The sequence below is a fragment of the Pantoea sp. JV6 genome (genome assembly GCF_025910055.1).
GTDB classification, from domain to species: domain Bacteria; phylum Pseudomonadota; class Gammaproteobacteria; order Enterobacterales; family Enterobacteriaceae; genus Pantoea; species Pantoea agglomerans.
Window position 1 is genome coordinate 1 of the sequence record NZ_JAPCIM010000004.1, and the last position, 228,874, is coordinate 228,874.

General features: G+C 53.9%; 233 protein-coding genes, 5 tRNA genes, 2 other RNA genes, 2 pseudogenes and 1 other annotated feature (1 of these 243 cut by a window edge). Of the genes and pseudogenes, 133 read left to right on the forward strand and 109 right to left on the reverse strand.

Annotated features, from left to right (window positions below):
- Positions 1-32: 32 nt before the first annotated feature.
- Entirely contained in the window at positions 33-563 is a 531-nt protein-coding gene (dsbB, locus tag OK412_RS06690; protein WP_010260580.1) for a disulfide bond formation protein DsbB, read from the reverse strand.
- 483 nt (positions 564-1,046) lie between these two features.
- On the opposite strand from dsbB, the gene fadR reads away from it, so the two are divergent.
- Positions 1,047-1,766, forward strand: a complete 720-nt coding sequence (gene fadR / locus OK412_RS06695) for a fatty acid metabolism transcriptional regulator FadR (RefSeq protein WP_010670276.1) — start codon at positions 1,047-1,049, stop codon at positions 1,764-1,766.
- Between the two features lie 42 nt (positions 1,767-1,808).
- Here the strand turns inward: fadR and OK412_RS06700 are convergent, their stop codons facing one another.
- Positions 1,809-3,344, reverse strand: coding sequence for a SpoVR family protein (locus OK412_RS06700; RefSeq protein ID WP_010260586.1), 1,536 nt, complete (start codon positions 3,342-3,344; stop codon positions 1,809-1,811).
- 504 nt (positions 3,345-3,848) lie between these two features.
- Here OK412_RS06700 and OK412_RS06705 point away from each other — a divergent pair.
- Entirely contained in the window at positions 3,849-5,150 is a 1,302-nt protein-coding gene (locus OK412_RS06705) for a D-amino acid dehydrogenase (protein WP_050679576.1), read from the forward strand.
- Positions 5,151-5,169: 19 nt separating this feature from the next.
- The gene (gene dadX, locus OK412_RS06710; protein WP_010670275.1) at positions 5,170-6,240 is read left to right on the forward strand and encodes a catabolic alanine racemase DadX; all 1,071 of its coding nucleotides are present in this window, start codon (positions 5,170-5,172) and stop codon (positions 6,238-6,240) included.
- Here the strand turns inward: dadX and OK412_RS06715 are convergent.
- From OK412_RS06715 to yeaG, 6 genes are all read right to left on the reverse strand, one after another.
- Entirely contained in the window at positions 6,233-7,426 is a 1,194-nt protein-coding gene (locus tag OK412_RS06715) for a multidrug effflux MFS transporter (protein WP_033757871.1), read from the reverse strand. The genes dadX and OK412_RS06715 overlap by 8 nt on opposite strands.
- A gap of 127 nt (positions 7,427-7,553) precedes the next feature.
- On the reverse strand, positions 7,554-9,020 hold the full coding sequence (wbaP, locus tag OK412_RS06720; RefSeq protein WP_029519111.1) for an undecaprenyl-phosphate galactose phosphotransferase WbaP: 1,467 nt from the start codon (positions 9,018-9,020) through the stop codon (positions 7,554-7,556).
- Positions 9,021-9,397: 377 nt separating this feature from the next.
- Positions 9,398-9,631: a DUF1480 family protein gene (locus OK412_RS06725; protein ID WP_010260598.1), complete on the reverse strand. Its 234-nt coding sequence runs from the start codon at positions 9,629-9,631 to the stop codon at positions 9,398-9,400.
- 78 nt (positions 9,632-9,709) lie between these two features.
- On the reverse strand, positions 9,710-11,437 hold the full coding sequence (locus OK412_RS06730; RefSeq protein ID WP_010670274.1) for a potassium/proton antiporter: 1,728 nt from the start codon (positions 11,435-11,437) through the stop codon (positions 9,710-9,712).
- Between the two features lie 248 nt (positions 11,438-11,685).
- Positions 11,686-12,960 carry a YeaH/YhbH family protein gene (locus OK412_RS06735; RefSeq protein WP_264352913.1) on the reverse strand — a complete coding sequence of 425 codons (1,275 nt, stop codon included), beginning with the start codon at positions 12,958-12,960 and terminating at the stop codon, positions 11,686-11,688.
- Between the two features lie 89 nt (positions 12,961-13,049).
- A complete protein-coding gene (yeaG, locus tag OK412_RS06740) occupies positions 13,050-14,984 on the reverse strand; it encodes a protein kinase YeaG (RefSeq protein ID WP_010260606.1) in 1,935 nt (644 codons plus the stop codon).
- Positions 14,985-15,404: 420 nt separating this feature from the next.
- Between yeaG and OK412_RS06745 the strand changes: the two genes are divergently transcribed.
- Together OK412_RS06745 and OK412_RS06750 are read left to right on the forward strand one after the other, a co-directional pair.
- Positions 15,405-16,154: a MipA/OmpV family protein gene (locus OK412_RS06745; RefSeq protein WP_158149261.1), complete on the forward strand. Its 750-nt coding sequence runs from the start codon at positions 15,405-15,407 to the stop codon at positions 16,152-16,154.
- A gap of 72 nt (positions 16,155-16,226) precedes the next feature.
- On the forward strand, positions 16,227-17,078 hold the full coding sequence (locus OK412_RS06750; protein WP_052270518.1) for an aldo/keto reductase: 852 nt from the start codon (positions 16,227-16,229) through the stop codon (positions 17,076-17,078).
- Here OK412_RS06750 and OK412_RS06755 read toward each other — a convergent pair.
- Both OK412_RS06755 and gapA read right to left on the reverse strand, forming a co-directional pair.
- A complete protein-coding gene (locus OK412_RS06755) occupies positions 17,075-17,974 on the reverse strand; it encodes a D-hexose-6-phosphate mutarotase (RefSeq protein WP_031592764.1) in 900 nt (299 codons plus the stop codon). The two genes, OK412_RS06750 and OK412_RS06755, sit on opposite strands and share 4 nt — an antisense overlap.
- 74 nt (positions 17,975-18,048) lie before the next feature.
- A complete protein-coding gene (gene gapA, locus OK412_RS06760) occupies positions 18,049-19,047 on the reverse strand; it encodes a glyceraldehyde-3-phosphate dehydrogenase (protein WP_264352914.1) in 999 nt (332 codons plus the stop codon).
- A 341-nt stretch (positions 19,048-19,388) separates the two neighbouring features.
- On the opposite strand from gapA, the gene msrB reads away from it, so the two are divergent.
- Both msrB and OK412_RS06770 read left to right on the forward strand, forming a co-directional pair.
- Positions 19,389-19,799, forward strand: a complete 411-nt coding sequence (msrB, locus tag OK412_RS06765; RefSeq protein ID WP_010670269.1) for a peptide-methionine (R)-S-oxide reductase MsrB — start codon at positions 19,389-19,391, stop codon at positions 19,797-19,799.
- A gap of 5 nt (positions 19,800-19,804) precedes the next feature.
- On the forward strand, positions 19,805-20,086 hold the full coding sequence (locus tag OK412_RS06770) for a YeaC family protein (RefSeq protein ID WP_003852750.1): 282 nt from the start codon (positions 19,805-19,807) through the stop codon (positions 20,084-20,086).
- A gap of 28 nt (positions 20,087-20,114) precedes the next feature.
- Here OK412_RS06770 and pncA read toward each other — a convergent pair whose 3' ends face one another.
- The 3 genes from pncA to sppA form a co-directional block, all read right to left on the reverse strand.
- On the reverse strand, positions 20,115-20,723 hold the full coding sequence (gene pncA / locus OK412_RS06775; RefSeq protein ID WP_122458357.1) for a bifunctional nicotinamidase/pyrazinamidase: 609 nt from the start codon (positions 20,721-20,723) through the stop codon (positions 20,115-20,117).
- 16 nt (positions 20,724-20,739) lie between these two features.
- The gene (ansA, locus tag OK412_RS06780; RefSeq protein ID WP_010260629.1) at positions 20,740-21,753 is read right to left on the reverse strand and encodes an asparaginase; all 1,014 of its coding nucleotides are present in this window, start codon (positions 21,751-21,753) and stop codon (positions 20,740-20,742) included.
- Positions 21,754-21,838: 85 nt separating this feature from the next.
- Complete coding sequence (gene sppA / locus OK412_RS06785) at positions 21,839-23,701, reverse strand: signal peptide peptidase SppA (RefSeq protein ID WP_010260631.1); 1,863 nt, start codon at positions 23,699-23,701, stop codon at positions 21,839-21,841.
- Between the two features lie 173 nt (positions 23,702-23,874).
- Between sppA and OK412_RS06790 the strand changes: the two genes are divergently transcribed.
- The 3 genes from OK412_RS06790 (at position 23,875) to OK412_RS06800 (ending at position 26,848) form a co-directional block, all read left to right on the forward strand.
- Positions 23,875-24,426 carry an NAD(P)H nitroreductase gene (locus OK412_RS06790; protein WP_010260634.1) on the forward strand — a complete coding sequence of 184 codons (552 nt, stop codon included), beginning with the start codon at positions 23,875-23,877 and terminating at the stop codon, positions 24,424-24,426.
- Positions 24,427-24,623: 197 nt separating this feature from the next.
- Positions 24,624-26,540: a DNA topoisomerase III gene (locus tag OK412_RS06795; RefSeq protein ID WP_050679583.1), complete on the forward strand. Its 1,917-nt coding sequence runs from the start codon at positions 24,624-24,626 to the stop codon at positions 26,538-26,540.
- Positions 26,537-26,848, forward strand: a complete 312-nt coding sequence (locus OK412_RS06800) for a DUF1496 domain-containing protein (protein ID WP_010260638.1) — start codon at positions 26,537-26,539, stop codon at positions 26,846-26,848. The genes OK412_RS06795 and OK412_RS06800 overlap by 4 nt, the downstream gene beginning before the upstream one ends.
- Positions 26,849-26,881: 33 nt before the next feature.
- On the opposite strand, the gene xthA is transcribed toward OK412_RS06800, so the two are convergent.
- The 7 genes from xthA to OK412_RS06835 form a co-directional block, all read right to left on the reverse strand.
- Complete coding sequence (gene xthA / locus OK412_RS06805; protein ID WP_033757858.1) at positions 26,882-27,688, reverse strand: exodeoxyribonuclease III; 807 nt, start codon at positions 27,686-27,688, stop codon at positions 26,882-26,884.
- A 159-nt stretch (positions 27,689-27,847) separates the two neighbouring features.
- A non-coding RNA gene (locus OK412_RS06810) (RtT sRNA) lies at positions 27,848-27,975 on the reverse strand.
- Between the two features lie 40 nt (positions 27,976-28,015).
- A non-coding RNA gene (locus tag OK412_RS06815) (RtT sRNA) lies at positions 28,016-28,143 on the reverse strand.
- 41 nt (positions 28,144-28,184) lie between these two features.
- Positions 28,185-28,269: transfer RNA gene (locus OK412_RS06820), tRNA-Tyr, on the reverse strand.
- A gap of 38 nt (positions 28,270-28,307) precedes the next feature.
- Positions 28,308-28,392, reverse strand: a tRNA-Tyr gene (locus tag OK412_RS06825).
- Positions 28,393-28,536: 144 nt separating this feature from the next.
- A complete protein-coding gene (gene purU / locus OK412_RS06830; RefSeq protein WP_003852258.1) occupies positions 28,537-29,385 on the reverse strand; it encodes a formyltetrahydrofolate deformylase in 849 nt (282 codons plus the stop codon).
- A gap of 56 nt (positions 29,386-29,441) precedes the next feature.
- A complete protein-coding gene (locus OK412_RS06835) occupies positions 29,442-29,897 on the reverse strand; it encodes a YchJ family protein (protein ID WP_062757774.1) in 456 nt (151 codons plus the stop codon).
- 96 nt (positions 29,898-29,993) lie between these two features.
- Here OK412_RS06835 and rssA point away from each other — a divergent pair, with 96 nt between their 5' ends.
- The 5 genes from rssA to OK412_RS06860 all read left to right on the forward strand — a co-directional run bounded on the left by rssA (position 29,994) and on the right by OK412_RS06860 (position 35,502).
- On the forward strand, positions 29,994-30,899 hold the full coding sequence (gene rssA / locus OK412_RS06840) for a patatin-like phospholipase RssA (RefSeq protein WP_010244341.1): 906 nt from the start codon (positions 29,994-29,996) through the stop codon (positions 30,897-30,899).
- 99 nt (positions 30,900-30,998) lie between these two features.
- The gene (gene rssB, locus OK412_RS06845) at positions 30,999-32,015 is read left to right on the forward strand and encodes a two-component system response regulator RssB (RefSeq protein WP_010244345.1); all 1,017 of its coding nucleotides are present in this window, start codon (positions 30,999-31,001) and stop codon (positions 32,013-32,015) included.
- A 193-nt stretch (positions 32,016-32,208) separates the two neighbouring features.
- Positions 32,209-33,117, forward strand: coding sequence for a UTP--glucose-1-phosphate uridylyltransferase GalU (gene galU / locus OK412_RS06850; protein ID WP_008925296.1), 909 nt, complete (start codon positions 32,209-32,211; stop codon positions 33,115-33,117).
- A gap of 22 nt (positions 33,118-33,139) precedes the next feature.
- Complete coding sequence (locus tag OK412_RS06855) at positions 33,140-34,480, forward strand: UDP-glucose dehydrogenase family protein (protein WP_031593141.1); 1,341 nt, start codon at positions 33,140-33,142, stop codon at positions 34,478-34,480.
- 14 nt (positions 34,481-34,494) lie between these two features.
- Complete coding sequence (locus OK412_RS06860; RefSeq protein ID WP_022625568.1) at positions 34,495-35,502, forward strand: NAD-dependent epimerase; 1,008 nt, start codon at positions 34,495-34,497, stop codon at positions 35,500-35,502.
- Positions 35,503-35,588: 86 nt separating this feature from the next.
- On the opposite strand, the gene hns is transcribed toward OK412_RS06860, so the two are convergent.
- Complete coding sequence (hns, locus tag OK412_RS06865; protein ID WP_010244359.1) at positions 35,589-35,996, reverse strand: histone-like nucleoid-structuring protein H-NS; 408 nt, start codon at positions 35,994-35,996, stop codon at positions 35,589-35,591.
- A 409-nt stretch (positions 35,997-36,405) separates the two neighbouring features.
- Between hns and tdk the strand changes: the two genes are divergently transcribed.
- A complete protein-coding gene (tdk, locus tag OK412_RS06870) occupies positions 36,406-37,026 on the forward strand; it encodes a thymidine kinase (protein ID WP_010244362.1) in 621 nt (206 codons plus the stop codon).
- A gap of 68 nt (positions 37,027-37,094) precedes the next feature.
- Here tdk and adhE read toward each other — a convergent pair whose 3' ends face one another.
- Positions 37,095-39,782, reverse strand: coding sequence for a bifunctional acetaldehyde-CoA/alcohol dehydrogenase (adhE, locus tag OK412_RS06875; protein WP_010670264.1), 2,688 nt, complete (start codon positions 39,780-39,782; stop codon positions 37,095-37,097).
- A 460-nt stretch (positions 39,783-40,242) separates the two neighbouring features.
- On the opposite strand from adhE, the gene OK412_RS06880 reads away from it, so the two are divergent.
- The 7 genes from OK412_RS06880 (at position 40,243) to oppF (ending at position 48,854) form a co-directional block, all read left to right on the forward strand.
- Entirely contained in the window at positions 40,243-40,890 is a 648-nt protein-coding gene (locus OK412_RS06880; RefSeq protein WP_010244367.1) for a YchE family NAAT transporter, read from the forward strand.
- Positions 40,891-41,472: 582 nt separating this feature from the next.
- Positions 41,473-43,098: an ABC transporter substrate-binding protein gene (locus tag OK412_RS06885; RefSeq protein WP_264352915.1), complete on the forward strand. Its 1,626-nt coding sequence runs from the start codon at positions 41,473-41,475 to the stop codon at positions 43,096-43,098.
- Between the two features lie 156 nt (positions 43,099-43,254).
- The gene (oppA, locus tag OK412_RS06890; protein WP_033757856.1) at positions 43,255-44,895 is read left to right on the forward strand and encodes an oligopeptide ABC transporter substrate-binding protein OppA; all 1,641 of its coding nucleotides are present in this window, start codon (positions 43,255-43,257) and stop codon (positions 44,893-44,895) included.
- A gap of 92 nt (positions 44,896-44,987) precedes the next feature.
- On the forward strand, positions 44,988-45,908 hold the full coding sequence (gene oppB, locus OK412_RS06895) for an oligopeptide ABC transporter permease OppB (RefSeq protein WP_010244379.1): 921 nt from the start codon (positions 44,988-44,990) through the stop codon (positions 45,906-45,908).
- Positions 45,909-45,922: 14 nt separating this feature from the next.
- Positions 45,923-46,831, forward strand: coding sequence for an oligopeptide ABC transporter permease OppC (gene oppC, locus OK412_RS06900; protein ID WP_010244382.1), 909 nt, complete (start codon positions 45,923-45,925; stop codon positions 46,829-46,831).
- Positions 46,832-46,842: 11 nt separating this feature from the next.
- Positions 46,843-47,856 carry an ABC transporter ATP-binding protein gene (locus OK412_RS06905; RefSeq protein WP_010244386.1) on the forward strand — a complete coding sequence of 338 codons (1,014 nt, stop codon included), beginning with the start codon at positions 46,843-46,845 and terminating at the stop codon, positions 47,854-47,856.
- Complete coding sequence (gene oppF, locus OK412_RS06910; protein ID WP_010244389.1) at positions 47,853-48,854, forward strand: murein tripeptide/oligopeptide ABC transporter ATP binding protein OppF; 1,002 nt, start codon at positions 47,853-47,855, stop codon at positions 48,852-48,854. The genes OK412_RS06905 and oppF overlap by 4 nt, the downstream gene beginning before the upstream one ends.
- Before the next feature lie 48 nt (positions 48,855-48,902).
- On the opposite strand, the gene OK412_RS06915 is transcribed toward oppF, so the two are convergent.
- Together OK412_RS06915 and cls are read right to left on the reverse strand one after the other, a co-directional pair.
- Positions 48,903-49,226, reverse strand: a complete 324-nt coding sequence (locus OK412_RS06915) for an HI1450 family dsDNA-mimic protein (RefSeq protein WP_003853921.1) — start codon at positions 49,224-49,226, stop codon at positions 48,903-48,905.
- A 45-nt stretch (positions 49,227-49,271) separates the two neighbouring features.
- On the reverse strand, positions 49,272-50,732 hold the full coding sequence (gene cls / locus OK412_RS06920; RefSeq protein ID WP_010244396.1) for a cardiolipin synthase: 1,461 nt from the start codon (positions 50,730-50,732) through the stop codon (positions 49,272-49,274).
- Positions 50,733-50,902: 170 nt separating this feature from the next.
- On the opposite strand from cls, the gene OK412_RS06925 reads away from it, so the two are divergent.
- Entirely contained in the window at positions 50,903-51,076 is a 174-nt protein-coding gene (locus OK412_RS06925) for a YciY family protein (protein WP_003853917.1), read from the forward strand.
- 54 nt (positions 51,077-51,130) lie between these two features.
- Here OK412_RS06925 and OK412_RS06930 read toward each other — a convergent pair whose 3' ends face one another.
- On the reverse strand, positions 51,131-51,358 hold the full coding sequence (locus OK412_RS06930; RefSeq protein ID WP_228312651.1) for a hypothetical protein: 228 nt from the start codon (positions 51,356-51,358) through the stop codon (positions 51,131-51,133).
- A 448-nt stretch (positions 51,359-51,806) separates the two neighbouring features.
- Here OK412_RS06930 and ycgZ point away from each other — a divergent pair, with 448 nt between their 5' ends.
- Positions 51,807-52,049, forward strand: coding sequence for a regulatory protein YcgZ (ycgZ, locus tag OK412_RS06935; RefSeq protein WP_010244401.1), 243 nt, complete (start codon positions 51,807-51,809; stop codon positions 52,047-52,049).
- Positions 52,050-52,273: 224 nt separating this feature from the next.
- On the opposite strand, the gene OK412_RS06940 is transcribed toward ycgZ, so the two are convergent.
- Positions 52,274-52,459 (reverse strand): hypothetical protein, encoded by a 186-nt coding sequence (locus OK412_RS06940; protein WP_010670260.1) that lies wholly within the window; start codon positions 52,457-52,459, stop codon positions 52,274-52,276.
- Positions 52,460-52,536: 77 nt separating this feature from the next.
- Positions 52,537-52,833 carry a YciI family protein gene (locus OK412_RS06945; RefSeq protein ID WP_010244407.1) on the reverse strand — a complete coding sequence of 99 codons (297 nt, stop codon included), beginning with the start codon at positions 52,831-52,833 and terminating at the stop codon, positions 52,537-52,539.
- A gap of 197 nt (positions 52,834-53,030) precedes the next feature.
- Here OK412_RS06945 and tonB point away from each other — a divergent pair, with 197 nt between their 5' ends.
- Complete coding sequence (tonB, locus tag OK412_RS06950; protein ID WP_050680216.1) at positions 53,031-53,786, forward strand: TonB system transport protein TonB; 756 nt, start codon at positions 53,031-53,033, stop codon at positions 53,784-53,786.
- 36 nt (positions 53,787-53,822) lie between these two features.
- On the opposite strand, the gene yciA is transcribed toward tonB, so the two are convergent.
- The 4 genes from yciA to OK412_RS06970 are packed head-to-tail and all read right to left on the reverse strand — an operon-like array spanning position 53,823 to position 56,072.
- On the reverse strand, positions 53,823-54,245 hold the full coding sequence (yciA, locus tag OK412_RS06955) for an acyl-CoA thioester hydrolase YciA (protein ID WP_010244413.1): 423 nt from the start codon (positions 54,243-54,245) through the stop codon (positions 53,823-53,825).
- Positions 54,246-54,302: 57 nt separating this feature from the next.
- Entirely contained in the window at positions 54,303-54,842 is a 540-nt protein-coding gene (locus tag OK412_RS06960) for a septation protein A (RefSeq protein ID WP_264352916.1), read from the reverse strand.
- Positions 54,843-54,893: 51 nt separating this feature from the next.
- The gene (locus OK412_RS06965; protein WP_010244420.1) at positions 54,894-55,628 is read right to left on the reverse strand and encodes a YciC family protein; all 735 of its coding nucleotides are present in this window, start codon (positions 55,626-55,628) and stop codon (positions 54,894-54,896) included.
- Positions 55,629-55,655: 27 nt separating this feature from the next.
- Positions 55,656-56,072: a YkgJ family cysteine cluster protein gene (locus OK412_RS06970; protein WP_264352917.1), complete on the reverse strand. Its 417-nt coding sequence runs from the start codon at positions 56,070-56,072 to the stop codon at positions 55,656-55,658.
- 249 nt (positions 56,073-56,321) lie between these two features.
- On the opposite strand from OK412_RS06970, the gene ompW reads away from it, so the two are divergent.
- Positions 56,322-56,957 carry an outer membrane protein OmpW gene (gene ompW / locus OK412_RS06975; protein ID WP_029519099.1) on the forward strand — a complete coding sequence of 212 codons (636 nt, stop codon included), beginning with the start codon at positions 56,322-56,324 and terminating at the stop codon, positions 56,955-56,957.
- 57 nt (positions 56,958-57,014) lie between these two features.
- Here the strand turns inward: ompW and OK412_RS06980 are convergent, their stop codons facing one another.
- The 6 genes and pseudogenes from OK412_RS06980 to OK412_RS07005 all read right to left on the reverse strand — a co-directional run bounded on the left by OK412_RS06980 (position 57,015) and on the right by OK412_RS07005 (position 64,042).
- Positions 57,015-57,329: a BON domain-containing protein gene (locus OK412_RS06980; protein ID WP_010244430.1), complete on the reverse strand. Its 315-nt coding sequence runs from the start codon at positions 57,327-57,329 to the stop codon at positions 57,015-57,017.
- A gap of 149 nt (positions 57,330-57,478) precedes the next feature.
- A complete protein-coding gene (trpA, locus tag OK412_RS06985; RefSeq protein WP_264352918.1) occupies positions 57,479-58,282 on the reverse strand; it encodes a tryptophan synthase subunit alpha in 804 nt (267 codons plus the stop codon).
- Positions 58,282-59,472 carry a tryptophan synthase subunit beta gene (gene trpB, locus OK412_RS06990; RefSeq protein WP_010244436.1) on the reverse strand — a complete coding sequence of 397 codons (1,191 nt, stop codon included), beginning with the start codon at positions 59,470-59,472 and terminating at the stop codon, positions 58,282-58,284. Before trpB ends, trpA begins: the two co-directional genes overlap by 1 nt.
- 46 nt (positions 59,473-59,518) lie before the next feature.
- Positions 59,519-60,880 carry a bifunctional indole-3-glycerol-phosphate synthase TrpC/phosphoribosylanthranilate isomerase TrpF gene (gene trpCF / locus OK412_RS06995; protein ID WP_033787698.1) on the reverse strand — a complete coding sequence of 454 codons (1,362 nt, stop codon included), beginning with the start codon at positions 60,878-60,880 and terminating at the stop codon, positions 59,519-59,521.
- Positions 60,881-60,882: 2 nt separating this feature from the next.
- Positions 60,883-62,477: pseudogene (gene trpD / locus OK412_RS07000) on the reverse strand (bifunctional anthranilate synthase glutamate amidotransferase component TrpG/anthranilate phosphoribosyltransferase TrpD).
- Complete coding sequence (locus OK412_RS07005; RefSeq protein WP_264352919.1) at positions 62,477-64,042, reverse strand: anthranilate synthase component 1; 1,566 nt, start codon at positions 64,040-64,042, stop codon at positions 62,477-62,479. Before OK412_RS07005 ends, trpD begins: the two are co-directional and overlap by 1 nt.
- Positions 64,043-64,065: 23 nt before the next feature.
- Positions 64,066-64,167 (reverse strand) — a sequence feature (Trp leader region).
- A 153-nt stretch (positions 64,168-64,320) separates the two neighbouring features.
- On the opposite strand from OK412_RS07005, the gene rnm reads away from it, so the two are divergent.
- Together rnm and OK412_RS07015 are read left to right on the forward strand one after the other, a co-directional pair.
- Positions 64,321-65,205, forward strand: a complete 885-nt coding sequence (gene rnm / locus OK412_RS07010; protein WP_413629117.1) for an RNase RNM — start codon at positions 64,321-64,323, stop codon at positions 65,203-65,205.
- 12 nt (positions 65,206-65,217) lie between these two features.
- On the forward strand, positions 65,218-65,838 hold the full coding sequence (locus OK412_RS07015) for an L-threonylcarbamoyladenylate synthase (protein ID WP_003853883.1): 621 nt from the start codon (positions 65,218-65,220) through the stop codon (positions 65,836-65,838).
- Positions 65,839-65,848: 10 nt separating this feature from the next.
- Here OK412_RS07015 and OK412_RS07020 read toward each other — a convergent pair whose 3' ends face one another.
- Positions 65,849-66,496 carry a hypothetical protein gene (locus tag OK412_RS07020; RefSeq protein WP_010244455.1) on the reverse strand — a complete coding sequence of 216 codons (648 nt, stop codon included), beginning with the start codon at positions 66,494-66,496 and terminating at the stop codon, positions 65,849-65,851.
- 779 nt (positions 66,497-67,275) lie between these two features.
- Here OK412_RS07020 and rluB point away from each other — a divergent pair.
- Entirely contained in the window at positions 67,276-68,166 is an 891-nt protein-coding gene (gene rluB, locus OK412_RS07025) for a 23S rRNA pseudouridine(2605) synthase RluB (RefSeq protein WP_010670251.1), read from the forward strand.
- A gap of 54 nt (positions 68,167-68,220) precedes the next feature.
- Here the strand turns inward: rluB and cobO are convergent, their stop codons facing one another.
- Both cobO and OK412_RS07035 read right to left on the reverse strand, forming a co-directional pair.
- On the reverse strand, positions 68,221-68,811 hold the full coding sequence (gene cobO / locus OK412_RS07030) for a cob(I)yrinic acid a,c-diamide adenosyltransferase (RefSeq protein WP_010670250.1): 591 nt from the start codon (positions 68,809-68,811) through the stop codon (positions 68,221-68,223).
- Positions 68,811-69,572: a YciK family oxidoreductase gene (locus OK412_RS07035; protein ID WP_010244466.1), complete on the reverse strand. Its 762-nt coding sequence runs from the start codon at positions 69,570-69,572 to the stop codon at positions 68,811-68,813. The genes cobO and OK412_RS07035 overlap by 1 nt, the downstream gene beginning before the upstream one ends.
- A 173-nt stretch (positions 69,573-69,745) precedes the next feature.
- Here OK412_RS07035 and sohB point away from each other — a divergent pair, with 173 nt between their 5' ends.
- The gene (gene sohB, locus OK412_RS07040; RefSeq protein ID WP_010244469.1) at positions 69,746-70,792 is read left to right on the forward strand and encodes a protease SohB; all 1,047 of its coding nucleotides are present in this window, start codon (positions 69,746-69,748) and stop codon (positions 70,790-70,792) included.
- Between the two features lie 31 nt (positions 70,793-70,823).
- On the opposite strand, the gene OK412_RS07045 is transcribed toward sohB, so the two are convergent.
- Positions 70,824-71,072 (reverse strand): YciN family protein, encoded by a 249-nt coding sequence (locus OK412_RS07045; RefSeq protein WP_033757844.1) that lies wholly within the window; start codon positions 71,070-71,072, stop codon positions 70,824-70,826.
- 371 nt (positions 71,073-71,443) lie between these two features.
- Between OK412_RS07045 and topA the strand changes: the two genes are divergently transcribed.
- From topA to acnA, 4 genes are all read left to right on the forward strand, one after another.
- Positions 71,444-74,068, forward strand: a complete 2,625-nt coding sequence (topA, locus tag OK412_RS07050; protein ID WP_010244475.1) for a type I DNA topoisomerase — start codon at positions 71,444-71,446, stop codon at positions 74,066-74,068.
- A gap of 417 nt (positions 74,069-74,485) precedes the next feature.
- Positions 74,486-75,460 (forward strand): HTH-type transcriptional regulator CysB, encoded by a 975-nt coding sequence (gene cysB / locus OK412_RS07055; protein WP_003853865.1) that lies wholly within the window; start codon positions 74,486-74,488, stop codon positions 75,458-75,460.
- A gap of 496 nt (positions 75,461-75,956) precedes the next feature.
- Positions 75,957-76,115: a YmiA family putative membrane protein gene (locus OK412_RS07060; protein WP_071778593.1), complete on the forward strand. Its 159-nt coding sequence runs from the start codon at positions 75,957-75,959 to the stop codon at positions 76,113-76,115.
- Positions 76,116-76,716: 601 nt separating this feature from the next.
- On the forward strand, positions 76,717-79,398 hold the full coding sequence (gene acnA, locus OK412_RS07065) for an aconitate hydratase AcnA (RefSeq protein ID WP_089414143.1): 2,682 nt from the start codon (positions 76,717-76,719) through the stop codon (positions 79,396-79,398).
- A 343-nt stretch (positions 79,399-79,741) separates the two neighbouring features.
- Here the strand turns inward: acnA and ribA are convergent, their stop codons facing one another.
- The gene (gene ribA / locus OK412_RS07070; protein ID WP_010244482.1) at positions 79,742-80,335 is read right to left on the reverse strand and encodes a GTP cyclohydrolase II; all 594 of its coding nucleotides are present in this window, start codon (positions 80,333-80,335) and stop codon (positions 79,742-79,744) included.
- A 227-nt stretch (positions 80,336-80,562) separates the two neighbouring features.
- On the opposite strand from ribA, the gene pgpB reads away from it, so the two are divergent.
- From pgpB to yciH, 5 genes are all read left to right on the forward strand, one after another.
- A complete protein-coding gene (gene pgpB / locus OK412_RS07075; protein WP_033769163.1) occupies positions 80,563-81,321 on the forward strand; it encodes a phosphatidylglycerophosphatase B in 759 nt (252 codons plus the stop codon).
- 134 nt (positions 81,322-81,455) lie between these two features.
- Positions 81,456-81,764, forward strand: a complete 309-nt coding sequence (locus OK412_RS07080) for a LapA family protein (protein WP_010670247.1) — start codon at positions 81,456-81,458, stop codon at positions 81,762-81,764.
- 6 nt (positions 81,765-81,770) lie between these two features.
- Positions 81,771-82,940, forward strand: coding sequence for a lipopolysaccharide assembly protein LapB (gene lapB, locus OK412_RS07085; RefSeq protein WP_010244490.1), 1,170 nt, complete (start codon positions 81,771-81,773; stop codon positions 82,938-82,940).
- A 198-nt stretch (positions 82,941-83,138) separates the two neighbouring features.
- Entirely contained in the window at positions 83,139-83,858 is a 720-nt protein-coding gene (pyrF, locus tag OK412_RS07090) for an orotidine-5'-phosphate decarboxylase (protein ID WP_022625580.1), read from the forward strand.
- A complete protein-coding gene (yciH, locus tag OK412_RS07095; protein ID WP_022625581.1) occupies positions 83,858-84,181 on the forward strand; it encodes a stress response translation initiation inhibitor YciH in 324 nt (107 codons plus the stop codon). The genes pyrF and yciH overlap by 1 nt, the downstream gene beginning before the upstream one ends.
- Before the next feature lie 77 nt (positions 84,182-84,258).
- Here yciH and osmB read toward each other — a convergent pair whose 3' ends face one another.
- On the reverse strand, positions 84,259-84,474 hold the full coding sequence (osmB, locus tag OK412_RS07100; RefSeq protein WP_159226464.1) for an osmotically-inducible lipoprotein OsmB: 216 nt from the start codon (positions 84,472-84,474) through the stop codon (positions 84,259-84,261).
- Between the two features lie 347 nt (positions 84,475-84,821).
- On the opposite strand from osmB, the gene araD reads away from it, so the two are divergent.
- The 3 genes from araD (at position 84,822) to OK412_RS07115 (ending at position 87,733) form a co-directional block, all read left to right on the forward strand.
- The gene (gene araD, locus OK412_RS07105; RefSeq protein WP_264352920.1) at positions 84,822-85,520 is read left to right on the forward strand and encodes an L-ribulose-5-phosphate 4-epimerase; all 699 of its coding nucleotides are present in this window, start codon (positions 84,822-84,824) and stop codon (positions 85,518-85,520) included.
- A gap of 218 nt (positions 85,521-85,738) precedes the next feature.
- On the forward strand, positions 85,739-86,722 hold the full coding sequence (gene kdgT, locus OK412_RS07110) for a 2-keto-3-deoxygluconate transporter (protein ID WP_010244511.1): 984 nt from the start codon (positions 85,739-85,741) through the stop codon (positions 86,720-86,722).
- A 144-nt stretch (positions 86,723-86,866) separates the two neighbouring features.
- Positions 86,867-87,733, forward strand: coding sequence for a crotonase/enoyl-CoA hydratase family protein (locus tag OK412_RS07115; RefSeq protein ID WP_003853843.1), 867 nt, complete (start codon positions 86,867-86,869; stop codon positions 87,731-87,733).
- 12 nt (positions 87,734-87,745) lie between these two features.
- On the opposite strand, the gene pdeR is transcribed toward OK412_RS07115, so the two are convergent.
- The 5 genes from pdeR to OK412_RS07140 all read right to left on the reverse strand — a co-directional run bounded on the left by pdeR (position 87,746) and on the right by OK412_RS07140 (position 96,795).
- Positions 87,746-89,731 (reverse strand): cyclic di-GMP phosphodiesterase, encoded by a 1,986-nt coding sequence (pdeR, locus tag OK412_RS07120; RefSeq protein ID WP_010244518.1) that lies wholly within the window; start codon positions 89,729-89,731, stop codon positions 87,746-87,748.
- A gap of 159 nt (positions 89,732-89,890) precedes the next feature.
- Complete coding sequence (locus OK412_RS07125; protein ID WP_167432872.1) at positions 89,891-90,181, reverse strand: YbdD/YjiX family protein; 291 nt, start codon at positions 90,179-90,181, stop codon at positions 89,891-89,893.
- Positions 90,174-92,243, reverse strand: a complete 2,070-nt coding sequence (locus OK412_RS07130; protein WP_010244523.1) for a carbon starvation CstA family protein — start codon at positions 92,241-92,243, stop codon at positions 90,174-90,176. Before OK412_RS07130 ends, OK412_RS07125 begins: the two co-directional genes overlap by 8 nt.
- Before the next feature lie 201 nt (positions 92,244-92,444).
- Entirely contained in the window at positions 92,445-94,379 is a 1,935-nt protein-coding gene (locus OK412_RS07135; protein WP_264352921.1) for an exoribonuclease II, read from the reverse strand.
- Between the two features lie 112 nt (positions 94,380-94,491).
- Entirely contained in the window at positions 94,492-96,795 is a 2,304-nt protein-coding gene (locus OK412_RS07140) for an FdhF/YdeP family oxidoreductase (RefSeq protein ID WP_033757827.1), read from the reverse strand.
- 261 nt (positions 96,796-97,056) lie between these two features.
- Between OK412_RS07140 and OK412_RS07145 the strand changes: the two genes are divergently transcribed.
- From OK412_RS07145 to OK412_RS07160, 4 genes are all read left to right on the forward strand, one after another.
- Complete coding sequence (locus OK412_RS07145) at positions 97,057-98,643, forward strand: PTS transporter subunit EIIC (RefSeq protein ID WP_124890008.1); 1,587 nt, start codon at positions 97,057-97,059, stop codon at positions 98,641-98,643.
- Between the two features lie 186 nt (positions 98,644-98,829).
- Positions 98,830-100,374, forward strand: a complete 1,545-nt coding sequence (locus tag OK412_RS07150; protein ID WP_061901407.1) for a methyl-accepting chemotaxis protein — start codon at positions 98,830-98,832, stop codon at positions 100,372-100,374.
- Positions 100,375-100,525: 151 nt separating this feature from the next.
- Positions 100,526-101,257: a YoaK family protein gene (locus OK412_RS07155; protein WP_022625585.1), complete on the forward strand. Its 732-nt coding sequence runs from the start codon at positions 100,526-100,528 to the stop codon at positions 101,255-101,257.
- A gap of 191 nt (positions 101,258-101,448) precedes the next feature.
- Complete coding sequence (locus OK412_RS07160; RefSeq protein WP_029519092.1) at positions 101,449-102,345, forward strand: LysR family transcriptional regulator; 897 nt, start codon at positions 101,449-101,451, stop codon at positions 102,343-102,345.
- Between the two features lie 5 nt (positions 102,346-102,350).
- On the opposite strand, the gene OK412_RS07165 is transcribed toward OK412_RS07160, so the two are convergent.
- The 5 genes from OK412_RS07165 to sapC all read right to left on the reverse strand — a co-directional run bounded on the left by OK412_RS07165 (position 102,351) and on the right by sapC (position 107,301).
- Positions 102,351-103,463 carry a CMD domain-containing protein gene (locus tag OK412_RS07165; protein ID WP_264352922.1) on the reverse strand — a complete coding sequence of 371 codons (1,113 nt, stop codon included), beginning with the start codon at positions 103,461-103,463 and terminating at the stop codon, positions 102,351-102,353.
- 217 nt (positions 103,464-103,680) lie between these two features.
- Complete coding sequence (fabI, locus tag OK412_RS07170) at positions 103,681-104,469, reverse strand: enoyl-ACP reductase FabI (RefSeq protein ID WP_010244547.1); 789 nt, start codon at positions 104,467-104,469, stop codon at positions 103,681-103,683.
- Positions 104,470-104,609: 140 nt separating this feature from the next.
- Positions 104,610-105,413, reverse strand: coding sequence for a putrescine export ABC transporter ATP-binding protein SapF (gene sapF, locus OK412_RS07175; protein ID WP_010244550.1), 804 nt, complete (start codon positions 105,411-105,413; stop codon positions 104,610-104,612).
- Position 105,414: 1 nt separating this feature from the next.
- Entirely contained in the window at positions 105,415-106,410 is a 996-nt protein-coding gene (gene sapD / locus OK412_RS07180; RefSeq protein WP_010244553.1) for a putrescine export ABC transporter ATP-binding protein SapD, read from the reverse strand.
- A complete protein-coding gene (gene sapC, locus OK412_RS07185; protein WP_010670235.1) occupies positions 106,411-107,301 on the reverse strand; it encodes a putrescine export ABC transporter permease SapC in 891 nt (296 codons plus the stop codon).
- Positions 107,302-107,475: 174 nt separating this feature from the next.
- Here sapC and OK412_RS07190 point away from each other — a divergent pair.
- Positions 107,476-107,756, forward strand: a pseudogene (locus OK412_RS07190) (Arm DNA-binding domain-containing protein); the annotation flags it as partial.
- Positions 107,757-107,824: 68 nt separating this feature from the next.
- Here OK412_RS07190 and OK412_RS07195 read toward each other — a convergent pair.
- The gene (locus OK412_RS07195) at positions 107,825-108,028 is read right to left on the reverse strand and encodes a hypothetical protein (RefSeq protein WP_010244562.1); all 204 of its coding nucleotides are present in this window, start codon (positions 108,026-108,028) and stop codon (positions 107,825-107,827) included.
- A gap of 583 nt (positions 108,029-108,611) precedes the next feature.
- On the opposite strand from OK412_RS07195, the gene OK412_RS07200 reads away from it, so the two are divergent.
- Positions 108,612-108,953, forward strand: a complete 342-nt coding sequence (locus OK412_RS07200) for a helix-turn-helix domain-containing protein (RefSeq protein ID WP_072171254.1) — start codon at positions 108,612-108,614, stop codon at positions 108,951-108,953.
- Positions 108,954-109,224: 271 nt separating this feature from the next.
- Here OK412_RS07200 and OK412_RS07205 read toward each other — a convergent pair whose 3' ends face one another.
- From OK412_RS07205 to sapA, 4 genes are all read right to left on the reverse strand, one after another.
- Positions 109,225-110,115, reverse strand: a complete 891-nt coding sequence (locus OK412_RS07205; RefSeq protein ID WP_264352923.1) for a hypothetical protein — start codon at positions 110,113-110,115, stop codon at positions 109,225-109,227.
- A gap of 296 nt (positions 110,116-110,411) precedes the next feature.
- Positions 110,412-110,618: a hypothetical protein gene (locus OK412_RS07210; protein WP_010670231.1), complete on the reverse strand. Its 207-nt coding sequence runs from the start codon at positions 110,616-110,618 to the stop codon at positions 110,412-110,414.
- A 152-nt stretch (positions 110,619-110,770) separates the two neighbouring features.
- On the reverse strand, positions 110,771-111,736 hold the full coding sequence (gene sapB, locus OK412_RS07215; RefSeq protein WP_010244573.1) for a putrescine export ABC transporter permease SapB: 966 nt from the start codon (positions 111,734-111,736) through the stop codon (positions 110,771-110,773).
- Complete coding sequence (gene sapA, locus OK412_RS07220; protein WP_031292936.1) at positions 111,737-113,359, reverse strand: ABC transporter substrate-binding protein SapA; 1,623 nt, start codon at positions 113,357-113,359, stop codon at positions 111,737-111,739. It lies immediately after the preceding gene.
- Between the two features lie 171 nt (positions 113,360-113,530).
- Here sapA and OK412_RS07225 point away from each other — a divergent pair, with 171 nt between their 5' ends.
- Entirely contained in the window at positions 113,531-113,722 is a 192-nt protein-coding gene (locus OK412_RS07225) for a hypothetical protein (RefSeq protein WP_071785083.1), read from the forward strand.
- 145 nt (positions 113,723-113,867) lie between these two features.
- A complete protein-coding gene (locus tag OK412_RS07230; protein ID WP_264352924.1) occupies positions 113,868-115,103 on the forward strand; it encodes an MFS transporter in 1,236 nt (411 codons plus the stop codon).
- A 92-nt stretch (positions 115,104-115,195) separates the two neighbouring features.
- Here the strand turns inward: OK412_RS07230 and pspF are convergent, their stop codons facing one another.
- A complete protein-coding gene (gene pspF / locus OK412_RS07235) occupies positions 115,196-116,197 on the reverse strand; it encodes a phage shock protein operon transcriptional activator (RefSeq protein ID WP_010670227.1) in 1,002 nt (333 codons plus the stop codon).
- A 164-nt stretch (positions 116,198-116,361) separates the two neighbouring features.
- Between pspF and pspA the strand changes: the two genes are divergently transcribed.
- The 6 genes from pspA (at position 116,362) to OK412_RS07265 (ending at position 120,383) form a co-directional block, all read left to right on the forward strand.
- Positions 116,362-117,027 (forward strand): phage shock protein PspA, encoded by a 666-nt coding sequence (gene pspA, locus OK412_RS07240; protein ID WP_052271819.1) that lies wholly within the window; start codon positions 116,362-116,364, stop codon positions 117,025-117,027.
- A gap of 35 nt (positions 117,028-117,062) precedes the next feature.
- A complete protein-coding gene (gene pspB, locus OK412_RS07245; RefSeq protein ID WP_010244592.1) occupies positions 117,063-117,290 on the forward strand; it encodes an envelope stress response membrane protein PspB in 228 nt (75 codons plus the stop codon).
- A complete protein-coding gene (gene pspC / locus OK412_RS07250) occupies positions 117,287-117,637 on the forward strand; it encodes an envelope stress response membrane protein PspC (protein WP_010244595.1) in 351 nt (116 codons plus the stop codon). The genes pspB and pspC overlap by 4 nt, the downstream gene beginning before the upstream one ends.
- Positions 117,638-117,698: 61 nt before the next feature.
- Entirely contained in the window at positions 117,699-117,947 is a 249-nt protein-coding gene (gene pspD, locus OK412_RS07255; protein WP_010244599.1) for a phage shock protein PspD, read from the forward strand.
- Complete coding sequence (locus tag OK412_RS07260; protein ID WP_010244602.1) at positions 117,928-119,325, forward strand: YcjX family protein; 1,398 nt, start codon at positions 117,928-117,930, stop codon at positions 119,323-119,325. Before pspD ends, OK412_RS07260 begins: the two co-directional genes overlap by 20 nt.
- Complete coding sequence (locus tag OK412_RS07265) at positions 119,322-120,383, forward strand: YcjF family protein (RefSeq protein WP_010244604.1); 1,062 nt, start codon at positions 119,322-119,324, stop codon at positions 120,381-120,383. The genes OK412_RS07260 and OK412_RS07265 overlap by 4 nt, the downstream gene beginning before the upstream one ends.
- 43 nt (positions 120,384-120,426) lie before the next feature.
- Here OK412_RS07265 and OK412_RS07270 read toward each other — a convergent pair whose 3' ends face one another.
- From OK412_RS07270 to OK412_RS07280, 3 genes are read right to left on the reverse strand one after another with little or no spacing between them, the layout of a single operon-like run.
- On the reverse strand, positions 120,427-121,845 hold the full coding sequence (locus OK412_RS07270) for a hypothetical protein (protein WP_264352925.1): 1,419 nt from the start codon (positions 121,843-121,845) through the stop codon (positions 120,427-120,429).
- Positions 121,846-121,894: 49 nt separating this feature from the next.
- The gene (locus OK412_RS07275; RefSeq protein ID WP_264352926.1) at positions 121,895-122,845 is read right to left on the reverse strand and encodes a glycosyltransferase family 2 protein; all 951 of its coding nucleotides are present in this window, start codon (positions 122,843-122,845) and stop codon (positions 121,895-121,897) included.
- Positions 122,845-123,201, reverse strand: a complete 357-nt coding sequence (locus OK412_RS07280) for a GtrA family protein (protein ID WP_033769136.1) — start codon at positions 123,199-123,201, stop codon at positions 122,845-122,847. Before OK412_RS07280 ends, OK412_RS07275 begins: the two co-directional genes overlap by 1 nt.
- 229 nt (positions 123,202-123,430) lie before the next feature.
- On the opposite strand from OK412_RS07280, the gene tyrR reads away from it, so the two are divergent.
- Complete coding sequence (gene tyrR / locus OK412_RS07285; protein ID WP_264352927.1) at positions 123,431-124,996, forward strand: transcriptional regulator TyrR; 1,566 nt, start codon at positions 123,431-123,433, stop codon at positions 124,994-124,996.
- A 49-nt stretch (positions 124,997-125,045) separates the two neighbouring features.
- On the opposite strand, the gene tpx is transcribed toward tyrR, so the two are convergent.
- Complete coding sequence (tpx, locus tag OK412_RS07290) at positions 125,046-125,549, reverse strand: thiol peroxidase (protein ID WP_010244619.1); 504 nt, start codon at positions 125,547-125,549, stop codon at positions 125,046-125,048.
- Positions 125,550-125,695: 146 nt separating this feature from the next.
- Between tpx and ycjG the strand changes: the two genes are divergently transcribed.
- Positions 125,696-126,679: an L-Ala-D/L-Glu epimerase gene (gene ycjG, locus OK412_RS07295; protein ID WP_187500075.1), complete on the forward strand. Its 984-nt coding sequence runs from the start codon at positions 125,696-125,698 to the stop codon at positions 126,677-126,679.
- Here ycjG and mpaA read toward each other — a convergent pair.
- On the reverse strand, positions 126,654-127,361 hold the full coding sequence (gene mpaA / locus OK412_RS07300) for a murein tripeptide amidase MpaA (protein WP_187491446.1): 708 nt from the start codon (positions 127,359-127,361) through the stop codon (positions 126,654-126,656). The genes ycjG and mpaA overlap by 26 nt on opposite strands.
- Before the next feature lie 152 nt (positions 127,362-127,513).
- Between mpaA and OK412_RS07305 the strand changes: the two genes are divergently transcribed.
- The gene (locus OK412_RS07305) at positions 127,514-129,133 is read left to right on the forward strand and encodes a peptide ABC transporter substrate-binding protein (RefSeq protein WP_264352928.1); all 1,620 of its coding nucleotides are present in this window, start codon (positions 127,514-127,516) and stop codon (positions 129,131-129,133) included.
- Between the two features lie 117 nt (positions 129,134-129,250).
- Positions 129,251-130,234 (forward strand): zinc transporter ZntB, encoded by a 984-nt coding sequence (gene zntB / locus OK412_RS07310; RefSeq protein WP_010244630.1) that lies wholly within the window; start codon positions 129,251-129,253, stop codon positions 130,232-130,234.
- A gap of 486 nt (positions 130,235-130,720) precedes the next feature.
- Here the strand turns inward: zntB and ttcA are convergent, their stop codons facing one another.
- Positions 130,721-131,659 (reverse strand): tRNA 2-thiocytidine(32) synthetase TtcA, encoded by a 939-nt coding sequence (ttcA, locus tag OK412_RS07315; RefSeq protein ID WP_264352929.1) that lies wholly within the window; start codon positions 131,657-131,659, stop codon positions 130,721-130,723.
- Positions 131,660-131,965: 306 nt separating this feature from the next.
- Between ttcA and OK412_RS07320 the strand changes: the two genes are divergently transcribed.
- Together OK412_RS07320 and OK412_RS07325 are read left to right on the forward strand one after the other, a co-directional pair.
- Positions 131,966-133,801, forward strand: a complete 1,836-nt coding sequence (locus tag OK412_RS07320) for an ATP-dependent nuclease (RefSeq protein WP_264352930.1) — start codon at positions 131,966-131,968, stop codon at positions 133,799-133,801.
- Between the two features lie 25 nt (positions 133,802-133,826).
- Positions 133,827-134,879: a DNA cytosine methyltransferase gene (locus tag OK412_RS07325; RefSeq protein ID WP_264352931.1), complete on the forward strand. Its 1,053-nt coding sequence runs from the start codon at positions 133,827-133,829 to the stop codon at positions 134,877-134,879.
- 87 nt (positions 134,880-134,966) lie between these two features.
- Here the strand turns inward: OK412_RS07325 and OK412_RS07330 are convergent, their stop codons facing one another.
- The 9 genes from OK412_RS07330 to kil all read right to left on the reverse strand — a co-directional run bounded on the left by OK412_RS07330 (position 134,967) and on the right by kil (position 142,259).
- Entirely contained in the window at positions 134,967-136,205 is a 1,239-nt protein-coding gene (locus OK412_RS07330; protein ID WP_264352932.1) for a site-specific integrase, read from the reverse strand.
- Between the two features lie 2 nt (positions 136,206-136,207).
- Positions 136,208-136,423 (reverse strand): excisionase family protein, encoded by a 216-nt coding sequence (xisR, locus tag OK412_RS07335; protein ID WP_264352933.1) that lies wholly within the window; start codon positions 136,421-136,423, stop codon positions 136,208-136,210.
- A 345-nt stretch (positions 136,424-136,768) separates the two neighbouring features.
- On the reverse strand, positions 136,769-137,083 hold the full coding sequence (locus OK412_RS07345; protein WP_264352935.1) for a hypothetical protein: 315 nt from the start codon (positions 137,081-137,083) through the stop codon (positions 136,769-136,771).
- A complete protein-coding gene (locus OK412_RS07350; RefSeq protein ID WP_264352936.1) occupies positions 137,083-137,535 on the reverse strand; it encodes a hypothetical protein in 453 nt (150 codons plus the stop codon). Before OK412_RS07350 ends, OK412_RS07345 begins: the two co-directional genes overlap by 1 nt.
- A gap of 42 nt (positions 137,536-137,577) precedes the next feature.
- A complete protein-coding gene (locus OK412_RS07355) occupies positions 137,578-138,642 on the reverse strand; it encodes a RecT family recombinase (RefSeq protein ID WP_264352937.1) in 1,065 nt (354 codons plus the stop codon).
- A complete protein-coding gene (locus OK412_RS07360; protein WP_264352938.1) occupies positions 138,639-141,476 on the reverse strand; it encodes a PD-(D/E)XK nuclease-like domain-containing protein in 2,838 nt (945 codons plus the stop codon). Before OK412_RS07360 ends, OK412_RS07355 begins: the two co-directional genes overlap by 4 nt.
- Positions 141,477-141,576: 100 nt before the next feature.
- A tRNA-OTHER gene (locus tag OK412_RS07365) sits at positions 141,577-141,656 on the reverse strand.
- Positions 141,657-141,719: 63 nt separating this feature from the next.
- A complete protein-coding gene (locus OK412_RS07370; protein WP_264352939.1) occupies positions 141,720-142,040 on the reverse strand; it encodes a hypothetical protein in 321 nt (106 codons plus the stop codon).
- 78 nt (positions 142,041-142,118) lie between these two features.
- Positions 142,119-142,259 carry a host cell division inhibitory peptide Kil gene (gene kil / locus OK412_RS07375; RefSeq protein WP_124890694.1) on the reverse strand — a complete coding sequence of 47 codons (141 nt, stop codon included), beginning with the start codon at positions 142,257-142,259 and terminating at the stop codon, positions 142,119-142,121.
- A gap of 96 nt (positions 142,260-142,355) precedes the next feature.
- On the opposite strand from kil, the gene OK412_RS07380 reads away from it, so the two are divergent.
- Complete coding sequence (locus OK412_RS07380) at positions 142,356-142,646, forward strand: hypothetical protein (protein ID WP_264352940.1); 291 nt, start codon at positions 142,356-142,358, stop codon at positions 142,644-142,646.
- Here OK412_RS07380 and OK412_RS07385 read toward each other — a convergent pair.
- Complete coding sequence (locus tag OK412_RS07385; RefSeq protein ID WP_264352941.1) at positions 142,627-142,881, reverse strand: hypothetical protein; 255 nt, start codon at positions 142,879-142,881, stop codon at positions 142,627-142,629. The genes OK412_RS07380 and OK412_RS07385 overlap by 20 nt on opposite strands.
- A 183-nt stretch (positions 142,882-143,064) precedes the next feature.
- Positions 143,065-143,472: a helix-turn-helix domain-containing protein gene (locus tag OK412_RS07390; protein WP_264352942.1), complete on the reverse strand. Its 408-nt coding sequence runs from the start codon at positions 143,470-143,472 to the stop codon at positions 143,065-143,067.
- A gap of 82 nt (positions 143,473-143,554) precedes the next feature.
- Between OK412_RS07390 and OK412_RS07395 the strand changes: the two genes are divergently transcribed.
- The 13 genes from OK412_RS07395 (at position 143,555) to OK412_RS07455 (ending at position 151,078) form a co-directional block, all read left to right on the forward strand.
- Positions 143,555-143,797, forward strand: a complete 243-nt coding sequence (locus tag OK412_RS07395) for a Cro/CI family transcriptional regulator (RefSeq protein WP_264352943.1) — start codon at positions 143,555-143,557, stop codon at positions 143,795-143,797.
- On the forward strand, positions 143,769-144,191 hold the full coding sequence (locus OK412_RS07400; RefSeq protein WP_124890689.1) for a toxin YdaT family protein: 423 nt from the start codon (positions 143,769-143,771) through the stop codon (positions 144,189-144,191). The genes OK412_RS07395 and OK412_RS07400 overlap by 29 nt, the downstream gene beginning before the upstream one ends.
- Before the next feature lie 154 nt (positions 144,192-144,345).
- Positions 144,346-145,386, forward strand: coding sequence for a DnaT-like ssDNA-binding domain-containing protein (locus OK412_RS07405; RefSeq protein WP_264352944.1), 1,041 nt, complete (start codon positions 144,346-144,348; stop codon positions 145,384-145,386).
- Positions 145,274-145,852, forward strand: a complete 579-nt coding sequence (locus OK412_RS07410; protein ID WP_413629118.1) for a replication protein P — start codon at positions 145,274-145,276, stop codon at positions 145,850-145,852. The genes OK412_RS07405 and OK412_RS07410 overlap by 113 nt, the downstream gene beginning before the upstream one ends.
- A 2-nt stretch (positions 145,853-145,854) precedes the next feature.
- A complete protein-coding gene (locus OK412_RS07415; protein WP_264352946.1) occupies positions 145,855-146,226 on the forward strand; it encodes a hypothetical protein in 372 nt (123 codons plus the stop codon).
- An 18-nt stretch (positions 146,227-146,244) separates the two neighbouring features.
- Complete coding sequence (locus OK412_RS07420) at positions 146,245-146,784, forward strand: hypothetical protein (RefSeq protein WP_264352947.1); 540 nt, start codon at positions 146,245-146,247, stop codon at positions 146,782-146,784.
- 533 nt (positions 146,785-147,317) lie between these two features.
- Positions 147,318-147,467, forward strand: coding sequence for a type I toxin-antitoxin system Hok family toxin (locus OK412_RS07425; RefSeq protein ID WP_264352948.1), 150 nt, complete (start codon positions 147,318-147,320; stop codon positions 147,465-147,467).
- A 744-nt stretch (positions 147,468-148,211) separates the two neighbouring features.
- Positions 148,212-148,400, forward strand: a complete 189-nt coding sequence (locus OK412_RS07430; RefSeq protein WP_264352949.1) for a hypothetical protein — start codon at positions 148,212-148,214, stop codon at positions 148,398-148,400.
- Between the two features lie 63 nt (positions 148,401-148,463).
- Positions 148,464-149,057 (forward strand): DUF1367 family protein, encoded by a 594-nt coding sequence (locus tag OK412_RS07435; RefSeq protein WP_264352950.1) that lies wholly within the window; start codon positions 148,464-148,466, stop codon positions 149,055-149,057.
- Entirely contained in the window at positions 149,039-149,434 is a 396-nt protein-coding gene (locus OK412_RS07440; RefSeq protein ID WP_264352951.1) for a hypothetical protein, read from the forward strand. The genes OK412_RS07435 and OK412_RS07440 overlap by 19 nt, the downstream gene beginning before the upstream one ends.
- On the forward strand, positions 149,419-149,724 hold the full coding sequence (locus OK412_RS07445) for a Ref family protein (RefSeq protein ID WP_264352952.1): 306 nt from the start codon (positions 149,419-149,421) through the stop codon (positions 149,722-149,724). Before OK412_RS07440 ends, OK412_RS07445 begins: the two co-directional genes overlap by 16 nt.
- Positions 149,721-150,518: an antitermination protein gene (locus OK412_RS07450; protein WP_264352953.1), complete on the forward strand. Its 798-nt coding sequence runs from the start codon at positions 149,721-149,723 to the stop codon at positions 150,516-150,518. The genes OK412_RS07445 and OK412_RS07450 overlap by 4 nt, the downstream gene beginning before the upstream one ends.
- Before the next feature lie 254 nt (positions 150,519-150,772).
- Positions 150,773-151,078: a hypothetical protein gene (locus OK412_RS07455; protein ID WP_264352954.1), complete on the forward strand. Its 306-nt coding sequence runs from the start codon at positions 150,773-150,775 to the stop codon at positions 151,076-151,078.
- 714 nt (positions 151,079-151,792) lie between these two features.
- Here the strand turns inward: OK412_RS07455 and OK412_RS07460 are convergent.
- Positions 151,793-152,206, reverse strand: a complete 414-nt coding sequence (locus OK412_RS07460) for a YlcI/YnfO family protein (RefSeq protein WP_124890677.1) — start codon at positions 152,204-152,206, stop codon at positions 151,793-151,795.
- A gap of 45 nt (positions 152,207-152,251) precedes the next feature.
- A complete protein-coding gene (locus tag OK412_RS07465; protein ID WP_124890676.1) occupies positions 152,252-152,434 on the reverse strand; it encodes a type II toxin-antitoxin system HicA family toxin in 183 nt (60 codons plus the stop codon).
- A 171-nt stretch (positions 152,435-152,605) separates the two neighbouring features.
- Here OK412_RS07465 and OK412_RS07470 point away from each other — a divergent pair, with 171 nt between their 5' ends.
- Complete coding sequence (locus OK412_RS07470) at positions 152,606-152,824, forward strand: YdfR family protein (protein WP_264352955.1); 219 nt, start codon at positions 152,606-152,608, stop codon at positions 152,822-152,824.
- Positions 152,825-152,844: 20 nt separating this feature from the next.
- Here the strand turns inward: OK412_RS07470 and OK412_RS07475 are convergent, their stop codons facing one another.
- Positions 152,845-153,147 (reverse strand): hypothetical protein, encoded by a 303-nt coding sequence (locus OK412_RS07475; RefSeq protein ID WP_264352956.1) that lies wholly within the window; start codon positions 153,145-153,147, stop codon positions 152,845-152,847.
- Positions 153,148-153,373: 226 nt separating this feature from the next.
- On the opposite strand from OK412_RS07475, the gene OK412_RS07480 reads away from it, so the two are divergent.
- From OK412_RS07480 to OK412_RS07525, 10 genes are all read left to right on the forward strand, one after another.
- The gene (locus tag OK412_RS07480) at positions 153,374-153,742 is read left to right on the forward strand and encodes a phage holin family protein (RefSeq protein ID WP_264352957.1); all 369 of its coding nucleotides are present in this window, start codon (positions 153,374-153,376) and stop codon (positions 153,740-153,742) included.
- Complete coding sequence (locus OK412_RS07485; RefSeq protein ID WP_264352958.1) at positions 153,742-154,053, forward strand: phage holin family protein; 312 nt, start codon at positions 153,742-153,744, stop codon at positions 154,051-154,053. Before OK412_RS07480 ends, OK412_RS07485 begins: the two co-directional genes overlap by 1 nt.
- Positions 154,046-154,444, forward strand: a complete 399-nt coding sequence (locus tag OK412_RS07490; protein ID WP_410009787.1) for a lysozyme — start codon at positions 154,046-154,048, stop codon at positions 154,442-154,444. The genes OK412_RS07485 and OK412_RS07490 overlap by 8 nt, the downstream gene beginning before the upstream one ends.
- A 35-nt stretch (positions 154,445-154,479) precedes the next feature.
- Entirely contained in the window at positions 154,480-154,908 is a 429-nt protein-coding gene (locus OK412_RS07495) for a lysis protein (protein WP_264352960.1), read from the forward strand.
- A 49-nt stretch (positions 154,909-154,957) separates the two neighbouring features.
- A complete protein-coding gene (locus tag OK412_RS07500) occupies positions 154,958-155,164 on the forward strand; it encodes a hypothetical protein (RefSeq protein ID WP_264352961.1) in 207 nt (68 codons plus the stop codon).
- A complete protein-coding gene (locus OK412_RS07505; RefSeq protein ID WP_264352962.1) occupies positions 155,161-155,472 on the forward strand; it encodes a hypothetical protein in 312 nt (103 codons plus the stop codon). Before OK412_RS07500 ends, OK412_RS07505 begins: the two co-directional genes overlap by 4 nt.
- A 67-nt stretch (positions 155,473-155,539) precedes the next feature.
- A complete protein-coding gene (locus tag OK412_RS07510) occupies positions 155,540-156,082 on the forward strand; it encodes a hypothetical protein (protein WP_264352963.1) in 543 nt (180 codons plus the stop codon).
- Positions 156,079-156,942: a hypothetical protein gene (locus OK412_RS07515; RefSeq protein ID WP_264352964.1), complete on the forward strand. Its 864-nt coding sequence runs from the start codon at positions 156,079-156,081 to the stop codon at positions 156,940-156,942. The genes OK412_RS07510 and OK412_RS07515 overlap by 4 nt, the downstream gene beginning before the upstream one ends.
- Complete coding sequence (locus OK412_RS07520; protein ID WP_264352965.1) at positions 156,926-157,543, forward strand: class I SAM-dependent methyltransferase; 618 nt, start codon at positions 156,926-156,928, stop codon at positions 157,541-157,543. The genes OK412_RS07515 and OK412_RS07520 overlap by 17 nt, the downstream gene beginning before the upstream one ends.
- Positions 157,544-157,642: 99 nt before the next feature.
- Positions 157,643-157,822 carry a DUF826 domain-containing protein gene (locus tag OK412_RS07525; RefSeq protein ID WP_264352966.1) on the forward strand — a complete coding sequence of 60 codons (180 nt, stop codon included), beginning with the start codon at positions 157,643-157,645 and terminating at the stop codon, positions 157,820-157,822.
- A gap of 55 nt (positions 157,823-157,877) precedes the next feature.
- Here the strand turns inward: OK412_RS07525 and argR are convergent, their stop codons facing one another.
- Positions 157,878-158,339 (reverse strand): arginine repressor, encoded by a 462-nt coding sequence (gene argR, locus OK412_RS07530; RefSeq protein ID WP_413629121.1) that lies wholly within the window; start codon positions 158,337-158,339, stop codon positions 157,878-157,880.
- Positions 158,340-158,479: 140 nt separating this feature from the next.
- On the opposite strand from argR, the gene OK412_RS07535 reads away from it, so the two are divergent.
- The 16 genes from OK412_RS07535 (at position 158,480) to OK412_RS07610 (ending at position 171,210) form a co-directional block, all read left to right on the forward strand.
- Positions 158,480-159,487 (forward strand): terminase small subunit, encoded by a 1,008-nt coding sequence (locus OK412_RS07535; RefSeq protein WP_264352968.1) that lies wholly within the window; start codon positions 158,480-158,482, stop codon positions 159,485-159,487.
- A complete protein-coding gene (locus OK412_RS07540; protein ID WP_264352969.1) occupies positions 159,465-160,772 on the forward strand; it encodes a terminase large subunit in 1,308 nt (435 codons plus the stop codon). The genes OK412_RS07535 and OK412_RS07540 overlap by 23 nt, the downstream gene beginning before the upstream one ends.
- Entirely contained in the window at positions 160,772-162,184 is a 1,413-nt protein-coding gene (locus OK412_RS07545; protein ID WP_264352970.1) for a DUF4055 domain-containing protein, read from the forward strand. The genes OK412_RS07540 and OK412_RS07545 overlap by 1 nt, the downstream gene beginning before the upstream one ends.
- Positions 162,168-163,283, forward strand: coding sequence for a hypothetical protein (locus OK412_RS07550; protein ID WP_264352971.1), 1,116 nt, complete (start codon positions 162,168-162,170; stop codon positions 163,281-163,283). Before OK412_RS07545 ends, OK412_RS07550 begins: the two co-directional genes overlap by 17 nt.
- 88 nt (positions 163,284-163,371) lie before the next feature.
- The gene (locus OK412_RS07555) at positions 163,372-164,154 is read left to right on the forward strand and encodes a hypothetical protein (protein ID WP_264352972.1); all 783 of its coding nucleotides are present in this window, start codon (positions 163,372-163,374) and stop codon (positions 164,152-164,154) included.
- Positions 164,155-164,166: 12 nt separating this feature from the next.
- The gene (locus OK412_RS07560; protein WP_264352973.1) at positions 164,167-165,120 is read left to right on the forward strand and encodes an Ig domain-containing protein; all 954 of its coding nucleotides are present in this window, start codon (positions 164,167-164,169) and stop codon (positions 165,118-165,120) included.
- A 42-nt stretch (positions 165,121-165,162) separates the two neighbouring features.
- On the forward strand, positions 165,163-165,537 hold the full coding sequence (locus OK412_RS07565; protein ID WP_264352974.1) for a Gp49 family protein: 375 nt from the start codon (positions 165,163-165,165) through the stop codon (positions 165,535-165,537).
- Between the two features lie 42 nt (positions 165,538-165,579).
- Positions 165,580-166,059 carry a DnaT-like ssDNA-binding protein gene (locus OK412_RS07570; RefSeq protein ID WP_264352975.1) on the forward strand — a complete coding sequence of 160 codons (480 nt, stop codon included), beginning with the start codon at positions 165,580-165,582 and terminating at the stop codon, positions 166,057-166,059.
- Between the two features lie 2 nt (positions 166,060-166,061).
- Positions 166,062-166,658 carry a hypothetical protein gene (locus tag OK412_RS07575; protein ID WP_264352976.1) on the forward strand — a complete coding sequence of 199 codons (597 nt, stop codon included), beginning with the start codon at positions 166,062-166,064 and terminating at the stop codon, positions 166,656-166,658.
- Positions 166,655-167,005, forward strand: coding sequence for a hypothetical protein (locus tag OK412_RS07580; RefSeq protein WP_264352977.1), 351 nt, complete (start codon positions 166,655-166,657; stop codon positions 167,003-167,005). The genes OK412_RS07575 and OK412_RS07580 overlap by 4 nt, the downstream gene beginning before the upstream one ends.
- Complete coding sequence (locus OK412_RS07585) at positions 166,968-167,444, forward strand: LIC_12616 family protein (RefSeq protein ID WP_264352978.1); 477 nt, start codon at positions 166,968-166,970, stop codon at positions 167,442-167,444. The genes OK412_RS07580 and OK412_RS07585 overlap by 38 nt, the downstream gene beginning before the upstream one ends.
- 2 nt (positions 167,445-167,446) lie before the next feature.
- Positions 167,447-168,574 carry a DUF3383 domain-containing protein gene (locus OK412_RS07590; protein ID WP_264352979.1) on the forward strand — a complete coding sequence of 376 codons (1,128 nt, stop codon included), beginning with the start codon at positions 167,447-167,449 and terminating at the stop codon, positions 168,572-168,574.
- Between the two features lie 3 nt (positions 168,575-168,577).
- The gene (locus OK412_RS07595; protein WP_191918658.1) at positions 168,578-169,012 is read left to right on the forward strand and encodes a DUF3277 family protein; all 435 of its coding nucleotides are present in this window, start codon (positions 168,578-168,580) and stop codon (positions 169,010-169,012) included.
- A complete protein-coding gene (locus OK412_RS07600; protein ID WP_264352980.1) occupies positions 169,012-169,548 on the forward strand; it encodes a phage tail assembly chaperone in 537 nt (178 codons plus the stop codon). The genes OK412_RS07595 and OK412_RS07600 overlap by 1 nt, the downstream gene beginning before the upstream one ends.
- Before the next feature lie 258 nt (positions 169,549-169,806).
- A complete protein-coding gene (locus OK412_RS07605) occupies positions 169,807-170,700 on the forward strand; it encodes a hypothetical protein (RefSeq protein WP_264352981.1) in 894 nt (297 codons plus the stop codon).
- 318 nt (positions 170,701-171,018) lie between these two features.
- Positions 171,019-171,210: a hypothetical protein gene (locus OK412_RS07610; RefSeq protein WP_264352982.1), complete on the forward strand. Its 192-nt coding sequence runs from the start codon at positions 171,019-171,021 to the stop codon at positions 171,208-171,210.
- On the opposite strand, the gene OK412_RS07615 is transcribed toward OK412_RS07610, so the two are convergent.
- Positions 171,194-171,448, reverse strand: a complete 255-nt coding sequence (locus OK412_RS07615) for a hypothetical protein (RefSeq protein WP_264352983.1) — start codon at positions 171,446-171,448, stop codon at positions 171,194-171,196. The genes OK412_RS07610 and OK412_RS07615 overlap by 17 nt on opposite strands.
- Positions 171,449-171,501: 53 nt before the next feature.
- Here OK412_RS07615 and OK412_RS07620 point away from each other — a divergent pair, with 53 nt between their 5' ends.
- The 12 genes from OK412_RS07620 (at position 171,502) to OK412_RS07675 (ending at position 180,853) form a co-directional block, all read left to right on the forward strand.
- A complete protein-coding gene (locus OK412_RS07620) occupies positions 171,502-173,379 on the forward strand; it encodes a hypothetical protein (protein ID WP_264352984.1) in 1,878 nt (625 codons plus the stop codon).
- Positions 173,376-174,155, forward strand: coding sequence for a phage baseplate protein (locus OK412_RS07625; RefSeq protein ID WP_264352985.1), 780 nt, complete (start codon positions 173,376-173,378; stop codon positions 174,153-174,155). Before OK412_RS07620 ends, OK412_RS07625 begins: the two co-directional genes overlap by 4 nt.
- Positions 174,156-174,214: 59 nt before the next feature.
- Positions 174,215-174,580, forward strand: a complete 366-nt coding sequence (locus tag OK412_RS07630) for a DUF6516 family protein (protein ID WP_264352986.1) — start codon at positions 174,215-174,217, stop codon at positions 174,578-174,580.
- A gap of 4 nt (positions 174,581-174,584) precedes the next feature.
- Positions 174,585-174,968: a helix-turn-helix domain-containing protein gene (locus OK412_RS07635; protein ID WP_264352987.1), complete on the forward strand. Its 384-nt coding sequence runs from the start codon at positions 174,585-174,587 to the stop codon at positions 174,966-174,968.
- Between the two features lie 118 nt (positions 174,969-175,086).
- Complete coding sequence (locus OK412_RS07640) at positions 175,087-175,419, forward strand: phage baseplate plug protein (protein WP_264352988.1); 333 nt, start codon at positions 175,087-175,089, stop codon at positions 175,417-175,419.
- Positions 175,406-176,281: a phage protein gene (locus OK412_RS07645; protein WP_264352989.1), complete on the forward strand. Its 876-nt coding sequence runs from the start codon at positions 175,406-175,408 to the stop codon at positions 176,279-176,281. Before OK412_RS07640 ends, OK412_RS07645 begins: the two co-directional genes overlap by 14 nt.
- Positions 176,268-177,011 carry a Gp138 family membrane-puncturing spike protein gene (locus OK412_RS07650; protein WP_264352990.1) on the forward strand — a complete coding sequence of 248 codons (744 nt, stop codon included), beginning with the start codon at positions 176,268-176,270 and terminating at the stop codon, positions 177,009-177,011. Before OK412_RS07645 ends, OK412_RS07650 begins: the two co-directional genes overlap by 14 nt.
- Entirely contained in the window at positions 177,008-177,355 is a 348-nt protein-coding gene (locus OK412_RS07655) for a hypothetical protein (protein WP_264352991.1), read from the forward strand. The genes OK412_RS07650 and OK412_RS07655 overlap by 4 nt, the downstream gene beginning before the upstream one ends.
- Positions 177,355-178,512 (forward strand): baseplate J/gp47 family protein, encoded by a 1,158-nt coding sequence (locus OK412_RS07660; protein ID WP_264352992.1) that lies wholly within the window; start codon positions 177,355-177,357, stop codon positions 178,510-178,512. Before OK412_RS07655 ends, OK412_RS07660 begins: the two co-directional genes overlap by 1 nt.
- The gene (locus OK412_RS07665; RefSeq protein WP_264352993.1) at positions 178,509-179,084 is read left to right on the forward strand and encodes a DUF2612 domain-containing protein; all 576 of its coding nucleotides are present in this window, start codon (positions 178,509-178,511) and stop codon (positions 179,082-179,084) included. Before OK412_RS07660 ends, OK412_RS07665 begins: the two co-directional genes overlap by 4 nt.
- A gap of 4 nt (positions 179,085-179,088) precedes the next feature.
- Positions 179,089-180,414, forward strand: coding sequence for a gp53-like domain-containing protein (locus OK412_RS07670; RefSeq protein WP_264352994.1), 1,326 nt, complete (start codon positions 179,089-179,091; stop codon positions 180,412-180,414).
- A gap of 4 nt (positions 180,415-180,418) precedes the next feature.
- On the forward strand, positions 180,419-180,853 hold the full coding sequence (locus tag OK412_RS07675; protein ID WP_264352995.1) for a tail fiber assembly protein: 435 nt from the start codon (positions 180,419-180,421) through the stop codon (positions 180,851-180,853).
- Between the two features lie 43 nt (positions 180,854-180,896).
- Here the strand turns inward: OK412_RS07675 and OK412_RS07680 are convergent, their stop codons facing one another.
- From OK412_RS07680 to OK412_RS07735, 13 genes are all read right to left on the reverse strand, one after another.
- Complete coding sequence (locus OK412_RS07680) at positions 180,897-181,976, reverse strand: acyltransferase family protein (RefSeq protein WP_264352996.1); 1,080 nt, start codon at positions 181,974-181,976, stop codon at positions 180,897-180,899.
- Positions 181,977-182,045: 69 nt separating this feature from the next.
- Positions 182,046-182,201: a hypothetical protein gene (locus OK412_RS07685; protein ID WP_264352997.1), complete on the reverse strand. Its 156-nt coding sequence runs from the start codon at positions 182,199-182,201 to the stop codon at positions 182,046-182,048.
- A 682-nt stretch (positions 182,202-182,883) separates the two neighbouring features.
- Entirely contained in the window at positions 182,884-183,222 is a 339-nt protein-coding gene (locus tag OK412_RS23520; protein WP_413629119.1) for a DUF333 domain-containing protein, read from the reverse strand.
- A complete protein-coding gene (locus OK412_RS07690; protein WP_264352998.1) occupies positions 183,146-183,421 on the reverse strand; it encodes a hypothetical protein in 276 nt (91 codons plus the stop codon). The genes OK412_RS23520 and OK412_RS07690 overlap by 77 nt, the downstream gene beginning before the upstream one ends.
- A gap of 138 nt (positions 183,422-183,559) precedes the next feature.
- Positions 183,560-183,634, reverse strand: a tRNA-Gly gene (locus OK412_RS07695).
- 4 nt (positions 183,635-183,638) lie between these two features.
- A tRNA-Ile gene (locus tag OK412_RS07700) sits at positions 183,639-183,714 on the reverse strand.
- A 43-nt stretch (positions 183,715-183,757) separates the two neighbouring features.
- Positions 183,758-184,111 carry a DUF4156 domain-containing protein gene (locus OK412_RS07705; RefSeq protein ID WP_124890660.1) on the reverse strand — a complete coding sequence of 118 codons (354 nt, stop codon included), beginning with the start codon at positions 184,109-184,111 and terminating at the stop codon, positions 183,758-183,760.
- A gap of 435 nt (positions 184,112-184,546) precedes the next feature.
- Entirely contained in the window at positions 184,547-184,813 is a 267-nt protein-coding gene (locus OK412_RS07710; RefSeq protein ID WP_264352999.1) for a hypothetical protein, read from the reverse strand.
- A gap of 97 nt (positions 184,814-184,910) precedes the next feature.
- A complete protein-coding gene (locus OK412_RS07715; protein WP_264353000.1) occupies positions 184,911-185,189 on the reverse strand; it encodes a hypothetical protein in 279 nt (92 codons plus the stop codon).
- Positions 185,190-185,628: 439 nt separating this feature from the next.
- Positions 185,629-185,856, reverse strand: coding sequence for a DUF333 domain-containing protein (locus OK412_RS07720; protein ID WP_124890657.1), 228 nt, complete (start codon positions 185,854-185,856; stop codon positions 185,629-185,631).
- 31 nt (positions 185,857-185,887) lie between these two features.
- Positions 185,888-186,100 (reverse strand): hypothetical protein, encoded by a 213-nt coding sequence (locus OK412_RS07725; RefSeq protein ID WP_264353001.1) that lies wholly within the window; start codon positions 186,098-186,100, stop codon positions 185,888-185,890.
- A 1,798-nt stretch (positions 186,101-187,898) separates the two neighbouring features.
- On the reverse strand, positions 187,899-188,159 hold the full coding sequence (locus tag OK412_RS07730; protein WP_158131666.1) for a hypothetical protein: 261 nt from the start codon (positions 188,157-188,159) through the stop codon (positions 187,899-187,901).
- 213 nt (positions 188,160-188,372) lie between these two features.
- Positions 188,373-189,029: an MgtC/SapB family protein gene (locus OK412_RS07735; RefSeq protein ID WP_010244641.1), complete on the reverse strand. Its 657-nt coding sequence runs from the start codon at positions 189,027-189,029 to the stop codon at positions 188,373-188,375.
- Between the two features lie 184 nt (positions 189,030-189,213).
- Between OK412_RS07735 and OK412_RS07740 the strand changes: the two genes are divergently transcribed.
- Positions 189,214-189,489: a DUF333 domain-containing protein gene (locus OK412_RS07740; RefSeq protein ID WP_003853763.1), complete on the forward strand. Its 276-nt coding sequence runs from the start codon at positions 189,214-189,216 to the stop codon at positions 189,487-189,489.
- Positions 189,490-189,520: 31 nt separating this feature from the next.
- Here OK412_RS07740 and OK412_RS07745 read toward each other — a convergent pair whose 3' ends face one another.
- Positions 189,521-190,513: a 2-hydroxyacid dehydrogenase gene (locus tag OK412_RS07745; RefSeq protein WP_010244644.1), complete on the reverse strand. Its 993-nt coding sequence runs from the start codon at positions 190,511-190,513 to the stop codon at positions 189,521-189,523.
- Positions 190,514-190,659: 146 nt separating this feature from the next.
- On the opposite strand from OK412_RS07745, the gene OK412_RS07750 reads away from it, so the two are divergent.
- From OK412_RS07750 to OK412_RS07760, 3 genes are read left to right on the forward strand one after another with little or no spacing between them, the layout of a single operon-like run.
- A complete protein-coding gene (locus tag OK412_RS07750; RefSeq protein WP_319633953.1) occupies positions 190,660-193,290 on the forward strand; it encodes a YdbH family protein in 2,631 nt (876 codons plus the stop codon).
- The gene (locus OK412_RS07755; protein WP_009090058.1) at positions 193,287-193,475 is read left to right on the forward strand and encodes a YnbE family lipoprotein; all 189 of its coding nucleotides are present in this window, start codon (positions 193,287-193,289) and stop codon (positions 193,473-193,475) included. Before OK412_RS07750 ends, OK412_RS07755 begins: the two co-directional genes overlap by 4 nt.
- Before the next feature lie 11 nt (positions 193,476-193,486).
- Positions 193,487-193,825, forward strand: coding sequence for a YdbL family protein (locus tag OK412_RS07760; protein WP_033779117.1), 339 nt, complete (start codon positions 193,487-193,489; stop codon positions 193,823-193,825).
- A gap of 64 nt (positions 193,826-193,889) precedes the next feature.
- Here the strand turns inward: OK412_RS07760 and azoR are convergent, their stop codons facing one another.
- Positions 193,890-194,489 carry an FMN-dependent NADH-azoreductase gene (azoR, locus tag OK412_RS07765; protein WP_010244651.1) on the reverse strand — a complete coding sequence of 200 codons (600 nt, stop codon included), beginning with the start codon at positions 194,487-194,489 and terminating at the stop codon, positions 193,890-193,892.
- A gap of 258 nt (positions 194,490-194,747) precedes the next feature.
- On the opposite strand from azoR, the gene hrpA reads away from it, so the two are divergent.
- Positions 194,748-198,650 carry an ATP-dependent RNA helicase HrpA gene (hrpA, locus tag OK412_RS07770; RefSeq protein WP_264353002.1) on the forward strand — a complete coding sequence of 1,301 codons (3,903 nt, stop codon included), beginning with the start codon at positions 194,748-194,750 and terminating at the stop codon, positions 198,648-198,650.
- A gap of 58 nt (positions 198,651-198,708) precedes the next feature.
- On the opposite strand, the gene OK412_RS07775 is transcribed toward hrpA, so the two are convergent.
- The 5 genes from OK412_RS07775 to rstA form a co-directional block, all read right to left on the reverse strand.
- Entirely contained in the window at positions 198,709-199,518 is an 810-nt protein-coding gene (locus OK412_RS07775) for a trypsin-like serine peptidase (protein WP_010670211.1), read from the reverse strand.
- Between the two features lie 277 nt (positions 199,519-199,795).
- Positions 199,796-200,323, reverse strand: coding sequence for an acid resistance repetitive basic protein Asr (gene asr / locus OK412_RS07780; RefSeq protein WP_182504710.1), 528 nt, complete (start codon positions 200,321-200,323; stop codon positions 199,796-199,798).
- A gap of 159 nt (positions 200,324-200,482) precedes the next feature.
- Positions 200,483-201,970 (reverse strand): carboxypeptidase M32, encoded by a 1,488-nt coding sequence (locus OK412_RS07785; RefSeq protein WP_182504711.1) that lies wholly within the window; start codon positions 201,968-201,970, stop codon positions 200,483-200,485.
- 19 nt (positions 201,971-201,989) lie between these two features.
- Complete coding sequence (gene rstB / locus OK412_RS07790; RefSeq protein WP_064691342.1) at positions 201,990-203,291, reverse strand: two-component system sensor histidine kinase RstB; 1,302 nt, start codon at positions 203,289-203,291, stop codon at positions 201,990-201,992.
- A complete protein-coding gene (gene rstA, locus OK412_RS07795; RefSeq protein ID WP_010244666.1) occupies positions 203,288-204,013 on the reverse strand; it encodes a two-component system response regulator RstA in 726 nt (241 codons plus the stop codon). The genes rstB and rstA overlap by 4 nt, the downstream gene beginning before the upstream one ends.
- A 178-nt stretch (positions 204,014-204,191) precedes the next feature.
- On the opposite strand from rstA, the gene OK412_RS07800 reads away from it, so the two are divergent.
- Complete coding sequence (locus OK412_RS07800; RefSeq protein WP_010244668.1) at positions 204,192-204,605, forward strand: hypothetical protein; 414 nt, start codon at positions 204,192-204,194, stop codon at positions 204,603-204,605.
- Between the two features lie 142 nt (positions 204,606-204,747).
- Here OK412_RS07800 and OK412_RS07805 read toward each other — a convergent pair whose 3' ends face one another.
- Both OK412_RS07805 and ydgH read right to left on the reverse strand, forming a co-directional pair.
- Complete coding sequence (locus OK412_RS07805) at positions 204,748-206,139, reverse strand: basic amino acid/polyamine antiporter (RefSeq protein WP_033757764.1); 1,392 nt, start codon at positions 206,137-206,139, stop codon at positions 204,748-204,750.
- Between the two features lie 206 nt (positions 206,140-206,345).
- Positions 206,346-207,299 (reverse strand): DUF1471 family protein YdgH, encoded by a 954-nt coding sequence (gene ydgH, locus OK412_RS07810; protein ID WP_010244673.1) that lies wholly within the window; start codon positions 207,297-207,299, stop codon positions 206,346-206,348.
- 540 nt (positions 207,300-207,839) lie between these two features.
- Between ydgH and pntA the strand changes: the two genes are divergently transcribed.
- Together pntA and pntB are read left to right on the forward strand one after the other, a co-directional pair.
- Complete coding sequence (gene pntA / locus OK412_RS07815) at positions 207,840-209,372, forward strand: Re/Si-specific NAD(P)(+) transhydrogenase subunit alpha (RefSeq protein WP_052272208.1); 1,533 nt, start codon at positions 207,840-207,842, stop codon at positions 209,370-209,372.
- A gap of 3 nt (positions 209,373-209,375) precedes the next feature.
- Positions 209,376-210,764, forward strand: a complete 1,389-nt coding sequence (gene pntB / locus OK412_RS07820; RefSeq protein WP_010670206.1) for a Re/Si-specific NAD(P)(+) transhydrogenase subunit beta — start codon at positions 209,376-209,378, stop codon at positions 210,762-210,764.
- A 46-nt stretch (positions 210,765-210,810) separates the two neighbouring features.
- Here pntB and uspE read toward each other — a convergent pair whose 3' ends face one another.
- Both uspE and OK412_RS07830 read right to left on the reverse strand, forming a co-directional pair.
- The gene (uspE, locus tag OK412_RS07825) at positions 210,811-211,767 is read right to left on the reverse strand and encodes a universal stress protein UspE (RefSeq protein ID WP_010244683.1); all 957 of its coding nucleotides are present in this window, start codon (positions 211,765-211,767) and stop codon (positions 210,811-210,813) included.
- A gap of 117 nt (positions 211,768-211,884) precedes the next feature.
- Entirely contained in the window at positions 211,885-212,637 is a 753-nt protein-coding gene (locus tag OK412_RS07830) for an FNR family transcription factor (protein ID WP_010244686.1), read from the reverse strand.
- 317 nt (positions 212,638-212,954) lie between these two features.
- Here OK412_RS07830 and smrA point away from each other — a divergent pair, with 317 nt between their 5' ends.
- On the forward strand, positions 212,955-213,521 hold the full coding sequence (smrA, locus tag OK412_RS07835) for a DNA endonuclease SmrA (RefSeq protein WP_062757701.1): 567 nt from the start codon (positions 212,955-212,957) through the stop codon (positions 213,519-213,521).
- Here the strand turns inward: smrA and OK412_RS07840 are convergent.
- Positions 213,518-214,438, reverse strand: coding sequence for a LysR substrate-binding domain-containing protein (locus OK412_RS07840; protein WP_010670205.1), 921 nt, complete (start codon positions 214,436-214,438; stop codon positions 213,518-213,520). The two genes, smrA and OK412_RS07840, sit on opposite strands and share 4 nt — an antisense overlap.
- A 322-nt stretch (positions 214,439-214,760) precedes the next feature.
- Here OK412_RS07840 and OK412_RS07845 point away from each other — a divergent pair, with 322 nt between their 5' ends.
- The 4 genes from OK412_RS07845 (at position 214,761) to OK412_RS07860 (ending at position 221,340) form a co-directional block, all read left to right on the forward strand.
- A complete protein-coding gene (locus tag OK412_RS07845) occupies positions 214,761-216,095 on the forward strand; it encodes an MFS transporter (RefSeq protein ID WP_010244695.1) in 1,335 nt (444 codons plus the stop codon).
- Between the two features lie 67 nt (positions 216,096-216,162).
- Complete coding sequence (locus OK412_RS07850; protein ID WP_264353003.1) at positions 216,163-217,506, forward strand: VOC family protein; 1,344 nt, start codon at positions 216,163-216,165, stop codon at positions 217,504-217,506.
- Between the two features lie 431 nt (positions 217,507-217,937).
- On the forward strand, positions 217,938-219,458 hold the full coding sequence (locus OK412_RS07855; RefSeq protein WP_029519079.1) for a carboxylesterase/lipase family protein: 1,521 nt from the start codon (positions 217,938-217,940) through the stop codon (positions 219,456-219,458).
- Between the two features lie 217 nt (positions 219,459-219,675).
- Positions 219,676-221,340 carry a methyl-accepting chemotaxis protein gene (locus OK412_RS07860; RefSeq protein WP_052272212.1) on the forward strand — a complete coding sequence of 555 codons (1,665 nt, stop codon included), beginning with the start codon at positions 219,676-219,678 and terminating at the stop codon, positions 221,338-221,340.
- Here OK412_RS07860 and OK412_RS07865 read toward each other — a convergent pair.
- Positions 221,298-222,179, reverse strand: a complete 882-nt coding sequence (locus OK412_RS07865; RefSeq protein WP_264353004.1) for a LysR substrate-binding domain-containing protein — start codon at positions 222,177-222,179, stop codon at positions 221,298-221,300. The genes OK412_RS07860 and OK412_RS07865 overlap by 43 nt on opposite strands.
- Positions 222,180-222,304: 125 nt before the next feature.
- Between OK412_RS07865 and OK412_RS07870 the strand changes: the two genes are divergently transcribed.
- A complete protein-coding gene (locus tag OK412_RS07870) occupies positions 222,305-223,471 on the forward strand; it encodes a methionine aminotransferase (RefSeq protein ID WP_010244712.1) in 1,167 nt (388 codons plus the stop codon).
- A gap of 65 nt (positions 223,472-223,536) precedes the next feature.
- Positions 223,537-224,313, forward strand: a complete 777-nt coding sequence (locus OK412_RS07875; RefSeq protein ID WP_010670199.1) for a transporter substrate-binding domain-containing protein — start codon at positions 223,537-223,539, stop codon at positions 224,311-224,313.
- A 36-nt stretch (positions 224,314-224,349) separates the two neighbouring features.
- Here OK412_RS07875 and pepT read toward each other — a convergent pair whose 3' ends face one another.
- Positions 224,350-225,576: a peptidase T gene (gene pepT / locus OK412_RS07880; RefSeq protein WP_033787793.1), complete on the reverse strand. Its 1,227-nt coding sequence runs from the start codon at positions 225,574-225,576 to the stop codon at positions 224,350-224,352.
- A 127-nt stretch (positions 225,577-225,703) separates the two neighbouring features.
- Here pepT and OK412_RS07885 point away from each other — a divergent pair, with 127 nt between their 5' ends.
- On the forward strand, positions 225,704-227,299 hold the full coding sequence (locus tag OK412_RS07885; RefSeq protein ID WP_264353005.1) for an ABC transporter substrate-binding protein: 1,596 nt from the start codon (positions 225,704-225,706) through the stop codon (positions 227,297-227,299).
- A gap of 348 nt (positions 227,300-227,647) precedes the next feature.
- Here the strand turns inward: OK412_RS07885 and OK412_RS07890 are convergent, their stop codons facing one another.
- Positions 227,648-228,562, reverse strand: coding sequence for a LysR family transcriptional regulator (locus OK412_RS07890; protein ID WP_264353006.1), 915 nt, complete (start codon positions 228,560-228,562; stop codon positions 227,648-227,650).
- 140 nt (positions 228,563-228,702) lie between these two features.
- Between OK412_RS07890 and OK412_RS07895 the strand changes: the two genes are divergently transcribed.
- Positions 228,703-228,874 carry the 5' portion of a M20 family metallopeptidase gene (locus OK412_RS07895; protein WP_033757736.1) on the forward strand. The gene runs 1,250 nt beyond the window's last position, so only the first 172 of its 1,422 coding nucleotides appear in the window; its start codon is at positions 228,703-228,705; the stop codon falls past the right edge of the window.

A 228,874-nucleotide genomic window follows, 5' to 3' on the forward strand; every position in this document is an offset into this window, starting at 1 on the left:
TGACGTTATGCCAGTGGCAGCCTTTTTTGATCTCAGCGACCAAAGAGATCGCGGCGTTTAGGTTTCAGCGGCTGGGCTATCAGCACCAGCGCCGCGACCAGCAGATAACCGGCGAACACCACAATCATCCACTGCGGCATGCTGAGCGTCAGGAAAGTCCAGCTGCGTTCTGCACAGTCACCGCTGGCAAGAAACACCGACGGCAGCCACTTATCCAGCGGTAAGCCGCTGGGGAAGCGGGCAGCAAAATCACAGGTGGTGAAGGGGTTAGGGTGCAGCTGAATCATGGTATGTTCATAAGAGAGACGCAGACCTTCCCAGGCACTGTAGATCCACAACGCCAGCGCCGCCAGACGCAACGGCGATTTTGGCGCAATCGCACCAACCAGACCCGCGCCCAGCACACCAAACAGCGCATTGCGCTCATAAATACACATCACGCAGGGCTTCAGGCCCATTACGTGCTGAAAAAAGAGTGCTGTTAATTCCAGTGCAAGTGCAGTCAGTGCCAGTAGTAACCAGGCTCCGCGACCACGTGAGCATTGATTCAGATATCGCAACATATTGCATTCCCTGTAAACGTTAATGCCACGCAGTGTAAACCAAAAGCGTTTGCAAACCAGCCAGGGACAGGGAAAAATCGTGTGCAAACATGACCTGATTCTGATCCAGAGCAGGTTAAATGAGGATAAGCCAGACCTTATCTGCAGAACGCCGGTCAGTGAAGAGCGGGAAGAGCCGCAGTGGCGATAGAGGCGATCGCATGCGGCAGGAGGCGAAACGGCAGGCGCGGGTTATATGCTGCCAGCGTTCTGCGCTTTCAGGGCGGCTGAACGCTGACACTCAGCGGTGCTGTGGCACGCGCTATTTCAGCGCAGAAAGTCGTTCAGCCCGCCCGTGATCCTGAAGCCGCTGATACTGCGGTCAGGCATGCTGAAATATGCGCCTGCGCCCGGTTTTAATGATTACGCAGGCTATATCCGCTATAGGGCGTCTGGTATGATGAGTGCCCATCATGATTAGAAAAGCAACGAGAACACATTGCTATGGTTATAAAGGCTCAGAGTCCAGCGGGATTTGCTGAAGAGTATATTATTGAAAGCATCTGGAACAGTCGCTTTCCGCCAGGGTCGATTCTTCCTGCTGAGCGTGAGCTTTCTGAATTGATTGGGGTGACGCGCACCACCTTGCGTGAAGTGCTGCAGCGCCTGGCGCGCGATGGCTGGCTGACTATTCAGCACGGTAAACCAACGCGGGTGAACGATTTCTGGGAGACGTCCGGCCTGAATATTCTGGAAACGCTGGCCCGTCTCGATCACGACAGCGTTCCGGTGCTGATCGACAACCTGCTGTCGGTACGCAGCAACATTTCATCGATCTTTATCAGCCGTGCGCTGCGCCATCATCCGGACAAAGCGCGCGAAGTGCTGGAAACGGTCAGTGCGGCTGCCGATCAGGCTGATGCCTATACCGAGCTTGACTACCGGGTGTTCCGTGGTCTGGCGTTTGCGTCAGGTAACCCGATTTACGGTCTGATTCTGAATGGCCTGAAAGGCCTCTATACCCGCGTTGGCCGCCACTATTTCTCTAATCCGGAAGCCCGTCAGGTCGCTCGCGATTTCTATCTCAAACTGCTGGAACTGTGCGACAAAGAGCCCGGACAGGATGAGATTGTGGACGTGGTGCGCAACTACGGCCGCCGCAGCGGTGAAATCTGGCACAGTATGCAGAAAAATCTGCCTGACGATCTCGGCAGTAAGCGTTGAAAAAAAACCGGACATCGCGTCCGGTTTTTTGTTTTTATCCCATCAGAGTGATGAACCGCGTGGTGGATTACGATCCAGCAGCTCTACGCTGCCATCCTCGTTCTGCTGTTCCAGAATCACATCAAATCCCCACAGACGATGCACATGCTTCAGCACCTCGCGACGGCTCTTATCCAGCGGCGTGCGGCTCTGCGGCACATAGCGCAGGGTCAGGGAACGGTCACCGCGCAGATCGACGTTATAGACCTGAATATTCGGTTCGAGGTTACTCAGGTTGTACTGCGCGGAGAGCTGCTGGCGAATTGCGCGGTAGCCCGCCTCATCGTGGATCGCGGCGATTTCGAGATAGTTGTTGCGGTCATCATCCAGTACGGTAAAAAGACGGAAATCGCGCATGACTTTCGGCGACAGGAACTGGCTGATAAAACTCTCATCCTTGAACTCGCGCATCGCAAAATGCAGCGTTTCCAGCCAGTCGGAACCGGCGATATCCGGGAACCAGTAGCGATCCTCCTCGGTCGGCGACTGACAGATACGCTTGATATCCTGCATCATCGCGAACCCTAAAGCATAGGGGTTGATGCCGTTATACCACTGACTGTTATAGGGCGGCTGAAACACAACGTTGGTGTGGCTGTGCAGGAACTCCATCATAAAGCGTTCCGACACTTTGCCTTCATCATAGAGGTGATTGAGGATGGTGTAGTGCCAGAATGTCGCCCAGCCTTCATTCATTACCTGGGTCTGTTTCTGCGGATAGAAATACTGGCTCACCTTGCGCACAATGCGCAGGATCTCACGCTGCCATGACTCGAGCAACGGGGCGTTTTTCTCCATAAAATAGAGCAGGTTTTCCTGCGGCTCAGAGGGATAGCGCGCGGCTTCAAAGGTCACGGTCTCTTTCTCACGCCGTGGCAGCGTTCGCCAAAGCGTGTTCACCTGACTTTGCAGATACTCTTCACGGCTTTTCTGCCGCGCCTTCTCCTCCTGCAGAGAGATCTTCTGCGGGCGTTTATAGCGATCGACGCCATAATTCATTAAGGCATGGCAGGAGTCGAGCAGCCGCTCTACCTCTTCGACGCCATAGCGCTCTTCGCAGTCACTGATATAGTTTTTGGCGAACAACAGGTAATCGACAATCGACCCGGCATCCGTCCAGCTGCGGAACAGATAGTTATTTTTAAAGAAAGAGTTGTGGCCATAGCAGGCATGCGCCATCACCAGCGCCTGCATGGTCATGGTGTTCTCTTCCATCAGGTAGGCGATGCAGGGATTAGAGTTGATGACAATCTCATAGGCCAGACCCTGCTGACCATGCTTATAGCGCTGTTCGGTCTCGATAAACTTTTTGCCGAATGACCAGTGTGAATAGTTGATTGGCATGCCGACGCTGGAGTAGGCATCCATCATCTGTTCAGAGGTAATCACTTCGATTTGGTGCGGGTAGGTATCAAGCCGGTAGAGTTTAGCCACCCGGTCGATCTCGGCTAAGTAGACATCAAGCAGTTCGAATGTCCAGTCTGGTCCGTCATTGAGTCGTTTGCTGTCTCTGATGGCTTCGTCAAAGATTGTCGTCATAGCGCACCTCTTTTTTGCAAACCGGCTGACCCGAAAGACAACCCGTTCTGGTTATTTAAGGCTTCATCCTGAAAAAGGGAACCCGAAAAAAACTGAGCGAACACAACAATGATAGCCCACTGTCGCTTATCCGAAATGCGAACTCAAACGAATTCTTTGGCACAAAATCATTAAGAGTGGTGCGGCAGAGAATTTAACAGCCTTTAATACTGGTCTTATTGTAAATTGCGGAATCTAATCCTGTTTATAAGCGGAATGTATGGGGTTGAATGAATCTCCTGCAACAGGCAGATTTAACTGCCTTCGTTGTCATTTATTTCTGTGTTTAAGGATTAAGACGCATAAAGCGCTGAAATTGGCCGCACGACAAGATTTTAGTTACCTGAAAAGTAAAAAAGATGTGAAATGGATGGTGAAATTCTGTGGTGGTGTCTGCTGTGTAAATCCGCTGACTATCATCAGTTGAACAGTGAATTATGCTTTTACAGGTCGGGTGGGGGAGCTATGCACGTTGTAATTCTTGGAAGTGGTGTGGTCGGGGTGGCAAGTGCCTGGTATCTGGCGCGTGCCGGACATCAGGTGACGGTCATTGATCGTCAGCCCGCCGCAGCGATGGAGACCAGTGCGGGGAATGCCGGGCAGATCTCTCCGGGTTATGCCGCACCCTGGGCGGCGCCCGGCGTGCCATTGAAAGCGGTGAAGTGGATGTTTCAGCGCCACGCGCCGCTGGCTATCCGGCTGGATGGCAGTGGTTTTCAGTTGGAGTGGATGTGGCACATGCTGCGCAACTGCGACATCAATCACTATCAGCAGAACAAAAGCCGCATGGTGCGGATTGCCGAATATAGCCGTGATTGTCTGAAAGCGTTGCGCAGTGAAACCGGCATCGCCTATGAAGGCCGTCAGGGCGGGACGCTGCAACTGTTCCGTACCCAGCAGCAGTTCGACAGCGCCAGCAAAGATATTGCGGTGCTGCGCGACGCGGGCGTGCCCTATGAGCTGCTGCAGGCGCATGAACTGTCTCGCGTTGAACCGGCACTGGCGGCAACTCAGCATAAACTCACCGGCGGATTACGCCTGCCTAATGATGAAACCGGCGACTGTCAGCTCTTTACTCAGCGGCTGGCAAAAATGGCCGAAGAGGCGGGCGTGGTCTTCCGCTTTAATACTCCGGTCGACCACCTGCTGCGCGATGGCAATCGCATCTATGGCGTGAAGTGCGGTGATGAGATCATCAAGGCGGACAGCTATGTGGTGGCGTTTGGTTCCTACTCGACCGCGCTGTTAAAAAATGTCATCGATATTCCGGTCTATCCGCTGAAAGGCTATTCACTCACTATTCCGATTAAAAATCCTGATGCCGCACCGGTTTCAACTATCCTGGATGAGACCTACAAAGTGGCGGTGACGCGGTTTGACGATCGTATTCGTGTCGGCGGGATGGCAGAAATTGTTGGTTTTAACACCAAACTCACCGAAGCGCGGCGGGAAACGCTGGAGATGGTGGTCAGTGATCTCTATCCTGAAGGCGGTCATCTCGCGCAGGCGAGTTTCTGGACCGGTCTGCGTCCGATGACGCCAGACGGTACGCCGATTGTGGGTGCCACACCGATCTCTAATCTCTGGCTCAATACCGGTCACGGTACGCTGGGCTGGACGATGGCGTGTGGTTCTGGTCAGCTGCTGGCCGATCTTATCTCCGGTAAAAAGCCGGCCATTGCGGCGGATGACTTAGCGGTGTTCCGCTACTTACCCGGTTTCGCGGCGACCTCATCGCCGCTGCGTAACGCCAACGCAACTCGTTAAGTATTCAGGGAGAGAGAGGATGTCACGTCCGATTGTCGCTACCATCAACCAGCAGGCGTTACGTCATAACCTGACTGTTGTTCGCCAGGCGGCACCCGCCTCCCGCGTCTGGTCAGTGGTGAAAGCTAATGCTTATGGCCATGGCATTGATCGCGTGCGCGAGGCGTTATCTGCCACTGACGGCTTCGCGCTTCTTAATATGGAAGAGGCGATCCAGCTGCGCGAACAGGGCTGGAAAAAGCCGATTCTGCTGCTGGAAGGTTTCTTCCAGCCAGAGGATTTGCAGCTGATTGACCGTTATCGTCTCACCACCAGCGTACACAGTAACTGGCAAATCAACGCGCTGGCCAGTGCCAGACTTGCAGCACCGGTTGATATCTATCTCAAAATGAACAGCGGGATGAACCGGCTGGGTTTTCGCCCGGAACAGGTCAACGGTGCATGGCAAAAGCTGCGGGCGCTCAGTACGGTAGGTGAGATGACGCTGATGGCCCATTTTGCCGATGCGGAAAATCCGCAGGGTCTGATTGCGCCATTGCAGCGCGTAGAACAGGCGGCTGAGGGGCTGAACTGTCCGCGATCGCTCTCCAACTCCGCCTGCACCCTGTGGCATCCTGAAGCGCACTTTGACTGGGTCCGTCCCGGCATCATTCTGTATGGCGCGTCGCCCAGCGGTGACTGGCAGGACATTGCAGGCAGTGGCCTGAAGCCGGTGATGACCTTAAGCAGTGAGATTATTGCGGTCCAGCAGCTACAGGCGGGCGATGGCGTGGGTTACGGCTACCGCTATCACGCCAGTGCAGCGCAGCGAATTGGCGTGGTGGCCTGTGGCTACGCGGATGGCTATCCACGGCATGCCCCGACGGGTACGCCCGTCTGTGTCGATGGTGTGATGACTCAGGTGGTTGGTGCGGTTTCGATGGATATGATCACCGTGGATTTAACCCCCTGTCCCCAGGCCGGTATTGGCTCGGCCGTGGAGCTGTGGGGTGAGCAGGTGAAAATCGATCAGGTGGCAAAAGCGGCCGGAACGGTAGGGTACGAGCTGATGTGTGCGCTGGCACCCCGCGTTCCGGTCACGGTTATTTAAGCGCGGTCAGGCTGCCGCGCATCTTTCTGCTGCAGCGCCAGGCGATAAAGGCCAGTGCTGCACCCAGCAGCATCATCAGACTCAACGACAGCTTCTCCGCCACCGGCAGCGCCACAATGACCAGGCTGCCTGACGCGCCACCGGCCATCTGAATGAATCCCTGCAAGGCGGACGCCACGCCCGCCTGTTGCTGATAGGGCTCCAGCGCATAGCTGGTGGCCGGTCCCACCGTAAAGGCCAGCCCGGCAACTGAAACGGCCACCGGGAACATGTAAAGCGCCCAGTGCGTCTGCATCTCCGCCGGGAAGATCTGCATCCCCGCTACCAGCAGCACCGCGCCCAGCAGCATAGTGAAGAATCCCATCGCCAGGCAGAAAGGGCGACCCGCTTTGCGAATCGCTTTATTGACGAACATGCTGACAAACATGATCCAGAAACCGTTGGCGCCAAAAGCAAAAGAGAACTGGATTGGCGTCAGCCCGCCTTCGGTCATTAATACCTGCGGTGCCAGCGACACGTAGGTCAGCACCATGCCCAGCGCACCGGCATTGGCGAACGCGAACGCCAGAAAGCGCGGCTGACGCAGGATCGCGACATACTGTTTAATCGGTAATCCTTTCACCCGCAGGGTATCCGCCGGGCGCGTCTCTGGCAGCCAGATAATCACCAGCAGCGTAATCAGCACGCCGTAGGCGCAGAGAAACCAGAAGGGTGCGCGCCAGTCAAAGGCGCTGGCCAGCAAACCGCCCAGCAGCGGAGCCAGGGCCGGGACGATGTTTAATGCGCCATTCAGGAAGCCATATGCACGGGCGGCATCATCACCGCTCAGGCGATCACGCACGCCGCTAAAGGCCACGACCGCGCTGCAGCAGACGCCACAGCCCTGCACCAGGCGGGCAAGGACGAACAGCGGGAATGAGGTAGCGGTGGCGGCGATGGCACTCCCCGTGATGTAAAGCGCAAGGCCCAGCAGGGCGATCGGCTTACGGCCATAGTTGTCCACCAGCGGGCCGGTCACCAGTTGTCCCAGTCCCATGACCAGCAGAAACAGGGGAATGGTGGTCTGCACCAGATTAACCGGCGTATCCAGCCCTTCTGCGATTTGTGGCAGCGTGGGCAAATAGAGATCGATGCCTAAGGGTGCCAGCAGCACCAGGCTTAATAACAGCAGAGTAAATTTTTGCATAACAACCAGAGGGTAAGCGTTCTGTTAAAAAACGATCGCAGAGGGTAATGATTCAGCGGCAAAAAAGATAGAGGAAGTCGTGCGGAAAGTGCGATGCCTGCTGTAAACAGGCATCGCAGAGGTCTGATTAGTAAGCGCCGTCGCGTCGTAACACCACGCCTGCGGTTTTGAACAGGATCGCGATATCGGTCCAGAGCGCCCAGTTTTTGACATACCAGGAGTCAAAATAGACGCGGGTATCATAGTCGATATCGTTACGTCCGCTGACCTGCCACAGACCGGTCATACCCGGCTTGGCCATCAGGTAGTAGTCGACATCACCGGCATAACGCTCCAGCTCAGCTTCAATCACCGGACGCGGACCAACCAGGCTCATCTCGCCACGAATCACGTTCCACAGTTGCGGCAACTCATCGAGGCTGGTTTTACGCAGGAAACTACCAATCCGGGTCACGCGCGGGTCATTCTTCAGTTTGAAATCTTTGTCCCACTCAATCCGCGCCTCTTCGCTGGTCGCCAGTAATTTCTCCAGCACCTCTTTGGAATTGGTCACCATGGAACGGAATTTCAGACATTTGAATTTTTTGCCATTCTGGCCCACACGCTCGTGACCATAAATGGCATTGCCGCCATCACGTTTTACCATATAACAGAGCAGGGCGAAGATTGGGCCGAGGAATAGCAGCAGCATCGACGCCACCACGATATCAAAGGCGCGCTTCATGAAACGGGAGGAGTGTTTCGCCAGGTTGTTGCTGACACGCAGAATCATCACTTCATGGCTGAAGATAAAGGACATGTCGGTGCCGTAAAGCGGCACGCCGCGCAGCGTCGGGATCACTGAAACTGAACGGCAGTTCATCTTCGACAGGAATTTCAGCCAGCGATCGCGCATCGGCTGCTGCTCATACTCCATAGCCACAATAAACTGCACGTTGTCGCGGTCAATGGTCTGCCAGTTGATATCTTTCCAGGTGATCACCGGCACGCCATTCACGCTCTGCTGAGCCGGGACATCATCGACCGAGATAAAGGCCTGTACGTTGTAGCCCAGAATCTCTTCACTCTGCAGCGCCGCGTAAGCTTCGGTGGCGTTTCTGCCGGAGCCAATAATGATGGTCTCTTTCTGCCACTGACCCGCCTTGTGAATGGCGCGTTTAACCAGAGCACGCATCAGCGGCAGCAGCAGCAGGGCATATGTCCAGCTGAAGACCCACACCATGCGGGAGAAGTCCCATTTAGAGAAGGCGATCAACGCGAGGTCGAGCAGCGAGAAAACAAATAATGTTTTAATGATCTCTTTCAGCTCAAACCAGAAGGGTTTGCGATAGGTGTAGTGACGCAGGCGTACCCAGAACCAGCCGGTACACATGACTGACATAATAAACTGTGCCACAAAACGATATTCAATTTGATGAGGTGGAATAAAGGTATCCAGCTCGCCCCAAATACCCTGTATCGTCGCGGCAGATAAAAACAGTGCGAGGTTAAGTGCAATCAGATCGGAAAAGCTCAGGGCGAATTTCACGATGATATTTTTACGCGTGCCGCTCCACGAGCGGCTCGGGCTATTCATTATCAATGTACTTGCCATAAAACCTGCTCTCTTTCTCAAGTAAAAGATGGCCTGACCAGAATCATGTACGCGCTCAGGGGTGGGCTTCTGAAAAATTAAAAAATAATTTTCAGTCTGTTGCAGTCAGTAAAGCCAGTGCAGCTGCAAAAAAGATAACGGCTAAAGCGTGATAGTACTCACGAAATATTGCAGCATTGAGAATGAGTATGCAGGAGTTATTTGACAGAGTTAATACGGAAAAAATCTGAAAACATCAAAAGTGATTAAAGTTTTAAATGGCTAAGTTTTGGTTTTTACTGGATAAAATAAGGCGGGAGTTGGTTATAACCAAACTGTTTAAGACGCTTTTTAGGAATTACCGCCAAATCTTACGACTGGCGGTAGTGATAACGGACTCAGGCAGGTTTTTTTAAAATCCAGCGGTCCTGCTGTTTATCGTAATGACCAATCTGCAGATCCACCGGTTCTCCGTCAATCCATGCCGGAACGCTGGTATCGCGATCCCAGCCATCAAGTTGGGTAATTAAGCCGGGATTGGTGTGACAGGGGATGCTGACGGTGTCGAGGTTCTCACTGTCAAGATCGGCATCAACAATCTCATAACGACCAATTTTAACCACGTGTCCCATTCATTTCTCCCGTTTTTGCTGGCATAGACTTTTAAGCTTAGCGTATCGACAGAAAATAACGTGGCTGAATGATTAGGATTATTCCTTCTCTTCAGCCGGACGGACACCAATCTTCACAATACGGTTATCCTCTTTCTCCGCGACGGTCCACGTCAGCTGATTCCACTCAACCTGATCGCCAACCACCGGCGCGCCGCCCAGCATACTCAGCACCAGTTGTCCCAGCGACTGCTGATCGTTGGTGTTCTCATCCAGTTCCAGTCCGTAAATCTGCGCAATATCGCGCAGGCGAGCTTCAGCATCCAGAATAAAGTCACCAAAGAAACGCTGGTCGAGGGAAACCGGCGGCGACTGGCTGAACATCTTACCCAGCGCCGGCAGATCGCGCTCACGGCCAATCACGCAGATGACGTCGTTCTCCCTGAGACGCGTCCCATCATTCGGATGCATCAGCACATTGTCACGGAACAGGGCGGCGATGCGGGTCTCACGCGGCATCTGCAGGTCACGCAGTGCGGCACCGATGCACCACTTGTCAGCGCTGAGCTGGTAGACAAACTGCTCCCACGGATTTTCGGGGTGGATATCCAGACCGATACGGCTGATAGGCGATGCGGTAGGCGGCACCACCACTTTGGCTTTTTTCGCTGCAAAGCCCAGCGAGGTGCCCTGCAACATCAGGGAGACCAGCACCACAAAGAAGGCGATATTAAAATAGAGCGACGCGTTTTCTAATCCGGCCATCATCGGGAAGACCGCAAGGATAATCGGCACCGCGCCGCGTAAACCGACCCAGCTGATAAAGACGCGTTCGCGTGTGGTAAAACTGCGAAACGGCAGCAGACCAATAAAGACCGACAGTGGGCGCGCCACCAGAATCAGCCACAGTGAGAGGATCATCGCCGGAACTGCGATATGCCACAAATCAGACGGGGTTACCAGCAGTCCCAGCACGATGAACATGCCAATCTGACTCAGCCACGCCATGCCGTCAAAGGTCTGCAGAATACCGTGACGGTTGCGAATCGGCCTGTTGCCCAGTAAAAAGCCGCACAGATAGACCGCCAGGATGCCGCTGCCCTCTAATACCGTGGTCAGGGCGAACACCAGAATGCCGCCACTCAACGCCAGCAGCGGATAGAGCCCACCGGCCAGACTGATACGGTTAATCAACTGCTGCAGCGCCCAGCCGCCGCCCAGGCCCAGCACGATACCCAGACCAAACTGCTGCACCAGATGCACCAGGAACATCCAGTCAAGGCCGCTGCGGCCCTGTTCGATCATCTCAATCAGCGTAATGGTCAGGAACACCGCCATCGGATCGTTACTGCCCGATTCAATCTCCAGCGTGGAGCTGACGCGCTCATTCAGACCTTTGTCACCCAGCAGGGAGAAGACGGCGGCGGCATCCGTGGAGCCGATGATCGCGCCAATCAGGAAGCCCTGCATCATATCCAGGTTAAACAACCAGGCGGCGACCACACCGGTTAAGCCTGCGGTAATCATGACCCCGACGGTCGCCAGCGACAGCGCTGGCCCCAGGGCAACTTTAAATGAGCTGGCTTTGGTCCGCATGCCGCCATCCAGCAGGATAATCGCCAGCGCCAGGTTCGAGATTAAGTAAGCTGCCGGATAGTTATCAAAGGCGATGCCGCCGATACCATCAACCCCGGTCAGCATGCCGAGAGCGAGGAAGATCACCAGAATAGGGATACCCAGTCTGGATGAGAAAGAGCTGAGCAGAATGCTCGATGCGACCAGCACGGAACCGATGATAAACAGACTGTAGACAATAGTGTGGTTCAAACCCGATCTCCTGAGATATGACAGTGCGGTGCAGCGACTGGTGACAAATATCCATGCTATCTCTGAAAGATAATGTTTTATCAAGGAGTTGTCATTGTGAAAATGATCATTATACGAATTGCTTAACAGCGTATGGAATCAGATTAATGTGAAGAATGAGGGGGTTGGCAGGCAAGCGGCAGAAAACAGACTGTTTTAGCAGGTTATTCGGAAGATAAAAAAAGCCGGCGATGAGCCGGCTTAGTGCATCAGGCTTCCGTTGCCTGTTTATGGAACAGCGATCGGAACACTGGGTAGATATCTTCCGGCTCACGAATGTGTTCGATAGCAAAGTTATCGAACGTCGACTGCAGATGCTCATACTCGCGCCACAGCGTCTGATGTGCACGGCGGGTAATCTCGATATAACTGTAATAACGCACCACCGGCAGGATATGCTTCGCCAGAATCTCATGACAAAGCGGTGAATCGTCGGCCCAGTTATCGCCATCTGACGCCTGCGCAGCATAGATGTTCCACTGCGCCGGGTCATAGCGCTCTTTCACCACCTCATCCATGAGTTTCAGCGCACTCGAAACGATGGTGCCACCGGTCTCCTGAGAGTAGAAGAACTCCTGTTCATCCACCTCTTTGGCCTGCGTGTGATGACGAATGTAAACCACATCAACATTCTTATAGGTGCGGCTCAGGAACAGGTAGAGCAGGATATAGAAGCGTTTCGCCATATCCTTGGTGGCCTGATCCATGGATCCGGATACATCCATCAGACAGAACATCACCGCCTGGCTGGAAGGCTCCGGCCGTTTCTCAAAGTTTTTGTAGCGCAGGTCGAAGGTGTCGATAAAAGGCACCCGATCGATACGCGCCCGCAACTCGGCGATCTCTTTGCGCAGCCGCTCCTCCTCCAGAAGCTGAGCCGGTTCAGATTTCTCAATCTCCAGCAGCGTTTCTTCCAGTTCGTGCAGCATCCGGCGTTTACCCGCCGTCATCGCCGTACGACGCGCCAGCGAGTTCTGCAACGAACGTACGACGCTGATATTGGCAGGCACACCGTTGGAGGTGAAACCGGCACGGTGGGTCTTATACTCATTCAACTGACGATGCTGGTTCCGGCGCAGGTTAGGCAGGGCGAGATCTTCAAACAGCAGATCCAGATACTCATCTTTCGATATCTGAAAGACAAACTCATCCTGACCTTCACCATCCTGACTGGCATTGCCCTGGCCACTGCCGCCGCCGCCACCACCCTGCGGGCGCTCGACCCGGTCATTCTGCACAAAGTGGTCGTTGCCCGGATGGACCCGATGGCGGTTGCCGCCGCGTCCCTGATGGAAAATTGGCTCATTGATGTCGTCAATCGGGATAGAGACAGACTCACCGCTGCTTACATCGGTCACCGAGCGTTTATTGATGGCCTCGGAGATCGACTGCTTAATTTGCGACTTATAACGGCGCAAGAAGCGCTGGCGGTTTACCGCGCTCTTGTTTTTGCCGTTGAGTCGGCGATCGATGAAATAGGCCATGGTATTCCCCCAAACTACATTGTAAGCAGGCCGGGCGAACCCGACCTTGTCAGACCGGTATCACTTACCGGCAAGCTTACAGACTCTTATCAGGACGATTTACGCACACGCAAATACCATTCACACAGCAGGCGAACCTGTTTGCGGGTATAGCCTTTTTCCATCATGCGATCGACAAAATCATCATGTTTTTTCTGCTCATCGGTAGAGGTCTTGGTATTAAACGAGATCACCGGTAGCAACTCTTCCGTATTCGAGAACATTTTCTTCTCGATCACGGTGCGTAATTTCTCGTAACTGGTCCAGTTCGGGTTGCGACCGTTATTGTGTGCCCTGGCGCGCAGCACGAAGTTGACGATCTCATTACGAAAATCTTTCGGGTTACTGATGCCAGCGGGCTTCTCGATTTTTTCCAGTTCCGCGTTGAGCGATTCACGATCAAACAGCTGTCCGGTATCGGGATCGCGATACTCCTGATCCTGAATCCAGAAGTCGGCATAGGTCACATAGCGGTCAAAGATGTTCTGACCATATTCAGAGTAAGATTCCAGATAGGCGGTCTGAATCTCTTTGCCGATAAACTCAGCATATTTGGGGATCAGATAGCCTTTGAGGTGCTCAAGGTATTTCTCGGCCTGATCCTGTGGGAACTGTTCGCGCTCAATCTGCTGCTCCAGTACATAGAACAGGTGCACCGGGTTGGCCGCCACTTCGGCGTGGTCAAAGTTAAACACCCGCGACAGAATCTTAAAGGCAAAGCGTGTTGAAAGGCCGTTCATCCCCTCATCCACACCGGCGTAATCATGATACTCCTGCCAGGACTTCGCCTTAGGGTCGGTATCTTTCAGGCTTTCACCATCGTAGACCCGCATTTTGGAATAGATGCTGGAGTTATCCGGATCCTTGAGACGTGACAGGATAGAGAAACGTGCCAGCGTTTCCAGCGTACCCGGTGCGCAGGGCGAGGTCGCCAGCTCACTGTGATTAAGTAACTTGTCGTAGATTTTGATCTCTTCAGAGACCCGCAGGCAGTAGGGCACCTTGACGATATAGACACGGTCAAGGAACGCCTCATTATTCTTGTTATTACGGAACGTCACCCACTCTGATTCGTTGGAGTGCGCCAGAATAATGCCGTTAAACGGCAGCGCCGAAATCCCCTCGGTGCCGTTGTAGTTCCCTTCCTGCGTCGCCGTCAGTAACGGGTGCAGCACCTTGATAGGCGCTTTGAACATCTCAACGAATTCCATGATCCCCTGGTTGGCACGGCAAAGTGCGCCGGAGTAACCGTAAGCATCAGGATCGTTTTGCGCGTGGTTTTCCAGTTTACGGATATCCACTTTACCGACCAGCGCGGAGATATCCTGGTTGTTCTCATCACCCGGTTCAGTTTTGGCAATCGCCAGCTGTTCCAGGATTGACGGCCAGACTTTCACCACTTTGAAACGCGAGATATCGCCGCCAAAGTCGTGGAGTCGCTTAGCGGCCCACGGCGACATGATCGTGCCGAGATAACGGCGCGGCACGCCATACTCTTTTTCGAGAATATGCGCATCTTCCTGCGGGTTAAACAGGCAGAGAGGGTGGTCATTAACCGGGCTGCGTTCCCCGTCGGCGCTCAGTACATAGATGGGTACCCGCTGCATCAGCGACTTAAGCCGTTCCGCCAGTGAGGATTTACCGCCACCTACCGGTCCCAGTAAATAGAGGATCTGTTTCTTCTCTTCCAGTCCCTGAGCGGCATGTTTCAGGTAGGAGACGATCTGTTCAATCGCTTCCTCCATGCCGTAAAACTCCTCGAACGCCGGATAGCGTCCCATCACACGGTTGGAGAATATTCTGGAAAGGCGTGGCTCCTGAGCAGTATCGACCATTACCGGCTCTCCGATAGCCATTAACAGTCGCTCTGCAGCGTTGGCGTATGCACTGCGATCCTGCTTACAGATAGCAAGAAATTCCTGCAGTGTGAACTCTTCGTCCTTGGCAGCTTCATAACGCTGACGATAGTGATCGAATATATTCATAGCGATGCCCGTCCTTTCGTTTTTAGCACAGGTAAGGAGCGTAATTAGAGGCTTATAGCAGCTCCCGGAAGATATTCTCTGTTGAGTACAGCAACCCTTATGCCAACCTGATCTTTCTTATCGGGATACACAACTTTTATGGTTACTCTGCTCGTACAAAATGTCTGCTGTTACTTCTAACTGTAGATGGCTTCTAGGAAATTTCCTCCACGGGTTTGGGTTAATGAGGGGAAGATCAACTGTACAGCGGGTCTGTTGTGAGATGCGTTCTTATGGGTGATGCTTTAACTTAACGTGTTTTTAACCTTTAATGCCACTTTCATCGATCAGTCACTTAAAGGATTTCGATATAAGTTAATCCAGCCGTGAAAAAACGTTAGACTTCCTGTTTGATTGTTATATTTATGGAATGAATAAATTGTGAACCAATTCAAATTTAAGACGCTTGTTGCACTTCTGCCCTGTTATTTACTGGCCACGCACGCGAATGCCGCACCGCTTTCCATTGGCGCATCGGTGATCTATGCCGATTCACCTTATCGCGGCGGCCAGGACCGGTATATCCCGCTTCCGGTTATCAATTATGAGGGTGAAGACTTCTGGTTCCGCAGCCTGCAGGGCGGCTACTACCTGTGGAAAGATCCTCAGAACCAGCTGTCACTGACGCTGCTGGGTTCACCGCAGGAGTACAAACCCAGCGACAACGACCTGGGCGACATGAAAGGGCTGGATAAACGCCGCATGACGCTGATGGGGGGTGCAACCTATCGTCACACTGCTGACTGGGGGATTGTCCGTACCTCATTGCTGGGGGATGTGCTCAATAACAGCAACGGGATGATCTGGGACCTGACATACCTCTATCGCTTCCAGATGGGTGACTTCAGCCTGACGCCGGGCATCGGGGCCACGTGGAACAGCGCCAATCAAAACCGTTATTACTATGGTGTATCCGGGCACGAAAGCGCCCGTACCGGCATCAGCCGTTACAATCCGGATGACAGCTGGTCACCTTATGTGGAACTGAGCGCCAGCTATCAGATTGCGCCACAGTGGAATGCCAGCGTCATGGGACGTTACGTCCGCTTCGACAGCGAAATCAAAGACAGCCCGATGATTGATAAAAGCGGGCAGGCGTTAATCTGGACGGGTGTCAGCTATACCTTCTGATAACGCACCAAAAGAGGGCATTTATTGCCCTCTGTTCTTTTACAGGGCCTCAGAATGGGGCGGGAGAGAAGAATGCGTAACACGATTAACTTTGCCGGTTTTGGCGATCTGCCGGTGATCGGTCAGGGCACCTGGTATATGGGTGAAAACCCGGCGCAGCGTGCTGATGAAGTCGCTGCATTGCAGGCGGGTCTTGAGTGCGGCTTGAAGCTTATCGATACCGCCGAAATGTATGCAGATGGCGGAGCCGAAGAGGTGGTCGGGCAGGCACTGCTGGGCCGTCGCGACCGGGCGCTGCTGGTCTCCAAAGTTTATCCGTGGAATGCGGGCGAAGTGGATGCCATTGCAGCCTGTGAGCGCAGCCTGCAACGTCTGCAAACCGATTATCTCGATCTCTACCTGTTGCACTGGCGCGGCAATATTCCGCTGGAAGAGACACTGCGCGCCATGGAACGCCTGCAGCAGCAGGGCAAAATTCGTCACTGGGGCGTATCGAATTTTGACACCGATGATATGGCCGAACTGTGGGATGAAGAGAAGGGCGAGGCCTGCGCGACCAATCAGGTGCTCTATCATCTGGCTTCACGCGGCATTGAATTTGATCTGCTGCCGGCATGTCAGCAGCGTGGCGTACCGGTCATGGCCTATTGTCCGCTGGCCCAGGCCGGACGGCTACGTGACTCACTCTTTACCGATCCTCAGCTGACTCAGATTGCACAGCAGAAGGGCATCAGCGTGGCGCAATTACTGCTGGCCTGGGTAATTCGTCAGCCAGGAGTGATTGCCATTCCTAAAGCCAGTTCCGTGGCCCACGTTCAGGAAAATGCGGCGGCGCTGGAGGTGGAACTGACCGATGAGGATTTGCAGCTCATCGATCGCGCCTGGCCAGCGCCACAGCATAAGTTGCCGCTGGATATTGTTTAGCCGTTAACGTTGTCGCTGGCTGCGGCTCTCTTTTTGAGGCGGAACGTCGTGGCCAGCCGTGCTGGCTTTTCACCCGCGCTGCGTAACGGTTTGCTGATACGCGCAGTCTCCACACAGACCATGGTCTTATAGCCCTCATTCGCCATATCCGTCATGCTGCAGGAGAGTTCCACACCAGGATTCCAGGTGACAACGTCACTATGATGATGGTGGTATACCTCGATCTGCCGCTCGCCCGCAGTATCATTAATCACTGAGCAATCTTCTGCTGCTGTAAAGATACGGTCGATACGCCCAGGATAACGCTGTTTGCCGTCGCTGCTGGCCACCTCGCCGTTATTCACTTTGTCGATATAGCTGTTGCCCAGGCCCGAGACTTCCACACCGTTGATGTCGCTGACGGTAAAGTAGCTGTGCAGAGCCGCCGTCGCTTCAAAGTCACCATAGGCTTCCAGCTCAATCTCACAATGCTGGCCCAGACGGAAGCGGGCAATCAGGGTGAATTCATGCGGCCAGAGCTTCAGCGTCTGAGGGTTGCTCTCCAGCACCAGCGTCAGCATGACGCCATCTTCATTTTCATCATGCGCCGTAAGCTTCCACGGCTGAACCCGCGCAAAGCCGTGTGCCGGTTCGCCCGCCGGGCCGAACCACGGCCAGCAGATCGGAACGCCGCCACGAATCGCCTTACCCGGTGCAAAGAGACTCTTATCACTCAGCCAGAGTACCGGCTTTTCGCCGCTGGGTTGCCAGGCGATCAGGTGCGCGCCCTGAAGCGTAATGGCTGCCCGCACTTTAGGGTGACTCACCACAATGGCGGGGAGTTCACCTATCTGGCGCTGGGTGAGGTAAGGGGAGATCTGCGTGACCACCGGCAGAGAAAACAGTTTATCTTGCATGTTCGATTCCTTCCTGTGCGGATCAAAAAAAGGGCGACCGAAGTCGCCCTTATTCTCAATGATGTCTGGCTGCCTTATTTAGCAGAAACCAGTGCAATCAGGTCGAGAACTTTGTTTGAGTAGCCAGTTTCGTTGTCGTACCAGGAAACCAGTTTCACAAAGTTGTCGTTCAGCGCGATACCGGCTTTAGCGTCAAACACTGAAGTCAGGATTTCGCCGTTGAAGTCGGTAGAAACGACGTCATCTTCAACGTAGCCCAGAACGTCTTTCATCTCATCTTCTGCAGCCGCTTTAATTGCAGCACAGATTTCTTTGTAAGAAGCCGCTTTTTCCAGACGCACGGTCAGGTCAACAACGGAAACGTTAGGGGTTGGTACGCGGAATGCCATACCGGTCAGTTTGCCGTTCAGCTCTGGCAGAACTTTACCAACGGCTTTAGCTGCGCCAGTTGATGAAGGAATGATGTTCTGCGATGCGCCGCGGCCGCCGCGCCAGTCTTTATGAGACGGGCCATCAACGGTTTTCTGGGTAGCAGTGGTGGCGTGAACGGTCGTCATCAGACCTTCAACGATGCCAAACTTGTCGTTGATCACTTTTGCCAGCGGTGCCAGGCAGTTAGTGGTACAGGATGCGTTAGACACGATATCCTGGCCATCATATTTGTCGAAGTTTGCACCACGAACAAACATTGGGGTGTCATCTTTAGATGGACCGGTCAGAACGACTTTCTTAGCACCTGCGGTGATGTGTTTACGCGCGGTTTCGTCGGTCAGGAAGATACCGGTTGCTTCAGCAACAACGTCAACGCCCACTTCATCCCACTTCAGGTTGGCCGGATCACGTTCAGCGGTAACACGGATTTTTTTACCGTTAACCACCAGTGCGCCATCCTGAACTTCTACTGTGCCGTCGAAACGACCGTGAGTAGAGTCATACTTCAGCATGTACGCCATGTAATCCGCGTCCAGCAGGTCGTTGATAGCAACGATTTCGATGTCAGAACGCTTTTGAGCAGCACGGAAAACGATGCGACCGATACGGCCGAAACCGTTGATACCTACTTTGATAGTCATATATTCCACCAGCTATTGGTTAGTGAATAAAAGGTTGCCTGTAAAATTACAAAAACCTTACCAGGCGTCAAGCGGAATCGTGTCAATTGTTGCGACAAATCAATTCGCCTGAGAGGAATTATTCGATGCGCAACCGCTTGCGCGCCGCCAATGATATCGCGCTTCGTTGAATCAATCGCCGAATATATAGGGATGCTCCGGATAAAAGGTGATCGATGTCACAAATCCGCTTAGCAGAGAGCAGGCTGAAAGGGTGAGCACAAAAAAAGACCCGGGTTATGTTGATCATTTGTTAGAATAATAGTCGAATTTTTCAGAATGGCACTGCCCGGAATCCTAAAATGGCTAAAGACACCGCACCCGAAGCAAAAATTGCACAGTTGACCGAAATGCAACGCTACGTCACTCAGCAACGCGGAACGGAACCGCCTTACAGCGGCGCACTGCTGCACAACAAGCAGGAAGGGATCTACCACTGTCTGATCTGTGAGGCGCCACTTTTTCTCTCTGAGACGAAGTATGACTCTGGCTGTGGCTGGCCCAGTTTCTACCAGCCGGTCAGTGATGATGCGATTCGCTATATTGAAGATGATTCACACGGCATGCAGCGTATTGAGATCCGCTGTGGCAGCTGCGATGCGCACCTGGGACATGTCTTCCCTGACGGCCCGCAGCCGACTGGCGAACGCTATTGTGTTAACTCCGCCTCGCTGAATTTTACCGACGAGCAGGGCGAACAGACCAAAGGGTAAAGGCGATGAAGGAACAGCTTGAAGCAATGCTTGCATCGATGACGCCTGAAGTCTATCAGCGTCTTGCCACGGCGGTTGAGATTGGTAAGTGGCCGGATGGCGTGGCACTGACTCAGGAGCAGCGCGACAATTGCCTGCAGCTGGTCATGATGTGGCAGGCGCGGCACAACGACGCGCCGCAGCACATGACCATCGGCAAAGGTGGCGAAATGGTGATGAAGTCGAAAAAAGAGCTCAAAGAAGAGTTTGGAATTGACCCTGACGTGACCCGCATCCATCTGCATTAAAAAGAGCTGGCGTCATGCCAGCTCCATTTTAAATCAGAATCGCGCCCTGAGCGGTCATCTGGGCAAAGGCAATTTCGCTGTCCTCGGGATTCAGATTGACGCCCCGGCAGCCCTCTTTAACCACCTCAACGTGATAACCCAGCTCCAGCGCATCCAGCACGCTATATTTTACGCAGTAATCCGTCGCCAGTCCCAGCATCACCAGATGGGTGATCCCACGCTCACGCAGCCAGCTGTCCAGCTCGGTCTGACGGCGATGGCCATTGTCAAAAAAGGCGCTGTAGCTGTCGACATCCTGATCCTGGCCCTTATGGAACGTCGCATCGAACAGTGAGCGATCGAGACCCGGATGAAAATCAGCGCCAGTTGAGCCCTGAATGCCGTGATCGGGCCACCAGATCTGGGCCAGACCATTTAACTCGCCCAGCGTGTAGACCGGCTCGCCGGAAACCGAGGCAAAGCTGCCGTGATCGGCCGGATGCCAGTCCTGCAGCGCCAGTACGCATTCACCGTTTTCACGGAACAGTCGCGCATAACGATTTGCCACCTCGACCGTATGGTCACCCTCATGGACTGCCATCGGGCCGCCGGGGCAAAAATCGTTCTGAATATCAATAATGATGAGTGCCCGCTTCATTACATATCGCTCCGTTTCAGTCTTCAGTCAGTTCGCCGCGCAAATTCTGCTGCATTCTGGCACGGATTTGATCGGCCGAAAGATCCTGGCTGAGTAAAAAGTGTAGCTTTGTCAGCGCCGCTTCCACGGTGAGGTCAAATCCGCTGATGACACCAGCATGTTCCAGCGCATTGCCGGTAGCGTATCCGCCCATATTCACTTTGCCGGAAATACACTGGGTAAGATTTACCACCACGATGCCACGCTCGCTGGCCTGCTGCAATTCTGCCAGAAATTCCTTGTTCTGCGGTGCATTACCCACACCATAGGAGCGCAGGATCAATGCTTTGACTGGCTGACGCAGAAAGTTACGCACAACGTCGGCTGAAATGCCGGGATAGATGGTGACCACACCGATGGGCTGAGGCGTAATGGTGTGAACCTTCAGTTCGCCCTGACCGGCTGGGGCTGGCGGTGTATTGAGGCGACGAATATGAATGCCCGCTTCCAGCAGCGCAGAGAGGTTGGGCGAAGCAAAGGCGTTGAAGCCGTCTGCATGTGCCTTGGTGGTCCGGTTACCGCGATAGAGCGTGTTATTGAAAAACAGCGACACTTCGCTGATCGGATAGTTGGCCGCCACATAGAGCGAATTTAAGAGATTCTGCTGACCATCTGAACGTAACTCCGCTAACGGAATCTGCGAGCCCGTGACGATAACCGGCTTGGCCAGATTTTCCAGCATAAAGGAGAGTGCTGAGGCGGTAAATGCCATGGTGTCGGTGCCATGCAGGATCACAAAACCATCATAGCGATCGTAGTTCTGACGGATATCTTCTGCGATAGACTGCCAGTCCTGCGGGGTCATGTCGGAAGAGTCGATCAGCGGCTGATACTCATGAATAGTGAAATCAGGCATTTCAGGGCGGTGGAACTCCGGCATGTTAGCCAGCTGTTGCTGCAGGTGTCCGGAGACCGGAATATAACCCTGCGCCGAACGCTGCATACCGATCGTCCCGCCAGTGTAGGCTACGTAGATGTTTTTCTTTTGCATTAGAGAACTCAGACTCGCCATAAAACGCGCAGTATAAGGGGAATAGCGGGGAAAAGCAGCCCGACCAGCGGCCGGGCTGCGAGGTTTATCGCACTTCGCCGCAGTTCAGGCAGAATGCATAACGGTTCTGAGGATCGTTCTGCTTGTCGAACAGACCAGGCTGGGCTTTCATAGCACTCATCACATCCAGCATCGGTGCTGGCAGCCAGGCTTTCAGCGTATCAGGCAGGACAGCCTGCACCGACGCGTTCATCTGGCTCAGCATCATATCCAGGAAGCTCGGGTCATCCTGATACCAGCTCAGCTGCGGATTACTGACTTTCGCCAGCTCGCCCGCCTTCTTCACGGCATCATCGAAGTCACCCAGTGCATCAACCAGACCATTGGCTTTCGCATCGCTGCCGGTCCAGACGTGGCCCTGTGCAATGGCATCAATCTGCTCTGGCGTTTTATGACGTGACTTCGCCACCAGACCGACAAAGTTGCGGTAGCCATTTTCGATGGTCAGCTGCATCAGTTGCTGAACTTCCGTTGGCAGCGCTTTGGTGGTTGAGATATCCGCCAGCGGTGAGGTCGCAACACCGTCGGTGTGCACGCCAATACTGTCCAGGCTGTTCTCCAGCGTATTGATCACGCCGAAGATGCCAATCGAGCCAGTCAGCGTGCTGGGGTTCGCCACAATGTAGCTGGCAGGCGTTGAGATCCAGTAACCGCCAGACGCCGCCATGCCTCCCATCGAGACCACAATCGGCTTACCGGCCGCCTGCGCTGCCGCCAGCTCTTCACGAATCGCTTCCGAGGCGGTGACGCTGCCACCCGGGCTATTCACCCGCAGAATAATCGCTTTGATTTTCGGATCGAGACGCGCATCGCGGATCTGTGCCGCCGTCGTGTCGCCACCGACGTTGCCCGGCGTCTCTTCACCATCCATGATGGCACCGCTGGCCATGACTACCGCGATGTTGCCATCCTGCTGCGTGGAGGTGGTTTTCACGCTGTAGTCATAGATGCTGACGCTACGGTAATCGTTGCTCTGCTTATCCAGACCAAAGGTTTTTACCAGCTCCTGATCGGCTGCCGCACGTGAACCCAGGGCATCGACCAGCTTGTTATCCAGCGCATATTGCGCGGTATCGCCTTTCACGGCGTTTAATCCGGCAATAATCGCAGCAGCACCGGGGAAGAGTTGCTCCGGCGTAATCTGGCGGTTCGCTGCCACGGTGTTCAGGTAGTTCTGCCACAGCTGACCGACCCAGCGGCTGTCAGCATCCCGTGCGGCAGGGGACATGTCGTCACGCAGGAAGGGCTCAACCGCTGATTTGTAGGTCCCAACACGGAAGACGTGTGAGGTGACTTTCAGCTTCTCGAGCAGGGTTTTGTAATAGAGTCCGTTGGTGGCGAAACCATGCAGATCTACGGTGCCCTGTGGTGACAGATAGATTTTGGTGGCGTAGCTGGCAAGGTAATACTGCGCCTGGCTGTAGCTGTCGCCGAGTGCATAAATCGGCTTGCCGCTGTCGCGGAATTCGCGCAGCGCTTTACCCACATATTGCAGTGAAGGCTGATCGCCACCGGCAAATTCGCGTAAATCGAGCACCATGCCTTTAATGTTGCTGTCATCTTTTGCCTGACGAATAGCGTCGACCACATCAAACAGCGAATTTTCCTGTAAGCGGTCACTGCTGGCACCCAGCAGCTGGCGGCCAATTTTGCTCAGACGGTTGCTTACCGACGGTTTATCCACCAGCACGCCGCTGAGATCCACTTTCAGTGCGCCTTGCTGAATCGGCGCTGAACTGCCGCCCGACCCGCTGACCTGCAGCCAGATCCCTACACCCACCACAATCAACAAAATCAGGAAAATATTCAGAATAAATTCCCTGATAAAATTCAGTACCCGCCAGCTCCAGCGGAACAGACCTGCAATTATTCGCCACAATGTGCGCATCAGACTCTCCATAAATATGTAGCAGGAAGTGGCCGCCGCGCGGACCAGACTTCCCCGACGAGCTCATCCTAAAGAGCGGCGTGTTAAAAGTCAGCAGGAAATCACTGCGCACTGTTACAAAAAATCTGCCTGTGCCAGGATAACTGCAACATTACAGAGATCGGGAGAGAAACATGGACGCACTGGAGTTACTGGTCAACCGACGTTCGGCCTCACGCCTGACTGAGCCGGCACCTGCGGGTGACGCACTGGAAAATATCCTGCGGGCTGGTATGCGTGCCCCGGATCACGGCACGCTGCAACCCTGGCGCTTTATCATTGTGGAAAATGAGGGTCGCGACCGGCTGAGCCAGCTGCTGGAGCAGGCAGCTCGCGATAAACAGCTGGATGAAAAGGCGATTAACAAAGCGAGCCAGTCACCGTTTCGCGCACCGATGATCATTACGGTGGTGGCACATTGTGAAGCGCACCACAAAGTGCCGCGCTGGGAGCAGATCGCCTCGGCAAGCTGTGCAGTGATGGCCATGCAGATGGCGGCCGTCGCTCAGGGTTACAACGGTATCTGGCGCAGTGGTCCCTGGACCGATGACGAGCAGGTACGCCAGGGGTTTGGCTGCCGCGAACAGGATGCCATCGTCGGCTTTCTCTATCTGGGCACCCCGCAACTGAAATCCAGCACTACGGTGCTCCCACCTGACACGGCGCCTTTCGTCCGTTACTTCTGACTACAATGCTTGTCCGGTTCCGGCAGGGTGCATTTCAGCCCTGCTTTTTGCACGGTTCCTGTGCGAACGATCGCTAACGCCGCGCATCACACTTACGCCAGCGGGCCTGCCAGGCTAACATAGCCCCAGTATTCAAACCGACAGCGGACAACCGGTTATCACTGCGTTCCCCCTGATGTTAAGGATTACCTGATTCAATGCGTTTGTTTATTGCGGAAAAACCGAGCCTGGGGCGTGCTATCGCAGATGTGCTGCCGAAACCGCATCGACGCGGTGATGGATTCATTGCCTGCGGCAACGATCAGATCGTCACCTGGTGTGTAGGCCATCTTCTGGAGCAGGCGCAACCCGACAGTTATGACAGCCGTTATGCGCGCTGGTCGCTGGCGGATTTACCCATCATTCCGGAAAAATGGCAGCTAAAGCCGCGTCCCTCGGTCGCTAAGCAACTGAAAGTGGTTGAGGGCTTGCTGGCGCAGGCGAATGAAGTGGTGCACGCCGGTGACCCGGATCGGGAAGGGCAGTTGCTGGTGGATGAGGTGCTCGACTACCTGAACCTGCCGGCTGAAAAACGCAGCAAGGTGCAGCGCTGTCTGATTAACGATCTCAATCCTCAGGCGGTGGATCGGGCAGTAAACCGCCTGCGTGAAAATCGCGAGTTTATTCCGTTGTGCGTCTCGGCGCTGGCCCGCGCCCGGGCGGACTGGCTCTATGGCATTAACATGACCCGCGCCTGGACGCTGCTGGGACGCAATGCAGGCTATGATGGCGTACTGTCGGTGGGCCGGGTGCAGACGCCGGTGCTTGGGCTGGTGGTCCGGCGCGATGAAGAGATCGAGAACTTCGTGCCGAAAGATTACTTCGAAGTGAAAGCGCACATCCTCACGCCTGACGGCGCCCGATTTATCGCCAGCTGGATCCCCAGTGAAGCCTGTGAACCGTGGCAGGATGAAGAGGGCCGCCTGCTCAAACGCGCCCTGGCGGAGCATGTGGTGGCGCGTATTACGGGCCAGCCAGCGATCGTCACTGCTTACAGCGATAAGCGCGAAAATGAGGTGGCGCCGCTGCCCTTTTCCTTATCCAGCCTGCAGATTGAGGCCGCTAAACGTTACGGGCTGAGTGCGCAGACGGTGCTGGATACCTGCCAGCGGCTTTACGAAACCCACAAACTGATTACCTATCCCCGTTCGGACAGCCGCTATCTGCCTGAAGAGCATTTTGCCGGTCGTCATGCGGTGTTAAAGGCGATACAGGCGCATCAGTCACAGCTGACCCCACCGGCAGATTTCGATGCCGATCGCAGAAATCGCTGCTGGGATGATAAAAAAGTGGATGCCCACCACGCAATTATTCCAACGGCCCGTTCCAGCGCGGTGAAGCTCAGTGAAAACGAGCAGCATATCTATGAACTGGTGGCGCGCCAGTATCTGATGCAGTTCTGCCCGGATGCGGTATTCCGCAAATGTGTCATCGATCTCGATATTGCCGGCGGAAAATTCGTGGCGAAAGCGCGCTTTCTGGCGGAAGCGGGCTGGCGTGCGCTGCTGGGCAACAAAGAGCGGGATGAAGAGAACGACGGCATGCCGTTGCCTGTGGTAGCGAAAGGGGATGAGCTGCTGTGTGAGCGCGGAGAGGTGCTGGCGAAGCAAACCCAGCCGCCACGCCCGTTTACCGATGCCACTATTCTTTCTGCGATGACCGGCATTGCCCGTTTCGTTCAGGATAAAGAATTAAAGAAAGTACTGCGTGCGACCGATGGTTTAGGAACGGAAGCCACACGCGCCGGCATTATCGAATTACTGTTTCGTCGTGGCTTCCTGGTGAAGAAGGGCCGCTATATCAATTCTACAGATGCCGGACGCGCCCTGATCCACTCCCTGCCCGATCTGGCAGCACGCCCGGATATGACGGCGCAGTGGGAATCGACACTGACGCGTATCAGCGAAAAGGCCTGCCGCTATGATGAATTCATGCAGCCGCTGGTGCAGACCTTAACCGGTCTGATCCAGCAGGCGCGACAGCAGCCTGCGGCGCATGCATTTCGGGGATTACCGTCCACCGGACAGAAACGTCCGGTGCGCAAAACCAGGCGTAAAGTGAAGGAGACGGAATGAGGCGTTATTCAGTATTACTGGTCGTGGCCCTGTCGCTGGCGACCAGCGTGGCGCAGGCCAACAGTCGTTATCAGTCGATGCCACAGCAGGGCAGCAACGGTGGCAACACCGATGTCGTGGTGGATATGCCGCCCGAGGCATGGACACAGGCAGAGAGACGTCAGCCAGACTGTCTCCGCTGCTGTATCTTTGAGAACCGTAACTACACGGAAGGCGCGGTGGTGAAATCAGAGGGGGTGTTGCTGCAATGTACCCGTGATGAACACTCCATCGGCACCAATAACCTGATCTGGAAAATAGTGAAATAGCCGTCGCGTGGCGCTCTGCCACGCGACCGTCAGTTAAAAGCGGAAGGTTGACCAGATGGGCGCGTGGTCAGATGGTTTTTCCATGCCCCGGATCTCATAATCAATGCCGGTCTCAACGCAGTGCGACGCCAGGGTTTTGCTCGCCAGCAACAGATCGATGCGTAACCCGCGATTATCATCAAACCCTTTCGAACGGTAATCGAACCAGGAGAAGCGATCCGCAACCTCCGGATTGTGCTCACGCCAGGTATCAACCAGTCCCCAGCCCAGCAGGCGGTCCATCCACTCGCGTTCTTCCGGCAGGAAGGAGCATTTGCCGGTGCGCAGCCAGCGCTTGCGGCTCTCCTCACCAATACCAATATCCCGATCGGTGCTGCTGATATTCATGTCGCCCATAATCAGAACCGGCTTATCAGCAGGCAGATCCTCGGTCAGCAGACGTTGCAGATCGCGATAGAATTTCTCTTTAGCCGGAAACTTGGTGGGATGGTCGCGGCTTTCGCCCTGCGGAAAATAGCCGTTAATTACCGTGATGTCGCCAATCGGGCTGGGAAGCTCCGCGATGATCAGGCGGCGCTGGGATTCTTCGTCATCACCCGGGAAACCCCGGCTCACTGACACTGGCTCAGCTTTGGTTAACAGGGCAACACCGTAGTGACCTTTCTGTCCATGATAGAAGACGTGATAGCCGAGCTTTGACACCTCTTCCAGCGGGAACATGTCGTCATGGACCTTGGTTTCCTGCAGACCGATAACATCGGGCTGATGCTGTTCGACAAGTGCCTGAAGCTGATGCGGGCGGGCACGCAACCCATTGATGTTAAATGAAACAAATTTCATGAGATCGACCGTTGTTCAGAAATGTCAGGCGGAGATGGTAGCGATTTTTGCTGAAAAAGTCATGGCGGAACAGGCTGAGATTGTGTGAAAGCGGGCAGGAGTGTGGGGGCGAACAGGAAGCTTAGGTATTATTTGGGGGATGGTGTGCAACATACGAGATGGTGGTGGGAGAAGGATTATTCGGCGCGTTGCGCCTCACCCTGCGGGCCGCGCTGAAGCGCGTTGTCTCGCGATGCTCGACCCGAACCTTAATCGAAGGTTCTCATCCCTCTCCCCGCAGAACAGGAAGCTTAGGTATCGGTCTGGGATTTTGTGCAGCATACGAGATGGTGGTGGGAGAAGGATTATTCGGCGCGTTGCGCCTCACCCTGCGGGCCGCGCTGAAGCGCGTTGTCTCGCGATGCTCGACCCGAACCTTAATCGAAGGTTCTCATCCCTCTCCCCGCAGAACAGGAAGCTTAGGTATTATTTTGGGGATGATGTGCAACATGCGAGATGGTGGTGGGAGAAGGATTCGAACCTTCGAAGTCTGTGACGGCAGATTTACAGTCTGCTCCCTTTGGCCGCTCGGGAATCCCACCTGGGATAGTGATGTGGCTTAAGATGATTCAGATTCAGATGGTGGTGGGAGAAGGATTCGAACCTTCGAAGTCTGTGACGGCAGATTTACAGTCTGCTCCCTTTGGCCGCTCGGGAATCCCACCATGGCCTGAATCTTTCTCTCTTAAAGCGGGGCGCATCATACCAAATGCGATAAGGGTGTAAAGCGCCCACTGGCAAAACCGCAACTGTTTGCCCACTTTTTACGCGTAGCGCTGAATCTGCAGACAATTCAGCGCACTGGCTGATTAAAGAATAATCGTGCGGTTGCCGTAAACAAACACGCGTTGCCCCAGCACTTTATACAGTGCATTGCTCAGGACATTCTTTTCTACGTCGCGACCGGCGCGCATCATCTCATCGGCGGTGTAGCTGTGATCAACGTTTATCACATCCTGCATGATGATTGGGCCTTCATCGAGATTGTCGTTCACATAGTGCGCGGTGGCACCAATGATCTTCACGCCACGTTCATAAGCCTGATGATAGGGACGGGCACCGATAAAGGCGGGCAGGAAGGAGTGGTGAATATTGATAATCTGGTTCGGATAACGCTGCACAAAGGCGGGCGTCAGGACGCGCATATATTTCGCAAGCACCACGTAATCGGGCTGATAGCGGTCAATCTCTTCCACCATGCGGTTATCGTGCTCTTCCCGCGTCAGTCCCTCATGGCTCACCAGCACAAAGGGAATGTCAAAACGCTCAACCAGCGAACGCAGGGTGTCGTGGTTACCCACTACCGCCGCAATTTCCATATCCAGGCCGCCAAACGCGCTCTTCATTAACAGATCGCCCAGGCAATGCGCCTCTTTAGTGACCAGAATCACCACGCGGCGACGACCGGCGCTGTGCAGTTCCCGGACTGAACCCTGGGGCAGGGCGCTGTCGAGGTCGGCGAGCAGGGTGTTGTCGTTGAAGATCCCTTCCAGTTCGGTACGCATGAAAAAACGCCCGGTGCGATGATCAACAAACTCATTGTTCTGCACGATATTAAGTTCGTGCTTGTAACAAATATTGGTGATTTTGGCGATCAGACCTTTTGCATCGGGACAAATGGTTCGTAAAACTTTTCTTTGCATGGTTTGCGCTTGCATCTCAATCAGAGTCCTGTCAAAGCATTAGGGGTAAAACCGCTGGGGTAGCCGTCAGCTTAACCACAACATTTTTTGTATTTTTTTTCACTGCCGCACGGGCAGCGATCGTTACGCCCCACGGGCGGTGCTGTACCGTCAACATAGTACCAGCGTTGATCCTCGCGAAGAAAGCGTGAACATTCATGGATGGCCTGAATGTTGGTTTTCTCGCGGTATCGCGCAAAAAAGGTAACGAAAGCTTCGTTCTCATGGCTTCCATGATTACAACGGGTTACATTCAGGCTGAGCCAGTCGGTTCCTGGAAAACTTTCAGATAAAAGCCCTGACAGCGCCGGATGACGCTTATCAGGATGCCAGGTCGCAACCAGATAGTCCGCATTATGCTGCACATAAGCGCAATAACGGGATCGCATAAGTTGTTCAGCTGTAACAGGAATCTGGTTACCCTGAAGAAAGGGCTCGCAACATACGCTATACTGCTCTCCGCTACAACATGGGCAGGTTTCTGACACATTATCTCCCGGGAATGATGGGTCGGTTTTACAAGCGCGCTATGTTAGCTGACCCCGTGTTGTGATGCTACGTATTGACGGCAGGACCAGACAGAAATGAGAAAGGTAAAAATTGGATTGGCTCTGGGTTCTGGAGCGGCCAAAGGATGGGCGCATATCGGCGTGATCAACGCGCTGGAGCGTGCAGGTATTGAGATCGACGTCGTTGCGGGCTGCTCTGTCGGGGCATTAGTCGGATCTGCCTATGTGAATAACCGCCTGCCGCTGATGGAAAAATGGGTCAGTGCATTTCGCTACTGGGATGTTATTCGCCTGATGGATGTCTCCTGGCAGCGTGGCGGACTGCTGCGCGGTGAGCGGGTCTTTAGCCATGTTCGTCAGCTGATCCCCAATGACACGATAGAGCACTGTCATAAACCCTTTGGCGTGGTGGCGACTAACCTCAGTACCGGTCGTGAACTCTGGCTGACTGAGGGCGATCTGCATCAGGCAGTACGCGCTTCATGCAGTATGCCAGGTTTATTACCGCCGGTGGGCTACAATGGGTATTGGCTGGTGGATGGTGCCGTAGTCAACCCGGTGCCGATTTCACTTACCCGTGCCCTGGGGGCAGACATTGTTATCGCCGTTGACTTGCAGCATGACGCGCATTTAATGCAGCAGGATCTCTTTTCCGTGACACCACAGAATAGCGAAGAAGAAGCCGCCGCAGCGGCATTGAGTTGGGGTGGGAAGCTGCGTCAGCGTCTGGTGAATTTCAGCCAGCGCCGTGCGTCTCAGTCACCTGGCGCGATGGAGATTATGTCCACCTCTATCCAGGTGCTGGAAAATCGCCTGAAGCGGAATCGCATGGCAGGCGATCCGCCCGATGTTTTGATTCAGCCGGTCTGTCCGCAAATTTCGACGCTGGACTTTCATCGTGCTGAGGAAGCCATTGAAGCAGGCAAGGCCGCCGTAGAGAAGAAAATGGATGAACTATTACCACTGGTCCGTGGCAGATAATCAGGTTGTTCATTCAAAGCGGTGACTTCAGCCAATTCTTAAAGGCGCAACTGCGTTTTATGAACCACTATTGAAATATCTGGTACGCAGGGGGAAAGAATGGAAAAACCACTACTCGGCAAAAAGATACTCATTGTCGAAGATGAGGCTGTTTTCCGTTCGTTGCTGGACCAATTTTTGTTATCGATGGGTGCTGTGACGTTACAAGCGGAAGATGGTCTGGAAGCAATTGCACAACTACAACAGCATACTGTCGACCTGATTATCTGCGATCTGGAAATGCCCCGCATGAGCGGCATCCAGTTCGTTGAGCACATTCGTACCCGCGGCAACATCGTGCCGATTTTAATCATCTCAGCTACCGAGAACATGTCGGATATTGCGCATGTATTGCGTCTTGGGGTGCAGGATGTGCTGCTTAAACCACTTAAAAACTTTGAGCGCTTCCGTGAAGCGGTCTATGAGTGTCTCTATCCCTCTATGTTCACTTCGAAAGTGGAAGAGGATGAACAACTGTTCCAGGACTGGGATGCGCTGGTTCGTGATCCTAAAGCGGCTGCCAAGTTGCTCAAGCAACTCCAGCCACCGGTGCAGCAGACTATTGCCAACTGCCGGGTTAACTATCGTCAGCTGACGATGGCCGAGCAGCCTGGGCTGGTGCTTGATATCGCGGCGCTCTCCGATAAAGATCTGGCGTTCTACTGTCTGGACGTGACCCGTGCCGGTGATAATGGCGTGCTGGCAGCGTTGCTGCTGCGGGCGCTGTTCAATGGCCTGCTGCAGGAGCAACTGACCGGGCAGAAACAGCGTCTGCCGGAACTTAATGGGCTGCTCAGACAGGTCAATCTGTTACTGCGCCAGGCGAACCTGAGCGGCCAGTTCCCGTTACTGGTTGGGTACTATCATCGCGGATTAAAGAACTTAATTCTGGTTTCGGCCGGATTGAACGCCACACTTCATGTTCATGCCCATCAGATTCAGCTCAGCAATGGTGTCCCCCTTGGCACTATGGGCAGCACCCATCTTAACCAGATCAGTCAGCGCGCAGAAAACTGGCAATGCCACGTCTGGGGCGCGGGCGGGCGCATTCGGCTGATGCTATCGACGGAAGAATAAGCCGTAAAAACAGAGGAATTCTGGCGCTGAGGACAGGGCCAGAGTTTAGCTTTACAGTTGGGTAATAGTCTTAATTTCGACGGTTTGGTGCCTTCCAGGATAAATCCGTTCGATACTAACTGATATACTCATTTCCGATTTTAAACCGACATATCAAGTATTAACTTGAACGGCCTATAAGAGAGGTATCTTAATGTCTGCCAATAATACCAAAGTAAAAAAAGCGGTAATCCCGGTAGCGGGTTTGGGTACGCGTATGCTCCCGGCTACCAAAGCGATTCCTAAAGAAATGTTACCGCTGGTTGATAAGCCGTTAATCCAGTATGTCGTTAACGAGTGTATCGCTGCTGGCATCAACGAAATTGTGCTGGTAACGCATTCATCAAAAAATGCCATCGAAAACCACTTTGATACCAGCTTCGAACTGGAATCAATGCTGGAAAAACGCGTTAAGCGTCAGCTGCTGGATGAAATCCAGTCAATCTGCCCGCCACACGTCACCATCATGCAGGTTCGTCAGGGCATCGCTAAAGGTCTGGGTCACGCTGTAATGTGTGCACACCCACTGATCGGTGATGAGCCGTTTGCGGTTATCCTGCCAGACGTCATCATCGACGAATATGAATCTAACCCAACCAAAGATAACCTGGCAGAGATGCTGAGCCGTTATGAAGAGTCTGGCCGCAGCCAGATCATGGTTGAGCCGGTTGCCGATGTGACTGCATACGGTGTTGTCGATTGCCAGGGCGCAGAACTGAACCCAGGCGACAGCGCACCAATGGTCGGTGTGGTTGAGAAGCCTAAAGCGTCAGAATCCCCATCAAACCTGGCCGTTGTAGGTCGTTATGTTCTCTCTTCCGAGATCTGGCCACTGCTGGCTAAAACGCCTCCAGGTGCAGGCGGCGAAGTTCAGCTGACTGACTCCATTGCGATGCTGATGGAAAAAGAGACAGTTGAAGCATATCACCTGAAAGGCGTCAGCCATGACTGTGGTAACAAACTGGGCTACATGCAGGCTTTCGTTGAGTACGGTGTTCGTCATCCGGTATTGGGCAAAGATTTTTCTGAATGGCTCGATGGCGCAGTTGGCAACAAAAAGTAATTCATAAACACAGGATAACTCGATGAAAGTCACTGTATTTGGTATCGGCTATGTCGGTCTGGTTCAGGCTGCGGTGTTAGCCGAAGTCGGACATGACGTTCTCTGCATTGATGTCGACGAAAACAAAGTCGAAAATCTGAAAAAAGGCATCATTCCTATTTTCGAACCAGGTTTAACGCCGCTGGTAATGTCCAATTACGAAGCGGGTCGTCTGAAGTTCAGCACTGATGCTGAGATGGGCGTAAACCATGGTGTTATGCAGTTTATTGCAGTTGGTACTCCACCAGATGAAGACGGCTCTGCCGATCTGAAATATGTGACCGCCGTAGCGCGCACCATTGCGCAGCATATGAACGATCACAAAGTGGTTATCGACAAATCAACCGTTCCGGTTGGCACAGCAGACAAAGTTCGTGCGGTAATGACGGAAGCGCTGAAAGCGCGTGACGCCAACATCACCTTTGATGTGGTATCTAACCCGGAATTCCTCAAAGAAGGTGCTGCAGTCAATGACTGTATGCGTCCAGAACGTATCGTTGTCGGTACTGACAACGACGACGTGGTAGAACTGTTACGCGAGCTCTATGAGCCGTTTAACCGTAACCACGATCGTATGATCATGATGGATATCCGCAGCGCAGAGCTGACCAAGTATGCAGCAAACTGCATGCTGGCCACCAAAATCAGCTTTATGAATGAGATGTCTAACCTGGCTGAACGTTTAGGCGCGGATATTGAAAAAGTACGCCAGGGCATCGGTTCCGATCCCCGCATTGGCTACCACTTTATCTATCCTGGCTGTGGTTACGGCGGCTCCTGCTTCCCGAAAGATGTGCAGGCGTTAATCCGTACCGCTGAGTCAATTGGCTATCAGCCACGTCTGTTGCAGGCCGTGGAAGATGTGAATGACAACCAGAAAAACAAGCTGCCAACCTTTATCAAACGTCATTTTGGTGACGATCTGAAAGGTAAAACGTTTGCGCTCTGGGGCCTGTCATTTAAGCCGAACACTGACGACATGCGTGAAGCCTCCAGCCGTGTGCTGATGGAAACGCTCTGGGAAGCTGGCGCATCTGTTCAGGCGTTTGACCCGGAAGCGATGGATGAAGCACAGCGTATCTACGGTCACCGCAGCGATCTTAAGCTGATGGGTACCAAAGAAGCCGCACTGCAGGGCGCTGACGGTCTGGTCATCTGTACGGAGTGGCAAAACTTCCGTGCGCCTGACTTCGACATCATCAAAAATGCACTGAAAGAAGCCGTGATTTTTGATGGTCGTAACCTGTATGATCCAGAGCGTATCAGCAAACGCGGTTTCGTTTATTATGCAATCGGCCGCGGAGCGTCTATTCAAACTGCATAATTAACGAGGGATTTATGAACTTTCTGGTCACCGGCGCCGCAGGTTTTATTGGTTTTCATGTCAGCCAGCGTCTGCTGGCCGCCGGTCACCAGGTTGTCGGTATCGACAACCTGAATGATTATTACGACGTAAATCTCAAGCATGCCCGTCTCAATTTAATTAAGGCCGATCCTGGTTTTACTTTTATTGAGATGGACCTGGCGGACCGTGACGCAATGGCGTCACTGTTCGATCAGCAAAAATTCCAGCGCGTTATCCATCTTGGCGCTCAGGCTGGTGTCCGGTATTCCATTGAAAATCCTCATGCCTACGCAGACTCCAATCTGACGGGTCACCTCAATATCCTTGAAGGTTGCCGTCATCATAAAATTGAACATCTGCTCTACGCCTCATCCAGTTCAGTCTATGGTCTGAATCGCAAGATGCCGTTCTCAACCGAAGATAGCGTTGATCATCCGGTTTCTTTATATGCAGCGACCAAAAAAGCCAACGAGTTAATGTCACACACTTACTCGCATCTCTATCAGCTGCCGACCACTGGATTGCGCTTCTTTACGGTCTATGGCCCGTGGGGCCGTCCGGATATGGCGTTATTCAAATTCACCCGAGCAATGATTGCCGGTGAGGCGATTGACGTTTATAACCAGGGCCAGATGAAACGCGACTTTACCTATATTGACGATATTGCTGAAGCCATTGTTCGCCTGCAGGATGTTATTCCACAACAGGACGACAACTGGACAGTTGAAACCGGATCGCCGGCAACCAGTTCAGCGCCTTATCGTGTTTATAATATTGGAAACAGTCAGCCTGTCACGTTGATGAGCTATATCGAAGCGATTGAAAAAGCCCTGGGCATTACTGCGAAGAAAAATCTGATGCCAATGCAGCCTGGAGATGTACTGGAAACCAGTGCTGATACCGAAGCCTTGTTTAAGGCAATTGGATTCAAACCGCAGACCGGGGTCGAAGAGGGCGTTAAAAACTTTGTGGACTGGTACCGCGACTTTTACCGCGTCTGAGTATCTGCTTAAAAGAAAAAAGGAAGCTCCGGCTTCCTTTTTTATTGCGCATCAGGCTGCCAGGAAGGCAGTCACACTGCGGGTTTTTACAGTAAAAAATCGTCCAGCTTTTTACCCTGTTCTTCCAGCGCTTTTTTAATCACGGCCGGTGTGCGGCCCTGACCGGTCCAGGTTCTTGACTCGCCTTTTTCATCGGTGTAACCATATTTAGCCGGACGTACTGAGCGTTTACCTTTTGCCGCAGTCCGTGTGTCGGTCAGCGTGTTAATCAGTTCATTCGGGTCAATACCATCAGCCAGTAGCATTTCACGATACTGATTAAGTTTACGCGTGCGTTCTTCATTTTCTGCCTGAAAATGAGACTCTTCTTCACGGCGCTCTTTTACTACTACGTCCAGCTTTTCCAGCATCTCTTCCAGTATTTCAACGGAATACTCTCTGGCCTGGGCGCGCAGCGTACGGATATTATTAAGAACTTTTAGTGCTTCGCTCATTGTCCTGGTCTCTGAATAAGGGAAAAGTTGTGTTGCCCGCTAATAGTAGTGGCGACATAAAATAACTGCAATCATAAAAATATGTATATCACTAATTACCCAGGTGACTAAAAATAATTTTCACCAGAAAATTGCACAGTAGTGCAGAATAAAAATATTTTCCTTTAGTCCGATATCAAATAAATTTAATGTATTCAGGTCAGCAACAAAAATGTCATTGATTTTGTTGCGGGTAAAATAAGCAAAACTTATCCCGTTCGGCACTGTACATAACAGGCGCTGGAAACGGCATGCAGAGGAATAAACGGCCAGCCGTTACACTTTATTCACTCATCAACCGCAACGTATTGCCGCCGCTTTGTGGTAATATGCGCGCCATTCCATTCAGTCCTGATGAAGATACGCGCCGATGGCTCAACTCTATTTCTATTACTCTGCCATGAATGCAGGGAAATCAACCGCACTGCTACAATCCTCATATAACTATCATGAGCGCGGCATGCGTTCACTGGTTTACACCGCTGAAATCGATAATCGCTTTGGTGCCGGGCAGGTGAGTTCCCGTATCGGACTATCGTCACCGGCCTTGCTATACAACGCAGAGACATCACTCTACAGCGACATCGCTGCTGAACATGCCGTTCAGCCTGTCCATTGCGTGCTGGTTGATGAGAGTCAGTTCCTGACCCGTGAGCAGGTTAAAGCGCTGTCAGATGTCGTAGACGACCTTGATATTCCGGTGCTCTGTTATGGTCTGCGAACGGATTTTCGCGGTGAACTGTTTGTTGGCAGTCAGTATCTGCTGGCGTGGGCAGATAAGCTGGTTGAACTCAAAACTATTTGTCACTGTGGGCGCAAGGCCAGTATGGTTCTGCGACTGGATAGCGAGGGCAAACCTTTCAGTGAGGGTGAGCAGGTGGTGATTGGCGGTAACGAACGTTATATCTCAGTCTGCCGTAAGCATTATAAACAGGCGATAGAGCAGGGATCGTTGCAGGCGATCCATGGCGCTCAGACTCCGCTGAATTAACCCTATTGTTCAGGCAATAAAAAACCCGCCGAGGCGGGTTTTTTTATCAGACAGTCAGAACGGCACTATCAGACTTTTTTGGCTTTCTTCTCAAGCTTAATACCTTTTACCGGCTGCTCAGCAATGGCTTCGGCTACGCTTGAGAACGGTTCGACAAATTCACGACCGTAGTAGGTATCAAGCATAATCTGTTTCAGTTCAGCAATCAGCGGATAACGTGGGTTAGCGCCGGTACACTGGTCATCAAACGCATCATCGGCCAGTTTATCGACTTTCGCCAGGAAGTCCGCTTCCTGCACACCCGCCTCACGGATAGAGGTTGGAATACCAAGTTCAGTTTTAATCTCATCCAGCCAGGCGAGCAGCTTCTCAATTTTCTGCGCGGTGCGGTCGCCTGGTGCGCTCAGACCCAGATGGTCAGCAATCTCGGCGTAGCGACGGCGCGCCTGAGGGCGATCGTACTGGCTGAAGGCGGTCTGTTTAGTCGGGTTGTCATTCGCGTTGTAGCGAATAACGTTAGAGATTAACAGGGCGTTGGCCAGGCCGTGTGGGATATGGAACTCTGAACCCAGCTTATGCGCCATTGAGTGACAAACCCCGAGGAAGGCGTTGGCAAACGCAATACCGGCGATAGTGGCGGCATTGTGTACGCGCTCACGCGCCACCGGATTTTTGGCGCCTTCAGCATAGCTGGCTGGCAGATTCTCTTTCAGCAGTTTCAGTGCCTGCAGTGCCTGTCCGTCAGAGTATTCATTCGCCAGCACTGAAACATAAGCTTCCAGCGCGTGGGTCACGGCATCCAGACCGCCGAAGGCGCAGAGTGAACGCGGCATATCCATCACCAGGTTGGCATCGACAATCGCCATATCAGGCGTCAGTGCGTAGTCAGCGAGCGGATATTTCTGGCCCGTCGCATCATCGGTCACTACAGCAAACGGCGTGACTTCAGAACCGGTACCGGACGTGGTGGTGATGGCAATCATGCGCGCTTTGACACCCATTTTCGGGAACTTGTAGATACGTTTACGGATATCCATGAAACGTAACGCCAGCTCCTCGAAGTGAGTTTCCGGATGTTCGTACATCACCCACATGATTTTCGCGGCATCCATCGGTGAGCCACCGCCCAGCGCGATGATGACATCCGGTTTGAAGCTGTTCATCTGCTCAGCACCTTTACGCACGATGCTCAGCGTCGGGTCAGCTTCAACTTCGAAGAACACTTCCGTTTCAATGCCGTGTGATTTCAGCACGCGGGTAACCTGGTCGGCATAGCCGTTATTGAACAGGAAGCGGTCAGTGACGATAAAGGCACGTTTCGCGCCATCCGTTGCCACTTCTTCCAGCGCAATTGGCAGTGAACCCCGACGGAAGTAGATGGATTTAGGAAGTTTATGCCACAACATATTCTCAGCTCGCTTGGCGACAGTTTTGGTATTGATCAGATGTTTTGGACCGACGTTCTCTGAAATAGAGTTTCCGCCCCACGAACCACAACCCAGCGTCAGAGACGGCGCCAGTTTAAAGTTGTAGAGGTCGCCGATACCGCCCTGCGAGGCGGGGGTGTTGATCAGAATACGCGCGGTTTTCATTTTGTCGCCGAAGTAGTGTACGCGTTCGGTCTGGTTGTCCTGATCGGTATAGAGACAGGAGGTGTGGCCGATACCGCCCATGGCGACCAGTTTTTCTGCTTTCGCGACCGCATCCTGGAAATCTTTCGCCCGATACATCGCAAGGGTTGGTGAGAGTTTTTCATGAGCGAACGGCTCAGACTCATCCACCAGCTTCACTTCGCCAATCAGAATCTTAGTGCTCGGTGGCACGCTGATACCGGCCATCTCCGCAATTTTGAACGCTGGCTGGCCTACGATAGCCGCATTCAGGCCGCCGTTTTTCAGAATAATATTCTGCACCGCACTCAGTTCGGCACCCTGCAGCATATAACCGCCGTGGCTGGCGAAACGTTCACGCACCGCGTCATAGACTGAATCGACCACAATCACCGATTGTTCAGAGGCGCAGATAACCCCGTTATCAAAGGTTTTCGACATCAGAATCGACGCAACCGCACGTTTCAGATCGGCGGTTTCATCAATCACGACTGGCGTATTACCCGCACCGACACCAATCGCAGGTTTACCGGAGCTGTAAGCCGCTTTCACCATGCCCGGACCGCCAGTGGCGAGAATCAGGTTGATGTCAGGGTGGTGCATCAGTTGATTGGACAGCTCAACGGAAGGTGCGTCGATCCAGCCGATAATATCTTTTGGCGCACCGGCAGCCACCGCCGCCTGCAGCACGATATCTGCAGCTCTGTTGGTCGCATCTTTGGCGCGTGGATGAGGAGAGAAGATGATGCCGTTACGGGTTTTAAGACTGATTAATGCTTTGAAGATGGCGGTTGAAGTGGGGTTGGTCGTCGGGACGATACCGCAAATCAGGCCAATAGGTTCGGCGATGGTAATGGTGCCGAAAGTATCATCCGTGGCTAACACACCACAGGTTTTTTCATCTTTATAAGCGTTGTAGATATATTCTGAAGCAAAATGGTTTTTGATCACTTTGTCTTCGACGATGCCCATACCGGATTCGGCAACGGCCATCTTGGCAAGCGGGATTCGGGCGTCTGCGGCGGCGAGGGCGGCGGCACGGAAGATAGCGTCGACCTGTTGTTGAGAAAAGTTGGCATATTCACGCTGGGCTTTTTTTACACGTTCAACCAGTGCATTAAGTTCGGCGACATTGGTTACGGCCATGGTGTTCTCCTGAAGGAAGTTAAACTTTTTTAGTAAACAATCCTGCGCCATGAGTATAGTCACGTTGCCATAAGGCGCTGGACTGGATTAGAACGCCCGGATTTTCAACTGTTTACTGAACTAGTCTTCTGTTGCAGTCAGTGAGGTTTTCTTCGCTGACGCTAATACTTCCGTTGCGAAAAGATTACCTGGTTTGGGGTAGGGCAATTTTGATGCAGATCAATTTAACCGCAAGCTGACACCTTTCAGCTCCCCTTTGCGCCCTTTGTTTATCAAATTGGTTACCTCTTCACGTCATCAGCCTGGTAGCGGCTAAATCCAGTCACTTTTTAATCTCTGGGGTAAAGCGCTGGATGCTCCGTCATTCAACAGTATAAATAGCTGAGTCAGCATCTGGCGTCCGTGCCTGTTTTCACATACATTAGGCGCGTTTTCCCCCCCTGTAGTACGGAGTAAAGTCGTGAACCCTGCGCTGTTAGATTTATCAGGCTATATAAAATTTTTTGTCGGGCTTTTTGCGCTGGTCAATCCGGTGGGAATTATTCCGGTCTTCATCAGCATGACCCGTTATCAGGGGGTGGCTGAGCGTAACAAAACCAACCTCACTGCCAATCTGGCGGTTGCTATTATTCTCTGGACGTCACTGTTCCTTGGGGATGCGATTCTGCATGTGTTTGGCATCTCGATTGACTCCTTCCGCATCGCGGGTGGGATCCTGGTCGTCACCATTGCGATGTCGATGATCAGCGGCAAGCTGGGCGAAGATAAGCAGAATAAGCAGGAGAAGTCAGAAACGGCGATTCGTGAAAGTGTGGGGGTTGTGCCGCTGGCGTTGCCTCTGATGGCGGGGCCGGGTGCTATCAGCTCGACCATTGTCTGGAGCACCCGCTACCACAGCTGGATAAATCTGCTGGGGTTCACTCTGGCGATTGCGATCTTTGCATTCTGCTGCTGGTTACTCTTTCGGGCCGCGCCGTTAATGGTGCGTATTCTTGGCCAGACCGGTATCAACGTCATTACGCGTATTATGGGTCTGTTACTGATGGCACTGGGCATCGAATTTGTTGTCACCGGCATGAAGTCCATTTTTCCCGGCTTACTCAATTAAACGCTCACTTATTTCAGAGAGTGAAGTGAAATAATGATCCGTAATGGTGCAGGAGGGGCATTTTATGCACCATTACGATGCAATTATTCGTTGTGCTTAACAGAATCAGGCAATTATAAATTTCATTACTGCGCGCTGGCTCACAGACTTTTTTTTGCAAAATAATGTCACTATTTTCACACGATATTCTGCTCTCTATTTTCGTGTAAGCCTCACAAACTGCCAGAATAATCACGCTATCTTAAATTTCATCACGCTGAAGCCAGATTCCCCAATATAAGTGCCAAAAAAGAGGCTGTTTGTCGCTGCTTTCCGCTCTTAAGAGGGGTTTCCAGCTAAATAGTCTATTTTTCATATCGATATGATATTTTCAGGACGAAAATTAACACTTCCGCTGCCTGACTTCTCATGATAAAAGAGAATTAGTTAACATTTTAGCTATTTTGCTTTGGCGCGCCTTCACGGCTTCTGATAATTTTTGGCCCAACGTAAAATTTTTTCTCCGAAAGCCCAAAGTGAGAACGCTTTTTGCTTAAGCCTGTCGGGATACTTAATTTAAGGTTGGCGTTTCGCATGATTGGGATGAAGAATTTGCAGCAGCAGCGGTCAAAACTCGCAGTCGTTTTATTAATGGCTTTTTCGCCGGCCTATGCCGCCACGGTGCCGCCGGGCACAACACTGGCCGCGCAGCAACAGATTGTGATCAATAACGGCAGTGAAGTCTCCTCGCTGGATCCGCATAAAACCGAAGGCGTGCCGGAATCCAATATTATTCACAACCTGCTGGACGGCCTGGTCAATACCGATAACAGCGGACAGGTCGTTCCTGGCGTCGCTAAAAGCTGGGAAAACCCGCAACCCACCGTCTGGATTTTTAATCTGCGGGAGGATGCGAAGTGGAGCAACGGTGAGCCGGTTACCGCCGCTGATTTCGTCTACAGCTGGCGCCGTCTGGTGGACCCGACAACCGCGTCGCCTTACTCCAGCTATCTGCAGGCAGCCCATTTTGCCAATATTGATGCCATCCTTGCTGGCAAAGCGTCACCCGATCAGCTGGGCGTGAAGGCGCTGGATGCCCATCGGCTGCAAATTACCCTGAGTGAGCCGGTGCCTTACCTGGTGGCGATGTTAGCGCATACGGCGATGAAGCCGGTTTATGCGCCAGCCATTAAGCAGTGGGGCGAAGCCTGGACCCGCCCGGGTCACTACATCGGCAACGGCGCCTACACGCTGAGCGACTGGGTAGTGAATGAAAAAATTGTCGTGAAGCGTAATCCTCGCTACTGGGATAATGCGCACACCGTGATTGAACAGGGGACATTCCTGCCGATCGCCTCTGAAAACAGCGATATCAATCGCTACCGCAGCGGCGGCACGGATATTACCAACAGTGCGGTGCCACCAGAGATGTTTGGCAAGCTGCGCAAAGAGCTGGGCGATGAAGTGAAGGTCAGCCCGCTGCTCTGCACCTTCTACTACGAGATTAATAACAAAAAGCCGCCGTTTACCGATGCGCGGGTGCGTGCCGCGCTGAAGATGACCCTCGATCGCGAGGTGATTGCCAATAAGATCATGGCCCAGGGGCAGATTCCGGCTTACAGCCTGACGCCGCCTTTTACCGCCGGTATCAAACTCACGCCACCTGCCTGGTTCACCTGGACGCAGGCGCAGCGTAATGAAGCCGCGAAGAAGCTGCTGGCAGAGGCCGGCTTTGATGCTGCCCATCCGCTGACCTTTACGCTGCTCTACAACACTTCCGATCAGAACAAACGGCAGGCGATTGCGGCCGCGTCGATGTGGCAGAAAAACCTGGGTGCTAAGGTGACGCTGCAGAATCAGGAGTGGAAAACCATGCTGGAGACCCGTCATCAGGCGCAGTATGACGTGGTGCGCGCCACCTGGTGTGCTGACTACAATGAACCCTCAACCTTCCTGAACATGCTGATCAGCAACGCCTCGATCAACACCGCGTTTTACAGCAGCGCGACCTTTGATCGTCTGATGGCGGAGACGCTGACGGCGGGCAGCGAGGCGCAGCGCGCCAGCCTGTATCAGCAGGCTGAAACACAACTCGACAAAGACTCACCAATTGTGCCAGTTTACTACCGCGTAAGTGTGCGCCTGGTGAAGCCCTGGGTTGGCGGCTTCACGGGCAAAGACCCGCAGGACATGACAGACCTGAAGTACTATTTCATCAAAAAACACTGATCTGATCGCCCGTTCGGCGAGACAGTCGGAAAGCGCATCAGCAAACAGACCTTTTTTTGGGGTCAATCTCCCTGGTAACAGGCCAGGGAGCCCGCAGACGGGGGACGCCGGGGCAGAGCATCGCCACGGTGACGATAATAAAACTGGAGTGTAATAATGAACAACATCACGAAAAAAAGCCTGATTGCAGCGGGCGTTTTCGCCGCAGTGAGTGCGCTGGCAGGGAATGCGGCTTTCGCAGCAACGGTGCCTGCAGGCGTTGAGCTGGCCGCTAAACAGGAGCTGGTTCGCGGCAATGGCGATGAAGTGCAGTCGCTCGATCCGCACAAAATTGAAGGTGTTCCGGAAGACAACGTGGCTCGTGATCTTTACGAAGGTCTGCTGGTCAATGACAGCAACGGTAAACCGATTCCGGCCGTAGCGGAAAGCTATGAAAATAAAGATTTCAAAGTGTGGACTTTCCACTTACGTAAAAATGCCAAATGGTCCAATGGCGAGCCGGTCACCGCGCAGGACTTCGTCTACAGCTGGGAGCGTCTGGTCGATCCTAAAACCGCCTCACCGTATGCCAGCTATCCGCAGTATGGTCATATCCTGAACGTTGATGACATCATCGCCGGTAAAAAACCCATTACCGATCTGGGCGTCAAAGCCATTGATGATCACACGCTGGAAGTCACCCTGAGTGAGCCGGTTCCCTATTTTGATAAGCTGCTGATTAACTCCGTCATGTCACCGGTTTACAAACCGGCGATTGAGAAATTTGGCGATCAGTGGACGCAGCCGCAGAACTGGGTCGGCAACGGTGCCTTTAAGCTTGAAGCGCACGTGATTAACGAACGTATCACCCTGGTGCGTAACCCGAACTACTGGGACAATGAGCATACGGTGCTGAACAAAGTCACCTTCCTGCCGATCAGTTCAGAAGTCAGTGACGTTAACCGTTACTTCTCCGAGAACGGCAGCGACATGACCTATAACAACCTGCCAATTGAGCTGTTTAAAAAGCTGCAGCGTGACAACGGTAAAGAGCTGCACGTCGATCCATATCTCTGCACCTATTACTACGAAATCAACAACCAGAAAGCGCCATTCACCGATCCGCGCGTGCGCGCTGCCCTGAAGCTGGGTCTGGATCGTGACATCATGGTGAATAAAGTGCTGGCGCAGGGCCAGAAACCTGCCTATAGCTACACGCCACCAGCGACCGACGGCATGGACATTCTGCCGCCAGACTGGTTCAAATGGTCACAGGACAAGCGTAATGCCGAGGCGAAAAAGCTGCTGGCCGAAGCGGGCTACACCGCCGACAAACCGCTGACCTTTAACCTGCTCTATAACACCTCCGATCTGCACAAGAAGCTGGCAATTGCCGCCTCGTCGATCTGGAAGAAAAATATCGGCGTGAACATCAAGCTGGAAAACCAGGAGTGGAAAACCTTCCTGGATACCCGTCATCAGGGTAACTACGATGTTTCCCGTGCGGCATGGTGTGCGGACTACAATGAACCGACTTCCTTCCTGAACACCATGCTGTCCAACAGCAGCAGTAACACCTCGCACTATAAGAGCGATGCGTTTGACAAAGTGATTCGCGACGCGATTAAGGCCCCGGATGCTAAAGCCCGTGCAGCTGACTATCAGCAGGCCGAGCAGATCATGGATAAAGACAGCACCATCGTCCCGGTTTACTACTACGTGAACACCCGTCTGGTGAAACCTTATGTCGGCGGTTATACCGGTAAAGATCCACTGGATAAAACGCTCGATAAAAACTTCTACATCATCAAACACTAATAGCATTCAGGCTATCAGCAGTGGCGGCGCGTCTGGCGCCGCCTTTTACTTTTTTTTATATGTTGTGAAGCAACAGCCTGGTAGGTACGGCAATGTTAAAATTCATCCTGCGTCGCTTGCTTGAAGCGCTCCCGACGCTGTTCGTCCTGATTACCATCTCCTTCTTTATGATGCGACTGGCACCCGGCAGCCCGTTTACTGGCGAGCGCACCCTGGCACCGGAAGTGATGGCCAACATTGAGGCGAAATATCACCTCAACGATCCTATCGGTAAGCAGTATGTCGATTACCTGGTGCAGCTGGCGCACGGCGACTTCGGCCCATCCTTTAAATACAAAGATTATTCGGTCAACTACCTGGTCGCGCATGCGTTCCCGGTCTCGGCCAAACTTGGGCTGGCCGCGTTTCTGCTGGCGGTGGTACTTGGCGTCACGGCCGGAGTTATCGCTGCGCTCAAACAGAACAGCTTGTGGGATTTTGCGGTGATGGGGGTGGCAATGACCGGCGTGGTGATACCCAGCTTCGTGGTCGCGCCGTTGCTGGTTCTGCTGTTCGCCATCACCCTGAAGTGGCTGCCGGGCGGCGGCTGGAATGGTGGGCAGTGGAACTACATGCTGCTGCCGATGGTGGCGCTGTCGCTGGCTTACATCGCCAGTATCGCGCGTATCACCCGTGGATCGATGATTGAAGTGATGCACTCCAACTTTATCCGCACCGCGCGCGCCAAAGGCTTACCGCTGCGCCGCATTGTAATGCGTCATGCGCTGAAACCGGCGCTGCTGCCGGTGATCTCCTATATGGGACCGGCATTTGTCGGCATCATCACCGGGTCGATGGTGATTGAGTCGATCTACGGTCTGCCGGGCATCGGTCAGCTGTTTGTGAACGGCGCGCTGAACCGTGACTACTCACTGGTGATGAGCCTGACCATTCTGGTGGGTTTGCTGACCATCGTATTTAACGCGATTGTTGACGTGCTCTATGCCGTTATCGATCCCAAAATTCGTTACTGATTGCGGAGTTCGCCATGATGTTAAGTAAGAAAAACAGCGAAGCTCTTGATGCGTTCAGTGAGAAGCTGGAAGTAGAAGGGCGTAGTCTCTGGCAGGACGCGCGTCGTCGTTTTATTCATAACCGCGCTGCCTCCATCAGCCTGCTGGTGCTGTTCCTGATCACCCTGTTCGTGATCTTTGCGCCGATGCTGGCGCAGTTCACTTACGACGATACCGACTGGGCCATGATGTCCTCGCCGCCCGATACCACCTCTGGTCACTGGTTCGGCACCGATTCTTCGGGTCGTGACCTGCTGGTGCGTGTGGCTATCGGTGGCCGTATCTCGCTGATGGTGGGCGTGGCTTCTGCGCTGATCGCGGTGATTGTCGGGACGCTCTATGGCTCGATTGCTGGCTATCTCGGCGGTAAAACAGACTCGGTGATGATGCGTATTCTGGAAATCCTTAACTCCTTCCCGTTTATGTTCTTCGTGATCCTGCTGGTGACCTTCTTTGGTCGCAATATCCTGCTGATTTTTGCCGCCATCGGTATGGTTTCGTGGCTCGATATGGCGCGTATTGTGCGCGGCCAGACGCTGAGCCTGAAGCGCAAAGAGTTTATCGAAGCGGCCCATGTGGGTGGGGTATCGACCTGGAAAATCGTGGTGCGCCACATCGTGCCGAACGTGCTGGGCGTGGTAGTGGTTTACGCCTCGCTGCTGGTGCCGAGCATGATCCTGTTTGAATCCTTCCTGAGCTTCCTGGGCCTGGGTACGCAGGAGCCGCTGAGTAGCTGGGGCGCACTTCTCAGCGACGGGGCAAACTCGATGGAAGTGTCGCCGTGGCTGCTGCTCTATCCGGCAGGTTTCCTGGTAGTCACGCTGTTCTGTTTCAACTTTATCGGCGATGGCCTGCGTGATGCCCTCGACCCGAAAGATCGTTAAGGAGTTTCCCGATGACTATTCATGAATTCCAGCCAGCAATGGCGGCCCGCGCGGGAAGCGAACAGCTACTTACGGTCAAAGATTTACGCGTTACCTTTGGCACGCACGATGGTGATGTTACCGCCGTTAACGATCTGAACTTCTCGCTGCGCGCCGGTGAGACGCTGGGCATTGTCGGTGAGTCCGGTTCCGGCAAATCACAAACCGCCTTTGCCCTGATGGGGCTGCTGGCGAAAAATGGCCGCATTGGCGGTTCGGCGATGTTCAATGGCAAAGAGATCCTGAATCTGCCCGAGAACAAGCTCAATAAACTGCGCGCCGAACAGATTGCGATGATTTTCCAGGACCCGATGACCTCGCTGAACCCCTATATGCGGGTGGGCGAGCAGCTGATGGAAGTGCTTAAGCTGCATAAAGGGATGAACAACGCGCAGGCGTTTGAAGAGTCGGTGAGAATGCTGGATGCGGTGAAAATGCCGGAAGCGCGCAAGCGGATGAAGATGTATCCGCATGAGTTCTCCGGCGGTATGCGTCAGCGCGTCATGATCGCCATGGCGCTGCTGTGCCGTCCCAAACTGCTGATTGCCGACGAGCCGACCACCGCGCTGGATGTTACCGTCCAGGCGCAGATTATGACGCTGCTCAACGACCTGAAGCGCGAGTTCAACACCGCCATTATCATGATCACCCACGATCTGGGTGTGGTGGCAGGGATCTGCGACAAAGTGCTGGTGATGTATGCCGGACGCACCATGGAGTATGGCCGTGCCCGCGATGTCTTTTATCAGCCGTCACATCCTTACTCGATTGGTCTGCTTAATGCGGTGCCGCGTCTGGATGCGGAAGGGGAAAGCCTGACGACGATTCCGGGTAATCCACCCAACCTGCTGCGTCTGCCGCAGGGCTGCCCCTTCCAGCCGCGTTGCCCGCACGCTATGGATATCTGCACCCAGGCACCACCGCTGGAACCCTTTGGCGAAGGCCGTCTGCGCGCCTGCTTTAAGCCGGTGGAGGAGTTAGTATGAGCACCGTAGCTGAAAAAAGAGTGTTACTGGAAATCGCCGACCTCAAGGTGCATTTCGACATCAAAGATGGCAGGCAGTGGTTCTGGCAGCCATCAAAAACCCTGAAAGCAGTCGATGGTGTCAGCCTGCGTCTGTATGAGGGGGAAACCCTGGGCGTGGTAGGCGAGTCTGGCTGTGGTAAATCGACCCTGGCGCGCGCCATTATCGGGCTGGTGAAGGCGACCGAAGGTCGGGTCGCCTGGTTAGGCCGTGATCTGCTGGGGCAAAGTGAAGAGGAGTGGCGCAAGGCGCGAAGCGATATCCAGATGATATTCCAGGATCCGCTGGCGTCGCTGAACCCGCGTATGACCATCGGCGATATTATCGCAGAGCCACTGCGTACCTATCATCCAAAAATGGCGCGTCAGGAAGTGAAAGACCGCGTTAAAAATATGATGATGAAGGTGGGGCTGCTGCCTAACCTGATTAACCGCTATCCGCACGAGTTCTCGGGCGGTCAGTGTCAGCGTATCGGTATCGCCCGCGCGCTGATTCTGGAGCCAAAGCTGATTATCTGTGATGAGCCGGTCTCCGCACTGGACGTCTCAATTCAGGCCCAGGTGGTTAACCTGTTGCAGCAGCTGCAGCGTGAAATGGGCTTATCGCTGATCTTCATTGCGCACGATCTGGCGGTGGTGAAACATATCTCTGACCGGGTGCTGGTAATGTATCTGGGGCATGCGGTGGAGTTGGGCACCTACAAAGAGGTCTACAGCAATCCTCAGCATCCTTATACCCGTGCGCTGATGTCCGCGGTGCCGATCCCCGATCCGGACAAGGAGAAGAACAAGCAGATTCAGCTGCTGGAAGGGGAGCTGCCGTCGCCGATCAATCCGCCATCAGGCTGCGTGTTCCGCACCCGTTGTCCGATTGCCGGTCCGGAGTGTGCGAAAACCCGGCCGCTGCTGGAAGGCAGCTTCAATCACGCGGTCTCCTGTCTGAAAGTCGACCCGCTATAATGCAAAACGCCGGGCAATCGCCCGGCGTTTTCTTATCAAATCTGACGCTTACTCACGCCACAGGATATGACAGAGTTTGTGGTCTTTCTCGCGGCACAGCAGCACGCGAGCAAAGACGTCGGTGATCGGTTCACCGTCCGCTTCACCCAGCCCAATCACCACCTCGGCGAAGAAGTCCGGGTTCAGATCGAAATCGACATGATCTTTCCAGTCTTCAGAGGGATCGAACAGCTCTGCGCCACCGCGCTCTTCGAACTGCAGATTGAAGAGAATGACGTCTGCCGGATCAAGATTGTCGACGGCCAGTTCGAGAAAAATATCGTAGGCTTGTTCCAGCGTTTCATCTTCGGTAAGGCGATTATTTAAATCCATAGTCTGTCCTGTCGGCCTGCGGCCATTTACACAATCTGGCTCGTTTTACAGTAAAGGACTGAAGAAGTAAAACAGTCGTTCGACGATGCGTTGCCACCAGGCACGTTTTGCCCAGCGCTTGCCATCCAGCAGGCGGGAACGGGCGATATAGTCATCCTGCACACAGGCGAGATCGCTGCCAAAACCCGCATCATCAACCACCAGCGTCACTTCAAAATTCAGCCATAAACTGCGCATATCGAGGTTCACGGTTCCCACCAGGCTCAGTTGTCCGTCGACCAGCACGCTTTTGGTGTGCAGCAGGCCATCTTCAAACTGATAAATTTTCACGCCCGCTTCCAGCAACTCACTGAAGAAGGAGCGGCTGGCCCAGCCAACCAGCAGCGAGTCATTGTGACGTGGCACAATCACGCTGACATTGACGCCACGCTGCGCCGCCGTACAGATAGCATGCAGCAGATCGTCGCTCGGCACTAAGTAGGGCGTGGTCATGATCAACTGTTCACGCGCCGAATAGACCGCAGTCAGCAGCGCCTGATGGATCATATCTTCCGGGAAGCCGGGGCCGGAGGCGATCACCTGCACGGTGTGACCGCTCTCCTGTTCAAACGGCATAATGTTGCGATCGGGCGGCGGCGGTAAAATGCGTTTGCCGGTCTCTATCTCCCAGTCGCAGCTGAAAACAATCCCCATCGCGGTGGCCACCGGGCCTTCCATTCGCGCCATCAGGTCAATCCACTGACCGACACCCGCGCTCTGTTTAAAGAAGCGGGGATCGACCAGGTTCATGCTGCCGGTATAAGCGATGTAGTTATCAATGAGTACGATTTTGCGGTGCTGACGCAGATCCATCCGTCGCAGGAAGACGCGCAGCAGGCTGACCTGCAACGCTTCCACCACATCGATTCCGGCATTACGCATCATGCCGACCCAGGGACTGCGGAAAAAGGTAACACTGCCCGCAGAGTCCAGCAGCAGACGGCAATGAACGCCCCGGCGTGATGCCGCCATCAGCGATTCCGCCACTTCATCCGCCAGACCGCCGGGATGCCATATATAGAACACCATCTCAATGTTGTGGCGAGCCAGCTGGATATCACGAATCAACGCCTGCATCACGTCGTCGGCGCTGGTGAGCAGCTGCAACTGGTTGCCCTTAACCCCGGCGATGCCCTGACGATGGTAGCAAAGCTCAAACAGCGAACGCGCAACGTCGCTGTGTTCGGTGGCAAAAATTTCACGGCACTGCTTAAGGTCAGTAAGCCAGCGGGCAGTGGATGGCCACATGGTGCGGGCGCGCTCCGCACGACGTTTACCCAGATGGAGTTCGCCAAAAGAGAGATAAGCGATAATCCCTACCAGCGGCAGAATATAGATAACCAGTAGCCAGGCCATCGCGGATGTCACTGCCCGTCGCTTCATCAATACGCGCAGCGTAACCCCGGCGATCAGCAGCCAGTAACCAAACACCAGCAACCAGCTGATCAGGGTATAAAAAGTGGTCATAAAGTGGACATCCCGTTCGCGCTTTCGTCCGGCAAGTTTACGTGCAGATGACGGCTAACGGAACCCTTTATCCCGGACATCCTCGATGAAGGATCCGATTTGGCATTACCGCAGAGATCTCTATAATGCCCTCGCGTATATCTCGTGTGTATGACGTCAGAGAGGAAGTGATGAAACGAAGCAGAAATGAAGTGGCGCGCTGGAGAATGTTACGGCAGGTGCATCGCCGCCGCTCGCGCTGGCTGGAAGGGCAGTCGCGGCGGTATAAGCGTATCCACTGCATTCGCCATCAGCTGGCACAACAGCAGCGTCGTTCGATTCTGTTTATTACGCAGATAATATAGCGAAAGCCCGGTGAATTCAGCCTGTCGGACAAAGCAGGCTATTCAGACTTCAAATCAGGCTTCAAAAAAAACCGATTCTGCCATCGCCCGTCGCGCTATCAGGTGCTCCTGATGCGACGCGCCACGATCGCTGACTTCGCGCATCAGACATTCCATTGAGCTGCCCAGCTCAGTCGGCCTGTGGTAACCCACACGATCGTACCATTCGTAAGACCACTGACGCGATTTACGCTGATAATAGACAGTGAGCCACACTGAGCAATTAGCAGGGTAACCACTCATTACTTCTATTTTGGGGTCTACAATAGAAAGGAGCCGGGATAACAGCGGGTCGAGCAATGTAAGGGACTGGCCAGAATAAGTTTTATGCATAATGTGCCCGCGACTGTGCTGTGCATCCATTCAGAGGTTCAACTCACAAGGGGTAAATGTAGACAGCTCTGCGAGATAATTCCTCTTTAATACTAAAAAAAGGACGGAAAGATCATTTTTTAATAGTAAAACAGGTCATGCAGGCGCGGACTAAAGAGGAAATATTAACAGGATAAAAACAGCAGGCTAAAAAGTTGTACAACTTTACATTGTTGTAATGTGCTGTTATTTATGGATTTGTTCTCATTGAAACGTGACAATCTGATTTTTTAACCTAAATATCTGTACAGATAGCTCGTTGTTGTATAACTTTATCGCATCGGTTAGTAATCTTAAATGAATCCTATGAGGGTCAACCATGCAGACTAACGTTCGTATTCCCGCTTCAGTCTCTGACATCTCCGCGTATTTACATAGCGCCGCGCAGCCATCACAACAGGCCATTCTTGGCTCCGTCGTGACGGAAATTATCAGTTCGGGTCGTAGTCTGAATCGTAAAGCGATCTGCTCAAAACTGATCGGCCGTTTACAGCATGTCACCAGCCCGGAAGAAGAACAGCACTATCATGCGCTGATTGGCCTGATTCTGGATCGCGGTTAACTCATCGCTGAAAATAGCCAGTGGCGGGATATTAAAGAGCGTGTATTACTGAAAGACCAGGCCGGTTTACTGCCGGTTTATTATCAATGTCGTTCAGAACAACGCTTTAATTTAATAAGATCAGTTGGTCGCTGCGTTTATTCGCGAGGCAGAATATTCAGACCGGCCGGTCGCTGCGACAGGGAGTGATGTGCTGCTCTGTCGCAATGAAACCTCAGGTCTGATTAACCAGCGAGACGTTGTGTCGTCATCATCAGCGTTACGTTCACCAGCTGCAGTGCCGCCGCCAGCACGATCAGCATGACAATCCACTGCTTTTTATTACGCCAGCCCTGAGTTCGCCAGAGATAAACCGCGCTGCCGATCAGTAAAGCGATAATGGCCAGTAGCCCCAGAATGATTATCTGCATCTTTCCTCTCTTGAACGATCAAAATAAAAATGGCTTCTGTGCCAGGCACAGAAGCCATTTTCAATGCTGAGTCACGATCAGAAGACGCGTTTAAACGGCTTAACCGAAACCTGCTTATAGACGCCCGCGGCGAAGTAGGGATCATCCTGTGCCCAGGATTGTGCTTCTTCTAATGACGGGAATTCAGCAATCACGGTTGAGCCGGTAAAGCCCGCTACACCAGGATCGTTGCTGTCGACAGCAGGCATTGGGCCTGCAATGATCAGGCGTCCCTCTTCCTGCAGCAGTTTGAGCCGTGCCAGATGGGCAGGGCGCACGGCGTTACGTTTTTCCAGTGAATCTGCAGTATCTTCTGCATAAATGACGTAAAGCACTAAGGAACTCCCATTAACCAGAATTTCGCAACACGTTAAGGGATTGCCTCTCAGAGTGCAAACGAAACCTCAGAGTGGTTAATGGCTCAGCATAAAGGGCTAAAAAGCGCTTTTCTTCAGGCGGGATGGCGGGAGTTATTGAAACTGATTGCTATTTGCATTTAAAATCGCTGCTTCATTCAATCACTGCGACTGTTATGACCACGCTGACTATGCCATTACCTAAACGCACGCCTGTCTCCATGTTGTTGTCTGTTGCTTTGCATGGGGCCGTGATAGCCGGAATTCTGTATGCTTCATTCCAGCAGGTGATTGAGGTGCCCAAAGCGTCGCAGCCCATCAGCGTTACCATGGTTGCCCCTGAAGTTCAGCCTGAGCCTGCACCGGCCATCGTGGAGCCGCCAGCGCCACAGCCAGAACCTCAGCCAGAACCTGAACCGGTGCCGGAACCTCAGCCCGTGCCCGAACCGCCGAAAGCGGAGCCGGTGCCGATTCCCAAACCTGAGCCTAAGCCAAAGCCCAAACCGAAACCAGAGCACAAGCGGGAGCAGCCTAAACGCGAGGTGAAGCCGCGTCAGGAGAGCAAACCGCAGGCCGATCCGTTTAAGCAGGAAGCCCCGGCGACGCAGAACAAACCGACCACGGCGCCAAAATCTACGCCGTCACCCACCTCATCGGCCTCAACCGGCCCAAAAGCTCTTACCGTGAGTAAACCTGGTTATCCTCAGCGCGCGCTGGCATTGCGGATAGAAGGACGGGTGCGGGTGAAGTTTGATGTGGATAGTGACGGACGAGTGGATAACATCCAGATCCTCTCTGCTCAGCCGAGCAATATGTTTGAGCGGGGCGTTAAGCAGGCGATGAAAACCTGGCGCTATGAGAAAGGAAAGCCAGGGCAGGGTCTGACCATGAATATCGTGTTTAAGATTAATGGTGGGGCCAGCCTGGAATAAAGCGTCAGGTCAGGCTGAAACAGCCTGACCTGTTTTTCATTCGCCGGGTTGCTGGTTGGCACGACCGGCTGGCAGAGGACGGGAATTGCCCTCATTGTCGACCGCCACATAAATAAACACCGCTTCCGTCGCAATGTAAGTTTGTCCAATCGGCTCAGACGACACTTTTTTTATCCACACTTCCACATTAATCGTCATGGAACTGTTGCCGGTACGAAGACAGCTCGCATGACAGCTCACCACATCGCCCACTGCGACGGGCTTCATAAATGACATGCCGTCGACGCGAACCGTCACCACGCGTCCTTCAGCGATCTCTTTCGCCAGGATAGCGCCACCCATATCCATCTGTGACATCAGCCAGCCACCAAAAATATCGCCGTTGGCGTTGGTATCTGCTGGCATGGCGAGCGTACGCAGCACCATTTCGCCTTTCGGCAATGTATGTTTTTCGCCCATTGCTTCCACTTCTATGCACGTGAATGCTAAAAAATGCCCGGCGGACCGGGCAGATGATTATTTTTGTTCCTGCTGCGGCATCTGTCGCCAGATATAAAGCCCGCTGAGCAGGGTAAACAGTAAGGTCAGACCGGAGAGACCGAACACTTTAAAGTTAACCCAAAACGCCTGAGATAACCAAAAGGCGACATAGATGTTTACCAGGCCGCAGATAAAGAAGAACAGCGCCCAGGCAACATTGAGCCGGCGCCAGATTGCGTCGGGCAGCTGCAGCTCTTTGCCCAGCATGCGCTGAATCAGCGTCTGCTCCATAAACCACTGGCTGTAGAGCAGGGCGGCGGCAAACAGGCTGTAGATAACCGTGACTTTCCACTTAATGAACTCATCGTTGTGGAACACCAGCGTCAGGGTGCCAAAAACCGCCACCAGCACAAAGGTGAAAATCGTCATCTTTTCCAGCTTGCGATAGAGCACCCAACTGACAACCAGCGCCAGACCGGTCGCGACAATCAGCGCGCCCGAGGCGACAAAAATGTCATACAGCTTGTAGAAGATGAAAAAGACCACCAGGGGAAGAAAGTCGAGTAGCTGCTTCATAGTTTTTCCATTCAGAGTTGGCTGCAAATGTGCCCGAAGGCACATCGTCAATCAACGTAACAGCATATAGAGCCGATAAAGATAGATGATCAACATCGCCGAAACCACATTGCCTGCCGCAGTGAAAATCACCGACGAGACATTCAGCGGTAAAACCGTCAGCGAAGAGAAGAACAGCATCACCACCACTTTGGCCAGCAGCCAGAGCAGAATCGCGGGGGCAATCAGCTTCACATTCTTCCACGCCATCCGCATGCTGGCCCGCATGGCGGCAAAGACACCCATCTTCTCACTGGCCACCATCACCGGAGCCAGCGACAGCAGAATCGTCAGCAGAATGCCTGGCACCACCAGCACCATAAAGCCCAGTTGCGCCACCAGCGTCATCAGGAAGGTGAGCAGCAGCAGCTTTGGCAGCAGCGGCGCTGAAGCACCAATCGCCCGCAACGCACTGACCCGCTGGCCGGAAGAGACCATCGGGATCAGATAGAGCATTCCGCCAAGCAGCAGCGTGTTCCCCATCAGCGCAGCGAAGGTGCTGGCCGCCGAGGCGCGCAGCAGCACCTGCTGCTGTTCCGGTGACATATTCTGCACCATCTCAAACAGCGAACCGGCGCTATCGTCACCCTGTTGCAGGAGGGCCATCTGATCGGCACCCGGCGTCAGCACATGCACCAGCATGACGGTGATAAAAGCGGCCAGCAGCGACATCAACAGCACCGTAGCCAGTTGATGGCGCGCGAAATTTCCTGTGTCACGGTATAACGAGCTTGCCGTGATAGACATGTACACTCCTTTGAGGAACCGGGTTAATTAACCCGGCGATTGTACATGTTCTGGCAGCTTGCTGGCACCCGCTGCGGCATAACTTTCTGTCATGACAGGTAAAGATGGAGAAAAAAGGGCGGGAAGACCATACCGGGCGCGGGCGCGATCGCAGGCTTCATTGTGGATACCCGCTTCGCCCGACATCGAAAATTCCCGACAGGGCGTCGGACGTTGTTCGTAAATTCCGCAGGAGACACAGCCGCCAATGTCGCCTTCAAGGGCAACGCAGCGCGGCGCGCGATCGTTCGTTCCACGCATATTGCGCATTAACAGGCTGAGCGGTTCGGTTAATGCGGTCGGCACCGGGCCGCCTGCATCATCGGCTTCGGCCCAGTAAAATGAGACGCGGAAATGGGCGCAGCAGGCGCCACAGCTGACACAAGGGTTAGTTATTTCACTCATTTGATCACCCGCCCCTCCCAGGGCATCGAACCAAAATCACCAGAGAAGATAAGCAAAATAGGCCTGGCGAAATTATTCAGCAAGGGGAATTTTGCTGCGCCAGCCCGAGCCGAAATTGATCTAAATCAATTCATTGTTTTTTAAGTAATTTATCTGAAGGGTACAGAGTGCAATTTTCTGTAAATCACGTTAAATATTTGCCAGCAAAAAGCGATGACGTTCGCGACATTAACATTAAGCAAAGGAGTGATGATGAAACTGGCAAAATGCGCGATGCTGCTGGCTCTGGCTTTTCCCCAACTGTCGATGGCCCACGAAGCAGGCGACTTCTTTATGCGTGCCGGTAGTGCCACCGTCCGGCCCACCGAAGGTTCCGATAATGTGTTAGGGATGGGCGAGTTCAGCGCATCCAACGACACGCAGCTGGGCCTGACTTTTACTTACATGGCAACCGACAACATTGGTGTCGAATTACTGGCCGCCACACCGTTCCGTCACAAAGTGGGCCTGGGCCCGACCGGAACACTGGCAACGGTACGCCAGTTACCGCCTACGCTGATGGCGCAGTACTACTTCTTTGACAGCAAGAGCAAAGCGCGTCCTTACGTTGGCGTGGGTATCAACTACACCACCTTTTACGATGCCGATTTCAATCAAACGGGCCGCGATGCGGGCCTGACCGATCTCAGCGTGAAGGATTCCTGGGGTGTGGCGGGTCAGGTCGGTCTGGATTATCAGATTAACCGTGACTGGATGCTGAATGCGTCGGTGTGGTACATGGATATTGATACGGAAGTGAAGTTTAAAGCGGGTGGCGAGCAGCAGAATATCAATATGCGCATCGATCCCTGGGTCTTCTTCTTCGGAGCAGGTTACCGTTTCTGATGATAAAGATGATAAAAAGGCCGCTGAATCAGCGGCCTTTTTTTGTCTGTTAAGACGTTATTTGATCTGCATATTGTTAACAACGGACTTCACGCCCGCCACGCTGCGCGTAACCTGAACGGCACGGTTAGCCATCTGTGGTGATGAAACAAAACCGCTCAGCTGAACTTTACCTTTAAAGGTTTCTACGTTGATTTCAGTTGATTTCAGCGAGTCATCTTTCAGCAGTTCACCTTTAACTTTTGTGGTCACCACAGTGTCATCAATATAGCCACCGGTTCCCTCTTTGGTTGCGGTTGGCGCACAGGCGCTCAGTGTCAGCGCAACCACGCCCGCCAGTACAGCACCTGTCAGCAGTTTAACGAATTTCATTGCTTTCTCTCCCTGTCACAAAATGGATGCGACGTTACCGTAACGGCGCATTGTCATTGTGGTGCAGATTTTGCAAAAAGGGCAAATGGGGGAATGAAAAAAAAGGAAACAAATCATGCCTTATCGCGCGATAAGGCATGCTGGCAGGATTAACGGCTGGCGGCTTTAAGACGGCTGACAAAGTTCTTCAGCTCGCTCAGCATCACCTCAGGCTCTGAATGATGTTTTTCGATGATTCTGACAATCGCAGAGCCGGAGATCGCGCCCGCAGCGCCCGCGGCGATCGCTTCCTTAACCTGTTCAGGCTCAGAGATACCAAAGCCCTGCAGCGGCGGGGCTGCATGGTATTCACGCAGCTTGTCGATCAGATGCTGCAACGGCAGGCTGGCGCGGTTTTCAGCACCGGTCACGCCCGCGCGCGACAGCAGGTAGGTGTAACCCCGTCCGTGTGAAGCGATCTCGCGCAGCAGCTCATCGCTGGCGTTAGGCGGACAGATGAAGATGGGTGCTATGCCATGACGCAGCGCCGCCTGACGGAAGGGCGCGGACTCTTCAACGGGCACATCCGCCACCAGCACCGAATCCACACCCGCCTCTGCACAACGGGCATAGAACTCATCCACACCGTTGGTGAAGACCAGATTGGCGTACATCAGCAATCCAATCGGCAGATCCGGATACTTACGGCGGATAGTGGCCAGCATTTCAAAGCATTGGCTGGTGTTGGTGCCCTCCGCAAAGGCGCGTAACGTCGCATTCTGGATGGTCGGGCCATCTGCAAGGGGATCTGAGAAGGGAATACCCAGCTCCAGTGCATCCGCGCCTCCTTCAACCAGGGCATCAATCACGCGCAGTGAAAGCTCTGGTGACGGATCGCCCAGCGTAACAAAAGGAACGAAAGCCCCTTCGTTATTCGCTGACAGACGCGTAAACAGTTGATTGTAACGTTCCATCAGATTTCTCCCTGCGCTGTCAAAATGTCATGAACGGTGAAAATATCTTTGTCGCCGCGGCCAGAGAGGTTGACCACAATCAACTGCTCTTTTTCCGGCTCGGCCTGAATCATTTTCATGGCGTGCGCCAGGGCGTGGGATGACTCCAGCGCCGGAATAATACCTTCATCGCGACAGAGCTGTTTAAAGGCGGCCAGCGCTTCGTTATCGGTGATGGAGACATATTCCGCACGACCAATGCTGTTCAGGTGCGCATGCTGCGGGCCTACCGACGGGAAGTCGAGGCCGGCAGAGATCGAGTAAGACTCCTCAATCTGGCCATCATGGGTCTGCATCATCGGCGATTTCATACCGAAGTAGATGCCGACGCGACCGTGCTTGAGCGGCGCGCCATGCTCGCCGGTCTCAATGCCGTGGCCCGCAGGCTCTACGCCGATCAGCTTCACGCTGGTCTCATCGATAAAGTCGGCAAACATGCCGATGGCGTTGGAGCCGCCGCCCACACAGGCGAGGATCGCATCGGGCAGACGACCCTCTCTTTCCAGAATCTGCTTTTTAGTCTCTTCGCCAATCATGCGCTGGAACTCACGCACAATCGTCGGGAAGGGATGCGGACCCGCTGCGGTGCCGAGCATATAGTGTGATGTCTCGTAGCTGCCAGACCAGTCGCGCAGTGCTTCATTACAGGCATCTTTCAGCGTGGCGGAGCCGCTGTGCACCGGGATCACTTCTGCGCCCATCAGACGCATACGGAAGACGTTGGGTGACTGACGCTCCACATCTTTTGCGCCCATATAGATGCGGCATTTCATGCCCAGCAGCGCACAGGCCAGCGCTGAAGCTACGCCGTGCTGACCCGCACCGGTTTCGGCAATAATTTCGTTTTTGCCCATGCGTTTGGCTAACAACGCCTGACCCAGCACCTGGTTGGTCTTGTGCGCGCCACCGTGCAGCAGATCTTCACGCTTAAGATAGAGGCGGGTTTTGGTGCCTTTAGTCAGGTTTTTGCACAGCGTCAGGGCGGTAGGCCGACCCGCATAGTTCTTCAGCAGGTCGGTAAACTCGGCCTGAAACTCAGGATCTTTCTGGGCGTCGACAAACGCCTGTTCCAGCTGGCGCAGGGCTGGCATCAGGATTTGCGGAACATACATTCCGCCAAATTCGCCAAAGTAGGGATTAAGTAACGTCATTTTTTATCTTCCTTTCTCGGGCCCACCGTTGAGCAGGCCAGGCAAATCAGTAGGCTCGCAGTGTCTGAAACACAGCGGCAATTTTACGGGCATCTTTGATGCCAGGCGCGCTTTCCACGCCAGAGTTGAAGTCCAGTCCGGCACAGCCGAGCTGCGCGGCTTCAACACAGTTATCCGCGCTCAGGCCACCGGCCAGCAGCACGTTGTTGAGCGTCTGCCCCTGCAACAGCGACCAGTCGAAACGCTGTCCGGTTCCGCCGTCGCCATTGTCAAACACATAACGGTCAACATGAGGCCAGTCGCGCGCCGGTAAGGTGCCTTCAATGCGCAGCGCCTTCCAGATTTGAATCTCTGCTGGCAGAGCCGCGCGCAGTTCAGCCACAAACGCCGGCGTCTCGTTGCCATGCAGCTGTACCGCAGAGAGTGAAAGTGCACCGGCTTGCGTGACAATGTCACTTATAGCGGCATTGCGGAACACGCCGACGTAGCGCAGCGGCGCCGCAGCGATAACGGTCTGCGCCGTAGCGGTGTCAATCTGGCGCGGGGAACCTTCCGCGAAGATCAGACCACCATAGATTGCCCCGGCTTCATAGGCGGCGCGCGCATCTTCGGCACGGGTCAGGCCGCACACTTTATTGCTGCCCAGCGTGACCCGACGCACCGCTGCGGTCAGGTCGGCTTCTTCCATCAGTGCAGAACCAATCAGGAAGCCGTTGGCAAAATGGCTCAGCTCGCGAATATCGGCATAGCTGTTAATGCCTGATTCGCTGATTACCGTGACGCCGTGCGACAGGCGCGGTGCCAGCTGACGCGTGCGGTTAAGATCGATAGAGAGGTCACGCAGATCGCGGTTGTTGATACCCACGACTTTGGCCTGCAGCGCGATAGCCCGCTCCAGTTCCTCTTCATTACTCACTTCAGTCAGAATGCCCATCTTCAGGCTGTGCGCCACGGCGGCCAACTGACGATACTGCTCATCATCCAGCACTGACAGCATCAGCAGAATCGCATCCGCCTGGTAGTAACGGGCCAGATAGATCTGATAAGGGTCGATGATAAAATCTTTGCACAGCACCGGCTGGGTGATGGCCGCGCTGACAATCGGCAGAAAGGCGAAGTCGCCCTGAAAATATTTCTCATCGGTCAGCACAGATACCGCGGAAGCGTAGTGGCGGTAGACCCCGGCAATGGCGGCTGGATCGAAATCCTCGCGAATAATGCCTTTCGAGGGAGAGGCCTTTTTACACTCCAGGATAAACGCGGTTCTTGCACCCTGCAGCGCGTCGTAGAAATGACGGCTGGCAGGTTCAATGCTGTTCTGAAAGGTAGAGAGAGGCTGCTGCTGCTGACGGGCTTCAACCCAAATCGCTTTGTCCTGAACAATTTTTTCTAACACGGTGCCTTTCATGATTATCCTCTTGCTGCCAGTGCGACGACACGCTCATAAGCCTGTCCGCTGCGGATGGCGTTAAGCGCCTGCTGTGCGTTTTCACGCAGATCTTCCTGACCGAATACTTTAAGCAACATCGCCACGTTGACGGCGACGGCCTCCTCATGGGCCTGCTGGCCATTACCCTGGAGTAAAGAGGTCAGAATGTCACGATTTTCTTCCGGCGTGCCGCCCGCCAGCGCCTCTTTGGGATGGAAGCCAAAACCAAAGTCCTCTGGCGAGAGCTGATAGCGTGTAATTTCACCTTCACGCAGTTCGGCCACATGAGTCACGTCGTGCAGCGCCACCTCATCCATTCCGCCACCGTGAACCACCGCCGCGCGCTGATAACCCAGCACTTTCAGCGTCTGGGCAATCGGCATCACCAGTTCCGGGCTGTAGACGCCAATCACCGCCAGTGGCGGGCGTGCCGGATTGATCAGCGGGCCCAGCACGTTAAACAGCGTACGGGTCTTAAGCTGCTGGCGGACCGGCATCGCGTGGCGAAAACCGGTGTGATACTGCGGCGCAAACAGGAAGCAGACATTCAGATCGTCCAGCGCCTGGCGCGCCCGGTCAGCGGGCATATCGAGATTGATGCCAAAGGCGGCCAGCAGATCGGAGGAGCCCGATTTGCTGGAGACGCTGCGGTTGCCGTGCTTCGCCACTTTCAGACCGCAGGTCGCGGCGACAAAGGCGCTGGCAGTCGAGATATTAATGCTGTTACTGCCATCGCCGCCGGTGCCCACAATGTCGGCAAACGCATAATCAGGGCGGGGAAAAGGTTTGGCATCTTCCAGCAGCGCGGTGGCGGCTCCGGCGATCTCTTCCGGCGTTTCACCGCGCACCTTCATGGCGATCAGCGCGGCAGCGAGCTGCGTTGGCTCCAGCTGTCCGGTAATGATGGCGCTGAACAGCTGATGACTCTCAGCCTGATTCAGCGTCTGCGCCTGGTAAAGTTTTTCCAGTGTCTGTTGCATGTTTATTCTCCCTGTTACTTCGCCAGCGCCCAGGCCAGCGTCTGCTCAAGCAGGCGCGCGCCCTGAGAAGTCAAAATCGATTCAGGATGGAACTGAAACCCGCATACGCGATCGGTTTCATGGCGAACGGCCATCACCATCCCGTTGTAACTGGCGTTCACCGTCAGCTCTTCCGGCGTGTTGCTGCCCACCAGCGAGTGATAGCGCGCCACCGGCAGCGGATTGCTCAGACCGGCAAACATCGCCTCGCCGTCATGGTCGATTGAAGAGGCTTTGCCGTGCAGGATCTCGCCTGCCTGGCCCACATGGCCGCCATAGGCTTCGACAATCGCCTGGTGACCCAGACAGATACCGATAATTGGCAGACGACCACGCAGCACCCGCAGCAGCTCCGGCATACAGCCAGCATCTTTTGGCGCGCCGGGACCGGGAGAGAGCATCAGCACCGGGTTCTCCATCCGCTGCAGCTGTTCAATAAGCAGTTCGGCAGGTAGATTGTTGCGGTAAATCACCACGTTGTGACCAAAGGTCCGCAGCTGATCAACCAGGTTATAGGTAAAAGAGTCGATGTTATCGAGCAGCAGAATATCGGCCATCAGAAGATCTCCTTGCAGTGATGGGCAGTCGCGATAGCGCGCAGTACGGCGCGCGCTTTGTTGCGGCTTTCATCAGCTTCAGCCTGCGGATTTGAATCCAGTACCACACCTGCGCCCGCCTGAACGGTGGCGACGCCGTCTTCTACGTAGGCGGAGCGGATAACGATACAGGTATCGAGATCGCCCTGGGCGGTGAAGTAGCCCACCGCGCCGCCGTAGCTGCCGCGACGGGTGCGTTCAGCCCCGGCAATCAACTGCATGGCGCGAACTTTTGGTGCTCCGCTCAGCGTGCCCATGTTCATACAGGCACGATAAGCGTGCAGCACATCGAGGTCCGCGCGCAGCGTACCCACCACGCGGGAAACCAGATGCATCACAAACGAGTAGCGGTCGACTTTGGTCAGGTCAGCCACGTAACGGCTGCCGGGCACGCAGATACGCGCCAGATCGTTACGCGCCAGATCCACCAGCATCAGATGCTCAGCCAGCTCTTTATGGTCGGTACGCATCTCCAGCTCAATGCGGCTGTCGAGATCGCGGTCCAGTGAGCCATCAGCATGGCGGCCACGCGGGCGGGTACCGGCAATCGGGTAGATCTCAATCTGACGGGAGGTGGCGTCATACTTCAGCGAACTCTCCGGCGACGCGCCAAACAGGGAGAAATCCTGATCCTGCATGAAAAACATGTAGGGGCTGGGATTGCTGTTTTTCAGTGTCTCATAAGCAGCCAGCGGCGACGGGCACGGCAGCGAGAAGCGACGTGACGGCACGACCTGGAAAATTTCGCCGATGCGAACCGCCTGTTGAAGTGTGCGTACTACGTCGCAATACTCTTCATCACTCTGGCTGGTGGTCAGCGTCATCTGTTCTACCGGCTGGACCGGCAGAGCCGGTGCCGGCTGAAGCATCTGGCCGTGCAACTGCTCGATGCGGCGCTGCAGGCGCTGGAACTCGCTGGTGGACGGGCAGAACAGGCTGGCCTGCAGACGCGCACTGCGAGTCTGGTGATCGATCACCAGTAAGGTTTCTGCCAGGTAAAAACAGTAGTCAGGGCAGCGTTGCTGATTATCCAGCTCCGGCAGGGTTTCAAAACCGGCAACCAGATCATAAGCAAACAGGCCACCCAGCAGCACGGCTTCGCGCTCATCGGCAGGGGAGTTGACCAGTTGTGGAATCAGACGCAAAGCATCAAACACCGACAGGGCCTTGAGGCGGGAATCTTCATCCTGCTGATGGTCGGTGCTTTGCGGAAAAGTCAGCTCGCGTCCATCGGGACGAACCTGATTGCTGACCGACGCAGGCAGGGCCTCATCCAGCAGCGGCAGCAGGGCGCGGCCATTTTCTGACAACGCCTGAACGGTGACATTGTTGCTCATTGCGCTGACGCGCAGCGCGCTGTCGACAATCAGCAGGCTTTTTAAGTTGCGCTTGCTGTCGATGTCAGCGGATTCAAGCAGCAGGGTTGCCGGACGTGCGCCGCACAGCTGGTGAAACACTGCGGCCGGATCTTCGCGGTAGGGTGCGGTGCCGGTAATCAACTTCACTGTAGGTTTCGCATTTGGCATGATGATTTCTCTGAATTTCGCTCAAAAAAAAGCCCGCTCGGTGGCGGGCTCAGGTATTAGCACAGCGTTTACGCAAAGTGTGCACGACCCTGTCGCCCGTTTTCGGGAACATCGCGCCAACCGTTTAAATGCGTGATTACAACAGCCATGATTGAATACCCGTTACGTGTGAACTTGTGTACTAGTTAACGGGTTCAGGGCGGAAATGTCAATACACTTTTTCACTGACCGTGAAAATCGTTATCATGCTGGCCGGTTTAGTTTTTGCAGGAGTTCTCTTGAGCGATATCGCCCGTTTCCCGGTTTATGATTTACACAGCCACACGCGTGCCTCCGACGGCTTACTGACGCCAGCCGCCCTGGTGCAGCGAGCGGTTGAGATGCGCGTCGGCGTACTGGCGATCACCGATCACGACAGCGTTGCAGGGGTAGATGAAGCGCAGCAAACGGCAATCGATCACGATTTACCGATAAAAGTGCTGGCAGGCGCAGAAATCTCCACCCTGTGGGAAAACCATGAGATTCATGTCGTGGGACTGAACATTAATATCCGCCATCCGGCGATGGTGGCGTTTCTGGCCGGACAACATGCCTGTCGGCAAGCACGTGCAGAAGAGATTGGTGAGCGACTGGCGAAGGCACGTATCCCGGATGCGCTGGCGGGAGCCACGCGACTGGCTGATGGCGGCATCATTACCCGCGGTCACTTTGCCCGCTTCCTGATTGAGCAGGGTAAAGCAGAGAATATGGCGCAGGTGTTCAAAAATTATCTGGCGCGTGGCAAAACCGGTTACGTGCCGCCACAATGGTGTACAATTAAACAAGCTATTGATGCGATTCATCATTCTGGTGGCTGCGCCGTGCTGGCGCATCCTGGCCGTTACGGTTTATCGGCAAAGTGGCTCAAACGACTGGTCGCCCATTTCCGCGAAGCGGGCGGCGATGCGATGGAAGTCGCGCAGTGCCAGCAGCCGCCTAATGAGCGCACGACGCTGGCGCAATACGCCAGAGATAATGAACTGGCCGCATCACAAGGTTCTGATTTTCATCAACCCTGTCCGTGGATTGAACTGGGCCGCAAACTCTGGCTGCCCGCGGCGGTTGAGCCGGTCTGGGAACGCTTCCCGGATCTGGCTCCCGGCCTGGCAATCACGGAAAGGTGACACGAGGTTTCTATGAGTCAATTGTTTCATATTCATCCGGACAACCCGCAGCCTCGCCTGATTAATCAGGCGGTTGACTACCTGAACAAAGGCAGCGTCATTGTTTATCCAACCGATTCCGGCTATGCGCTGGGCTGTCGGCTGGAGGAGAAGGGCGCGATGGAGCGTATCTGTCGTATCCGTCAGCTCGACGGGCACCACAACTTTACCCTGATGTGCCGGGATCTCTCTGAGCTGTCGGTCTATTCGCAGGTGGGTAACTCAGCGTTTCGCCTGCTGAAAAACAACACGCCAGGCAACTACACCTTTATTCTCAAGGCGACCAAAGAGGTGCCGCGCCGCCTGATGAATGAAAAACGTAAGACCATTGGTCTGCGCGTGCCCTCTAATCCCGTGGCGCTGGCGCTGCTGGAAGCACTGAATCAGCCGATGATGTCGACCTCATTAATTCTGCCGGGCAACGATTTCACCGAGTCCGATCCGGAAGAGATCCAGCACAGCATCGGCAAGCTGGTCGATCTGATTATCGACGGCGGCACGCTGGGCCAGCAGCCGACCACGGTGGTCGATCTGACCACCGATGCGCCGGAAATTGTGCGTGAAGGGGTGGGCGATACCCGCCCGTTCCTGTAAGCCCTCAGGCTCAGGCACCGCGTGTCGGTGTCTGGGCCAGATTCGACTCTAACCAGCTTTTAAACTGGCCGTAAGGAATATAAAGTGACACATCTTTCAGGATCACTTTGTTATTACGCCCATTTTTAATCGAGTCAGAATAGCCAACAATCACGCCGCCCAGCGTATCATCACGGTTATAAACGCCGCCGCCCGACATCCCCTGAACAACACCTGCATTGGAGGCCATGGCTATACAGGGACTTTTATTCCAGTTATTCCGAATAGCCGTACGCGCTAAATTAACTCCGGTCGATTCAACCGGCATCGCTGAAATAAAACTGTAGCCATACATTTTAACCGGATCGCCGATGTCGCTGCTGCGGAACTTAGTCAGCGTGCTGGCGTCATTCTTGTGATAAATAATCGCAAGGTCGCAATAAGGGTGATAAGACTTGACGCGCTGCACGGCAGTTTTGGCAACGTGCGCAGCTGTCAGGCTATATTCAGGCGTCAGAGGAATGCTGGTGCCCAGTGTGCCGAGACCGAGGATCGTCGGAATGCCAGTCACGCTCATATCTACGTGCTGCATCGCCGTACGACTGTACTCAGTGTGGCCCACAGAACACCCGCTCAGCACCAGTGCAGCAAGCACCGGGCACAGCAACAGGTTTTTCATGATGGGTTTCTTTATTCAGGCATGTCGGGAAATCCCTGGTGAAGATTTTTGACATGCAAGCAAGGTTCATCACTGAACCGTATTAACGCAACAACTCCGGATGCGCCGGTTTATTGGATTAATCTAAAAAGACTATTTTTATAAACGAATAACAAAAGCCGGACTTCATTGTTGCAAGACCCCTCTGTCGTGAGTCCTGCTTTTTATTGTGCTACAGGAATAAAGTATATCAGCTTAATAGTGTCGTACAATTTATTAAAGCTAATAAGAATCAAATGTCCTTGAAAATAAGGCCTTAAATAAATCTGCGTTAGAAAAAATCTGGGTTTTTTGTATTTACCGAGCGGTTATAATGGATTAAGTCATTAAAACAGTTGTTTGTGCTAACTTTAATGTTTTTTTAAGAAGAATAAAAGCAAGGGAAAACCAGCGAAAGTGTAAGATAGTGTTAAGGTTTTTATCACCAGAACATTACGTTGATGAAACTAAAGTGGTTAGAAAATTTAATTGTCATCAGCTATAAAGTTTTTAATACATGCATTTTATTAATCTTATTCCTGTCAGATGCACGGGGATTATTTAAATCAGCGTCAGATATTATCAGATCTAAAACTATCAGAGGCTGACCCTTCTTAATTCGCTTCAGACCCACTCATAAAGCGCGTTACTTCAGGGGTAAATGCCTGTATAATGGGGCCGAATTAATAGGTTAACCTGTTGATTCAGAAAGAATTATCACCCTACCGTGACGCCTGGGAAGGCGACAAAGAGGAAGCTCAATGAGCGAAAAGTTACAGAAAGTCTTAGCGCGTGCCGGTCATGGCTCGCGTCGTGAAATCGAATCAATGATTGCCGCTGGCCGTGTCAGCGTCGACGGCAAGATCGCCACCCTGGGCGACCGCGTTGAAAGCAGCAAATCTCTGAAAATCCGTATTGATGGCCATCTGGTCTCGATTGCTGAATCAGCAACCGAAGTTTGCCGCGTGCTGGCTTACTACAAACCAGAAGGTGAACTCTGTACCCGCAGCGATCCTGAAGGGCGCCCAACGGTATTTGACCGTCTGCCTCGTCTGCGCGGTTCACGCTGGATTGCCGTTGGCCGTCTGGATGTGAACACCTGTGGTCTGATGCTCTTCACCACTGACGGTGAACTGGCGAACCGCCTGATGCATCCGAGCCGTGAAGTGGAACGTGAATATGCGGTGCGCGTCTTTGGTCAGGTCGACGATGATAAAATTCGTCAGCTGAGCAAGGGCGTTCAGCTGGAAGATGGCCCGGCTGCCTTTAAAACCCTGAAATTTGGCGGTGGAGAAGGGATCAACCAGTGGTACAACGTGACCCTGACCGAAGGACGTAACCGTGAAGTGCGTCGTTTATGGGAAGCGGTCGGCGTGCAGGTCAGTCGTCTGATGCGTGTTCGCTACGGCGATATCACCTTACCAAAAGGCCTGCCACGCGGTGGCTGGACCGAACTGGATCTGCCTGCGGTTAACTACCTGCGTAACCTGGTGGAGATGGATGATGAAACGGTCACCAAACTGGTGGTCGAAAAAGATCGTCGTCGCACCAAAGCGAACCAGATTCGTCGTGCCGTGAAACGTCACAGTAAAGTGAGCAGCACCCCACGTGCACCACGCCGCAATCCGGGCAGCAAACGTAACTCCGGTTAATCACGTTGCCCGATCGCTAAAAACGCAGCCCCAGGGCTGCGTTTTCTTTTTCTGTTACCAGTCAATTCCCTGCTGAGCCTGTATTCCGGCATCAAAAGCGTGCTTAACCGGCCGCATCTCAGTCACCGTATCCGCCATCTCAGTCAGGCTGCGATGACAGCCACGTCCGGTAATGATGACGCTCTGATGCGCCGGGCGCTGTTGCAGGGCCGCTATCAGCTCTTCCAGTGGCAGATAATCCATGCTGACCATATAGGTGATTTCGTCGAGCACCACCAGATCCAGCTGCTCATCGGCCAGCATCCGTTTTGCATGCTGCCACACCGCCAGACAGGCAGCGGTATCCGTTTCGCGGTTCTGCGTATCCCAGGTAAAGCCGGTTGCCATCACCTGAAATTCAACACCGTGCTGTTCCAGCAGGTTTCGCTCGCCATTCGGCCAGTCACCTTTAATGAACTGGATAGCCGCCACGCGTTTGCCATGACCGGTGGCGCGGAGTGCGGTGCCAAAGGCCGCAGTCGTTTTGCCTTTGCCATTGCCGGTAAAGACCATCAGGATGCCACGAACCTCCGTGGCTGCAGCAATACGCGCATCTACCTGTTCTTTTAACCGCTGCTGACGCTGTTGATGACGATCGTCAGCCATTATTCAGCGGCTCCCGGTTTTCTGCCTGGCTGGGCATCAAAGCTGATCCCGGTTTTACGACGGCTGTCATCACCCATCAGATAAAGGTAGAGCGGCATCAAATCGGCAGGGGTTTTCAGCTTATTGGCATCTTCCTGCGGGAACGCGCTGGCACGCATTTTGGTTCGCGTCCCGCCCGGATTAATACAGTTCACCCGCAATGCCTGCGTTTTATACTCATCAGCCAGTACCTGCATCATGCCTTCGGTAGCAAATTTAGAGACGGCGTAAGCCCCCCAGCCCGCGCGACCGGTACGGCCCACGCTGGAGGTGGTAAACACCAGTGAACCGGCATCCGATTTTAACAGCAGCGGCAACAGCGCCTGCGTCAGGAAGAAGGTGGCGTCCAGGTTGATGTTCATCACCTGCTGCCAGACCTGTGGGTCAAGTTCAGCCAGCGGCACAATCTCACCGAGGATACCGGCGTTATGCAGCACGCCGTCAAGACGCGGAAACTGCTGGGCCAGCTGTTCTGCCACCTGCTGGCAACGTTCCGGTGTCGCTTCGGCCAGATCGAACACCACAGTGTGAGCCGGGCAGAGATTGAGTTGATTGATCGCCTGTTCGACCTGCTGAAGCTTCTCAGGGTTACGGCCCATCAGGATCACTTCTGCGCCATAGCGGGCATAAGTCAGCGCCGCTTCCCGGCCAATGCCATCTGAAGCGCCAGTGACCAGGATAATGCGATGATTGAGCAGGTCGCTTTTCGGTTGATAATGCACAGCGGGGTCCTCCAGCGAAAACAGCATGATTCCGCTTTATGCCTGAATTTACGAATGGGCGCAATCGCCAACCCACCCATTCTGTGCCAGCTGCTGGCATTTCAGGCGACGAAGCGGGGCAAAACGGCTAAACTGGCGAACTGTTTTTGATTCTCTGTTTACTAAGGCGACCTATGGATTTTATTTCAACGTATGGACTGTTTTTAGCGAAAGTGGTGACACTGGTGGTTGCCGTCGCTGTGATTGTCATGATTGTGATGAATGCCGCGTTACGCAAACGGGCACAAAACGGTCAGCTTCGACTGACTCATCTGGATGATGACTATCAACAGATGAAAGAGGATTTGCAGCTGGCAAAAATGAAGCCTCAGGCACAAAAAGTCTGGCTGAAAAATCATAAGAAAAGTGAAAAGCTGAAAGCCAAAGCGGAAAAGCAGGCGGCGAAGCAGGGGCAGACAGACAGTGCGAAGCCCACGCTCTATGTACTCGATTTCAAAGGCAGCATGGACGCCCATGAGGTGACTTCACTGCGCGAAGAGATTTCAGCCGTGCTGGCCGTCAAGCAGCCTGGCGATGAAGTGCTGCTGCGTCTTGAAAGCCCTGGCGGCGTGGTTCATGGCTATGGCCTGGCAGCCTCGCAGCTGCAGCGTCTGCGCGATCAGGGTCTGCGTATCACGGCGGCCGTGGATAAAGTGGCGGCCAGCGGCGGTTACATGATGGCCTGCGTAGCCGATCGTATTGTGGCAGCACCTTTCTCGATTATTGGCTCCATCGGCGTGGTCGCGCAGATCCCCAATTTCAACCGCTTGCTGAAACGGAACGATATTGATATTGAGCTGCATACCGCCGGACAGTACAAGCGCACGCTGACGCTGTTTGGTGAAAACACCGAAGAGGGACGTGAGAAATTCCAGGAAGATCTCGACGAAACGCACCTGCTGTTCAAGCAGTTTGTCCACCAGATGCGCCCGTCACTCGACATCGATCAGGTGGCAACCGGTGAACACTGGTATGGCCGCCAGGCGCTGGACCTCGGCCTGGTTGACGAAATCGGCACCAGCGATGATCTGATCATCCGTCAGATGGATAAGTTCAGCGTGCTCGGCGTGCATTATGCCCGCCGCCGTAAGGTGATGGATCGCTTTACGCAGAGCGCCGGCTCGGTGGCAGAGCGCCTGCTGCTGAAACTCTGGCAGCGCGGCGAAAAGCCACTGCTCTGATGATGCGAAACCCGGCCTGCGCCGGGTTTTTTCATTCCAGGTGGTAGAGCGGCGACAGCACCACGGCAAGGTGTTTGAACACGTTAAACACCGCCGTGGTTTTAGCCGTCGGCACTCCATCGGCATCGAGAAAAAACGGTCCGCGAAATACCAGCACTTCTCCCTGCTGAATCACCTCATCCGCCTGCATTCCCGCTAAATAATCATCATGTTCTTTGATCAGCGCATTGGCCTTTTCCAGCAACGCCTGGCGGGAAATAGCCTGAGTTGAACTCTGCATTTATTGACTCCTGTTTGACAGTACTCCAATCCTTTCTATATTACTGGCGAGTCACACGCTGTGACAAATCGGTGTAATCGATGAAAACCTGGCGTAAGTCCGGGCTGAGTGCTAATTAAGTTGCGTAACAGATTTTATCAGGTAGAGTGTGGGCGATTCCGATTTCAGGGATTTTGCACCAGGATGTGCGATGAGTTCAGATAGAAAAAGCACTCTTTATCATGCAGTTGCATAACGCCACATCATCTGATCTGAGATTGACCCCTCCGCCTTGAAATGTTAAACAGGCGCAGCAATATTGAACCCATTGGGTTTTTGGGCATCCAATCCTCTCCCGTTAAGCAGGATGTTTTCATTAGGTAAAGGTAAATATGGGTAAAGCACTCGTTATTGTTGAGTCCCCGGCAAAGGCTAAAACAATCAATAAATACCTGGGTAGTGATTACGTGGTTAAATCCAGCGTGGGTCATATCCGGGATCTGCCGACCAGTGGTTCAACCGCGAAAAAAAGTGCTGACGCCTCGACAGATAAGAAAGTCAAAGACGCTTCGACTGACAAAAAAGTCAAAAAAGTTAAAAAAGATGAGAAGGCCGCACTCGTCAGCCGCATGGGTGTTGACCCCTATCACGGCTGGGAAGCGGACTATCAGATTCTGCCCGGCAAAGAGAAAGTGGTCGCCGAACTGAAGGCGTTAGCCGCCAATGCTGACCACATCTATCTCGCAACCGACCTTGACCGCGAAGGGGAAGCCATTGCCTGGCACCTGCGGGAAGTGATTGGTGGTGATGACTCGCGCTTCAGCCGCGTCGTGTTTAACGAAATAACCAAGAATGCGATTCGTCAGGCGTTTGAAAAGCCGGGCGAACTGAATATTGATCGGGTTAATGCTCAGCAGGCGCGTCGCTTTATGGACCGCGTGGTGGGCTACATGGTCTCGCCACTGCTGTGGAAAAAGATCGCTCGTGGTCTCTCTGCCGGACGTGTGCAATCCGTTGCCGTTCGCCTGGTGGTGGAACGTGAACGTGAGATTAAAGCTTTTGTTCCCGAAGAGTACTGGGAAGTTAATGCCGCGCTGACCACGCCGAAAGGCGATGAGCTGTCGATGGACGTGACGCACAAAGGCGATAAAGCCTTCCGTCCGGTCAACCGCGACGAGACGTATGCCGCCGTCGCGCTGCTGGAAAAAGCGCGCTATGAGATCGTGGATCGTGAAGATAAGCCGACCAGCAGCAAGCCGGGCGCGCCTTATATCACCTCGACACTGCAGCAGGCTGCCAGCACCCGTCTCGGCTTTGGCGTCAAGAAGACCATGATGATGGCCCAGCGGCTGTACGAAGCGGGCCACATTACTTATATGCGTACCGATTCGACCAACCTGAGTCAGGATGCGGTCGCCATGGCGCGTGGCTATATCGAAAGCAATTTCGGTAAAAAGTATCTGCCTGAAAACGCCATAACTTACGCCAGCAAAGAGAACTCCCAGGAAGCGCACGAAGCGATTCGTCCTTCTGATGTGGAAGTGGTGGCGGAAAAGCTGAAAGATATGGAAGCGGATGCGCAGAAACTCTATCAGCTGATCTGGCGTCAGTTTGTTGCCTGTCAGATGACACCAGCAAAATATGACTCCAGCACCATTACTGCCGCCGCCGGTGATTTCCGGCTCAAAGCGAAAGGCCGTATTCTGCGTTTCGACGGCTGGACCAAAGTGATGCCTGCGCTGCGTAAGAATGATGAAGATCGTACGCTGCCTGCGGTAAGCGTGGGTGATGTTCTGGACCTGCAGCAACTGCTGCCCGGTCAGCACTTCACCAAGCCACCGGCGCGCTTCAGCGAAGCGTCACTGGTGCGCGAGCTGGAGAAGCGCGGAATTGGTCGTCCATCCACTTATGCGGCCATTACCTCGACGATTCAGGATCGTGGCTATGTACGGGTTGAAAACCGCCGTTTTTATGCGGAAAAAATGGGTGAAATCGTCACCGATCGTCTGGAAGAGAACTTCCGCGAACTGATGAATTATGATTTCACCGCCCGCATGGAGAGCAACCTTGACCAGGTTGCCAATAACCAGGCGCAATGGAAAGCGGTACTCGACCACTTCTTCACCGATTTTACCCAGCAGCTTGAACTGGCTGAGAAAGATCCTGAAGAGGGCGGGATGCAGCCGAACCAGATGGTGCTGACCTCGATTGACTGTCCGACCTGTAGCCGTCCGATGGGGATTCGAACTGCCAGTACCGGCGTCTTCCTGGGCTGTTCCGGCTATGCGTTGCCACCTAAAGAGCGCTGCAAACAGACCATCAACCTGATCCCGGAAAATGAAGTTCTCAATATTCTGGAAGGGGATGATGCTGAAACCAACGCCCTGCGTGCCCGTCGTCGCTGCCAGAAGTGTGGCACGGCCATGGACAGCTACCTGATCGATAACGAACGTAAACTGCATGTCTGTGGTAATAACCCGGAGTGTGATGGTTACGAGATTGAGAAGGGCGAATTCCGCATCAAAGGCTATGACGGCCCGGTAGTGGAGTGCGAGAAGTGTGGTTCGGAGATGCACCTGAAGATGGGACGCTTTGGTAAGTACATGGCGTGTACCAATGAAGAGTGCAAAAACACCCGCAAGATCCTGCGTAGTGGTGAAGTTGCTCCGCCGAAAGAGGATCCGGTTCCGCTGCCAGAGCTGGCGTGTGAGAAGTCAGATGCTTACTTCGTGTTGCGTGACGGTGCGGCGGGCGTTTTCCTCGCGGCCAACACCTTCCCGAAATCACGCGAGACGCGTGCGCCGCTGGTGGAAGAGCTACAGCGCTTCAAAGATCGTCTGCCTGAGAAGCTGAAATATCTGGCCGACGCGCCAGCAGCCGATCCGGAAGGCAACAAAACGCTGGTGCGGTTCAGCCGCAAGACCAAACAGCAGTATGTCTCCTCAGAAAAAGAGGGCAAGGCAACCGGCTGGTCCGCCTTCTATATAGATGGCAAATGGCAGGAAGCGAAAAAGTAATCCCTGAAGGCCAGCGCTCGCTGGCCTTTTTTCTGCCGACAGGGTCTATGCTTAGTGAATCCTGTAGCAGTGAATAAGCTCAGTGCGCAGGGAACCGGGGCAGAAGAGGAAAGCGTCCCGCGCCATGGATGGCGCGGGCCGAGCGACCAGGGATTGGCTTGAGCGACTTTCCGATCTGCCCCGGTTCTATGCGCAAGACAGGTCTCAAAGCAGGCCAGACCCGACTCTGTCATCATACTCAGGCCAGCGCTCGCTGGCCTTTTTCTGAGCCTTATATCAATCCGTTCTACTCTCTCACTTAAACTGATATAGTTGTTATAGCATTTCCGACCTTTTCTGATGCATAGCATCTCTTTACCCTCGCGACTATACGTCAACCGGGGATGCGACTCTGTAACTTACCGGGATGGAATAGATATGAAATTACAGCAGTTGCGCTATATCGTTGAAGTGGTCAATCACAATCTCAACGTCTCTTCGACGGCGGAAGGTCTCTACACCTCTCAACCCGGCATCAGTAAACAGGTGCGTATGCTGGAAGATGAACTGGGCGTGCAAATCTTTGCCCGCAGCGGTAAACATCTCACCCAGGTCACGCCTGCAGGGGAAGAGATCATCCGTATAGCGCGAGAAGTTCTCTCCAAAGTGGATGCGATTAAATCGGTAGCCGGTGAACACACCTGGCCTGATAAAGGCTCGCTCTATGTCGCAACCACGCACACCCAGGCTCGCTACGCGCTGCCTGGTGTGATCAAAGGATTTATTGAGCGCTATCCTCGCGTCTCTTTGCACATGCATCAGGGTTCTCCAACTCAGATCGCCGAAGCCGTCTCCAAAGGTAATGCAGATTTTGCCATCGCCACCGAAGCCCTGCATCTCTATGACGATTTAATCATGCTGCCGTGCTACCACTGGAATCGGGCGATTGTGGTGACTGCCGATCATCCGCTGGCAGGAAAAGGGCAGGTCACCATTGAGGAGCTGGCCGAATATCCCCTTGTGACCTACACCTTTGGCTTTACCGGGCGTTCAGAACTGGATACGGCTTTCAATCGTGCAGGTTTAACGCCACGCATCGTCTTTACCGCGACTGACGCCGACGTAATCAAAACTTATGTCCGCTTAGGTCTGGGGGTTGGCGTTATCGCCAGCATGGCAGTAGATCCGGTGGCCGATCCTGACCTGATTCGCATTGAAGCCGCCGATATCTTTACCAACAGCACCACTAAGATTGGATTCCGCCGCAGCACCTTCCTGCGCAGCTATATGTATGATTTTATCCAACGTTTTGCACCGCACCTGACGCGCGATGTGGTAGATACTGCGGTTGCGTTGCGCTCCAATGAAGACATTGAAGCGATGTTTAAAGATATCAAACTGCCGTTTAAATAGAATTTAACCTCCCCGCGTAAACATAAGGCTGCCTGGTGCAGCCTTTTTTGTCTCCAGGCTTTAGCGCCAAATGAGACTCAAAAGTTTTTATGATTTTTTTGTAAATGAAACATTGATCACATGTTTCCTCATCGGGCTTTCTTAAATGCGAATTACAACACATTTTTAACTATGTCACTTTGCGGCTTGCCAGGAATATTCCCATACTCCAGTTAAGAGCTAACGTGGGAAGCCAGTAAACATAAGGTTCTTAAGTGTTATCTATAGTTTTGAGTGGATCTGTTTTTAAATTAACTCAAATTTTTTAGCGGGTTTTTTAATTAAATATTAGTTCCGGTATTAATGATTTCTTACGTTACCTGAGCTCATTGATTAATACCGTTAATCGTTGTACTCAATAAAAATAACTGGATTTTTGGCCTTAACGCGTTTAGGATTCCTCCTAAATCTTAATCGATGTTATCAATCATTTTGTTGAGAGTGATTATCAAAAACTATGAATACACGACTGACTGTACAACCGGGTTTCCCGGCAAAAAGCACCAAGGTTGAGCGTACCGGCAACACTCGTCGCAAAGCCTGGTTAACCGTATTCGCTGCCTCTGCGCTGTTTTGGGTAGTTGTCGCGTTAATGATTTGGCGTATCTGGGGCTAAAGCCATGTGGGCAAATACACTCAGCCATAAACGTTCCCTGACCTCGGGTCAGCACAAGACGGTCTCCTGTAAAGGAAAAGAACCCCTTGCAAAGGACGAAAAAGTGTCTATCCCCGATTCATGGGATTTGAGTGATAACCAGAGACTTTTTATTGAGTCGTTTCTGGACCCTAAAAACAAATAACGTTGTCAGACCATTTCTTCGTCACTGTTCTTTTAAAACCGGAATTTCCGGTGGGCCTATAAATGCCCTTACCACATCCTGTACGACCAAAGGGTGTCGCCTCTTTCTATAAGGTGACCGCAAAAACTTTTACGCCCGATTCCGGCGAAGGAGTGAACCAAATGAATATTATTAAAATGTCCTGGCTCAGCGCGTATGCATTCTCCTTTGCGTTCTGGTCTGCGGCGGTGTGGATAACCCTGTAATTTGAATTAAAATCACCTTTTCATGATGCCTCGTGACTTCACGGGGCATTTTCGTTTGCGATCGATTGTAGCAATTTGTGTTGTAATCAAAACGTTAACGAAATTGTGGTCTATCTTTAACATAAACCTTTGTCTCTCTGAGGTTTAAAGACCATGAATGAAAGGAGGAGCTATGTCGTCTACCCTACGCGAGCAGAGTCAGGAAGTACTGCAGGTCGACACCAAAAAATATCACATCTTCAGTCTTCCCCATGCTGCTCAACACCTTGGCAATATCGATCGCCTGCCAAAATCCCTTAAAGTCCTGCTGGAAAATTTACTGCGCTATCAGGATGGTGACTCTGTTACGACGGAGGACATCCAGGCGCTGGTTGACTGGCAAAAAGATGCCCACGCCGATCGTGAAATTGCCTACCGGCCAGCCCGTGTATTAATGCAGGACTTTACTGGCGTGCCTGCGGTAGTCGACCTTGCTGCGATGCGAGAAGCAGTGAATCGGCTAGGCGGCGATGTGGCGAAAGTCAATCCGCTGTCACCGGTTGATCTGGTTATCGACCACTCGGTCACTGTCGACCATTTTGGCAATGATGACGCCTTTGAAGAGAACGTCCGGCTGGAGATGGAGCGAAACCATGAGCGCTACGTCTTTCTCCGCTGGGGCCAGAAGGCGTTTGATAAATTCCGCGTGGTGCCGCCGGGCACCGGTATTTGCCATCAGGTGAACCTGGAATATCTCGGCAAGGCGATCTGGCATGAAACCGTTGATGGTGAAGAGTATGCCTGGCCCGATACGCTGGTCGGTACGGACTCTCACACCACCATGATCAACGCGCTTGGCGTGCTGGGATGGGGAGTAGGGGGAATCGAAGCCGAAGCCGCCATGCTCGGTCAGCCTGTCTCAATGCTTATCCCGGATGTGGTGGGTTTCAAACTTACCGGCAAATTGCGGGCCGGCATTACGGCAACCGACCTCGTGTTAACCGTCACCCAGATGCTGCGTAAGCACGGCGTTGTCGGTAAATTCGTTGAATTTTACGGTGATGGCCTGGCCGATCTGCCGCTGGCAGACCGCGCGACCATCGCCAACATGGCACCGGAATATGGCGCAACCTGCGGATTCTTCCCGGTTGATGACGTCACGCTGAGCTACATGACCCTGACCGGACGTGATGCCGAACAGGTAGCATTAGTGGAAGCCTATGCTAAAGCGCAGGGGCTGTGGCGCAACCCTGGCGATGAGCCGCGTTTTACCAGCACTCTGGCGCTGGATATGAATGAGGTGGAATCGAGTCTCGCAGGACCAAAACGTCCGCAGGATCGGGTGTCGCTGGGCGATGTGCCCGCCGCGTTTGATGCCAGCAATGAGCTGGAAGTGAATCAGGCGCAGAAACCCCATAAAATCGTTGAGTATACCGACAGTGATACCGGGCTGACGCATAAGCTGACCGATGGAGCGGTGGTGATCAGTGCGATTACCTCCTGTACTAACACCTCCAACCCCAGCGTCTTAATGGCGGCCGGTTTACTGGCGAAGAAAGCGGTAGAGCGGGGGCTGAAACGTCAGCCGTGGGTCAAAGCCTCGCTGGCACCCGGTTCTAAAGTGGTTTCAGACTACCTGGCCGTCGCGCAACTGACCTCTTATCTCGACGAGCTGGGCTTTAATCTGGTTGGTTATGGCTGCACCACCTGTATCGGTAACTCCGGCCCGCTGAAAGATGAGATCGAGTCTGCGATCAAAGCAGGCGACCTTACGGTGGGTGCTGTGCTGTCCGGCAACCGCAACTTTGAAGGCCGTATTCATCCGCTGATTAAAACCAACTGGCTGGCGTCGCCGCCGCTGGTGGTGGCCTATGCGCTGGCGGGTAACATGAAGATCAACCTGCAGACCGAGCCGCTGGGCCACGATCGTCAGGGCCAGCCGGTCTACCTGAAAGATATCTGGCCTTCACCGGAAGAGATCGCTACGGCCGTGCAGCAGGTCACCAGCGACATGTTCCACAAAGAGTACGCTGAAGTCTTCGACGGTACGCCAGAGTGGCAGGAGATTAAGGTGAGTGAAGCCGCGACTTACGACTGGGATGAGGGATCGACTTATATTCGTCTGTCGCCTTTCTTTGACGATATGGAGAAAGAGCCTAAGCCGGTGCAGGATATTCGCGGTGCGCGAGTGCTCGCCATGCTGGGCGACTCGGTCACCACTGACCATATTTCACCGGCGGGCAGCATCAAAGCGGAAAGTCCGGCCGGACGGTATCTGCTGTCACACGGCGTGGAGCGTACAGACTTTAACTCCTATGGTTCGCGTCGCGGTAACCATGAAGTGATGATGCGCGGTACGTTCGCCAACATCCGTATCCGCAATGAGATGGTACCCGGCGTGGAGGGCGGTTATACCCGACACTACCCAAGTGGCGAACAGCTGGCCATCTATGATGCGGCAATGAAATATCAGGCGGAAGGCGTGCCGCTGGCGGTCATCGCGGGTCTTGAGTATGGCTCTGGTTCAAGTCGCGACTGGGCGGCGAAAGGACCACGTCTGCAGGGGGTCAGGGTAGTAATTGCGGAATCTTTTGAGCGTATTCACCGCTCAAACCTGATTGGGATGGGCATTCTGCCACTGGAGTTTCCGCAGGGCGTGACCCGCAAAAGCCTGGGGCTGACCGGTGAGGAGCGCATTGACGTGGAAAATCTTCAGGCACTGACGCCTGGCTGCAGCGTTAAAGTGACGCTGACCCGTGCCGACGGCAGTAAGGAAGAGCTGGACACTCGCTGTCGCATCGATACCGGTAATGAGCTGACCTATTACCGCAATGACGGCATCCTGCACTACGTTATCCGCAATATGCTGGACTGATAAAAAAAGCCGGGAAAACCCGGCTTTTTTATGTGGCTTACAACGTCTGTAATAAGAAGCTGTGAGACCGTGGCTGCACACGGAACACGGTCAGATCGGAAAGACGCAAAAGCCGTGATCCATGACATGCCCGGCCCGCGCAATTACGCACCTCATCCCTGAGGTGCGCCCGTACCGGGCCAACGCTTTGCGTTGTTCAAAAACGCTCCCGGCGTTTTTATCCGGGCGGCGGGACGCTTTCCTCTTCTGACCGTGCCCCCTGCGCGTTGAGCTAATCCGTTGCTTGAGGATTCTCTCCGATTGGGCTTCTTCAAGGGTCAGATGCCAGTGAATCCCAGCTTATTTATGACTTCGGCAGCAGATGCCCCATCTTTTCCGCTTTCGTATCCAGATAGTGCGCATTCTTCGGATTACGTCCCACGACCAGCGGCACGCGTTCAACAATGTTGATACCGGCTTCGCTGAGGATCTCCACTTTACGCGGGTTATTGGTCAGCAGTCGCACTTCATTGACGCCCAGCAGTTTGAACATATCGGCGCACAGCGTGAAGTCGCGCTCATCGGCGGCAAAGCCCAGCTGATGGTTCGCTTCTACCGTGTCATACCCTTTGTCCTGCAACGCATAGGCGCGGATCTTATTCAGCAGACCGATGTTACGGCCTTCCTGACGGTGATAGAGCAGTGCGCCGCGACCCTCTTCTGCGATGGCATTGAGAGCGGCTTCCAGCTGAAAACCACAGTCGCAACGCAGGCTGAAGAGTGCATCGCCGGTCAGGCATTCAGAGTGAACGCGCGCCAGTACCGGCTCGTTATCATTAATATCGCCAAAAACCAGTGCAACGTGGTCATGTCCGGTTGCCAGTTCTTCAAAACCAACCATCAGGAAATCTCCCCATGGCGTGGGCAGTTTGGCTTCTGCCACCCGTTTAAGCTGCATGTGACTCTCCAGAACCTTCAGAGGATGCACTATCATCATGATAGTGCACAGGCCAGTGTGGCCCGACAAACGTGCAATATTGTGCCACAACCCGCAAGCGGGCTGGTAATCTCTGATACCAATTGCAGTGATAAAGCACAATTATCCAATCGGCAACGGTTATGTTATTCTTTTTTAAGCTAAAGTTATGCAATTGCTCTCTTTTGACGCCGGGATAAGGGAAGAGGATGTTTAAGATTTCACGTCGTACCACCTTTGGAATGCTGCTGCTGCTGATCATGCCGGTTGCAGTCTGGCTGAGCGGCTGGCGCTGGCAACCAGGCGAAAGCAATGCGCTGCTGAAAGGTCTCTTCTGGATGACCGAGACCGTCACCAACCCCTGGGGCATTGTTACCAGCGTCGTGCTGAGTGCCTGGATGCTCTGGTGCCTGCGCTTTCGGCTGAAGCCAGCTATCTTACTGCTGCTGATCATGAACGCCACCATTCTGGCCGGGCAATACACCAAATCCTATATCAAAGAGCAGATTCAGGAGCCGCGTCCCTATGTGATCTGGCTGGAACAGCATCACGGGCTGGATGAAAAGACCTTCTACGAGCTGAAGCGCAAACAGCGTGGCGAGATGGTAACCTCACTGATTGCCGATGAGACACAGCTCCCAGGCTGGCTGAAACGGCACTGGGCGTTTGAAACCGGTTTCGCGTTCCCGTCGGGACATACTATGTTTGCCGCCAGCTGGGCGCTGCTGGCATTGGGTCTGCTCTGGCCGCGTCGGCACTATAAAACCGTGGTGGTGATCTTTCTGTGGGCCACCGGCGTAATGGCGAGTCGTCTGCTGCTGGGCATGCACTGGCCACGGGATCTGGCGATGGCAACCATACTCTCCTGGCTACTGGTCACCATTGCCACCTGGCTGGCGCAACGATTCTGTGGCCCGCTGACGCTGCCGCCGGAAGAGCAAAAAGAGGTGGCGCAGCGGGAGCCCTGATTGTAATTCACCCGTAAGACCCCATATTATTAGACGGGCCTGCGTAAAAGCGACCCGCCCGATGCTGCTGGGAGCAGCATTTTTGCTGGAGTTTTGGCATAATTCTACCCGACAACCTCACAACAGGATGCACTGTGAAATATTTGCTGATTTTTTTAGTGGTACTGGTCATTTTCATTATTTCCGTCACCCTGGGTGCGCATAACGATCAGGTCATTACATTTAACTATCTGCTGGCGCAGGGTGAGTTCAGCATCTCGACCTTACTGGCATCCCTGTTTGGCGCAGGTTTCGTGCTTGGCTGGATCATCTGCGGTCTGTTCTGGTTACGGACCCGCGTCTCCCTGGCGAATGCCAACCGGAAAATTAAGCGTATGCAGACCCAAATCGAGCAGAGTACTACCCTGGCGACCACGCCATCTTCTCCGGCTGGCCGGGAATAATCCCTGATGCATGAATTGCTGTTTCTGTTACTGCCGGTGGCGGCAGCGTATGGCTGGTATATGGGCCGTCGCAGCGCGCATCAGGATAAGCAACAGGAAGCCAACCGACTGTCACGTGAATATGTCGCTGGCGTAAACTTCCTGCTCTCCAATCAGCAGGACAAAGCGGTCGACCTCTTCCTTGAGATGCTGAAAGAGGACAGCGGCACGGTTGAAGCACACCTGACGCTGGGCAATCTGTTCCGTTCGCGCGGGGAAGTCGACCGCGCCATCCGCATCCATCAGGCTTTAATGGAAAGCGCCTCCCTGAGCTATGAGCAGCGACTGCTCGCCGTACAGCAACTGGGCCGCGACTATATGGCGGCGGGCTTATATGACCGCGCGGAAGACATGTTTAAGCAGCTCACCGATGAAACTGACTTTCGGGTGGGTGCGCTGCAGCAACTGCTGCTGATCCACCAGGCAACCAGCGACTGGCAGCAGGCGATTGAAGTCGCAGAGCGGCTGGTTAAGCTTGGCAAAGAGAAGCAGAAAGGCGAAATAGCCCACTTCTACTGCGAGCTGGCTCTGCAGGCGATGAGCAGCGACGATCTCGATCGTGCCATGAGCCTGCTTAAGAAAGGGGAGTCGGCCGATCGCAACAGCGCACGTATCTCGATCATGATGGGCCGTATCCTGATGGAAAAAGGCGATTACGCTAAAGCGGTGGGCCATCTGCAGCGGGTGCTGGACCAGGATAAAGAGCTGGTGAGTGAAACGCTGGGGATGCTGGAGACCTGTTTCCAGCAGCTCAATCAGCCCGACGCCTGGTCAGAGTTTCTTCATCGCTGTGTTGAAGAGAACACCGGCGCGGCTGCGGAGCTCTATCTGTCTGACATCCTTGAGCAGCAGCAGGGGCCCGAAGCGGCCCAGAATTACATCAGCCGTCAGCTGCAGCGTCATCCTACCATGCGGGTGTTCCACCGCCTGATGGATTTAAACCTGCATGAGGCGGAAGATGGCCGCGCGAAAGAGAGCCTGATGGTGTTGCGCGACATGGTTGGCGAACAGATCCGCACCAAGCCGCGCTATCGCTGCCAGAAGTGTGGCTTTACCGCCCACGCACTCTACTGGCACTGCCCATCCTGCCGCACCTGGTCTTCAGTTAAGCCCATCCGTGGCCTCGACGGCCAGTAAACCGGCCGTTACAGCTGCACTGTTAATAGCCCATTATAGTTACAACATACTAGAGAGCAGGTTAGCTTACAGCCCTCAGCGGCAGTGCATAATTTGCCAGGCAGGAGGGCAATGGCGATTGTGATGGTCAGACACCGCAGGTAGAATGCTTGCCGTTTGTCTATTGCGCCTGCGGGCGCCTGTTGCAGAGGAAATGCCATGCCTTCACCCCACAACGTGACCGCTTCGCCGATTCTGGTAGCGCTGGATTATCATGACCTCGACAGCGCACTGCGTTTCGTCGACCAGATCGATCCCCGCAGTTGCCGCCTTAAAGTAGGCAAAGAGATGTTTACGCTATTTGGCCCCTCGCTGGTTAACACTCTGCAGCAGCGCGGCTTTGAAATCTTCCTCGATCTTAAATTCCACGATATTCCCAACACCACCGCTCATGCCGTGGCGGCCGCTGCCGATCTCGGGGTCTGGATGGTCAACGTCCATGCCAGTGGTGGGGCTCGGATGATGAACGCGGCGCGTGAAGCGCTGCTTCCCTTTGGTAAAGAGGCGCCCCTGCTTATTGCGGTGACTGTACTGACCAGTATGGATGCAGAGGATCTCAAAGGGCTGGGCATTACGCTTTCTCCTGCCGAACAGGCAGAGCGACTGGCGAAGCTGACACTGTCGTGCGGGTTGGATGGTGTGGTCTGTTCCGCCCATGAGGCTGTCCGCTTCAAACAGGTTTTAGGTCAGGAGTTTGCGCTGGTTACGCCGGGGATTCGCCCGGCAGGCAGTGATGCAGGCGATCAGCGTCGCATCATGACACCTGAGCAGGCGAAGCAGGCGGGCGTGGACTATATGGTTATCGGGCGTCCGATCACCCAATCCGCCGATCCTGCCGCCACCCTGCAGGCGATCCTGCACAGTCTGGAGACACAATAATGGCGAAGGATAATCCACTGGTTTACTCAACCGACAGCGGCCGCATTACCCAGCCGGAGCCAGCGACGGAGCGGCCAAAAGGGGATGGCATTGTGCGCATCCAGCGTCAGACCAGTGGTCGCAAGGGAAAAGGCGTCTGCCTGATTACCGGTATCGACCTGGACGACGCGGCATTGACGCTGCTGGCGGCCGAACTCAAAAAGAAGTGCGGCTGCGGGGGTTCGGTGAAAGAGGGCGTTATCGAGATTCAGGGGGATAAGCGCGATTTACTGAAAAGCCTGCTGGAAGCCAAAGGCATGAAGGTCAAACTGGCGGGTGGCTGAAAAAAAATCGGGCTACCGAAGTAGCCCGATTGTTGTGTAGATGCTTAGCGTAGCCGATTATTCTTTTAATAAGGTCTTTAGTGGACCTGATGACCGATAATACCACCGACAGCGGCGCCACCGACTGTGCCGAGTGCGCTACCATTAGTCAATACTGAACCCCCAATCGCACCCGCGCCCGCGCCAATAGCGGTGTTGCGGTCACGTTTAGACCAGTTAGAACAGCCGCTCAGTGCAACAGCTAACGTGGTTGCCAGTACAATGGCAGTGATTCGTTTCATTGTTGTTGTCATACACTTCTCCTTTGATGTGCTCACAGAGGCAACACTCTTAGTATAGCTCCGATATTTCCTCAGCCCGCTTGTGTCGCATCATTGCCGCATCCGTGTCGGCATGGAAATGTGATCACCATGGACAAACCGTTTGTAGCGGGAGAGTCGCAATGCAAACCCGACAGGGCCACGCATTGCCTGAGAGGATTCTAAGCGTTCTGGTTAAATTCCGAAGATAGAAAATTCTGAAATCACGACACATTTTTGCATTCACAGCCATTCCTTCTGCGTTTATAGCCATTTGCTCCATAACTCTTTCGCGTCCGACTCCGCAAAATTCAGGGACGATTGTCAGCAGGAGAAAATAGATGCTGGAACACCTGAAACAACAGGTTCTGGAAGCGAATCTGGATCTACCCAAATACAACCTGGTGACCTTCACCTGGGGCAATGTCAGCGCTGTTGATCGCGAACAGGGTTTGCTGGTGATTAAACCTTCCGGCGTGCGCTATGAAGTGATGAAGCGCGACGACATGGTCGTGGTCGATCTGGCGAGTGGCGACGTGGTGGAAGGGGATAAACGCCCCTCCTCGGACACGGCGACACACCGCGCGCTTTACCTCGCCTGGCCGGAGGTGGGTGGCATTGTCCATACCCATTCGCGGCATGCGACCATCTGGGCCCAGGCAGGACGACCGATTCCTGCCTGGGGAACCACCCACGCCGATGACTTCTATGGTGAGATCCCCTGTACCCGGTCGATGCGCAATGAAGAGATTCAGCACGACTACGAGTGGAACACCGGTGAGGTGATTATCGAGACTTTTGCGCAACGTGGGTTGTCTCCTTCGGCGATCCCGGCGGTACTGGTCAACTCTCATGGCCCGTTTGCCTGGGGGAAAGACGCTCATGCTGCGATACACAGCGCGGTTGTGCTGGAGGAGGTGGCGTATATGGGCCTGTTCAGCCAGCAGCTGACCGCTAATCTGCCGCCGATTAACCAGACGCTGCTTGACCTGCACTACCTGCGAAAGCATGGCGAGAACGCCTGGTACGGGCAAAAATAGCGAGCGGGACGCCACGGCGTCCCGTTTTTTTTAGTCTCATCTGAGACTGGTATGGCGATCTCCATCATAGTTATCAAAACAACAGGTCATTAAAAATAAAACAGCGTTTCATTTTATCGAGGCGATCACTGTTTTGATTACCTCAAGTCACTACTTTGCTTGCATCGCCTTCGGGCACTTCCTGCTCCACCCTCTGGCATAGCAAAGGTGACATCCATATGCATATCAAACGTGCAATAGACAAAATTCCGGGCGGTATGATGCTCATTCCGCTCTTTATCGGCGCACTCTGTCATACGTTTTCTCCAGGCGCCGGGAAATATTTCGGTTCTTTCACCAACGGCCTGATGACCGGCACGGTACCCATTCTGGCCGTCTGGTTTTTCTGTATGGGCGCGTCGATTAAACTCAGCGCCACCGGGACGGTACTGCGTAAATCGGGCACGCTGGTGCTTACCAAGATTGCCGTCGCCTGGGTTGTAGCTGCCATCGCCTCTCGGGTGATGCCGGAGAATGGCGTAGAAGTAGGGATGTTTGCCGGGTTATCGACGCTGGCGCTGGTGGCTGCCATGGATATGACCAATGGCGGCCTTTATGCCTCGATCATGCAGCAATATGGTTCCAAAGAGGAGGCCGGTGCGTTTGTGCTGATGTCTCTGGAGTCCGGGCCATTAATGACCATGGTTATCCTGGGCACCGCCGGCATCGCCTCATTCGAGCCGCACGTGTTTGTGGGGGCGGTCCTGCCGTTTATTGTGGGGTTTGCATTAGGGAATCTTGATCCGGAGCTGCGCGACTTCTTCGGAAAAGCGGTCCATACGCTGATTCCTTTCTTCGCCTTTGCTCTGGGTAACACCATTAACCTGGGTGTCATTGCGGAAACCGGACTGCTGGGCATCATGCTGGGCGTGTCGGTGATCATCATTACCGGTATCCCACTCATTCTGACTGATCGGCTGATTGGGGGCGGGGATGGCACGGCTGGCATAGCTGCATCCAGTACGGCAGGCGCAGCGGTGGCGACACCGGTGCTGATTGCCGAGATGCTGCCGCAGTTTAAACCGATTGCCCCTGCTGCCACGGCGCTGGTGGCAACGTCCGTGATTGTGACCTCCGTGCTGGTGCCGATCATCACGGCCATCTATTCAAAACGTGTTAAGCGTCTTCATGTTGCCGTGGAGCAGCGTGCCGCTATTAAGTAACCCGCCTAATCAATCCCCGACGCGCGAGTCGGGGATCTCTCTGGATTTTGTGTTGTAAATCAATCTCTCATTTGGTCTGGCCTCACTCTGCATTACGCTGATGTGGCGTATTTAACGCATCAAATATAAACAGAGGATGAGACAATGACAGTTATTAACCAAGCAACGTGCAGATTATTTACCGAAGTCGGCAACACCACGCAGTTAGTCGCCTATTACGAAGAAGGGCGTCGTACTATGTGGATGATGTTGCGTGCACAGCCCCGTCCGAGCTTCAACCATGAACTGATTGAGGAGATCATGAATCTGAGCTATGCCGCTCAGCGTTCCGGTCTGCCGATCGACTTCTGGGTTACCGGCTCTCTGGTGCCACAGATGTTCAACGCCGGTGGCGATCTGCGCTTCTTTGTCGAGTGCATTCGCAATAACCGCCGTGAGGCGCTGCGGGCCTATGCCCGTGCCTGCGTTGACTGCATCCATTCGGCAGCACGGGGGTTTGATACCGGCGCGGTGACGCTGGCGATGATTGAGGGCAGTGCGTTAGGCGGCGGATTCGAAGCGGCGCTGGCACATCACTTCATTCTGGCGCAGAACAACGCGCGGATGGGCTTTCCGGAAATTGCTTTTAACCTCTTTCCCGGCATGGGCGGCTACTCACTGGTCGCGCGTCGTTCCGGCATGAAACTGGCAGAGGAGTTAATTTGTGAAGGGGAGTCCCACAGCGCAGAGTGGTATGAAACGCGCGGACTGGTGGATAAAGTCTTCCAGCCTGGCGATAGCTACCGCGCCACCCGCACCTTTATCGATACGTTACGTCCTAAACTCAATGGCGTGCGGGCTATGCTGAAAGCGCGTCAGCGCGTGCTGCAATTGTCACGCGCTGAGCTGATGGATATTACCGAAGATTGGGTCGATTACGCCTTTACCATCGAACCTAAAGACATTGCTTACATGGAACGCCTGGTTCAGTTACAAAACCGCCACAGCGCATCACTGCGTAAAGCGGGTTAATCTGAATTAGCGTTAAACGCGGGCAGGATGCTTAGCCAGCCAATGCCCAAACTGTTCCGCGGGCATTGGTTTTGCGTAGTAGTAGCCCTGACGCCCATCGACACCACTGTTAAGGACAAACTTCTCTTCATCCGGGGTCTCAATACCCTCTGCAATCACCTGCAAATCGAGCGCCTTGGCGACGGCGACGATAGCTCGTACCAGCGATTGTGAGACGGGCTGTTTATTAATATCGCGGATAAAGCTTTGGTCGAGCTTGATGGCATTGATCGGCACACGTGCGAGCTGAGAAAGCGATGAGTAACCGGTGCCGAAGTCATCCAGATGAACCTGTGCGCCCAGCTCCTGAAACTGCTTCATCAGCCGCAGGGCTTCAGCTTCATTCTCAATCAGGCAGCTTTCTGTGAGCTCAATATCGATAGGACAGTCGGTGATATTCGCCTCATGCAGTGCCTGTTTCAGGTCAGTATAGATGCTTTGATCAATCAGCTGACGTGCCGACACGTTGACGGCGACGCGCAGAAAAATGCCCTGCTGTCGCCAGACGATAATCTGTTTCAGCACATTGAGCATGACCCAGCGTCCCAGCGGCACAATCAGTCCCGACTCTTCGGCGTAGGGAATGAAATCAGCAGGGGAGACCAGGCCGCGCTCGGGTGAGTTCCAGCGTACCAGCGCTTCGGCGCTGCGGACTTCACCATCACTGTCGATTTTCGGCTGGTAATGCACCAGCAGGTGATCCAGCTCCAGCGCCTTACGCAGATTGGTGTCCAGCCACAGGTACTCAAAGACCCGCTGGTTCATCTCTGCCGCGAAGACACAGAACTTGCCACGACCGTTCTCTTTGGCGTGATACATCGCGGTGTCAGCATTACGAATAAGGCTCTCGCGATCTTCACCATGCAGCGGCGCGAACGCGATCCCGATAGAGCAACCGCTGTACACTTCGATCAGTCCGATACGGAAAGGCTGACGCAGGCGCTCAAGAATGCGTGAGGACATCGCCTCCAGCGCAGCCTGGCTGGTGTGCTCAGCCAGCACCACAAACTCATCGCCACCCAGCCGGCCCAGAGTCTGGTCTTTACCCAGACAGCTAAGAATCGCCAGTGAAACCGCCTGCAGTAACTGATCGCCGAACATATGACCGTAGGCGTCGTTCACTTTTTTGAAATTATCGAGATCGAGGTAGACCACGCCGGTCTCATCGCGCTCAGATCGCTCCAGCGCCAGGCTAATCTGTTGATGAATTGCGTTGCGATTAGGCAAACCGGTCACCGTATCGGTGTTTGCCAGCACCCGGAGGCGTTCCTGGGCGCGTCGCTCCTCGGTTATGTCGGTGCCAGAACAGATGAGGAAAATTTCATTTTTGCCACTGCCGCTGTGAACAAACTTATTACGAAACAGAAACAGTCGCTGACCTTTTTTGGTTTTAACCCAGCGCTCCACCTCATAGGAGTTACCGTCACGGAAGAAGCCCGCAATGTTGCGTCGTGACTGAGAGGCCTCCTGTTTGGTCATAAAGAGCTGAAAGACGTTACGGCCGATAACCTCATGCTCATTCAGACCGGTGTATTCTTCACTAAGACGGTTAAAACGCTGAATATTGCCGCGCTGATCGAGGATCACAATCACCGAGTTGGCTTCAGAAACCACCTGTTCGGCGAATGAAAGACCCAGGGTTAAGTCGCGGGCGACCGCTGAGGTATCGCCCCAGGCAGAAGCGGTTCCTGCCCAGGTCGCCTGGTTCACTTTGCGTCCGACAAAATGCATCGGAACATCAATGCCCTGCAGCGTCATAGTCAGATTGATGCTTGAAGTGATGACCGGCATCGCGCGTATCATGGCTGCCTGGCCAGGGGTCAACGGCAGGGCGATATTAGTTTGTGACGACTCATCTTCGGCAAAATGCAACGCATCGCTGTCCGCGGTCAGACGCCAATGAGGGCTGGTTGTACCGAAAAGGGTGTACAACAACGTTTGCCCTTGTTCATCGGTCATGGAAACTTCCTCCGGGAAGTGCTCTGCAGGCGTTATCTCATTATTTTAGCAACAGTATTCATCATCTGACGCCAGCACAAGATGCAAACCGAATATATTTTCCCATCCAGATAAGAATGGCACAAAAAAGCCCCGACATTGCGGGGCTGTTTAGTGCGGTCAGCAGGGACATTTACCCAGTTTGCCTGCCTGGCTGGGGAAGCGGGCATCCAGACAGTAACGGTGGAAATCGCGCTCATTCATCGGCGGCTGATCGGGATGATGGAGTCGCATATGCTGCAGATATTTTTGATAATCCTGCACCCCGACCATTAAGCGAAAACATTGTTGCAGGCCGCGCCAGAATCCACGCCAGCTGAATGTCTGTGGCTGTGGGGAGGCGGCAGGCTGGCAGCGGATAATCTGCCACTCTCCCTGCGGACGCCGGGACTGATGAATAGCATCAGACATGACGCACCTCCTTGTTGCGCAGCGTCACAACGGACTCATGCGTAGTAGGAAGATCGCTGCGCAGCGCCCGGCGAATGACAAAGAACGCAGAGATCAGCATCGTGACCGCCACCAGCATAAAGAAGGCGCACAGGGCCGCGTTAATCTGATTGCTGAAGACGATGGTCTGCATATCCGCCACGCTTTTTGCCGGGGCGATGATCACGCCTTCATCCAGCCCTTTGCGGAACTTATTCGCCTGCGCCAGGAAGCCAATCGACGGTTTTTCATGGAAGATTTTCTGCCAGCCGGCAGTCATCGAGGTGATAAACAGCCAGACAGTTGGCAGGATAGTCACCCAGGCGTAACGCTGCTTTTTCATTTTGAACAGCACCACGGTGCCGAGGATCAGCGCCATGGACGCCAGCATCTGATTGCCGATACCAAACAGCGGCCACAGAGTGTTAATGCCGCCGAGCGGATCGACCACGCCCTGATAGACAAAGAAGCCCCAGCCCGCGACCGCCACGGTCGTGCCGGCCATATTGCCCAGCCAGGAGCGGTTATTCGCCATAGAAGGCACCACGGTGCCTGCCAGATCCTGCACCATAAAGCGGCAGGCGCGGGTACCGGCATCGACCGCCGTCAGAATGAACAGCGCTTCAAACAGGATGGCGAAGTGATACCAGAACGCCATCATCGCCCGGCTGTTAAAGATCTCGGTAATGATGTGGGCCATTCCCACCGCGAAGGTTGGCGCGCCGCCTGCGCGGGACAGGATCGAGCCTTCACCCACGTCACGGGCGATGCCGCTCAGCATTTCCGGCGTGACGACAAAGCCCCAGCCGTTGATCACCTGAGAGGCGCTTTCAACGGTGGTACCAATCAGCGCAGCCGGGGAGTTCATGGCAAAGTAGACGCCCGGATCGAGTACCGAGGCACAAATCAGCGCCATGATCGCCACAAAGGATTCCATCAGCATCGCGCCATAGCCAATAAAGCGGATATGACTTTCCCGCTCCACCAGTTTTGGCGTGGTGCCGCTGGAGACCAGCGCATGGAAGCCGGAGATGGCGCCGCAGGCAATCGTAATAAACAGGAACGGGAACATCGCGCCGGAGAAGACCGGGCCGGTACCGTCGATAAATTTGGTGACCGCCGGCATTTTCATCTCTGGCATGGCAAAGACAATCCCCACCGCCAGCCCGACAATCACGCCGATTTTAAGAAAGGTCGAAAGGTAGTCACGCGGAGCCAGCAGCAGCCAGACCGGCAGCACGGAGGCAATAAAGCCGTAGATCACCAGCACCCAGGTCAGTGAGGTGCCTTTCAGGGTAAAGAAGGGCCCCCAGTAAGGATGCTGGGCTACGTCACCACCATAGATAATCGCCGCCATCATCAGCACAAAGCCAATCAGTGAAACTTCGGCGATTTTACCGGGCCGGATAAAGCGCATGTAGACGCCCATAAACAGCGCAATCGGAATGGTGGCCGCGATGGTAAACAGTCCCCACGGACTGTTCGCCAGCGCCTTGACCACCACCAGCGCCAGCGCCGACAGAATAATGATCATGACGCCCAGCGCGCCGAGCATGGTCACCACACCGGCAAACGCACCCAGCTCCTGTCGTGCCATCTCGCCCAGTGAACGGCCATCACGACGGGTTGAGATAAACAGTATCAGGAAATCCTGTACCGCACCTGCCAGCATCACCCCGACCAGGATCCAGATGGTGCCAGGCAGAAAGCCCATCTGCGCCGCCAGAATCGGACCCACCAGCGGGCCGGCACCGGCAATAGCCGCAAAGTGGTGACCAAACAGCACCCATTTATTGGTCGGGACATAATCGAGCCCGTCGCTCAGCCGCTCGGCAGGCGTCATCCGGCGGTCGTCCAGTTCGAAAATATTGCGGGCGATAAACAGGCTGTAGAAGCGATAAGCGATGCTGTAACAGGCGACAGCGGCTATCACCAGCCAGACTGCGTTGACGTGTTCGCCGCGGCTGAGGGCCAGCATGGCGAAAGCGCCCGCGCCGATTAACGCCACCACTAACCAGATCGCACTGGTTTTGACGTTTTTCATGACTAACTCCTTGTGAGGACCGAGAGGAAAGCGATCGAAAACAACGAGTCAAACTTAATGTAATGGAATGTAAGTGAAAGTTAATCAGTGGAGAAGTGTGAAGCGGGGTACAAATTTAACTTTTTTGCAATGCGGGCGGGGTGGAAACAGACGGGATAACCGGAGTTATCCCGCCCGATTGACTGCTCAGTACGTCACTACTCAGACGGCGGGGCGCGCCACGACGCTGCGGGTTTCCATGCGGACTTCGGCGATGGTGACATCAATCACATCGGTCACACGGTAAACCACTTCGCCTTTGATCTGAACGCTGCCATTTTCCTGGCTGCAGACCAGCTCATCACGCACCGCGTGAATGAACGGCGCCGGGATAAAGGCGACCGCGCCAAACTCCAGCAGGCGAACACGCATGCCACCACGTGACACATCGATAATCTCGGCGCTGAAGCGACGGTCGGTTGCTGCAAACGGCGCCAGATAACGGGCGTAGAGCCAGTCGCCAACATCACGTTCCGCCATGCGGTTCAGGCGGCGGCGCTCACTCATCGTCACCGTCAGCGCATCATCCGGACGAGCGATCTGCTCACCGCGAATAATCGCTTTCAGCAGACGATGGTTGACCATGTCACCGAACTTACGAATCGGTGAGGTCCATGTGGCGTAAGCCTCAAGTCCCAGGCCAAAGTGCGGGCCAGGCTCGGTGCTGATCTCAGCGAAGGTCTGGAAGCGACGGATCCGGCTGTCGAGGAACTGGGTCGGCTGGGCATCAAGCTCACGACGCAGCACGCGGAAACCTTCCAGCGTGGTGATCGCCTGCGCATCCACGGTAATACCATGGTTGGCCAGCACGGCCGCGGCCTGTTCAGCATTGGTGGCATCGAAACCGGCATGGACGTTGTAGATACCAAAACCGAGACGGTCACGCAGCACTTTCGCCGCGCAGACGTTGGCCAGAATCATAGACTCTTCGACAATGCGGTTAGCGATGCGGCGCGGTTCAGCCACAATCTCCAGCACTTCACCTTTTTCACCCAGCAGGAAGCGGTAATCCGGGCGATCTTTAAACACCAGCGCGTGAGTCTGACGCCACTCGCTGCGCGCCAGGCAGAGGCGATGCAGCAGGCGAATCTGTTCAGCAATCGCCTCACTTTCCGGCTGCCATGAGCCGCTGTTTTCCAGCCAGTCAGAGACGTCGTCATACGCCAGCTTGGCTTTGGATTCGATCCAGGCGGCAAAGAACTCAACGTCATCACCTAAGCTGCCATCGGCTGCCACGGTTACGCGGCAGGCCAGGGCCGGACGGCGCACATTCGGACGCAGCGAGCAGACATCATCAGAGAGTTCGCGCGGCAGCATCGGGATGTTAAAGCCCGGCAGGTAGTTGGTAAACGCACGCTGCGCCGCCAGCTTATCGAGCTGACTGCCTTCCGGCACATAGGCGGTAGGGTCGGCGATAGCGATGGTCAGACGCAGGGCGCCATCGTCCAGGGCTTCCGCAAAGAGCGCATCATCCATATCCTGGGTGCTGGCGCTGTCGATGGTAACGAAATCCAGCGCGGTCAGATCTTCACGCGTCAGATTTTCATCCAGCATCTCGCCAAAACTGACATCGGGCGCTTCACGCTCAAGGTTATGACGCGACAGCGTCACCCACCACGGCGCCAGATGGTCATCAGCTTTGACAATAAAATCGGTGAGTTCGGCATAAAAGCCGCGATCGCCTTTCAGCGGATGGCGACGCATCTCCGCCACGGCCCAGTCACCATTCTCAAACTCATGGCTGACATCGCGCGCAGGGCGACACTGGATCGCATCCTTCAGCAGGGGGTGATCCGGCACAATCGACAGGCGATCGTCTTTCTTCTGTACCCGGCCAACAAAGCGGTTCAGGAACGGCTCAACCAGGGTTTCCGGCTCAGCGCTTTCGCGATCTTTATCGCTGTGGATCACGGCGGTGATACGATCGCCATGCATCACTTTCTTCATCTGCGGTGGCGGAATGAAGTAACTTTTTTGCGCATCGACTTCCAGAAAGCCGAAGCCTTTTTCAGTGCCTTTTACGACGCCTTCAGCACGAGGCGTTTGCGAATGGAGCTTCTGTTTCAGCTGCGCGAGCAGCGGGTTATCCTGGAACATAATTTTTACGTTTCGTTGGCTGATTGCGGCTGACAGTTTTACGCGAATCGACGTCGCGCGGCAAGGCAAAAAGCCGGACGAGCCGGCTTTTTAGGGGGGAGTGAAAGGGCTGTCAGGCGATGCGCTGATCGGCCAGTGCCTCAGAGAGTTCCAGCTTCACCGGCACCGATTTTGAGGTCGGTGTACCACTGTCATCACCAAAGCTGTTCAGCGGCACCAGCGGGTTGGTTTCCGGATAATAGGCCGCCAGGTTACCGCGCGGAATATTGTAGGGAACCAGTTTGAATCCGCTGACGCGACGGGTAATGCCATCATTCCACAGCGTTTCGATATCGACATTCTGGCCTTCGGTAAAGCCCAGGTCTGCCATATCGTCCGGGTTGATGAACACCACTTCACGCTGACCAAACACGCCACGGTAACGGTCATCAAGGCCGTAAATGGTGGTGTTGTACTGGTCGTGCGAACGCAGCGTCTGCAGGGTAAAAGGCACGTCCTGATCAAGATTCGGGAACAGTGAGGTCGGCAGCGCCGAGGCGTTGAACTCCGCTTTCTGGCTCGGGGTATTGAAGCGCAACTCGGCTGCTGCGTTGCCCAGATAGAAACCGCCCGGGATGTCACATTTGGCGTTAAAGTCGGCAAAGCCCGGAATCGTCGCGGCGATGTGCTCACGGATCAGGTTGTAATCACCCGCCAGCTCGCGCCATTTCACTTTTTCATCACCCAGCACCGCCTCGGCGATACCGGCAACAATCCAGGTCTCAGAACGCTGTGTTTCCGCCAGCGGAATACCGATCCCTTCAGAGGCGTGCACCATGCTGAAGGAGTCTTCCACGGTAATAAACTGATTGCCGGTGGCCTGCAGATCGCGCTCGGTGCGGCCCAGCGTCGGCAGAATCAGCCCATCGTGACCCGGCACCAGATGGCTGCGGTTCAGTTTGGTGCTGATATGCACGGTCAGACCACAGCGTGACATCGCCTCTTCGGTGCGCGGTGAGTCGGGTGCGGCGGCCGCCAGGTTGCCACCCAGCGCGATCAGCACTTTCACTTCATCACGCAGCATGGCGTTCAGCGCTTCCACGGTGTTGTGGCCTGCCGCACGCGGGGGCTCGAAATTGAAATGATTCCCCAGCGCATCCAGGAAGGCTTTCGCCGGTTTCTCATCGATGCCCATGGTGCGGTTGCCCTGCACATTACTGTGACCGCGAACCGGGCAGAGGCCTGCGCCTTTTTTGCCCAGCTGGCCAAACAGCAACTGCAGGTTGGTGATCTCGCGCACCGTGTCGACAGAGTGTTTGTGCTGGGTGATGCCCATCGCCCAGGTACAGATCACCCGGTCAGCGCTCTGGTAGATCGCCGCGGCTTCACGGATCTGCGCCTGCGTCAGGCCCGACTGCGCCACAATCTGCATCCAGCTGGTGTTATCCACGGCGTCGAGATACGCCTCAATGCCGTTGGTTTTGGCATTGATAAAGGTCTGATCGAACAGGCCGCTTTCGCCAGCCGCCAGACGCGCGCGATGGGTTTCCAGCAGGGATTTCACCATGCCGCGCACCGCTGCCATATCACCGCCCAGGTTCGGCTGATAATAGGAGGAGCTGATGTTGCCCGCTTTCGAGGTCACCACTTCCAGTGGTTTCTGCGGATCGGCAAAACGTTCCAGACCGCGTTCGCGCAGGGTATTAAAGGTGACGATTTTCGCACCGTGATCGGCAGCGTGACGCAGGCTGTGCAGCATACGCGGATGGTTAGTGCCGGGATTCTGACCGAAGACAAAAATGGCATCTGCGTGGTCGAAATCATCCAGACGAATGGTGCCTTTACCGACGCCAATGCTGCGCTTCAGGCCGGTGCCGCTGGCTTCGTGGCACATATTGGAGCAGTCAGGGAAGTTATTGGTCCCCATCAGGCGACCAAAAAGCTGATAGAGCCAGGAGGCTTCATTGCTGGCGCGACCGGAGGTGTAGAGCTCCATCTGATCCGGATGATCCATCGCCTTGATGTGCTGCGCGATCAGCGCAAACGCATCATCCCAGCTGATGGGCTCGTAGTGGTCGGTTTCCGCGTTGTAGCGCAGCGGATGAGTCAGACGTCCCTGATACTCCAGGAAGTAGTCACTCTGGGTATAGAGCGTGGTTACGCTGTGTTTGGCGAAAAAGTCGGTGTCGACCATCCGGCGTGTCGCTTCCCAGGTCACCGCTTTGGCGCCATTCTCGCAGAAGCTGAAGGTACTTTTATTGTCATCACCCCAGGCGCAGCCTGGACAGTCAAAACCGCGTGCTTTGTTCATGCGCATCAGGTTGCGCATATTTTTCAGGGCCGCTTTGCTGTCAAGAACGAAACGCGTGGTGGCTTCCAGTGAACCCCAGCCGCCCGCTGCCGCGCGATAGGGTTTGATTTGGCGTTTAAATTTCATATTGAGTGCAGGCTTTTTATAGTAGGAATTATTGTTTGGTGTTTGTTATCAGGTTATATCCTGATGGTGAAAGGAAGTCTGCAGCTATCCTCATACCTTGTCTAATTGATTGACTTAATGGTGCGATAGCTGGCGTTTATCGTGCATAAGCCAGAAATGTGATGCTGGTCAGATTTTACCCGCCTTTAACCTGCTGATAACGGGAGTTCTCCCGACAACAGGCTAATACTTGCTGTTCACAATCAGAGAGGGCACGACTCCATGAAACAGCTGACCAGCCAGATTCATGCATTTGGCAAAGCGTTGATGATGCCAATCTCGGTCATCGCTGCCGCAGGTATCTTCCTTGGGCTGGCGGCGGCCATGCAGAACCCGGCGGTCACCGGCGATGCCTTTGCGCAGATGCAGGTGCCGCAGTTAATTATCGGCTTTATTCGCAAGGTTGCCGGAGCGCTATTCGCTAATCTGCCGGTCTTCTTTGCGGTAGCGAGTGCCATCGGACTGGCGAAAGCGGAAAAACCTACCGCCGCCTTTGCCGCGGTGATTGGCTATATCGTGATGAACGTTGGTATCAGCGCGACGCTGGCGGCCAAGGGGATCACCGCCGCCACCACTACACCTGCAGCCCTGCAGCAGGCGGGGATGGATCAGACCACCGCCATGATGACCTCGGCGGAATATATCAACATGCTGGGCGTCTTTACCTACAACATGAGCGTACTGGGCGGGGTGATTGCCGGACTGGTAACGGTGGCGCTGCACAATCGCTTTTATACCCAGCAATTGCCTACCGCGATCAGCTTCTTTGGCGGACGGCGTTTTGTGCCGATTGTGACCGTGATCTGTCTGCCACTGATTGGAGTATTGCTGGCGCTGATCTGGCCGACCATTGGCGACGGTATCGCCTGGATTGGACAGATGATTGGCAAAAGCGGGCAGTATGGCGCTTTTCTGCTGGGGGCCTTTGAGCGCATCCTGATCCCCACCGGCCTGCATCATATCCTTAACGAAACCGTGCGTTTCACGCCTATTGGCGGCATGGCGGTGGTCGATGGCCAGACCGTGGTTGGCGCACTGAACATCTTCAACGCGTCACTGACTCATCCGGGATCGATCCCCGATGAGACGCTGCGCACCGCCACGCAGTTTCTGGCGCAGGGCAAGATTCCGGTGATGATGTTCGGCCTGCCCGCCGCGGCGCTGGCGATCTATCACACCGCCCGACCCGAGCATAAACAGCGGGTGAAAGCACTGGTCATGGCGGGGGCGCTGACCTCCTTCACCACCGGCATCACCGAACCGCTGGAGTTCTGCTTTATCTTTGTCTCGCCGGTGCTCTATCTGCTGCACGCTTTCCTGACCGGCCTGTCGTTTATGCTGATGTCGATGCTGCATCTGATGATTGGCAACGTGCAGGGCGGTGTTATCGACCTGGTGGTGTTCGGCATGCTGGGTGGGGCAAAAACCCACTGGTGGTGGACGCTGGCGCTGGGTGTGATCTATGCGCCGATCTACTACTACGCTTTCCGGCTGGTGATCACCCGGATGAATGTTGAAACGCCGGGCCGTGAATCGGAGGATGAGAAACCGCAACAGGTCGCCGCGGATGAACGGACTCAGGTCATTATCAGCGGGCTGGGCGGGCAGGCCAATATCGAGGATGTCGATTGCTGCTTTACCCGGCTGCGCGTACGGGTCAAAGAGATGAATCAGGTGGTCGATCAGACGCTGATGAGCACCGGTGCCAACGGGGTCAATCGCGTCAGCGAGCACGACATTCAGGTGATCTACGGCCCGCAGGTCGAGAAGATCGCCAACGAGGTAAAAATGGCGCTGGGCGTCGCTTAACGGCAGCCTGTCTCACTCTTCGTCACAACGCTAACCGCCCGACGCCCGTGGGCGGTTAGCGCCTGTTCCCGGAGGCGCTCCGCCCGCTGCCGTCCCGCTTATTGTAACTAAAAAAAGCCCAGCCCTAATGGGGCGTACCTTTTTGCCGATATAGCGACTAATCCTCTTACTTTTCGGAACACCGCGATGTCGTTAAAAAAATCCTCCCTGATTATCTTCTCCTTCCTGCTGGCGCTGTTTCTTACCAGCGTGGCAATCAGTACCTGGCTGCTAATTCAGAGCAATCACTCGCTGAATGCGGTTAACAAAGAGATCCGCGTGGTGCTCTCGGTGATTGACCCAATCAACCACAGCCGCACGCTGCGTGTGCGTCTGATGGAGTACATGAAGGAGATTGAGGGCAGTGACGCAAATAATCCCGCCACGCTGGACAGCGTTCGGACCGTGGCCGGCAAAGCGGATGCTGCATTTCAGGCCTATATGAACGCGCCGCGTCTGCCGGGCGAAGAGGCGGAAGCCGACGCCTATAGCCAGGCTTATCAGGCCTATCGTCAGCAGGGTTTACAGCCGTTGATTGAGGCGGCAGAGGCGCACGATCAGGTGCGCTTTAAAAATCAGATCGCCACCGTGGTTCGCCTTGACCGTCAGTATGAAATCATTCTGGACCGGGTGCTGGCCCAGCATGAAACCTATGCCAAAAAACTTAACAGCGATGCACAGAGTCACTTCACCTCCGGCATTACCCTGCTGGGGCTGTTTGGGGTGCTGTTTTTCGCCATCATCGTCGCCATTTACATCTTCATGAAGCGCTATGTGCTTTCGCCGATCAATGATGCGCAGGAACACTGCAAGCTGATTGCGGCGGGCGTCCTGGATACCACGGTGCCGGTCAAAGCCGGTTCGCGCAGTGAAATTCAGTTGCTGATGGGCTCGCTGGAGCAGATGCGCAGCGCGCTGACCGCCATTATTCTCCAGGTGCGCGATTCAACCCGCTCAGTCTCCACCGCCTCTCAGGAGATTGCGGCGGGCAACATCGATCTCGCCTCGCGAACCGAACAGCAGGCCGCCGCGCTGACGGAAACCGCTGCCAGCATGGAGCAGCTGGGCGCAACGGTGAAACAGAACACTGAAAACGTCTTTGAAGCCTGCCGCCTGACCAGTGAAGCGGTGAAAAACGCGGAAAGCGGCGAAAAGGTCTCGCAGGAAGTGGTGACATCGATGGCGCTGATTAATGCCAGCTCGAAGAAGATCGAGGAGATCACCACCGTGATCGACAGCATCGCCTTTCAGACCAATATTCTGGCGCTGAACGCGGCTGTGGAAGCCGCCAGGGCGGGTGAACAGGGTCGCGGTTTTGCGGTGGTGGCAGGGGAAGTCCGTAATCTGGCCCAGCGCAGCGCCACCGCAGCCAAAGAGATTGAGGGGCTGATTGCGGAATCTGTTTCGATCATCCACGCCGGTTCCGATCAGGTCAGCCGGACCGGTGAGGCGATGAGCGCCATTATCTCCTCTGTCAGCCGCGTGAATCTGCTGATGGAGCACATCTCAACCGCTTCTGATGAACAGAGTCGCGGTATCGGTCAGATTGAGCAGGCGGTTACCGAGATGGACAGCGTCACACAGCAGAACTCGGCGCTGGTGCAGGAGTCTGCCGCAGCATCTGCCTCGCTGGAAGAGCAGGTGCAGTATCTGACGCAGTCGGTCTCCACCTTCCGTCTGGCAAACCGTTAATCAGGGGGCTCCGCGCTGAGTTTATGCAGCGCGGAGTCCGGAGCCCCGATGCTGAGTAATGCCCGACAGAGAGGGGAGAGTTTGATGCAGTGCCTTGTGGCGCAGGGCTAATCGGCGGATTATAAGGCTTTCCAGTAAATATGGGGTGGTCATGCTAATCAGCACGGAAAGTGCCCGTAGCAACAGCGCGGATACCCGACTGGCCTGTACGCTTGCCGCTGCCGCAGGCGCACTGAATACCGCAGCCTTTGAGATCGTCGGTTTTTTTTCAGCCAACATGACCGGGAATGTCTCGCTGCTTTCCGATCATCTCGCAAAAGCGAATCTGGGGCCTGGCCTGTTTTTTCTGTCGATCGTGCTTCTGTTTATTGCGGGTTCCATGTGTTCAACGCTGATCATTAATGCCGGGCACCGCAGAAATATCCGCACCATCTATGCCTTTGTCATCCTGATTGAGGGCAGCGCGCTGATTGCCCTGGGGGTGATTGAAAATCACTTTCCGCCGCAGTCGCCTGGTGTCGTGTTAATCATGAGCCTGAGTTTTTTAATGGGGTTGCAGAATGCGGTGGTGACGCGGATCTCCAATGCCCGCGTTCGCACTACCCATATCTCCGGCACGGCGACCGATATCGGTATTGAGCTGGCAATGCTGTTTGAGGTGCTGCGACGTAAAGCGTCACCGAAAGAGGCGCCGCTCTATCTGAGCCGGTTGCGACTGCACTGTCTGACCCTGCTTTCTTTCCTTGCAGGAGGGATAGCCGGAATCGGGCTTTACCGGCTGCTTAGCTACGATTTCCTGCTGCCAGTGGGGTTCGGGTTAATCTGTCTGGCGCTGAATGCCATCTTTACTAAGCCAGCAAAACAACAGGGCGCGATGATTTAAGTGCGCATCTCTCACTGATGCGTAAACCAGGGCGGCGCGTAGTGTTGATTTCATCGCTCCGCCTGCGCAAATGAACCGTGCGGTTAAAACATCCTAGCCTGCGCGGGGTAACATTCAGCCTTATACTCTGGTTGATCCTGCGAACGAGACAGTAATGCGAACAGCCTTCAACCTGCTGATGGATAATTAACATCGACATTAAACAACTCATTTACTTGTGTAACCTGGAGCGTGAACGCCATTTCGGGCGGGCCGCGGAAGCCAGTTTTGTTACACAGCCAACCCTCTCTATGCGCCTGAAAAATCTTGAGCGCGAGCTGGGCCTGCCGCTGATTAACCGCAGCAATAACTTTGCCGGATTTACCCCAGAGGGCGACCGTGTGCTGGCATGGGCGCGGGAAATCGTTTCGGTCTATCAGGGGCTGAAGCTGGAAGTGGAATCGCTGAAGCATGGGGTAAACGGTACGCTGCGGGTTGGCGTGGTGCCGCAGTGCAGCATGGCACTGCCGCTGCTGCTGAAAGCGGTGCAGGCGCGTTATCCTCAGCTCGACTATCGCATTGCGGTACTCAGTGCTGACCAGTTGCTGGAAGCGCTCAACAGCCACACCGTGGATGTCGGGATCGGTTTTTTCGAGATGGCAACCCTGCGTGAACTCCATTTTCAGACCGAGATGCTGGCAGATCGGGGCGTTGAAGCCATATTCCATCCCGACCATTTCCCTGAGCTGGTGGGGGAAACCGCGCTGACGCTTGATGAAGTGGCACAACAGCCGCTCTGTCTGGCGGAGCCGACGCGTTATTTCCGGCGTTATCTCGATATGGCGTTTCGTGAAGCGGCGCTGGTGCCCCGGGTGATCGTGGAGAGCGCCTCTGTCATGCAGCTGATGCAGTGCGCGCAGGTCGGCCTGGGGCTGCTGGTGTCGCCGGTCGGTCATCTCCTATCCGCTTCATTACAGGGGCTGCAGCAGCGCGCCATCACGCTGCCGCCGATGGCGCGCCAGGCGGCGCTGGTCATCGCTGAGCCTGGCCGTGCCACACCGCTGGCACAGCACTTTTTCGACGAAGCGCGCGGTCTGCTGCCGGTTTAACGCGGTTACTGCGATTCGCCCAGGGCGTAAAACAGGCGGCTGTTCCAGTTGCCTATGGCGACACTCTGTATCAGCGCGAACAGCGCATCAGCTTCCCAGCCCGCCTCCATTAGCGGCTGCAGATGGGCCGCGCTGAAACGCTCTGGCGAACGGGTCAGCTGCGCCGCCAGCGCAATAATCTGCTGCTCTTCCTTTTTTGCCGCCGCGTCATCCACGCCCTCAATTAACATCTCATTTCCGGCCAGCAGCCGGAACGCCCAGCGACTGCCCAGAATACGGGCGGCCGTCGCTTCTGCCAGAGTATTGTCCTGAGTGAGATGCTGACGCAGTTGCGCCCAGCCATAGAGCACTGAGGGATCGTGTGCCAGCAGCCATACCGCGTCCTGCATTCCCGGCAGCGACTGACAGCGGGTAATGGCAGCGAGCTGCTCAGCACTGGCATACCGCAACTCCAGCGGTTTCAGCACCGGCTGCCAGCGGGCAGGCTGATCAAAACCTGCGGCCTCAGCATCCGGTGGTGCAGTGCTGCCGGGCAGCCAGCGTACCGGCTGGGCCTGCAGCGCCTGTAAACCGGCGACCACCCGCGCCTGATAACTGACAAAGCCGATCACCTGATTCAGCGTCACAATATCGGGCTCTGTCAGGCCGACTGCATCTAGGGCAGTGATTGCGCTGGCGCTGATCAGCTCAGGCTGCATCGCCAGCTGGCGTGCATACTGCGTAATCTGGGTCAGGCGATTATTACTTTCACGTGAGGAGTCGGGCCCGGGCAACGGATTGAGGCGGGCAGAGTAGTGATTACACAGCCGCTGTACACCCGCCACCTGCGCCACCGTCAGCGCCGTGCTGAGGCGATCGTAAAGCGTTAAGGTGTGCGTAAGCGTGGTGACGACACGGTCGGGGAACAGCAGCTGTGCCAGATCGCGCGCCGCCAGCAGGGCGGGCTGATTGGTGCGCAGCAGTGACTGCACCACGTTGTCATCGGCGTAACATCCCAGCAAAAAACGGTCATCAATATGGGCGGCCTCGGGCACCAGCGGTGCGGCCTGTGAGGTACGTGGACTGGTCTGGCTCTCGTAAAACCAGTGGTTATGGCCCGGATAGCGGCGTTGTTCCATGATCAATCCTTTTGCAAATTCGGGTTCGGTATGCAGGCGGCAGAATCTGAAAATGTGCATAAACCGAAGGGCAGGCTTATCGTCGCTGATGGCCAGTCCGGGGCAAAAGATTGATCGGTGATAATTAATAGCGTTACGGTATAACGGCAGCGAAATCAGGCAGGAAGGGCGAGGCGGGAGCAAAGAGAAGGGCGAGCCAGGCTCGCCCTTGCAGAACTTATTTCAGTTCCAGTTCGTTCATTGCGGCGATGCTGAAGCCGCCATCAACGTGTACCACTTCACCGGTGATGCCGCCAGCCAGGTCAGAGCAGAGGAATGCTGCTGAGTTGCCGACATCTTCGATGGTAACGGTACGGCGAATCGGGGTGACCGCTTCGCAATGTGCCAGCATCTTACGGAAATCTTTGATGCCTGATGCTGCCAGGGTGCGGATTGGACCGGCAGAAACGGCGTTAACACGCACGCCTTCCGGGCCCATGGCGTTTGCCATGTAGCGCACGTTGGCTTCCAGCGACGCTTTCGCCAGACCCATCACGTTGTAGTTCGGGATCGCGCGCTCAGCACCCAGGTAAGAGAGTGTCAGCAGCGCAGAGTGTGGATTCAGCATCTCGCGGCACTCTTTGGCCATCGCGACGAAGCTGTAAGCACTGATGTCATGCGCGATTTTAAAGCCTTCGCGGGTAACGGCGTTCACGTAGTCGCCAACCAGCTGCTCGCCAGGGGCGAAACCGATAGAGTGAACGAAACCGTCAAATTTCGGCCAGGTTTTTGCCAGTTCAGTGAACAGAGATTTGATGCTCTCATCTTCGGCTACGTCACATGGCAGCACGATGTCTGAACCCAAATCTTTGGCAAACTCTTCCACACGACCTTTTAATTTGTCGTTCTGGTAGGTGAAAGCCAGTTCTGCGCCCTGTTTGTGCATCGCCTGTGCAATACCGTAGGCGATGGAAAGTTTACTGGCAACGCCAGTAATCAGAATGCGCTTACCGGAAAGAAAACCCATAGCTGTAATCCTTATGGTCATTGTAGTTGGCGGCCGCATGGTTAAAAAGTGAGCGACCGACGTTAATCGACGTGCGGATTCTAGCACGTCTCTCATAAATCAGGTAAATCGGCCCGCAATTTCCGCGATATGCAGCAAAATCAACGCTCGCGCCGCCAGGCTTCGGCACTCAATGCTTCGCCAAAGTGGCTGCTGATCAGTCGTCGGGTCAGATCGTGCAGCGGGGAGGCCAGTACATCAGCGGTGCCGCCGCGCTCGACCACTTCGCCCTGATGCATCACCAGCACCTTATCGCTGATGTGCTTCATCATCCCCAGATGCTGGGTAACATAAATGTATGCGATACCATGCTTCTCCTGCAGTTCCAGCATCAGATTCACCAGCTGGGAACGCATGGTCATATCCAGCGAGGCCAGCGCTTCATCGGCCACAATCACTTTGGGTTGCAAAATCAACGCGCGGGCCAGCCCCAGACGCTGCTTCTGACCGGGTGCCAGCATGTGCGGATAATAGCCGGCGTGATCGCGCAGTAATCCCACCTGACGCAGGGTAGCGATAATGCGTTTCTCTCGATCCTCCGCGCTGAGATCGGTATTGAGCCGCAGCGGGAACTCCAGAATCTGGCTGATACGCTGACGCGGATTCAGTGAGGTTGAGGGATCCTGGAAAATCATGCGGATGCGCTGACTGCGATAGCCATAATCGCCGAAGGTCAGCGGATGATCGTCTATCAGAATCTCACCTTCGGTAGGGGCGACCATGCCGCTGAGCATCTTCGCCAGCGTGGACTTGCCGGAGCCATTTTCGCCGATTATCGCCAGCGTCTGCCTCTCGCGTAGGGTAAAACTGACCGACTTCACCGCCTCAACGTGCTGACGGCGGAACAGGCCCGTGCGATAGCGAAAGGTTTTACTCAGGTTGCGCACTTCCAGCAGGGTCTCCATGCTACTGGCCCTCCATATTCAGCGGGAAATGACAGGCATAAAGATGCGTTTTGCTGCCGGTTAGCCGTGGCGTTTCAATACATTTGCGCTGCGCATAAGGGCAACGTGGCCCCAGACGACAACCAATCGGCAGGCTCTCCAGCGACGGGATCGCTCCTGACAAAGTATTGAGACGGCTTTTGTGCGGCAGGGATCGTCCAAAATCGGGCATCGCCCGAATCAGCGCCTGAGTATAAGGATGGTGCGGCGTACTCATTAAATCTTCGCTCTGGGCGGTTTCTACCGTCTGACCACAGTACATCACGTTGATACGGTCCGCCCACTGGCTCATGGTGCGCAGGTCATGACTGATCAACAGAATGGTGGTGTTGTTATTCTGGTTCAGACGGCTCAGCAGGCGGAAAATCTGCGCCTGCGTAGTGGGTTCCATGGCATTCGTCGGCTCATCGGCAATCAGCAGACGCGGCTGATTAGCCAGCGCAATCGCGATCATGACTTTCTGGCATTCGCCTTCGGTCAGCTCATAGGGGAAGCTGCGCATTATATCTTTGTGATCTTTAATGCCGACGCGATGCAGCAGTTCGATGGCGCGGGTTTTGCGCCAGAACCAGAAGCGTTTCAGCCACGGACCTTTATACGTCCAGCGCGGGATCACCTGCATCAGCTGACGACCGATGCTTTCGGAGGGATCCAGACAGGATTGCGGCTCCTGAAAAATCATCGAGACGTTATGTCCGATAATGCGGCGGCGCTCGCGCGACGACAGGCGCAGCAGGTCAACATCATCAAACACCATGCGATCGGCGGTGACACGCCAGTTATCGTTAGTTACGCCGCAGATCGCCTTGGCAACCAGACTCTTACCGGAGCCGGACTCACCGACCAGGCCACGGATTTCACCTTCGCCCAGCGTCAGATTGACGCGATCGACCGCTTTGACCGGTCCGTCAGCGGTCATAAATTCAATGGTCAGATTACGGATATCGAGTAACGGCATTTATTCCACTCCCGCTTCGACGGCGCGACGGATGCCGTCACCGAGCAGGTTAACAATTAATACGCTGACCATCAGTGCCACACCCGGCAGCATAACGGTCCAGGGGGCGACGTAGATCAGCTCCAGCGAATCACCCAGCATCGCTCCCCATTCGGGCGAAGGCAGCTGCGCGCCCAGGTCGAGAAACCCGAGTGCGGCAATATCCAGAATCGCCATCGATAGCGCGCGGGTAATTTCGGTGATCAGCAACGGTAAAATGTTAGGCAAAATGGCGTAGCGCAGGATGTTGCGGCCTCTGGCACCATCCAGACGTGCCGCCACCACATACTCTTTTTCCAGCTCATCATGCACGGCACTGTAAATCTCGCGCACCAGACGTGGAATCAGCGCCAGCCAGACTGCCAGCAATGCGTGCTCGAGTCGCGGTCCGAGAAACGCCACCACGATAATCGCCAGTAACAGCGACGGAATAGAGAGCAGGGTATCCAGTACGTGGTTCATCACCGCCGAGCGTATGCCATGCGTCATGCCTGCCAGCACGCCCAGCACCAGCGCGCCGAGCGTGGCGAACAGCGTCACCAGAATCGCCGAACCCACCGTCGGGCCCGCACCGCTCAGCAGGCGGCTCAGCACATCCCGACCCAGATCGTCAGTGCCGAGAAAGAAGGAGACATCGCCGTAGTGTGACCAGGACGGCGGCAGCAACTGATAACCCAGGAACTGCTGATCGATATCGTATGGCGCTATCAGCCCGCCAAACAGACAGAGCAGCAGCAGTGCGCCAAAGCCATACAGCCCGACCATCGAAATCGGGTTGCCATAGAAATGGTGCCAGCTCTGACGAAACGCGCTGGGCAGGCGTTTTTCGGCGTAGATATTATCGGAGGGCATACGCTTTCACTTTATTGTGCTTGAGTTCGGACAACGTTTCTTTATAAAAGTCAATCATATCAGAGGGTTATCCTGAGGACATGCTTTATGTTTCTTTATCATGGCTGACTCTGAGTAGCGGTAATTTATGTGTTTTGTGTACGCCTCTGCGTAGACGCAAAGAAGATGTACACATTGCAGACAGACACTAAGCTCAGGAAAGCGCTGGGTAAGCGCCGCGACAAAGCAGAGGTTATCTTCAACTCGTCCGGACTGAATGTCAGGCTCTCCATTTGAGGCGGCGTGACATTTTTCTGCCGTTATCGCTGGGAGGCTTAGCCCGTCAGCTGACTACAGGGGATTATCTGTCGATATCCCTGTTACAGGCAAGGAAACGGCGTCAGCAATTTCGGCTCTGGATTGCAAAGGGTTATGATCCGCGTCAGCATATCGTCCTGAACAGACTGAAAAAAGTCATATTCGCCTCCGGATAACAGGCAATAAAAACCGCCCTGTTGGGCGGCGGAGTAGATCTTAGCGGAGGCTACGCTGGCCGGACCCTGGCCTTTGTCGGGTGTCCGTCAGGCCCATCGTCATGGGTGTGGTCAGGATCCGGCTCAATGATCACGATATAATCTTTACCTATCCCATCGCGCGTTAACGTCACTAAATCTCCGGCCACGGGTTTGGTGTCAAACTCATGTTCCTCTTCAACGCCGGTATCTTCAAAAATTACAGCGAATTTCATTTTTCGTCCTCTTTCTGATAAACCGCGTCGTTACCGCGAGGTTTGTTGCTGACGCCTACTTAAAGAATTTTAGACTATCCTGAAAATATCAGTCATCTCAGTGAATTACCTGATTCCGATATTATGCGCGATTACCGGCTGGCTTCAGGTGTCCCGGTGTTCAGACCGCTGTGGAAGCATGCCCGCCTGGCGGTTTCAGGTGCAGACGCGCTACGCGAATGGCTCACTACTGAAACCCTGCCGGAACCCGCACAGGAAATCCTTCATGATGCTGCATGAGTAATACACCGTAAATCATCTACAGAAGACGGATAATCCAACACCTAAGAGGTTCGCCTCAACAGAGATCACTTTTTGTGCAACGTTGACAGATTCTTCATCATTTCCTGATTGTACATTGATGACTTTGAGGGATAGTCGGGTCCTGAGAGGGAACTCTTTACTAAAGGAGATAAATCAGTGGCGAGAATAAAATGAAAGGAGCTTAGACAAGGCAATTGCAAACGATCAATATAGAATTAAATTTTGTGTGACAATGGATTTGAATTAAAAGAGACCGCAAAAAACGCAAAAGGGGGATGGCATGACAGATAAAAACTTCTTTAATGCATTAATAAAATGGATTGATGATCATACGGATGAAAAAATAAGCCTGGATAAAGTGGCTAAAAAAAGTGGATATTCAAAATGGTACCTTAACAGAATGTTCACAAAGCATTGCGGAGTCAGCCTCGGGAAATATATTAATAACACCAGAATGCAGGCGGCCTCGCTGAGTTTAAGGTTTACTGAAGCCACTATTGCAGAGGTAGCTGATCAGTTCAACTACGACTCACAGCAAACGTTCACGCGCGCCTTCTCGCGACATTTTGGTATGCCTCCTGGCATCTGGCGAGTCACTGATGCTGCAAAAAAAATCAGATAAAAACTCTCTCTGCTTCCCCAGCGATGACACCATTTTCAGGCAGAGGCTAATAGCTTACGTAATGCCATAGGTTTACCGGATTGTATGCATAGCAAATTATTATCTACAGGACGGCGGGGAAGGAGAGTGATGCATAAAAATTAAAATCGGCCCTGAGATTAAACGTTTTTTTAAACACCTTTCATTGATGCCTTGCATTTCAGGATTCGGCGGTTTTGTGCTTATTTCCAGCCGCTCCGATGCAGAAAATAAGCCAGCCTCTCCTGAAAGATTAAAAAATTGTTTTCCCCGTGGAGTGCGCATCCGCCCAGCGAAGCTTATACGTCCATTCTTTATCAAGTGAACCGATTGAAAGCCTCATCTCCTTGCCCGTCTGCTTACAGTAGTCCCGTGCCGCACCAATGTTTTTCCACATAAGTAAACTTCCCGGGCTAAGGTCCGAATATTTCATGTTAACGCCGCCGTTTGGCACATCAAAATAGATGATGTGTTCACTCTCAGCCATGAAGAGCAGATCCATTGCGCATGGCTCGTTCCCAACAAAAAGAATATAGCCGAAGAGCATCCTTTTCATGGCAATGATAAGCGTGATCAGGTTCTCCCTGGAATAACAGGTTATGTTGTCAGAAAAACGGGATTTAAAAAGGAAGATATAATAGTCTGCCAGCTCTTCAGGGCTGAATTGATTCATATCACAGCAGCGGCCACCCGCACGTATGAACCGGTTGTATTCGTTGCGGCGATTCTTTTCTGTTTTAACTGAATAGTTCTCTTTTACAAAGCACACTTTATTTTTTCGGGCAAATGAAAAGTTAAAATTTATGAAGTTGTGCCTGTTGAAATGTGACATTTTATTGGTTCTTTCAGGGAAACACATAGAAGCATTTTTAGCCGCTGGCACCATGATCTCATCATAAGATAGCGGGAATTTTTTCCATTGATCGACACCTATCCGTGAGTGATCCAGCAGGGCATATGCGGCAATATAGCCACCTTGCTTTACTTTATGAAAATACGTTGCCTCATGACCTGTGCGAGATGAGAAAAACCTGATCACGTCAGGATGCATATTAACACTCCCGCCAAAACGGTTAAAACAGTGCTCATAAATGCCAGCGTCGGATTTTTCCCAGCCGTAAAGCATTCTTTTGAAGTGGCTCATATAAATGTTAAACCTGATAGTCGCTCTGATAAATCGAGTTAAAAGATGGTTCCTGAATGTCAGCCGCCCTATATTATTTTGTTTCCTGTCACTAACTCCGGACAGATGGTCTCTGCTGTGACATTTTAATCAGGGCATTATGCATTTATTTTATCAACGTAAAGACAAGGAAATATCAAGAATCTATCAAGCGGTATCGTTTTTATTGCTTTATATTTGTGAGGGCTGCCTGACATTTATATCAAGTTTATCTGAGTCACCCGCGTAATAGCCTGACCGGGTGACTTCATTCTCTTTCAAACAATCCGCTGGCTCTGCTCCCGGCGATGCTTATGATAATCCTCATCACACTCGCTTGAACAGAAAGCAGTTTCAGCCACTACGGGCTCATCTTTACACCAGATGCATAAGCCGTTCGGGCTTCTAAGTTTGGCCTTACGAGCTGCCAGAGAGGCAGCGAGATGCGCTTCTTCACGCTCCTGTGCCAGATCAACTTCATCCATAAATGTTCATCTCCTCATTAATTTTTACGCTTCGAACTTAAATCGGTTTCTGCAGGAACAATATTCGTGTACATCAATGCCTGCTTTCAGCACGACTTCTGAAAGACAAAATTCATATGTTTATTTTATGTTTTGCCTAAGCGCCCTGAGCGTTAGCGCAGGGCATACCATTCCTTATGTTTCAGCGGGTTCATGGCCGCACCAATCACGTCAGAAATCACATTGACCAGAATCACCAGCCCGCCAATCACCATCACGCCAGCGGAGATCGCCGCGTAATCCTGCTGGCGAATCGCGTTGATCAGCCAGCGTCCCAGACCCGGCCAGTTAAAGACCATCTCGGTGATCATCGCCAGCGTCAGCATGGTGGAAAATTGCAGACCCAGACGCGGGATCACTGGCGGCAGCGCATTATGCAGCACGTGGCGGCGGATCACGGTAAACGGCGAAAGACCTCGCGTGGCCGCCGCTTTGACATAATTTTTATCCATCACGTCGCTGGTGCTGTTACGCAGCAGGCGGATCACTTCCGTCGTCGGTGCCATCGCCAGCACCAGCACCGGTAAAATCAGGTGGTTCAGGACGCTGATTATCATCTCATGTCGCCAGGGCGAAGGACTCATCCAGGCATCAATCAGCGCAAAGCCAGTGACACTCTGCACCGGATAGAGCAGGTCGTGACGACCGGACACCGGCAGCCAGCCCAGCGTCAGCGAGAAGAACAGCGTCAGCAGCAGCGCCAGCCAGAAAATTGGCGCAGAAAAGCCAATCAGCGCCAGTGCACTGATGGTTTTGTCCTGCCATTTATTGCGCATCACGCCGGCACAGATCCCCAGCGGGATGCCGACCAGCAGCGCGAACAGAAACGCCAGGATGCACAACTCCATGGTGGCCGGGAAAACCTCACGCAGTTGCAGGCCAATCTCCTGACCGTTGGTGCTGGAGACGCCGAAATCAAACTGCAGCATCCCTTTAAACCAGAACCACCAGGCGTCCGAGAGCGCCGCGCCTTCCAGCGGGGCGTCAGGTGTAAAGTAGCTCAGGCTGAAGCTCACCAGCGACAGCAGAAACAGGGTAATGATCAGTAGCAGCAGGCGCCGCAAAATATAGATAATCACTTACTTTTCCTTATCGCTTTCACGATAAACCCCGGCAAACGAGGCGTTGCCAAACGGACTCAGGACCAGCCCTTTAATATCATGACGAAACGCCTGCAGTCGCAGAGAGGATGCCAGTGGCAGCACCGGCAACTCCTGCGCCAGAATCTGCTGCGCTTTGTCATAACTGTCGATGCGGCCAGAGAGTTGTTGTGATAACAGCGCATTCTGCAGCGTTTCGTCAAAGGCCGGCGAGCACCAGTGCGCGTAATTGGTCTGCGAGCGAATCGCTGCACAACTGAGCAGCGGCCGGAAGAAACTGTCTGGATCGTTACTGTCGGTGGCCCAGCCTGACAGTGTCAGATCATGATTCATCGCCATCAGCTGCGCCTCCTGAAAACGCCCCTCTACCGGCACAATGGTCAGCCGGACGCCAACCTGCGCCAGATCCGCCTGCAACAGTTCGGCGGTTTTCAGCGGGCTGGGATTCCACGACTGCGACGCGGCAGGCACCACCAGCCGCAGATGCAGATCGCTGATGCCCAGAGCCGCCAGCGCGGCACGGGACTTCTCCGGATCATAGCTGGTGATGCGCGCATCATTATCATATGCCCATGAGGCGCGAGGTAATATCGAGGCGGCGGTTTCGGCGGTGCCGTAATAGATTGACTCCATCAACCGCTCATTGTTGATCGCCAGCGCCAGCGCGTGACGCACCTCAGGGCGGTCGAGCGGCGGCTTGCGGGTATTAAAGGCCAGATAGGCGATGTTCATGCCGGGACGCAGCGTCATCCGCAGGCGCGGGTCATCGCGCAGGATGGTGAGCTGGCTGGCCGCGGGATAGGCAAGCACGTCACATTCACCGGTCAGAAGCTTGGAAAGCCGCCCGGTGCCGCCCGAGCCGAGATCGATCACCGCCTGTTGCAGACGCGGCACCCCTTTCCAGTAGTGAGGATTGCGCGCCAGGCGGATGTACTGACCGGTACGGTATTCACTGAGCTGATAAGGACCGGTGCCAACCGGTTGTCTGTCCATCTCTTCCTGCCGGCCCTGCGCGGTGAGCTGGTCGGCATACTCTTTCGACAGCACTGGCGCATAGTGGGTCGCCATGTGCCACAGGAACGATGCATCCGGGCTGTTTAACCTGAACTCAACCGTTCTGTTATCGATTTTCTTCACGCTCTGCACGGAGTCTGAAAATTGCAGACTGTCAAAGTAGGGATAGTTGCCGCCATTGACGTTGTGCCAGGGGTGATTGCGGTCAAACATCCGGGCGAAGCTGAACACGACATCGTCGGCGTTCAGCGCCCGGGTGGGCCGGAACTGATTCGTCTGCTGAAACTGCACGCCGCTGCGCAGATGAAAGCGATACGTTGCGCCGTTATCGCGCACTTCCCAGCTGGACGCCAGATCGGGCTTGAGACGATAGGTGTAAGGATCGACATCCAGCAGGCGGTCATAGAGTTGTGCCGCCAGCGTATCGACAGTCAGCCCGCTGCTGGCCATCTGCGGATTAAAGGTGTTCAGCGTGCCGCTGACGCAATAGACGAAGCCGGTCTGGCGGATATCACCCGCAGGCGCTGACCACGCAGGGGCACTCAACACGCTGAGACTTAGCAACAGCGAACATATTAGTTTTGACATAGAACTCAACGATTTTGAGGCATTAAACAGAGTGTATCGCAAAGCGGGCATTGTCCCAAAACCTGCAACCGCTGCCAGACTGATTTTCATCATCGCGGCGGTAAAAAGAGCGCACAGAAGGTGTGGTAATGAGAAAAATTCTCAATAACTTGTTTACAGATGATAATAAGAATGATTATTATTCATCTGCGCTTCGACGGTGGCTCTGCCGTAGAAGAGCACGACATTGCTCACATTGCTTCCAGTATCGTTGCCCGCCTGTTGGCGGGCTTTTTTTTGGTTTTTATAGAGTGGCATGCCTGCCTGGACGGGGAAGGGAAAGCTGCTGAAAGAACCGGCGCTTTAAATGCGGTGTGGCGATGAAAAAAGGGAGAGAAAAGTCAGTTAATGCTGATGTTATCTCTGCTGGCCTCCCGTTTAGCTAAGCGGGTCCTGAATTAAACCGCACTTAACTATTACAAAAACGCAGGTACTATAAGCTCATCTTCTGGTCACCCACTTCCTGGCAATGAATAAATTCCAAAAAAACGTTCAGGCTTTTCAGCATACATCCTTTCGCTATCTTTTTTTTGGACGCCTGTTCACCGTGCTGGGCAATGGGATTGCACCCATTGCGCTGGCTTTTGCGGTACTGGATATTGGCGGGTCTGCTTCTGATTTAGGGATAGTGGTTGCGTCCCGTTCACTGTGTAACGTGCTTTTCCTGCTGGTGGGCGGTGTTGCCGCCGATCGCTACTCACGCAGTCGGGTATTAGTTTCATCGGCAGTGGTTGCCGCTGTTTCTCAGGCTATCGTCGCCTGGTCTGTGCTTGATGGCTCTGCAACCGTCATTAGCCTGACTTTGCTGGGTGCTCTGAATGGTGCGGCGGCAGGCATCGCACTGCCTGCATCGTCTGCGCTGGTTCCGCAGGTAGTTCCTGCAACGGATTTGCGTCAGGCTAACGCGTTAATTCAGCTGGGGATTTATGGCGGTACGGTAATGGGGGCATCGCTGGGGGGAATTATCACCAGCGCTGTCGGGCCGGGCTGGGGGCTGGCAATTGATGCGCTGGGTTTTGCCGTTTCCGCGCCGCTCTATTTCCTGATTCGTGTGAAATCGAGTAAAGCCGCGGCTTCGCAAGGCAATATCCTGCGCGATATCAAAGAAGGCTGGGCAGAGTTCGCCGGACGAAGCTGGATTTGGTCGATAGTCCTTCAGTTCGCCATTATCAACGTCGCTTTTAATGGCATTGTGGTGGTACTTGGCCCGATGATTGCCGACGCCTCTTTCGGACGGGCGCGGTGGGGAATTATTGTGGCCGCCCATAGCGCGGGTTTAATTGCAGGTTCATTTCTGGCTATGAAATGGCATCCACGTCGTGATCTCTTTATTGGCGCGATGCTGGCAGGTCTTTACGCACTCCCAATATTTATGCTGAGCCAGAATGCGTCAGCAGCACTGCTGATAGTAGGGTTCTTCATTGCTGGCATGTCATTGGGCCTGTTCGGCGTAACCTGGGCGCACTCATTACAGACTCATATCCCACCGGATAAGCTGGCTCGCGTGTACGCTTATGATGCGATGGGTTCCTTTATCGCCATTCCCTTTGGACAACTGGTCGCGGGGCCGCTGGCAACACACTTTGGTATGAGTGCTGTATTGCTGATGTCAGCGCTGGCCGTGGTGATGGCTACCGCTGGCGTCGGTCTGGTTCCTGCCATCAGGCAACCTGAAAAAATGGGGACTAAGTCGCACAACACATAATGGATAGGTGGCTCAACGTGAAAAACAGCCCGGTTTATACCGGGTTGTTAATTCACAAAGCAGAGAAAAATCATAGGTTGGGGCGGCGTTAATTAACTCTCTGCTTTTATATCGTGCTTCTTCATCATTGCGCGCAACTGATGATAGGTGACGCCTAATAAGCCAGCCGCACGGCGTTGGTTATAACGTGCCTGTTGCAGGCTGGCTTCCACCAGATCCCGCTCCTGCTGATTCTGCCATTGACGCAGATCCAGCGGCAGGGCAGGCAGCGCGCTGCTATCCGCCTCCTGACTGGTCCGGATGACAGCAATCGGTTCAGGGCGTGAAGCAAACGGGTTGATAATCACATTATCCAGCGGCTGCTCGCTGCTGTTATGACGATAGACCGAGCGCTCCACCACATTTTTAAGTTCGCGAACGTTGCCGGGCCAGTGGTAATCAAGCAGAGCCTGCTGTGCCCGTGGGGTAAAGCCGGGAAAAAGTAACAGGCCGAGCTCGCGACACATCTGGATAGCGAAATGATCGGCCATCACCAGTATATCGCTGCGTCGTTCGCGCAGTGGCGGTAACTGCACCACATCAAAGGCCAGACGATCCAGCAAATCGGCGCGGAATTTTCCCGCCGCCGCCAGCGCGGGCAGGTCTTCGTTTGTCGCACAGACCAGTCGCACATTTACCTGCAGGGAGTGATTGCCGCCGACTCGCTCCAGCTGTCCATATTCAATTACCCTGAGCAGCTTTTCCTGAACCAGCATCGGTGCCGTTGCCAGCTCATCGAGAAACAGCGTGCCGCCGTCAGCACGTTCAAAACGGCCAAGATGGCGCTTCTGCGCGCCGGTGAAGGCGCCAGCCTCATGACCAAACAGTTCAGAATCGAGCAGGTTTTCATTCAGCGCGGCACAGTTCAGCGAGATAAACGGCCCCTGCCAGCGGTCAGAGAGATAGTGCAGTCGGCTGGCGATCAGCTCTTTGCCCGTTCCACGCTCACCAATCACCAGTACCGGTTTCTCAAGAGGAGCCAGTTTGGAAACCTGCTCCAGCACCTCAAGAAAATTGTTTGACTCCCCCAGGAGATTATCGCTAGTGCCTGTCATGATGAATTTCGCCACCCCTTAATCATTTTGACTATCTTAAAACAAGCGGGAAAGGCTGTAAAATTTAAAATATGATAAAAATCAATAAATTATAAAATTGGCACGCATTTTGTATTAACTCAGCAGGACTTCACGTTTTAAAACATTAAAAGAGGAACATCATTATGGGTATTTTTTCTCGTTTCGCCGACATCGTTAATGCCAACATTAATTCTCTGCTGGAGCGTGCGGAAGATCCGCAGAAACTGGTCCGGCTGATGATTCAGGAAATGGAAGACACCTTAGTTGAAGTACGCTCCACCTCTGCACGCGCACTGGCTGAAAAGAAACAGTTGTCACGCCGTATTGAGCAAGCGGAGATTCAGCAGGCTGAGTGGCAGGAAAAAGCGGAGCTGGCGCTGCGCAAAGATAAAGATGATCTGGCCCGTTCGGCGCTGATTGAAAAACAGAAACTCACCGATCTTATCGCCTCCCTGAAACAGGAAGTGGGTCATGTTGAAGAGACGCTGGAGCGCATGAAAGGCGAAATCAGCGAGCTGGAGAAAAAACTGAGTGAGACACGTGCCCGCCAGCAGGCGTTGACGCTGCGTCATCAGGCGGCCTCTTCATCACGCGATGTTCGTCGTCAGCTGGACAGCGGTAAGATCGACGAAGCAATGGCACGGTTTGAATCTTTTGAACGTCGCATCGACCATATGGAAGCGGAAGCAGAAAGCCATGGTTTTGGTAAACCAAAGACGCTGAACCAGGAGTTTACTGACCTGAAAGCGGACGATGAAATCAGCGAGCAGCTTAATGCGCTGAAAGCCAAAATGAACCGCAGTGAGTAATCATCGACGTTGCGATAAGTGATTAAGGAGAGTCAATGAGCGCACTTTTTTTCGCCATACCGTTAACGATCTTCGTGTTGTTTGTCGCACCGATCTGGTTATGGCTGCATTACAACAACAAACGCAACGGCGGTTCGGAACTGTCGCAAAGCGAAATCCAGCGCCTGCAGCGCGTGACCCAGGACGCGCAGCGGATGCGCGAACGTATTGACGCGCTGGAAGCGATTCTGGACGCCGAACATCCAAACTGGAGGCAGCCATGATTAAAGGACGCAAGTTGTGGCGCAAGCCAGATGAAGGGAAATTTATGGGTGTCTGCGCAGGCCTGGCAGAGTATCTCGATATTCCGGTTCGTCTGCTGCGTGTCATCGTGGTGTTATCACTGTTCTTTGGCCTGTTTCTCTTTACGGTGATCGCCTACTTTGTGCTGGGTTTTGTACTGGATGTGAAACCCGCCTCTGCCTCCCAGACTGAGCGCCAGCCCAGTGCCAGTGAACTGCTGGATCAGCTGGAGAGCACCCTGCAACGGGATGAGCGCAGCGTGCGCGACCTGGAACGCTATGTGACGTCTGAAACCTTCAGCGTGCGCAGCCGCTTCCGCCAGATTTGATTCTGCTACTGTTATTGCCGGGCCTGTCTCAGGCCCGTTCGCTCACTCAATGGAGGTGTTGATGTCTTTTTCGCGATCCACTGCTTTTCGTCACCGCGCGGCACCTGCATTGAAGTCGGCCGCCAAATTCATCATTATTAATGCTGTTACCTACGGTCCCGCCGGTGTCACTGGCTGGGCAGTGAAATCGGTAGCGCGACGCCCGTTACGTCTGCTACTGGCTGTGGCGCTTGAGCCATTGCTGAAACGCGTGATGAACCGGCTGGCATCGCGCTTCATCAGGGAGAAAGATGAAAAGACTGCAAACTGAATTGATGGCGTTGATGAACCGTGGCGTTGATCGCCACCTGCGGCTGGCGGTAACCGGATTAAGCCGCAGCGGCAAAACCGCCTTCATCACCTCACTGGTTAATCAGCTTTTAACCGTTCACAGCGGCGCGCGTTTGCCGCTGTTTTCCGTGGTGCGGGATGAGCGCCTGTTAGGCGTAAAGCGGGTACCCCAGCGTGACATGGGCACGGCCCGTTTCACCTATGACGAAGGGCTGGCACAGCTCTACAGCACGCCGCCTGCCTGGCCCACACCCACACGCGGCGTCAGCGAAATGCGACTGGCGCTGCGTTATCGTCCCAATGATTCGCTGCTGCGTCATCTGAAAGAGACCGCGACACTCTATCTGGAAATTGTCGACTATCCCGGCGAATGGCTGCTGGATCTGCCGATGCTGGCGCAGGATTATCTCGCCTGGTCCCGGCAGATGAACGGTCTGCTGCAGGGCGATCGTGCTGAGTGGGCAAAGCCCTGGCGAACCCTCTGCGAAAAACTCGACCCGCTTGCACCCGCCGATGAAACCCAGCTGGCAGAGATTGCCGCTGCCTGGACAGACTATCTGCATCGCTGTAAATCTGAAGGCTTACACTTTATTCAGCCCGGTCGCTTCGTGCTGCCTGGCGATATGGCAGGCGCTCCCGCGCTGCAGTTCTTCCCCTGGCCGACGGCTGATGAAGCGCAACTCACTAAGCTGGCGCAGGCGGACAAGGGCAGTAACTTCAGCATGCTGCAGCAGCGGTTTAACTACTACTGTCAGCATGTGGTGAAAGGTTTCTATAAAAATCATTTCCTGCGTTTTGACCGCCAGATTGTGCTGGTTGACTGCCTGCAACCACTTAACAGCGGACCCCAGGCGTTTAACGATATGCGGCTGGCACTGACGCAGCTGATGCAGAGTTTTCATTACGGTCAGCGAACCCTATTTCGTCGGCTCTTTTCACCGGTAATCGACAAATTGCTGTTTGCCGCCACCAAGGCCGATCACATCACCAGCGATCAGCACGGCAATATGGTGTCACTGTTGCAGCAGCTGGTGCAGGATGCCTGGCAGAACGCGGCGTTTGAGGGGATTAGCATGGATTGCATCGGGCTGGCGTCGGTGCAGGCGACGCAGAGCGGGCTGGTCGATCACCGGGGCGAGAAGATTCCGGCCCTGCGCGGAAACCGGCTGGATGATGGTGAGCCGCTCACCGTCTATCCGGGTGAAGTCCCGCCGCGTCTGCCCGGTAATGCCTTCTGGCAGCAGCAGGGGTTTCAGTTTGAACAGTTCCGGCCGCAGCAGCTTGACGTCGATCGCCCGCTGCCACATATCCGCATGGATGCCGCGCTGGAATTTTTATTGGGAGATAAATTGCGATGAGTGATCCGCTGAAGCCGCGTATCGATTTTGCCCGTCCGCTGGATGAGAGCAGCGCCACGCCGCTGCGCCCGGCACAGACTTTTGAAGCGGAAGCGCAGGCGGCGTTTCTGGCGGTGCAGGATGAAGAGGTCGCTGTCGAAGAGGAAGGCGCAGGTGAACGGGCGGTGGAGGCTGCGCTGAAACCTAAGCGCAGCCTGTGGCGCAAACTGGTGACCGCTGGCGCGCTGCTGTTTGGCGTCAGCGTGATTGCGCAGGGTGTCCAGTGGACACATGACGCCTGGCTGGCCCGCGACTGGTTTTCACTGGGCAGTGGCGTGGCGGGTGGTCTGATCGTCCTGGCGGGTGTGGGTGCGCTGACCACCGAGTGGCGTCGTCTCTATCAGCTGCGTCAGCGCGCCGAGGAGCGGGATGTAGGCCGTGAGTTGCTGCACAGTCATGGCATCGGCAAAGGCCGGGCCTTCTGCGAAAAACTGGCGCAGCAGGCAGAGCTGGATCAGGCGCATCCGGCCCTGCAGCGCTGGCATGCCTCGCTGCACGAAACCCACAATGACAGTGAAATTGTCCGCTTATATGCGCAACTGGTGCAGCCGGTGCTGGATCGGCAGGCGCGGCGCGAAATTAGTCGTCATGCTGCTGAAGCCACGCTGATGATTGCGGTCAGCCCGCTGGCGCTGGTGGATATGGCGTTTATCGCCTGGCGTAATCTGCGGCTGGTCAATCGCATCGCGGCTATTTACGGCATTGAGCTGGGCTACTTCAGCCGCATCCGGCTATTCCGTCTGGTGCTGCTCAACATGGCCTTTGCCGGGGCTTCCGAACTGGTGCGGGAAGTGGGTATGGACTGGATGTCGCAGGATATCGCCGCCCGGCTTTCCACGCGCGCCGCGCAGGGTATTGGCGCGGGTTTGCTGACTGCAAGACTGGGCATCAAAGCGATGGAGCTGTGCCGTCCACTGCCGTGGCTGGAGCAGGATAAACCACGGCTTGGCGATTTCCGTCGTGAGCTGCTGGGCCAGTTGAAAGAGGCGTTGCAGAAGGGTGGCAATAAGTCAGCCTGACGCTCTCGTGACAAATTAAAGGCGGCATTGCCGCCTTTATTCTTTAGTGTGGCTGGCGCAGCACCTGTCGGGAGTCGATGACCAGACACTCACCAGGACAGCCCGACTCATCAGTGATCACCGGATCCGCTGGCAGCGTGTAGGCCATTCCATTTTTCTCCCTGATAAAATGCGCCATCCCGCCGAATGTCCATGACATGCTTAACCCCAGTCCGCCGAAATCATCATATTTCCGTAGCGTCGCAACCTTGGGCAGATACTCCCCGGTCAGCCGATAATAGAGCGCACCCTGAAAATCTTTAGGTACCTGCTGAGTGATTGCCTGCTCAAGCAGGGCAAATTCTTTGCGGGCGGGTACCGAGTAGCCATTAATCAGGTGGCTTATCGACAGCGAGGCGGCAGCTATCACCAGCAGTGCATAAAAGGTTTTTTTCCATTTTAACTTTTTGCTGATTTCAAACAGGCCCAGGATAAACGCGCTGGTGGTGATCAGCGCACCGGCAATCAGGGTCCGGTAGGCCGCCATACTTTCACTGACAATCAGATTAGGCAGCGCGGCAATCAGCAATAAGATAAACATCAGATAAAATTTGTCATTGCCCGCTGCTTTAATTTTCTTCAGTCCAAAGCCAATAATGATCGATGAGATGATCACCGATACTGTTTTTGCGCCGAGGTCAAAGTTACAGATAACGTTCTTAAGGTATTCGCTGAAAAACCATTTCAGTTTAACCGGGACGTCGTAGCTGAATGCGGAACGCGGCAGCGAATGGCCATAAATCTGTACGGGCAGTACCTTCGAGGCAATGAGCGCTGCGAACATTCCTGCGCCCAGCACCATCAGAGAGATTACCGCACGCTTCTTATCGATTTTCCGTTCTGAAAGGCACAAATCCAGTGCGGCAAAGAAGGTAAAGCTCATCGCAGCCGGTTGATAAAGACAGAAGGCCATGGTCAGCAGGCAGACCGCTATAATGCGACCTGTGATGCCCGGTTTTATCGAGAAGCGGTAGCTGGCACCTGCCAGCAGAATTGCAGCGATATAGGGAAAGCAGGATGCCCATGCAATATAAACCTGGAATGAGGGCAGCAGACAAAGCAATAACGCAAAGGTGATCCGCTGAGCCTGATTCTCCAGCAGCGCATATTTCTGACACAGGGTATAGATGTAGTATCCGGTAAAGATGAGCAGAACAATTGCGACAGAACGCAGCAGTGCCAGGCGTTCTACGCTCTCCACCAGAAAAGAGGCGCTGTACTGAATAATGCCATATACCGGCCTGCCGGATAACGTGTCCCAGTTTAGAATACTCAGCTTGTCAAAATTAGCCCAGTAGAGGTTCGTCCAGTCATCGGTGTAGGCGTAATGGGTTAAATAAGCAGGACTGTAAGCAATCAGGAAAACTATCACAAAAAGCAAAAAGACCTGACGGCGGGTTATGCCGGTATCAGTGGCGATCATCTGTCATCCTTATTAATCTGTCCATCTTCTCTGCCCCTGAGTGGGCAATTTAGTCGGTATTCTGAGGGGAGTTAATTTTTTTCGGCGCGGATTTTCGCAAAATATAGCGAGGACGATTTTTGGTTTCCATGTAAATGCGGCCGATATATTCACCCAGCACGCCAATCCCAATAAGCTGAACGCCACCAAGAAACAGCACGGAAACCAGAATAGAGGGGTAGCCTGGCACCGGGTTACCAAACAGCAACTTATCCAGGATCATCCAGAGTCCATATAGAAAAGCTAGCGAGGCCACCAGAAAACCCAGATATGACCAGATGCGAAGTGGAACCGTAGAGAATGAGGTCAGTCCCTCCAGCGCAAGATTCCACAGCTTCCAGCCGCCGAATTTACTGTGGCCCGCGATCCGCTCAGTACGAACATATTCTACGATATCAGTCTTTCCGCCGACCCAACTCAGAATCCCCTTCATAAAGAGATTCTTCTCGGGCAGCAGCTTAATATTCTCGACAACTTCACGCGACATCAGCCGGAAATCACCGACATTCTCTTCTATCTGCGGATGGCTGATGCTGTTATGCAGTTTGTAAAACCAGCGGGCGGTTTTGCGTTTGAAGTGGCCATCGGCACTTCTGTCCATCCGCTTGGCAAGAACAATATCAGCACCCGCCAGCCACTTGTTGATCATCTCAGGGATAACAGTGATGGGGTCCTGTAAATCCACATCAATCGGGATAACGGCATCGCCGGTTGCGGCTTCCAGGCCGGCAAACAGCGCGGGTTCCTTGCCGAAATTACGAATAAACGACAGGCTACGTACCAGCGGATCGCTCTGACTCAGTTGGGTAATCAGCGCATGCGTTGCATCTGTGCTGCCATCATCAACAAAAACAATCTCAACCTGCCAGGCTGCCAGCGCTTCATATTTTCTGACCGCGTCATAAAAAAGAGGGATGACCTCCTCTTCATTAAATACCGGTACCACCAGAGAGATTTTCATTATTCTCCTTTAAATACGATAAAGCGGGAAAAAAGAAAGCCACACGCCAGACTGATAGCCGATGAGGTGATCAGCGTAATAATCGGATAGAGGCCGAATCGATCAGCCAGATAACCGACGCTGAATGCCATCGCGCCCATAAAAACGACGTAAAGAATATATCGCCACGCTGTCGCCTGCTGGTTAAATGTCCAGCGCGCATTAACAAAGAAAGAGAAGGTAACGGCCAGGCAAAAAGCAATCAGGTTCGCGGTCGACTGGAACAGCCCCAGACTGAGGCAGATAAAAAAGGTCACCCAATGAATCAGGGTATTTACCAGACCCACAGTCAGATATTTTGCGAAGAAAGTCAGCATTTTATAATCATTTCTAATCGGTTGGGAAAAATATACAGCAATCCGCCTGCAATCAACAGTCTGGTGCTGACAAAGGCTGACAATCAGTTGGGGCTCGGCTGATCCAGCAGGGCAGTACAAAAGTCCGCCATACGCGTCGGAGCTGTCAACTTTTCCTGACAGATCCCTTTCTGCAGGTGCGCGACTTAGCGTATTATTGTCTTATCTGAACCTGATTAAGGCGAACGCAATGCGTCTGGAAGTGTTCTGTCAGGACCGACTCGGTCTGACGCGTGAACTGCTCGATCTGCTGGTGGCACGCAACATTGATTTACGCGGTATCGAAATCACGGCGCTGGGCCGCATCTACCTGAACTTTTCTGCACTGGAATTTGACGCCTTCAGCAATCTGATGGCGGAAATCCGGCGTACACCGGGCGTAACAGATGTGCGCACGGTAGCGTACATGCCCTCTGAACGCGAGCATCGTGCACTGAGCGCCCTGTTGGTGGCGATGCCGGATCCGGTTTTCTCCATCGATCTGAAAAGCAAGGTTGAACTGGCTAATCCGGCCGCACAGAACCTGTTTAATCTCGATGAAGAGAAGATGCGCAACCTCAGCGCCGGTAACCTGATTAACGGCTTCAACTTCATGCGCTGGCTGGAGAGCGATCGGGTTGAAGCGCAGGCGCAGCATGTGGTCATTGAGGGCCGCGATTTTCTGATGGAAGCGCGTCCTATTTATCTGCCGGGCGAAGAGGGCCAGAACGACAGGCCAGTGGGGGCGATGGTGATGCTGAAGTCGACAGCCCGCATGGGTCGTCAGTTGCAGAATCTGGTGGTCACCGATGAATCGGAGTTTGACCATATCATTGCTGTCACGCCGAAGATGCGTCAGGTGGTGGATCAGGCGCGTAAACTGGCGATGCTCGATGCGCCCTTACTGATCGTTGGCGACACCGGCACCGGGAAAGATATGCTGGCACGCGCCTGCCATCTGCGCAGTGCTCGCGGGAAGAATCCCTTCCTGGCGCTGAACTGTGCCTCTCTGCCCGACGACGTCGCCGAAAGCGAGCTGTTTGGTCATGCCGCCGGAGCCTATCCGAATGCGCTGGAAGGCAAGAAAGGCTTTTTTGAGCAGGCTAACGGCGGCTCTGTGCTGCTGGATGAGATTGGTGAGATGTCGCCGAGAATGCAGACCAAGCTGCTGCGTTTTCTCAATGATGGCACCTTCCGCCGCGTCGGTGAAGAGCATGAAGTGCATGTCAATGTGCGGGTAATCTGCGCTACGCAGAAAAACCTGATTGAACTGGTGCAGCGCGGAGAATTCCGCGAGGATCTCTTTTACCGGCTCAATGTGCTGACGTTGCAACTGCCGCCTCTGCGCGATCGTCCGCAGGATATTCTGCCGCTGACCGAGATGTTTGTTGCCCGCTTTGCGGATGAGCAGGGGATGGCGCGTCCGCGACTCTCGCCGCAGCTTAACGCTTTTCTGACTCGCTACGCCTGGCCTGGTAACGTGCGTCAGCTGAAAAATGCGCTTTATCGGGCGTTAACCCAACTGGAAGGTTACGAACTGCGTCCGCAGGATATCGTATTGCCTGAACAGGCACTGGATGTGTCACTGGGCGATGAGGCGCTGGAAGGGACGCTGGATCAGATCACCAGTCGTTTCGAACGGTCGATTCTGACGCGGCTCTATCTCTCCTATCCCAGCACCCGAAAACTGGCAAAACGGCTTGGTGTGTCGCATACGGCGATTGCGAATAAATTGCGGGAGTATGGTCTGGGGCAGAAGCGCACCGAAAGCGAATAAACGGTAAACAGAAGATGGGAAGCGGATAACCTGGTTATCCGCTTTTTTATTACTTCAGCGCGGTCAGCGCAGCGTCATAATCAGGCTCAGTGGTGATTTCATCAACCAGCTGGCTGTAGATCACTTTATCGTTCTCATCCAGCACAATTACGGCACGTGCGGTCAGACCTTCCAGCGCACCATCGGCAATTTCCACGCCATAATCATATTTAAACTCCGAGCCGCGCAGCGTCGACAACGTCACCACGTTGTTCAGGTTTTCTGCGCCACAGAAGCGCGACTGGGCAAACGGCAGATCGGCAGAGATGCATAACACCACGGTGTTATTCAGTTCGCTCGCGGCCTGATTGAATTTGCGCACCGATGAAGCACAGACACCGGTATCAACACTCGGGAAAATGTTCAGAATTTTGCGTTTTCCTGCATACTCAGAGAGCGCGACGTTGACCAGGTTTTTCGCTACCAGCGTGAAAGCTTTGGCTTTATCGCCAGCCTGAGGAAACTGACCAGCAACCGGTACGGCGTTACCCTGAAAATGAACAGTCTGAGACATAGTGATTCCTTTTAATGATAAAAAAGATCTGACACAAAACGGCAAAAGATAGCCGTTGTTTATGACATAAATGTTAAGGGTTTACGAGTTCAATTGTGGAATTTAACGTGGCGGTCTGCCACTGCGTCGCACATTGTGGAGTGGAAATGAGAACGGTAAAAAGTTATCCCGAAGCCTGGCCGTTGCATACGCCGTTTGTCATTGCCCGTGGAACCCGGACTGAAGTCAAAGTGGTGGTGGTTGAAATTGAGGAAGACGGAGTAAAAGGCGTTGGCGAAGCGACGCCTTATGCGCGCTATGGTGAAAGCGAGGCGTCGGTACTGGCGCAAATCGCCGCGCTGCTGCCCGCGCTGCAACAGGGCATGACGCGCGAGGCGTTACAACAGGCGCTGCCAGCCGGGGCGGCGCGCAACGCCATTGACAGCGCTCTGTGGGATCTCGCCGCACATCAGCAGCAGAGAAGCCTCTGGCAGCTTAGCGGCGTAACCGCACCTGAGGATGTGGTGACCGCGCAGACCGTCAGCATTGATACTCCCGAGGCGATGGCCAGCAGCGCGCTGGCGCTGTGGCAGCATGGGGCAACACTACTGAAGATTAAGCTGGATAATAATTTCATTACCGAACGGCTGATGGCGATTCGCGCCGCCGTGCCGGACGCGACCCTGATTGTGGATGCCAATGAATCCTGGCACGCTGAAGGTCTGGCGGCGCGCTGTCAGCTGCTGGCGGACATCAATGTGGCGATGCTGGAACAGCCCCTGCCAGCGGGTGAGGATGCGGCGCTGGAGAACTTTATCCATCCATTACCGATCTGCGCCGATGAGAGCTGTCACACCCGTGACAGCCTGGCGTCGCTGCGAGGCCGTTATGAGATGGTCAATATCAAGCTGGATAAAGCGGGCGGGCTGACCGAGGCGCTGGCGCTGGCCGATGCGGCTCAGCAGCAGGGGTTTGCGGTCATGCTCGGCTGCATGCTCTGCACCTCGCGGGCTATACGCGCCGCACTGCCGCTGGTGCCGCAGACTCGCTTTGCCGATCTCGACGGGCCGACCTGGCTGGCGGTGGATGCAGAACCGGCGATTAAAGTGCGCAACGGTCAGCTGATCATTGCTGCCAGCGCAGCAGATTAACCATCATCTCCAGGTAGGTTTCAGTGGCTTCATCCACTGAAATCACCGGCATTTCAGCAGTCACGCAGGGCAGGCTGAGATCTTTACACCAGCTGCCGAATGAGCCTGGTGTGTCATAACCAACGCTGCTGACCCGCGGAAGGCCGGTGTGGCTGGCCAGCCAACCACCAATCTCTGCCTGATGCGGGTCGTCAATACAGCCCAGCGGTTCATGCCATGAGACGATCCAGCGTGGTTTCAGCTGATGAATCAGCGCGCAGAGCGCCTGGGTTTCCGGTTCAGAAGCCGGATGAGCCCCGGTCGAGAGCGCCACATCACGATCATCGGCAGCGCTGTTCCAGCGATACACCGTCTCGCCTGACTGCCAGTTCGCCGCCGGAAAGTTGCGGTTGAGATCGACGCCGTTAGCGTTCGCGCGCAGTCCGAGCTGACAGCCATCAGGATTGACCGCTAACACCACGTGGTGCCGACGCATTCCATCAGGCAGCGTCCGTAATGCGGCGGAGAGGGTGGCGATGGCCGCATTCTCATCACCGTGAGTGCCTGCCAGAATCAACCCGCTCTCGGGATCGCCCAGCGGCGCCGGAAACCAGAGCAGCGGCGCACCCAGCACTGAGCGGCCATACTGCTGATAGGGGACGTCCAGTTTGCCGCGCAGGGGACGTGGATGGAGTGGCGACATAGTTATTTCCTCAAAGGGTTTTACTAAAAGTAGCGGAAAAGCCGTGTGCGGAAAATAGCTATTTATCTGTCAGCCATTTGCGCTAAAGTGCCCTGCACAAGTTGCATCGGCAACAGACTGATGCAGCGCTTCTTTGGGGTAAAGGAGTGATAATGGTCAAGACCTTTCGCATGACGCTGGCAGCAATCAGCCTGAGCAGCATCATCACACCCGCCATCGCGGCGAATCCACCCGCTGGCGCACAGCTGGCTGAACAGCAGCAGATCGTTCGCCATATTAAAGATGAACCCGCTTCGCTCGATCCGCTTAAAGCGGTAGGACTGCCTGAAATTCAGGTGATACGCGATCTGTTTGAAGGGCTGACCAATCAGGATGCGCAGGGCAAAATCGTGCCGGGCGTGGCGCAGAGCTGGAGCAGCAGTGATAACAAAACCTGGGTCTTTACGCTGCGTAATAACGCGCGCTGGTCGAACGGTGATCCGGTCACGGCTCAGGATTTTGTCTACAGCTGGCAGCGCCTGGTCGATCCAAAAAACAGTTCAGCCTTTGCCTGGTTCGCGGGCTTAAGCGGTATTCAAAATGCGGCAGCGATTACCAAAGGCGAAATGACGCCCGACAAGCTGGGTGTGGTCGCCCAGAGTAAAAACCAGCTGAAGGTGACGCTGGATCGTCCGGTGCCTTGGTTCCCGGCGCTGGTGGCTAACGTGGCGCTTTTCCCGGTGCCGCAGAAAATTATTGCGCAACAGGGTGACAGCTGGACGTCACCCGGCAAACTGGTGGGCAACGGGGCCTATCAGCTCAGCGAACGCGTAGTGAACGAAAAAATCGTACTGACACGTAATCCTCACTACTGGGATGATGCCCATTCGGTGCTGACGAAAGTGACTTTCGTGCCGATTAATGAAGAGTCGAGCGCCACTAAACGTTATCGATCCAACGATATTGATATCACCGAATCCTTCCCGAAAAACATGTATGCGCTACTGAAGAAAACCCTGCCCGGAGAGGTCTACACACCTGACCAGTTAGGCACCTACTACTACGCGTTTAACACGCAGAAAGGGCCAACGGCCGATGTGCGGGTTCGCAAAGCGCTCTCCTGGTCTATCGACCGGAAAGTGATTGCTGAAAAAGTGCTGGGCACCGGTGAGAAACCGGCGTGGCACTTTACGCCAGATGTGACAGCAGGCTTTCAGCCACTGCCCACGTTCATGCAACAGCACGATCAGAACAGCCTGAATGCACAGGCCAAATCGCTGCTCGCTGCTGCCGGTTACAGTCCCGGCAAGCCGCTGAAACTCAAACTGCTCTACAACACCTCTGAGAGCCACCAGAAGATTGCGATTGCAGTGGCCTCGATGTGGAAAAAGAACCTCGGTGTGGATGTCACGCTGGAGAACCAGGAGTGGAAAACCTATATCGACAGCCGTAACAGCGGAAACTTCGATGTGATCCGCGCCTCGTGGGTCGGTGACTACAATGAACCCTCCACCTTCCTGAATCTGCTGACGTCGGGCAACAGCAGCAACATCGCGCGCTTTAACAACGCGGATTATGATGCGGTTATCGCCAAAGCCAGCCGGGAGACCAGCGATCAGGTACGTAACAGCGATTACAACCGTGCCGAGCAGATCCTGGCTGAGCAGGCTCCGATCGCCCCCATCTATCAGTACACCAATGGCCGCCTGATTAAACCCTGGGTCAAAGGCTATCCCATCACTAACCCTGAAGATGTCGCCTACAGTCGCGAACTGTGGATTGAAAAGCACTGAGTGCAGGTGGCCGGTCAACCGGCCACCCTCTGACATCTTTCTACACAGCCCGGAGATTGCAACTCAACACCGTCACGCTAGACTGTATCGTATTGATTTTAGTAGTGAGGCGACGGTGTGGACGTAATTGAAGGAAAAGCGTTACAGGTTTCAGATGCCATAATTTCCTGCCAGCTGGATGGCAAGGGCGGGATGATCCCGATTGCTGAAGATGAAGTCATCCAGTGTGAGCAGCCCTGCTGGCTCCATCTGAACTATACCCACCGTAAGAGCGCGGAATGGCTGCAGTCGACGACACAAATCCCTGATGCCGTGCGAGACGCCTTAGCGGGCGACAGTATGCGTCCACGCGTCAGCCGGCTGGGCGACGGCTTTATGATCGTGCTGCGCAGCGTCAACCACAACAGCGATGCGCGTCGCGACCAGCTGGTGGTGATGCGGGTGTTTATCAACGATAAACTCATCGTCTCGACCCGGCGGCGTAAAGTTTCTGCCGTCGATGAAGTCCTCACGGATTTGCAGAATGGTAACGGCCCGATTGACTGCGGCAGCTGGCTGGTCGATATCTGTGATGCCCTGACCGATCACACCAGCGAGTTTATCGAAGATTTACATGACAAAATCATTGAGCTGGAAGATGCGCTGCTTGACCAGCGGATGCCGGCACGAGGCGAACTCGGCCTGCTGCGCAAACAGCTGATTGTGATGCGGCGGTATATGGCACCGCAGCGGGATGTCTATGCGCGGCTGGCCAGTGAAAAACTGGCCTGGATGGATGACACCGAACGGCGCCGGATGCAGGAAATCGCCGATCGGCTGGGACGCGGGCTGGATGATCTGGATGCGGGGGTGGCGCGTACCGCGATTCTGGCTGATGAGGTTGCTTCTGCGATGGCGGAGTCGATGAACCGTCGTACCTATACCATGTCACTGATGGCGATGATTTTTCTGCCAGCCACCTTCCTGACCGGCCTGTTTGGCGTCAACCTGGGCGGTATTCCGGGCGGCGAATGGCGATACGGTTTCTCTATCTTCTGTCTGCTGCTGGTGGCACTGGCCGTCGGGGTAGCAGGGTACCTGCGCAAGCGGCGCTGGCTCTAGCGTTATGCGTAGCGTATCGGTTATCTGCGCTGAAAATCCAGTTAAGGACGCAAAAGCTGATCGACATCAAGAACCCATTGTCGCTGCTGACGCAAACTCTCTCCCGCAGGTGAATGCAACGTCAAGCGATGGGCGTTGCGCTCCATATTGTCTTACTTCCTAATTTAGAATTAATGCATAGCACATTTAATTCGAAACATGCCGGCCCGTGTGCCGGCTTTTTTTTTGCCCGCCTGGCTGTAACGCCGTTCCTTACCTAAGCTTAAAGTCCATTCGCAACAAAAGGAGTACGGCATGAGCGCGATTCTTAACAGCGAGCCGATCCCCACGGATCCGATCCCGATTCCTGAGCCTATTCCTCAGCCACAACCCCAGCCTGATCCGCCGACAGATCCGGAATTTCCGCCGATAATGGATCCACCACCGCATCGCAACATATAAAAAAAGGGCGTGCTGCCATCAGCACGCCCTTAACCTTTCCAGCACTTATTTAATCTGAATCACATCCAGACGCGCGCTGGTATCCGGGGCATCCTCTTCATCAGCCCGCCAGCCAATTGGCTGCAGCGGCAGAGATTCCCGGTCAAAGGCGAGATCCCCGCCGTCAACCACCGCATCGCCATGCTTAATGCCTTTAAAATCGAACAGGTTGATATCCGCCATATGTGACGGCACCACATTCTGCATCGCGCTGAACATGGTTTCGATACGGCCAGGATAGCGCTTATCCCAGTCTCGCAGCATATCGGCCACCACCTGACGCTGCAGGTTCGGCTGAGAACCGCAGAGGTTACACGGAATAATCGGGAACTGACGCGCTTCTGAGAAGCGGATGATATCTTTCTCGCGGCAATAAGCCAGCGGACGGATCACAATCTGCTTGCCATCGTCGCTCATCAGCTTTGGCGGCATGCCTTTCATTTTTCCGCCGTAAAACATGTTCAGGAACAGCGTCTGTAGAATGTCATCGCGATGGTGGCCCAGCGCAATTTTAGTACAGCCCAGCTCAGTCGCGACGCGATAGAGAATGCCACGGCGCAGGCGCGAGCAGAGTGAGCAGGTGGTTTTGCCTTCCGGGATCTTATCTTTGACGATGGAGTAGGTATCTTCTTCGATAATCCGATACTCAACGCCCTGCGACTCAAGATATTCCGGCAGGATATGCTCAGGGAAGCCCGGCTGTTTCTGGTCGAGGTTAACGGCAATCAGGCTGAAGTTGACCGGCGCGCTTTTTTGCAGACTGCGCAAAATTTCCAGCATGGTGTAGCTGTCTTTGCCGCCCGACAGGCAGACCATGATGCGGTCGCCTTCTTCAATCATATTAAAATCTGCAATGGCTTCGCCGACGTTACGACGCAGACGTTTTTGCAGTTTATTGAGGTTGTACTGCTCTTTCTTCGTTACTTCTTGATTTATATCGATCATTTTGGATTTTGCATTGCTTAAGGGGCACCTAAAGGGCAACACGCCCTAGGGAGTGGCGATGAGCATCTTTAAGCTAATCATTGAGCATATAGTACGTTTTACTTTGACAGTTGTCAGTCATAATTACATGATGTTGACATCTTGCCTGAGCGATAAACCTTGAGTACATTTAAGTCAATTGTCTTTTATGAAGCACAATCCTCAAAGTGTTGAAATAATCATCGCTCATCAGACAAACGGAATTCTAACTGCACTTTTCATTATTGCTCATTTTTTCTCAATTGAATAGTTATCTAGGAGTAACATATGAAAGATAAAGATCATAAGGACATGGTAAGAAAATTAAAAAAAAGCTTTGCCAATGGAGAGTTTGAATCCTTTATTACTCATGTCAGGTTTCCTTATTTCAAAAATTTAGAACGTAATGCAAGGATTGATTTTCAATTTCCGATTACTGTACTGGTTGGGCAAAATGGTACCAACAAAAGTTCAGTAATTAAAGCGCTATTTGGATGTCCGAATGGTAAAAACATTACTCGATATTGGTTTACAACTGAAACAGACGTATTTCCTGAGTTGCAGCTTACAGATGGCTCATCTTTAAAACCTAGATATATATATGGTTATAAAAATGAATTTGATAAAGTGGTTGAAATTCTGCAGACCCGGGTAAATGCTACGAAACAAACTTTGGATTATTGGGAGACGAGCAGGCCATTGGTTGGTGATAACATGGAGAGCCAAGCCGAAGTTGCTTTGAAAACGGGAAATGCTACTAGATTTAATAAAATTAAAAAACCATTGGTATTTCTAGACTTTAGATCTGAACTCAGTGCTTATGATAGATGCATGTATCATTCTGATTATAAGGTGCGGAAGAAAAAAAGTGGAAAGTTAATTACTAAGCAAGATTTTATAAGGGGAAAGTCTAAATATATTAAAAAAGCTTTCGATGAAAATCTTAAGTCATTAAAATTGTGGAATAAAGAAACCATTGTTAGAAATATCACCCTAAATCCAAAGATGATTGAAGCAGTATCTTATGTTTTAGGTCGTGATTATCAAAGCATAAGATTCTTGGAGCATCGTTTTTGGGGGGCTAGAGGAGGAACTGCTTTATTATCTACAGACCAACTGAGCTATACAGAAGCATATGCAGGTAGCGGTGAATTTGCTGTAGTTTCTCTTATTATCAGCCTTTTTAATGCAAAGCCTAATTCCCTTGTTCTGTTAGACGAGCCAGAAGTGTCATTACATCCGGGGGCTCAAAAAAGAGCAATGGAAATTATCTTCGAGATAGTCTCCGAAAAGAAGCATCAGGTTGTTATTTCAACACACTCTCCAACCATAGTGAATTTCTTACCTAAAGAATCCATCAAGCTTTTTATATATGATTTGAAAACTGAAACATCCAAAATTGCACAAAATATATCTGCAGACGAAGCGTTTGTCGAACTTGGCCATGATTTGTCTAGTAGAACGATAATTACAGAGGATAAAATTGCGGCAGAATTAGTTAAACGCGCCATAAGGAATGATGGGCGATTGAGAAAATCATTTAACATCATATATATACCTGGTGGTGCTGAAACAATTTTAAGCAAGCATTTGCCTACTTATTCTTTAGTTGACAGGAAGGATATTTTGTTTCTACTCGACGGTGATAAGAATAAGAATTTAAAACCGAAGAAAATTGAAGAGGTTTCTGATCGGGACTTGGTAAAAACAATGAAGGAATATTATGACTGTGAGCTTACAGTTAATGCAAGTGGAAACAGGGATGGAGTAAATAAAGACGAACTTATAAAGAGTCAGCGTGCAGTGCTAGAATATGCCTTCCAAAAGGTTCATTATTTACCTGTGAATACCCCTGAAGAGTTTTTGATATCAGAATGTGAAAATAAACAATATTTATCTATAATCAATGAAAATGAATGGGACTTAGAAGATAAGGACGTCAATAAAAACAAAATAGAATTCTTAAGCCAGAAAATTATTGGCAAAGAAAAAGATGAAATAACAGCCGCAGATGTGTTTGCAGTTCAAAACATTTTGCTTACTACAATTGATTATGAACATGTGGTTTTCAAGCAGATTAGAAAGTCGCTGGCACAAGCTTTAGACCGTGGTATTATTGAATAGATTTCGAAGTGCAGAGGGCATAAAAATGAATAAAATCAAAGTGTTCGATTTTTTTTCAGGTTGCGGCGGAACAAGTCAAGGTTTTCATCAGGCTGGTTTTGATGTGGTTTTTGGGCTCGATTTTGATGCAGACGCAGCCGCTTCATTCAGTGAAAACTTTCCAAATTCAACATTTATTAATGCAGACATAAGAAGTGTAGATGAAAACATATTAGCAAGAATTAAAGAGCAGATTGGGGAGAATTGCCCAGTACTTTTTTCAGGTTGTGCACCTTGTCAACCATACTCAAGACAAAACTCTAATAAAAAGAATGATGATCCCAGATTAGACCTCTTAAAAGAGTTTGCACGATTCGTCATTAAAAATGTTCCAGATTTCGTTTTTGTTGAGAATGTGCCGGGTATGCAAAAATTCGACAGAAGCGAAGGCACTTTTAATGATTTTCTGAAGACGCTAAGTTACCTTGGTTATAGTTTTGATTATAAGGTTCTGCCTGCATCTTGGTATGGAGTGCCTCAAACTAGGGAACGTCTTGTTTTATTAGCTGCAAAAGATTATGAGGTGTCTTTGCCTGATAAAACTCATGGCGATGGTAAAAGTCCTTATTCAACAGTTAGAGACTGGATTAGCCATCTTCCGCCCATTGAGGCAGGAGAGAGTCATGCTCATATTAAAGACCATATTGCGGCAAAACTATCTGAAAAAAACCTCCAACGCATTCGGTGCACCCCTGAAGGTGGTGGGAGGGAATCATGGCCAGCAGAATTATTACTTGAATGCCATAAGAAGCACAAAGGTCATACTGATGTATATGGACGTTTAAGTTGGGACAAACCGGCAAGCGGATTAACTACTAAGTGTATTAGCTATTCTAATGGGCGTTTTGGTCATCCAGATCAAAATAGGGCTTTGACTGTTCGTGAAGCAGCATGTTTACAAACGTTTCCTGATCATTATAAATTTGTAGGAGGAATGCAATCTAAAGCAAGACAAATTGGCAATGCTGTACCGCCAAAAATGTCAGAAGCAATTGGAAAGCACATTCTTCAATTGGTTGAAAAAAGCACAAGAAAATAAATATGAGTAAATAAGACTCGGACTTTTCAGAAATTTTTGATCTTTGACTATCGAGTCTTTTACTCAATTCTTTATTGCGCTGTGTTTTCAAAATACCAATTTTCTGTTGAGCATATCAATTTGCTCGCCATTCAACTCTTCGATCCATGTCGCGTAGATTTCAAAAACCATCTGCGCATTTTCATGCCCCATCTGATTCGCTATAAAAGAGGGGTTTGCACCAGCCGATAACAACCAGCAGGCAAAAGTATGCCGCGTATGGTACGGATTACGGCGGCGAATACCAGCACGTTTTATCGTGGCGTTCCAGCGCGAACCGATACTGGAAAGTGAGTAGAAGGGTTTCTGCACACCCTTTTGCGGTCTGGGAACGAAAACAAACCGAACCTTCTGCTTTTCAGTCGATCCGTACTCTCTATGGTGAAAAGTTATCGTTGTGCGCGGCTGCAGCTCGGTGACCATGCGTTGTGCTTTCAACGCATCAAGCGCAGGCTTCAGGAGTTTAACGGTACGATCACCAGCTCTTGTCTTTGGTGGGCCAAACATTTTGAGCGCAGTCAGATTGCGGCGCACATGTACCGTGCCGTTCTGCAGATCCACATCCTCCCAGGCCAGCGCCGCGATTTCGCCATGGCGCAGCCCAGAATAAATAGCGAACTGCCACATGTTACGGCTCTGGCCGCTCTCAGCAGCCATCAGCTGACCAAATTCGGCCTTGGACAGGGGATCGGGCTTAGTCCGTGACTTCTGCAGTTTCTTAATCCCCTCAAACGGTTTATTGGCAATGTAGCCAGATAAATATGCGAAGCGTAACAGGGCGTTAAGCAGTGACACGTAATTATCAACTGTCCGAACGCTTCTGCCTTTTTTGTTTGAACGTCGTGATTCTTGATAAAGTGTTTCGCCGTCCAGTATCTGTAACCTGTAATTGAGGATGTCGCTATGCCTGATGTCTGCAATAGGCGTGTCAGATCCAACCACATACCTTAAAGTTTTTATCTGCGACAAAGTTTTGCGCACAGTATTCGCAGTGAGTTCTGTTTTTTTAATATTTAACCAGGCTTCGCATAATTCTCCGAAAGTGTTAATGGCAAGGGTCGTTGCCATCCCGGCGTTTTTTCGGGAAGAGGGGAATCGCATCTGGTAATCAAACTCACCCAGATTGATCTCACTTACAATTACTGAGCGTAAGCTGCCGGCCTTACGGATATTGGCAGGAGTGGCGGTCCATCCTTTGAGGACTTCTCTGCAACGTTTACCGCGGTACATAAACCAGATACAGATGCTTTTGCCCCTGATTTCTACGCCTGTAGGTAACATTGCCATTTTTACCAGTCCTGAATATACCTGTTAATTTTTGGGTAGTTGTACCAAATCGTTCGGCCCTTATTTCCCGCATTACCCTTTGGTGAAACGCGCTTGAAATGTACCCCTTCGATCCAGCAGTTTTGCCGGTAGTTCTCAATTTGACGGTCGCTTAAACCAGTCAGGTGCGTAAGTCCTTTTTCAACCACCCATTCAACATTCAAATTAATCTGCGTCATGCGTAACCCATGACCGGCCAACATTATTACAGATTGGCCGGGAAAAAATTGATTCTTAGAAATCACCCAATTTTGCAATAAACCGAATGGCCCAAGCGCTAAGCTAAGTTGCGTCCAGCCGGAAGTTTAGGTATTACTCGCCATCCTTTGGTATTTAATCAACTAATAACGGAACGATGCTATTCAATAGCAGGCGGGCACGTGTGCCTCCTGCGCCCCCACGAAGGCCCGTCTCTTTGTAGTAATACTCTTTGCCACTAACCACCCACGTTGTGGCGCTCTGGTGCAATCTGACCTGTTTTTTTCCGGTGTTCGTGATCACCGTTCCGGTATGCGTTTTAACTGTCATTTTTCACTATCCTTACCGGCGCGGAGCCAAATACAAACCGCACCGTATTCAGTGTCATGTATGGAGCCAACGAACCAGCCGTTACCTTCAGGACTTTCCGGTTGCCATGCAGAGATATCGCACCCATCAACAATGGGATCGATCATATCTTCATCACGGTACTCAACTTTCCACTGCAAACCATGCTCGGACATCCACTGATCAAACTCAGCGGTAGAGATAAATTCAAGACCATCACAGAACGCCAGATAGTCCGGGTGAGACCAATAGCCATATTGGTCGCGTTGAACCTCCAGGGGCTTTAAGCTCATCAAACACTCTCCTTACCGGCGCAGAGTTGGTTGGCGTATGCGACCAGTTCATCGCGTAGCTCAGTGGCGCCCTCGGCACGCAATTCCGCATCCTCATAATTGATATCGTGAACGTCCATGACACAGTCGGTTTCACAAAGTGCGGTGCAGGAATCCAATGCGTCTGAAATGGCCTGAGCCCGAACCGAGTTAAGGAATGTGTCAGTGACGGAGGGTTCCAGAGCGCGGCGTAATACGTCCTGGTACTTTGGCGCGCCGCGCTTATAGCGCCATGCTCTCTCATCAGCACAAATCAGCGTCCAGAGATCGGGCGCGATCGCAAATTCGATAGCCTCACGCATCCGGTTGTTCTGTTGCAGGAGGGCGTCGTAGTCTCTGGCCAGAACGTATTTACCGGTCGGGGATGCTGCGATCGCCGCTGCAGCGATCGGGTTAAAACGTTGTACAGTCATAACGATATTCCTTTAGGGCGGCCATGCGGCCGCCGAAGTTGTTCAGGCAAAAATGTCCTGCAGAGCGATGGTGAAGCGCTGATATTCATCATCCGGAAGAACGTTTTTGCGGTTTTCAATGAGGGTTACCAGCTGCTGGTGTGTTTGTTCGTCCGGCTCTGTGACTGCGTCAAATGCATCACTGATTACCCTGATGGCGCGAAAACCGCTGCGTTTTTTTTGTGCCTTTCCTTTCAGGGTGAAAAGAAGCGAGTTGCCCAGATCTGTTTTGTGAGCGGCGATCCTTTCTTCAACCCTTGCTGCTTCGTCGGGCGTGCTGGCTTCATCAAGCGCCAGACCAAGTGCGGCGGCGAGCTCTTCCGCGCTGATAGTGTTGCCCGCAGGCTCTGGTTCAGCCTGAGAGGTGGCGGTTACCACTGCCGCGATCGGCTCAGCGATCGGCGTAATATCTTTTTCCGGGCGGGCCTCGTTTTCGCCCAGCTCATCAGAGGTGTAAACGCCTGCCAGCACGTCCGGGCAGTAGAGTCGGGTCCAGCGCTTGATGCCCAAGTAGGCCAGCTGCTGGCGGGGATCGCTGGCCCACAGTGTAGAGTTGCGCACTTGGGCCTGACTGAGAAGCAGCTCGAGTACGCGGGGCTCTGTCTCGCCCTTGAGTGTTGCCCAGATTTTTACCCCCACGCCATTTTCATCTGCCAGTGACCAGCCCGGAGCAATGTATTTTTTGTTGTTGGCAGAGGTTTTTTCGACAAATTTCCCGATAACCTTTTCCCACGGCCCGAACCACTCGTAGTGCAGGCGATCTTTTGTCGGTGCCATTCTGTTGATCACCGTGTTCACCAGCTGCGCCTCGTAGCCCAGTGCGTCGCCAACGATATGGGTTTTCTGAGCCACAATGAACGGGTCGATACCCCAGCGGGCGGCCTGCATAACCACGGCCATGCAGGCATCAGGTTTTCCCCGGAAATGGGCCGGGACGATAACGCCGGAGTTGGCCATTACCTTGGATACGATCATCATGCGATCGAACAGTTCGCCGTTCGTCAGAATAGAAATGCTGTCGATGATGTTGGTACCGGTGCTGCTTTTTGTGGTCAGTTCGTTGCTCATGATGCTGCTCCGTTTTCCATCATTACTTTCAGCCGGTCGTACTCGTGGCTGGTCAGGGTGTCATAGATGCTTTCTGTCACCGGTGCCGGCCAGATGCCGGTATCCTTCGCGCGGCGTATGGCGGCCAGCTGCTGACGGTACTCCGCACGTCCCAGCGCCAGTTCGTCTTCGGATGCCTCCACCACGGCAACCCAGTGATAGCCCGGCTCTTTGTTAACGAATATCCAGAAGAACCGGTCAAACATGGCCACGTCGCAGTACATGGCTGCGCTGAGGTGATAGTCGCGCTCCATGATTTCGCGGTGCAGGCGATAGCGCAGATTATCCTGCTTGACCCGCGGCAGGCTGACGGTTTTCACGTCAAAGGCCAGACGTTCACGCCCGTCGTCGATTTCCAGATCGGGCCGTACGCGAACGTCCAGGCCGGTATCGTCATCGATGCCGAAATAACTTACCTCCGTCCGGCGCTGCGGATGCTGCAGCCAGCCTGACGCGACAGAATGGCTGAGCAGGGCAGACTGTATTGCGGTGGCAAGCGAATATTGCTCAGCTGTGATGAGCGTCTTACCGCTGTTCTCTTTTTCCCACAGCGCGCGCAGCTCGTCGGCAAAAACGGTGTCCGGCGCAATCTGTCGCACGATGGCTGCCAGCTCATCCTTACTGCCGCTGGTACCGAATGGCTGGGGTTTAGCCTGTTCTTCAGCAGCCTTTTCAGGCGCGATTTTTTCAAGTTCAGAAAGCAGGTAGTCACGGCTTCCGGCAGTTTTGAGCGGTGCCAGCAGGCTGGCGTTGTATTCCCTGATACATGCCTTCATGGCGGTACCGGTATGCTTCTCACCCTCTGGTATACGCCGGAATGCTTCCGGCAGGCTGGAATAGAGAAAGCCGGTTTCTTCAGCACTGCTGCCCATCGTGAAGGGTTTTGGCAACTGCTGGTTGTGCGCCTCCAGCATGGCTTTAATTTCATCTGTGCTGATTGCCGGCGCCAGAGTGGCGTTGTGCTGCTCAATGATGGCTTTCATCTCAGCCGTGGTGCTGATCGCACCTGCAGGCAGGGAGAAAGGCACCGAAAACTCTGTTGCGAAGTTTTCAGGCTCAAGTGCCAGGGTGTGAACCAGCGTGCCGAGTGTGAGTGCATCGCTGGTGTCGCGGGGAATGGTGCCGGTGATGTGGCGGCCGTGGTAATACATCAGGGAGATACGCGCATCTTTCACCATGCTGCTGCTGATGCCGTTCGCTGCGTGATAGACTTCGTGCGGGATGCCCTCATAGCGTCCGTAGTCGAGCACTGCAGGAAAGGCTGGCGCCGGTGCACTGGTTTCCCTTGGTTCCAGCGTTACCGTTTCCGTTTTTTCGCCCTCAGATGAGGCGTCTGGTGCCAGAAGTGCTTCGATGCCGAATTTCCCGGGTGCAGTTTCGACGATCTGCACACCGTTAATGTTGGCCGCCAGTTGCTCTTCGTGTGCGGTGCTGGTTGACGATTCTGCGGTTTCCCGATAATTCGGTTCGACTGCGGGCGAGTTCTTCAGACTCTGGTATTCATCTTTAGTGATTTCGGTATAACCCTGGCTAAGCAGGTCATGAAGACCTTTTTCTTTATTGGCGCGCTTAACCTCGCCAGCCTCATTGCGAGCATAAAACGGACCAGCGCGCTCTGTTACAGGTGGTACGCTCGCCATGCCCGACGCTGCGCCATCCGGCTTGTCTGTATGCGATTCCACTGTTCCAGCCGGTTGCGCTGCATCAGCCAGTACGTGTTCTTCGCCTGTCGGGTTCTGTTGGGCTTCATTACGCTGCTCTCCTTTTTGAGCTGGCCGGTTTCCGCACGCGATGGCCACAATTTCCGGATCCGGATTCGCATGGTCGGTTTCGGTCAGGGTTTTATTGATGTACGTCTGCAGGGCACCCGGCGTCATGTGGATATCATCAGGCGCGGTTTTGACGGTGTAGATAATCATGGCGCGGGAAAAATCCAGGATGCCGGGCGTTGCGCACATCGCAGCGCTCCAGGCAGGGAAAGGCTTTTCTTTCAGTTTGATGATGTCGCGCGCCCGGTTGATAGTGCCGGTGTGCAGGTTATAAATGTCAAAATCCTGCGAACGGGCGACCAGGCCCAGCGCAATTTCCAGGTTGAGTGACTGAAAGTCGTGATTCAGGCTGGGGTTGCGATCGGTAGGCTCCGCACCGCCTGCTCTGGAACCTGATGCCGTGCGCAGGGTGGTGATGTCTTTACTGTTTTCCTTACGTGCGGCCCGGCGGTCTTTGAGCCATTTTTCGTTGAAGGCTTTCATCATTTGCCAGTTGTCAGCACCGTCAAAGTGATTACCCAGCTCGCTGATGAGTCCGAGCACTGCTTCCGGGTACATGGCGGCAACGCCGGGCGTGCGATACAGGGATTCAGTGATGCTACCCTCTGGCGTGTCGCGCTCGTCGTTTAGCAGATGCAGCGCATCTTTGAGCTGCATGCTGTCAACGTCAGTGGTGCCGTGGCGCACTAGGACCGCCATTTTCTGTTCTGAGGAAAGGGCATCGAAATTTACTGGCTTACTGTCTGCCTGAGGGCGTTCAGCGAAGACATGGTTTTCTTTATCCCAGGGGTATTTTTTCAGAAAATCGGTGCTGAGCACATTCATGGGCGGACGGGGCAGGCCGGGGCGATCTTCGCCGACCAGCGGTTCTGCGTATTGATGAGCGTTGTCCGGGGTAAACTCATCGAGCATGGCCATAGCCTGGGATTTAGCAAGCCATGCCGCACGCGCTTCAACACACGTGGCGTACTCGGGAAGCCCGGATGCGGGATCCTCCGGGCGCAAAAAAACAGAAAAAGTCTGCATAACGTCTCCTTATTAAGCTTTGTAAAAGGCACCAGCGGTGCACTTTAAAAAGCCCCGCTATACCGGCGGGGAAGGACTACACACAGCAAAATGGATGATGTTGTGGTGGCCGGATTCGAACCGGCGACCACCCGTACCCTGTGCCAAAGCCGGGCGCTGCTTCCGCTGAGCTACACCACAACCGCCTGAACACTGAATAATGCGCACGCGGTTGCAGTGCCCCGCGAACGGGGCAGCTGAAAATCAGTGAAGCGGCGAGGCGTAACTTTGCGTGGCGATAATCTCCAGGATGAAACTGCGCGGGCGGCGGTCGCAGGGCAGAAAGTCCTTATTGCCTGCGCGGTACTGCAGCAATGCCTGGATAGCACAGTCTATGCACAGCGTTTCGGGTAGCATGCCTTCGCTGGTAAAAGGCGTGAGCGTGGTAAATTTCCCTCCACCCGCCATGGTCGTTTCTGCGGCGATATAGCCCAGATCAAGGCCACCCTGAAAAATGTGCAGAATACTTATTAACGGGATTTGAATTAATAATTCGTGATGAATTCCAGCGGTGCTTAATTTCATGATATTTCCTTAATTAAAATGTGTGTGGTCCTGCCGGATTAACGGAATAGTTTTCCTTGGTGTGGCTTAAATTAAATATTAGTGTTGCTGCGATTTACCACCGATGGCGTAGAAATAAAGTCTTAATGCTTCACGCCACATGTTCTTATCACCTAAAAACTTTGCGATGGCTGCCTTACTACGCGCAGCACAAAGCGCCTGCTGTCTGGTCAGTTTCATAAAGCTTCCTTTTAAGGTGCCCGGGTTCAGATCAAATCTCCGCTCCGGGCGGCGGGATATCCTTACGGGGAGTTCAAACCAAGTAAGGAGTTAACTATGCAAAAAGGTAAAGAAGTAAAATGTCCGGCTTGTGGGGGCTATGCCATTGTCTCGAAACACAGTGCCGTATCACCGTCTACTAAACATACCGTCAGCTGTTACATGTATACCTGTGAAAAAGATGGTTGGTTTAAATTATCTGAAGCAGTGAATCAGTTGGTTAATCACAATCCATCACCAGTGGTTGCCAAAAAGTTATCGGTTATAATCGCCAAAAACTACTTTCCAGAACATCTGGTTCCTGCCGAAGCATTGACACCTTTACCGCTTATTGAGTCGATCGGGTAAGGTCAAGTCTGCTTTCACTTCGATAACCCAGGCGGAACATCCTCGGATAAACTTTGCCGCGCGGAATTCCGCCTGTTTTGTTCATTCGCTGAACAAAACGGTGCGAATGTTTGTACTCTGGGCTATGAATACCTTTTCCTCCATCCTGACGAGAACTTGGGAGCTGGATAGTTTTCTGGTGGGCGTTCATCAAGCGTACCCAAAAGGAACCGAACCCCACCATTTCGTTTTTCATTGAGTTTCCTTTCAACATCCTCTCCTCATAATGCCCTCACGCCGGGCCAGCGGAACGTTTTTGAGTAACCACTGTGTGGTTGGTGAACATGATATTAGCTATAGCTAACAATACAGGCAAGCAGAATTTGTTAGTTAAGGTTAACAAATTCGCGTTTGGGAGGTATGTTATTGTATTGGCAGATTATTTTTTTGAAGCGCGTTGACGGGCCTTTAGTAACTCTTCAAAAAGTTTGTTGAAGTTCTGAACACGAGCACGCATTTCAGATAACTGAGCATCCTGTTCGGATTCGGGTAGTGCATCGAAAAGCTCCAGTAATTCTTTCTGCCGTTCGTCGAGCACTTGTCCTGTTTCACGCGGTTCTTCCGGCTGCTGACTATCGTCTCCAAAGAGTATCCAAGTGGGCGAGCACTGCAAAACTTTTGATAAGGCGAAGAGATTCTTCCCAGTCGGATCGCTATCGTCGCGCTCCCATTGAGAAACTGATACGTGCGATATTTTCAGGGCCTTAGCGAGTGAACGCTGGGTAAAATCCAGTTCTTTTCTTCTAGCCCTTATTCTTTCGCCAATTGTTAGTTTTTTCATGTCCATAGTTAGCTAATGCTAAATCCAATTGACTCTGCTATTGTTAACATATAAATTGTTAGCTATGGCTAACTTGAGTGAGGGTTTTATGTACACAAAGGATGCCCTGATTTTTTTCGGGGAAAGTAAAAGTCGCTTGGCTGCAGCTGCGGGAGTTAGAACACCGTCGGTCTATAAATGGGGTTTATTAGTTCCTGAAGCTCATGCGGCCAGGCTCCAGTCCGCATCAAATGGCGCCCTGAACTACGACACCAGCATCTATGACGCCCATCGTAAATCCAAACGGAATGGAGATCCGATTCATGAGAATCAAACACGAGCACATTCGTGATGCGCTATATGCCTGGGCTCGTGCAGCTGACGGCCGCAAAGTACCGGCGAACGCCATAGCAGATGCCTATTTTGATCTCGGGATGGCCGGTCTGCTTTACCACAGCGATCACCCGAATGCGCAGGGCAATAACGTGCAGAAGATATACCGATGGGCTGAAAGCGAGTCGCCGGCTAGTCAGCGGAAACTTCAGGCGCTTCTACCCGCGATCGAAAAGGCGATGCCGGTTTTCCTGTTGGCCAGAATGCGAAGCCATTCGTCCGAGACCTGCAGGGACTTAGTTATGCGCAAAGAGCGTATCGACCGTGAAATGGAGGCCATGATAGGTGCGATCATCGCGTTGTCAGATCGTATGGATGGCAGCGGGCCTGCCGGTAACTTACTTGTTCATTGAGGTGCTAATGGGCAATTTGCTGGGCCTTTTGGTCACAATGTTTTTTATGGTTCTGGGCGTCGCCTTTATCGGCGGCTGCCTGTTTATTCTGCTCGACGTGGTACTTCAGCCAACCGACAGCGACGAGTCCGATCGCAGGTTTTAAGAGGTTTGTATGAGTCTTGACGCAATGCGGTGGGCCAAAAGAGTTAAGACGGGCAGATCATCTGCCAAAGCTGTTCTGACCTGGCTGGCGGATATGTGCGGTGCAGATCTGACGGCTTACCCCTCGATTACCGCGCTGGCTGAAGCGACTGAGCTGGATAAAAAAACGGTCCAGACCTGTCTGCAATATCTTATTGCGCAGGGTTTTATTGAGGATACCGGCGAACGGCGCGGACGCACCAGGCAGATCCCTGTTTATCGCCTGCTGGGTGTGGAAGAGGGTGTAGCTGATGCGGAATACACCCAAAAACGGGAATGTTTCCAAAACTGGGAGGGTTTAAACAAACCCAAAAACGGAGAGATTAAACCGAATATACCCGAAAGCGGGTGTATTAAAAACGACCAAACGATCCCGTTTTTTCCGTTAAACGATCCCAAAAACGGGATCCGGAATCCCCCAGAGGAACCTAAAGATCTAAACCCCATACATAGCGTGAACAAAATTCCGCCAGGCAAAAATAGTCCTCCCAGTAATCTCCCTGGCTATCCCGGTCAGCCAGGTGTTTTGCATTCAGCTTCACCGCCAACGGGTAAATTCTCGCTATTCCCTGGCTGGAAACCTTCGCCCGATTTCGAGCGGTACGCCGCGTTGTGGGGCAGAGCCATACCTGCAGGCATAAATCGTCAGAACTGGCAGCCGGTCCTGAATAGCTTTATCGCTTACTGGGTGGCTGAAGGTAAATTTTTTCATCAGGTGCAGTGGGAACAGAAATTTGCAGCCCAGCTGCAGCGCGCAGCTTTAGAGAAAATCAATACGCGAGGTACCAAACATGCAGAGCCGAATTCTCGGTCAACCGCTAACGCCGCCGTTCAGAAAATCCGCGCAGCTCGTGAGCAGCAGAGAGCTCGAGGACAGGGCATGGGCATTCTGGGAGATCATGGGAGAAATCTACTCAAGCCGGTGGACGACCAAAAACGGTTCTGCACCGTCAGATCTCTGGATGGCCCAGGTCGGGAATTTGACCAGCGCCCAGATGACGAACATCTGTAACGCCATGATTGCACGTTGTGCGGCTGGTAACTCATGGCCCCCTGATCTCGCCGAGTTCGTGACGCTCGCGGCTGAGCATAGCCAAACAGTACTGGGGCTCAAAACCAGCGACGTGATGAGCGAGTACTGGCGCTGGCGTAATGAAACATACCGCTACGATTCGGCTGACCTGTTCCCCTGGCGGCACGATGTTTTATATCAGATTTGTACGGAGATGCGCCGCACGGGAATGGAGTTGCAGCTGACTGAGCACGAGCTCGAAAGGCTGGCGGCAAGGCTGCTGGCGAAGTGGGAGAAGCACGTCAATAACGGGTTTTCGATTCCGCCAGTGCGCAGGCAGCTTGAGAGACCCCGGCACCCGGCTGGCCCAACGCCCGCGCAGCTTCTGCTCGAGCAGTACAGGCGACAGAAAGCCGCCGCTGAAAATGCTGGCGGTGCGGATAACCTCAAATCAGGGAGACACTGAACGTGAAATCCTCACACAAAATCACCGGCGCTGAGCTGGCAAAAATCATCCTCGGCAAAACGCTGACGGTACCGGATATGCACGCACTGCTGCGCAAAGCACATCCGGAATACGATCCGGAAAGTCTCTGGGTAGCGCTTAAGACCTTGGAGGGCTCACCCAACTGCCGCATGGAAACCTCACGTCGTGGTCAGTACCGGGCCTACTGTCTGCGCAGCGTCAGCGACAGATTTTATGAGCGGTCCGCTGCTGTAACAGGACGCAGCACTGAGGGTAAGTCACGGATGCCGATCCGCTTTAGCGAAGCCGAACTGGCTTACATCACACGATATAACGAATTCGACCGGCTGCTGCGTGCAGCACGGGCACACTGATCTGAAGGAAACTATCTCATGGAAAAACTGACTGATATTCTGTCAAGAACCGGCAAAGCCACAGCGCGTGAGCTTGCGGCCATCATGAAAATTGATGCTCCGGATGCCCTGAACATGCTTCGGGAGCTGCAGGAGGAGGGCGCTGTTTACAGAGACGGTGCGCACTGGAGCCTGCCAGCGGAGTCGGGATCATTACCACATAAGCCGCAATCTTTATCAGTTTTACCAGTCCGGCAGGAAAATTTACCAGTTAAGCCGGAAATCTTACCGGGTGCGGTTGTATCAGTGCGGGAAGAGGTGGCAGCCTCTGAACCAGAACCAGAACCAGAACCAGAACCAGAACCAGAACCAGAACCAGCACCAGAACCAGAACCAGCACCACTGAAGGTTGTCTGGTCAGCACCGGAGGATGTGGAGGAGTTCCCTACCATGAGCTGGATCCGGCGACAGAAGCAGCAGGTTAAAAATGAGCTGCGCTGGTTGGAATCCCTCGAGGCAATCAGGCGTCAGATTAACCGAAAAAAGGCCGCTGTAGCGTATTTCAGGGAGCGAGTGTGATCGCTTGGGCGCTGCTGAAGACAGCGGGCTTTCCGCGAGCATAATGTTTCGATATTGAATAATCGCAATCTGACCCTATCACATAGTGCGTGGAGGTATCGAAATGATACATGGGATCGTAGTTTTATCTTTTCTTGTAGCAGTTATAGTCTTCGCTTTCTTTATGATGCGTCATATTAAAAACTGAGGGGAACCTATGTCCGAACTTGATGATTTTCAGGCGCTGACGGTGCGCCAGTTCCTAGAAGACAAACTGGGATCTGTTCATCGCTCACTGCCATGTTGATTGTGCAGATGGTGAAGAGCTGGCAGAGGAAATCTTTGAAGCACTTGGCGGGAAGTCGTAACCCAGTGTCTACAGTAATAAAGTGAGATATAATCGCTGTGGGTGCTTGAGGCTTTCTGCCTTAAGCATTTGCCGACGGCAGAAAGAGAAAAGCCCCGAGTGATATAAATCAACTCGAGGCCCAATCTTTATGCCTAGACAACATAAAGGTAGCCTCTTACGCGCCGAAAGGCAAGGAGAAGCAACCATGAAGCAGCAAACGGCGATCCTGATCGCCACCATCGTTATAGGGGCGGCGCTGGCCGCCATACTGGTGATGAGAAAAGACCTCTGTGAGGTCCGAATCCGAACCGGCCACACGGAGGTTGCTGTATTCATGGATTACGAATCTAAGTAAGAGCAACCGGCGGGGAGAAATCCCCGCCAACTCTTTACGTTGTTGCGGCTGGCCTCAATGCACCCAATCCTGTCACTGGTCCGATATGGGAATTCCCATATCGCTTAGCCACCTCATTTTTTGTCAGAGAAAACTTCAGAGTTCTGCAGAATTCAGTCAGTAACTTTCGCATCCCCTCAGGCATCCAGCTCAGATCCAGATAATCGCTGCTTTCCGCCAGATCACCCCGTCGGATAACAATATTTACAGGCGATACGCCGATTGCTGAGCAGATCAGATCCCGCTCCTCGAGCGATACCGGAGTTCGGCCAGTCAGCATGTTACGTAATCTGTTGAGGGGAATCCCTGAATTATTTGCAATTTCTCCATAAGACAGCTGAATGCGATGAATTTCGTCTTTAATAATTGCGATAGCTAGGTGCAGGGTGAATCTCCGGTGTTATAAACTAATCTGGTCAGACCAGGCCATTATGCTTGTAATGGGTTACATCTGTTTATCCCCTGTTTAGCAAAAGCATTGTGATTTTACAACCGTTATCCTTGCTTGATTCAGGTCAATTTACAAATTCAGAGAAAGCGCTTAAAAGATGGCTCTGCCTCTAATGGGGGTAAGTTTGATTTCGCGGGATTTTCATTTTTGCACGGATGCAGGTCTGGGGAAGTCAGGACGATTTTCCTCAGAGCATAACTCTGAGGTAATAATGAATTTTGTATCGGCTGCTCAAATATCTGGCGAGGTGAGTTGTGTTTATTCCTGATCACCTTATCCCTGAAATCAAAGAAAGCACCCGGCCAGTTATCATTTATCGAAATGAAGATGGTAGCTTTGCCTGGGGATTTGTACTGAGAAATGATGAGTTCGTTGCCAGTCTGAATATGATCAAGGTGGCATCAGAAAGAGCGGGCATTCAGGTCCTGGACGCAGGCGAATAGCCTCTTTATAATACTCACCGGGTCTGAACAGCCCGAGTAACCACTGTGCCACCGGAGAGACTGATGGCACAGTTATACCTTGTAAAATCCGCACCACAGACACTGACTCCGGCAACTCCCGAGGCCAGCGATTTCGTGCGCCGTCTGAGACCTGGCGTTCTGCTTAACTGCGACCTACGCCAGGCGCGTAATTACCGCTTCCACAAACTCTTCTTCTCCCTGCTCAATCTGGGCTTTCAGTATTGGATACCGATCGCTGGTGCAGTCAGCGAATCCGAGAAACGGCTTCTGCGCGGCTACGTCGATTACCTGATATCGATGACCGGCCAACAGAATATTCTTGATGAAACACTGGATGTCTGGCTTGCGCGCGCAGGGCACCAGTGCGCTGAAAGTGTGGTGCTGGTTAAATCCTTTGAGGCGTACCGCAAATGGGCGGTCATGACCGCTGGCTTCTATGACGAATTCATCCTTCCTGATGGCACTATTCGCCGCGAGGCGCGATCCATTTCATTCGCCAGCATGTCAGAAGAAGAGTTCCGCGAAGTCTATAAAGCTGTTCTCAATGTTCTGTGGCTGCACATCCTTAACCGACCGTTCAGCTCACATCAGGAAGCAGAAAACGCTGCGGCTCAGCTTTGGGAGTATGCAGCATAAAAAAACAATCCTGCATCTTCTGCGGCGCTCCGGCAACGCTGCTCTGTGATGGCCATCTGGGCTATCCCCCGAGCCAGCACCAGCCGGAATGCATCTCACCGTTCGAACCCTACACCTGCGATGCGCCGATGTGCCGCCAGTGTGCCACTCTCAAAAGCACGATGCACATCTGCTGGCGTCGCGGCGGCTGCATCGTTGAAACCGTGGATTACTGCCCGGCCTGCGTGGCGAATCTGCCTGAGCATAACCGGCGGATCATCCATTCTCCGGAACAGGCCGCCACTATCCGCGCAGCGCACTGGGTTAGCAACCCGACCGACTTTCAAAAATGGGATCGGCTTGTCACCGGCGGAGGTCAGCAATGTCTCGAACTGTGACCAAAGCAGAACGTAATCACCTGCAGCGCGTCGCCGAACTCGGTTGCATCGTCTGCCGCCAGCAGCTCGGCGTATTCAGTCCGGCTGAAATCCATCACCTTCGTGCAGGCTGCGGAACGGGGCAGCGAGCCAGCCACTATCGAACAATTCCTCTTTGTCCTCCTCACCACCGGACCGGCGGTTACGGCGTGGCCATTCATGCCGGGCAAAAGATGTGGGAGGAGATTTACGGTACCGAAGAAGGCCTGCTTGTGCAGGTTAGTCAACTCCTGAGCGGAAACAAAGAATGAAATTAGAAGCAGTAGCGAAATATTTTTCTCCGAAATCTACGCTGATTTCTGACAGTCCGGCAGCGACCGCAAGGGAATCATTGTGCATTACCGAGGTTATGGCTGCGCTGGGCATGACCTCGAGCAGAGCAGCAGTGGGGCTCGAGCTCTATCTCGCAAAAGTTGGCGTTATGGGGCCAGATTTATCCATTTCTTACCTCACAGAGTATTGTCGCAATAAAGCCATTAGCCTCCCGGCGGTAAAAAAAATGAGCGTGGACTCCCAGGAGCATTTTTTTCATGCCATAGGCCGCTATGCTTTTGAAGACTATTCACGCAGCGCCGCCAGCAGAAAACCATGCGTGGATTGCGATGGAGGCGGCTTTATTAATGCTCAGGTATTCACCACTAAAGTGACACATCCTGATGGCAAGCCGCCCAAATGGGCGAGTACGACTAAAGGGGTATTCCCTTCTTACTGGGAAGTGTGTGAAGAGCGTCGGGAGCAGGTGCGTGTGCTGTGTAAAACCTGCAATGGTAAGGGCTCGGTTGATCATTCTTGCCGATGTCATGGGCGGGGAAAGGTACTGGACCGTAAAACCAGCGAGATACAGGGTGTACCGGTTATGAAAGATTGCGATAAATGCAACGGTCGCGGATATTTACGTCTGTGCGAGGCTGAAATTTACAGTGCTTTGGCAATTCCGAAAACTACCTGGCAACGTAATTTTAAACCTCTTTTTGAACAGCTCATTGAGGTTTGCCACATTGAAGAGAGTTATGCAGAACGTGAATTAATGCGAGTGACAAAATAGTGATTGCAAAAGTGGGCAGAATTGGCTAGATTTACTCTAATGATGGGTTTTTTGCGTGCTAATCATCATTTCCCTCTAAGATTTAAGACCTCGCTTAGGCGGGGTTTTTCTGTTTCTGCCCTTCAGAAAAGTGACCTTCATGATGCCGGAGCCAGTGGGTTATACGCGGCAGGCACGGGATACAGGGGGCGTTGTCGCCGACCTGTTATTGCCCTAAGATGAACCTCATAAATTACTGATATGAAGAGGCTCTCATGGAAAGGAAAGTGATGCTTGTGCTGTTTATGTTCAGTCTTACAGGGTGCGTAGAGTATAAATGGGTTAAAGATGGGGCCGATCCACATCAGGAGGATATTGCTGAGACTCAATGCAAAGCACAGGCTCTTAAAGATTTGCCGCCTGATAACGAGATAACTGACAGATACACTTCAAAAGATAAAAAAACTAAAACCACAGATACAAGCTATTCAACAAGCGATGCCAACGAAAGTAGTCGGGATATCCTTGTTAAGGATTGCATGTATCGTAGGGGATGGAAACAAATCGAAGTGCAGCATTAATTATGTGCAGGACTACTGTTGCCACACAGTACTCAGAGTAAGCTTTACTACCACACTAATTTTTTAGAGCCCGAAAGTGAATCGGTGTGCGTTTTCCTCGGAAATCCCTGGTTTGAGGCGACAGAAAAATTTCAAAACCCGCCGTTGTGCGGGTTTTTTCGGTTTTGCACTATAGAAAAGCGCATATCACTACGCCGCAAATTAGCACAGGCCACCACGGGCTGGTTGCTTCATTGTTTAATTGAGAATGGTTAGCATCTTTCTGCTGCGGTGAATCCCTCTATGCGATGGGGCCAAGCCAGTTGCTCATAACTCTAAGCGATAGCCTGTGTCGGACAGGTCAGGTTCTGGCTTTTCTGACCTACCGGGAGGCACCCGGCACCGCAGCAACTCCTTTAGTCACAATTGTAAGCAGCCAAAGGCTCACCTCGCGGTGGGTCTTTTTTTGTTTCTGAATTCGCCGGTTTAGCTCAGATGGCAGAGCGCCTGACCTGTAATCAGGATGTCGCGGGTTCGAAGCCTGCCTTGCCCGCCAGTTATGCAAACTTAGCCGAGAAGGATTAGCGCTTCCCTGAAGAGGTTGAGAGGGTGGATCGTTACCACCAGTTTGCACCAGATTATCCCTGTGGTTCGCGAGCAAGGAAATTACCGCGTTTGCGTCAGGGATAATAAAAAAAGGCCGCTATGTGCGGCCCGAGACGAAGGAAAAGAGGATTAGCGGTGAGACAGTTCTTTGCGTGCAGCTTCTGCAATAAACTGGCTTCGGCTGGTATAGCGGGAGTCCTGTCCCACAGCCCTGTCGATCTTCTCAATCAGCAGATGCGGCATGGTGATGTTGATCCTCTCTGACTTGCCGAGATATTTGGTGATATCGATATCAACGCAGATCATCACCACCTTCAGGCCACTCTCACCGTAATCACCTGAATCGATATCGGGTATATCATTCGCTTCAGGAATGGAAAGACCCTTTTCGGCCATCAGCTCAAAGTGAGCGTTAAGCGCCGACTCTGCATCCTGCAGTGCTTCTCGCATATTATCGCCTGCGAAAATACAGCCGGTAATGCCGGGGAAGTAACCGCTGGCTGTTTTGTCGTGGTCGATTTCAACGACGCCGTAATACAACATGTATTCACCTCACGCATAAAGAGCGCCCTTGCGGGCGGCTCCTGATTATTTAAGTTTCGCATCCTTCATGATTTGGTGAGCTGTACCAGTCTTCAAATCTTTCTTAGGGTGCGGAACCGTTACTATGTTAGTGAAATCCGGGTGGCTGAACTGGTGATGACTTCCTTTCACTCTGTCTAGTTGCCAGCCATTTTTCTCTAACAGCTTTATCAGTTCCGAACTCTTCAATCTTCCTCCGTCTCGTTAACTGATGTGATGATCATACACACAGTACACATGATTTGCAATGGGGTTATGTGTATCGTGTGTATTTTCTTGCGAAACAGATTTATTACTTCAGGCGTTAGAGCGCCTGGCCTGTAATCTTGCGGCGGGCCAGCGCAATGGAGAGGAATTGAAGTGAGTGAAGATTATGAATTAGCTGTGGCCTGTTTAAAAAGTGAAGGGCAGTCGGTTAATGCAACCGTTTCTCTGCGCTATAGGGGTTTCGCGTTTGGTGAAATACTGACACTGAGTTGCCGTATTGAAAAAGTGGATGGTGAATCACTTTCATATTATGAAAAAGAGGCAATTACTAAAGCAACCGGGTTGCTCAAAGATATTGCCTCTCAATTATAAGCAGTGTCTATCCTGCTTTGTTACAACTCATCATTGCCTGGTAATTTATCAAAAATTTCCCGAGTCTTAGCATGGACAAGATACGCATATTCTGATTCGGCAAGTTCCTTATGGTTTTTACCGGCTTTTGATGAGCCAAACACGGCGTCAAGTGCTTTGATGTTATAACCGAAAATTTCATCTGTGTTTTTGCCAGAGAGTTTTGCAGCAACAGCAAGGTAATAAGGCAAAACATTATCCAGCACTTCTTTTTGCCCTACCAGATGAGGCAATACTTTATCAAGCTGAGAGCTTAAGGGCTTCATGAAATCAAGTCCTTCCATAATTATTCTCCTTTATCAGAGAGTTATCAGCCATCTCTCTAAACTGAAGTTTGTCCGTGTCCCAAACACGAACGGGCTGAAATGAAATTGTATTAAGGTCAAAGCAAGGGCTGATGACGTACGTCATGTAATTTTGTATTTCCCATAACCAAAGCCACGACCAGCACCTTATCGCGCACCTTGCGCACGGCTGGCGCGTGGCTTTTTCTTTTCCGGAGTGATCAATGTGACCGAGCCCGTAACCGGCACCGGCGTTGCCACGGCAGCGGTAACCGGCGTAACCCTCGTGAGTCTGTTTGGCCCGCTCGACGGCCCGACCGTTATCGGTGCGTTCGCCGGGGCGGCCATATTCGTGGCGTCCGCCAGTGATTTCAGCCTCTGCTGGCGTCTGTTCCTCGGGGCACTGTCGTTTGCAGCAGGCCTGGTGGCCGCACCTTTTACCGCCAGCCTGATTGAAGCTGTAACCCCACATAACACGGCAGTAGATATGCCCATAGGTGCACTGGTGGCATCTGCGGCAGTGGTCCGCATCCTGATGGCACTCAGCAGTAAAGACGCCCCGTCGCTGCTGTCACGTTTTCGCGGAGGTGGCTGATGACATACGAAACCTTTCTGCTTAACGCTAACGCCATCATCTGTGGTGTTACCGCTTTACGGCTGTTGACATTCCGTCGAGGTCAATTACCGCATAATCGGCGTGTAGCCTGGTTTGCCTGGCTGCTTACCGTCATGACAGCCTCTGTCACCATCCGGGTGCTGACGGGCGAATATGCTTATACCGACTGGACGGAGGTGCTGATAAACCTCCTGCTGTGCGTTACCGTCTGTCAGGCACGCGGCAACGCTGGTCATCTGCTGAAAGGAAAAGCGCGTGAAAGTAAGTCAGAGGGGTCTCGACATGATTAAAAAGTTTGAGGGATTAAAAACGAAGGCCTACCTCTGCCCGGCGGGGGTGCTCACTATCGGCTACGGCCACACTCATGGTGTCATCACCGGTGATGTCTGCACAGCAGAACAAGCAGAAGCATGGCTTAAAGAGGACTGCCTTGTTGCGGAACTGACCCTTAGTGCAGACGTGAATGTTTCACTCAGCCAGAATCAGTTCGACGCGCTGGTGTCATTCATCTTCAATCTGGGCTCAGGAAACTTCATCAAATCCACACTACTGCAAAAACTGAACGCCAGAGATTATGCCGGAGCGGCTGATGAGTTCGGCAAATGGGTAAATGCCGGTGGGCGAAAACTGCCGGGTCTTGTGAAACGCAGGGCTGCAGAAAAGATGCTGTTCCTGTCATGACTCTGCGGACTTACTTTACCACCGGGATGCTTGTAGTGGCTCTTGCACTGGGCTGGGCGGCTGACCATTACCGTGATAAAGCCCTTGCATGGCGCCAAACTGCCAATGAGTCTCAGAAGGTAGTTAAGCAGCAGGCCGCCACCATCACCGACATTAACCTGCGCCAGCAGCAGCTGGCCGCGCTCGACAAAACCCATATGGAGGCGCTCAGTGCTGCCGAATCTGAAAATGATGCTCTTCGCCGCCAGCTTGCCGCTGGTACTCGCCGGATGTATGTCCGCGCAAAATGCCACGTGTCCGATACCGGCACAGCGGCAGGCTCCGGCGGCATGGGCGATGGAGCCGCCGTCGAACTCGCTGGAGATTCTCGACAAAACATTCTTGATATCCGCGCCGGCATCATCCGCGATCGGGAAAAACTGAAGTATTTGCAGGAGTTTGTCCGCACCCAGTGTTTGAAATAGGCAGGGATGCAGCAGTAAAGTACATTCACCTACATTTGAAGGGGTTAATATGTCTCTTGCCAAACAGATGCGCCTTGCAGAACTGAAGGCCAAAGAAAAAGAATATCTTAACAACCGTGCAGAGCGCCATTTTGCGATACTGCCTTCACTAGCCATGGAGTACCTTAATAAAGCTCGCAATTATTTCAGTGATAAAGGTTTACCGTTACTGAGCGCCGCGAGGGGTTTGATGCGACTTATCATGAGCTGGTTGTGAAAGCATCATTGTCAGGGCTTGAGCCACGAACTTTTATAGCTGATTTCCTCATAAATTTTGAGATTAATAAGCATGAATGGTCTGTCGGCGTTGTTCTTACCTCACAGACAATTCCAAACTATTGCGGAAGCACCGAGGCAGACCAGCAAATTGCGTGGTATGAAAATGTATTACTGCCGAAATTTGCGTCAATGGGGAATTCTGATATTGATGGTTCATGCAGGTATTTTGTGCTCAATGGCATACCACATATTGAGCAAAAAAAAGCCGATGATTTTGAGCAGGCACTAAGTCTCATATTCGATTAAACCTCCTTTTAATATGTACCCTGCGAAGCCTCATCAACTGGTGAGGCTTTTTAATGCGAGCGTGCCAATGCAGGTAAAAACTTTGATCTGCATCGCCAGTGGCCCGTCGCTGACTGCCAGTGATTGCCGCCTGGCAATGTCATCCGGACACCCCGTCATCGCCGTTAACTCCAGCATCGGACTGGCACCTGACTGCCATCACCTTTTTGCCGCCGACTGCAGCTGGTGGGATAAATACCACGGCACGCTGAAAACCTCTGCTAAGCGCTGGACGGTCAGCGGCCGGGCGCACCTGCGCTACGGCGTTAACATGTTCAGGGCGCCGGATAATGATTCATTTAACTCCGGCCAGCGCGCCATTCAGCTGGCGGCATACCTCGGCGCTGATCGGATCATTCTGCTGGGCTACGACTGCTCGTTGGAGAACGGCGCACACTGGCACGGCAATCATCCTGAGGACCTGAAAAATCCCGACGGCGAAAGCATCCGGCGCTGGCAGGGTGAATTTCAGCGTCTGGTGAACAGCCTGCCGTCTGTCAGCATCATCAATTGTTCGCGCCACACGTCGCTGACTTGCTTCCCGCGCGTGGTACCCGAAGAGGTTTTATGACGCAGTATTATTTTCAGGGCATGCTGGGCTTGGGTGACTCTATTTACCAGCGCCCGTTCCTGCGCCATTTTCCCGGCGCTTATGTACGCACCTGCTGGCCTGAGCTGTATCGGGGCCTCGATATAAAATGCGTGCGTAGCGGTACGCACCTCCGGACGCAGGAAAAAAACGAGCTTCGCACCCGTTACGCTTACCATCCGGCCCCACGCGGCGGCGTGATAAAGCGTATAGGATATGGCCCGAACGACCTGGCCAACGGCGGCATAATCCCGGCGTTCAGGCACCAGTTTGTTGTGGATGGCTCGCTTTTGTTCGACCTGCCGCAGTTTAATGATCTGCATCCGCGGATCCCGGTGGATAGACCTGTCGCCATTATCCGGCCTGCGACCGTGCGTATAGAGTGGGCCAGCGCCTCGCGCAATCCTGATCCTGATTATCTCGTCCGCGCCGCACAGATGCTGCGCCAGCACTTTTTCATGGTGAGCGTGGCCGATACCGTGCCGGGCGTGGAGTGGATCGTGGGTAACGAACCGGAAGCCGACCTGAAGCTGCACCATGGTGAAATGACACTCACGCAGCTCTGCAGTCTGTATGCGCATGCTGCCTGTGTGGTCAGTCCGGTAGGCTTTTCCATCCCGATGGCGATTGCGTACGGTAGGCCGCTGTTTGTGGTGGCCGGCGGGCGCGGAGGCCATAACGCGCCAGAAATTCTCACCTGTTCAGAGATGGATTTACGCCGAGTGCGCTGGGCTATCCCTGATAACTACTGTCGCTGTAACCAGGCAAATCACGACTGTGACCGGCGCATCAGCAATTTTGACGAAAAACTTAACGAGTGGTTGCATGAAATCGTTCTCTGATGAACTGAAAAACGGGCTGGTCTGGCTGCCCGCGCTGGGTATGGGATATTACCCAGTGCCCGATGATCGTCATTACAATGCATGTTATTTCGATAATTATTGCGCTCTTGCAGATACCCCGATGGGGCGGGCATTGACCCTGGCACGTATTCAGCTGGTGGCGCGTCATTATACGGGCCCTTTGCTGGACGTGGGGATTGGGGCTGGCCAGTTTGTGGAAGCAAGGCCCAATACCCAGGGTTATGACGTTAATCCGCATGGTATTGAATGGTTGAAAAGTCGGGGCCGTTGGGCAGACCTTTATGCACAGCATTATCGTGCTCTCAGCTTCTGGGATGCGCTGGAACACATTGACCGGCCTGATGTGGCAGTTGCGAAAGCAGAAGAATGGGTTTTTGTCTCTGTACCGATTTTTACTGGCGCAGAACATCTGCTGCGATCGCGCCACTACAAACCCTTGGAGCATATCTGGTACTGGAGTCACGACGGCCTGGTTCGCTGGTTTGACGGTCAGGGCTTTGACTGCATCGAGCACAACACCATGGAAACCGCACTTGGCAGAGAAGGAATAGGCAGTTACGCCTTCCACCGCCGTACCTGACCCCGCCCATTAAGCGGGGTTTTTTATTCACTCAGCAAGGAACTGACCATGTGGATTACACAATGGCTGTTCAGCCATAACCAACCGAAGGAGGCAGCTATGACGGAAGTAAAAGATATCTTCACCGATGACCTGGTGAAAAAAGCCCTGAAATCAGATGCGGTCATTACCGCAGTAAAAGCACAGTTTACGTCCGATCTGGATACGCAGATTGACGCCGCCGTCGATACTGCGCTGGTGGATATTCTGGGGGGAAATACTGACTCTGGAGCTGAATAAACAGCACGGCCCACGCTGGCAAATATCATAAGATATTTCATAGCACAGCCGGAGATTACAGGTATTTTCCTTTAATCTCCTCTGCCAGTTTATGAATATCGGTTCCTCTGGTCGGGGTAACAAATACAGTATCATCCCCTGCAATCGTACCAAGAATTCCAGCGCGTTTACCATGTGAATCCAGACTTCTGGCTATGAGCTGAGCTGCGCCTGGACTTGTATGAACAACAATGATGTGTGCATTACATTCTATTGAAATAACATGACTTTTCAGCGGGCTTGAAACAGCAAGTGTTGTCATGTCTGAGGGAAGACAGTACGTCAGCTCACCGTTAGCATTGCGATTTCTGACTGCGCCAGCCCGCACAAGCATCCGTGAGATTTTTGACTGATTGATACCAGAGAACCCTACTTTTCTAAGTTCATCTGCAATCTCAGTCTGAGAGGAGCATTTTTTTTCTCGAAGAATTTCTAAAAAAGCCTTTTCAAGTAGATGTTTCATGTTTTGTCCCTGAATTATTAATGTTTTGGGCTCTCATTAAGTTATGCCAGCATTCTGAAGCGATACTTTCTTTGGCATTTTTTCATATGAATGAGAGTAAGCTCTGAATAAGTTGCGGTATTTTGCATAAATATGTTTCAACGGAGTGTTAACCAATGGCAAAACCGGACTGGGGCGACCTTCAGCAACGGTTCCTGTCCGCACATGCAAAAACCGGTATCTCCCCGAAAGACTGGTGTGAGGCGCAGGGGCTGAATTATGCATCTGCGCGTCGCTACATTAAAAAGCCATCTGAGAAAAGTAGGCAAAAAACTGCGCAGACAGAAGTGCGCACTGCGCAAAAGGAAAAGTGCGCAGAATCGCTTGCAGATGATGACGTACTGACTTCACAGCAACGCCTTTTTATCGCGGAATATCTGAAAGACAGCAATGCTACTCAGGCCGCAATCCGTGCCGGGTACAGCGAGAGAACGGCTTACTCCATCGGTCAGCGCCTGTTGAAAAAAGTTGAAATTGCGCAGGCAATTGCGCAGCAGCAGAAAGCATCCATTGTGCGCACGCTTGGATCGGCTGATGAGGTGCTAGAGAAAGCCTGGCAGCTCGCCACCTTCGATGCTAACGAGATATCACAATATCGTCGTGGCGCCTGCCGATACTGCTGGGGATTCAGTTATCACTACCAATGGCGTGATGCTGTGGAATTTGAAGAGAAGCGCTCGGAGGCGGTGGAACGGAAACGTAAAGAGCCCCTCGATACGGGCGGTTATGGATACAACCACACCCGCGATCCGAATCCTGAATGTCCGCGTTGCAACGGTGAAGGTGTCGGCCGCGCAGTCATGCAGGACTCAACAAAGCTGTCTTCAGTCGGGCGACTCGCTTATGCCGGCACGAAAATTACCAGGGGCGGAGTGGAAATATCCACTATCAACAGAGAGCGGATGTTTGAAGCTGTTATGAAGCGTCTCGGACTGGCGGAAAGCGAATTTGCTCAGCGCCTGCAGCAGATCGAAACAGAACGGCGTCAGCTTGAAGTTGAAAAACTGCGCAGGGAGCTGTCATCAGATCCGGAGGATAGCGAGCCGGTACCGGTGGCCGTTAACATTAATGTCGTGGATGCCCGCGTAAGGACTGATGACGATGGGGATCTCACCGACACTTAATATTCCTCAGGCGCGATTTCTTGCCATGCCTCACAAGTTCAGGGCGTACGTTGCCGGGTTTGGGTCCGGTAAAACGTGGGTGGGATGTGGCGGTATCTGTAAAGAGATGTGGGAGCATCCCCGCATCAATCAGGGATATTTCGCGCCCACTTATCCGCAGATCCGCGACATTTTTTATCCGACGGTTGAGGAGGTTGCCTTTGACTGGGGGATGCGCGTTGAAATCAATGAAAGTAATAAAGAGGTTCATTTTTACGTCGGTAAGCAGTATCGCGGTACGACCATCTGCCGGTCCATGGAAAAACCACAGACCATCGTGGGTTTCAAAATCGGTAATGCGCTGATTGATGAGCTGGATGTTATGCCCGTGAAAAAAGCGGAATTAGCCTGGCGAAAAATCATTGCCCGCATGCGTTATAAAGTACCGGGCCTGCGGAACGGGATTGACGTTACGACCACGCCCGAGGGATTTAAATTCGTTTATCAGCAATTTGTAAAGGCTGTACGTAATAAACCCTCGCTGACAACCCTGTACGGTCTGGTGCAGGCTTCGACGTTTGATAACGAGAAAAATCTGCCGCCGGACTATATCCCTTCGCTGATGGAATCATATCCGCCTGAACTAATTAAGGCGTACCTGCGCGGTCTTTTTACCAACCTGACCAGCGGCACGATTTATCACCAGTTTGATCGCAGACTGAATAACTGCGATGAAGAAGAGCAGCCGGGCGAACCACTTTATATTGGTATGGATTTCAACGTGGGGAAAATGGCAGGTATTGTCCACGTCCTTCGCCTGGGGTTGCCGTGCGCAGTGAGTGAAATCATCAATGCTTACGATACGCCGGATATGATCCGCATAATTAAAGAGCGTTTCTGGCTCTATGATGGTGAGGATTACCGTAAGGTGCGGGAAATTTATATTTATCCGGATGCATCAGGTGATTCGCGGAAATCGAGTAACGCCAGTACGACTGATATCGCCCAGCTCAGACATGCAGGTTTTCATGTCATCGTTGAAGAGGCTAACCCACCGGTAAAAGACCGTATTAATGCCATGAACGCCATGCTCTGTAATGGCAATAATGAGCGTCGCTATAAGGTTAATGTGAAACGTTGCCCGGTTTATACCGAGTCGCTGGAACAACAGGTCTGGGGCGATAACGGCGAGCCGGACAAAAAGTCTGGCAATGACCATCCCAACGATGCGGGTGGGTATTACATCGTGAAGCAGTTCCCCATTGTAAAACCAGCCTTTTCAATCTCTCTGGATACCACCTTCTGATGAGCCAGAATAACGATATTACCTTTATCCGCCCGGAGCACAGGGCGGCTCTGCCGCTGTGGAAAATGATCCGTGACGTCTGTCGCGGGGCCGACGCGGTTAAAAGTGCCGGACATGACTATCTCCCCCGGCTGGATCCGACCGACCGCTCTGCCCGTAACAGACGGCGCAATGAAGCCTATCTCGAGCGTGCCGTTTTCTATCCCATCACCGGTAACACCAAGATCGGTATGCTGGGTATGGCGTTTCGTAAGGTGCCTACCATTAACGCGCCGGATAAGCTGTCCTGCCTGCTCAATAATGCGGACGGGGCCGGTACCAGCATTTATCAGCAGTCGCAGGTGGTGCTGGAGAATATCCTCGAGGCGGGGCGCGAGGGGCTGTTTGCTGATTATTCAGCGGCAGAACAGCGCCCGATTATCGTGGGGTACCGGACAGAAGACATCATCAACTGGCGAACGCAGACCCTGAATGGTCAGACGCGGCTGGTGCTGGTGGTGCTGCGCGAGGTGACCGAGGAGCCGGACGGTTACGGCTTTAAGCTGCGCGTGCAGTACCGCGAGCTCGCGCTGGAGAACGGGGCGTTTGTCTGCCGGATCTGGAAACGCACCGGATCGGAAGAGACCGGGCCGTATGCCGTCGCCGAAGAAACCACGCCGCGCGCCTTTGCTTCCGCCACGCCGTGGGACGAAATTCCTTTCGCCTTTGTGGGGGCGCAGAACAACGATCCGACACTGGACGAGCCACCGCTGGCCGCGCTGGCCGAAATTAACCTCGGTCATTACCGCAACAGTGCCGACTATGAAGACAGCGTCTGGTTCTGCGGGCAGGTGCAGCCCTGGATGTCGGGGCTGACGGCAGAATGGCGCGATCATCTTGAGAAATCAGGCGTCAAAGTCGGCTCTCGCAACCCGCTGATGCTGCCCAAAGACGGATCCTTTGCTTATGCCCAGGCACAGCCAAACATGCTGGCTAAAGAGGCGATGGACAGCAAGCGTGATTACATGGTGGCGCTGGGTGCCCGACTTATTGAGCAGAACAGCGCGATCAAAACGGCCACGCAGGCCAGCAGCGAACAGACCGCCGCCACGTCTTTACTGAGCATCTGTGTGGCCAACGTCTCGGAGGCCTATACCCGGGTGCTGAACTGGTGCGCGCGCTATACCGGTGACGTGTCCGGAACCAGCAGCTACATCCTGAGTCAGGAATTCATCGCCCGTGTAGCCGATTCCGGCATGGTTACGGCGATTGTCAGTGCCTGGCAGTCGGGCGCCATGCGCGACGCCGACCTGGTGCGCACGTTCCAGAAGCTGGACATCATCGACCCGGCCGACGATCCGGAAGATGTGATTCAGGCGCTGAAAGATAAATTTCCGACGTTTACCGGACTGAATGATGGCAACGATCAATGAACGGCTGCGCGATGAGCTGATCGCCCACCGGGTACACCTGACGCGGTATGAGGCGGGCGTAGTCAGCCGGCTGGTTTCATCGCTTAACGCAGATGACGCGGAGCTGGCTGCAAAACTGCTGGTGGCGCTGGAGGATATTCCTGCAGGCAGTCTCTCCGTCAAAAAACTGTCCGGCCTGCTGGCACCCGTCAGGGAAATTAACCGTAAGGCGGTGACGCGCTTTTTCAGCGAGCTCGGTCAGGTACTCAAGGATTTCACAGAGTATGAGGCCGGTTTCGGCTTTGACCTGATGAAGTCCCTGCTGCCGGAGGTGGTGAGCCAGCGCGGGCTGCTGAAAAAAATCGATGCCGGGCAGGCTTACGTCCGTGCTGTAGCCGAGCCTTTTCACGGTTATACGCTGAGAGAATGGACAGATAAGCTGGAAGCCGATCGCTTTGCTCGCATCGTCAATACGGTACGGACCGGTCTGGGCAATGGTGACGCGCCGGATCAGATAGTCAGAAGCGTGCGCGGCACAAAGGCCCGCAACTGGCAGGACGGGGCACTGAACAAAAGCCGCGCCAACGCCTCGGCCATTGGTTACAGCACACTGGCGCATGCGGCTGAAGTCGTGCGGGAGCAGACGGCGACGGCGAACGATCATCTGATCAGGGCCAAACAGTGGCTATCCACCCTGGACAATAAGACCTCGCCGCCGTGCCGCATCCGCGATGCGCTGCAGTACACCCTGGACAATCAGCCCATAAAGCACGGTATCCCGTGGGGCGACGGTCCGGGGCGGTTGCATTTTCACTGCCGGTCCATGTACACGCTGATATTTAAAAGCTGGCAGGACATGGGCCTGTTGCCTGACGACCTGACCGCAGCTGAAAAGGAGAAAATGAATGGCGAGGTGCCCGCCGCCAGCACCTATCCGGAGTGGGTTTCCCGCCAGCGCGCCAGCCGGCAGGATGACATTCTCGGCCCCGTACGCGGAAAGCTGCTGCGCGACGGTGGGCTCAGACTCACTTCTTTTTATACCGAAGACGGGCAGTGGCTGACGCTGGACGAACTGCGCCAGCGTGATGCCGCAGCGTTTAAGCGCGCCGGTTTAGGCTGACTATTTATGTAAACCTGAGACAGCCCTGGCTAAGCCGGGGCTTTTTTATGGGCGAGGCCCGCTAACTGACCATTCCCGAGGGGAAAATATGCTCTTCAGAAATATGTTCCTGAAATATTACGCACCGGCAGATGAGAACGGTGATGGCGGAGCGCCGTCAGGCGGCGAACCCGAGATTACACCGGAGATCCAGCAACTCATTGATGCGCGCGTAAACAGCGCCGTGAACGGCCTGAAAACCAAAAACAGCGAGCTGCTGGGCACCATTAAGCAGCAGAAGGATAATCTGGCGCGTTTTGACGGTATCGATCCGGATGCCGTTAAAACCATTCTGCAGCGTTTTTCCGACGACGAAGAGGCAAAGCTGATTGCCGAAGGGAAAATTGATGACGTGCTGAACAAACGCACCGAACGCCTGCGCGCTGATGTCGATAAGCAAATCAAAGCCGCTAATGAGCGCGCGGAAAAGGCCGAGGCATTTACGAAAAAATTCAGCGATCGCGTGCTGGGCGATGCCATCCGCAGTGCGGCATTGAAAACCGGTGCACTGCCGGGGGCGGCCGACGACATTATCCTGCGCGCCCGCGGCACCTTCACCCTGAACGATGACGGCGAGGCCGTGGCGGTAGATGGTGAGGGTAATCCGGTACTGGGTAAGGATGGCAAAACACCGCTGTCACCGCTGGAGTGGGCCGAATCCCTGAAAGAAACTGCGCCGCACCTGTTTCCGCAGGCCGAAGGTACCGGGGCGGGCGGCCACCGTTCCGGCGCTGGCGGCGCGCTGAAACGCTCCGTAATGACCTCTCAGCAGAAAGCTGACTATATCCACAAACATGGCCAGCAGGCCTTTTTGCGCCTCCCTAAAGAATAAGGACTGAAATCCATGTCAACGACAACCAATGCCGACATGATCATTTACGACGACCTGGCGCAGACCGCGTTTCTGGAGCGCCGCCAGGACAACCTCAACGTGTTCAACGCCGCATCGAACGGTGCCATCATCCTCGATAACGAGCTGATCGAGGGCGACTTTAAAAAACGCGCTTTTTATCAGGTAGGCGGCTCGATTGAGTTCCGCGACGTTGATTCCACCAAAACCGTGGAAGGCCAGAAAATCGGTGCCGGCGAAGCGATCGGCGTTAAAACGCCCTGGAAATATGGCCCCTATACAACCACAGAAGAAGCCTTCAAGCGTCGCGGCCGTGACGTAAGCGAGTTCTCTGAGGTGGTGGGCACCGATGCCGCCGATGCTTCGCTGGAAGGCTACATCAGCTATGCCGTTAAGGCGCTGGTGGCCGCCATCGGCAACAATAACGACATGCAGGTGAGTGCCGACATTGCCACCGACGGCAAAAAAACGCTGACCCGCGGCCTGCGCAAGTATGGCGATAAGTTCAACCGCGTCTCGCTGTTCGTCATGCACTCCGCCACGTATTTCGACATTGTTGATCAGGCCATCGACAACAAGCTGTATGAGGAAGCGGGCGTGGTGGTCTATGGCGGTCAGCCGGGAACCCTGGGTAAGCCGGTACTGGTGACCGACCGCTGCCCGGCAGATTCTATCCTGGGTCTGGTACCCAACGCGGTGAAAATCACGGAGTCGCAGGCTCCGGGCTTCCGCTCCTATCCTATTAACGACCAGGAGAACCTGGCAATCGGGTACCGCGCGGAAGGCGTGGTGAACATCGATCTGCTGGGCTACAGCTGGGCAACGGCGAAAGGGGCAAATCCCGACATCACCAAAATCGGCACCAAAGGCAACTGGACGAAGCACTTCAAGGAGAACAAGGCCACTGCAGGCGTGCTGATCAGCATCGGCGGCGGTGAATCCAGCTAATCACTGAAGGGGCTCCGGCCCCTTTTTAAATGGAAAATTTAAATGAACGACAAAAATATTGAGTTGGAAATTCAGGCAAAGGGCAAGACTGCACCGCGCGTCACCCCACAACATATCGTGGACGTTATCGCCAGCGAGCACTACTTCACGGCTGCACAAGCCGTGCGAAACGGTGGGATCACCGAGGCGCATTTCGATTACAGCGATTTTTCAGTGGTAACTGCACCTCTTGAGTTGCTCACATTCTGCGTTCTTGTGCTGAAAAACGGTTTTACTGTCACAGGCGAGAGCGCATGTGCGAGTCCGCAGAATTTCGACCCTGAAATCGGCCGCAGGATTGCGCATGAGAACGCGGTGCAGAAAATCTGGCCGTTGGAAGGATATTTGCTGAAACAGAAATTAAGTGACGCCCGGTAACGCGATATTGCCGGCAGTCATTCCCTCAGCTTATTGGGTGTCATGATGATCATTATCAATACAGAACCTACCTCTGCGGGATTCAACAGCTATGCCAGCGTGGATGATCTGACGGCGTTTGCTGGCTCGCGCGGACATGATGTGCCTGATGACGATCAGTGCCCGGCGCTGCTGTTTCAGGCCATGGATTACCTGAACGGGCTGAACTGGCTGGGCGTATGTGCTGATCCGGTTCAGCCGCTCCCCTGGCCGCGCTGTGGCATTTATCTGGACGACAGGCCGTTAAAACCCGACGTCATTCCCCGCCAGCTGGTGCAGGCACAGTGCCGTCTGGCGCTGGCGGCGCAGGACGGCGAGCTGGATGGCGCGCTGACGCGCGGCGTCACGATGGAAACTGCCGGTAAGGTCAGCCTGCAGTATTCGGGCGAGGCTGACAGCGGGGCGGTAACCTTTCTCTGGCTTTCCGGCCTGTTGCGCGGCCTGCTGTCGGTAGCCATCAACACGTTTGCGGTGAGGGCATGAGCATGGGTGACAGACCGGACACCGCGAAGGTGAAAGCCCTGCTGCAGAGCATGATGGCGCTGAAGCAGGCGGGCGTGAAGGTGGGGATCCCGCGCGAGAATAACCCCCGTAAGGACGGGTTGACGCTGGGCAACGCCGGGCTGATGGAGCTGCACGAGTACGGCGGTGACGTTCACGTCCCGGCGCACACGGTCAGCGTGACGCGGCGCATCCGGGCTGACGGCACGTTTGCCTACAGCGGTCAGTTCCGCAAAAACGGCAACTTTCAGACTTTCCATCAGGTGCCTGCGCACACGGTACACATCCCCGAGCGCTCAATTTTCCGTTACACCTTCCATCAGAATGACTATTTCCGTCAGGAGATGGCCGTACGCGCTAAGGCAGTGCTGAACGGCACCATCACGGTTGAGGAGGCGATGACGCTGGTGGGCAGCCGCGTGCGGCGAAAACTCCGCGCATCGTTTACCGATGGACACCTGCAGCCCAATGCGGACAGCACGGCGAAGAAGAAGGGGGGGAAAGACACGCCGCTGATCGACACGCGCGACATGTACGAGTCCCTCACCTTTATTACCGACACGGGAGGTGCGAGTAAATGAGGCCGAACGTTCGCCGGGTGGTGACCGGGGGCATGAGCCGGAAATTTACGGTTACGCATCCGGCCACCAACGACTGGCAGCCTGCGGGTTTGAGTAACAACCGCGGGGTGATTTATTCCGCCGACATGGACGCGCTGCAGTTTGCGCCCGAAGGCACCCGCCTGCATGACGCCATCGTGGTGCTGGCCGCACAGCATCTGGCGTTCGGCGACGTCGTGGCCTGGCACGGTGAAAGCTGGCGTGTCGTCCACCTACAGGACTTTTCTGACTATGGCTATTTCTATGCGGTCGCGGTTCGCGCTGCAGAACTTGCAGGCCCCGATAGCGGAGGGTTTGGGCGTTTCTGACGTCCGGCTGGGCGATACGGGCGAGCGCATTCCGGGCCAGCCGTTTATTACGCTACGTGAGATTTCAGCACTGGAGCCGGGGCCGCCGGGCCGCTGCCAGATATCCGAAGATGAGGAGGAGATCCGGCAGCACGTGGAGCTGATGGTCAGCGTGCAGGCGTCAGGTCCGGGCGCGATGCATGTGCTGCGTGCACTCGCTGCATGGCTGGGCTCCACGCCGGGTATGCAGTCCCTGACTGCTGCCGGAACCAGCTGCCCGCACTACACGCTACCCCGCAATATTTCTGAGGGGGTGCCAGGCGGGTGGGAGGAGCGGGCGGTGATGACCCTGACCCTCGCCCACGACGACCGCTACTCCGTTCCGCTTTCAACCATTCACACCGTTCCCGTCGGTATCGCAACCGCGACCGGCACGATTAATTTTGAAATCAAGAGGTAATCATGTCCCGCGACATTGATGACGTTATTTCCGTCACGGTCAACGCGCCCGCTGACGTTGTGTCGGCGGCCGACTTCGGCACCGTCACGCTGTTTACCACCGAGGCGGCCGGCGTCTTTGACGATGACGTGTACCGCAAATACGGCTCGCTGAAGGCGTTTCAGGGGGACTTCCCCGACGCCGGAGGCGCGCTGCTCTCCACGGCAGAACTCTTTTTTGAGCAGGCCTCGCGTCCGCAGTACCTTTATGTGGCCGTCTGGCCGGTGGACTCCGCGTTTGACCGGGTCCCACTCGCCGAAGCCTATGAAAACCTGAACGTCCGCTGGTCCGGCTGGTACTGCGGCGCGCCGGTGGGCGAAACGCTGGACGATGCGGAGCTGGAGGAGGCCTGTGCCTGGATTCAGGCGGCGGGTAAAATTCAGGCCGTGACGGTGACCGACATCAGCAGTAAAGCCCTGGAGAAAATTAAGCTCCTGGCAGAAAAGCAGTATTACCGCACGCTGCTTCTCGCCGATCGTACTGTCAGCATGCCGGGCCCGTCCGGTGCGGTCTCTGCCGCCGCGCTGCTGTGCTCGATTAACTTCAGCGCTTCCGACTCTCTGCTGACCCTCAAGTTCAAAACGCTGACCGGCGTCACGCCGGATCCGGACATGGACAGCCCCACAGCGGACAAACTCGACGCGCTGGGCGTCAACTACTACACGAACTTTGGCACAAAGGCGATGCTGGCCGGGGGCTGGATGCTGGGGCAGGTCTACTGGGCGGACGAGGTCATCGGCCTGGACTGGCTGAAGAATAAAATCCAGACCAACACGTTTAACGCCTTTGCGCAGCTGAAAAAGATCGCGCTGTCCGATGCAGGCGTCACCACCATCAAGGGCTATATCGATGCGGTGATGCGCATGGCGGTGAAAAACGGGATGGTGGGGCCGGGCACCTGGGCGGGTGATAAGGTCGGCCAGCTGGCGACCGGGGACTACCTCGAGAACGGCTACTACATTTATGCGGATTCGGTGTCCACGCTGTCGGCGGACGATCTGAAAAACCGCAAGTGTCCGCCGATCACCGTCTGCGCACACCTCGCGGGCGCTGTCCACTCGGTGCAGATTACAGTGAATACGGAGCGTTAAGCCATGGCTGCTTTTGATATCAAACAGGTTCACCTGATGCTGAACGAGCGGGTGATCACCGGCTTCACGGCGGAAAATAACGCCATCGATTACAAATATGCCAAAGACGCGGGGGAGTACGCGATCGGTGCGCACGGCACGGGGGTGTTCGTCAGCAATCCGGACGAGTCGACGGTGCTGACCATCCGCATGCTGCAGCACCATCCTGACTGCGCCTGGCTGAGTCAGCAGCGCGCACTTCAGCGCAAAAGCCTGAAGGCCTTTACGCCGTTCTCGCTCATTATCACCGACCTGCTTAACGATGACGTGGCGACCGGCTCAAAAGGCTACTTCACCGCGCTGCCGGCCTACACGCGCGGCGCGCAGCACAACCCGAACGCGTTCACGATGGTTTTTGAGACGGGCAGCCTGCTGCTGATGCCGGGGATGGGATACTGATGGAGCTGAAAAAAACGCTTACCCTTGACGGGGTGGACTACGTGATGACGCCGGTTAACGCCGTGCAGGGCTGGGGCTGCCTGCAGAAATTACTGGGTGCCATCGGGCGCAGCAAAATGATGAACGGCGGTGACGGCTCGATGGCCACCGCCATCGCACTGGCGTTTTCGGTGATGGACGGCAACGAGCTGGCAGAGCTGCAGCGGATGGTGTTCGACAGCACGGTGGTCAGAACGGAGGCGGGTGCCATGCCGTTTAAGCTGGCGGACCAGGCGGAAACGCACCTGAATCAGTACCGGTCACACCTGCCGCAGCTGCTGGTGGAGGGGGCGCTGTACCAGTTTGAGGATTTTTTTACTGGTATCCGCGCCACGCTGGGCAGTTTGTTTCCGGGGATGGAGTCGGTGATGGCGTTCCTGGCGAAGGCGAGGGAGGTGGCGGGAGAAGCGGAAGCCTCCTCAGCGACGGAGGAGACGGCCCCGACTGGTTCATCTGGACACCCGTTATCCGGAAATACGCCAGCCTCGCCGAGCTGAAGACGGCCTACACCCTGCCGGACCTGATGGCACTGCATGACGCCATCAGGGAGACAGATAAAAATGAAACAGAAAAAAATCCTGTCTGAAAACCGATATAACGAAACTTCAATTAATAATCAACAAGCCAAATAAATTTGAATGAATAAAACAAAGATTGATTTTTATTAAGTGAGTTTCAGTTAAATATAGAAGGAAAGGATAACCTGAAGTTTAATGAGTTTCGTTTTTATTATTTGTCTTAAACATGGAGGAGTTATGAATTTCCCTAAGCTTTTAGCTTCAGGTTTGCTTTTGACCTGTCTGCCTGCGGGAGTAAGTTATGCTGGTATGACGAGCGGCGAAGATGTGGCTGCTGCGCTAAATAGTCGATATGAAAAAGTGGTAACTGACTGTGATGGCGACCCTGCAAGTTATTGTTCCGGGGTGGTTATCAGGACAAATGAAACTAATGGAAAGTATCCAACATGGAAGCCTTACTTACCTTACTTAAAAGAAGACGTAAATGACAAAAGTCTTCAATTCAGTTATCTTCGTAAAGATATGGGTCTTCATGATTACACTATATGGGATTTTAATAAAACAGGGTATGGCATATTGCTTAAAAGTGGAGGGGCCGATAGCTTTAAAAGCCGCTGCATTTATCCTGTAAATGCGACCAGCGCCCAGAGAAAAACGTATGGTTGCGGGGCTCTTAAAGCAACTAATAAATTGCATGATGAGGACGAAGATAACAGTACTTGTGAGTCTAAAGGAGTATTGACGTCAGATGACTGGATAAGTGAATATGGTTCGGGAGGTGTTGGAGATTTTTGTTCTTTCAGTTCACATAAAGCAAAATACTTTAAAGCGTCTGTAGAAGCATCTATAAAGATTTTTAATAAATATAAATATGTAGATATTAATAATGAAATAATCGTTAACACAGCCCCACCTTTCTGGGACGTAAATGACCCATCAAAAGACCATATCCAGGCTTTATGGTATAACCCTGAAGCTGGGGAGGTTGGATTAACAGGTGCTCAGAAAGAGCAGCAGATGTATTACGACATTTCTGGTAAGTGGATTCCCATTGTTTCTATTAAAAGAATAAACGATAATGCTGTGTTTTCTTATTCTGAAGATACTCAAAAAGTGAAGCCAGCCAGTTGATATACGGTGTTGTGCACTTTATCAAGCCCGCTGATTGCGGGCTTTTAATATTAGAAATGGGATGCCCCTCATTTAAAGCCTCTGCGTAAAACGAAGTCAGAGCTAACCTGCGCGATGCACGGTGTTTGGCGTTCCCCCTGAAAAATAGATAGCGCTGCATGACGCTACCAGGCAGTCGGATGAGATCCTGACGAGAATAGACCTGATGAATAAATCAGGGTGCAGGCTGGTGTGTTCTGTGTTCTACATGCCGCACACCGGAACGTTGTTGTCATCAGGTTCATACTGAATGACTATAATAAAATGCAATCTGATTAAATGGTTGATGAAAAAGATTCAAATATGAAAAAAATCCTGTCGTGCTATGGCGATATTTTTATGTTGCTGGCCCTGTTGCTGTGTGGCTACGGTGTGCTGATGGTGCTCATGTCGTTTCTGCTGGCCTTCCGGTTTGAAGTTCATATTTTTTTCCAGTGGGTGACTGCGTTATTAGTTAACCACATGCTTTAAAAATAAAGCGGTAAGCGAGGCGCAACAGGTGTTTTAAAAAATCGATCAGACCATGAAATTGCTCGCCAGCCAGGCACTCCCCAGTATCCAGTGCATTATTCATCGAATCCCGATGTTCAATGATCAGCATCACGCTCCCTGCCATAAAAATCAGCGTAACGAATAAACCTAAAACTGCGGGATTAATATGTTTACGCCTGCTGACAGGTGTTAATCGCCTTTGATCCTGTTTTGCCATGGGTGGTGTTAATTCCAACTGTAAATAGTAACGTAGATCAATAAAGGCAGATTATGGCACTAATTGATGAATTTCTCTACGCGCTGGGCTTTCAGGCTGACCTGCGCGGCGGCCAGGCGTTCGACGAACAGCTGAAGCGCATCGGCGACCACGGCGAGAGCACCCGCCATTCCCTGCTCAGCACCATCACGGCGGCCAATCTGCTCTCTCACGCGCTGGAGAAAGGCGCGGAGATGGCAAAGGAGGTGGGCGGCGAGTTTATCCGCACCGCGAAAGAGATGGAGGATATGAAGGTCACCTTCGAGTCACTCTACACCACGGCGGCAGAAGGGGAGCAGAAGTTTCACTGGCTGGTGAACTTTGCCCGCGCTAACCCCGTGATGGGACTGGAGGCGGCGAAAGAGGCCTTTCTGTCACTGAAAAATAACGGCGTGGAGCCAACCGCCGCCGCGATGAAGGCAATGGGCGACACCATGGCCGCCATGCCAGGTATTGGTTACATGCTGGGTAAAGACGTTGGCGAGATTCTGGAGGGTCGCTATGCCATGGGCGGCGCCATTGCGCAGGCCGGGATCAAACTGCACAGGAGCAGTAAAGGCGGCGAAACGTCTTATCACGGCTCCTATATTAACCGCGAAGGCCAGACGATACCCGTTAAGCTGGACATCAGCGATGCGAATAAAACCATTGAGCAGCTGACTAAAATTCTCGACGACCGGTTCGGCGGCACGATGGACAAACACGCCAGAACGATGACCGGCCTGATTGCCCGCTGGGGGAACGACTGGCAGGCCTTCCAGATGCAGGTTATGGACAACCACGTGTTTGCACAGCTGGAGAATGAGCTGTCTGACCTGATCACGCAGTGGGAAACGTGGGCGAAATCACCCGATGCGCACCAGATGCTTTCCGGCATCAGTCAGATCCTGACCCTCATCGTGAAAATCGTGGCAGAGGCTATCCGGCTGACCGGGCTGGTGGCCGAAAAATTCAGCCAGTGGTTCGGCAGCGTGCACAGCGTTGAATTTCTTCTCGCCAGCATTTTTCTCGTGTCGAAATGGACAACCATCATCGGTCTGGTGGCAAAACTTGCCGGCGGATTCCGCGATGTGGCGGCGGCGCTTGAGCTCGTTCGCGACGGAGAGGCCGTTGTGGCGGCACTGACCGCACTGATTGACCCGCTGGCCCTGCTGCCGGGGCTGATAGCGGTGGGCGTTGTCGGGGCCATAGCGGGCATTGCCTCCCTGATTAAAAAGTGGGACGAGTTTAAGCTGGGTATCATGGACAAGGGCTACCTGAACGACTTCTTCAGCGCCTTTGAGCACGGTATTACCCGCATGATGGCCTGGTTCCGGTACTGGCTCGACTATATGGATATCGGCACGCTAAAGGGGCGTCAGGCGCTGTCGTCAATTGGCCTGGCGCCGGAACTGTCGGACGCTGAAAAGAAAGACCTGGCTGACAAGCAGAAAGCGCACCAGGGCGGTGTCGGTAAATATATGGATGAGGAAGTGGCAAAAGTCGATGCTGCGGAGAAGCACCGGCAGGGCAGCGGTGACTACCTTAAAGCGCTGAAGGCTGCTCACCCCGACTGGACGCTGGGGCAGATTGCGCAGTGGACGAAGGTGAATCGTCCGGCAGCCTACCGCGATTATTTCACCCTGCCATCCGGCCCGGTAAAAGCCGATCCGGCCACGGCGGCATCCGGTGCGACGGGTAAACGGTTCAGTACTCATGATCCTGCCGTAACTGATAAATCCGGCGAGAAAGCCACAACGGTTGAGCATAAAGACGATCACTCCGTCAACATCCACGGCCCGGTTAACGTTTACACCCAGGATGCTGCCGGGTTTGCGGCGGGCCTGCGTGAGGCAAACAGCGGCCTGGCGTCATCGATGGAAAACCACGGCACGGGAGGGCGGCGATATTGAGCGACGCAGCGGTCACAACCAAAATCGGTACCTTTGTTTTTGATGTGGTAACCGAGGAAACGCATCATTCTGAACTGAAGGTGACGGATAACCCGGTCGAGTCCGGTACGCAGATTTCCGATCATGCCATACTGACGCCGCGTCCTTTTGAGGTCACCGGCATCATGGTGGACTTTGATCCGACCGATACGCTGTTTAATCAGCTGGCACAGGACAATTACGTCCGTGAGCCGGACTTTATTGACGACCTGCCGATCCCGGGCGAAATTAAAAGCCTCACCGCGCAGGGCGTCAGCCTGGCAAACCGGGTACTGGATCAGGTGGCGTCTGCAGCCAGCTCGCTGGTGGGGGGCTCATCCGGGCAGCGGGCGCTGGCACCCTGGCTGCCGTCCCTTCTTGATACAGACTCCACAGACCTGGCGACCAGCGATCAGCGCGTGGCCGATGCGCTGAAGGCGCTCCGCAGTATGCAGCAGTCCGCGACCCCGATCGCCATTACAACCCAGACCGCCAGCTATGAGCAGTGCCTGCTGCTGAATGTGGATGTGAAATTCACCCGCACCGGTTCAGCGGCGTTCAGCCTGAAATGCCGTGAGATATTCATCACGACCACGCAGACTGCCAGTGGCCTGAAGGTGCCGTCCCAAGGCAAAACCGGCGGGCGCACCGTAAAACAGGCGGCAAAAGCGGTGGAAAAAGGTAATCAGCAGCTGCAGCAGGCAGACCTGCCGCCGGAACTGAAGGCGCAGGCTACCGCGCTGGGCATAGAGCAATAGGAATTTGACATCGGTGTGATTAAGGTTATGATTGGGTCATAACGTTAACGGAAGCCATTATGGAAAGAGATAACGGATTAGACTATTTACTTTCTTTGCATGGATCGACAGTGTATCGGGATGATGGCTATTGGTGGAAAGTTGAAGTCTGGGAAGTTAAACCCACATCATTTATTCCACATGGCTTACGTTACACTTTAACGCTACATGACAAATACAACACTCGTGTCTTTGGCATAGACAATGCTCATGGGATAAAGCTTCCTAAAAAAGGCTGCTATGCCGGAAGGATGGTTTTCGACCATATGCACAGAACCCCTCATGATAAAGGGTATCCGTACGAGTTTGTGTCAGCAGCGCAGCTTATAGAGGACTTTTTTATAAAGTCAGATGAAGTCATCGCGCAACGAGAAAACCGAGGGTAACAATATGAAAGCTCTTATTGGTGTAATGCCTGAAGAGCACATCCGTCAGAGGATGCTTGCTATAGTTAAAGGCGAGTACAAACCTGAGCCGGGAGAGCCCAAAGTGTGGTTTACATCAGTAAATGCACTGGCTCAGGTCCTGAGCAACGAAAACATTGAACTTCTCAGATTAATGGCAGAACAAAAACCAGAAACTATCAGCGAACTTGCTGAGCTGTCAGGGCGTCAAAAAAGTAATCTGTCTGTTACTCTTAAGACCCTGAGTTCTCGTGGATTCGTTCGCCTGGAGAAACTGGGGCGGGGGGTAAAACCTGTCGCGCTCTTTACGGATTTCGATATTCAGGTGAAGCAGGAATTTATCGCCAGATTTGGCCCGAAAGCTGCTTAATATAGCCTCAGTCAGTTACCACTGAACCCGCTCCGGCGGGTTTTTTCATATATAAAAGGAAACAAAACCCCGACTGTTTACGCAGTGCGGGGTTTTTCATGTGAACCGGAGAACGGGCATGGCAACACTTTACAGACTCGCGGTCAGCAGCGATCCGTACCAGATCCTGAAGGTGAGGGTCGGGGACACAAAATATCAGCTGAGCCTGCGCTATAACCCGGTACCACCCGGCGGGCAGTGGCTGGTGGATATCGCGGATGCGAACACCAGTCAGGCCCTCATCAGCGGTTATGCCCTGGTCTGCGGCGTGCCGGTGCTGAAGCGTACCCGCCTGCCGTTCTGGCTGTATCTCTACGACAGCAGCGGTAACGCACTGAACCCCTACGGCGGCAATGACATGGGCAGCCGCTGCGTTCTCTACCTGATGGACAGGAGCGATGACAGCGATTAAGCAGTATGGCCGTCAGTACATTCTGACGATCGGCAACAGTAAAGAATCCATTCAGATAAACAACCTCCGCGTCGCCTTCAGCATTACCCACACCCACGATAAAACGCCCAATAAGGCCACCATTCGCGTCTGGAACCTGAACCCCTCGCATCGCCATCAGGTGACCGGCGGGGAGTTCAGGCAGGTCGCGCTGGCGGTCGGCTACGGGGCGCTGGAGAACTGCCGGGTGCTGTACGCCGGTCAGATAACGAAGCCCGCGGTGATCCGCGAGGGGCTGGATTTCATCCTCGAGCTGACCTGTGACGACGGCGCCACCGCATACCGCGACGCCTTCGTGAACGTGACGCTGGCGGCGGGCAGCACGCATGAGGACGTGATTGCACACTGTGCGGGGGAAATGACCGGCATCACGCCCGGAAACATCGGCCTGCCGGCTGATGTGACGTTTACGCGGGCGAAGGTCTGTTACGGCCCGGCCCGGCACGTGATGAGCCAGGTGGCCGATCATCACGGGGCGGACTGGATGATCCAGAACGGCGAGCTGCACATCCTGCACCCGGACTACTGCCTGCCGGGCGAGGGCGCGCTGCTGAACGAGGCCAGCGGCATGCTGGGCAGCCCGAAACCCACCGATCGGGGTCTGGAGGTGTCCTGCCTGCTGCGTCCCGAAATCACCGTCGGCTCGCTGGTGCGGGTTGAATCCATTGTGGCGGACTACGGCGGCGACTACAAGGCGGTGGCAGTGAAGTCGGACGGCGACACGCACGCCTCGCGCTGGGAATCCCGGCTGACGCTGGTGAACGGGAAATTTAAGCAGGCTAAAAAGCTGAAAAAGAGGAAGAAAAAAGATGAGCACGCTTAGCCGGGACACGGCCTCGCTGGATTCGGTGATGGGGGCTGCTGCGGGAGATTTATCAGGCCGCCTGCGCGTCGCCATGCCTGCCATCGTCACCGCCTTTGATGATAAACGGCAGACCGTGACGCTGCAGCCGGCCATTGCCGGTACGGATGCGAACGGTGACGCCATTACGCCGGCCGTGCTGGCCGACGTGCCGGTGAAGTTTCCGCGCGGCGGGGGCTTCGCCTTCACCTTTCCGGTGAATCCCGGCGACGAGGGCTGGGTGCTGTTTGCCGATCGCTGTATCGATAACTGGTTCAGCAGCGGGCAGGTGAGCCAGGCCGCAGAGCACCGCCAGCACGACTGGAGCGACGGCGGGTTTCTGCCCGGTTTTTCCAGCCTGGCACGGGCGATCGGCAGCTTTCGCAGTAACGCCATCGTGATGCGCCAGCTGGACGGTCCGGGTTATGTGGCCATCGATACCGGCGGCAACGTGGATATCGACGGGGCGAAGCTGACCGTCCACTGCGAGGCGGAGTTTCTGAAGCCGGCCACGATGGACGATACGCTGACGGTGACAGGGGCGGCGGCGATGAACGGCGGCCTGTCGGCCAGCGGCGGTGAAGGTGCGGCGGCGAAAATCACGGGTCCGGTGGAGGTCACCGGCGGCGACGTGACGGTCGACGGCATCGGCAGCAAATCACACCACCACATTGACAGCCAGAGCGGTCAGACCTCGGAGGCTAAACAATGAGAACGCGCAGGCTCGATACGGACGGCGACTGGACCTTCGGGCGGGGCCGCGCCTCGTACGCCAGTAAATCAGAATGCGTACGGCAGAAGGTGAAAACCCGGCTGCTGTCGCTGAAGCAGGACTGGTTTCTTGACCTGGAGCACGGGCTGGAGTGGCTGGGCAATATGGCCCGCCGGGGCACGCGCGTGAAGATGGAATCCGATATCCGCAGCTGCATTCTGCAGACGGGCGGGGTGAAGGCGCTGACGGCGTTTAATACGCAGTACGTAACGAAAACACGAAAGCTGACGGTTGCGGCCACCTTCACTGACATTTACGGCACTGAGAGCGAGGTTACTGTCTGATGGGAAAACTGACGGATCAGGGCTACGTCGCCGACCGGCTCGACGATATTTTTTCCGGGCTGGTGACGAAGTTTAAGGGCATCTACGGTGACGACATCCTGACGGACCCGGACGATCCGGACGGGCAGATGATCGGCATTTTTGCCCAGATGCGCGCCGACATCGAGGGCGTCATCGAAGCGGTTGCGCAGGCGAACGATCCGGACAACGCCACCGGCACCTGGCTGGAACAGAAGGTAGCCTTTGCCGGGCTGACGCGCCGCGGGGCGTCCTATTCGGTGATTCAGGACGCGCTGCTCGGCGGTACCGCCGGTAAAACGGTACGGGCTGGCGCCACGGTGAGCGGCGGCGGCACGCAGTGGGTGACCCAGACGGATGCCACATTCAGGGCGGACGGCACGGTAAAGGCGGACTTCCGCTCTGCGGAGGCGGGGCAGTTCAGCGTGGACGCAGACACGCCGCTGACCATCGTGACGGTGATTGCCGGCTGGGATTCGGCCACCACCACCGTGGCGGCCACGCCGGGTGAAAATGAGGAGACTGACCCGGAGCTGCTGGCGCGTTTTTATAAGTCGCGCGCCCGGGCCTCGTCGAACTGCGTGGACGGCACGCTGGCCGATATTGCCGGGCTGACCGGTGTCACCGATGCGGTGGCGCTGGAGAACCGGACGGATGAGACCGACGCCGACGGGGTGGCGCCGCACACGGTGAACTATATCGTCGAGGGTGGAGACAATGCCGCCGTGGCAAAGGCCATCTATGACAACTGGCCGGGAACGGGCCTGCAGGGGGCGGTCTCGGTGGCCGTGACGCGCCGCAGCGGAAAGACCGTGGCGATACCCTTCGACCGGCCGGCTGCCGTTGACGTGGCCGCCGTCATCAGAATCGGGCGCCGGGAGAACTTCACGCACGTGGATGAAGACACCGTGAAGGCCGCCATCGTGGCGCTGGCGTATAAAACAGGCGAATGGGTTTACCGGTCGGACGTGAGCGCAGCGGCGGGAGCCGTGAGCGGGGTGTTTGTGCGCGATGTGCTGCTGGCGCGCGACGGCGAAACGCCGGCAGACGTGCTTTCGGTTGCCATCGGTGCGCGGGAGAAAGCCCGCTTTCTGACGACCGGCATTACCGTGCAGGTAATTGAGGATACCAGTTCATGACCGGCTACGCAGACCTCCTCATCTCACAGTACGTCACGAAAGCGAAAGCCCGCGCCACCGTTCAGGCGCTGGCGGATGACATGGCACAGTCGTTCACTGGTGCGCTGTCGGTACCGGACATGCTGGACATTGAGCACGCCGGCGGGGTGAACCTCGTCATCATCGGAAAAATCACAGGGCAGGATCGCGTGCTGAACGGAGCCGTGGCGCGTGAGTTTTTTGCCTTCCGGGGCTACCCCGACACGCGGGGCTTTCAGGTCAGTAATGCGGGCGGCTCCCCCTGGTACCGTCACGGCGACACCACCAGCGCGTCGGCGACGCTGACCGATACGGAAATGCGGGTGCTGATAAAGGCCCGGTGCATCAGAAACTTTTCGGCCTGCACGCTGGACGACCTAGAGCGGGCCTGCGAACTGCTGTTCGGCGCTGACCGTTATCAGGTGGATGTGATGGGCGCGTGTCACTGGCAGATAACCACCACCGGCGCGGAGTCCTTTGTGCTGTTCTGCGCGAAATCGCTGGACGTGCTGCCACGCGCGTCGGGCATGAATTACACCTTTGTGGAGAATTAAGAGTATGGCAACAGGAAAACGACCCGACGGCAATATCTTTGCGTCAGGGGCAAATGAGGGCGAGGTGCTGGACTTCCCGGCCATAACCCGCGGCTGGGGCGTGACGGTTGACGGCAAAGACCCGGACGGGAAAACGGTCACCGACGCGACGAACGGTATCCCGCCAATGGAGTGGTTTAACGCCCTGCAGAAGCGCACCGACGAGGCCATTCAGTGGCTGCTCCGGCATGCGCTGCCGGACTGGGTGGCCGGGACGTGGCCGGCGGGTGCCACGGTGACCAATAGTGGCATTGTCTGGCGGGCGCAGAAAGAAACGGCCACTGAACCTGCTGCAGACGCCGGTGACTGGCTGGCCCTGTTCCCGCTGGCAAATCTCGACCTGCGGTATCTGCATGCCGACAAAAACCTGTCCGACTTGAACGATGTTAACAAAGCTAAAGAATCCCTTGCGCTCGATCAGGTAGGTAACTGGACTGCCGTTCAGGCTAACGGTGGGTTGCACTCATCCGGTAACCACCGCATCTATATCGACTGGGGTGAGGATGGAAAGCTGCATTTAACCGTAGACACCTCAGATGAGGGCGAACTGTTCACCACGGTCAATCCCCCCACGCCCGCACAGAGTAATTCCTACCCTATGTGGGGCGGAAACCTGAATGAAGACGCCAGCATTACGGTTATATCCAGCGTTCTGCAAGGTAACGTCGGAGACTTTCTCTACGGGCCGATGTTCCGCACGACGTTAAAGGCAAGAGGCGGTGACAAGGACTTTAAAGACGGCGCGTCATTCTTTATGCGCATCGTTGAGCATGTTGGCACGCTGGCTTATGGGGAACTTGTTTTTGATGGGTTCAGCAGCGTTCAGTCGTTCGTGTTTGATCAGAATGGTAATTTCCATGCTGCTGGTAATGTCCAGGCTGGCAATGCGTGGTTAGCAACAGACGGCAATATATATGGCAGTGTATGGGGTGGCTATCTCAGTAACTGGGTTGGTGCGCAGATAGGTGCACAGATTAATAATAACAATACCTGGGTGAGTAATACGTTTCAGCCCAGAAATACTGCTGACTTGGGCGGAGGCTGGGAACGAGATAGTGTAACCGGCCGCATCCGTCAATGGGGCTTTATAAATGCCGGTACACGCGGACATTATCAGGTTAATTTTCCAATAACATTTCCCAACGCCTGTGCAAATGTGCAGGTAACAGCCGTTGAAAGTGGAGTTAATGTTTATTCTGATAACTATGCCACAGCGGGTAATGTTAATCAGGCCGGATTTCTCTGCGGCCAAGATAATGAAGGCGCTTATTGGGAAGCTATAGGCTGGTGAGAATATGAATACTATTTATTACAGTGAAAAAAATAACGGATTTTATCACTCTGAGCTGGAGGGCGATTATAAGTCCTCGCCTGACGGCTGGCCTGATGATGCCGTTGCTGTTTCGGATGAGCAATATCAGAATCTGCTTGAAGGGCAGGCGAGCGGTAAAGTAATCACATCTGATAGCGAAGGCAGCCCCACATTGACCGATCCGGTAATCGACTGGCAGGCTAAGGCCGAATCACAGCGCCAGAGCCTGTTATCAGCAGCAAATACCACAATCAGTTTATGGCAGACAAAACTACTTGCTGGCAAACAGCTTAGCGAGGAGCAGAAGAAGAAACTGGATAGCTGGCTTGCATATATGGATGAACTGGAAGCTATGGACTTCGCCCACATAGATAGTGAAGAAAAATACCACACCATAGAGTGGCCGGTTAAACCCTGAGGTTAAATCCGCCACTTGAACGGGTGGCGGATTGCCCCTTACTTTAGCCAGTAGTTAAGGAGTTCTTAGGAGGCAGCAGCTTTCTTCTTAAAATAGTACATAAACCGACTTCTACGTACTTGTAAAAAACTGAAGAAAATATTGCAGTAAGGATTAAGGCAATGAGGGTAGCAAAACATCCAGCATAGTGACCATGATAAAATGGATATACTGCTTTAATGGCTACAGACATTCCTCGTTTGTGCATAAGGTAAACAGAAAATGAAACGGTTCCGATAGTGGTTAAGAATACAGGTGGAGTCATCCCAAACCGGGCCTCATAACCAGTAAAGGCCAATAAAAGAAAAAATGCAGCGCTGGCAAAACCATAACGGCCATTACCTAAACCAGCACCGAATCCGGTTGCTACATATGCGAAATAAATGGAAGATGAGATAATTATAAAACGCCATGTGTTTTTTGAGCGAATTAGTCTTTTATTAAATGTTAAGCGAGCCACTAGGATTCCCGCTAAAAATTCCAGCATCATCCCATTGGTGGCTATTGATAAATACCCAGGGTAACCATAGTTAATGCTTGCTAAGTATCCATGTGATCCATTTAGATGGTATGGAATGGCGACGAGAAGAGTAATGAAAAGAGTTAAAGCAACGAATTTTATTTTTTTGAAAATAAGTGCTAGAGCGCAGAGTGAGTAGAAGACGAATTCATAATTCAGTGTCCAGCCAACGTTCAGTTTGGCATAGCCGAAGTATGGCGCTATTTGCGTGATGTCTCGGGGGAGGAAAAAAAAAGACTGAAGTGTGATTTGCCATGCCTCCCACGACTTACCAGCAACAAATAATGTAGCAATTATATAGGGAGGAAGTATACGGCATAAGCGCTTAATCATGAATTCACGGGAGGATTTCAGCCCGTTATTTTCATTATGGGTCACATAATAAGCAATAAAACCGCTTATCATAAAAAAAAGGTCTACGCCAATTGAGCCGCATCCAAAAGCACGATCTGCGACAGGGAAGGTTAAAGCAAGGTCTGTTCTAAAATGAAACATAACCACCAGCATGGCTGCGAGGCCTCGCAATGCTTGGATTGAGTTTAATTTATTCTGGTTGGGTTTCATTGGGAGATTAAATCCTTTTTTCTGGAGTGGCCTTTCCTTTCGGGCACTCTGTCTCTCTTAAGAGTTTTCCTATGTGAAGCTTTTCGGCTCGCTGAGCCTGAATTTTTCAGCTAGCTTGTGGATGGCTACAATAGACATAAAATCTTGGCTTTTCTCAAAGAACTCAGCCCAGTGACTGCTGAGGAATAATGCAATCACCTCCGTTTCCTCTTCATTAAGTTCCATTTTTTGACTCTTTTCTTACCATTGTTTGACAATGTGAATGATTTAGTTTGCGTCCATATGATTGGATAAAAATAAGGCTGCCTTAACTCAAGCCTTCAGGAATGAAAGGCAGCCACTGAGGCACAGGACAGAACAGACAAGAATTGCCTCGAAACGCCTACACAACATCACGATACAACAACAATTTTGAGTGAAAAAAACGCCCACACAGGGCGTCATCGCAATCCGATAAAAAAGCAAACTCAATAATTAGTGAGGTCGCACTCACGAAAATGATTATGCGACTGTTAAAAGCAATATTAGTTAAACGGAACCATATCATCTAAGGGTTTCATTGATTTTAATCAAGTTTATCACTATCGATGACACCAGTGGAAAAACCGCCAGAAATTTAAGGGGATATTTAGTGTCGTTTTAATTTGGTTGATTGTTGGGCTGGTTACATTGAGGGATGTTTAAGTTAAATGCAAAAGACATATTCCTCTTTGCGTCCGGTGTCATAGCATATTGCGTGGCTATATGGTTTTTCTTCGCCTGGTGCGCAGATTACTGCTTCTCTTAAGGTGATCACGTGAAAAAAGTTTCAACCAAATTATTGGCAGTAGGGTGGCTTGGCCTCTACGTATTACTGATGTACGGGATTTATTGTCAAATTTCTAATTTCCCCTGGTAATCTTTCATGTCAGGGCAGCACCCGATTTTTGAGGTATAAGCGCCAGTGCTCAATCCTGGTGCCATCAGGTAGCACGCAGTATCCGGTTTTACCGAACAGTCGCTTTTCATAAGACAGCGTGCCGCCCTGCAGATGACAGTATCGGTCTGCTGAACTTTCATGCTTCATTGGGGCAGAACTACAGGCAGTAAGGATGCTCAGACAGGCCATCACGTTAAACCATTTCATATCTTCGCTCGATTTATTTATGAAGTAAAATATAGGGTTTTGGTCAGTTATTGTGCAGAGATTTTCTGACCAGTCTTGTGCCATCACGGGTGATTCTAAGCCCTGGAGCTGAAACAGCATCTCTTCCCAGTATTTTCACTATCGCAGTCTTTTCTATGCTGCCTTCAGAGATTAATTGTCTGACGTTGGAGACCAGGCCTTTATTATGAGGATCGCCGAACTCTTTGCGGACTTCATCTTCGGTCATCGTGCGCGGGTAAATACGGAACAGATATTCCAGAATACCCCACTGGGATTTGTCAGAAAAACTGGTTTTCATTATCGCTCCATGTTATTCACTGTATTCGCTTTGCAAATTTTAAGTCCTCTGAAAGCAACAGTTAGTCAATGGCGCACATTGAAAAAGAGGAAATTGAGCAATGACGATGCAGGAATGTGATCGATGGGGTCACTCTGATGGAGCAGCCAGCGGGAATCGAACCAGCGTCATCAGCTTGGGAAGCTGAGGTAATAACCATTATACGATGGCCGCGATATGGTGGCCCCTGCTGGATTTGAACCAGCGACCGGGCGATTATGAGTCGCACGCTCTGACCGCTGAGCTAAGGGGCCGAAAAAATCTAAATTAATGATATTGAAGTAAGTTTTTCGGGCACTAGTTACATCGCCATGCACTTCCAGTAATCACAACATTTGTCTCTTCAGAACTACCGCCTGAATTGTCATAGAATCCACTATTACCGGCCCTATTGGTAATGAGAGAAACGGTGTTTCCGCCCAGTTTCGCGGTTTGGTTACGTAGCGAGTTCAGTGCGCCGGTTTCAAGATTGGCATTAGATGTCCATCCGCCGGTGATAAAATTACCCTGCTCACCAGTTACAGTTCCCAAAAATGTGCAATCACCTTTAGGATCGCCATTTGTAACTCGAACATTTTGGGCATTGCTTTCCAGGTGATTAGCACTACATGCCGTCAGGAAGAAAATTCCAAGGAAGAAAAACTGTTTCATGAGTTCTATACCCTAACAAACCATCAAGTGACATTGATTATAAGCGCTGCGGTGCCGGGTGCCTCCCGGTGAGTCAGAAAAGCCAGAACCTGACCCGCGATACCGAGCAATTACTTATATGGACACCGCGTAAAAGCAATTGATTTGGCTTAGCCCCACTGCTTAGGGGGATTCACCGCAGCGGAGAAGCATAGCAGCGGACACTTCAACAATCTTTCAACCCACCATAAATAAAAGCCCGCCACTCACGAAAGAGGCGGGGTACATAGCAGAGGATACCTGCCGAATAAACATCGCTGATGCATAACTGCTTTGCGAAAGCAGCCACAAGCTAAGCGTAGCGACCATTGGCGTATTAGCCACTTTTCTATAAAGCGCCAACTCCTCAATACGTTATCTATCATGAAGTAAACAGTTATCAGACCTGTAAAAACATCATTCGGCAGAGGCTAAGTCATACCCTTTACTTTCCAGCTTTAATCGACCCAGGCATAAAAACTGCTCTCCATCACAACACCTTAAGGCCTCCTGATGGACCAGTCCCTGTCGTATCAGTTCTTCGATATTGGCCAGCATCCTGAACTCGTCAACATCATCGAAGCAACTCAGGTACTGTCTGGTCGTCATTGGGTGCGGATGAAAAATGGATAATGCCCTGAGAATATCTTTTTGCAGTTTTATAGACAAAAGCTTGCTGCTCATTGCTTAATGACCTCCAGAAAAGCCAGTATTCTGATAAAAAATGGATACAGCCCGTTGTCATTTTTTACGGACACAGGTATTGCTGGATATTTCTGACTTACGTTGTGGGACCATGATCGGCTGACAATATGAAATCCCCGATGGACAGCGTCAGTTCAGCCAGCAACAGAAAACTGACGCCCCCGCAACTGCGAATCGTCGTCTTTCGAACCAGGCCGCGTCTGACCAGAGCCTCGATATTTTCCAACATAACGGATTCGCTATACCGCCCAAACGCCGCAAAATATTGTCTTCCCGTAAGTGGATCGGGATAAGCAATTGCCAGCGCAGTAAGAATCTCTCTTTGAATTTTCTCTGTGAGAAATCTCTTTTCCATCAGCAAATTCCTTTCAGTTACGACCTGCTGATAAATGATGCAACGTAAGCGCAGCCGTAAAAGTGATCAACATCACTAAAGTTATTCTTAACTATCAATTGCAGGAAATTGATCGTTGTTAACGATCGATGAGTTATGGAATGGACATAGGCTGTCAGGATGGCTGGCTGACGCAGTATGTGGTTGAAAATCGGTCAGGCAAAACGTCATCTGAGGAGTGTGCCGGTGTGGTTACTCAGGCAGGTTATGGCATGAAAAGGATCACCAAAAGTGGGGGTAGTCCCAAGGCAAGGTGCTGGAAAATGCGGTGGTACGCATGAAGATTAAGCGGCAACGTGTTCATTTTGGGAAGCCCATTGCCCGATAGATACAATAAACAAAAGAAAAGGCCGCGTTTTTGCGGCCTCCTGCCATAAAAAATCATTTTCGGCCATGTGGCCTACTGCTTATCCCTTCTGTACAACGTCCATTCCTCGATACGTTCACCGCCTGGCAGGGTGCAGTAACCTGATTCACCATTCGGGCCCTTAACGATATCCAGTTTGCCGCCGACTTTTTCACAATAAACTGAGGCGGGATTCGCCATGCCAACAGGTCGTGGCTTGTCGCTTTGAGGTGCGCAGGCGGTAAGCAATAAAGTGGATGCTGCCATCATAATTATTTTCATTCCAAACCTTATCTGAAAAGCGTTACTGGAATCAATCTCTACCACCACGCTGCCTGATTTCGCGCTGATGCTTGTGGTAGTCTTCATCACATTCTGCTGAGCAGAAAGCAGTATTGGCTACAACTGGCTCATCTTTACACCAGATGCACCTTCCGTCAGGGCTGGTCAGTCTTTGCTGGCGTGCTGCTAGGGCTGCGTTTCTAATAGCCTCTTCTCGGTCCTGCGCTAAATCGGCTTCATCCATAACCATTCTCTCGTCAATCAATTTAATAAAAGGTCTGTTCTGGGTGCTAAGCAGCCCTCTCAAAAGATCATAACCTGGGCTTAATCCCATTAGTTAGTGTGGATTTATACATGAGCCGCACCTGTCTGAGCAGGCTGCTGGTGTAATTTGAGATTAGTCACCTGCACCCGAAGCCGCCAGCCTAAAATCCAGCATTCAACATGATACGCATCGATACGCCGGACCGATTCACTGGTAGACCGTTCACTAACGCCAGCGCCTGGCGACACTATCGCATTTCAGCTGGGTGAGTATCCATCGTTGGGAAAGCTTTTCCGGTCTGGAATTATCATCCGGGACGGGGAAACGATCGACGGGGAAAGGCTTGATGGGATTATCGTGCTGGGAAAAGTCACCTATGAGAACAAGAAAGTATGGTCTGATCACAGTCCTATTTAGGGGGCAATAAAGGGGCAGATTAAGCAAAAAGGAGCAAAAAAAGGGCATGAAAAATGTATTTTAGCGGTGGTTGGCGTACATATTCTCGTACGGTAAGTTAATGATTAAAAAGAAAAATTTAATAATTTCAATCAGATGGTTTATTTAATGCTTTACCTTGAGGTTGTACTGTTCTTTCTTGTCAACCGTTTGATTATCTTGCATTTTTACCTGTCTCAAAATCCAGAAAGCGTAGCTAAAGGGCAAATTGCCGTGCGCGTTCAGCCAGACACTTCACTGTGGTGTCACGAATATGCAGCGTATGGTACGGATTGTTGCCGCGAATGCCAGTACTGGAGTGAAGTAATCAGCGGATAGCCGCCCGGGGGAATCCGGCAGAAACTACCCATTAAGGGGGCAGCGACATAAATCGATGCGGCGGTACTCAGTGAAAAATGAGGGCAGGCCTTAACAGGTCATTACCCAAAAATTGCGGGCTGAGACAACACGAACAGAGTTCAACTATGCGATGTCAGCTGGCTGGGACATCTTTCCACTGGCAATCGATTTCATCATTGTGCGCAGAACAGGATGGCAGTGATGCCTGGTAAGCATCAGCCCGCGCATTCTCTTTTTTTGCCGCACAACCCGCAGTCATAAAAATGATTGAGATAATTAACAGATATTTCATCAGAGCGACCAGTTAACAAAAAAAAGAGCATGCACCGCTATTAATCAATCATGCATAAACGGAGTCCTGTTTATGCTTATCTGATTTGAAAATTTTATTTTAATTGTTGCTATAAATCTGCAGGGAGTTAAATATCCTGATGCACTGTTAATTTCATTAACGCCTGAATCTGAAAAACGCTGCTGTTGAATATGCGTTGACACTGCCGGGTTATAATTGGGGATACGTAAGATGCACAGGCATCAGTGTTTTTTTGTATCCCATTAAATCTGAATCGATTTGACTGGCACATATCGCCACGTCCTAAGCTGTTGCTTTTCAAAGCAGACGGGTGAAATTAAAGCCATTAAAGTGAATGTGAAAGTTAAAAAGGGCGGCTTTAATTTTTACACTCATAACTGTTTTTCCTGAGAGACTTGCTGTGACTTCATCGTTCCGCACATCATGGTAATGCGGGCAGCGAAACAAATCGTTAAATTGCTGGCTATATATGTGAATAAGGACGGAGCAAACTTTAAATTCGATGAGACATCCGGTAAACACTCACGATATAAAAAATTATGGTGTCCGATTTATATTGACGCTGATACTCTTTTTACTCTGCTATGTTGCAGTCATGTATTGCGGCGTTTTGTTGCTGGTAAACCGACACGGATTACTGCATTTCCTGCTGCACTGAATTTATTATTGCTAGCCACAGGCTTTAAAAATCCAGCGATAAGCATGATGTAAAAAATGTCTGAGCATTTCCAGCAAACTTTCAGCGCCTTCCCCCACCAGACACTGTCCGGTCTCAAGCGCATTATTTACGGAATTACGATGATCCAGGATCATCATGATGGCCATAGCGCCCGCAATCAGCGTAAAGATAAGCATGCTTAGTACCGGCCAGCTACTTTTACGTACAGAAGCGGACAGGGTTTCGTCACGATGGTCAGAGGTCTGGCGCATTTTTCACCGGATAAATGGTTACCTTAATAAACAATCACGGATTATGACATTAATTCCCGGCGGGCTCTATATCTCAGGTCAGGCTGCATGATGATGATAATAGATGAATCTGATGCAGAGGGCAGAAGGCAGTGCATACCGATAACTCCCTTCTGCAACGTCCTGGCGCTGACCGGCCTGTGTTCAGCAGGAATGATCTTTATGGAAAGGAATTTACATCATCTCCAGCGACTGAACTCCTTTGATCTCCATGACCTTATCGTAGAGGTGAGCATCGTTTGATTTGCGGGACAGCGTCACCTGAACGCTGAGCTCACACAGACCACTCTCCTCATCCCGGTTAATCACCGTCACATTGCCATAGCGAATGCCTTCCCGCTGCATGACCAGCAGCACCAGCGGCACACTTTTGGGCTTAAGAAAAACCAGCAGCGTATGATGTTTACCGATGAGAAAATGGCTCAGGCGGCGGAAGACTTCCAGCACCACCAGCGCCAGCACCGTGCCATAAATGCCGATCTCATACATGCCGCTGCCAATCACCAGACCAATCGCCGCAGTCACCCATAATCCCGCCGCCGTGGTTAAGCCTTTCACCACCTGCTTCTGAATCATAATGGTGCCTGCGCCAAGGAAACCCATGCCGCTGACTACCTGGGCAGCAATACGGCTGGGATCCAGTGCCACATGGTCACTATTGAGCATATCGGCGAAGCCATATTTCGATACCAGCATAAACATCGCACTGCCGATACCGACCAGAATATGGGTACGCAGTCCCGCTTCTTTGGCCCGCATCTGGCGCTCCATGCCGATCAGGCCGCCGAGAATACCGGCCAGCGCTATGCGAATTAACATATCCATTAACATGGCTTTACTCCGAATTAATAAGGGCCGAAAAAGGGTGACAGTTCAGCGATAACAGGTAAACAAGATAATTCTGCTTGCAAATGACGCCGGAGAATTTTGTAAAAAGCTGTTTCACCTCTCGACCCGTTGTGCTGCCTGACATATGCTGAGCCAGCCTTTTCCCCCACTTCCCGGAGTCCGACTGATGAAAGCAGCCACCTTTTTGCTGGCCGGTGCCGCGTTATTACTCTCTGCCTGCAGCAGCAACAGTGATGATAACGAGCCACCGCAACAAGCCACCGCCGCCCACATCCAGCCACGGGTGGTGATGTCTTCCCTGGCAGAAAGCACCTGTTCAAATGCGGGCGGAACGCTGGCATTTTCGCATCAGCTGGATGGCTCAAGAGTGGGGATGTGTCAGTTAGTCAATGGACGTCGCTGTGATGAGCAGGCGTTAATTGGCGGGAATTGCGCGCGCTGATGATCAGGCCGGATCGCTCCGGCCCGCACAGTCAGGCAGAGAGTCGGTTCGGGCAGTTTTCACCCCGGTCGAGCTGGCTGAGATTATTCAGTGTCGTTTCAGAAATGGCGGTCAGCGCTTCGGCGGTTAAAAACGCCTGATGGCCGGTGAACAACACGTTATGGCACGCCGACAGACGGCGGAACACATCGTCCTGAATCACATCATTCGACTTATCTTCAAAGAACAGATCGCGTTCATTCTCATAAACATCCATGCCGAGCGCGCCGATTTTCTGCTGTTTCAGCGCGTCAATCGCTGCCTGTGAATCAATCAGACCACCACGACTGGTGTTGATAACCATTACCCCATCGCGCATCTGTTTAAACGCGTCGGCATTGAGCAGATGATGATTCTCCGGCGTCAGCGGACAGTGCAGGGTAATGACGTGGGATTCAGCAAACAGCGTCTTCAGATCAACATATTCCGCGCCCAGTTCCAGCGCCTGCTCACTCGGATAGGGATCATACGCCAGCAGCCGCATACCAAAACCTTTCAGAATCCGCATCGTCGCGATCCCGATTTTACCGGTACCGATAACACCCGCGGTTTTGTTATGCATGTTAAAACCGGTCAGGCCGTCGAGCGAAAAGTTTGCGTCACGGGTACGCTGATAAGCGCGATGAATACGGCGATTCAGGGTCATCATCAGGCCGATAGTATGTTCAGCGACCGCTTCCGGTGAGTAGGCCGGCACGCGCACCACTTCCAGACCCAGCTCTTTTGCAGCAGCCAGATCAACATTATTGAAACCGGCACAGCGCAGCGCGATGTATTTCACACCCAGCCCGGCCAGCTCTTCCAGCACCGGGCGACTGCCGTCATCGTTTACAAAGATACAGACAGCATCGCAACCCACAGCGGTTTTGGCGGTGCTTTCAGAGAGTAAAAAGTCAAAAAACACCAGTTCAAAGCCGAACTGCTGATTGACCTGCTCAAGATATTTCTGATCGTAATGTTTGGTGCTGTAAACCGCGATTTTCATCGTTGTGCTCCTGCAGAGGTGATAGAGCAAGGATAACGTTTTCTGACTGACTTTGCTGAAACAGCTGACTTGTGTCCGGCGCAGACCTTCACCTCTGGCAGATTACATGCCATCATCGTTGTCAGGATACTGTAAGGAAAAGGATTATGGCTTTTATGCCACGGATGTTCCGGCGACGGCTGGCCGCCATTCTGGCGCTGATTCTGCTGCTGCTCGGCCTGATCTTGACTGTCACGCAATGGCTGCCGCGGCTGGTCGGCATCTGGCTACCTGAAGATACCCGCATTGAGCTGTCGGGCGCACCGCGCTGGCGGGAAGGTGGCCTGTGGTTGCCACAACTTCGTTATCTCGCAGGGGATTGCTCCCTGGCAACGGTAAAGGGGGTATCGCTGGGCTGGCATCAGTCGCGCTGGAAACTGAATGCGTCAGAGCTGACGCTGGATAGCACCTGCCTGCAAAAATTACCTGCCAGTGATGGCAGCACGGCAGCCCCCAAAACGCTGGCCGAATGGCAGGCAATGCTGCCTGGCGCCGACGTTCATCTGGGCAAATTAATCGTTACGCCGTGGCAGACGTATGCGGGCGCGCTGGATCTGACGCTGGAAAAAGATCGTCAGCAACTCAGTTATCAGGGCGATAATCTGCAGCTGGCGGCAACGCTGACCGGTCAGCAGCTCGCTATCAGTCACCTGACGCTCACCCATCCTGCACTTCCTGAACCCGTCACGCTGAGTGGTCATCTGGCGTTACCCACCTTTGCCACTGATCTGCCGGTGAACGGCGAGGTGACCGGACAGCTGGCGCTGGACGCGCTGCCGCATCCCCTGAAGCTGACGCTTAACTGGCAGCAGCAGCAGGGCGAGCTACGCGTGGCGATGGCCGAAGTAACCAGGCCGCTTCTCAGACTGCCGTGGCAGATCAGCCGCGATCAGATTCGGATTGAAAAGGGCGAATACTTCTGGCCGCTGGAGGCTCAGCCGCTATCAGGGTTTGTTAACCTGACGCTGGATAACTGGCAGTCTGGCCTTGAAAGTAGCCAGATTAGCGGTCGCGTTAACCTGCTGACCCAGGGACGCGGCGGCAAGGGTAACGTGGTGCTCGGCGTTGGTCCCGGCAACCTCAGCCTGACCAACAGCAACCTGCCGTTTCAGCTAACCGGCGAAAGCAAGCTGGCCGACCTGCAACTTTACGGCTCCATTCCGGGCGTGCTCAGCGGCTCGATCCTCGATCCTCAACTGGTGCTGCAACCTAAATCGCTGCTGCGCCTGCGGGGCCGGTTGCTGTCAACGCTGGAAGTGGACGAAGCGCGCTGGCCGCTGGCGGGCGTACGACTCTCCTCGCAGGGTATTGATGGCCGCCTGCAGGCCATTCTGAATGCGCACGATGCCAGTTTTGGCCGCTTCCGGTTGCATCTCGATGGCCGCGCCAATGATTTCTGGCCCGATAAGGGCGAATGGAACTGGCGCTACTGGGGAGGTGGCGAGATGCTGCCGCTGCAGGCGCGCTGGGATGTTAAAGGCACGGGCGGCTGGCACGACACCCTGATCCATCTGGATACCTTGTCCACCGGTTTTAATCAGCTGGCGTATGGCAGTGTCAACGTTGCAAAACCGCGTCTGACACTGACTAAACCGGTAAACTGGCAGCGTGATGCGGCGCATCCGGCGTTCAATGGGCATTTCCGCCTGCAGGCAGGAGAGACCCGCTTCAGCTATGGCGGACATCTGGCAGATTCCACGCTCGACTTTGAGGCTAAAGGTCGTGATCCCGGCTATTTTATCTGGCGAGGCAGTTTACAGGCGGGCAAGGTTGGCCCGCTGCGGGTTAACGGCCGCTGGGATGGCGAACGGCTGCGCGGCCAGGCCTGGTGGCCGGCACAGTCGCTGACGGTGTTTCAGCCGTTGCTCAGCCCTGACATGAAAATGCAGATCCAGGGCGGCCGTTTGCAGGCACAGGTCGCTTTTTCCGCCGCAAGTGAACAGGGTTTCCAGGCGGGAGGCCACTGGACGGTAAAACAGGGCAGCATCTGGACGCCCGACAGCCAGGTTAACGGTATCGACTTCTCGCTGCCGTTCAGATTCCATGAGCAGCAATGGCAGTTTGGTCAGCATGGCCCGGTATCACTGCGCATTGCCGAGGTTAAGAACCAGTTTGCGATGCAGAATATTCGCGCTGACCTGCAGGGTAACTGGCCGTGGTCCGAACAGGCGCCGCTGACGTTGCAGGATGTCAGCCTTGATCTGCTGGGCGGACAAATTACGCTGCCCGCTTTGCGCATGCCGCAGCATGAGCCAGCCCGGGTGTCGCTGCGCAATATCAGCCTCAGCGAGCTGGTGACGGCGCTGAAACCTAAACAGTTTGCCATGTCGGGCAAGGTTAACGGTGAGCTGCCGCTGTGGCTCAATAATCCACACTGGCTGGTGGAGAAAGGGTGGATTGCCAACAGCGGTCCGCTGACCTTCCGACTGGATAAAGATATGGCGGATGCGATTACCCGCAATAACGTGGCGACGGGCGCCGCGCTGGACTGGTTACGCTATATGGAAGTCTCCCGCAGCTGGGCCACGATCAATCTGGATAATCTTGGCGACCTCACCATGGAGGCGCAGGTGCAGGGCGTCAGCCAGTTCAGTAACCGTCGTCAGACAGTCAATCTCAACTATCATCATCAGGAAAACCTGTTTCAGCTCTGGCGCAGCCTGCGCTTTGGCGATAATTTGCAATCCTGGTTAGAGCAACATGCGAATTTGCCATCCAACAAGGACACTTCACCATGAGCCTGAGGGCACTACTGGTTCTGGCAGCCGGACTGCTGAGCATCGGCTGCGTGCCGCGCATTGAAGTCACGGCACCTAAAGATCCCATCACCATCAACATGAACGTGAAAATCGAACATGAGATCCACATCAAAGTCGATAAAGACGTGGAAGCGCTACTGAAAAACCAGAGCGGTCTGTTCTGAGGAGAGCAACGATGAAACGCATAAGCGCGGTGCTGTTCCTCGCCCTGACGATGGCGCAGCCTGCCTGGGCACTGACGCTGGATCAGGCGCGGCAATCGGGGCGGGCAGGTGAAACGCTCTCCGGCTATCTGGCGGCACGTGCGCAGGATAGTGAAACGCTGGCGCTGGTGCAGCGTATTAATGCCGGACGTCAGCAGGAGTATCAGCGACTGGCAGAACAGAATAATCTCTCCACGGCCGACGTCGCCAGTATTGCCGGACAGAAGCTGGTGAGCCGTGCGGCAGCGGGGGAATATGTGCGCGGCATTAACGGTCAGTGGCTGAGAAAAGCGGCAGAGAGCAGTCAGTAACCGGCGAAAAAAAACCGGGCGCATGGCCCGGTCTTTTAAAGCGTCATCCTGAGATGAGTGAGACTTATGCCGTCACGATCTGCTTGATAGCGTCTTTCGCTTCAGCGGTCGCTTTGCTGGCCACTTCCGGACCGTAAGCGATGCCTTCAGCAAACACAAACTCAACGTCAGTGATGCCGATGAAGCCCAGGAACAGCTTGACGTAAGGGGTCAGCAGGTCAGTTGGGGTATCTTTGTGGATGCCGCCACGGCTGGAGATAACGACTGCCGTTTTGCCTTTAACCAGACCTTCCGGGCCTGCTTCTGTGTAGCGGAACGTCACGCCAGCACGGGCAATCAGGTCGAAATAGTTTTTCAGCTGCGTCGGGATGTTGAAGTTGTACATTGGCGCGGCAATCACCACTTCATCATGAGCCTGCAGTTCTGCAATCAGTTCATCCGACAGGTCCAGAGCCTCCTGCTGACGAGGTGACAGCGGGGTATCAGAGGGACGCATTGCACCCACTAACTCGCCATCCAGTACCGGGATCGGGTTAGCCGCCAGGTCACGGACGGTAACCTCTTTACCCTGGGCCTTTGCCTGTTCGATGTAGAAGTCAGCGAGCTGGCTTGATTGTGAGTAGCCTGCAAGAATGCTTGATTTCAGAACTAAAACTTTGCTCATGGTGGTTTCCTGTCTGTTACGCGGAAGACTTTCCGCTCAATGGTTTACACTCTACGGTTATCGATGGCGCGGTGAAAGCGCAATATTTCGAGACCCATGTTCGAATTTATTGAATAAGCGTAACCGGGGCCAGCCGCCGGAACAGTTCAGAATGTGCTATGATGCGCGCAATTATTTTTTATTGAATCAGCTGGTTATCCCGGCTTGCAGGGCGCTGCTTCAGGCAGCGACACCGTCTGAGTAAGGTACGTCACTATTATGTCATCTCCCGATACTTCCCCACTGGCAGCGCTCTGGTCACGCCTCGAGGGTGTAATGCTGCGCGATCGCCAGCGGTTACAGCGCCGTTTACAGGGTGCCAGAAAAGCTAAAAATCCTGAGGCACAGCAGGGCATTGCCAGCGAGCTTGAGCAGGACTTTATTGCAGCCGAACAGCGCGTGGCCCAGCGCCGTGCGGCCACGCCAGCCATTACCTTCCCGGACAATCTGCCGGTCAGTCAGAAGCAGCAGGATATTGCTGAGGCGATTCGCGATCACCAGGTAGTGATTGTCGCCGGTGAAACCGGCTCGGGTAAAACCACGCAGCTGCCGAAAATCTGTCTGGCGCTGGGGCGTGGTGTGACGGGTCTGATTGGTCATACGCAGCCGCGCCGTCTGGCCGCACGTACCGTGGCGAATCGCATTGCCGATGAGCTCAGCACTTCGCTGGGCGGCTGCGTCGGCTATAAAGTACGGTTTAACGACCAGGTCAGTGACCTGACGCAGATTAAACTGATGACCGACGGGATTCTGCTGGCGGAGATCCAGCAGGATCGTCTGCTGATGCAATATGACACCATCATTATTGATGAAGCGCACGAACGCAGCCTGAATATCGATTTCCTGCTCGGTTATCTGCGTGAGCTGCTGCCGCGTCGCCCCGATCTGAAAGTGATTATCACTTCCGCCACCATCGATCCACAGCGTTTCTCGCGTCATTTCAATAATGCGCCGGTGATTGAAGTCTCAGGCCGGACCTATCCGGTTGAAGTGCGCTATCGGCCGGTGATCGAAGAGGCGGATGATGGCGATCGTGACCAGCTGCAGGCGATTTTTGATGCCGTAGATGAGCTGGGCCGGGAAAGTCGGGGCGATATCCTGATCTTCATGAGTGGTGAGCGTGAAATACGTGATACCGCCGACGCGCTGAACAAACGCGATCTGCCACACACCGAAGTGCTGCCGCTCTATGCACGGCTGTCGAACGCTGAACAGAACCGGGTGTTTCAGTCGCACAGTGGCCGTCGTATCGTGCTGGCGACCAACGTCGCGGAAACCTCACTGACGGTGCCGGGGATTAAATATGTGATCGATCCCGGTACGGCGCGTATCAGTCGTTACAGTTTCCGTACCAAAGTGCAGCGCCTGCCGATTGAACCGATATCACAGGCGTCTGCCAACCAGCGTAAAGGGCGTTGCGGCCGCGTATCAGACGGTATCTGTATCCGCCTTTACGCGGAAGATGACTTCCTGAGTCGTCCGGCCTTTACCGATCCTGAAATCCTGCGCACCAACCTGGCGTCAGTGATCCTGCAGATGACCTCGCTGGGCCTCGGCGATATCGCCGCCTTCCCGTTTGTGGAAGCGCCCGATAAGCGCAATATCCAGGATGGCGTCCGCCTGCTGGAAGAGCTGGGCGCGCTGACCCTGAACGAAGAGACCGGTCACTACAAGCTCACCGGTTCCGGGCGTCAGCTGGCGCAGTTGCCGGTGGATCCCCGCCTGGCGCGGATGGTGCTGGAAGCGCAGAAATTTGGCTGCGTGCGCGAAGTGATGATTATCACCGCAGGCCTGTCGATTCAGGACCCGCGTGAGCGTCCGGCAGATAAAAAACAGGCGTCCGATGAGAAGCACCGGCGCTTTGCCGACAAAGACTCCGACTTCCTCGCCTATGTGAATCTCTGGAACTACCTGGCGGAGCAGCAGAAAGCGCTGTCCGGGAATGTTTTCCGCCGCCAGTGCAAAAGCGATTTCCTTAACTATCTGCGCGTGCGGGAATGGCAGGATATCTACACCCAGCTGCGGCAGGTGGTGCGTGAACTTGGCATTCCGGTTAACAGTGAACCGGCTGAGCTGCAGCCCGTCCACTGCGCGCTGTTAAGCGGTCTGCTGTCGCATATCGGGCAGAAAGACACCGATAAGCAGGAGTATACCGGCGCGCGCAATACCCGCTTCGCGATCTTCCCTGGCTCCGGGCTGTTTAAAAAACCGCCGAAGTGGACCATGGTAGCGGAACTGGTCGAGACCAGCCGCCTGTGGGGCCGCACGGCGGGCCGTATTGAACCGGAGTGGATTGAGCCGCTGGCACAGCATCTGATCAAGCGCAGCTACAGTGAACCGCACTGGGAGAAATCGCAGGGCGCGGTGATGGCCACCGAAAAAGTCACGCTCTATGGCCTGCCGATTGTCGCCGCCCGTAAAGTTAACTATGGCAGCATCGATCCCACCCTGAGCCGTGAACTGTTTATTCGTCACGCGCTGGTGGAGGGCGACTGGCAGACCCGGCACGCCTTCTTCCGCGCAAACCAGAAGCTGCGCAGCGAAGTGGAAGATCTGGAACACAAATCCCGTCGTCGCGACATTCTGGTCGATGACGAAACGCTGTTTGCTTTTTATGACCAGCGCATTGGCAAAGAGGTGGTCTCAGCGAAGCATTTCGACAGCTGGTGGAAACTGGCCAGTCGCGAAAACGCAGAACTGCTGAATTTCGACAAGCAGATGCTGATCAAAGAGGGTGCGGATAAAGTCAGTCAGCTCGACTACCCCAACTTCTGGCATCAGGGCAACCTCAAACTGAAGCTGAGTTATCAGTTTGAGCCTGGCGCAGATGCGGATGGCGTGACGGTACATATTCCGCTGCCGCTGCTGAACCAGGTAGAGGATAGCGGTTTTGAGTGGCAGATCCCCGGTGTGCGCCGTGAACTGATCATCGCACTGATTAAGTCTCTGCCCAAGCCGCTGCGCCGTAACCTGGTGCCGGCGCCCAACTACGCCGAGGCGTTTTTAGGAAGGGTGAAAGCGATGGAGATGCCGCTGCCTGATGCGCTGGCGCGGGAATTCCGCCGCATGACCGGCGTCACGCTGGAGCGGGAAAACTGGCAGTGGGAACAGGTGCCCGATCATCTGAAAATGACGTTCCGGGTAGTCGACGAGCACAATCGTAAGCTACTGGAAGGCAAAGATCTCACTGCGCTTAAGGCACAGCTGAAAGACAAAGTGCAGGAAACGCTGTCGAAAGTGGCGGATGACGGGCTGGAGCAGAGCGGGCTGCATATCTGGAGTTTTGGCGATCTGCCACGCAGTTATGAACAGAAGCGCGGCAGCTACCAGGTTAAAGCCTGGCCTGCGCTGGTCGACGAGAAAGAGAGCGTCGCCATTCGTCTGTTTGACAGCGAGCAGGAGCAGCAAAAAATGATGTGGCGCGGTCAGCGTCGCCTGCTGCTGCTGAATGTGCCGTCACCGGTTAAATATCTGCACGAGAAGCTGCCGAACAAAGCCAAGCTCGGACTCTACTTTAATCCTTATGGCAAAGTGCTGGAGCTGATTGACGACTGCATCGCCTGTGGCATCGACAAGCTGATGGGGGAAGCGGGCGGTCCGGCCTGGGATCAAACCTCGTTTGAGCAGTTGCGTGACAAAGTGCGCGGCGAACTCAATGAAACCGTGGTGACCATCGCGAAGCAGGTCGAGCAGATCCTGACGGCAGTCTTCAACATTAATAAGCGTCTGAAGGGCCGGGTCGATATGACCATGGCGCTGGCGTTATCTGACATCAAAGCGCAGTTAAGTGGCCTGGTTTATCGCGGCTTTGTCACCGGCAACGGCTGGCAGCGACTGGCCGATACGCTGCGTTATCTGCATGGGATTGAGCGCCGACTGGAAAAACTGCCTGCCGATCCGCACAGCGATCGTGCGCGGATGTTAAAAGTGCAGGCAGTGGAGCAGGCTTATCAGGCGTGGCGCAACAAGTTGCCGCCGCAGCGTCAGGATGATGAAGAGGTGCAGAGCATCCGCTGGATGATCGAAGAGCTGCGTATCAGTTACTTTGCTCAGCAGCTGGGTACGCCTTATCCCATCTCAGATAAGCGTATTCTGCAGATGATGGAGCAGATAGCGGGTTAAACGCCGGGATGCGCGCCGTAACCGGCGCGCATCCGATGATGGGGAGTGAGAGTGCGGACTACTGCGCCAGGGATTCCAGCTTATCTTTAAACGAGGTGACCGAAATCGCGCGGTTATCAGCCAGGTAGCGATCTTTCGCAGCCGGTGCTGAGCTTTGTACCGCGATTAACTGCCAGCCTTTATCGCTGTTGAGCAGCAGTGGCGAACCACTGTCACCTGGCAGGGTGTCACACTGATGCGACAGCACGGCGCGCTGCGCCCAGCCGGTGATCAGGCAATCGCTGTGGGAGTAGAGCGTGTCCAGATGATCAGCCGGATAGCCTGCCTGCGTCACTTTGCGTCCGGTCAGCTTCAGCGCCGCAGTGAGATCGCTGCGTGAGCCATCGAACAGCGGAATAGGCGTAATCGCTGAGGGCGGATTGCGTAAAATCACGATGCCGTAATCATAGGGGGCTGCACTGCTCGGCACGATCCAGCCTTCACCATCCGCTTTTAACTTTGACGCCAGCGAGGGTTCAACCCGCGCATCAATATCATGAAGCTCGTAGCGCCAGCCTTTATCGCTGGCCATAAATCGCAGCGCAACCGGCTTATCGAAATTACCCGGCGGGGCAAGCAGGCAGTGTCCGGCGGTCAGCGCCAGATGCGGAGAGATGAGTGTGGCAGTACAGAGGTTGCCGCTTTCGGTTTCCAGCTGACCAATGGCATCCCAGGGGGCAGCGGTAATATCGGTGATTGCCTGGCGATGATCCTTACCGAAAAACAGCATCTTAATTTCAGCAGGAGTAGGCGAGTCATCGTCATCATCGGCATGAACCGTGGTGGCAAAGCTGAAGAGTCCAACCATTAACAGGGTAGCCAGGCGCATAGAAATCTCAATGGCGAGAAAAAATTAACGTTATTGTTATTACGTAAGTACGGTAACTATAGTCGGTGAGCGTTGAAAAAGGGAGTTTTATTGGTTAATCAGTACGCTACAGCGGTTAAACAAAAAAGCTTGCTGCAACAATGCCACACAGGATCATCACCAGCAGAATAATTTCGAAGCGATAGCGACGCACCATATCATCCACTCCAGTAAAGAAACACCCGGCAGAACCGGGTGTTTTTAATCATCATCTCGTGGCCGTGCGCTGAAGGCGACCTTAGTTTTTAGCTGCTGGTTTCACAACTTTTTTGTGGTGAACTTTTTTAGCAGCCTGAGCTTTCTGTGTAGCTGGTTTAGCTACTTTTTTGTGGTGAACTTTTTTAGCAGCCTGGGCTTTCTGAGCGGCTGGCTGAGTGGCTTTTTTGTGATGAACTTTTTTAGCGGCCTGGGCTTTCTGAGCAGCTGGTTTAGTGGCTTTTTTGTGGTGAACTTTTTTAGCGGCCTGGGCTTTCTGTGCAGCAGGTTTAGCTACTTTTTTGTGGTGAACTTTTTTAGCAGCCTGCGCTTTCTGCGCGGCATCTTTTTTCACAGCTTTTTTGTGGTGTTTCTTAGCAGCCTGCGCTTTCTGAGTCGCTTTATGGTGTTTCTTGTGCGCAGTTTTGTGAACGGTTTTAGCCGGTGCTGCAGCGGTAGTAGTGGTTGTTGCGGCTGGCGCAGCAGCTGGAGCAGCTGTGGTGTCAGCAGCGAAAGCAACAGAAGACATACCCATAGCAGCGGCGACAACCAGTGCAAATAATTTTTTCATTGCAAATCCCTCGAAGACTATTTTTTCATGTGTAGCCCACTGCGGGGCCGGTGAAGAGACTATAGGGATATCAATGAACGGTGTCCGTGGGTGTTTGGTATCGGCGTGTAACCGATTGTACAAAGGCGGGAAAGGGCGGTCAGCTGACCGCCCGAGAGCTTAGCTATTCAGGTAACGTTGTTCAAGGTGCTGGCGGAAGAAAGCCGGATTCAGCGCTTCGCCGGTGGCGTTGATCAGCAGCTGGTCGGTGGAGAAACGGCTGCCGTGCTGCCAGATGTTCTGTTGCAACCAGTCGAATACCGGCTGCAGCTCACCGTGCTGAATCAGCTCGCTGAGCTGAGGAATCGCAAGATGTACTGAGCGGAACAGCTGTGCTGCGTACATCGCGCCCAGCGTATAGGTCGGGAAGTAGCCAAAGGCGCCGTCGGTCCAGTGGATATCCTGCATACAGCCATCGCGGTAGTTACCCCGGGTATCCAGACCCAGCGACTGCATCATCTTCTCATCCCACAGCGCCGGGATATCCTCAACCTCAATCTCGCCTTCAATCAGCGCCTGCTCGATTTCATAACGCAGAATGACATGCGCCGGATAGCTGAGCTCATCGGCGTCAACCCGGATCAGGCCAGGCTTAACCTGCTGGGTCAGGCGTACAAAATTATCCGCCTGCAGGGCAGACTGGTCGCCAAAGGTGGCGATCACCTGCGGCAGAATGCGCTGCAGGAATTCGCGGCTGCGACCAAGCTGCATCTCCATAAACAGGCTTTGTGATTCGTGGATAGCGGTGGAGCGCGCCAGCGCCACCGGCTGCCCGCGCCACTGCTGCGGCAGATTTTGCTCATAGCGGGCGTGGCCGGTTTCGTGGATCACGCCCATCAGGGCGCTGAGAAACTCATTCTCGTTGTAACGGGTGGTAATGCGCACATCTTCCGGCACGCCACCGCAGAATGGATGCGCACTGATATCCAGCCGGCCATGGTTGAAGTCGAAACCCAGCGTTTCCATGATGCTCAGGCCGAGCTGACGCTGAGCAGGCAGGGCGAACGGCCCCTGCGGCGTGACAACAGTCTGTTGCGCCTGTTTTTCCACGACCTGCTGTAACAGATCGGGCAGCCAGGTTTTCAGTTCGCCAAAGGTTTCATCCAGCCGGGCGCGGGTCATCCCCGGTTCATAAAGATCCAGCAGCGCATCGTAACGCGAGCTGCCAGTGGCGTCGGCGCGGCGCTGGGCTTCTTCGCGGCTCAGACGCACCACCTCTTTGAGATTGGCGGCGAAGCCCTGCCAGTCGTTGGCGGGACGCTGAGTGCGCCATGCATGTTCACATACCGAACCGGCGATTGATTTGGCTTCTACAAAATCATCAGGCAGCAGGGTGGCCTGCTGGTAAGCGCGCTGCATCTCGTTGAGATTGGCCCGCTCAACATCGTTGAGTGACTGCTGCTCTGCGGCCCTGAGCCACTCACCAACCTGAGGGGCAGTGAGGATCTGGTGCTGCAACACGCTCATTTCGGCCAGCGCTTCACCACGCGCCTGACTGCCGCCCGGCGGCATGGTGGTTTGCATGTCACATCCGGCGATGGCCGTGACGTGGCTGAAACGGGAAAGGCGCTGGAACGTCTTGGTAAGTTGTTGATACGCTGAGGTCACGTAAGACTCCTTGTGGTTTTTAACGCAGCGGAATTTCCCGCAAGGTTAGATCAACCGGCCAGCAAAAGCGAACGCTGGCGCCGCCCAGCGGACTGGATTCAATAGTCACATTGCCGCTCAGCGCCTGGGCAATAGAGTGCACAATCGCAAGTCCCAGTCCGCAGCCGCCTGTAGCGCGATCGCGGCTGGGGTCCAGCCGGACAAAGGGTTCGAAAACCCGTTCACGCTCTTCAGGCGGAATGCCGGGACCGTCATCTTCCACCTGCAGACACCCTATCGGACCGTCGAACCACAAACTGACGCGCAGCCGCTGTTGCGCATAACGCAGTGCATTGTTGACCAGGTTATCCAGTACCCGCTCCATCAGGCGGGTATCAGAAATGCCGATGTTTTCACGCTGCGGCAGCTCAAGGTCGAGCCGCACGTCGGGATTGATAGTGCGGAAATCGTCAAGCCGCTCGCGCAGCCAGTTGGCCAAATCCAGCGATTTCAGATTGAGATCGACGCGCGGCCGGTCAAGACGCGCATAGGTCAGCAGCTCCTCAATCAGGCTTTCGAGCTGGCCGATATCGCGATTCAGCGCCACCCGTTCGCCATCCGTGAGGTTGTCGCTCATCTCCAGCCGGTAACGCAGGCGCACCAGCGGTGTGCGTAGCTCATGCGCAATACCGTCTATCAGCTGCTTCTTACTGGCAACCAGCGTATTGATGTTCTCTGCCATCTGGTTAAAGGCGATGCCGAGCCGGAACAGGCTGGAGGTGCTGTCAAAATGGGTGCGCACGTCCAGCTCGCCACGGCCAAAGCGCTGAGCCGCTTTTTCCAGTCGCTGCATCTCCTGCCAGTGGGGGCGCAGCCAGATAAACACCGGCAGCGCCAGTGACATACCTATAAAGATCAGCAGGGCAATATCCAGCAGTCGCATCTGATGCAGATAGAAGAGATAGGGAATCGGCCCGACTGACAATACGTAGTGGCTGCGCGGAATGTGCTGCAAAAAGGTGTATTGATCGTCGAGCGCCACGATCTCTCCGGCGCGCAACCGACGCATGTTGCCTTCATCAAGCTGATATTTGTTCATCGGCTCGATGTGCAGGTCGAACGACAGGCCGAGATCGAGACTCTTGATGGTTTTATTCCAGTCACGCGGCGGGATCTCGCGCAGTTCGCTGCGGATCAGGTAGAGCGAACTGGCCATCAGGTCATTCATCGACTGGCGGCCCGCACGTTCAGCGGTGAACTTGTAGACCAGTCCCACCAGCAGCGCCATCACCAGAAAGCAGACAAACAGCAGCAGATAAAACTGAATAAAAAGCTTTCTCATAGTCCGCGGGTATCCCAGGCCTGAGGCGCAAAAAGATAGCCTTTGTTACGAATGGTTTTAATGCGGAATGGCTCGGTGGCGCTGTCGTGCAGCTTTTTGCGCAACCGGGAGATGGCCACGTCGATGCTGCGGTCAAGGCCGTCATAGCTGACCCCGCGCAACGTTTTCAGCAGCGCATCACGGTTAAGCGTCTGGCCTGCATGGCTGGCGAGTACCCACAGCAGATCGAAATCTGCGGTGGAAAGGGCAATCTGCTCGTCAAACAGCGTGACCTGGCGGTTCAGCGCATCGATGGTCAGCGAGCCAAAACGCAGCATACGGTTGGCGGCGGGTGCGCTGGGCGCATCGTCCGGCTGTCCCTGCTGCGACTGACGCAGATGAAGGCGCAGGCGGGCCAGCAGTACCGCCGGCGGCGTGGTTTTCAGAATGTAATCCTGCGCACCCATCTCCAGGGCCAGAATATGGTTCATGTCGCTGTCCAGTGAGGTGAGCAGCACGATCGGCCCCTGCCAGTTGGCCCGCAGGTCACGGCAGATAGTCATGCCATCTTTGCCTGGCAACATGATATCCAGCATCACCAGATCGGGCTGCTGTTCGGCAATGACCGCTTCAGCACGGTCGCCGCGCATCTCGACAATCACCTCAATATCATGACGACCCAGATAGGCCGCAATCAGTGAGCCCACTTCGGGTTCATCTTCTACATAAACAATTTTGTTCATAGTTCACAAAGCAGAGACAGGGATGGACGGAAGCATATCTTTTCCTGGTCCTGAGCTCTACGTTACCGCACGAAATATCCGTGGCTTGCTGGTATATAACCGGCAAAATGTGCAATCATTAGCGCGGCCTTTTTGCGCCAGGTTTGGGATATTGATGATTATCATGAGGAGCGTTAGTGTGTCTGATAAAGAGCTGGCATCAGCCATATACCCCGACCGCATCTGCTTCAATTACAGTGACTTTCTCTCCGCTTCCTGCAAAAAGCGCTGGAGCTTCGTCGATGCTATTTATGGTGTGATGCCGATATTTGGCATGGTGACACGTAAATCGGCACACCGCTTACAGGGCAGTGACGACCCGTTAAAAGAATTAGCATTACAAATCATTTCTACTCAGGTCAGCGACGAAATTAATATCGCGCGCCTGATTACCCTTGCGGAACAACAGCAGATTAGTCGCTTCGATATTCAGCTTCCTTATCCGCTTTCGGCGGAGCAATTGGACGCGATCCATCATGAATATTCCAGGCCGCTGAATCTGACACAGCAGGATGACCTGCTGTGTGTCTCAATACCTGTGCAGTCACACTAAGAGCCTTTCCCTTCAGGCTATCTGATTTGTCAGTCTGAACCTGGGCAGTGCTCACCATCCTCACGTACTATCTGTACGCCGGGTTGCTTCGCGCTGGCCGGGTCCGGAGTGCCTGCAACCATTACGCCTGCCGGGCCAGGCGCTAAGTCGTCAACTGCCACACGGCGGGCAGCGTCGCGGCAATCAGCAATCCCATTGCAATCCGCTCCAGCGAAGTCAGCGCAAACTCTGCGCGGCCACCGCGTCGTGCAAACAGAAACAGCAGCAGGCCCGGTGTATAGAGCACCACAGACATCATCAGGTGCAATGGCCCCGAGGCGTAAAGCAGCCAGATGCCATACAGGCTGGCACCGATACCGGTCGCCATCGCCAGCGGTTTATGCTGTCCGCGTACTACTTTGATCAGATATAACCCCACCAGCAGATAGGGCACCAGAATCATCTCAGAGGCGATGGTCAGCAGGTTGTTGTAATTCGCACCAGTCAGGGCAATCAGGATCAGGCAGAGCTGAATACTGCCGTTGGTCAGCCACAGTGAGGCGGCTGGCGCGTTATGGCGGTTTTGTCGGGCGATACTGCGTGGAAATGCACCCTGTTGCGCAGCAATCAGGGGCACTTCAGCGGCCATAATCGTCCAGCTCAGATAGGCACCGCACACCGAGATAACCAGACCCACCGCAATCACCGCATCGCCCCAGTTGCCCATCAGTCGGGTCATCAATCCCGCCATGGAGGGGTTACGCATCTGAGCCAGTTCAGCACGTGGAACCACGCCAAGCGACAGCAGTGTCACCAGCAGATAGACCAGCAGCGCTGCCAGCACGGCGAATAGTGTAGCTCGGCCCACATCCTTTTTCTGGCGCGCGCGTGCAGAAACCACCACCGCCCCCTCGACGCCGATAAAGACCCACAGGGTAATCAGCATGGTCTGTTTGACCTGCTCCCATAGCGGTTGCCCTAGCGTGACGCCGGAAAAATCAAAGCGGAAGCGATCATAGTTGAACGCCATCACCGCCAGCACAATAAACAGCAGCAGCGGCACCAGCTTGCCGAGCGTCGCCATCAGATTAATGCTGGCAGCGGTCTGCACGCCGCGCAGCACCAGCCAGTGAACCAGCCACAGCAGCACGGATGCGCCCAGCATCGCCTGCCAGGTGTTGCCATCGCCAAAGATAATCCGGTCCGGCGTATCGGTGAAGAAGCTCAGGGCAGAGAAGACAATCACCAGATAGGAGACGTTGGCAATCACGGCGCACAGCCAGTAGCCCCAGGCGGAGCAGAAGCCCATCAGCTCGCCGAAACCGGCACGGGCATAGGTAAAGATGCCACCATCCAGCTCGGGTTTAAGGCGGGTCAGCAGCAGCATCGCCAGCGACAGAAAGATGATGCCGACGCCGGTAATCAGCCAGCCCAGCAGCAGCGCCGCCGGACCGGCCACTGCAGCCATATTTTGCGGCAGACTGAACACGCCTGCGCCCAGCATAGAGCTGAGCACCAGCGCCGTCAGCGCACCGAGACCTAATTTTTTCTCCAAAACAACCTTCCCGCTAGCATATATGGCTGGGTAAATCGGATTCTGTCGCTGGGTTATGTCACACCAAAGGCACAATACAGGGACAATATCCGGTAAAACAGGCGGAGGATTTTACGGAGTGTGGCAGGGGATGGCAATGCGTGACTATGCAAAACAGCGCAGGAATTATGCAAACAGCAGGGCGGCAGGCGCCGCCCTGAGGAGGATTACTTAAACAGGTCAGCCGTGACGGTCAGGTTACCGCCACTCTGGTTCTGCCACTGACGGGTAACGTGGTAGAACTTGGCACCTTTGTCCGCCGCACGCTTCGCCACTTCTTCTGAAATCTCAGTTGGCGTACCGAAGTGACCGGTGAAGGTTACGGTATCGAACGGCTGCATCTGAGCAGCAGTAATGGCATTCACTTCCTGCACCGATTTGCCGTTTGGCAGATTAACGGTATAGCGCTTGCCGGTAGAGCTTTGGGTTTCGAAGAAACGGCCCACTTTGTTGCTTGGCGTTTCAGACGAGGCCACGCCTGGAATCTCTACGTTAGCCGCCGCAGCGCCACCGGTTGCCAGTGCGGCTTTACCCGCTTCTGAATCGGCAGGAATCGCATTCGGTGTCTGCACCGCGCGCTCTTTAGCATCCGCTTTATAGACATAGGCGGTGACATACTGATTGCCGCCGCTGTTGGCATCGATCTGGCGAACGATAAAGAAGGAGGCTGCGCCTTTCTGTTTTGCGGCTTTCGAAATTGCGTCGTTTACATCCGGCTGGCTGGCAAAGAAGCCGCTGACCGAAACGGTATCGAAGGGTTCGAGTTTATACGCTTCTGCTTTTGGCAGTTCGTTTACGCCGTTGAAACGACGGTAAGTCGTTGACTCTGTGGCTGCCGGGGCATCGGCTTTATAGAGGTCAGCCGTAACGCGCCAGTTACCGCTGTTACCGTTGCTGTCGTTGATCGCCTGGATGTAATAAGAGGCAGCGCCCATCTGATCTGCACGCTTAGATACCGCATCGGCAGCGTCGCCAATTGCGTTGAAACGGCCGGTGATATTAATACGTTCGAATGGCTTCAACGCGGCCGCTTTTTCTGGCGTAAGTTCCTGCGCAGCGAATGCGTTGGCTGCCAGCAGGGACAACAGAGTGGTCGCCAGAATAGTGTTCTTCAGCTTCATAAAAATAATCCTTCGCCTTACGCAAAAATGAGTACGAAAACGTGCTGGACTCTTGATGTATAACAGAATAGCCGCTGATTATTGCATGTTATAAACAGACTGTCGCAGCGATTTTTTGTGTCAGATCGCGTTATTCAACCATGATTTTTTCATTTGTTTGTCATCAAACGCAGTTATGGCCAGTTTTAGTGATAGTTACCACTAAAAGCGGTAACTGTTAGCGATAAAATAGTTAATGCATTGTTAAATAAAGGTTTTTGTTGTTGATTAATTCGTCCGGGTACGATTATCTCTGGCAGATTATCTGCCTGTGAGACTATTTTGCAGTGGGATAACGCAGGTTTCTTAACAGAACACTGCATAATTGGGTGAATGTCATCACTCTGCCTAGTCGCTGTAGATCGCTCGTCACATTTTCAGTAGGTTATAAACACTTTGAAATACCTGCGTTTCGTCCAAAAGCGGCTGAAATCGCGTTTCAGTCGCGCTCTCGTGGTGCAGGTTCGGGCCATCATCCTTTAACCGATGAAAGGAAACACTATGTTAATTGGAATACCCAAGGAAAGGTTGCCAAACGAGTCGCGCGTGGCCGCCACGCCTAAGACCGTGGAACAACTCATCAAGCTGGGTTTCAGCGTCACCCTTGAGCATGACGCCGGTAAACGCGCCAGCTTCGATGATGAAAGCTATATCGCAGCCGGTGCCACACTCAGCGACAGAGAGCAGGTCTGGCAGTCCGATATCGTGCTGAAGGTGAATGCGCCGGATGACGAAGAGATTGCGCTGACGCGTGCGGGCAGCACGCTGGTCAGTTTTATCTGGCCCGCACAGAATCCCGAACTGCTGTCAAAACTGGCCGCACGTCAGGTCACGGTAATGGCAATGGATTCAGTGCCGCGTATTTCACGGGCGCAGTCGCTGGATGCCCTGAGCTCTATGGCGAACATTGCCGGTTATCGCGCCATTGTCGAAGCCGCCCATGAATTTGGTCGCTTCTTTACCGGTCAGATCACCGCAGCCGGTAAAGTGCCACCGGCAAAAGTGATGGTGATTGGGGCCGGTGTTGCCGGGCTGGCCGCGATTGGCGCAGCGGGCAGCCTGGGCGCGATTGTCCGGGCGTTTGATACCCGTCCCGAAGTCAAAGAGCAGGTGCAGAGTATGGGCGCCGAATTCCTTGAGCTCGGCTTTGAAGAGGAAGCGGGTAGCGGCGACGGCTATGCCAAAGTCATGTCCGAGGCTTTCATCAAAGCTGAGATGGCGCTGTTTGCCAGTCAGGCCAGAGACGTGGACATCATTGTCACCACGGCGCTGATCCCAGGCAAACCGGCTCCGAAACTGATCACCGAAGAGATGGTCGCCAGCATGAAGCCGGGCAGCGTCATTGTTGATCTGGCGGCGCAGACCGGCGGCAACTGTGCGCTGACCGTCGCTGACCAGGTTACCGTCACGCCGAATGGCGTGAAAATCATCGGTTACACCGATCTGCCCAGCCGTCTGGCGACACAATCCTCCCAGCTCTACGGCACCAATCTGGTCAATCTGATCAAGCTGCTGTGTAAAGAGAAAAATGGCGAAATCCAGGTCGATTTCGAAGATGTGGTGGTGCGTGGCGTCACCGTGGTACGCGATGGCGAAGTGACCTGGCCAGCCCCGCCGATTCAGGTCTCCGCCGCGCCACAGGCTGCCGCTGCCGCCGCGAAGCCGTCAGAAAAGATTGAGGCGAAGCCCGTTTCACCGTGGCGTAAATATCTGCTGATCGCCCTGGCTATTGTGCTGTTTGGCTGCCTGGCAAACGTGGCACCGGCCGACTTCCTCTCCCATTTTACCGTGTTCGCGCTCGCCTGCGTGGTGGGGTATTACGTGGTCTGGAACGTCAGTCATGCGCTGCATACACCGCTGATGTCCGTAACCAATGCCATTTCCGGCATCATTGTTATCGGTGCGGTCTTGCAGATGGGCCACGGTGGCTGGGTCACCTTTATCTCCTTTATTGCCGTGCTGATTGCCAGCATCAATATCTTTGGTGGCTTCACCGTCACCCAGCGCATGCTGAAAATGTTTCGTAAGGGGTAACACATGTCTGGCGGATTAGTCACTGCAGCCTATATTGTGGCTGCGATTCTGTTCATCTGTAGCCTTGCTGGTCTTTCGCGTCATGAGACCTCTAAGCGGGGTAATATTTTCGGTATCAGCGGTATGGCGATTGCGCTGATTGCCACCATATTTGGCCCGGACAGCGGTAATGTGGTCTGGATCCTGCTGGCGATGGTCATCGGCGGCGCTATCGGCATTCGTCTGGCGAAGAAAGTCGAAATGACGGAAATGCCAGAGCTGGTGGCGATTCTGCACAGCTTTGTTGGCCTGGCCGCAGTGCTGGTGGGCATCAACAGCTATATCGACCATGCGCCTGGCCTGCCAGCGGTGATGGAGAATATCCATCTCAGTGAAGTGTTTATCGGTATCTTTATCGGTGCCGTCACCTTCACCGGCTCGCTGGTGGCGTTTGGCAAACTGTGCGGCAAAATCTCTTCACGGCCGTTAGCGTTACCGCATCGTCACAAGCTGAATCTGCTGGCGCTGGTGGTTTCGTTCCTGCTGCTGCTGTGGTTTGTTAACACCAGCAGCACGGCTGTGCAGGTGTTTGCACTCTTGCTGATGACGGTCATTGCGCTGGCGTTTGGCTGGCATCTCGTCGCGTCGATTGGCGGCGCGGATATGCCGGTCGTGGTCTCGATGCTTAACTCCTATTCAGGCTGGGCCGCCGCCGCTGCTGGTTTCATGTTGAGCAACGATCTGCTGATTGTGACCGGTGCGCTGGTGGGGTCATCCGGTGCGATCCTCTCCTACATCATGTGCAAAGCGATGAACCGTTCGTTTATCAGCGTGATCGCGGGCGGCTTTGGTACTGAAGCCAGCAGTGGCGATGAAAGTCAGGAAGCGGGGGAGCATCGTGAGATTACGGCTGAAGAGACCGCTGAGATGCTCAAGGCTTCCAGCTCGGTGATTATCACCCCAGGCTACGGCATGGCGGTAGCGCAGGCGCAGTATCCGGTCGCGGAAATGACTGCCCGACTGCGTGCGCTTGGCATCAAAGTGCGCTTCGGTATCCATCCGGTGGCGGGGCGTCTGCCGGGTCACATGAACGTGCTGCTGGCAGAGGCGAAAGTGCCTTATGACGTGGTGCTGGAGATGGATGAGATCAACGACGATTTCAGCGACACCGACACGGTGCTGGTCATTGGTGCTAACGACACGGTCAACCCGGCGGCGCAGGATGATCCCCGCAGTCCGATTGCGGGCATGCCGGTGCTGGAAGTGTGGAAGGCGCACAACGTGATAGTGTTCAAACGCTCAATGAACACTGGCTATGCCGGGGTGCAGAATCCGCTGTTCTTCAAAGAGAATAGCCAGATGCTGTTTGGCGATGCCAAAGCCAGCGTGGAAGCGATTCTTAAAGCGCTGTAATAAAAAAGGGCGGCTAATCAGCCGCCCTCTCTGTTTCTGAGGAGGATTAATCCTCCTCATCCTCTTCATCATCCAGGTCAATCGGCGATTTGAAATCGTCCGGCTTAAGCGCCAGCAGATCGCAACGCAGATGATCAATCACCTGTTCCGCCGTATTACCGAGGAATGCCGCCGACAGGCCGGTGCGTCCAATCGTGCCCAGCACCACCACACCGGCTCCCAGATGTGCCGCCAGATCGGGGATGACCTCTTCCGGCAGGCCCTTAGCCACATGGGTGAACTCTTCACCAATCGAGAACTTCTGCCGTAGCGCTTTCATTGCCACCAGATGCTGACCACGGATCGCGTCGTTGTAGACGCTGGGATCAAAATCGGGCAGTTCGATAGCAATATTGATAGGGGTGATCGGGTAGGCGCCGACCAGATGCACTTCGGTCTGATTCACCTTTTCCGCCAGTATCACCGTTTCACGAATCAGCTTCTGATTCAGGCCATCGTGATGCGGCTCTTCGCTGGCAAGATTGACCGCGACAATCGCTTTACCGCCTTCCGGCCACGGCTGATCTTTGACCATCCACACCGGACACGGGCATTTACGCAGCAGGTGCCAGTCGGTTGGAGTGAAAATCACTGACTCAAGGCGATCGTGCTGATGCGCCATCTTCAGCACCAGGTCATGCTGATGGGCGAGCACTTCCTGAATAATGGCTTCGTAGGGACGGTTGTGCCAGATCACTTTGATGTCAATTTCGACACCGGCATCAAGGTAAGCGCGGGCCTGCTCGCGGATCCATTCGGTACGCTGGCTGATCACGCCCTGGCGCATCGACGCGCGCTCATCCGGCGAAAGCAGGGTGGTCATCTCATATGAGAAGTCATAGATAGGCAGGAAGGCTTTGATTCTTCCGCCAAGACGTTGATTCAGATAGACCGCACGTCGCAGCGCGGGCTGATCGTCTTGCTGGGCATCAATGGCGACCAGAACATTTTGGTACTGGGACATGAGGCGTTCTCCTTAAACCAGAGCGACTGGAATAAAGATAGCCTATGTTGCACAGCGGAAGAAGTGAAAAAGTTACTGCCGGATCAACAAAATAAGATTTATTGATCCGGCTGAGGATCAGGCGGCCTGGTGGCTCTGACCGGCGAGCTCTTCCAGCAGGGCGTGGTTTTCAATCGTGATGTACTTGCCTTTCACCGCCAGCATACCGGACTTCTGAAAACGCCCCAGCAGGCGGCTGATGGTTTCAACCGTCAGGCCCAGGTAATTACCGATATCGCCACGCGTCATGGTGAGGCGGAATTCGCGCTGTGAAAAGCCGCGCTGGCCAAAACGACGGGAAAGGTTCCAGATAAACGCCGCCAGGCGCTCTTCAGCATTTTTCTTTGACAGCAGCAGGATCATGTCCTGATCGCCTTTGATTTCACCGCTCATCAGACGCATCATCTGCTGACGCAGGGCCGGCATTTTGCCCGACAAATCATCAAGCGTTTCAAAAGGGATCTCACACACCATTGCCGTTTCCAGCGCCTGCGCAAAGCTGGGATGGCTGGAGCCCATAATCGCGTCAAAGCCGACTAAATCGCCCGCCAGATGGAAACCGGTGATCTGCTCATCACCCTGTTCAGTGATGGTGTAGCTTTTAATGGTGCCGGAGCGAATCGCATACAGAGACTTGAGTTCATCGCCTGCTTTGAAAAGCGTTTGCCCTTTCTGAATGGGTTTTTTACGCTCAATGATATTGTCGAGCTGATCCAGCTCATGTTCATTTAGCGTAAAGGGGATGCAGAGCTGACTGATGCTGCAATCCTGGCAGTGAATGGCACAACCGCCCGACTGAATACGACGAATGCTGCGTTTTTCAGGGATCATAATGGTTTGCTCGACGATTATTGACTGGGGTCAATTTTAACATTTTTTGTGCTGAAGGGAACTCATCCGAGCAGTTTTACACTTACAAATATTATGGACTAAGCACACAACGACAAACGCTGATGTGACGGGCTTCTCAGAATCCCGACAGGGCCGACTGTCAAGAAAACTTTCCGCTTATGTGATCTGTCACACGCTTCTGCACTGGCAGTGACTTTCGAAAAAGTGGGGTGGGCCGGTGATTCCAGCTTTTGCTACGCTAACGGGTAAAGCGTGATTTGCACATTCCATCAATTTTAACCAGGTGTGAGAAAACCATGAACCTTGATGATAATGATCTCTTTCGGGATGCCATGGGCGATGTCACGCCGTTAAAAGACACCACCACAACCTTGTGGCTTAAAGCACCCTCAACGAAGGCGCCACGAAAACCGCCAGGTGAATCGGAGCTGGAGAATTTCCTGACCCGGGGCGATCTGGAGATCGTTTCACTCAATACCCCGCTGGAATATAAAGCCGACGGCATTCAGCAGGGGATTCTGGATAAACTGCGCAGAGGAGAGTATCAGCTGGATGCCAGCCTCAATCTGTTGCGGCAACCGGTCGAAACCTGTCGTCAGGCGCTCTTTAACTTTATGATGCAGGCGCACAAACAGGGATTGCGCAATCTGCTGATCATCCACGGTAAAGGTCGTGATGATGAATCTCATGCCAACATTGTGCGCAGCTATCTGGCGCGCTGGCTAAAGCAGTTTGATGACGTACAGACCTTTTGCGTGGCCCAGACCCGGCATGGCGGGGCCGGGGCGCTTTATGTCGGATTGCGCAAAACCGATAAAGCCCGGCTTGAAAACCGCGAGCGGCATGCGAAACGCAGCCGCTAACTGTGAAACTTACGGATGGTGGACATCAGCACTTCAGCACTCAGGCTCAGTTCTGCGCCGGTGCGGGTAATGATGCCCACCGGTTCGCCCGGCCCGGAAGAGGCGATCGGCAGCGCACAAACAGCGTTGTGGCTCAGATCCTCTTTAATCGCCCCGGAAGGGACGAACCAGATGTAGTCGTAGCGAAGAGCCAGCTGGCGTGCCAGTGAAGTCGAAGAGGTCTCAATGCAGTGAGGCGGAAGGGTGCAGCCCTGTTCATCCAGCATCTGCTGTGCAATCCGGCGCGGAGCCGTGCCCTCGGGCGATATCACCACCGGCCACTGCATCGCACGCGAAAGCGTGACGTTGTCACTTAAAAGCGGGTGTTCCGGCCTGACCACCAGCTTGAGCGATTCCAGAAACAGCAATTCATAGGTCAGCCCGGTCATCATGGCGCTGTCCGCCATCCGGCCAATGCCGATATCGAATTCACCGCCGCGCAAGCCTGCCAGCAACACATTATTGTGAAGTGTCGCCACCTGAATGGTGGTGTTGGGCTGCAATTGATGAAAACGATCCAGGATGCGTGGCAGCATCCCCATCGCAGCAGTGGTCAATGCCCCCAGCCGGATAATCACCGGCGCATCGCCCGGCTGCTCATTAAAACTCTGTCCGGCATGGTTCAGCGCGTCGAGTACCCGTACCGCATGGGTCAAAAACTGCTCTCCCATGGTGGTCAGCTGCGCGCCCAGCCGGCCACGTTCAAACAGACGAACGCCAGTCAGCTCCTCCAGCTCATTCAGGGTCTTGGAGAGGGCAGGCTGGCTGAGGCTAAGCGTCTCTGCCGCCCGGCCCAGTGTGCCTTGCTGCGCAACCGCAACAAAGGTATGTAGATGGCGCAAGCGAATGCGCTGATTGAAAAGGATATTTTTTTCCATATCCTAAACTTAATGAGAATGACCGGCTTCAGGCAACTGTTTAAAATGAATTCTGTTAACTTTGCTGCAAATTTATTTTAACAAACGATTTGAAATGACCGCGCTACCCTTTAACTCTCTGATTAAAAAGCGCTCAGCCGGGTATGCCTCTGAAAAACGCCATCCTCTGACTACGGTATATCAATAACTTAACGGCTTAAAGTTGAATAATTCTCAATATCATATAAAAATCTGACCGCTTAAGGTTAACGATCGGCTATCATTAGCGCCGTTTTTTTTACTTAAACTGATGTCAGATTTCGTTACTCCAGAGGAGTGTTCATTGACCAGCGTCGAGGCGGTAGATGTCCGCCAGCTTATCAACCAGCAGGGGCTGAGCCACTGGCAAAAGCGGCTCATTGCGCTCTGTTTTATCGTGGTGGCACTCGATGGCATGGACATTGCGATCATGGGATTTATTGCGCCGACACTGAAAGCCGCGTGGGGGGTGAGTAATCATCAGCTCGGGGTCGTCATCAGCGCAGCGTTAATCGGGCTGGCGCTGGGTGCCATGGTGGCAGGGCCGCTGGCTGACCGCTATGGCCGTCGCATGATGATTATCCTCAGCGTCTTCTTTTTCGGTCTCTGGACGCTGGCAACGGCGCTGTCACAAAACATTGAGCAGATGATGCTGTTCCGTTTCCTGACCGGGCTGGGACTGGGTGCGGCGATGCCCAACGTCGGCACGCTGGTGGCGGAATATGCACCTGAGCGGCGGCGGGCTTTTATCATCACGGTGGTGTTCTGCGGCTTTACCTTTGGTGCCGCCAGCGGGGGATTTGCTGCCTCCTGGCTGCTACCGCGCTATGACTGGCACTCCGTGCTGCTGCTGGGCGGTATTCTGCCGCTGCTGGTGTTGCCATTACTGATCCGCGGCCTGCCGGAGTCGGTGCGATTTCTTATCAGCCGTGGCGCACCGGCTGCCCGCATTCACGCCATCCTCGACCGGATGATGCCGGGCAAAACCGCGCCCGACTGTGCGTTTCACGCGCCTGAGGCCACCGTGCCGGTGAGCGGCGCGATAGGCACCGTACTTTCACGCCGCTATCTGTTTGGCAGCACTATGCTGTGGGGCGGCTACTTTATGGGGCTGTTCATGGTTTACCTGATTGGCAGCTGGCTGCCGTCGCTGGTCAACACCCTGGGCATGTCAGTGACCGAAGCGGCGATTATCACCGCGATGTATCAGGCCGGCGGGACGCTGGGCTCCCTGTTTGCGGGCTGGATGATGGATCGCTTCAACGCTAACCTGGCCCTGGCGGCGATCTACGGCTGCGGCGGGCTGTTTATTGTGGCACTGGGCTTTTCACCCGCGGAAGTGGGTATGATGAGTGCGATCGCCTTTTGCAGTGGCTTCTGTTTCAACGGGGCCAATACCGGTATGAATGCCTTATCCGCCAGCTATTATCCTACCCACGCCCGCGCTACCGGTTCCAGCTGGATGCATGGAGTGGGCCGCATCGGCGCGATTTTAAGCGCCTTCGTTGGCGCAGAGATGATGTCCCTTGGATGGTCTTTCAGCGTTATCTTTCTGCTGCTGGCAATACCGGCTGTGATCACCACCCTGATGCTGCTGTTAAAAAACCGCTACGGCTTTAAGCCGATCACAGATTCGTGATTTTTTCCGCTGAGGCCAGCGTGTTGCATTACATTAGCAGCAACGCTAACGGTGTCAGGTGGATAAGATGGACAACTTTCTCAGTGCGGATCTCATCCGCACCCGTTTCTCTCAGGCGATGTCAGCTATGTATCAGCAGGAAGTGCCGCAATATGGCACGCTGATGCAGCTGGTGGCGACCGTCAACGACCGCGCGCTGGAAGCGGATATCGCGCTGAAAGATCGTCTCACCGCAGCCGATGAGGTCGACCGACTCAACCTGGAACGTCACGGTGCGATCCGTGTGGGCACGGCAGACGAATTAGCCACACTGCGGCAGCTGTTTGCGGTGATGGGAATGCACCCGGTTGGCTATTACGATCTCTCTCAGGCTGGTGTGCCGGTGCACTCCACGGCGTTCCGGCCGATCACCGATGCGGCGCTGCGGCGCAATCCCTTTCGGGTCTTTACCTCGCTGTTACGCCCTGAACTGATCGACGACCGCGCGCTGCGTGAAAAGGCGGCGGAGATTCTTGCCGCGCGCGACATTTTCACCCCCCGTTGCCGGGCGCTTCTGGAACTGCATCAGCAGCAGGGCGGATTAACCGACGAGCAGGCCACTGAGTTTGTTACCGAAGCACTGGAAACCTTCCGCTGGCATGCCCATAGCAGCGTGGACAGTCAGACCTATCAGGCGCTGAACCAGCAGCATCGGCTGATCGCTGACGTGGTCTGCTTTCCCGGCTGCCACATCAACCATCTCACGCCGCGCACGCTCGATATTGACCGCGTACAGCAACTGATGCCGTCGCGCGGTATCGATCCGAAAACCCTGATCGAGGGACCGCCGCGTCGTCAGGTACCGATCCTGTTACGTCAGACCAGCTTTAAAGCGCTGGAAGAGCCGATCATCTTTAAGGATGGGCATCAGGGAACCCATACTGCACGCTTCGGTGAAATTGAGCAGCGCGGCGTGGCGCTGACGCCTCAGGGCCGTGCGCTCTACGATCGGCTACTCAGCGAGGCGGGCAGCGGTCAGGATAATCAGCAGCATCAGCAACATCTGGCGGCGATTTTCCGTGACTTCCCCGACGACGAAACCACGCTGCGCCAGCAGGAGCTGGCCTGGTTCCATTATCGCCTGAGTGAAAAGGGCATCGCGACGCCGCCGGCTCAGGGTGAATCGCTGGAGACCCTCATCGAAGAAGGTCGTGTGCTGGCAGACCCTATCATCTACGAAGATTTTCTGCCCGTCAGCGCGGCGGGCATTTTCCAGTCCAACCTCGGCGATCGGGCGCAGGTTCGTTCGGCGGGACAGGCGAGCCGCCAGGCATTTGAAGCCGCGCTGGGCGCTGTCGTGCTGGATGAGATGGCGCTATACGAAGAGCGCCAGCAGCGCTCGCTGGCACAGTGTGGCTTACGGCCAGACTGACGCCTCTGCAGGCAACAGGCGCGTTGCCCGCAACGCTTTCTCCGCACTCGCCCTGCTAAGGCCAGTGGACCTGAAGTGGGGCAACGCGGGTAATATGCTGACAGGACTGGGGAAAAACAACGCTTTACCGCTCAGCGCAGGTTTACCCGCGTGAGTATCTTAATCTATTAGCAGACTGACTGATTAACAGCCGCACAACCGCACGTGATAACAGAGCAACGACGCGCCACTCCGGCGCTGGCAGCGTCATTGACCAATTGCGAAAAGATAAACAACGTTGAATCATAACCCTAACTGACTCTCTGAACCTGTTGATGAGCATGTTCACGCCTGCCCCTCACGCTTCGGCATATTCTGCAAATCCCTTCCGTACCTGGACAATGCTGGCGGGCCTGCAAATAATGGAGGGACGTTTGAACAGGGAAACAGGAATGAAAAACGAAACAGGTCTGAGGATCATGACTGCTGAGGGGGAGTTGCGTGGATGCATGGACGATGACCTTTTCGTATTCAAAGGCATACCTTATGCGGCGGCACCGCTTGGCGCACTGCGCTGGCGTCCGCCTCAGCCGGTTACGCCCTGGCAGCAGGTGCGCGACGCCACCGCGTTTGGGGCTTCCGGCTGGCAAAATCGCACTTACTGCCAGGCCGTGGGCGGTGGCGATCCGGGTGAGTTCAGCGAAGATTGCCTCTACCTTAATGTCTGGACGCCCGATGTCGCGCCCGTGAAACCCCTGCCGGTAATGGTATGGCTGCACGGTGGTGGCTACACCATTGGTGCTGGCGGGCTGGCACCTTACAACGGCAAGCCGATGGCTTCACGCGGCGCGGTGGTGGTGACGCTCAACTACCGGCTCGGCCATCTCGGTTTCTTCTCTCATCCGGCCCTGGATGCTGAATACCCTGTTGCCAGCACGGTTAACAATTTTGGCCTGCTGGATCAGATTGCCGCACTGCAGTGGGTGCAGCGCAACATTCCTGCCTTTGGCGGCGACCGCCGCAATGTGACACTTTTCGGTGAATCCTCAGGCGCACGCAGCGTACTGTCACTTTGCTGTTCGCCATTGGCCGAAGGGCTGTTTCATAAAGGGATTGTGCAGAGCGCCTACAGCCTGCCTGATACGCCGCTGAAAAAAGCGCGTCAGCAGGGTATGGCGGTGGCCCGCCATTTCGGTCTGCCGCCCGATGCCAGCGCTGATGACCTGCGCGCACTGCCTGCCGATGCCTTCTGGTCGCTGGAAGGGCCGCTGGCGATCCCGCCGGTGCCGATTGCGGGTGACGCTGTCCTGCCTGAGCCGATGCTGAAAACCTTTATGGCTGCAAAACAGCACCGTCTGCCGCTGATGGCGGGCAGCAACAGCGATGAAGCCAGCGTGCTGGAATATTTTGGCGTGGATGCCACCGCGGTGCTGCATCAGTTACGCGATAAAAATCGTCTCACTTACCGGACGCTGAAATGGATGTATGACATTCATGACGATCAGCGGCTGGGACGTGCCGTGGCGCGCGATATGGCATTCAGCCTGGTGCCGTGGCTGGTGATGCGGGCGCAGCACAATGCCGGAATGCCAGGCTGGCGCTACTGGTTTGATTATGTCTCTGAACATGCCCGTGACCTCTATCCGCACGGCACCTGGCACGGCAACGAAGTGCCTTATGTGCTGAACACGCTGAGTCAGATGCCGGATCCCAACGAAGAACGACCCTTCAGTGAGGCCGATCGGGCATTTGCGGCACGGGTCAGCGAGTACTGGTTTACCTTTGCCCGTGATGCTACGGAATATAAGCATCAGCTGGAGGGGGAAGTCGTGTGGCCAGCCTGGCACCCGGGCTCTGACGTGACAATGTCACTTGGTGATGATCGGAAGAGCGGGCTGGTTCTGAAGCGGAACTTTATGCGCGCCCGTATGCGGCTTTTCCGGCTATTAATGACTCGTATGGTCAGGCTTTAAACGGCAGCTCATGGTTAGCCTGCTAACCATCAAATTGCGCGAATGGAATTAATCTGCTTTTTAAAGGTTAACCTGCTGAATAAAAAGGCTATAAAGTGAAATTTGCCTTAGGGACGCTGTAAAATATTAGGTAACAAAACAGTTACATCTTCACAATCGCATGCCGATAAACCTCCTATGCCCGACGCTTGCGGGTCAACGTGTATAGGATTTTGGTATGGGAATGCTCAAAAATTTTACCATTCGCGCAGTGATGCTCTCTATTCTGGGACTGTTTTGTTTACTGTGGAGCGGCGTCGGGCTGTATAGCATTCACTCTCTTGGCGCGCTCAGCGAAGGGAATGATGTGGACCGTCATCTGGTTGAGCAAATGACGGTGCTGAGCAAAGGCAACGATCAATATTTTCGTGTTATCACGCGCTTATCCCGCGTAATGGAAAGCAAAGCCGCAGGTCAGACCCTGAACGATGAGGCTTATGCTCCGGTGCAGCAGGCGCTGGACAGCATGACCCAGCAACTGGCGCGCTTTAAACAACTGGCACCCGGCCCGATGAACCCGGATGTCGTGGATGGGGTGATTCAGAGCTGGCAAAAGCTGCTGGATGCGGGCGTTACGCCACAATTGCAGCTGGCCCGTCAGGCCTCGCCTGATGCTTATCGTCAGCAGGCAAATAACGTCACGCCGCCACTCAGTCGTGCCTTTGGCATCAGCGCAGAGAAATTCAGCCAGGGCGCAGCTGAAAAGCTGGATGCAACCCGCGTTGAAGTGGATCACCTCACCGCGATGACCAAAACGATTATTACCATCACGGTAATTATCGGCCTGTTTATTCTGCTGTTTACCGACCGCTATCTGGTGGCGATGCTGGTCCGTCCGCTGGAAAGTATCCGTACCCACTTCGCGGTCATTGCTACGGGCGACCTGAGTCAGCCGGTATCCGATTTCGGACGCAACTGCGTCGGTAAACTGGTGCCGCTGCTGAGCGCCATGCAGGATAGCCTGCGTGAAGCGGTCAGCGCCATTCGCAGCGGCACTGAGAATATCTCGCGCGGTGCCGCAGAGATTTCTGCCGGTAACAACGACCTCTCTTCACGTACCGAAGAGCAGGCCGCTGCGCTCGAACAGACTGCGGCCAGCATGGAGCAGTTGACGGCCACGGTAAAATTCAACGCCGATAATGCCCGCCAGGCCAGCCTGCTGGCAGAAACTGCCACCACCACGGCACAACGTGGCGGTCAGCTGGTCAGTGAAGTCGTCAGCACTATGGATGGCATCTCCGGCAGCTCGAAGAAAATCGCTGAAATCACTAACGTGATCAACGGCATCGCTTTCCAGACCAATATTCTGGCGCTGAACGCCGCCGTCGAAGCGGCACGTGCTGGCGAACAGGGTCGGGGTTTTGCGGTCGTTGCTTCTGAAGTGCGTAACCTTGCACAACGCAGCGCCAACGCCGCGAAAGAGATTGCGACGCTGATTGAAGATTCGGTTCAGCGTGTAGGTAAAGGCGCCGAGCTGGTCAGCACCACCGGCGGCACCATGAACAATATTCTGAAATCGGTGCAGGATGTTGATGCGATCATGAAACAGATTGCCTCCGCCTCAGAAGAGCAGAGCAAAGGCATCTCTCAGGTGGGTGCCGCGGTAACCGAAATGGATAGCGTGACCCAGCAGAACGCCTCACTGGTTGAAGAAGTCTCGGCCGCGGCGAGCGCGCTGGCATTGCAGACGGAAGCGCTGCAGGCCTCTGTGTCGAAGTTCCGTCTCTCCAGCAGCCGCCAGACCGCACCGGTCATCACGAATAAACCTGCCGCGCCGAAAGCAACCGTGCTGAATGCGCCTCAGGCTAAACCGGCGGATAACGGCGACTGGGTCACCTTCTGATCCCTGCACAGCCACGCCACCAGTTCCGCCAGGAACGGTGGCGCATCCTGCGCGGGCCGTTGCAGTAAACTGTAAACGGCACCGGTTTTTACCTCGCCAGCGAACGGCTTAATCAGCCTGCCGCTGGCTATATCACTCTCCACCAGATTGCTGTCGGCCATCGCCACACCAAACCCCTGAATCGCTGCACTGATCGCTAAGTCCATGGTGGCAAAATGCTGGTTCCGCTTCATGTTCAGTGTCACCTGCTGCGCCTGCAGCCAGCACTGCCAGTCACGCGTATCTGCCGTCGGATGCAAAAAGGTCATTGTGGCCAGTGCCGCCGGGGAGTCCGGGCGGGGTTGATCGGCTGCCATCACTGGCGTCAGCGACTCACTGAACAGGCAAATTCCGTCAGGGTGCGGCTTACCATAGACAATCGCCACATCGAAGTTCTCAAGCTGCGCGGCATGATCCAGCGTGGTGGTCAGGGCCACATGCAGTTCGGGCCGATGATGCTCCAGCGCTATCAGCCGGGGCACCAGCCAGCGCATTGCACAAGTTGGCGCTTTCAGGCGAATGCTGACCTGACTACGGCGGACCTTCTCGCTGGCCTGAACCATCAGCTCAAAACCCTGCTGTAAGTCGGGCAGCAGCGCCGCGCCCTGAGGGGTCAGGCGCAGACCGCGCGCGTGGCGGTCAAACAGCGTCACGCCCAGCCACTGCTCCAGCGCGGCAATCTTACGACTGACGGCGCCCTGCGTCAGGCACAGCTCGTGGGCAGCGTGAGTCAGATTGAGATGTCGGGCGGTCACCAGAAAGGCGTGAATGGCATTAAGCGGCAGCGATAAGCGTGACACGGTGAACCTCAGCTATGCATTTTTGTCATGACTATTATGACGACATTTCGCTTGCCGACTCAAGTCGCAGCCCGTTGAATAGCTATTTACCGCATCTGAGCGGTTATGCCCCTGACGGAGAGAGTATGTCCCTGAAAACGCCTGTCGCTATCCACTCAAAATTGCCGGACGTCGGCACCACTATTTTCAGCGTGATTGGCCAGCTTTCGGCGCAGCATCAGGCGATTAACCTGTCGCAGGGCGCGCCCAATTTCCCCTGTGATCCGGCGCTGGTCGACTCAGTCAGCCGCGCGATGCAGGAAGGACATAATCAGTATGCCGCCATGATGGGCTTGCCCGCCTTACGCGACGCGCTTGCCAGCAAAGTGCAGGCGCTCTATGGACAACAATATGATGCCGCCAGTGAAGTGCTGATCACCGGCAGCGCCAGCCAGGGGCTCTATATGGCGATTACCGCGCTGGTTCATCAGGGCGATGAGGTGATCTTCTTTGAACCGGCGTTTGACAGCTACGCGCCGGTGGTGCGGTTGCAGGGCGGTAAACCGATTGGCCTGAAGTTGCAGGTGCCGTCATTTGCTATCGACTGGGATCAGTTGCGGGCAGCAATCACGCCGCGCACCCGGATGATCATTATTAATACGCCGCATAACCCCAGCGCGCAGGTGCTGACCCCCGACGACCTGAATCAGCTGGCAGCCTTAATCCGCAACACCGATATCGTGGTGCTCTCCGATGAGGTTTACGAGCATATTCTGTTTGATGGGCGACCGCATTGTGGGATGGCGACGCATCCGGAGCTGGCAGCCCGCAGCGTCATTGTCTCTTCGTTTGGCAAAACCTTCCACGTCACCGGCTGGCGGGTAGGCTACTGTCTGGCACCGGCAGAGCTGATGACTGAGCTGGTGAAAGTGCATCAGTTTATGATGTACGCCGCCGATACACCGATGCAGGTCGGTTTCGCACACTATCTGCAGACGCCAGAGAACTATCTGTCGCTCAGTGCCTTCTATCAGCAGAAGCGCGATCGGCTGATTGCCCTGATGCAGAACTCCCCGTTCCGGCTGCTGCCGAGTGCGGGTTCGTTCTTTATGCTCGCCAGCTATGGACATTTCAGTGACGAACCGGACAGTGAAATGGTAAAACGTCTTATCGTCGATCACGGTGTGGCGACCATACCGCTGTCGGCGTTTTATATGGATGGCACAGATAACAAACTGATTCGGCTCTCTTTTGCTAAAGACGAGGCGACACTTGAGGCTGGCGCGGCTGCGCTATGTGCTTTTTCTCACTGATTCACGCCACCGCGTGAGGCAGCTCGGGGAACAGGTAACCAGGACTTTTCGGGGTAAATAACATAATGAAGAAACTGAACGCGCTTTTTCTCGCTCTGGGCATGATGACATCGGTACAGGCACTGGCACAGGATTTACGCTACGGCGTGGAGTCACAATATCCGCCTTTTGAAAGCCGCAATGCTAAAGGGGAACTGGAAGGCTTTGATATCGAGCTGGGCAATGCCATCTGTAAGGCGGGCAACTTCAGCTGCCACTGGGTTGAGAGCAGCTTTGATGCGCTGATCCCGGCACTGCAGGCGAAAAAGTTCGACGCCATTAACTCGGCGATGAACATCACCGAAGCGCGCGCCAGAAGCATTGCGTTTACGCAGCCGATCTACCGTATTCCGACCATGTTAGTGGCGAAGACCGGTGAAAATCTGGCACCGACTGCCGAAGGTCTGAAGGGCAAGAACATCGGTGTATTACAGGGATCCATCCAGGAAACCTATGCGAAGAAGCACTGGGAGCCGCAGGGTGTGACCGTGACCTCGTATCAGGATCAAAACCAGGTTTACAACGACATGGTCGCGGGCCGCCTGGATGGCACACTGGTGATGTCCGCTGCCGGTCAGTCTGGCTTCCTCGATAAACCGCAGGGCAAAGGCTTTGGGTTTGTTGGCAAGCCAGTCGAAGATGACGCGATTCTTGGTTCAGGCATCGGCTACGGCCTGCGCAAAGATGACGCGCAGCTGAAGCAGTCACTGGATGCGGCGATTGCTAAAGTGCAGGGCGATGGCACCATCAAAAAGCTGGCTGAAAAATATTTCCCAGGCATTGATGTCAGCGCGAAGCCATAATCGTAATCGGGCGCGTTCTGCGCCCGATTCCTCCGCTTATTCCGCTGCCAGATAACAGAGTTTTTCCGCCACCTGATAGGACTTCACAAACGACGTTACCGGCAGAAATTCGAAGCGTGAATGGAAGTTGTGCGCGCCGGTAAAGAAGTTCGGCGTCAGCAGACCTTTGGCTGACAGCGCGGCACCGTCTGTACCGCCACGCATCGGAATCACCTTCGGCTCAATCTCCAGCGCGGCAAAGGCACTGAAGATCAGGTCAATCGCCCGACGATCTTCACCCAGGGCATTGCTGATATTGCTGTAAGTATCGCTGATACCCACGCTCACCTTGCCGGTGGGGTAACGCGCCGCCAGATCCTCTGCTGCCTGCTGCAACTGCTGCTTACGTGCCGCAAAGCTGGTCAGATCAAAATCACGGATTGAGGCCTTAAGCGTCGCCTTGCTGGCGTTGGCCTGAATCTCATTGAACCAGATATAGCCTTCACGGCCTTCAGTGTGCTCCGGGGTCTGCTGCCGATCAAACAGGCTGATATAGTCATGGGCCATCAGCAGCGGATTGACCAGCACCCCTTTGCCCGACATCGGATGGGCGGGTACACCGGTAAACACAATTTCTGCAGCGGCAGCATTGAAGTTTTCATAGACCACTTCGCCCAGTTCGCAGCAGTCGATGGTCCAGGCGAAATCAACATTAAAGCGCGTTTCCAGATCCAGCGCTTTCGCGCCGCGCAGCCCAATCTCTTCGTCCGGCACAAAGGCCACCACGATGTCGCCGTGGTCGCCGTTAAGGTTCTGCATCAGCGTCATCACCACGGTGACCGCCGCTTTGTTGTCCGCGCCCAGCACGCTGGTGCCGTCGCTGAAGATCACCTGCTGACCGACGTAGGGCGCGATCTCCGGATGTTCATCGCGGCGCAGCCAGATATCCTGCTCTGCATTCAGACAGAGATCTTCGCCCTGCCAGGTGAGGATCTGCGGGTGGATATCGGGCGACAAACCGACATCAACGGTATCGATATGCGTAATAAACCCGATGCGCGGCGCGTCAGGCCGGTTGCCGCGTTTCACCGCCGTCACCGTAGCATGCTCATCAATCACTACCTCATCCAGCCCTGACGCGCGCAGCTCATCCGCCAGCAGTTCCGCCATGGCGTGCTGGCTCGGCGTGCTGGGCAGGGTGGTGGATTTGGCATCGCTCTGACTGCTGATGGCGAGGTAACGGAAAAAACGTTCTGTGAGCTGCGACTCAAGTTTGTCTGTCATCACTATTCCTTATTAGTCAGCCACCGGCGGGGTTCGTTATGGTGCCGAATCGTGCTATCAATGAAGCATCTGAATGATTCATTTAGATATTGTGATCACCGGAAGTCAATACAAAGCGAGGATAATAATGAAAATCAAGATAGCCACCTTAGCGCTTGTTACGGCTGGGATAGCGCTGGCTGGCAGCGTTAACGCCAAAACGCTGGTCTTCTGTTCTGAGGGATCGCCAGAGAACTTTAACCCGCAGCTCTATACCTCCGGGACCAGCGTTGACGCCAGTGCGGTGCCGGTTTTCAACCGGCTGGTGGACTTTACGCCTGGCACCACCAACCTGGTGCCCAGCCTGGCGGAACGCTGGGAAATCAGCCCGGATGGCACGGTTTACACCTTCCATCTGCGCAAGAATGTGAAGTTTCAGAGCAATAAAGCCTTCAAACCCAGCCGCGACTTCAACGCCGACGATGTGATCTTCTCGTTTATGCGCCAGATGGACCCGAAAAATCCTTACCACAATGTCTCTGGCGGCACCTATTCCAACTTCGAAAGCCTGGAGCTCTCCACGCTGATTAAAAGTATCGACCGGGTTGATGACCACACCGTGCGTTTTACGCTGTCCCATCCGGAAGCGCCGTTCCTTGCCGATCTCGCCTGGTACTTCGCCTCGATCCACTCGGCGGAATATGCAGACGCGATGCTGAAAGCGGGGACGCCGGAGAAGGTCGATATGAACCCGATCGGCACCGGACCGTTTGAGCTGGTGCAGTATCAGAAAGATTCCCGCATTCTCTACAAAGCGTTCCCGGACTACTGGCAGGGCAAGGCGAAACTCGATCGGCTGGTGTTCAGCATCACGCCGGATGCCTCCGTGCGCTACGCCAAGCTGGAGAAGAATGAGTGTCAGGTGATGCCTTTCTCTAATCCCGCCGATCTTGAAAAGATGCGCGCTAACCCGGATATCACCCTGGAACAGAAGGCGGGTCTGAATACCGGCTTCCTGGCGTTTAACACCACTAAAGCGCCAACCGATAACGTTAAAGTGCGTCAGGCGCTGGCGATGGCGATCAACAAACCGGCAATAATCGAGGCGATTTTTAAAGGCACCGGCACGGTTGCGAAAAATATCCTGCCACCGGGCGTCTGGAGCGCCGACAAAGATCTGAAAGATTACGACTACGATCCAGAGAAGGCCAAAGCCCTGCTGCAACAGGCGGGTGTGAAACCGGGTACCGAAATTGCGCTCTGGGCGATGCCGGTTCAGCGGCCTTACAACCCGAATGCGCGCCGCATGGCGGAGATGATTCAGTCGGACTGGGCTAAAGTGGGCATCAAAGCCAATATCGTCAGCTATGAGTGGGGCGAATACCTGAAACGCGTGCGCAGCGGCGAGCATCAGGCGGCGCTGATGGGCTGGACCACCGCCACCGGCGATCCGGACAACTTCTTTGGCCCGCTTTACAGCTGTACCTCTGCACAGGGCGGTTCCAACTCCTCAAAATGGTGCTATCAGCCGTTCGAGAAGTTAATCACCGAAGCCCGCGCCGAGCCGGATCAGGGCAAACGCACCGCGCTCTATCTGCAGGCACAGCAGATGATGCATGACCAGATGCCTGCGGTGATGATTGCGCACTCCACCATCTTTGAGCCGGTGCGCAAATCAGTCAGCAGCTATCAGGTCGATCCGTTCGGCAAACACATCTTCTATCAGGTTGATATTAAGCAGTAAACGGTAACAGCTATCAGCAGGGGCGCATACACATGTGGGCCTCTGCTGTCTGGCTCAGCTTAAAAAGAACTGACAGCAATAAATAAGTTCAATGCGAAGGGAACATGCCCCGAAGAGGAAAGCGTCCCGCGCCATGGACAAAAACGCCGGGAGCGTTTTTGAACAACGCAACGCGTTGGCCCGGCTACGGGCGCACCTCAGGGATGAGGTGCGTAATCGCGCGGGCCGGGCATGCCATGGATGGCGGCTGTTGCGACTTTCCGATCGGGTCGTGTTCCCTAAGCCAGCACTATCTGACAGCCATCCAGCGCAGACTTTAACAACCAAACTCCTTTAAGCCTGTATTACTCATCCCATCCTCACCTGCTGATCCATCTCCGTCAGCCGCTGTTGCAAAAACTGCAGAAACAGCGTCAGCGCCGCATTCCGCTGGCGGCCGGACACCGTCTGAAGCTGCAACGTACGCTGACTCAGCTGATCCACCCCCATCGAACGCAACACCAGATTTTGCGTGTCGCGTTCAAACAACAGGGTAAACGCACTGCAAATGGTTACTGCCTGCGGGGTATGCAGCAAAAAGTGGTAGAGCGTAGCGAAATAGTCGCAGGTCAGCACCGGCTCGACCACGCAGTCGTTCATCTGGCAGGAGAGGTCAAACAACTGCCGCACGGTAGTATGCTGACCTGGCAACGCCAGCGGCCAGCCATGCAGATCGGCCAGCGTCACCTGACGCGACGCCAGCGAATGCGACTGATGCATCGCCAGTAACACCGGCGCCGGCCAAGAGCCGAGCACCTCAACGCTGCGCTCCGGTTGCAGACTGAACTGCAGCGCAACATCGCATTCCCCAGCCCTGACGCATGCCGCCACGCCCTGAGAGTGCATCACGTTAAGCGCAAACAGCACGCCAGGGTTGGCCTGACGGAACTCCGCCAGCAGACCCGGCAGCAGACTGAACGCCATTCCGTCGGTGCAGGCGATGCGGATCAGGCTGCGCCGTATTGCTTTCAGACCCTTAATCTCCGCCAGCGCATATTCCATATCGAGCTGACTCTTGCGCACATGATGCGCGAATATTTCACCGGCTTCGTTCAATACCATGCCGCGTGCATGCCGCTCAAACAGCGGCACACCCACCTGCGTTTCCAGGCGCTGGATCTGGCGACTTATCGCCGACACCGCCACAAAGAGCTGCTCGCTGGCGGCGCTGAGCGATCCGCACTGTACGACCGCCAGGAAATAGCGGATCTCACTGCTTAACATGGTGACTCCGACAAAACGCATCATAAAAGGGCAGGCGTGGCTTGCTTTAAAAGCAAGGCTCACTCGATAAATTAATAATTGTGGCAAAGAGAGAAGTTTGTCAAAGATAAAGCACGATAAAAAGAACAGACAGGGCAAACATGACAGAGCAACAGACCGTTGACCAGGCGATGCACTATTTCGACAGTGGCGAGTTTCAGCAGCTGCTGGCACGACGAATTTCCTGCGTGACCGAAAGCCAGCACGCCAGCAGGCAGGTGGAGCTGGAGAACTATCTGCAGCAGGAGATCGGCCCGCAGCTGGCGGCGATGG

Bases quoted from the DNA above. Each gene is read 5' to 3' on its own strand.
- dadX (WP_010670275.1), top strand. From the start codon at position 5,170: ATGTCACGTCCGATTGTCGCTACCATCAACCAGCAGGCGTTACGTCAT.
- OK412_RS07260 (WP_010244602.1), top strand. From the start codon at position 117,928: ATGAAAAGACTGCAAACTGAATTGATGGCGTTGATGAACCGTGGCGTT.
- sohB (WP_010244469.1), top strand. From the start codon at position 69,746: ATGGATTTTATTTCAACGTATGGACTGTTTTTAGCGAAAGTGGTGACA.
- OK412_RS06855 (WP_031593141.1), top strand. From the start codon at position 33,140: ATGAAAGTCACTGTATTTGGTATCGGCTATGTCGGTCTGGTTCAGGCT.
- tyrR (WP_264352927.1), top strand. From the start codon at position 123,431: ATGCGTCTGGAAGTGTTCTGTCAGGACCGACTCGGTCTGACGCGTGAA.
- OK412_RS07660 (WP_264352992.1), top strand. From the start codon at position 177,355: ATGGGAAAACTGACGGATCAGGGCTACGTCGCCGACCGGCTCGACGAT.
- OK412_RS06705 (WP_050679576.1), top strand. From the start codon at position 3,849: ATGCACGTTGTAATTCTTGGAAGTGGTGTGGTCGGGGTGGCAAGTGCC.
- OK412_RS07125 (WP_167432872.1), bottom strand. From the start codon at position 90,181: ATGTCTGATGCTATTCATCAGTCCCGGCGTCCGCAGGGAGAGTGGCAG.
- wbaP (WP_029519111.1), bottom strand. From the start codon at position 9,020: ATGGCAAGTACATTGATAATGAATAGCCCGAGCCGCTCGTGGAGCGGC.
- OK412_RS07540 (WP_264352969.1), top strand. From the start codon at position 159,465: ATGGGGATCTCACCGACACTTAATATTCCTCAGGCGCGATTTCTTGCC.
- OK412_RS06700 (WP_010260586.1), bottom strand. From the start codon at position 3,344: ATGACGACAATCTTTGACGAAGCCATCAGAGACAGCAAACGACTCAAT.
- OK412_RS07510 (WP_264352963.1), top strand. From the start codon at position 155,540: ATGCAGGTAAAAACTTTGATCTGCATCGCCAGTGGCCCGTCGCTGACT.
- OK412_RS07630 (WP_264352986.1), top strand. From the start codon at position 174,215: ATGGAAAGAGATAACGGATTAGACTATTTACTTTCTTTGCATGGATCG.
- OK412_RS07535 (WP_264352968.1), top strand. From the start codon at position 158,480: ATGGCAAAACCGGACTGGGGCGACCTTCAGCAACGGTTCCTGTCCGCA.
- uspE (WP_010244683.1), bottom strand. From the start codon at position 211,767: ATGTCCCAGTACCAAAATGTTCTGGTCGCCATTGATGCCCAGCAAGAC.
- OK412_RS06795 (WP_050679583.1), top strand. From the start codon at position 24,624: ATGCGTTTGTTTATTGCGGAAAAACCGAGCCTGGGGCGTGCTATCGCA.
- OK412_RS07395 (WP_264352943.1), top strand. From the start codon at position 143,555: ATGTACACAAAGGATGCCCTGATTTTTTTCGGGGAAAGTAAAAGTCGC.
- OK412_RS06885 (WP_264352915.1), top strand. From the start codon at position 41,473: ATGAAGAATTTGCAGCAGCAGCGGTCAAAACTCGCAGTCGTTTTATTA.
- dsbB (WP_010260580.1), bottom strand. From the start codon at position 563: ATGTTGCGATATCTGAATCAATGCTCACGTGGTCGCGGAGCCTGGTTA.
- rssA (WP_010244341.1), top strand. From the start codon at position 29,994: ATGAGAAAGGTAAAAATTGGATTGGCTCTGGGTTCTGGAGCGGCCAAA.
- tdk (WP_010244362.1), top strand. From the start codon at position 36,406: ATGGCTCAACTCTATTTCTATTACTCTGCCATGAATGCAGGGAAATCA.
- tpx (WP_010244619.1), bottom strand. From the start codon at position 125,549: ATGTCTCAGACTGTTCATTTTCAGGGTAACGCCGTACCGGTTGCTGGT.
- OK412_RS07490 (WP_410009787.1), top strand. From the start codon at position 154,046: ATGATTAAAAAGTTTGAGGGATTAAAAACGAAGGCCTACCTCTGCCCG.
- OK412_RS07730 (WP_158131666.1), bottom strand. From the start codon at position 188,159: ATGCGCCAGACCTCTGACCATCGTGACGAAACCCTGTCCGCTTCTGTA.
- oppF (WP_010244389.1), top strand. From the start codon at position 47,853: ATGAGCACCGTAGCTGAAAAAAGAGTGTTACTGGAAATCGCCGACCTC.
- OK412_RS07205 (WP_264352923.1), bottom strand. From the start codon at position 110,115: ATGAGCCACTTCAAAAGAATGCTTTACGGCTGGGAAAAATCCGACGCT.
- OK412_RS07610 (WP_264352982.1), top strand. From the start codon at position 171,019: ATGGTTGATGAAAAAGATTCAAATATGAAAAAAATCCTGTCGTGCTAT.
- OK412_RS07225 (WP_071785083.1), top strand. From the start codon at position 113,531: ATGATTATTATTCATCTGCGCTTCGACGGTGGCTCTGCCGTAGAAGAG.
- yciA (WP_010244413.1), bottom strand. From the start codon at position 54,245: ATGGGCGAAAAACATACATTGCCGAAAGGCGAAATGGTGCTGCGTACG.
- pepT (WP_033787793.1), bottom strand. From the start codon at position 225,576: ATGACAGACAAACTTGAGTCGCAGCTCACAGAACGTTTTTTCCGTTAC.
- OK412_RS07380 (WP_264352940.1), top strand. From the start codon at position 142,356: ATGCAAAAAGGTAAAGAAGTAAAATGTCCGGCTTGTGGGGGCTATGCC.
- OK412_RS07715 (WP_264353000.1), bottom strand. From the start codon at position 185,189: ATGGAAAAGAGATTTCTCACAGAGAAAATTCAAAGAGAGATTCTTACT.
- OK412_RS07525 (WP_264352966.1), top strand. From the start codon at position 157,643: ATGACGGAAGTAAAAGATATCTTCACCGATGACCTGGTGAAAAAAGCC.
- rssB (WP_010244345.1), top strand. From the start codon at position 30,999: ATGGAAAAACCACTACTCGGCAAAAAGATACTCATTGTCGAAGATGAG.
- yeaG (WP_010260606.1), bottom strand. From the start codon at position 14,984: ATGAATATATTCGATCACTATCGTCAGCGTTATGAAGCTGCCAAGGAC.
- kil (WP_124890694.1), bottom strand. From the start codon at position 142,259: ATGAAACTGACCAGACAGCAGGCGCTTTGTGCTGCGCGTAGTAAGGCA.
- oppC (WP_010244382.1), top strand. From the start codon at position 45,923: ATGATGTTAAGTAAGAAAAACAGCGAAGCTCTTGATGCGTTCAGTGAG.
- OK412_RS07560 (WP_264352973.1), top strand. From the start codon at position 164,167: ATGTCAACGACAACCAATGCCGACATGATCATTTACGACGACCTGGCG.
- cysB (WP_003853865.1), top strand. From the start codon at position 74,486: ATGAAATTACAGCAGTTGCGCTATATCGTTGAAGTGGTCAATCACAAT.
- OK412_RS07830 (WP_010244686.1), bottom strand. From the start codon at position 212,637: ATGATCCCTGAAAAACGCAGCATTCGTCGTATTCAGTCGGGCGGTTGT.
- OK412_RS07140 (WP_033757827.1), bottom strand. From the start codon at position 96,795: ATGAAATTTAAACGCCAAATCAAACCCTATCGCGCGGCAGCGGGCGGC.
- OK412_RS07885 (WP_264353005.1), top strand. From the start codon at position 225,704: ATGAAAATCAAGATAGCCACCTTAGCGCTTGTTACGGCTGGGATAGCG.
- OK412_RS07850 (WP_264353003.1), top strand. From the start codon at position 216,163: ATGGACAACTTTCTCAGTGCGGATCTCATCCGCACCCGTTTCTCTCAG.
- sapF (WP_010244550.1), bottom strand. From the start codon at position 105,413: ATGGAGACCCTGCTGGAAGTGCGCAACCTGAGTAAAACCTTTCGCTAT.
- pspF (WP_010670227.1), bottom strand. From the start codon at position 116,197: ATGACAGGCACTAGCGATAATCTCCTGGGGGAGTCAAACAATTTTCTT.
- OK412_RS07595 (WP_191918658.1), top strand. From the start codon at position 168,578: ATGGCTGCTTTTGATATCAAACAGGTTCACCTGATGCTGAACGAGCGG.
- OK412_RS06925 (WP_003853917.1), top strand. From the start codon at position 50,903: ATGAAACGAAGCAGAAATGAAGTGGCGCGCTGGAGAATGTTACGGCAG.
- OK412_RS07745 (WP_010244644.1), bottom strand. From the start codon at position 190,513: ATGAAAATCGCGGTTTACAGCACCAAACATTACGATCAGAAATATCTT.
- OK412_RS07455 (WP_264352954.1), top strand. From the start codon at position 150,773: ATGGAAAGGAAAGTGATGCTTGTGCTGTTTATGTTCAGTCTTACAGGG.
- OK412_RS06755 (WP_031592764.1), bottom strand. From the start codon at position 17,974: ATGCAAGATAAACTGTTTTCTCTGCCGGTGGTCACGCAGATCTCCCCT.
- topA (WP_010244475.1), top strand. From the start codon at position 71,444: ATGGGTAAAGCACTCGTTATTGTTGAGTCCCCGGCAAAGGCTAAAACA.
- OK412_RS07735 (WP_010244641.1), bottom strand. From the start codon at position 189,029: ATGTTAATGGATATGTTAATTCGCATAGCGCTGGCCGGTATTCTCGGC.
- cobO (WP_010670250.1), bottom strand. From the start codon at position 68,811: ATGGCTGACGATCGTCATCAACAGCGTCAGCAGCGGTTAAAAGAACAG.
- araD (WP_264352920.1), top strand. From the start codon at position 84,822: ATGCTGGAACACCTGAAACAACAGGTTCTGGAAGCGAATCTGGATCTA.
- OK412_RS07665 (WP_264352993.1), top strand. From the start codon at position 178,509: ATGACCGGCTACGCAGACCTCCTCATCTCACAGTACGTCACGAAAGCG.
- OK412_RS07725 (WP_264353001.1), bottom strand. From the start codon at position 186,100: ATGGATGAAGCCGATTTAGCGCAGGACCGAGAAGAGGCTATTAGAAAC.
- OK412_RS07265 (WP_010244604.1), top strand. From the start codon at position 119,322: ATGAGTGATCCGCTGAAGCCGCGTATCGATTTTGCCCGTCCGCTGGAT.
- osmB (WP_159226464.1), bottom strand. From the start codon at position 84,474: ATGACAACAACAATGAAACGAATCACTGCCATTGTACTGGCAACCACG.
- OK412_RS07760 (WP_033779117.1), top strand. From the start codon at position 193,487: ATGAAACGCATAAGCGCGGTGCTGTTCCTCGCCCTGACGATGGCGCAG.
- OK412_RS07740 (WP_003853763.1), top strand. From the start codon at position 189,214: ATGAAAGCAGCCACCTTTTTGCTGGCCGGTGCCGCGTTATTACTCTCT.
- OK412_RS06960 (WP_264352916.1), bottom strand. From the start codon at position 54,842: ATGAAGCAGCTACTCGACTTTCTTCCCCTGGTGGTCTTTTTCATCTTC.
- OK412_RS07270 (WP_264352925.1), bottom strand. From the start codon at position 121,845: ATGATCGCCACTGATACCGGCATAACCCGCCGTCAGGTCTTTTTGCTT.
- pspB (WP_010244592.1), top strand. From the start codon at position 117,063: ATGAGCGCACTTTTTTTCGCCATACCGTTAACGATCTTCGTGTTGTTT.
- OK412_RS07145 (WP_124890008.1), top strand. From the start codon at position 97,057: ATGAAACAGCTGACCAGCCAGATTCATGCATTTGGCAAAGCGTTGATG.
- rluB (WP_010670251.1), top strand. From the start codon at position 67,276: ATGAGCGAAAAGTTACAGAAAGTCTTAGCGCGTGCCGGTCATGGCTCG.
- OK412_RS07650 (WP_264352990.1), top strand. From the start codon at position 176,268: ATGAGCACGCTTAGCCGGGACACGGCCTCGCTGGATTCGGTGATGGGG.
- OK412_RS07370 (WP_264352939.1), bottom strand. From the start codon at position 142,040: ATGAAATTAAGCACCGCTGGAATTCATCACGAATTATTAATTCAAATC.
- OK412_RS06860 (WP_022625568.1), top strand. From the start codon at position 34,495: ATGAACTTTCTGGTCACCGGCGCCGCAGGTTTTATTGGTTTTCATGTC.
- sapD (WP_010244553.1), bottom strand. From the start codon at position 106,410: ATGCCGTTACTCGATATCCGTAATCTGACCATTGAATTTATGACCGCT.
- OK412_RS07345 (WP_264352935.1), bottom strand. From the start codon at position 137,083: ATGAGCTTAAAGCCCCTGGAGGTTCAACGCGACCAATATGGCTATTGG.
- OK412_RS07280 (WP_033769136.1), bottom strand. From the start codon at position 123,201: ATGCTGACTTTCTTCGCAAAATATCTGACTGTGGGTCTGGTAAATACC.
- OK412_RS06970 (WP_264352917.1), bottom strand. From the start codon at position 56,072: ATGAGTGAAATAACTAACCCTTGTGTCAGCTGTGGCGCCTGCTGCGCC.
- cls (WP_010244396.1), bottom strand. From the start codon at position 50,732: ATGACCACTTTTTATACCCTGATCAGCTGGTTGCTGGTGTTTGGTTAC.
- OK412_RS07445 (WP_264352952.1), top strand. From the start codon at position 149,419: ATGTCTCGAACTGTGACCAAAGCAGAACGTAATCACCTGCAGCGCGTC.
- adhE (WP_010670264.1), bottom strand. From the start codon at position 39,782: ATGGCCGTAACCAATGTCGCCGAACTTAATGCACTGGTTGAACGTGTA.
- galU (WP_008925296.1), top strand. From the start codon at position 32,209: ATGTCTGCCAATAATACCAAAGTAAAAAAAGCGGTAATCCCGGTAGCG.
- OK412_RS07400 (WP_124890689.1), top strand. From the start codon at position 143,769: ATGAGAATCAAACACGAGCACATTCGTGATGCGCTATATGCCTGGGCT.
- pspC (WP_010244595.1), top strand. From the start codon at position 117,287: ATGATTAAAGGACGCAAGTTGTGGCGCAAGCCAGATGAAGGGAAATTT.
- OK412_RS07005 (WP_264352919.1), bottom strand. From the start codon at position 64,042: ATGCCAAATGCGAAACCTACAGTGAAGTTGATTACCGGCACCGCACCC.
- hns (WP_010244359.1), bottom strand. From the start codon at position 35,996: ATGAGCGAAGCACTAAAAGTTCTTAATAATATCCGTACGCTGCGCGCC.
- OK412_RS07425 (WP_264352948.1), top strand. From the start codon at position 147,318: ATGAAGCAGCAAACGGCGATCCTGATCGCCACCATCGTTATAGGGGCG.
- azoR (WP_010244651.1), bottom strand. From the start codon at position 194,489: ATGAGCAAAGTTTTAGTTCTGAAATCAAGCATTCTTGCAGGCTACTCA.
- OK412_RS07115 (WP_003853843.1), top strand. From the start codon at position 86,867: ATGACAGTTATTAACCAAGCAACGTGCAGATTATTTACCGAAGTCGGC.
- OK412_RS06770 (WP_003852750.1), top strand. From the start codon at position 19,805: ATGAAGGAACAGCTTGAAGCAATGCTTGCATCGATGACGCCTGAAGTC.
- sapA (WP_031292936.1), bottom strand. From the start codon at position 113,359: ATGTCAAAACTAATATGTTCGCTGTTGCTAAGTCTCAGCGTGTTGAGT.
- OK412_RS06940 (WP_010670260.1), bottom strand. From the start codon at position 52,459: ATGCAGATAATCATTCTGGGGCTACTGGCCATTATCGCTTTACTGATC.
- OK412_RS07705 (WP_124890660.1), bottom strand. From the start codon at position 184,111: ATGAAACAGTTTTTCTTCCTTGGAATTTTCTTCCTGACGGCATGTAGT.
- fadR (WP_010670276.1), top strand. From the start codon at position 1,047: ATGGTTATAAAGGCTCAGAGTCCAGCGGGATTTGCTGAAGAGTATATT.
- OK412_RS06930 (WP_228312651.1), bottom strand. From the start codon at position 51,358: ATGAGTGGTTACCCTGCTAATTGCTCAGTGTGGCTCACTGTCTATTAT.
- OK412_RS07420 (WP_264352947.1), top strand. From the start codon at position 146,245: ATGGAAAAACTGACTGATATTCTGTCAAGAACCGGCAAAGCCACAGCG.
- OK412_RS06750 (WP_052270518.1), top strand. From the start codon at position 16,227: ATGCGTAACACGATTAACTTTGCCGGTTTTGGCGATCTGCCGGTGATC.
- xthA (WP_033757858.1), bottom strand. From the start codon at position 27,688: ATGAAATTTGTTTCATTTAACATCAATGGGTTGCGTGCCCGCCCGCAT.
- OK412_RS07435 (WP_264352950.1), top strand. From the start codon at position 148,464: ATGGCACAGTTATACCTTGTAAAATCCGCACCACAGACACTGACTCCG.
- OK412_RS07135 (WP_264352921.1), bottom strand. From the start codon at position 94,379: ATGTTCCAGGATAACCCGCTGCTCGCGCAGCTGAAACAGAAGCTCCAT.
- OK412_RS07570 (WP_264352975.1), top strand. From the start codon at position 165,580: ATGATGATCATTATCAATACAGAACCTACCTCTGCGGGATTCAACAGC.
- OK412_RS07305 (WP_264352928.1), top strand. From the start codon at position 127,514: ATGGTCAAGACCTTTCGCATGACGCTGGCAGCAATCAGCCTGAGCAGC.
- OK412_RS07870 (WP_010244712.1), top strand. From the start codon at position 222,305: ATGTCCCTGAAAACGCCTGTCGCTATCCACTCAAAATTGCCGGACGTC.
- OK412_RS06915 (WP_003853921.1), bottom strand. From the start codon at position 49,226: ATGGATTTAAATAATCGCCTTACCGAAGATGAAACGCTGGAACAAGCC.
- OK412_RS07565 (WP_264352974.1), top strand. From the start codon at position 165,163: ATGAACGACAAAAATATTGAGTTGGAAATTCAGGCAAAGGGCAAGACT.
- OK412_RS07485 (WP_264352958.1), top strand. From the start codon at position 153,742: ATGACATACGAAACCTTTCTGCTTAACGCTAACGCCATCATCTGTGGT.
- OK412_RS23520 (WP_413629119.1), bottom strand. From the start codon at position 183,222: ATGCTGTTTCAGCTCCAGGGCTTAGAATCACCCGTGATGGCACAAGAC.
- trpCF (WP_033787698.1), bottom strand. From the start codon at position 60,880: ATGAAAGGCACCGTGTTAGAAAAAATTGTTCAGGACAAAGCGATTTGG.
- OK412_RS07545 (WP_264352970.1), top strand. From the start codon at position 160,772: ATGAGCCAGAATAACGATATTACCTTTATCCGCCCGGAGCACAGGGCG.
- OK412_RS06980 (WP_010244430.1), bottom strand. From the start codon at position 57,329: ATGAAATTCGTTAAACTGCTGACAGGTGCTGTACTGGCGGGCGTGGTT.
- OK412_RS07720 (WP_124890657.1), bottom strand. From the start codon at position 185,856: ATGAAAATAATTATGATGGCAGCATCCACTTTATTGCTTACCGCCTGC.
- OK412_RS07210 (WP_010670231.1), bottom strand. From the start codon at position 110,618: ATGGATGAAGTTGATCTGGCACAGGAGCGTGAAGAAGCGCATCTCGCT.
- OK412_RS07615 (WP_264352983.1), bottom strand. From the start codon at position 171,448: ATGGCAAAACAGGATCAAAGGCGATTAACACCTGTCAGCAGGCGTAAA.
- OK412_RS07575 (WP_264352976.1), top strand. From the start codon at position 166,062: ATGGGTGACAGACCGGACACCGCGAAGGTGAAAGCCCTGCTGCAGAGC.
- OK412_RS07710 (WP_264352999.1), bottom strand. From the start codon at position 184,813: ATGAGCAGCAAGCTTTTGTCTATAAAACTGCAAAAAGATATTCTCAGG.
- msrB (WP_010670269.1), top strand. From the start codon at position 19,389: ATGGCTAAAGACACCGCACCCGAAGCAAAAATTGCACAGTTGACCGAA.
- OK412_RS07320 (WP_264352930.1), top strand. From the start codon at position 131,966: ATGAAAGATAAAGATCATAAGGACATGGTAAGAAAATTAAAAAAAAGC.
- pyrF (WP_022625580.1), top strand. From the start codon at position 83,139: ATGCCTTCACCCCACAACGTGACCGCTTCGCCGATTCTGGTAGCGCTG.
- trpA (WP_264352918.1), bottom strand. From the start codon at position 58,282: ATGGAACGTTACAATCAACTGTTTACGCGTCTGTCAGCGAATAACGAA.
- sppA (WP_010260631.1), bottom strand. From the start codon at position 23,701: ATGCGCACATTGTGGCGAATAATTGCAGGTCTGTTCCGCTGGAGCTGG.
- OK412_RS07605 (WP_264352981.1), top strand. From the start codon at position 169,807: ATGAATTTCCCTAAGCTTTTAGCTTCAGGTTTGCTTTTGACCTGTCTG.
- OK412_RS07500 (WP_264352961.1), top strand. From the start codon at position 154,958: ATGTCTCTTGCCAAACAGATGCGCCTTGCAGAACTGAAGGCCAAAGAA.
- ttcA (WP_264352929.1), bottom strand. From the start codon at position 131,659: ATGATCGATATAAATCAAGAAGTAACGAAGAAAGAGCAGTACAACCTC.
- sapC (WP_010670235.1), bottom strand. From the start codon at position 107,301: ATGCCCTCCGATAATATCTACGCCGAAAAACGCCTGCCCAGCGCGTTT.
- xisR (WP_264352933.1), bottom strand. From the start codon at position 136,423: ATGACGCAGATTAATTTGAATGTTGAATGGGTGGTTGAAAAAGGACTT.
- OK412_RS07635 (WP_264352987.1), top strand. From the start codon at position 174,585: ATGAAAGCTCTTATTGGTGTAATGCCTGAAGAGCACATCCGTCAGAGG.
- kdgT (WP_010244511.1), top strand. From the start codon at position 85,739: ATGCATATCAAACGTGCAATAGACAAAATTCCGGGCGGTATGATGCTC.
- rstB (WP_064691342.1), bottom strand. From the start codon at position 203,291: ATGAGAAAGCTTTTTATTCAGTTTTATCTGCTGCTGTTTGTCTGCTTT.
- OK412_RS07670 (WP_264352994.1), top strand. From the start codon at position 179,089: ATGGCAACAGGAAAACGACCCGACGGCAATATCTTTGCGTCAGGGGCA.
- ribA (WP_010244482.1), bottom strand. From the start codon at position 80,335: ATGCAGCTTAAACGGGTGGCAGAAGCCAAACTGCCCACGCCATGGGGA.
- OK412_RS07405 (WP_264352944.1), top strand. From the start codon at position 144,346: ATGAGTCTTGACGCAATGCGGTGGGCCAAAAGAGTTAAGACGGGCAGA.
- OK412_RS07520 (WP_264352965.1), top strand. From the start codon at position 156,926: ATGAAATCGTTCTCTGATGAACTGAAAAACGGGCTGGTCTGGCTGCCC.
- OK412_RS07690 (WP_264352998.1), bottom strand. From the start codon at position 183,421: ATGAAAACCAGTTTTTCTGACAAATCCCAGTGGGGTATTCTGGAATAT.
- oppA (WP_033757856.1), top strand. From the start codon at position 43,255: ATGAACAACATCACGAAAAAAAGCCTGATTGCAGCGGGCGTTTTCGCC.
- OK412_RS07875 (WP_010670199.1), top strand. From the start codon at position 223,537: ATGAAGAAACTGAACGCGCTTTTTCTCGCTCTGGGCATGATGACATCG.
- ydgH (WP_010244673.1), bottom strand. From the start codon at position 207,299: ATGAAGCTGAAGAACACTATTCTGGCGACCACTCTGTTGTCCCTGCTG.
- pntA (WP_052272208.1), top strand. From the start codon at position 207,840: ATGTTAATTGGAATACCCAAGGAAAGGTTGCCAAACGAGTCGCGCGTG.
- OK412_RS06905 (WP_010244386.1), top strand. From the start codon at position 46,843: ATGACTATTCATGAATTCCAGCCAGCAATGGCGGCCCGCGCGGGAAGC.
- fabI (WP_010244547.1), bottom strand. From the start codon at position 104,469: ATGGGTTTTCTTTCCGGTAAGCGCATTCTGATTACTGGCGTTGCCAGT.
- ansA (WP_010260629.1), bottom strand. From the start codon at position 21,753: ATGCAAAAGAAAAACATCTACGTAGCCTACACTGGCGGGACGATCGGT.
- OK412_RS07685 (WP_264352997.1), bottom strand. From the start codon at position 182,201: ATGGAACTTAATGAAGAGGAAACGGAGGTGATTGCATTATTCCTCAGC.
- OK412_RS07640 (WP_264352988.1), top strand. From the start codon at position 175,087: ATGGCAACACTTTACAGACTCGCGGTCAGCAGCGATCCGTACCAGATC.
- rstA (WP_010244666.1), bottom strand. From the start codon at position 204,013: ATGAACAAAATTGTTTATGTAGAAGATGAACCCGAAGTGGGCTCACTG.
- OK412_RS07775 (WP_010670211.1), bottom strand. From the start codon at position 199,518: ATGCGCCTGGCTACCCTGTTAATGGTTGGACTCTTCAGCTTTGCCACC.
- OK412_RS07045 (WP_033757844.1), bottom strand. From the start codon at position 71,072: ATGCAGAGTTCAACTCAGGCTATTTCCCGCCAGGCGTTGCTGGAAAAG.
- gapA (WP_264352914.1), bottom strand. From the start codon at position 19,047: ATGACTATCAAAGTAGGTATCAACGGTTTCGGCCGTATCGGTCGCATC.
- OK412_RS06800 (WP_010260638.1), top strand. From the start codon at position 26,537: ATGAGGCGTTATTCAGTATTACTGGTCGTGGCCCTGTCGCTGGCGACC.
- pdeR (WP_010244518.1), bottom strand. From the start codon at position 89,731: ATGACCGATGAACAAGGGCAAACGTTGTTGTACACCCTTTTCGGTACA.
- OK412_RS06965 (WP_010244420.1), bottom strand. From the start codon at position 55,628: ATGTCTATCACGGCAAGCTCGTTATACCGTGACACAGGAAATTTCGCG.
- OK412_RS07655 (WP_264352991.1), top strand. From the start codon at position 177,008: ATGAGAACGCGCAGGCTCGATACGGACGGCGACTGGACCTTCGGGCGG.
- tonB (WP_050680216.1), top strand. From the start codon at position 53,031: ATGACCACGCTGACTATGCCATTACCTAAACGCACGCCTGTCTCCATG.
- OK412_RS06790 (WP_010260634.1), top strand. From the start codon at position 23,875: ATGGACGCACTGGAGTTACTGGTCAACCGACGTTCGGCCTCACGCCTG.
- acnA (WP_089414143.1), top strand. From the start codon at position 76,717: ATGTCGTCTACCCTACGCGAGCAGAGTCAGGAAGTACTGCAGGTCGAC.
- OK412_RS07450 (WP_264352953.1), top strand. From the start codon at position 149,721: ATGAAATTAGAAGCAGTAGCGAAATATTTTTCTCCGAAATCTACGCTG.
- OK412_RS07620 (WP_264352984.1), top strand. From the start codon at position 171,502: ATGGCACTAATTGATGAATTTCTCTACGCGCTGGGCTTTCAGGCTGAC.
- OK412_RS07385 (WP_264352941.1), bottom strand. From the start codon at position 142,881: ATGAAAAACGAAATGGTGGGGTTCGGTTCCTTTTGGGTACGCTTGATG.
- oppB (WP_010244379.1), top strand. From the start codon at position 44,988: ATGTTAAAATTCATCCTGCGTCGCTTGCTTGAAGCGCTCCCGACGCTG.
- OK412_RS07200 (WP_072171254.1), top strand. From the start codon at position 108,612: ATGACAGATAAAAACTTCTTTAATGCATTAATAAAATGGATTGATGAT.
- pgpB (WP_033769163.1), top strand. From the start codon at position 80,563: ATGTTTAAGATTTCACGTCGTACCACCTTTGGAATGCTGCTGCTGCTG.
- OK412_RS07325 (WP_264352931.1), top strand. From the start codon at position 133,827: ATGAATAAAATCAAAGTGTTCGATTTTTTTTCAGGTTGCGGCGGAACA.
- OK412_RS07390 (WP_264352942.1), bottom strand. From the start codon at position 143,472: ATGGACATGAAAAAACTAACAATTGGCGAAAGAATAAGGGCTAGAAGA.
- lapB (WP_010244490.1), top strand. From the start codon at position 81,771: ATGCATGAATTGCTGTTTCTGTTACTGCCGGTGGCGGCAGCGTATGGC.
- OK412_RS06735 (WP_264352913.1), bottom strand. From the start codon at position 12,960: ATGGCCTATTTCATCGATCGCCGACTCAACGGCAAAAACAAGAGCGCG.
- OK412_RS07150 (WP_061901407.1), top strand. From the start codon at position 98,830: ATGTCGTTAAAAAAATCCTCCCTGATTATCTTCTCCTTCCTGCTGGCG.
- OK412_RS07060 (WP_071778593.1), top strand. From the start codon at position 75,957: ATGAATACACGACTGACTGTACAACCGGGTTTCCCGGCAAAAAGCACC.
- OK412_RS07860 (WP_052272212.1), top strand. From the start codon at position 219,676: ATGGGAATGCTCAAAAATTTTACCATTCGCGCAGTGATGCTCTCTATT.
- OK412_RS07680 (WP_264352996.1), bottom strand. From the start codon at position 181,976: ATGAAACCCAACCAGAATAAATTAAACTCAATCCAAGCATTGCGAGGC.
- OK412_RS07890 (WP_264353006.1), bottom strand. From the start codon at position 228,562: ATGTTAAGCAGTGAGATCCGCTATTTCCTGGCGGTCGTACAGTGCGGA.
- OK412_RS07675 (WP_264352995.1), top strand. From the start codon at position 180,419: ATGAATACTATTTATTACAGTGAAAAAAATAACGGATTTTATCACTCT.
- pntB (WP_010670206.1), top strand. From the start codon at position 209,376: ATGTCTGGCGGATTAGTCACTGCAGCCTATATTGTGGCTGCGATTCTG.
- purU (WP_003852258.1), bottom strand. From the start codon at position 29,385: ATGCAAGCGCAAACCATGCAAAGAAAAGTTTTACGAACCATTTGTCCC.
- OK412_RS07755 (WP_009090058.1), top strand. From the start codon at position 193,287: ATGAGCCTGAGGGCACTACTGGTTCTGGCAGCCGGACTGCTGAGCATC.
- OK412_RS07475 (WP_264352956.1), bottom strand. From the start codon at position 153,147: ATGGAAGGACTTGATTTCATGAAGCCCTTAAGCTCTCAGCTTGATAAA.
- OK412_RS07550 (WP_264352971.1), top strand. From the start codon at position 162,168: ATGGCAACGATCAATGAACGGCTGCGCGATGAGCTGATCGCCCACCGG.
- pspD (WP_010244599.1), top strand. From the start codon at position 117,699: ATGTCTTTTTCGCGATCCACTGCTTTTCGTCACCGCGCGGCACCTGCA.
- yciH (WP_022625581.1), top strand. From the start codon at position 83,858: ATGGCGAAGGATAATCCACTGGTTTACTCAACCGACAGCGGCCGCATT.
- pncA (WP_122458357.1), bottom strand. From the start codon at position 20,723: ATGAAGCGGGCACTCATCATTATTGATATTCAGAACGATTTTTGCCCC.
- pspA (WP_052271819.1), top strand. From the start codon at position 116,362: ATGGGTATTTTTTCTCGTTTCGCCGACATCGTTAATGCCAACATTAAT.
- OK412_RS07855 (WP_029519079.1), top strand. From the start codon at position 217,938: ATGAAAAACGAAACAGGTCTGAGGATCATGACTGCTGAGGGGGAGTTG.
- OK412_RS07155 (WP_022625585.1), top strand. From the start codon at position 100,526: ATGCTAATCAGCACGGAAAGTGCCCGTAGCAACAGCGCGGATACCCGA.
- OK412_RS07195 (WP_010244562.1), bottom strand. From the start codon at position 108,028: ATGAAATTCGCTGTAATTTTTGAAGATACCGGCGTTGAAGAGGAACAT.
- OK412_RS07555 (WP_264352972.1), top strand. From the start codon at position 163,372: ATGCTCTTCAGAAATATGTTCCTGAAATATTACGCACCGGCAGATGAG.
- mpaA (WP_187491446.1), bottom strand. From the start codon at position 127,361: ATGTCGCCACTCCATCCACGTCCCCTGCGCGGCAAACTGGACGTCCCC.
- OK412_RS07130 (WP_010244523.1), bottom strand. From the start codon at position 92,243: ATGAAAAACGTCAAAACCAGTGCGATCTGGTTAGTGGTGGCGTTAATC.
- OK412_RS07750 (WP_319633953.1), top strand. From the start codon at position 190,660: ATGGCTTTTATGCCACGGATGTTCCGGCGACGGCTGGCCGCCATTCTG.
- OK412_RS07840 (WP_010670205.1), bottom strand. From the start codon at position 214,438: ATGGAAAAAAATATCCTTTTCAATCAGCGCATTCGCTTGCGCCATCTA.
- hrpA (WP_264353002.1), top strand. From the start codon at position 194,748: ATGTCATCTCCCGATACTTCCCCACTGGCAGCGCTCTGGTCACGCCTC.
- OK412_RS07230 (WP_264352924.1), top strand. From the start codon at position 113,868: ATGAATAAATTCCAAAAAAACGTTCAGGCTTTTCAGCATACATCCTTT.
- OK412_RS07590 (WP_264352979.1), top strand. From the start codon at position 167,447: ATGTCCCGCGACATTGATGACGTTATTTCCGTCACGGTCAACGCGCCC.
- smrA (WP_062757701.1), top strand. From the start codon at position 212,955: ATGAACCTTGATGATAATGATCTCTTTCGGGATGCCATGGGCGATGTC.
- OK412_RS06725 (WP_010260598.1), bottom strand. From the start codon at position 9,631: ATGGGACACGTGGTTAAAATTGGTCGTTATGAGATTGTTGATGCCGAT.
- ycgZ (WP_010244401.1), top strand. From the start codon at position 51,807: ATGCAGACTAACGTTCGTATTCCCGCTTCAGTCTCTGACATCTCCGCG.
- trpB (WP_010244436.1), bottom strand. From the start codon at position 59,472: ATGACGTTACTTAATCCCTACTTTGGCGAATTTGGCGGAATGTATGTT.
- OK412_RS07275 (WP_264352926.1), bottom strand. From the start codon at position 122,845: ATGAAAATCTCTCTGGTGGTACCGGTATTTAATGAAGAGGAGGTCATC.
- OK412_RS07515 (WP_264352964.1), top strand. From the start codon at position 156,079: ATGACGCAGTATTATTTTCAGGGCATGCTGGGCTTGGGTGACTCTATT.
- OK412_RS06715 (WP_033757871.1), bottom strand. From the start codon at position 7,426: ATGCAAAAATTTACTCTGCTGTTATTAAGCCTGGTGCTGCTGGCACCC.
- OK412_RS07360 (WP_264352938.1), bottom strand. From the start codon at position 141,476: ATGCAGACTTTTTCTGTTTTTTTGCGCCCGGAGGATCCCGCATCCGGG.
- asr (WP_182504710.1), bottom strand. From the start codon at position 200,323: ATGAAAAAATTATTTGCACTGGTTGTCGCCGCTGCTATGGGTATGTCT.
- OK412_RS07020 (WP_010244455.1), bottom strand. From the start codon at position 66,496: ATGAAAAACCTGTTGCTGTGCCCGGTGCTTGCTGCACTGGTGCTGAGC.
- OK412_RS07355 (WP_264352937.1), bottom strand. From the start codon at position 138,642: ATGAGCAACGAACTGACCACAAAAAGCAGCACCGGTACCAACATCATC.
- OK412_RS07165 (WP_264352922.1), bottom strand. From the start codon at position 103,463: ATGGAACAACGCCGCTATCCGGGCCATAACCACTGGTTTTACGAGAGC.
- OK412_RS07410 (WP_413629118.1), top strand. From the start codon at position 145,274: ATGGGAGAAATCTACTCAAGCCGGTGGACGACCAAAAACGGTTCTGCA.
- OK412_RS07330 (WP_264352932.1), bottom strand. From the start codon at position 136,205: ATGGCAATGTTACCTACAGGCGTAGAAATCAGGGGCAAAAGCATCTGT.
- OK412_RS07600 (WP_264352980.1), top strand. From the start codon at position 169,012: ATGGAGCTGAAAAAAACGCTTACCCTTGACGGGGTGGACTACGTGATG.
- OK412_RS07645 (WP_264352989.1), top strand. From the start codon at position 175,406: ATGACAGCGATTAAGCAGTATGGCCGTCAGTACATTCTGACGATCGGC.
- OK412_RS07015 (WP_003853883.1), top strand. From the start codon at position 65,218: ATGAGTCAATTGTTTCATATTCATCCGGACAACCCGCAGCCTCGCCTG.
- OK412_RS07580 (WP_264352977.1), top strand. From the start codon at position 166,655: ATGAGGCCGAACGTTCGCCGGGTGGTGACCGGGGGCATGAGCCGGAAA.
- OK412_RS07460 (WP_124890677.1), bottom strand. From the start codon at position 152,206: ATGTTGTATTACGGCGTCGTTGAAATCGACCACGACAAAACAGCCAGC.
- ompW (WP_029519099.1), top strand. From the start codon at position 56,322: ATGATGAAACTGGCAAAATGCGCGATGCTGCTGGCTCTGGCTTTTCCC.
- ycjG (WP_187500075.1), top strand. From the start codon at position 125,696: ATGAGAACGGTAAAAAGTTATCCCGAAGCCTGGCCGTTGCATACGCCG.
- OK412_RS07350 (WP_264352936.1), bottom strand. From the start codon at position 137,535: ATGACTGTACAACGTTTTAACCCGATCGCTGCAGCGGCGATCGCAGCA.